This is a genomic window from Mucilaginibacter ximonensis (assembly GCF_042686265.1).
GTDB classification, from domain to species: domain Bacteria; phylum Bacteroidota; class Bacteroidia; order Sphingobacteriales; family Sphingobacteriaceae; genus Mucilaginibacter; species Mucilaginibacter ximonensis.
Genome location: NZ_JBHUPD010000002.1, coordinates 1,095,760 through 1,326,445, shown reverse-complemented (window position 1 = coordinate 1,326,445; position 230,686 = coordinate 1,095,760). Strand labels below are relative to the sequence as shown.

Here is a 230,686-nt window from a genome sequence, read left to right as displayed (position 1 = left end):
AATGTCACCGATAACAAACCCAAAATCGGTTTTTGTCTTTAGGCCTCTTACCGGCGACACGCCCATAAAGGCCCATCTGAAATTACCATAGTTCCCAAACTGTTCAAACGAATCGTAGGAAACCCAGCCGATATTGCGGGCAAGCTCTTTAAAGTTGTCCAGCACATTCATCTTGATCGTCTCCAGCGTTTGACTCAGAAAGGCGTTGAGAGCGTTGTAACGCAAGCGTGGTGCGAAGGAATAGGTTCCGGGACCGTAGACCAGAATTCCCTCCTTTACGAACCGTTGCATCACTTCTTCAAAGGTCAGGTGAGATAACACCGGCTCTATCGGATAGAAGGAATAAGTTTCTAAAAACTCACGGCTGATCGCACCAGCATGGTATCGCAGCGCATTCAGTGTAAACCAGTACTTTTTGCCGTGCAGTTCCATTTGCCGGGCCAATAGCTTCAGTACATCTTTCCCCTGTTGCTGGTTTGGCAAAAACACGAGGGATTGATTGCTTTTGAAAAATCCTTCTACACGTTCGATCCCTTCAGCCCTCGATACACGCTGACTGGCCGTGTTCACGCTGACACCTTCTGCCTTAGCAAGCTTCCGTGCGAGTTCGCTGGAAATCATTGGTCCATTCTCTTTTAAGAGCGCTTCCATTGCTGTCATATGACGCAATATATAAAATACTTATTAAATAGATATTCCGAAACAAATTTTTTTTTGACGTTTTGCCAATTCAAGCTCTTAGCGAGCTTTTTTTGGATGTCACATGAAATTATCGCGACAAGGTGATTAAAAAATCATCCAGCTTATCCGAGAGATAATCACTCGGGACTTTGCCTTCAGCTTTCATTCGCAACATCTCGCCCAGGTCTTTATTGTCCAGAATAAGTATGAGCTTGCCGTGTTCCCGTAACCCGCCTTTGGCCGCATTGACAGCCCGTTCGCTGCCTCCATTCCGGGCAATGATGAAGGAGACTGACCGCAGACCGCGAAGATAAAGATACCGTTCTGTCGTGTAGATCTGGTCCTGGCCTATCGGCTCTACATAGTTCTTGAATTCAAACAGAACGTAGCGGGACTGAAACGATTGGATCAGGCTTCTCCAGAAATCGTTAGCCGATACGATCCGGCAAATCATGTCGAACCTGCTCATGGCATCATCGGTTGTTGTCTGTATGTGCCAGTTGTTGAGATCATCCTCGAACAGATACCTTAGGATCTCAATGCATTTAAGTTCATAATCCCGCCATCCTGGTCGTCCGGGAGGTATTGCATTCAGTTCCCCACAGTAATCTCTTTTAGGAGGAGATGGTAAACGGTGTCCCGGACAAAAAGACGTCTCCAACCGAGCGAAATAGGTGTCCGGCGACCGTTGGCTGAGCGTGACGTCGGCAAATACTTCTTCAATGTCTAAGCCTTGTTTGGCTTCATTCAGCAATTGTTCGAAATCCTCCAGCAGCCGCGCGTCGGCCAAGCCGAACTTGATCAGGTTGTAAAGGTCACTGCGATCCCAAAGCAGAATGCCGGCATTGGCGATTTCATCTCGCAATTCCTGCGATGAATAAGCGGCAATGATCAATAAACTGCTCGCCGGCTTGTTATAAGCAGTAAGCAACCGCATCAACTGCTGTGCAGCATCACGTACCGCGTTTGCCACCCCTTTCTTGCTGCGATAAAACTTCACCTCAATGAGCGTGGTGATCTGGTTGCGCTCAACAAGCAGATCGATGACGTATCCTTTTAAATCGGCCATTTGTCGCACTTCGGGCTGAACTTTGAAATTAAAAGAACGCAGCACGCGCGCTATAAGCTGCTCAAACTTGTTTCCAAAGGCGAAGGTCTCCATGAATTATCTTTTAAATCAAATATAAACTTCTCCACGTCAATATGAGACCGAAAATCTGGGCTGTATTGTACGGGCTGTTTTGATTGAAATTTCGGCTTTATGGCTACGTTGCTAAAGGTAAAAACACTTTTAATGCGCCCTAATCATCAGGTGATACGCCGGTAAATGGGAGTGCCGTTGAAATGATTCCATGATAATTGGAAGCACATTTCCGTTTAATTTTGAAAAGACTAAACAAATCATTTAACTCATTCCCTTTACAAAAAAGCCTCCTTTTTGTATTGATTATTATTTTGGACATCTTCAAATAATTTCTCCAGAATTATCGGTTCGTGACCCCCTTTACAAGTAGCGGTTCTGCGTTTTCAACCTTTAGCTTGAAAAACCACAATAGACTGGGTTACGGATAAGTCTCCAAAAATTAGTGCGTGAACACTTTAGACCTTTGTTATATCCCATTTTCTTATGTCTTATACGTATTAATAACAACAATGGCAGCTTAAATCTCTTGAAGCTATCAGGTATATTAAGAAGGGTTTTTATTCGATGTTACTTATTTGATGATCGTGAATGGCTTACCAAGCAATTTTTGGTTACAAAATGCGCTAACTTTAAAGCAATAACTTAAAAATAATATGCCTTACTTGTTTGCGACGGCAAGGTGTCTAAGGAATTAGCCAGGCACTTGAATGGGGATTTTAATGCTCAATACAAAGGAACACAAACCGACCACTTCAAAATTTTGCTCACCTCTGATAAACTGTCTGAAGGGTTTAATTTAAATCGTGCCGGTCTTATTATTAACTATGATATACCCTGGAACCCCACCAGGGTTATACAACGTGTTGGGCGTATTAACCGTATCGGTGTGAAAGTGTTTGATAATCTTTACATCTACAATTTTTTTCCATCAATAAAGGGCGCCGATATAGTAAAATCCCGTGAGATAGCGCAACAAAAGATGTTCTTAATCCACAACGCTTTAGGCGAAGATGCAAAAATATTCGATGCCGATGAAGAGCCTACAGCATCCGCGTTACGCTCAAAATTGAATAAGAATATAGAAGAAGACGGAGAGTTAAGCACTATTACCAAAATAAGAAACTTGTATGCTGATTTAGAAAAAAATCATTCTGAAATTATTGCTAAAATAACAGACCTCCCCCCTCGTGTGAAGACAGCAAAAGGATCTGAAGAGTATCAGCTAAACGTATTAAGAAGAAAAGGACTAAGTCTTTTCGCTCAAACAATTGGTAAAGAAGGAAATAGCTCGATCAAAGAAATCGACTTCGAGGAGCTTTTAGTCAATGTACAATGCCCTATCGAGGAGCCGACTCTTAAACTTTCCAGTTTTTTCTGGCCTTTATACGAAGAAACGAAACGCTTTCAGCCTAAGTATAAATTTGGACGCAGCGAAACCTCTCTGGAAGAACGAGCAGTTGATAACTTAAAAAAATCTCTCAAATTCTTGCGAGACTTGAAATTTGAAAATTTCGATTTTATTCAAGCTTTAATAAAGGACATACGTTACTATCATACTTTACCTACTGCTAGCCTTAGAAGGCTTGGAGGAGTCGAATTAAAGGACGATAAGAAGTCACTAAGGCTATTTGTTGAAGAAATATTATGGTTTAAAAAACATTTAGGGGACGACTATTTAAAAAAGATCGAGTTCAGTTCAAAAAATAAAAGTAAGGAGATAATAATCGCTGTAGAAAACATTTAGTTGGATTTACCAACAATATTAGTATTTATGGATCTTACAGATTATACCTTCGCAGCGCTGAAATATTTAGTTGAGTTTATATTTGATCTGTTTGGTGTAAAGCAACTTGCCCCTTTCGTGTAATCAGCGACGTATTGCTGGTACCTGTCCTTCAATGCCGGTAACTGAGTGTGAAAATGACCTGTTGAATCACTTGTTAAGACCGCCGCGGAGTGGGTACCCTAAATGTGGATAGCAGTAGTGGTTGTTTTGCCGTCGGCGTTGGGAAATTATCGAAAATTAATTGGAAATAAAAAATGTCCCTTTCTATCTTAGCGGGAATATGCCCTGTCCTCATAAATTTTCAGCTGACCTGGACCTGCAACGGATCGACTTCGTGCCGCAGACACTAGTCGTGGGTACTTTTAATCCAAGCTGGCCGGAGGGTAACGGTGCGGGCTGGTTTTACGGGCGGACGCGGAACAATTATTTTTGGGACGTGCTGCCACGTTTGCATGAATCGGGGCTGAACCTGCGGCAGGGTTCACCGGCGGACTGGAAGAATTTTTGCCGGGTTCACCGGGTGGCACTAACGGATCTGGTGTCCGTGATCGCCGATGCGGACGAAACAAACCCGGTTCACCGCAGGCTATTGGGTAAATACCTGGACAGCGATATAGCCGGTGCTTTCGAAGCGTTTGAATATACCGATGTCGTTGGCTTGCTGGAGCAATATCCGACCATCCGGAACGTTTACCTGACCCGGCAGCCGGGTATCGCTTTTTTCGATGCGCGCTGGGCCCTGGTGGTGCAATTTGCAACCGCCCACCCGGAGCGGGAACTGCATGTGCGGCAACTGCTGACGCCTTCGGGCTCTGCGCGTTTTCAGATCGCGGACTTCAAAGCAGCGAACCCGGGGCTGCATCGGCCGCTGCGCCATTTTATTCACCGGGCCTGGTCACAGCAGTGGCACGGCCTTTAAACTTCACCATTATGCCGGCCAGAAGCTCGGAGATCAGTTATAATACCAATTTAGCCTCGGAATACCTGTTGATGAGTTTGCTTTGCCGGGCGGGCAAGGATGCTTACCTGTCGCTGGGCAATAAGAAGGGGGTCGATATCATTGTCAGGACTCTTGCCGGGGCGATCGCCGTTGTCGAGGTCAAGGGCGTCAATAAAGCCAACGACTGGCTGATTTGCAATCATGGGAAGTTGCCGGTAGCGCCGAACCTCTTCTATGCGCTGGTCTGCTTTCAGGGGAGGATCAGCGAGCTGACCTCAGCGGCCGATATCTGGCTGATCCCCTCGGAGCGTTTGCAGCCGGATACCGAGCATGTCGTGCATAAGAATGGCAAAACGGTCTACCTGCGTCGGTCAAATATCATTAAAAACTATCTGGCTTTTAAGGACACTTTTGAGTCCCTGAACACCTATCTGGAAACGCACTGAGACGGATCAAAACGGCGGTTATTCCGGGTTACGGAACCCAGACATGTGGATGTTTGTATGGTAATGGCGCATCGCAACGAAACGTTCCATATCGGAAACGAGGTCGAGTTGGTAGTGACAGGCGGGGCATTCGAGCAAACGGATCTCCCCTGCGGGACGGTCACCGTAGCCTTCGGCTAACAGGTAGCTTTCTTTGTCCAGGCGGATATCGGGCACGTTAAAGCCGGCGGCGATATAGCGGTAGAGTTTCTGTTTGAATTCCCGGAGCTTGTCCGCATCCCAGTGTGGCGCCTGTAATAAAAACCAATACTTACCATCTTTACGCTGCCCGCTGCTGAGGATGGAACGCGCCGTATAGCGGTTGGTAATGTACCAGTTCAGGATACGCTGGTAGTCGCCCGCATTGCCGGTCTGCGGGTCCATTTCGGTGCCGCATTTCGGGCAGCAGATGATGCCTCGGTCACGGTGTCCTTCTATAGGCCCGCCATAATGCTGGCCTGTCAGGTCAAGGATATAAGCGCGTTTTCCAATACCCTCGGTGTTGCAGCAGGCCAGGCAATCCTTACAGATATACCAGCCTTTGTCCGGGTGCGCTGCCCCTTTGGTCTTGCATTTGACCGAGCCGCGGGAGTCGATCACGCCCGAGCAGGCGCCGTTCGTGCAATGGGATAAATAGACCTGTTCGCCGCGGTGGCCGCACTCCGGGTTATCGCAGGCGAAATGACTGACGCGGTAAAAACCATAATTGCGCGTAGCACCGTCAGTGATGGGGCGAAGGATGTGTTTGCAGTGGGCGCACTTCATGTGCGAGAGGAACTTGTTGACTTTGTTGATATAACCCAGCAGCAATTCGTAGTCAGCTTGAGCGAAAGGGATACCCGCGATCCGCAGCAGATCGAGTAAGGTATAGTGTTCCCAGTCTTCATGACTGGAAATACAGGAGCCGTAACATTTTTGGTTATGGCACCACCAGAATTCCAGGCCGGTCTGCTCACAGCGCGCGGCTTGGCTGGTTCCTTTGATCAGGGCTTTACGCCCTTCACAATAAATAATGCCTTCGGGTACCGGGCCGCGCTCGCTTTTAAGGGGGATCAACTGGTCCTTAGCAGGAGTAACCGAACGGTCCTGTCCCAGCCTTCCCTGGCATTTATCAAAGAAACCGTGCAGTACCAAGAGTTCCTCGGGCGAGCGGATTTGCTGGCTGATGATCTTATAGATCACATCCGGGCGGGTGACGGAGCCGGCGGCCAGGTCTTCCATGGCCTGCAGCACGACGTACACCGTAAAATCCATGGGCTGGCTTCCTGCCTGCCGGGATAAAGCGGGGTCTACGGCACTATCGCGGAGGGCCAGCACCTGGCGGAGATTTGCTGCGGCCGGGTTGCGGCTGAGCTCCCAAAAGGTCTTTTTCAGAAAGCGCTTCTGTTCTGCTGCGGTCAGGGTAACGAAATATGGGGAGAACTGGCCGAAGGCGATGGTTTCGCTGTGATCGTATAGCCACAGGTACAGGCGTATCCAGTCTCCCATGCCTTCATAAAGGATGAAGCGCAGGTGGTCGTAACGCGGAGAACCACATTGTTTGGCAACACCCAGCAGGTGCAGGACCGGAACGTGGTCGCTGCCCGAAGCGCCAAGCAATAGCTGTCCGGCTTGCTGCAGGATGTCTTCGCGGTCTGGACCGGTCTTTTCCAGGAAAGCCAATGCTGTTTTTGCGTCTGTTAACAGCAACAGATGCGCAGCCAGTACCGGTACCGCCGGGCGGTCCAGGAACCCTTCCTGCCAAAGCCGGATAGCCAGCTCGTCCGTAATGCCGCGGATGCGGCTGATCCGGTTGCCGCCGGCCAAGCTGGACAAGATCAGTTTAAGCGTTTCATAAGCATTGGCCGCGAGCTGGTCGGAAAAAAGGCGCAGAGCATAGTCGGCACCTACTTTCGCGATCAGTTGCTGCTGGTCATCGGCGACGGAACCGGGTAAACCAGCTTTTAGCAGGGCCTCGTCGGCATCGGCGATGGGCAGGAACCCGGCGGTCACACAGCGCAGATAATAATATGGAGACAAGCGCAAGCCCGAAGCCAGGAAGGCTTGCAGCGCCAGCTTCCGGTTTTCGTTACGGTTGAGGAAAACAACGAAGAGGCTCCAGGCCGCGGGTTCGGTGACCGCCTCAAAGGGAAATATGCTAACCTGCTGATCGATACTCATCTTGTCGAGCAGGGCATCGCGCTCGGTAACAGTATAGCCGCTTGCGATAGCTGCACAAAGCTCTGCTGCGGGGAATTCTGATCGCATATCCCGCAGCCAAAGTAAGGGCTGGAAATGGTCAGCAATCTGCAGTTGATCACGGATGGTGGCAAAGTTAAGGGCGGCATCCGCTTCAGGGCCTAACAGCCGCAATAAACTCTGGAACTGTTCATCAGTGCTGATCTCTTTGAGGGCCGATAGCTCCAGGCGGTCCGGCAGCGGCAGGTCGGCAAAATAAGTTTCGCGTTCCCCGGCATCCAGCTGTTCATAGAGTGCGCGGAGGTCGTAGGATGCAGTAAGGGTTGGCTCCTGCTTCAGGTGCCGGAAGATGAGAAACAGGACAGCAGCGGGCAGACCGGTATCTTTCTCTAATAGCACGTGCAGCATATCTGCGAACGTTACAAGAGGCAGTGCGGCATCTTCGGCCATAAAACGGATGAAGCGCTGGTAGCGGATGCTGTCGCGGGGCTGAAAAGGCGCGCAAAGTTCATGCGCCCAGACCTGGCGCAGGGTATACGCCGGATCGGCCTGCGCACGTTCTTCTACGGTAAAATTTACGAGCTGCGTGCAGATCTGCTGGAGGCCGTAAACCAGGTAGAGCTGGAGCAGTTTTTTATAGTCTATGACATCGCGCAGCAGCGCTACGCCGGCCGCTTCTTCTTTGCCCTCGTGTTTGCGGGAAGGTTTGACCAGGTAGACCACCAGGTCTTTTACAGCGACAGCGGCGGAACGCATTTGTTTATAATGAAAAAAGATGTCGCCGCCACCATCCTGGCGCATCGCGCTGATAAAGCCAAAGCCTTTGTCTTCGACCAGGTTTTTCACGGTGCCGATCCGGTAACGGAGGGTATTGTAGTGGTCTTCGGCCATCAGTGTGCTGCTATAAGGTGGCTTTGAGTTCGGCGAGTGCTTTGCTGAGCGCCAGCAGTTTCTCCATGGCTTTGGTGGCCGTATCAGCCAAGCACCAGAAATGCTTATCCTGTTCGTACCATTCCAGTTCCTGGGCTTCCAGCACGGTGGTGAGTTCGGCTTGATAAGCCTCAAGGCTTGTCTTGCCCCCCTCTTTGTAGAAACGGAACTCAAAGGTCGTGCCTTCGCTTTGGTAATCCAGTTCCATCCGGTAGGTTTTGCGCCCGAGCTTCAGTTCCGTAAAACGGATACCGGGTTGTTCGTCGCCGGTGCGGACATCCTGGTAATAACAGTAGTCAAAAGGCAGGCCCAAGGGTTTGTTCTCCAGCTCCCGCAGCCAAAGGTCGTAGGTGTACAGTTCGACCTGGGTATGGTTCTGCTGGGAATGTTTGTACAGGCGGATATTATGTTCGGATTGAAAGAATCGGATATAGCCCTGCGAGCAATAGCCAATGAGCGCGGGTTTACGAATAAAATATCTACGCCAGTCGGACGGGCGGTTTTTGCAGATCAGGGTCAGGGAACCGCGGAGGTCCTCCCGGTTGAAAATGGGATCGTCCAGCACCTGTTTGACCAGATCGCGCTGCTGGGCTTGTTGGTAAATGTCGTCAGCGTGTGCCGAAGGTGGCGGCAGGCGCAACAGGCGTTTCCAACTGTAATCCCTGTCCCTAGGCCTGATCAGGAAGTTCCGGCGCCAGGCGGTCAGCCAGGGAAGGTAATCGCCCTTTGTCAGTACGGCGCGTTCCCAGATGAAGTCCTTGTTGGCTGCGGTGCCGATAGTGGCAAAGACCGCACCGGCCGAGGCGGTATAATGCTGGAAAGCAGACAAAAAAGCGAGGTCTTCCGCGACGCTCCAGTTACAATGGCCATGCTGCTCGAACCACTCCAGTACACCGCTGTATTCGAACAGGAAAAGGATCTGACCTAGAAAATAACCATGGCGCTCGGCCGCCAGGATCGCTTGTCCCCATTCCGGCGTTTTCAGGATCAGGTGCGCTTTTAACTGTTCTTCCTGTACCTGGCGACGGTAAAAGAAATCGACAGCAGTGGTTTTGAGCCGGGTCAGCTGGTTAAGGATGTCCGCGCTGTATGGCAGCAGCTCTTTTACCGAGCGCAGGGCGGACGCAATTTCCTCAGCGCCGTCGATGACCGTATTGACCGTCAGATTATAGATCACGCGCATCCATGGTGTGAGTCCGGTGATATCGCCCTTATGCTCAATCAGGAAACCGGTATAGGCATAGAACTGTACCCGCTGTTCCTGGCTCAGGCTATGGTCGAGCACTTTGCGGAACACCACCTGTTCGTCAAAATGGAAGGTATCGGGTAAATGGACCCGGATCGGTTGGTTACCGTTAGACAGGCAGTCGAAAGTGCCGGTCAGCAACTTGAAGGCCTTTTTACTCAGGGCGCCGAACTGCTGGTAGTTGTGGTAGCTTATCACATCGCTGTAATCAGGCCTGCGGCTGACGACCTGGGTACCGAAAAGATATTCCAGCGTTTCATCTTTACCGGCAGACTTCTGAAGGGCATAAGCCGCACTGAGGATCACCCGGATAAAGTTCATGAGCTCTTTATCGAACGAACTGTAGGGCCCGCCTACCCCACGGTAGTTCCAGAACAGGTCGGCCCAAGTGGTATCGATCTGGTGGGCAAAGTAAGTGCGCCGGGAAACGACTACCGGGCCGTCGCCAAAATCCAGCGTATAATCGCCGGCGTTCTTCCAGGGCAGTTCGTCGATGTGCTGCTCATAACGCGCTTTGAAGTTCTCGAAGGGGCTGAGCGGCTTGCCGCGGGAGTTCATCTTGATATACAGGTCATCGGTCAGCCCGAATTCCTGGAGCGGCAGCATCAGGAAAGTGATCACCCGGTTATCACGGCTGGTGAGGCGGCCATAAAACTCGGGGCGGCTATGGAAGCGTGCATGGATGCTATCCAGCATGGTCAGCATGGATTGGACGGTGGGGTCCTGGTCCCAGGATAAATAATACCAGCCGCGGTCACGGAGGGTTTTGGACAGACGGTTCTGCTTTCCCTCATCCGGCGGCAGCAACTGACCCAGATCGATAACGGCCGCCACCAGCGCGTCGCAGAATTCCTGCGAGCTACTGCGGGTTTCGTAGGTGAAGCGGGAGCGCTGCCGTCGAAGAAAGGTAGACTGGAAAGCCGCCTGATTGCCGGTCAGGGTGGCTAGGTACCAATGCAACAGGAACAATGTCGTCAGGCGCTGTTGTCCGTCCAACGGGATGAAGCGGTTCAGGCCATCGTCCTGCCGCTCGACGCTGCCGTAAATAAAATCGAGGTCGCGGTGGGGCAGGCCCTCTTCGAGGTAGTTGAACAGGGCGTCGAGGAAAACCTCGCGCACCTCACGGCTGGAAGCGCGGCCCTGGGCATAATCGCGCTGTATGATGGGAATCTCGACATCATAGTGCTTCTGCTGGAAAAGTTCCAGGAAGGTCAGGCGTTCGCCTTTGGCGATATCGGCAACTATATTCATTGGGCAGGTTCGGGGGTTTTTAGATAAAGTTCAAGGGTTTGCTGCATCGCCAGGAGATAATCCGCGGCATCGCTGGCCTCCCAGTAGATCAGGTCGCTCATCCGGGAACTATAGGATTTGGAGAACAGGTTACGGGTGCAGATCGGCACAAAGATGCCGGTCTTATCATTATCGAGAATGCGTTTGCGCTTGACCGGGAACATGGCGTTCTTATAGCTGCGGTTGGTACCGGAATCCAGTAGGGCCAGGTTGGAGATGTGGTCGATGTCCCCCGGCAGGTTGTGCTCCCGGAAATGCTGGGATATCCGTTTGTACAAGGCTTCGAACACGTTGTCCCCGACCCTTTTCTCTGGCAATATCGCTAAGATCTGCTGGGCGATCACTTTTTCTTCACCCTCGCGGAGTGCGGCTACAGCAGCCTGCTGATGTTCAGCAGTGGTCTCCCTGAGACCCGTGCAATACTCCAGTACTCCAGTCAGCCAGTGATGCCTTTGCCCAGCGGTGACCTGCTGGGCGGTACGGGAACGGACGTGTTCGATATCCCAGTTGTCCTTTTTGTACCGGTAAAAAGGGAACCTGAAATCCGCGTTGCGGGTCGCCAGCAGGGTTTGGATGTTGAACAGGAGCAATACCTTGCGGGTGTTCTGATGGTCATAATCCAGCGTGGCGATATCGCCTTTGACCTGCTCGTGCACCTGCCGGTCGAGATAAGCGCGGAACGCTTTTTTGGTGCGGCCCTCCGCTTCCTTTTTGAGTGTACTGATCGGCACGCGGCAATCGACCAGGAAACCGACGAGGTGGTAGAACTCTTTGTTTCCGAACCATTCCTCGAAGCTCAGGAAGTATTTTTTGACCTCGGTCCAGAGCAAACTCGCCTTGTCCCGGTCTGCCGGGAGACGGGTTCGGGCCAGTTCTTCTACGAAGCGGTTGAAGGTGTGATAGTGTTCATCCTCTGGCTGCTTGCCCTTCATCAGATCAAAGATATATTCGATACGGTTCTCATACTTCAGGGGATTTGCAATGTCATAAATAAAAAACCAGAAAGCATCATCCTGCAGTTGCTTTTCGATCGTATCCCATTCGGCCGCGATCTGTAGCTGCCTGGCGGTTACTTTCCCGTTTTCGAAATTGCCGCGCTGCAAGAACAGCGCCTTGATCAGTTCACTGTTCGTCAGCGCGATCTTGCCGATATTCAACCGCGTAAAAACCTCGACTGGCACGGTATCGCTGCGGCCGCTACTGTCGTCGACCTGGTACCAGATCACTTTGATGTTTTTGACCAGCACCGGGTAAAGCTCGCTGCGCTCACCGATATGCGCCTCTTCGAGCGCGTCAAACCAGTTGCTGATGGTCTGGTAGGCCAGGTGCATATGGTGGTAGTCGATGTTGCCGGCGGCAAGGGCGGCATCTTCCAGGTTGGCCAGGAAGGTCTCACTATCCGGCCGGGTCTGGTATTGGATATGGTATAAAGGCCGCTCGGTTTTGAACTCCGTCTTATTGAAATAGTGCAGGATGATCAGGATCGTCGTCAGCCGCTGCTGTCCATCGATGACTTCCCATTCGGGCTGTCCGTTCCTCGCTCTTTTCTTCACGACCACGGGCTGCAGGCAATAGAATGGCGCATCGGGAGCATCCGAAACCGGGCCATTCAGTTTCTTGAATTCGAGGATATCGTCGAGTAATTGTTCGACCTGTATATTGGTCCAGCGGTAGCCGCGCTGATAAGCGGGGATAAAAAAACGGCTTTTCAGCAGATCCCGTATCGGTAAGAGCGTCAGGTCTGCATCATTTAGCGCACCGGCTTCGCCCGGGGTATTCAGGAGTTCTTGCATATGATCGGTTTAGTGAACAGGTATTATTTCGGTTAAATATAAATACCGAAACCTGTTTTTCCGTCCTGCAAGGGCTTTTTTATTTGTTGACTGGGCTTCCAGTTTTCGGTGATAAGTCGCAAAAGGCCGATACCTACCGCCCTGTGTGCTCCATATCTCTTGCTTCACCCGACTCAAAGGTGACGATTGATTGACCACCAACACCACCATACGGTAGGAGCGGAACAAAAATCGGATCGTTTAACAGGCTAATTAAACATATAAAGCTGTCACATTTAATCTGACAACGGATAACCGAACATTATCAAAATAACAGATATTCGTAATCTCCTAAGTACTCTGCATATGTTAACTCCCCCTGTTTTTAAATCACAGTCAATTAATTCCTCTACCCTTTGACCAACTAAATGTTTTGACTGTCAAATTTGATTTTTGTTTAACATTAGCACACTTGATGGCCCGCAGCCTACGGAATCGTCTGGTCAACGCTTCTGAAATTTTCATTATAAGTCTTGTATACGAATTTATCAGTATTGTTCTACATGTATTATATAATATTATAATTCCCTATCTTCAATGATCTAATCCAATAAAGTGTCACGACCTAAGCTCAATATTCCGAGAATCCAGCAAGTCATGGACTTTGATAATCCGCCACCACCCTTGGTGACTTGGCCTGACAATTATGCTTTCCCGTTGAATCTAAAAGACTTCGTTGAGAGACGCACGGTGCTCGAGGTTGTGATGGAAGATATTGCTGAAAGTGAGAGTTATTTGGTAGTAACGGGATTTACTTCTTTGGCTCATATTATTGAACTGTTTGGAGGCAAAGTAGTATTTGGGCACTTGAAGGATGTGCGGATTGTGCTGGGTTTTGAGCCGGAACTACGGGAGCGTAAGCTTTGGAAGAGTGCAGAACTCGATAAGGATGTGAAGGAGTATTGGGCAGGTCAACATTATTCTTTGTTAAACGGTGGGGTCGTAATCAAGGTGATTGAGCTGATTAAAGGCGGCCGGATCTGTTTTCGTTTATCGGATGGGCTTCATGCCAAGATCTATGTGGGCGACAAACATACAATCCTGGGTTCCGCAAATTTTAGCAAGAATGGCTTGACCTTACAGCATGAAGCCAATATCAGGATCGCGAATGATTTGTCGCAACCAAGAGAGCATAAACAATACTGCGAGATTACACAGATAGCGGAAAATTATTACAAGCTTGGCAAGCCTTACAACGATACCATTATCGAGCTACTGAAAAATTTGCTCAAGCTGGTGACGTGGCAGGAGGCACTGGCACGCGCGATCTCCGAATTGGTGGACAAACCTTGGCTAAATGATATTCCAGAGCTATATAATAAGCTGAACAACTTGAAGTTATGGCCATCACAGCGTTTAGGTTTGGGGCAGGCAATGTATATTCTGCAAACTCAGGGATGTGTACTGATCGCTGATCCAACCGGATCCGGTAAGACGAAGATGATCAGTACCTTGCAATTAGTACTGTACCATTGGTTATGGGAGACAGGTCGGCGAAATAGGTCTTACGCAGTCACGATCTGCCCACCCTTGGTCAAGGACAGCTGGCATAAAGAGTTTGTAGATATTGAATTCTCACAAAGCGGCCAGATTTCCATGGGGGCTTTAAGTTACACTAAAGGGCACAGTCACGGAACGTATGTGAAGGAAATACGTAACGCCAACATCTTGGTTGTAGATGAGGCCCATAACTTCTTGAACTTGCACTCTTTCCGGAGCATGAGCGTAGCAGAGCACACGTCAGATAATATTATTCTGGCAACCGCTACCCCGATCAATAAAAGGCCGAAGGATTTAATGCGATTGATCGAATTGTTGGGCGTAGATAACCTGGGCGACCAAGAACTGGAAGATTTCAAAGAACTAAAAAGGCAGCGGCACATTAAAAGCAATTCGCCGGAGTTCGCCGCACTTAAAACCTATATCGAAAAATTCATCGTTCGCCGGACGAAAACACAATTGAATAAGCTGATCGATCGCGAACCCGAATTGTATATTAACCGGCAAGGTAAACAATGCCGTTACCCTGAAAATTCGTCCAAGATTTACAAGACTGGGGAAACCAAAGAAGATCAGCGCATTGCCCAAGAAATTAACCGGCTTGCCGGAGAATTAAAAGGACTGATCTATTTGCAAAGTATCATGAAGCCGGATGACCTGGAAGCCAAAGACGAACAGTATCACATCGATTTGCGTTTGCGGGCAGCTAAGGCTTTATCCAAATATAATATCCAGGCCAAGATGCGTTCTTCTAAAGCAGCCTTACTCGAGCATTTGAAAGGAACGGACGCCGCTTTGGAAGAATACAAGTTCAAGTCTGGCAAGGATAAGTCCGGTAATGTGATCGCGACCATCAATAAACTCAGCGTAGCTCTGCCGAAAAATCAGTTGAAGTCTGTTTGCCCGGAATGGCTGACCGATATAACCGCCTACCAGCAAGCTTGCCTGGAAGAGATTAATATTTATGAGCAGATAGCGAAGTTGTCGATCGATCTGAGCCTCTCGCGAGAACTCAGGAAGATCAGTGAGCTGCTGAAATTATTTAAGGAACACGCTTTGGTATTAGCTTTTGACAGTACGGTACTGACACTGGACTTCCTGGATAAATTAATACGAACCTATCACCCGGATAATGGCATCGAGCACCATGTAGTTACCGGGGCCTCCACTAAAACGACTATCGCCAGTATTCTCAAAAAATTCGACCTGGGCTCGACTAGTCAGAATGTCCTGGCATTGTGCTCAGATTCCATGTCCGAAGGAGTCAACTTGCAGCAAGCCTCGGCTCTAATGTTCTTGGATATGCCCAGCGTGTTGCGTATCGCCGAGCAGCGCATCGGCCGCATTGACCGACTCGATAGCCCTCATAGTAAAGTCTACTGGCCGATGGACAGCGTTGAGTTTGCCTTGCGTTCTGACGAGCGCCTCATCAAAACTTCTTTTGATACAGAAAGTCTGATCGGCTCGAATTTCACTATTCCGGACGAGATCATGGGGCAGCATTTAGACCATGTGATCAAACCGGAAGAAATGATTAAGGCCATTAAAGAAAATAAAGACCAGGAGTATTTATGGGCGGGTGTCAAGGACGCTTTTACCAGTGTTCATGATCTGTATGAGGGTGAAGATACCTTGATCGATTTAAAAACCTATGAAGCCTGGAAGGATGTTGATGCCAGCGTAAAAGTAAAATTAAGTATCGGTCATTCAGAACGCCCTTGGATCTTCTTAGCGGTTAAAGGCACCAAAGCCATATCGCCCCGTTGGTATTTCGTCGATGCTGAGAAAAAAATATCGGTCGAACTTGGTGAGGTTTGTCAGCAATTACGGCAATACATTAATGGTACCCAGCACTGGGAAATGAAATGGTCCGAGTCTGTTCAAAATGAATTAAATCATTATATTAAACTATTATTGGATAATGAGATTAATATCCTGCCCAGTAAGCGGAAAAGAGCAATAGAAGTTGCCAAATTTATCCTGGAGAAGCAATTTAAACTTGCTGAAAAAGACCTGCCGCGGAGAAAACTGATCCGGCAGGTGCTGGAAATGTTCGAACCGCGTATCGTTAACGAAGAATATAATATTGACTATTACCATTTCTCTCAACAATGGTTGGATATTTTCACTCCAATTCTGGCTGAGAAAAAGCGAGCGCAAAAAAAGAAAGACAAAAAGGTCTTATCTCTGCTAGACCTGCGCAAAGACAAATCGGTTGCCTTGACCGATGAACTCTTGCAAAAAATATTGAATGATGCTCCACTAATCGTCAACATGTGGAGTCGGGTAGCCTCCTGTATCATCGGCTTACCTGACCTAAGCAATTAAGGCCGTAACATTTTTCGGTGAATGCGATGTTTTAATTACGCACCGCTTCTTTGTTAATCGATAATTCGGTTCAATGTCGTCAAGCATAACAACTTTTGTATTAACATTTGCGGAGAATAATTATTAGATACATTATCCGCTGTTGCAAAAAGGCTCAGTTTTGGGAAAAGAACCGTAATGCGTCGTTAAATGGCAGATTATTCCTTAAGTTTTAAGCCCTTAAATAAGTGGCTTAAAATTTCAACAGGGTCTGAATCAATTGCAAGGGCGATCAAATACAACTCGTCTGCTCTTAACCTTGCCGAGGGATTCATGGCTAATTCACTCAATCTTGATTTGCCTATTCCTGTCTTACGGGAAACCTCCGCTTTATTAACGGATTTTTTGGCAAGATAAAGACCGAACTCTGTCATGAATAACGTTTTTCTGGAATGTTTTATGAGTTTAATGTACAGATGTTTGGGAAGTCTGAATAATTTCATTTTTTATGTCCGGCTTTTCGTTACATTTGTCCTGTTTTTCTAAATATTTAAATGTGACTCCAGACGATTTATTAACTAAAAAGGACCTTGAGAATTTCAAAAACGAGCTGTTCGAAATCTTAAAACCGCTCAAAGAAGCGCAAACTCTGCAACAGCAGAAATGGCTTAGGAGTAAAGACGTGCGAAAGCTTTTAAATATATCTGCCGGCACTTTGCAGAATATGCGGATCGCCGGAACCATAAGCCATAATAAAGTCGGTAAGATCTTTTTTTATAAAGCTGAGGATATTGACAAAATGCTTTCCGGGGCTGAAAAAAAAGCCCGAAAAAGAAGTCATAAAGCCTGCGAAGTCGCAGACATTCAGTGTACTTTTTCTTCTAAGGGAACCTAAAAATAAGCAGAACGATTTATTACCCATCTACATTCGGCTGAATGTTAATGGACAGCGCGAGGAGTGGTCTACCGGTAAGAGATGCAAGCGCGAAGAATGGAATGTTCAGACCAAACGACTTACAGGGAATAAAGAGAATACCCGTATTACCAATGGCTGGCTGGATGTGCTCTACGCAAGAGCCTATTCCTGCAGGCTTGAGCTTTACACTTCGGGAAAGCCATTTCAGGCAGTGCATATCCGCAAGTTAATGCAGGGCGAGGAAATTGATCCGCCAAAAATGCTGTCAGAAGCGTGGAACTATCATACAGATCAAATAGCTGGGCTGCTGGGGAAAGATTATACTCCGGGAACACTTGCCAAATACAAGACGGTTTATAGGGTTATTAAAAAGTACGTCGCCATGAAAAATAAAGCCGACGATATTCGTTTGGACGAGATAGATTACAGGTTTGTCCGTGATTTCGAGTACTACCTTAAAACAGACTACGGCGTTAAGATTAATACTGCTATACAGATAGTCAAAAAACTGAGGACTGTTATAAAAATAGCTTATGAGATCGGATGGATAAAACGCGATCCATTCATCGCATATCGTGTAAGGCATGAAGAAGTGCATCGGGAATATCTTACCGGCAATGAGCTTAATCAGCTTGCAACAAGACGATTTAGGAAGAGCCGACTTATCATTGTAAGAGATTTATTTCTTTTCAGCTGCTACACTGGTCTTTCCTATGCAGATACAATCAAGCTGAAAAGGGCTGATATATTAAAAGGCGAAGATGGCGGACTTTGGATTCAGACCTACAGGGCGAAAAATAACAATCGCGTAAGAGTTCCTCTATTGAGCCCGGCCTTGCGTCTTGTTGAACACTATAAAGATTATCCGCGAATTCTGGATGAAGATTTTATCCTGCCTAAAATAAGCAATCAAAAGGCTAATGCCTACCTCAAAGATATAACCAACCTGATGGGCTGGACAAAACGGCTGACTTTTCATTGTGCCCGTCACACCTTCGCAACCACTGTAACGCTGACCAATGGAGTTCCGATTGAAACTGTAGGGCAGATGCTTGGGCATAAGAGTATTAATACTACCCAGTTATATGCACGCATAACCGATACCAAGGTAAGCAGGGACATGAAGCCGCTAAAGAAAAAATATATTGGCCAAGAGCTCTTTTTAACTGAAGAAGAAGTTGATTAAAATTTATTAGGTCTTTAAATTATATAGCCTAATAATATTGCTTAAAATCGCATTATTGTAATGCCTCATTTGTGGTTGTGATTGTACCCCCGGCATTTGATCTCCAGAGGCAAAGCTCATTTTGGCGCTAAAATTATTATTGTTTAATTTTGTAGCGATGACACCAAAACCTGTGAAACTTATCCGCCCTAAAGGTGAAAGGCTCGGCTGGACACCTATTGAACAAGTGAAGCATGTCACCTTAAAATCGATAACCGTATATGGTCGTAAGGTTTCAATTCGTCAGCGCCAGGAATCCCAAAATGGTGAGGCGGTTCTGGCGAAATTTCTTATCCCTTGATCTTTCGTGTTTTTCACGCCGAATACCTCGGCTAATAGAATCTCTTATGAATGGTGTTTTCGGGTTAGCTCTGTAAATAAGAGTGTAACTGTGAATCGTAAAAGTCATATGAATTTTAAACCTGGCTATCTACCGAAGATCATAGTTGTATTTTGACATCAAACAAAATTGTATTTTACTAACAAACATTTTGTACTTTTGTATCAAATGAATAAACATGATACTTCAATCTGCCTTTAATCAGGTTATCGAAACGCAAAAAGCAAACCTGACTCAAAAAGATCCTGGTCTGAAAAGAGATGCGCTGGCAACTTTGCCAGACCTGTCGGCGTTTGCATTAATTGTTTCGGGAATAAGGAGATGCGGGAAAAGTACGCTGCTCTTCCAACTACTCAAAGAGAGATATCCTGATGCATTATATCTTAATTTTGAAGATCCCCGGCTTTATGAATTCGGCCCTACCGACTTTGCCAGGCTGGATGAATCCATAAAGGCCAGCGGAAGTAGTGTGCTTTTTTTTGACGAGATCCAAATTATCCCAGAATGGGAAAGATATGCAAGGCAAAAGCTGGATGAGGATTATAAATTAGTAATAACAGGCTCTAATGCCTCTTTATTAAGCCGAGAGTTGGGAACCAGGTTAACCGGGCGGCACATCACAAAAGAGCTTTTCCCTTTTTCTTATCACGAGTTCTGTTCCTTTAAAGGATTATCTTATGATAAGTCTTCTTTATTAAGCTATTTAGAATTAGGCGGCTTTCCGGAATATTTAAAACAAGGGATACCTGAAATATTAAATCAATTATTCGAGGATATTTTGATTAGAGACATCGCAGTTCGCTATGGCATCAGGGATGTTAAAACGTTGCAACGGCTGGCATTTTATCTGCTCTCCAATGTTTCAAAGTTGATCACAGGTAACAGGCTCAAAACGCTGTTTGAGATCGGGTCTACCAGTACAGTTATGGAGTATTTGTCACACCTGGAATATTCATATCTATTACAATTCGTGCCAAAATTCAGCTATTCTTTAAGAAAACAGATCGCAAACCCAAGGAAAGTTTATGCAATAGATACCGGCCTGATCAATGTTAATTCAGGTTCTTTTACAGAAGATAATGGCAGAAAGTTCGAGAATCTGGTTTACCTGCACCTACGTCAAAAACACAGGGAGATCTATTATTTTGCTGAAAAGAATGAATGCGATTTCGTTATCGCGAATAACGGCAAATTAGTAGAGGCCGTTCAGGTTTGCTTTGAATTAAACCCTGATAATATCAACCGTGAGTTGGATGGTGTGGTCGAAGCGCTTACATTTTTTAATGCTGATGAAGGCTTTATCGTAACGCTTGATCAAACCGATCGCCTAGAGAAAAATGGTAAAGTTGTCCATGTAGTTCCGGCCCATCAATATTTATCAAAGTAATGACATCGAAAAGCATATGCATTCGTGCACATTGATTTTCGCCCCCTCTACTTGGAAAGAACTATTGGAAATTTGTTCCTTCTGCTGACGTTAAAAATACGATTCGAAGTGCAGGCTACATGCGTAAAATTTATTCGAAAATCTTATTTCTTCTATAACCGCGGAAGTCTATCCAGTTTTTGATTTAATACCTTTTCGATCGTTAGCTTAGGTAACACCCAGGTAACACAAACTTAGTTATATTGGGTTAAAAATATAATTATTTGAAGAAAATACAAGCTTATAAAGTACTGATTTATAGATAATTGATTGATATTTATAACCATGTATAATTAGAAAAATGTTGGATGGCATGCAAGAGGTCATCGGTTCGACTCCGATATTCTCCACATATTGATTATCAGGCTTTTAGATCAACTTCTAAAAGCCTGATTTTTTTTATTGTACAAAATAGGGATAAATACTTCTCTTCTAATTGTTCAGTTTAAGTATTTTGAAAAAAACGAATTCATCTGATATATAATTTTTTAGTCGATTTAGATTACTATCGGCCTCCAGCTTCCCCATTACTCTTACAAGTTGCCGTATTAGCTGGTGAAATCTCATTCTTGTAATATTGTCTATTAAATCCAATGTTCTTTATATAGTGATTGTCAGACTTAACTAAACATTAAACCTGTTTATATAAATACGAACAGACAGAACCCTTTCTGGCGCTTCCATTAGGTTTTCCGTAATGAATTACTTTTTATTCTTACCACTTAAATGAGCTTATTTAAGACTTTTTGGGCTTAAGGCTTACTCCTATTTTGTTTAAAATTGCTTATTAATTTTTATGAAAGGCAATTCTACTTTAACGAAAACTTATAGAAAGAAACATACATCTAGTTGTCCAAAATGTGGATGCTATGTGGAAAGAAGGCCGCGATCGGCCGTATTTAAGTTGTTCTTCCCTTCCATTAAAAAATATTTTTGCTTCAAGTGCATGAAAAACAGATATATAAAAGATTCTTATGCTATGGAGACTACGATGTAAAGACTGGCATTTAACGTATAACTATTTACTGTACGCAATAAAAGATAAAACCTAATGATGGTATCAACGAAATGGAGAAAAATCGATTTAAGCAAGGCTGCTCCACTTATATATCTTCGTTATTTTAAAAAACGCATTACTACTCCAAGTTTGAATGTTAGAGAGCATTTCTACATCAACGAAAAATTTGCCTCCGGAGAAGTTTTTTTTGAGAAAATTCAAGAAGGTTTTTGGATGATTGCTATTGAAATCAAAGCCAAGGAAAACACACATTATTTTTTTTCGACAAAGGACAAGATTGACTTTTACTCGGTAAATTTTTTTTCGGGGTCGCTTAATATAGGCTATCAGGATCAAAAAGATATTTATTGGGCAAAGAATTATGTGCTTCATCTTGATGGTAAGATTACTCACGATATCTATGTTAAAGCTAATACTGTTTTAAAATATAACAGGCTGATATTTACACAAACCTTTTTGAATGTTTTAATAGGTAATGATCAACACATATCATTGGTGACGCATGAATGTAGCGGGGACGTTATAAATAGAGCAGCGGCAAAATCGGAAATTTTTCTTCAGAACCGACTATTCAACGTTTTGCGTAACGAACGCAATGACAACCATTACCGGGCATCACTTTTTAGTATAGTATACGGCCTGGCAACGTCTTTTATAAAAAATTCATCACCCCAAAAAAAAATTGCAGATGAAAGTTCTGCTAAAAAGAATAATCCCACCATGTTCAAAGCAGCTATGATACTTGAAGCTCATCTATCAGATGGATTTCCTGGAATTTCTAAAATTGCTTCAGACTGTAACATCTCCATGTCAAAACTTAAAAGAGATTTTAAGAAAACCTTTGGAATTACACCTCTTTACTATTTCCGCAATCTTCAGATTGCATACTCAATGGACTCTTTTAAAGTTCCAGACAAAACAGTTAAAGAAGTAGCGTTTGATTTTGGATTTAAAAAAAGTAGCTCGTTTTCAAATTGGTATAAAAAATTAAATGGCATGGCATCACCAAAGTTTTATGAACGGGGTAATTAATGAAACAATTTGTGTTGGCATAATTGATGACGACGCCTTTTATACCGCTATAATGATTAAGCAATTAGAACGGGCGGATATAAAAGTTCAATTTAATGCCTTAGATGGATTTTGTGGAATAGCAATATTACAGTCAACGTTAATACTCCCCAATGTGGTAATAATAGATTTGGAAATGCCTTTGATGAATGGTTTTGATGTTGTGAAAAATTTGAAACAAGCATGGCCCTGGTTGCAAATTATTGCTCATTCTTCAATAACCAGTGAGGCTGTACATAAGCAGGTTATTGCTGATGGTGCAGACATATTTGTTTTGAAGGATGGAGACGGGTTGAAACTAATCAAAGCAATTAAAAAACTGGCAATTTTATAAGATAAATAACTATGCCCGTCAGGAACTGCAAATATGAATATGCGATTCAATTTATTTTTGGCGCATTAATATTCATTGCCATACTTTATAAAATAACGGAGATAGTAGTTCGTGTCTTTAATCTGGTATATAAGTGGTAAATTTTGGCTACAATAAAAAATGTTGTTCAAACCAGTAAAGAATGTACCTTTTACAAATCCTCGAGCCAGGTCTTTTATATTCGCCACAGACGCCCATTAAAAATGGGCTTTTTTTATTTAAAAGCTTTATAAATCAATCTTCAGTGTCAGCTTAGCCCCATACTTTGACACGCCGGGATGATCCAGGTAGTTAAATCGCTCTATCCCGTCTATTCTTAACAGCTTGAAGATGTTGCCAATACCCACACCCATTTCCATATAAGGGGTATTACCTAAGGCGTAGGTACCCGACGCCCCCGCTGATGGTACCGGAAAGTTATAAAGGCCACTGCTCAAAGCCGGATTATTTTCGGCACGTAAACCACCATATAATACTTTAAAAGAGAAAAACTCGCGCCATTTTAGTCGCGAAATCAATGGCACTTTGTTCAGGAAAAAGCCATTAAAACTTTGGGTGATATTAAATCCTGCGTAATGGTCGCTTACAAACTCCAGGTAATGCATTTGGTTATAAGCATTAGGATCATAAACGATAGACTGGTTTGCCGGACTGATGTTTAATAACGGGTACGGTACCTTGCCTAAGATGTCTCCCCCAAATAAAGTAACATCAGCAAACCCCAGTTGTGACATGAAGACACGCTTATATATTGTACCGGTAAGGGAGGTATAACTGTTTGTTCCGTTTAATAAACCGTTAACACCTTGATTTATTAAAAGCGTAAAAATCGGGTATTTGTACCTTATGGTTTTACGGTCAAAGCTTTCCTGATAAATTTGCTCATGCGGCGCATAACGCATCGATAAAGAGAACACGGTGGTGCCGATATGATTTATTACCGTTTGTTGCGGGTTGTTCATTACATATTTTAAAGCGCCGGCTGCCTGCTGATCCTTGGTGAACATCCCGATATCAAACGAAAAATGATTTTCAAACTCTTTAACATAGTCTACTCTTAACAAATGTGTATAAAAGTAGTATCTGCTTGAACCTGTTTGCACAGACGAAATTGGTGTATGAAAATTACGGTTTGCATCGTCGCCTCCCGGTAAACTGATATCATACTGCTGACTCAATTTTATATAGTTATTAGGATATCTGTAAGGAGCCGTTTTATTGAAGGAATAATAAACAGTAGCCTCATGCTTTAACTGGTTATCGCGTGTGCCCTCAGCAAGATAACCATCAGCATAAATGGTCTTGTTAAATTGCGGCGTCGTGCGTCCCCCAATTCCATAACGAAAACCTTCCAGCGGGCTATATGAAGCAAGCTGGCCTAAATTAAGCTGAAAAGGCCCTAAATCAGCAAAACCGTTAGTTATTGCTGATGCTAGCCAGGTAGCACGTTTAAAAGATTTCATTTTTTCCAAATGGCCAACCTTTCGGTAAAAACGAGCATCATTGTCCGGTAGCGTATCTGGCCGGCTCTGGGACCAATAATCGTTACCAGCATGATCAAAGCCCGGCAAAACTTGTTCTTCCTTACCGTTATAAAACCCGGCATCCAGTGGTTTATCAACCAGATAGTTTGAATAGTAGATAACCCGGTTACCCTTTAAAGTAAATCCTTTGTTTTTTAAAATCCCAAAATCAACCTTCGCATCACTTTTTACCAGAAAGTAGCGCCCCGACTGCTGCTTTTCAAAATCTAAATCAACCTTAAGGCTACGCAAAAAATTCACGTTAATGCGGTCGTCTACATTAAGTTCGCAGGCAGTTACAGCGTACGATCCGTTTAGCGTAACCATTAAATGTCCCTCAAATAACAGGTCGCCTTTATTGCGGGGCGTAAAGCTTAGCTCTACCACGGTATCAGTAGCTGTGCGGATAGTATCCCTGATATAAAACCGGTAAAAATCAGGCGCATGATCTGCTATCGGGCTAAGCAACTGATGTTTAACAATATAGATGTTATTGTCATAGATATCTACCTTGTCTCCATATAGGCGGTTTACATAGATGTTGATGGCCGATGTATCAATAAATTTGATGATATTACTTTCTTTCTGAGCCTCTAAAACGCTGATGCTTTTTTCGGGATTTTTGCGCGAATATTTACGGTACCGTTTTTCAGCCAGATATACCTCTGCAGATAATTTACCGTCCACCGTATCCAGCATAAAGCGGTAGGGCCTGAACAAAAAGTTATTTACCAGTACCGGCGGTATATTGAACATATTTAAGCCAACCCGCTCATATTGGTCATATTGAACATAATTGTTGCTTTGCGGACGATTAGCATCTTTATGAGCAATCACCTTCTCAATAAGTTCAACAGCTGGGTTACCCTTATTGCGATAACGTTTGTGCGCTCTAATAGATACTTCGTTAAGCTGTGTGAGGCTTTTTACCAACCTAAGCTCTATTTTGTTTTCAACGCCCGGATTAATACGCTGTACATATTGCTCATAACCCATTGCCGTAACAACTATGTGCGAATATGCTCCCTGTCCGGTTAAGCTAAACTTACCCAGGCTATCGGTGCGGGTTCCGATATGCGTATTTAGAAAAACTATACTACATGACGACAACGGATGCCCGGTGGCTGCATCGCTAACCTTACCGCTAACCACAGTTTGCTGTGCAAAACAAAAATGCGGCAGCAGCAGGCAAAAACAGCTTAACAAAAATATCCGGCTAAAAATTATTTGCTTAGTCACCAATATTAATAAATCAACAATTGTAACGTAATGGGCGGGCCATAGTTTGTATTTAGTTCAAAATAAAGTCAGATTCTGTTCAAATTCTGAAACTGTGGCAAAAATACCGGCCGGGCATTACAATAGTACTTGGCATTGAGCTAATCAAAGTACCATTTTACAGCCGCGCCACCTGCATTCTTCTGGCATTACTGTTCGCCATGAATATAATATTCTGAAGTGAAAATTCACGGATTGGAAATAAATTAAAATAGTTTGTTTTAAATGCCCGGCCCGCCGCCAAGCTCCGGGAGGTGGGAAGTATCATGGAATTTACTCGGGGTAACGCCCGGCGCTCCCGAACCGGCCGGCAAATTTGTATGGGCGGAGCCTGAATGTCAACAGTAAAAATGAGCAAAGGACGCACGGCCCTTTGCTGCATCGCTAATTAATTGAAAAGGAATCGGTATCAACTCTCTTTTTACTGATCCTTTTCCACGCTGCCAGCCAAAAGGCGACAACAATACAAACCACAAGTGCCATCAATGCGAGCACATTTTTCAATACGTTAATCATCATGCGGTAAATGATGAAACAAAAAAGGCGATTAAACCTCAGCTTCAAAAATGCGATAGACCAAATAGCTGAAAGAATAGACGAGATTGCCGAATGTATCGATGGTAAATTACCTGACCTCAACAATGGGTATGCAGCAAGTGTCTGTGTTGTTTATATACCAACAAACAACTATTAAAAATAATTTAGGTTTGGGTTAACTTTTTTAAACCAACTACGTAAACAAATGTTAATAACTTTTGATTTTCAACAAAATAATATTTATATTGCTTCTAAATTCCAAGGCCATGAAAGTAACAACACTACTAAATATAATCCTGATTGTGCTGACAGCAGTAATAACAGCCGATATTATTCTGACCACCAATGCCGCCAGCAAGGTTGATTATACCGGCCTTATAGCACCTGTAACTGCGTGGTTAAGTTTGTTCCTGATCAGAATCATATACGCCAGTCGCCAGAAAACATTGGAGCAGCTGCAGTCTGTTAGAGTAAATAAGTTTTAGGCTTTTCCGCTAGTTAAATAAAAAAGGAGGCTCCTGAAATATCAGGAGCCTCCTTTTTTATTCCCGTTACTTAAAGTAAAAGGTGACGATTATGTTATTGTCGGGCTTTACTCAAGCAAGTTCAATAATGCGTGCGCGACGCAGGATATGGGCGAGAATAAGCATGCTGATATAACCCCAAACAACATTGTTGAGTATGAACTCAAAACTTAGACCCCGCCAAAATATCTGAAACAGACCCGAAAATACCAGCGCTGTGCCTAAAGTGTAACCCCCAAATAACCACTCGGCTTTTTGTGAGATGCTTTGTGCGGCCACGCCATATAAAAAAAGAAATACAAATACGCCCAAACCGCCCCAGGACAGATAGGCGTCAACTATAAAAGCCGGTTTGGCAGATACTGTTGAAAACGGGTTTATAACGCCCGAATCATATACTCTTTTCATAACCAGCTGTTCTGTTACCGGTTTTGACGGCCAGAATATCCGTGGCACCAATACGGTTATTGATTGCTCAACTAGTGCAAGGTGATAATATCCAATTTTCTCGGGCGTGCTTTCTATATATCCCGAAAACATATCAATTTCACTTAGCCTGTTCACCAGGAAATACCAGGTGCCCTCGTCGGCATTTGCCCCCTGGTTAATAGCTGCATCAAGCGCCTCTGAAGTAGCATCACTAGCATTCTGGCCCCCGCCCCAGCTATTTTGCCTGATGACGCTAACATAAGTAGGTAACACTAAAAAAAGCAACAGCATTACGGGTATAAAAATCAGTAGAACAATCCGCTTATAAACCGGATAAAGAAACAGCCCCAGTACCATTACGCTCAGAATTATAGGCTCCTTGAAACCTGATACCATGGCCGAATAAAAATTAAGCGCATAAAATATAAAGCATACAATGATATTTAACACTTTTTTTTGCGGGATAGCAAAGGCTAAACCCAATGCCGACGCCATAAAGCTTAACGAACTGAATTGATTAGCAAACTGAGCCAGTCCATCAATTTTTAAAAATATTACAGACATCGGAAATGACAAGATGGTAGCGTAATACAACATCTTTGATAATTTTTCAGGCTGCACTTTATATTTTGGTTGTTGGGGATATCGCATAACCATCAAAATACCCGATATCATAGCAGCATGTCCCAGGCAATAATATCGCTGGCATTTTGCAGCCAGTTCCAACTTGTATGGGTCTGGCAGAAAAAAAGGTGTAGACTCAAAATTATTGTAACCTAACAGCGACATGAAATAAAAAATCGAGGTGCAACACATGTATCCGGCAAAAATAATCTGCACCAAAATAACCGGCCGCATTATCTGGTTGGCAAAGCTGCGATCATCAGGCAGAGGCACTATTTGCCCCGTAAGCGTCATAAAAAATATAAAAAATGATCCTGACCAGGCTATAAAATAGGATACAGTAGGTTGGCTGGCAAAAATCAGCGAAATGATCCAGGGTAAGTAGAGCAGGATAAATTTCTCAAATACAAAATTGCGATTCATTTATTATTGCCCTGTTAATCTATCTTCAATTGCTTTGGCTATGGCATTAAAATTCCACGGCTTTATAATTTCTGCCGACTGCAATCCCATTTTTTGTAAAGCCTCTCTGGTGGTAGTTAATGCCTGTAAAGCATTGGTCAGCTCATTAACTGAGCCGCTTTTAAAAATTTTACCATTAATGCCGTCCCTAACCAAATCAGCAGCACAACCCACCAGGTTTGATACCAACACGGCCTTACCTGCCGCCATAGCTTCATTAACGGAAAGCCCCCAGGTTTCGCCCGGGCCGGCCGATGGCAAACAAAAAAGATCAGCCGCCTGGTAAATTACCGGCATAACAGACTGGTTTTGAAAATCCATAAAGTGGATATTGACAATGCCGCTAGCTTTATTCTTCAATTCGTTTTCAAGTTCACCGTTTCCGACAAACAGCAAATGCACACCGGCTTTTGTCATCTTTTTAAAAGCCTCCATTAACAGTAACGGATTTTTCTTTGGTTCAAATTTACCCGCAAACAGAATCAAAATATCTTCGTCCACTAAATTAAATCTGTTTCGCAGATCAAGTATTTCCTGGTCGCGCCGGGCAGAAAATTTTTCATTATCTACGGCGTGCGGTGCAAATATTAATTGCCTATCATCCAAGCCATAAGCTTTATAATAGGCTCTGTTATTAATTCCTACATAAAATGCGCAATCTACATTACTGTAAACGCGTTTTAAAAATACTTTTTTAACGGCCGATTTTATCCCTGCCAATTTATCGAGCAAAGTCGAGTCGCCCCTGAAAAATACCGGCACCTTTCCGCTAAAATAGCGCATTGCAGACAAGTGCCCTTTGTATGCCCACCCAAACACCAAAACGGCGTCGGGGTTCCAATTCTCTACTTGTTTATTAAGATAGGGGGTAATGATGCCTTTATAATGATGCGATCCCGGATTTGCGGAGGTATTCTGAACCCACTCAAACGAATACCCTTCAAGCAAAGGCATATCCCATTGTATCGTTTGCTGAAACCCAGGGTCATAATTATGCAACGATGCTTCCCCCCAGGTATAAAATACTTTGATAGCTATTTGCCCACGTTGATGCAACAACTTAAATATCGGTGCATAATATTGAATAGGGTGAGTGGTGATAATAGCTAGTCTCTTCATTTATTTTGACCCGCTTTAATAACCCGGTCAAAAAGCCGGCATTGTAACACCGCCATATTTTGTGCCGAATATTTTTCAATCGCTTCACCATTATAAGTTCGTATGGCTGATTTGACTGCCGCGACATCCCTCAAAAAATCCATCACCGCCGCCGCCGAGGCCTCGGTAAATGAATAAGCGTCCTTTACGCCATATTCGTTTAACACTTTTAATGCGGGGCTGCCCTCAGCAAAGATTGCCAGCAACGGTTTTGATGCCAGCAAATAAGGGTAAATTTTTGAGGCTGTATACCCCGGAGAATCAGAACCGGGAATAAAAAGGCCGTCAGCTAAATTCAACGTAGCAAGCGTATGATAGTAGCTGATCCGATCAGTTTGTTCAATAACGTATTCGGTTATTCCAAAAGAATCGGCAAGAGGTTGTATGGTAGGTATTCCCTGTCCGTTTGGCGCATAACTTGTCCCTATAAAATGTAAGCGCAGCTGGCTGAAAAGCCGGTGGTTGGCTTGCAATCCCTGCTTAAAACCTTCAAATAGTTTGGTTAGTGCGGCTTGCATATCATTGCCACCCCTGCCTATGTACATTATGTTTTTATAAGACGGATTTAATAGTGCGGGAAATTCGGCAGCATGTTTTACGGCGATATCCATATCGGGCGCAAAAGCGCCAAAAGTTATAGTTGCGGATGGAACATTGCCTATTTCAGGATAACGCTGCCTTAAATCTTCAATGTATGTATCAGAAACGCTTACCAAACCGTCAACGTTTTTCATAGCGCGGGGTTCAAGCCATTTATTAAGGCGATAGGAGAACCAATATTTTTTGGGCCTTTGCGATTTAGGTTTGCCCTGGTAGTAATCGGTGTGCCATGGATCCTGGACATCAATTACATATGGCACCCCAAAACGTTTTTTCCAATAAGCGCCTAAAACACAAAGTGGATATTGCGTAGTCGAAAAATAAATAAGATCGAACTTTTGCCGGCTAAGCAGACCATTTACATACTTTTTATAATATTGAAACGAGCGCAGGGCAATGCTGCCTAACCCAATTTTTGAAGTAAATTGCGCGTTAAGCGCATCGACGTAATGAATAGTTACAAACGGAGGAATAGCTTCATTTAATAAAATATCCACCGGCATGTTTGAGAATTTGGGATAGACGGCAACCACTTCAACGCTGTAACCCAAATCATGAAAATAGGGTAAACTCATACGCACACGTTGCATATCGGCAGCGTTAGTTGGCGGGAAATATGGCGAAATAATGAGCAGTCTCTTCAAGCAGATCTTATTCCAAATTTTTTCAGTAATCGCCGTTTTAAACTGGCTTGTTTTATCTCTTCGCGGGCATCAGCCCAGTTAACCATGCTATCGTTTATATCATAATACCCGCGTTGAGCATCAGGAACGTTGCCCGTTTCAATACATTGAATAAGCGACGGCAGTTTTTGGAAAAACTCTTCATTTCTGAAAGGCGGGTGCAGCGACCATATGCCCGCCCCCATTCCTAAAAAGTCTACCCGCTTTAACCCCTTCTTCCGCATAATATCAGTTATGGTATCCTCAGGCAATTCGAATACCGGACGTGAACGCAATAAGGCACGATATAACAGCGGCCACCTGGCTATTTTTACAGGCAGAGGGCATATCCTGTTTTTAAACGACACTTTATTGATTAAAAACAACCTGGTGCTGAAAGAATTGAAATATACCTTTCTTAGCGAAGAGCTATCTGCGGTTCCGGGCTGGTCAAGCAGCCGGCCATCGGCAGTTGGAGGCCCGGGAAACGGACTGCACGTAAACACATCAGGTTCAGTTTTCAACAACTCTATGGCCTCCCTAACCCAATTTGGATCGGCGCCACCAAAGAAGATATCTGAGTCGATATGAAAAACATAATCATGCGCGGCGTGGTACAGGCCATAAAAATAGGAGTAGAATGGCCCGTAGCGGTGTGTTTTATCAGGTACGCGTTTGTTATTAAAATAGGCCGCACTTATCTCTTTTTTTGCCGCGGGCGAGTAGTCCACTTCCAGTAAGCGTATTTTTGGGTAATGGCTCAGGTTTTGACTAATTAGCGCAATAACTTTAGCTGTATCTTTATCATACGCGTCGCTCTCATAACCGTGGCGGTCATAAACCAGTAAAACTTCATCAACCTGGTCATGCCACATTTTTAATTGATGCGGCAACAGGTAAGGTAAAAAGCGTGCATCGCGTGGCGAAAGGCTTACTCTTAATGTTACTTTTTCTCTATCCATTTAGCGCCGCTGAAACAAGATCCAATAAAATAACTTTTTGTTTGTCCCAGCACAGCTCATTGGCTGCTGTTACAGCTTGTTGCCTGTATACCTGCAAAGTTTGTTCGCCTGTCAATAGTTCTTGTATTTGCGTTTTTGAGCGTTCCGGATCATCGTAATCTATTAATATGCCCCCACCGTAATTTTTAATAATTTCTGACTGCCCTTGTGTATTTGTAGCAATTACCGGCAAACCCGAAAGCATATATTGAAACAACTTATTAGTTACAGTCAATGAACGACTTAATGGCTCTTTGAGCTCAAGCGCCAGGCCTATATCAAATTGCGAGATCAACTTTGGCAATTGAACCGATTCAACTAACGGGTAAAAATTTAGTGGGTGCACCGATAAATTCTGAAGTTGATTTTTATAATGTGCATTAACCAAATTACCCAGCAAATTAACCTCAAGGTCAACATTTAAATCATTTAACAAGTCAAAAAACTGCTCCAGGCCGCGGCCCGGCCCTGTTGTTTGCGAAAACCAAAATAGCTGTAAAGGTTTTTTAAATTCTTTAGTCCTGTTCAGTATTTCGGTTTTTTTATTAAACACATTATAGATACAAACAGGCACAGGGACGTTATAAGTGCCGGCCATTTCCCTGGCCATTACATGCGAGGTTGTGATGCAAAAGACGCCATTTTTTAACCCGTATTTTTCAAGCTGACGAAGCAAGCGTAGTGGCCTATAAGATCTCGCATCTGAAAGCAGATCTTCAGAATACCAATCTTCAAAATCAAAGGCTACCTTTTTTTTGATTTTTAACAACTGAACGCCGCAATACAGTCCCATTTCCTGATGAGCCATGTATAGATCGGCCTTTTGTTTTATGGCAATGTTTTTATATTTCCATGATGCGTATCCTAAGGCCAGGGGCGTCTGTATATTAAATTCTTTAACCAGTATCCGTCCTATCTTATACATTAATCGGACGACGACAGAGCTGGCATATTTATCCTGTAAACGTATTGCTGAGATAAGCTTAATAGGGTAACCGCTTAATAAACGCGCATCTTCATCGCTAAGCTGTTTGCTGTAACTGCTGTTAATTATGGTAACGCGATAGTTATGATCAGCCAGCAAAACAGCCTCCTTTAACACTCTTGGGTTACGACATAAATGCGACGGGGTTATTATGCAAATATGTTTAGCGGGATTCACCTGGCTTGCGTGTGTTGTTATCGCTGTAGTTTATTTTTAATCAGCTTTAATGTCTTCCAATTAAAAAAGAGCGTCATGAGTTTAGTGATGCCTCCGCTTGGGTAAGGCAAGGTGGGCGCCGGCAGATGCAACTTATATGACTCAGCCTTTTGCACCAAATCCGAATACAACGGATAGGCTTCGTATATAAAATTTTGCCATATATTGGCACACGATAAACGAGCGTTTTGGTCATCCCTGACATTCAAAAGCGTTTGGGTTGCCTGTTCAATTGATAAATATGCCGACTCAAAAGCTTTACGCGTTTTAGTATCTGAAAGACTACCTTTTATTCCGGACCGATAGTACAAACAAGCATCGGGCGTAAAAAGCACGGTTTGACTATTTACTAAAACCCTCGTAAAAAAATCAAAATCATTGATCAGCGACAGGCGTTCATCCCATAATCCGGCTTTAACGATAATCTCCCGTGGGATTAGCCACAATGCACACTGCATCATAGGTTGGGCATTTTTCCACGATTCAACCAACCATTCAGTTGAAGGCATATCACGCCATACCGACTCGGGGCTTAATTTAAAAGTGTTTAAATCGTTGTCGTAAAATCGCCCCCATTGCGCCGACGCTACATTTAAGGGCGTGTAATTCAATCGGGCAACCTGGCTTGCCAGCATTGATGGAGATAAAATATCATCAGCATCAAAAAATTTGATCAGGGCGCCATTTGACATCTTAAATGCTTTGTTCGCTGCGGCACATTGCCCCTTATTTTCCTGATGAAAGATTTTTATTCTTTCATCAGGAAAAGTTTTAATGATTGACACTGTTTCGTCTGTCGAGCCATCATTAACTATAATCAGTTCCCAATTTTTATAAGTTTGGTTAATTACTGACCGTATAGCTTCGGCAATAAACTGCCCTGCATTATAAGCAGGCATACATACAGAGACCAATGGCTGCATTAATTTGACCTTAAATGTGGTTTAAACAATCTGATCAGCTTTTCGCGGAGCCATACGGCGCCAAATGGATGCAAATGTGTTAAAGCATTAAAAACTCTGCCACCGTTACTGGAATACGGATAGCCCAACTTTTTACAGATAGCTAAAGCCTTTTCCATATAATCATAGGCCTCTCCGACACCTAACGCCGCCACGCACTCCCATAGTTTATCAGCTATCTCTTTAGGGTAAATTGCGCCGTGGGTTAAAGCGGTATCCTCCAAAACGTAGTAATTGGAGATAGCGCATTTAAGGTAGTTTGCAGACGACATGCTAACCTTATACCGGTAATTAATACAGGTAATATCAGGCAGATAATCAAAGTATAAACCAGCTTTGGCCATACGCTGGTGCATTGCGTTATCTTCGTTATATAATACCCTGGTATCCGTATTAAAGCCGCCGGCATTTAGAAACTTATCTCGTCTGTACACCCCAAAATTCACAATTTTACGCATAATAGCATATTTAAGCGGGTCATTTCGCAGCGCCAATGCATCGTAATTACCCGCGCCCAAAATTTCGCCCGAGTAAGCGTCAACATAATTGTAATTTAACAATAATATGTCTTTCTGACTGCCATTACGCTCAATCCACTGATGTACACTGGTTGTAAAATTTGGCAGTAGATCGTCATCAGCATCATGAAAATGTATCCAGTCGCTTTTTACCGAGGCAGCCAGCGTATTCTTGCCGAATGAACACCCCCGGTTTACCTCACCAGATATAACTGTCGCACCAAATTGCTTCGCTATTGCAGCGGTATCGTCTGTACTGCAATCATCGTAAACCCATATTTCGTTGAATGGTATAGCCTGCTGCTGCGCCGACGATAACAAACGCGGAAGAAAAGCTGCTGCATTGTATGCCGGTATGCAAAGTGCCAGCGAACTCATTTGTATAATTTGGCCTTGATGCGTTTTAAAAAATAGTTTTTCAAGGTGGCAAATGGCTGTTTATCTAAAATCTCATCGATATCAAACCGGTGTTCATCCGGACTATAAATAGTTTCAAGATAGCTATTTGCAGGCTTTTTTGTAAAGCCGGTAATGGTAGCCTTATAAAGTTCAGCGTTTAATTTGATAATCATTTCAGGCGCCAGTTTTGTCCTTAGTGTATTTATCGCGTTATCAACAATCGCTGAATAGTCGGCTTGATCCAGGGCGTTAACCTTTTCAATTAATAGCGCCAGCGCCTCAACATCATCAGCCGGGTATTTAAAGCCATTTTTTTCATGCTCAATCAACTCAGACGCACCCACGCCCTCCGAGCAAATTACCGTTGTACCGCTTGCCATAAATTCCAGCACGGTAAAATTAAACATGTCCCAGGTTGATGGTACAATGCCAAATTTCGCTTTCCGCTGCAATAAAGTAGCCTGATCTTGCAAAACGGGCTTTTCAAACAGAACGTTCTTATTATAAATCTGCGGATAATTGATGGAAAGATATTGACTTGTGGTTTGCTTATCTTTAAAATGCATATCCCGCCCAAACCATTTAATTAATGGCGGTTTTTTAATCAGCTGAACGGCCTTACACAACTGCTCAGCCCCTTTCCATTTTTGTATGCGGGCCGTTACTAAACCAAAATTATCGCGCGAGGCGAGCGGTATGGGCTTGATTTCTGTTTGATAGACAGGATAAATAACCGCTACTTTCTTTTTATTAAATAATCCATTCCAAAAGTCTGCGTTAGCCGTACTATGAGAAATTAAGGCATCAGCCAGCGGCAGCAGCGCCAGTTCGGCCGACTGAAACAGATGCATACCCAATGGTTGATTGTTAGTTGATTCATGCAGCGCAATCTGCCCCGAACTGCCGTGTAAACGCACAACCACCGGCTTTGAGTATTTTAGCACCCAGGGTATAAAACCTAAACCAAAATCTGTGCATTCAATAATGTCAAAAGCATCTGTCTGCCCGGCCTGCTCCCACATGGCCCAGGCCGCCGCCAGGTTATTCCTGAATTCAGGAAATAAATCATATTTACTAAACAGCTTAAGGTGGCGTTGGTAAGCCAACGGCTTAAGATACTCAACCTCGACACCATCAATATTAAAAGACTCATTAGTTTGGGTATAACCGCTTCCTACAATTACCTTAATACTGTGGCCATAAGCCTTCAAGGCTTTTATGTATTGCAGGTAATAGGTAGATATACCACCGCCTGAATGAGGATAGTACTCAGGAAGTATGAAAAGTATTTTCAAGTAAAAATTTTTCTAAAATAGTATTCAGGCACTCCGGACTTCGCGTTTTTCTCAGAAAATCTCTAAACGTATACACCTTGCCGGCGTCATAACCATTTCTGATAATGTTTAGTGTATCGCTAACAAAAAAAGCCGGTCTTAATGGTAAAAACATGCCGGCAATTTCTGCAGGATAACTCAATGGTGGTTCGCCTACCGGCATACAGCCCGCATAAGCGCACTCATAAAATTTTAACAGTTCAATTTTACACCGGGTTGGGCATAAAAGCATATACTTAAATAGTGATAAATGCTCAACAAACAGCGCACCGACTACCCGATGTGCGTGTTGCTTTTTTTCTGAAAGCTCGGCATAGCCGGGGTGCTTTAAAATTGAAAAGAAAAACGGCCGCAGCCACGAACGGGTAACTTTTTTCCAGACGCTATATCTATATGGATAAACTTGTTCATTTAACGCTCCGGTTATGACAATACGATTTAGTTTAGAGTTGCGCTCAACTTCACGTTCCTTAAGATACGGATAAGGTAAGTGAATAAACCGATGCTTGTATTGGCCTTTTAATATGTCCGCTAACTCTGTGGGCTGATACACCGAAAGCAAAAACGTATTTGCACATTCCGACATCCGGCTTAAAAATTCATAATAATGATGGCGCACGTTCTCCATAAACGGATCAACAATTTTCAATAAAAACGTGGTGTCACTATTTTGGCGGATAATTATCTCCAGTTTAGCTGCCTCATCGGCAGTTATGCGGTTATCTACAGCAAAAATTTCTTTTTCTGTTACATTTAACTCACTGACCTTTACCACGGGCCACCCCATATTATTGGCATAACCATGGCCGGCATCGTCGCATATCAGTAAATTATAATCAAGCTGATCAGATAAGATATAGTTTATCACTAACAACGTTTCAGCATATTTTTAATGCGATTGTCTACAGTACCGCCTAATACAAACTTCCGGATAAAATATAAATTTTTGACACTAAGCGGCCTTAGCCACAGCAACCTGGTTAGGTATTTTAACTGCGTACTTTTTGGATATCGATTAGCGTATAGTGCGATCAAAAAACTCTCGGTATTAATTATTTCGGCTGCCTTAATCTCCGGTTTGGTTAATGAGGTGTGATAAGGTAACAATGCTTTCCATTTATCGGTTAACGCTAATTGCGCTTCAACCCACTGTTGCGTATTGCCGCCATACGAAAAATGCTCGATCAGTATATCGTATACCACTACCACATCGCCATTAGCTGCTTGCCCCAGCGAATAGTCAATATCATAAGCATGGAAGCCGGTCAGGCTTTCTTCGTCAAATGGATATTTCTGGTGGTTTGATTTGGTAACGGCTAAGAACATACCATCGAGCGTGGCAACACGGCTACGCTTTTCGTCAAAGGGATTATCGTAATAATGATCTATACCGCCGTCATATTTACGCTGCAATTGGTTAACTCTGTTTAATTGCTTAATTGGAATAAAAACACCGCTCGGTGTTACCGTTTTTATTAAACTGCCCAGTACGCCAACTAATGAAACGCTGTTTACTGAAAGATGCTGAATAAGGTATTGCCCCCAATTTTCGGTATGAAACAAAATATCTTCATGTATAAAACACAAGTAAGGGTATTTTGCCCCAAATGCGCCTTGGTTATAAGCCTGCGCAATGGAATATTGATTTTGGGTGTTATTAATTATGATAATCTCGAAATCATCTAACCCAATAGTATTTTTAATATTCGCAGATACCCGGGCGCTAAGTTGCTCATTAACCGAACATATAATTATTGAAATCAACTGTTATTAATCTTAATCTGGGTTTCCTCCAGATACCTCGTCCCCCATTTATGATCAGGCTCTAAATGGTTTCCTTCGGCCCACTCATTCCAGGCATTGATAAACAGGTAAGGCTGTTCGCAATTAAACTCATCAATAATATGCTGTAACCACCTGCCATAATCAGTAGGGTTAGCATCTTTGAAAATAAATCCGTTTTTCCTTTTTCGGGCAGTATTATCCCAACCGGGGGTTATGCCGGGGATAAGTTTAGGCCGATAGTAGTTTTGATGGATGATGTGGTCGACATACTTTTTATAGCTAACAATTTTATGATTGTAATAAGCCGATTCGACGCCAAATAACTTATTTTTTAATTTATGAGACAGAGGGGCAAACTCTTGTGTAGGAGCCAATGAAAAATTGGGCTGAAAATCTATTACATAGTCTGAACCGGCAGCTAAAACATCTTGGTAGCTTACTGTCGAATTCATGACGCCAATTACGAGGCCCGGAAAACCGGCTTTCACAACTTCGGTACGCCATGTATCTATCGTTCGCTTCAAATCAGGCAATAAGAATGGCTTATAAATAACAAAAAATGGCTTGCCATCTATTTTAATATACCTGTCGTCTGCAAAAACCTTGCAAAGAAATTGAATATGCTCCAGGTCATCAGCGTCGCTATAGTCCTGAGCAATTAGCACATTGCTTTCAGCGCCGTCCCAGGTACGGGTCCAGTTTTCATTGGCCCAGCAAAGCATAAACGGAAAATCTGGTTTTTTAGTTCTCAGAATTTCATCAATTGGCTCGTTCATTAACCTTTTGCCGTTAAACCAATAATGGTAATAGCAAAAACCATAAATACCATATCGTTTGGCCATCTCGGCCTGTGCAATCCGTGCCTCTTCAAGCCGCAGGTCGTAATAACCTAAATCAGCCGGTAAATGCGGCTGATAATGTCCCTTAAATAAGGGCTGTGCTTTTGTTACATTAGTCCACTCAGTAAATCCCTTCCCCCACCACTCATCATTTTCTTTAAAAGGATGATATTGAGGCAGATGGATCGCAATAGGCTTGATTGAACCTTGATTTTTCAACTGTATTTTATAATTATTGTAGTTGGGCCATTTTTATTATTTTAGCGAATCTTTAACCACTTGGCAAAATACTTAGCCGTCGTTCGTAAATAATTACGTTGGTCGTTGATAAAAAACTGCTTATAGGTATTTAGTTTTAAAAACTGAGTGCGATAGGAACTAACGTGCTTGATCATTATAAAATTCCACGTTTCGCTTTTCTTTTCTTCGGAGATCTTTGTGATCATTGAGTTGCCAGAAACTCTGTACTCATATAATTCTTCATTTAAAAATTTAAATCTGAAATTCTTCAAGTGGCAATGTAACCAAAACTCCCAATCCTCGGCACCCTGTACAGGCATATTTTCATCATATCCGCCCACTGCCTCCCAAACTGCTTTACGATAAATTGCGCAAGCATCTATGTAATTTCCGACAAACAAAGCATCGCCATCAAATTCGTGAGTTATAAATTTTCTTGTTGGTATATCTTCCCCAAAAAAGAAAGGTCTTGCATAAACTATATCACAAACGTTATTATCTAAAAGGGCTATAGCCTTGTCTAAATATCCTTTCCTGATTTTGTTGTCGGCATCGAGTGGTAATATATAATGGCCACGCGCCTGTTTAACACCTTGGTTTCTGGTATAGCCTAAACCCTGGTTGGCGTGAGTAATAACATTAAATCCCTTTTGCTCGTATGCAGCTAGTATATCGAGTGTAGTCGCATCGTCCGATCCGTCGTTGACTATGATCAGCTCCAGGTCGTTATAATTACAAGCTAAAACGCTGTCAACCGCTTCTTTTAAAAAAACACCGTCATTATAGCAGGGTATTATAACAGAAACTTTCAAAACCTTTTGCTTTTTGTTGCCACTACCACATAATTCATGGTATTACTGAAGTCGCCTGTTCTATCGTCTAACGACAAAAAAAAGCGATTGATTCCTCTTATTCCACCAAAGGCTCTTAAAAGTAGTCGCGCCACTTTTCCTTTTATTCCTTTTATATGATAAATGTCGGGGTGTAAGGCGTGCAAAAAAGCTTGTCCTGCTACTGCCCACTTGCCGCCATTGGATTCGATTGATTTGATCTCGAAGCCTGCGTTTTCCAAAATATAAACAAAACCGTGTTTAGTGAAACGGAAAAAGTCATACGGTTCTTCGTGTAATGGCCAATACATGGGGCCGCTCAATATAAACGCCCCGCCAGGGACTAATAACCTATAGGCCTCATTAACCAGACCCTGATGGTCTTCAACGTGTTCAATGGTTTGGGTTGAAATTACTGTATCAAAGGTTTCGTTTTGCAGTGGAATATTATTTGCCGGGCTTAGTATATCAACACAATTTTTGCTTGACTGAACGATATCACAACCGATATAATCAGTAATATAAGGCGTAACAACATCAAGGTAAGGTTTGTTACCGCAACCAATATCCAACAGTTTACCTTTCGCATTATTAACCAGGGCGGCCTCAAGGCTTTTGTGGTATGAATGATAATGCAAAAACCATATATGATCTGTATTTATTTGTAAACAGTTTAATCTGTTCAGATTTTCTTCTCTCATTTAATTTCTGTTAAGGCAACTCGGTCCACTTAAAATTTTCGGTATACACACATACATCTTTCTGCCAACCCCAGGGTATCATTTTATTAGGCATTACAACTTCAAATTCGCAAATCCTATCTATCTCCTCAAACTTTGTGAAAGATTTTGTCTCTGCCAGGTGCAATCTCAGGTAATATACATTTGCATATAGCCGGCATTCAGGTAGCACGCATCTTAACCGGCTAAGGCCATTTTGCTGCAAGCTAATATTATCGTTATCAAATGTATAAGTGTACACAACGGGCACATCATGCTCATTCATAATTTGCAAAGAAAGTACTAACCCTTCTACCGGATGCGGAGACATAACATCGATATCTATAAAAAGATCTTTACCATTCATATGCGTTAGATCAGGTTCAGAAACAATTACCTCTGCGCGTGTTATGTTAGGGTGCCCGGTTTTAGGTTGGGCAACATAAGCGCCTTTGTCTTTTACTTTGCTGGTTAAATACCTGTCTATAACCTGAGGTGTGTTGCCAAACGTATCTAAACCGCCATTTATCAAATAAATTGAACGCGAGGTGAGGGTAGAGACCGCCGCCAAATTATGGCTCACAAACAAAACCGTCCTACCCTCGCCTTTACTTACCTCACCCATTTTGCCGAGACATTTTTTCTGAAACTCGGCATCGCCTACGGCCAGTACCTCGTCTACAATCAGTATTTCGCTCTCCAGATGCGCCGCCACGGCAAATGCCAGCCGTACATACATGCCTGACGAATACCGCTTAACCGGTGTATCTACATAGCGCTCTACACCGGCAAAATCAACTATCTCATCAAATTTCCGCGTAATTTCTTTTTTGCGCATGCCCAATATAGCGCCATTCAAATAAATATTTTCACGACCGGTAAGCTCCGGATGGAAACCGGTACCTACCTCAAGTAAGCTCGCTATTCGCCCGCGTATTTTTACAGAACCTGTTGTGGGCGATGTTATCCGGCTCAATATTTTAAGCAGCGTACTTTTGCCGGCCCCATTCCGCCCTATAATACCCACGGCGTCGCCTTGCTCAATTTCAAAATTGATATCCTTCAGGCTCCATACCACATCGCCCGTGCCGCTGGTGGTACGATCATTTGTTTCCCCGATCTTCAGGAAAGGATCTTCTTTTCCACGCAGGCGGGCCCAATAGCGTTCCAGGTCGCGCGAGATGGTACCCGTTCCGAAGTCGCCCAATTGGTAGGCTTTTGACAGCCCTTCTACTTTAATTGCTTTGATAAGATAAGTATTAGTTGACCGGGCACAGCTTCGCCCCGTCAGTCACAATTTTTTTTTGACCGCTAAGTTTAGTCATCTAAAAATACAGCATTTGCTATAAATCAACACATCGGCCTTGCTATCTGCGATAACATACCGAGGGCTTAAATTAGCAATTTATACGCTATTGACAGCATCGAAGATGGCCAGGCCGATATTTCATCCTTTAATGAAGCGCTGACCAATAAATCATTGATAATAATATGCTGAATAAAACAGAAAAGCTTATAAAATAAGTAAGGCCCCTGATGGGCAGGGACCTTTACTAAACCAATTATAAACCTAAATTATGAGAAGACTTTTTTTATGTTGCTATCAGAACATTGTCCCGTTTGCATGGTGTAAAGGTAACACTAACATTTTTACTGTGCAAATTTATTTTTGTAATTTTTTTGTAAAAACGAATCTCGAACCTATCACATTACTAAATTATACCACAAAACGTTAGCATTGTAGTAATTTCAATCAATTTACACCAATTTAAACCATTCGCAAAAGAATTTCTGCCCGAAAAAAAGTTTTCAGGACAACTTTAGCGACATTTTTCAACTGTTTTTAACAAAAACATAAAAAAAACAGCAACTTCTTGTGGTTTTTTAGATTTTCAACAAAATATTGATATTATTTTGATCAAAAATATCTGCGCATCGTTTAACCGGAAGTTTTATTTTTATTTTCTGCTATTAAAAACATCCGACAGCTAAATTTCTTCAACTACTTCAAATGCAGCGCGAAATTATTACTTAATGTAAACATGCATGTTAAATTGGTTTTACATTTTTGTAAACATATATTATTATGTCCATGACTAAAGCTACGCCTAAACAACACCCGCATTTAACAAACACTACACTATGGGTTATGACCATTGCTACCGGTTTGGTAGTAGCCAACCTGTATTATAACCAACCCCTGCTGGTGGACATTGAACGTACTTTTAAAGTAAATAGTGCCAAAGCAGGGCAGGTTTCTGTATTTACCCAGGTAGGTTATGCATTGGGCATGTTCTTTATTATTCCGCTTGCTGACATGTTTAAACGCAAGCGCCTCATGCTAATTGATTTTGCATTTATGGTTGCCTCATTACTATTGGCGGCTACAGCGCAAAACATTACTATATTAATTATAGCTAGTTTATTAACAGGCGCATCATCAATGATACCGCAACTGCTTATACCTATGGCAGCTCATCTGGCGCATCCGTCTGAAAGGGGTAAAAAAATAGGCGTTGTAATGAGCGGCCTATTAATAGGTATATTACTATCGCGCACGTTTAGCGGCATTGTAGCTGCACATTTTGGCTGGAGGGCTATGTTTTATATAGCTGCCGGCTTAATGCTGGTAATGTGGGCGCTCATTTATTTTTTACTCCCCGAGGTTGAGCCCGATTATAAAGGCACTTATAAAAACCTGATGTTATCCCTGGTTTACCTGGTACGGGACGAGCCTAAACTCAGACTGGCGGCAATTCGTGGCGCCTTATGTTTTGCCTGCTTCAGTGCATTCTGGAGCACATTAACCTTTTTGTTGGCGCAAAACTTTCATATGGGTAGCGACATTGCGGGCTTGTTTGGTTTGGTAGGAGCCTTTGGCGCGCTGGCTGTTGGCGCTATGGGCCGTCTGAGTGACAGAATGGACCCGTATCACCTCTCTACTTTTACATTGGTACTGGTGATTATATCATTTATCATATTCCAATTTTCAGCCAATAGCATGGCCGGGCTTATTATAGGTGTGGTTTTAATGGATATGGGGGTACAGGCAACACACATTTCTAACCAGGCCATCATCTTCGCTATAAAACCTGAGGCACGTAATCGTATTAATACCATATATATGGTAACCTATTTTGTGGGAGGCGCCCTGGGTACGTTTGTGGCTACGCAATTGTGGCATCTTTATCAGTGGACAGGCGTATGTATATTAGGTGTCGTTGTGTCGGCAATGGCCACGATTTTGCACCTGGCTAACCGCAAAAAAATACAAAATCAGCCTACAGTTGTACAGTCTTAAGTACTGCTATAATTTTTCGGATTCTGGTTTTCTATACACTTTTTTCAGCCGAGTTATTTTTTAAACAGATAGACACATCCTGATTTTCAGCATTTTACACCGCAATGTAAAATAATCCTGATGCGTCCGTGACTTTTTTGAACCGCTTTTAAATTCTTGGCACTTTATTGGAGTAGTATTTATCAACCATCAGCAATTATATTATGACTGTTGAAGATAAAAAACCAGAAACCGGTAAAGAAAAGGAATGGGAAAATCCAAAAGATCCGACCCAGCCCAGTGATGAGCGAGATAAGGAACAATTGTTAAGACAATATAAAGAAGCGAAACGCCGCCACGACAACTTAACTGAGAATCAAAAGAACGATAATACTAAAGAACATTAAAAGGCATACATTATGAAAACTATCAACCAAAAACCAGCCGTTAGCAAACTAGTTGCTCAATTTGATGCTCAGTTAAAAGAGATCATAATGAATGATTTAAAAATGTTAAAAGGCGCTAAAGTGCAATTTTTAAGAGCGATTAAAAACGAGCAATTATCAGTTGCTTAATCTATAGAGACATCAACTGCTAAACTAAAACTTAAAGACATCTACCTATGAAAACTTCACAAAAACCAGCAACAAGCAAACTGTTGATACGCTATGATAATGAGTTAAAAGCATTGTTAATGCAAGACCTTAAAGCTTTCAGACAAAGAGGTCAGTTCACCAGCAACAACCAAGCAGCCGCACAACAACAAGCTGCCTGATCAATCATATACATCTACCTATAAAAATTTACTACCTATGAAAACGTAAAGCCCTGCATTTTTTGCAGGGCTTTATTTTTTTCGGGTGTCGATACGCAAACGTTTCGCTTTTAATTTGGTTTTTGCCAAAAAGCGTCCGCATTATTAGTTGCATATTTTGATTTGGCAACGTCGGCTATTGCATTTTGATTTTTAGTCGATTTAAAACCTTCGGGATAAAGGCTTATGTAGGTTACTTTCGGTTTGCCGGTTTTAACGGTTTCCAAATCCCATTCGTTGCTGGCGGTACATTGCAGCCAGTATAAGTTTTTCGACATATAATAACCCAGGTACCAGCCTTGCGAATTTTTGTGTTCATTGTTCATATTGGCATCGTCGTTTAACACCAACTGATCGCCTTGATCGTGATATAACTTATCGCGCACCTCCTGAATACTTTGCAAATTACCATGCTTGTCGGTTATATAAGCATACATCGCAGCATCCATCCATACCCATTTGTTTAAAGTTTTTGACCACACCACATCAATTACATGACAATCAACGTCAGCCGAATCTTTGGGCATACAGGTAATGGCACGCGCCTGAAAGCCTTCGGCCAAATAAACGTCTTTTAAAATAGTGGCCATCATGCGGCAGTTCACGCCGCGGTTTTCTTTTTTGCAAACCTCGATCAGATCCGCACCATTTTTATGAAGCGGATTATCTGAGCTGCCGTCATATTTAACCACATTATGAACCCATTGTAGCAAATTCTTGATCTTTGATAACTCATCGCCATTACCTGCTACAGAGTCAAGTTTGAATTTATCTCTAAACTTAACTAGTGCCGAAGCATCGGCATTTTGGTAGGTAATTTTTGGAAACGAGATATCTACTTTCTTATTGTACGCTCCCGAACTGCGCAGTATATAAGCAAAGTCCCAATGTTCGCGAATGGCTTGCAAAGCGGTCAGAAAACGTTTTTCTCCGTGCAAACTTTGCAGATCGCTATCCTGGGCGGCCAGGTTGTAGTTGCTAAAGCCAACTTGTTGGGCTTTTTCAAAAGCATTCAGCGCCTCGTTCGTCTGGCCTGAAAGCGCATAATAGCAAGCCAGGTTGTAATACATACTGGCTTCGGTTTGTTTGAAATCCTGTTTGAGCGATATAGGTAAAGCGCTGTACAAACCCATCCATTCGTTCATTAAACTAATGGCAACGGCATACTTTTTTTGGTGTTCTAAACTTTGTCGTTGGGTTTCTACTTTCTTGGTGTAGCTATCAAACGCCACACTATCTGTTGTGCCCGACATTTTTTGTGCCGACAGGTTCATTACCGATAAACAAAACATCCCAATAAAAAAAAGCTGCTTCATGATAATAGGTTTGCTATCACAAAGTAAATGTTTGTGCTACTTTTATTTCAGAATTTAACATTATTTAACCTACTTCCTGAAAAAAACAGGAGACGCAAAGTGTTACGCCTCTAAGTCAAACACCAAATTGCTGTAAATGATGATCAAAATGTTTGTAATCAAGTCGGCCGGCTTGTTCTGCACTTAGCTTTCCAAAAAACGGATGCAGAAAGCCTTGGGTATATTGCGTATGTTCTTTAAGCAGCGTAATTAATTTTTCTCTTTCAGGATTGATATCGCCATCGCCAGTTATTTCAAAACCGGGTACGGTTGGCAGGTTACGTTTCACCGGACCATCCTTCAGCATATCTTTCAAAGCAACTTTTCCAAATATCTTTCCAATTAAAGACTGCTTATATAGTGTTTTATTCATCGCCATCTCCTCCCATTTGCTTAGATGCTTGAGCATTTGGTAGACGTTCATTTTGCCCCACAAAGGGCTACTATCGGCTGTTAGTAAATTTATTCGGGCTATCAGCTTATCGGCTGCGCTTTTTTCGGTTATAGTTTCCATATTAAGCAAAAAATATGCTGATCAAAAATAGCCAACCGCGTTAATTTACCGCAGGCAGTTTAAGACAAATAAAATGGGCAAATGCGCCAAATCATTGACATGATTATTATATTATAATAACCCCTCGCCGCCACCCGAAATATGAGGGACTATTAACGTCAAGACCGAGCCGATTTATGGGAATAATTCGAAATTAGTGTTTCATCAAAAGGTGTTTCACTCATTTTAGCGACATTAGTCAAAAAACCCTTAAGATACTGGCAGTAAAGCATTTATACCAGTCAGTCTAAAGTTTTACTACTGTTTCAAAGTGTTTCACTCTATTTGAATAAACCACTAATATTCAACTAGTTAATCCAAAAAGGTGTTTCAAAGTGTTTCATATTTTTGTGAAACACCTATGGCTGTGACGTCGTACTGTATTTTCTGATCAGCGCAGCAGTTTTGGCCGATGCGCCGGGTTCACCCATTTTGCCGTCAAGGACGTCGTAATTATTGAGCATGGCTTGGCGATAGTTATGGTTGTTTACTATCATGTCTATCTCTGCACCGATAGCCGCCAGGTTGCACGCTTCCTGTATCAACTCCTTAACAATGCCTTTGTTTACGATGAGATTAACCAGGGATATGAACTTAATTTTAACAACAACCCGGGCAATACCGATAGATACCGGATTGCCTTTATATACTACAACCTGCGGTACGTTAAACAAAGCTGTCTCTAAAGTAGCAGTACCTGAGGCTACAACAGCCGCATGAGCATTGCTCAAAATATCGTAAGTAGCGTTAAACAGCACAGGTAAATCGCGGCCTTTCAGATATTGTTGATAGTAGTCGGCATTAAAAGAGGGCGCCCCGGCAACAACAAACTGATAGCCGGGAAACTGATCGGCCACTGCGAGCATATCGGGCAGCAGGTAGTTGATTTCCTGCTTGCGGCTCCCCGGCAGTAAGGCAATAATGCGCTTATCGCCAAGTTTATTTTTAGTGAGGAAATCGGGATCAGGCTTGAAAGCTGCCACGGCGTCTAAAAGCGGATTACCCACATAATCAACCTCCATACCCCAGTCCTTATAAAAATCAACCTCAAAGGGCAATATGCAAAACAGGTGATCAACTACTCTTTTTATCTTCAACACCCGTTTTTGGTTCCAGGCCCAAACCTTGGGCGATATGTAATAGTAAGTAGACAAGCCCTGCTCTTTGGCAAAAGCGGCTATTCTTAAATTAAAACCCGGAAAATCAATCAATATCAAAACGTCCGGCTGATAACCGTCGATATCCTGCTTGCAGAAAGCGATATTTTTTTTGATAGTGCGCAAATGGGCTACAACCTCAAAAAACCCCATAAATGCCATATCGGCATAATGCTTTACCAGCGTGCCGCCTTCGGCCTGCATCAGGTCGCCGCCAAAAAAGCGAAACTCGGCCTGCGGGTCAAGTTTTTTTAGCTCCTTCATTAAATTGGCTCCGTGCAAATCGCCCGAGGCCTCGCCGGCTATGAGGTAGTATTTCATTGCCTTAATTTACGCTTTAAATTTCCAGCTGTTTAACACCGGGATGGCGTGATGCGCCGTCATATCAAACTGAATGGGCACTACAGAAACATAGTTATTCTCTAAAGCCCATGAATCGGTATCTTCACCACGATCATTCACCTGGAACACGCCGCTTAGCCAGTAATACGGGCGTTTATAGGGGTCATGGCGTTCATCAAACTCCTCGGCCCATTTGGCATTGGCCTGGCGGCAGATCTTGATACCTTTTAAATGCGGACCTGCCGGGAAGTTTACGTTAAGCAAAGTTGCTGTAGGCAAACCGTTTTCCAATACTTGTTGTGCAATTTCTTTAACATATCTGGCGCAGTGACTAAAATCAGCCTGCATGGTATAATCATCTAACGAAAAACCGATGGACGGGATACTCTCGATAGCTCCCTCAACCGCTGCCGACATGGTGCCCGAGTACAACACATTGATACCATTATTCAACCCATGGTTAATACCCGATACGCATAGATCAGGCTTTTTGCCTTTAAATATTTTGGTAACGGCCAGTTTCACGCAATCAACCGGGGTGCCTGAACAGGCATACATTTCAATATCCTCGTAAATATCTACCTTATCCAGTCGCAAGGGTTTACCTATAGTAATAGCATGCCCCATTCCAGATTGCGGACTGTCAGGCGCTACCACCACTACGCGGCCCAGCTCTTTCATAATATGCATAAGCACTTTTATGCCAGGTGCGGTTATGCCATCGTCATTTACTACTAATATGGTGGGTTGGGTGTTTTTCATGATGGCTCAAATTTACGAAAACGCGGGCAGCATTTGTACCTATAATAAAAAAGCCTCCGTCATCTGACGGAGGCTTAATCTTACAAATCGTTAAGCCATTTTACCAGCTCATCCCGGCCTTTGCCGGTTTTTTGCTGCAGCTTACCTAACAGCTCATCGTCCTTACCTTCTTCACGAATCAGATCGTCATCGGTCAGGTCGCCATAGGCTTGTTTTATTTTTCCTTTCAGCTCGTTCCAGCCGCCTCTTAATTTTAAATCGCTCATGATGTTTTTTTATTAGATGTATATGAGCAACAAACGGACAGGGCCTAAAGTTTAACCATATTTCAAATCTTCACTTACAAAGCTCCCGCCTTTATCTCATCAACCACCGCCGGATCAAGCAATGTCGAAGTATCACCTAAATTAGAAGTATCCCCTTCAGCTATCTTTCTCAAAATACGGCGCATGATCTTGCCTGAACGCGTTTTTGGCAAACCGCTTACAAACTGTATTTTATCGGGTTTGGCTATGGCCCCAATAATGCGCGATACAGTCATGATGATATCTTTGCGGGTCAAATCTTCATCGCCGCTTTTATGGGGCGCCACCACAAAGGCATAAACCCCCTGTCCTTTAATATCATGCGGATAACCCACCACGGCCGACTCCACTACAGTACTATGCATATTAATTGCATTCTCAACCTCGGCCGTGCCAATGCGGTGGCCTGACACATTGAGCACGTCATCCACCCGACCAGTGATACGGTAATAGCCGTCCTCATCGCGCAGGCAGCCGTCGCCGGTAAAATACATATCCTGGTAAGCAGCAAAATAAGTTTGCCGGCAGCGTTCATGATCACCATAGGTAGTACGCAGCATGCCCGGCCATGGAAACTTTATACAAAGGTTTCCACTTACATCATTCCCCTCTATTTCTTTCCCGCTCTCATCAAACAAAGCAGGTTGTACACCAGGCAGCGGCAAACTGGCATATCCTGGCTTTAACGGGGTAATGCCGGCAATTGGTGTTATCATGTGGCCACCGTTTTCAGTTTGCCACCAGGTATCTACAATCGGGCAGTGACCATGACCAATTTTTTCGTCAAACCAATGCCAGGCTTCCTCATTGATCGGTTCTCCTACTGAACCCAATTTGGTGAGCGAGCTCAAATTTTTTCCTTTCAGAAAATCATCGCCATAACTCATTAACGAGCGTATGGCGGTAGGGGCCGTATATATTATGTTTACTTTAAACTTATCGACAATATCCCAAAACCTGCCCGCATCAGGATAAGTAGGTACGCCCTCAAACATAAGTGAGGTTGCTCCCTGAGAAAGCGGACCGTATACGATATAAGAATGTCCGGTTATCCAGCCGATGTCGGCGGTACAGAAATAAACTTCATCCGGCTGGTATTGAAATGTAGTATCAAAAGTATATCCGGTATAAACCATATAGCCCCCACAGGTATGCACTACGCCTTTGGGTTTACCGGTTGAGCCCGAAGTATACAGAATGAACAGCATATCTTCGGCATCCATCACTTCAATCGGGCACTCTTTATGTCCCTGGGTTTCCACCTTCCTGATCTCGTCCTCCCACCAAACATCACGGCCTTTGATCATAGCGACAGGCGTGCGGGTACGGGTTAATACGATTACTTTTTGTACCGATGGACAACGAACCAGCGCATCATCGATGATTGATTTTAGTGGGATTTCTTTCGCTCCGCGGAAACCACCGTCGGCAGTGATTACGATATTGCAATCGGCATCCTGGATACGATCGGCTATTGATTGGGCCGAAAATCCACCAAAAACAACCGAATGAGTGGCACCAATACGGGCACAAGCCAGCAGCGCGATAGCCAACTCAGGTACCATTGGCATATAAATACATATACGATCGCCTTTTTTGGCTCCGTTGTTCTTTAACACATTGGCAAACTGGCAAACTTTATCATGCAATTGCCGGTAGGTCAGCACCCGGTGATCTTCCTTCGGGTCATTCGGTTCCCAGATAATGGCGGGATTGTCACCAATAGTTTCCAGGTGGCGGTCGAGGCAGTTTTCAGTAATATTGAGTTTAGCGCCTTCAAACCATCTGATTTTGGGTTCTTTAAAATTCCACTCTAAAACTTTATCCCATTTTTTACGCCAGGTAAACGTATCGGCTATGTCGGCCCAAAATTCTTCGGGCTGTTCAACACTATATTTATATACGTCCTTATAATGGTCGAAAGAGGTAATTTTCATAACATGGTAATTGGTGAGCGAAAATTAGCGATTTCTATATGAAAAATACATTTTATTAAAAATGGTTTAGGTTTTTATTGCCCGTTAACTGTTTAAAGCGCTATTTTAGCATTAGTTTTACTGCAAGCGAGTGCGCTGCCTGCACCGTTTAGTGACTGATTATTATTTTTTTAAAATATTTTAAAATCAGTATTGTCTATTCAACATAAAATCCTGATATTTGCAATCCCTTTAATAAAAGGGTTTTAAAAAACAATTGTCATGTCAAGAATTTGTGATTTAACAGGAAAAGCGTCAATAGTTGGTAACAACGTTTCTAACTCAAACCGCAAAACTAAACGCAGGTTTCATCCAAACCTTAAACTTAAAAAGTTTTATATCCCTGAAGAAGATAAATGGATTACTTTAAAAGTATCTACATCTGCTGTTAAAACTATCAGCAAAAACGGGATAACTGCTTGTATCAACAAGTTTGTAAAAAAAGGATATATATAGTAGTTATACGTTAAACGTTTTACGTTATACGTAGGGCTGCTAACAAATAACATCACATTTGAAAATAACGTAACACGTACAACGTGCTACGTAAAACATAAAATAAGATGGCTAAGAAAGGTAACAGAGTTCAGGTAATTTTAGAATGTACAGAGCATAAAGCAACTGGTTTGCCAGGTATGTCTCGTTACATCACTACCAAAAATAAAAAGAACACTACTGAAAGATTAGAGTTGAAAAAATTCAACCCGGTTTTAAGAAAAGTAACTGTTCATAAAGAAATTAAATAAGTTATACGTTGGACGTTTTACGTTATACGTATTACAGTAATTCAATTAAAAAACTTCGCGTAAAACGGTAACGTATTACGTAAAACATTTAAAAACATGGCAAAGAAAGTAGTTGCAACCCTAAAAACCGGTGCAGGTAAAGAATATTCAAAAGTTATTACTATGGTTAAGTCGCCTAAAACCGGTGCTTACTCATTCAAAGAGTCAATCGTTCATAACGATCACGTAAAAGACGCGATCGCTGCAGCGAAAAACTAATAAAAACTTTGACAAAAGTATAAAGCCGTCTTGTTTTAACGAGAGGGCTTTTTTTGTATTTGCTGATTTGCACTTATTCAAATTTGCAAATAAACTGAATAAATGATTTAGGGCTTATAATAGTAAATTTGCATTATGGCATATTTGCATCTGCATATCTGCACATACGCACATTCGCACATCTAAAAGTATGGGACTATTTGATTTTTTTAAGAAAAAAGAGAGCACACCACAAGAGCAGGAAGCACTTGAGACGGGCCTGGAAAAAACCAAGGACAACTTTTTTTCAAAAATTACCAAAGTAATTGCCGGCAAATCAACCGTTGATGATGATGTGCTCGATGAACTGGAAGAAGTGCTGGTAACCTCAGATGTAGGCGTACAAACTACGCTCAAAATCATTGACCGTATACAAGCCCGCGTTGCGCGCGATAAATATGTAAGCACTTCAGATTTACAAGGTTTACTGCGCGATGAAATTCAGCAACTTCTGGCTGAAAATAACAGCAACGATTTTTCAAGCTTTGAATACGGCGACCATAAGCCTTATGTTATTATGGTTGTAGGGGTTAACGGTGTGGGCAAAACTACCACCATCGGTAAACTCGCCCATAAGCTTAAAGCAGCAGGTAACCAGGTGGTATTAGGCGCGGCCGATACTTTTCGTGCCGCTGCGGTAGATCAGATAAAGCTGTGGGGCGAACGTGTGGGGGTTAAAGTAGTGGCCCAGGCGATGGGGTCTGACCCGGCATCTGTAGCTTACGACACTTTAAAATCGGCGGTAGCCAATGGCGACGATGTAGCTATTATTGATACAGCCGGCCGTTTACATAACAAAGTTGGTTTGATGAACGAGCTAACCAAAATTAAAAACGTAATGCAAAAGGTTGTTCCCGGTGCTCCGCATGAAATATTGCTGGTGCTGGATGCTTCAACCGGTCAGAACGCCATTGAACAATGCAAGCAATTTACCGAGGCTACAGCAGTGAATGCGCTGGCGCTAACCAAGCTGGATGGCACTGCCAAAGGCGGTGTGGTAATAGGCATATCAGACCAGTTCAAAATACCCGTAAAATATATCGGCGTCGGCGAAGGCATGGATCATTTACAGTTGTTTGATCGAAAAGCTTTTGTTGATAGCCTGTTTAAAAATTAAACCCCCAGCCCCTAAAGGGGAGTGACGCAGGATAGTGAATAGAGAGAATGAAGACAAAGAATAATCAGCCGATACAAATTTCAAAGCCCCGGGTGAACGTAGTGACGCTTGGTTGCTCCAAAAACACATACGACTCTGAAATATTAATGGGCCAGTTAAAAGGTAATGCTTTTGACGTGGTGCACGAGGCGAACAAAGTAGGTAAAGACGATATCATCGTAATTAATACCTGCGGATTTATTGATAACGCCAAGCAGGAATCAATCGATACTATACTTGAATATAGCCAGCTTAAGGATCAGGGCAAAGTTGGCAAGGTTATCGTTACCGGATGCTTGTCTGAGCGTTACAAGCCCGAACTGGAAACGGAGATACCTAATATTGATGCCTATTTCGGCACCAACGACCTGCAAAACCTGTTAACCTCTATCGGTGCAAATTATAAGCACGAGTTAATTGGCGAACGTTTGCTAACCACTCCATCTCATTTTGCTTACTTTAAAATTGCCGAGGGCTGCAACCGCCCCTGCTCATTCTGCGCTATCCCGCTCATGCGGGGTAAACACCTGACCACACCTATTGAGGATTTGGTTAAATCGGCAGAAAAACTAGCCAAAAACGGCACTAAAGAGTTGATATTAATTGCGCAGGATTTGACCTATTACGGCTTGGATTTGTATGGCAAACGTAGTCTGGATGAGCTGCTTCGTCGCTTGTCTGACGTTAATGGTATTGAGTGGATTAGATTACAGTATGCATACCCTTCAGGTTTCCCGATGGAAATTCTGGATGTAATGAATGAGCGCAGCAACATTTGCAAATATATGGATATGCCGCTTCAGCACATCACTGATAACATGCTGAAATCAATGCGTCGTGGTATCACTAAACAAAAAACCATCGATGTAGTAAATGAAATTCGTGACCGTGTACCGGGCATTGCAATGCGTACCACCCTGATTACCGGCTACCCTGGCGAAACTGAGCGGGATTTTGAAGAAATGATGCAATGGGTTGAAGATACCAGGTTTGACCGCCTGGGTTGCTTCACTTATTCGCATGAAGAAAATACACATGCACACTCATTGATTGATGACGTCCCCGAAGAAGTAAAACAAGAACGCGCCGACAGCATCATGGAACTGCAGCAGGAAATATCTTTCCAAAAAAACCAGGAAAAGATTGGCGAAACTTTCAAAGTACTCATCGATAAAAAGGACGGCCAATACTTTGTTGGCCGTACCGAGTTTGATTCGCCAGAGGTTGATAACGAGGTTTTGTTAGACGCAGCTACCGATTATGCAACAATTGGAAGCTTTGTAAACGTTAAAGTAGACTCAGCGGAGGATTTTGATCTTTACGGACATATAGTTCGATAGGCATTTTTAGAATCGCATTGAAATATTAAATCAAAATATCGTACAGGCTGTTATAGTTCAACAGCAATGGTATCAACATGAAGATTGACAGTATTTTAGGAGCCGCTAACTCATCTGCAAACGTTAGTTTTGTTTACGATTTAAATTCTAATCAGTTTAACTATTTTGACAACGAGTTAGAGCGTCGGCTAAATATCAAATCAGAAACTGACGAAGTCCTAAGTATCATACATCAAGACGACCTTCGCACACTTAAACAGCATTTCGAGCAGTTACTTAAAGGTTGGTTTGATGGGAATATCGAATTCAGAATTTGTATCAATAAAAATATCCGTTGGCTCAGGCTTACTCCTTTTTTGTTATCAGATGACAATGACAGAATCATCATAGGTAATCTTCTGGACATAACCGCCGAAAAGGAAAACTTCTATTCGCTGGAGAAGTTTGCCAATAAAAAAAACTCCGTTTTAAATATGCTCTCGCATGACCTGCGCGGCCCGCTTGAAATTGCCAGAATGCTGGCGCAATCATTAGAAAGCAATGCGACAGATCCACAAATGATAAAAAACCAGTCGCAAAATCTGGTGAAGATATTAAAACAAGGGTTGGATATTGTTAACGATCTGATTCAGCGTGAAGCAACCGAAACCATGAGGGTTGAACTGGTAAAAAAGCGGATCAATTTATCGGTAACGCTAAAAGAGTACATGGACGAACTTAAGCTGTCGGAACAAGCTTTAAATCGCGTCATCAATTTTTCCAGCTCGCCAGAGAACATTTACGCAGACATAGATGAGGCTAAATTTATGCAGGTGCTAAACAACCTGGTAAGCAATTCGCTTAAATTTACCCGCAAGGGGGATAAGTTAACGATGACTGCAAAAGAGGCGAATGGCAACGTACTAATTAGCTTTAGTGATACCGGCATCGGCATACCACAAAAATATCATACAGAACTTTTTGAAAAGTTCACACCTGCACGTCGAAAAGGACTTGATGGCGAACCAAGCATAGGCCTGGGGCTTTCCATAATCAAAGATATTATAGAATGGCATGGCGGACGGATATGGGTTGAGAGCGAAGAAAATCAGGGTACAACATTTCACTTTGAAATGCCAAAAAGCAACTGACTTAACCACATCAGGCGGTCTTTTCATTGTAAAATAAAATAAAGCCGTTGTGTAGAATATGAAATGATTTTACATTTGACCCAATGGATGTTGCCTGTATAAGCTATAAAGAAACCGGATATTTTTCTCCAACGGTTATTGACTACCTGGAAGATAAACCAGAATTGCAACCTTTTTATAATTATCGGCCCACTTTTGATGGTTTTGCCGAACTACTGAAACATAAAAAAGTAATTGCAAACCGCAACTTGCTGGCCGATACGCTGACCGATCAATACGAGATCATTGTGAGATATGCGCGTATTTGGGACCCACTTTACGGTATATCTGAACAGGTAAGACAAAACATCAGTAGCTTAAGGCAAGAAAACACTTACACCATTACCACTGGTCATCAGTTAAATATTTTTGCCGGCCCGCTTTATTTTATCTATAAGATAGTTACGGCCATAAAACTGGCACAGCAACTTAAAGAGAAATTCCCGGATAAAAACTTTGTGCCCGTTTACTGGATGGCGTCAGAAGATCACGACTTTGCCGAGATCAATTACACCACTATTGGCGGGAAAAAGGTACACTGGTGGCATGAGGCATCAGGTGCTACGGGCCGCATCCATCCTGAAACTATGCGCCAGGCTTTGAATCAATACAAAGGCGTATTGGGCATTAATGGTTTCTCGGCTGACCTCGGTAAAATTGTTGAGACCGCTTACACCAATTTTGATAAACTGGCAGATGCTACCCGCTACCTTGTAAATGAGCTGTTTGGGCAATATGGTTTAGCGATTATTGATGCCGATAACCGTGGGTTTAAAAGGCACTTCGCTCCTATTATTGAGCAGGATATCATCCGGCAAAACAGTTTCAAAAACATTAGCGTTACTAATGAGAAATTAGTTAAGCAAGGCGTTCATATACAAGTAAACCCACGCGAGATTAACTTTTTTTACCTGAAAGGCTCACTGCGGGAGCGCTTGGTTTTTGAGGATGGACAATATAAGGTTTTGAATACCGATATCAGTTTTACCGAAGACGAACTGAAACAGGAGATAAATGCCTTCCCCGAAAGATTCAGCCCTAATGTTGTAATGCGCCCAGTATACCAGGAGTGCATTTTACCTAACATCGCCTACGTTGGCGGCGGCGCAGAGGTAGTTTACTGGTTGGAATTAAAGTCAAACTTTGATCATTATCAGGTTGATTTTCCTATTTTAATCCTACGTAACTCCGGGCTGATTATTCGCAAAGAATCGGCGGCCAAAATTAAGCGCATGGAACTGTCACCTGCCGAAATTTTTAAACCGACCGATGCCCTAAAAAACTACTGGATAAAAAAACACAGCGAACATGAGCTATCTCTGCAAACCGAATGGGCCGGGTTGTCAGCTATATTTAACCAGTTAGCACAAAAAGCCCAAAAGATCGACCCAACGCTGGGCCCATCAACCGAGGCTGTACAGACGCGCTTAAAAAAGGCAATTGATAACCTTGAAAAAAAGCTTATTCGCGCCGAAAAACAAAACTACCATACCCGTTTGGAGCAAATAGACCATATTAAAGCCGAGTTATTCCCGGGAGATAGCTTACAAGAGCGTAATGAAAACTTTGGTTTGCTTTATGTAAAATGGGGACAAAGTTTTATTGATGAGCTGATCCGTGCATTTGAACCGTTGGATTTTCAATTTACCGTACTGACAGAGGCTTAATACCCTTTATAGAGACACAAAAGTATGCGTCCCTACGTTACTGGTTTTGGTATATTTGCGCATGACCGTCTCAGAATCTACCTTAAGAAATTTTACAGAGAACGTTTTTCTGGCCATGGGTTGCAGCAAAGAGCACGCGACGCTGGCGGCCGATGTCTTGCTGTTATCTGATTTGCGCGGTATCGACTCGCACGGTGTGGCGCGTTTAACGGGCTATGTACGCCTTTGGCAAAAGCAACGCATTAATGCTACCCCAAATATCCAGATAGTTCATGAAACGCCCAGCACGGCCACTATTGACGGCGATGCAGGCTTAGGCCTGGTAGTAGCACCTTTTGCTATGAAGGTGGCTATTGAAAAGGCAAAACAATATGGCTCTGGCTGGATATCCATCCGCAATTCAAACCACTTTGGCATAGCCGGTTACCATGCTTTAATGGCCGTACAGCAGGACATGATAGGCTTTGCGATGACCAACGCCAGTCCGCTGGTTGCGCCTACGTTTTCAAATGAACGCATGCTGGGTACCAACCCTATGTGCTATGCCTTTCCGGCTGGTAAGTATCCGCCGGTAATAGTAGATATGGCTACGTCAGCAGCAGCCAACGGTAAGTTAGAGATTGCCCAGCGCGCCGGAAAGCCGGTACCGGAAGGCTGGATACAAGATTCAGCCGGCAATTATACTACTGACCCTCATGCACTTAAAAGCGGCGGCTCACTACTGCCGCTGGGCAGCGACCGCGACCACGGCAGCCATAAAGGCTTCGGACTGAGTGCTACGGTAGATATCCTGTCAGCAGTGCTCTCGGGGGCTAATTACGGGCCGTGGGTACCTCCATTCGTGTCGTTCCTTGAACCACCTGTTAACCCTGTTGGCGCCGGTATAGGGCACTTTTTGGGCGCCATGCGCGTAGATGGCTTCCGCCCGGTTGATGAGTTTAAGGCACACATGGATAACTGGGTGACCCGTTTTAAAAATGCGTCTGCAATTCACCCCGACCAGCGGGTTATCATTCCCGGCGAGCCGGAATTTGAGGCCGAGCAATACCGCCGGCAAAACGGCATCCCGATTGTAGATGCAGTGGTAAAAGATTTAAATGAAATAGCCGAAAAATTGCACATAAAACCACTTTAGCAGCACTTTAAACGCACTTTTCTACACCTTGTAAAACTAAAAAGTCGACTTAAGATGCACTTAAGTCGACTTTTCTTTTCTATAACCCGAACTTCAGGGGGCGGTGGGCCTAATGAACAATTTTAAAGAACCGGCTCCACCTGATCTTACCCAGGAACGAACCCTGATCATCCAGACTTAACCAGATGAACAGCGCCTTACCCACAATATGATCTTCGGGCACAAAACCCCAAAAACGTGAGTCGTCCGAGTCGTGGCGGTTATCGCCCATCATCCAGTAGTAATTCATCTGGAAGGTATAGCTGTCGGCTTTTTTGCCGTTAATCAGGATATCGTTACCAACAATCTGCACCTTATTATGCTCATATACAGCAATACAACGTTCATATAGCGGGTAAGTCACACTATCCAACTTTACGGTCCAGCCCCTTTTAGGAATAATGATCGGGCCGTAGTTATCCACGTTCCAATGATAGTCATGTGGTTTGCCGGGCAAATCAAGGCTTGGCGGGCCAACAGGGTGTTGTGAATTAGTTGGGTAAACATAATCCTGCTCTCCCGGCTTCCTGATGTTGGGGGTGATGGAAGTTACGTTTGAATAACCTTTGATAGTATTGTAGGCATCCTTGGTCATGGTTGGGTATGAACCCTGGTCATACATTGACACGTGCAGGTCCTGCAATAAATCGGGGTTGAGCGGCGACTTGGTATTGATGGTATAATCTATCTGCCCTTCAGGCGGGTTCGGGGCCGGCTTACTATTTACGTAAACCTGAGCTTCCCTGACACTTAACGTGTCGCCCGGGGTACCCTGGCAGCGTTTAATATAATTTTCGCGTTTATCTACCGGGCGATAGTAGGGCGAATCAGCATCCATGGGGTAGTTAAATACCACTACGTCGCCTTTTTTAACTTCGCTAAACCCAGGTAAGCGGTGGTACCCCAGCTCCCAACCATCCCAATAAGCTTTGGTATTGATAAGCGGCATGGTGTGGTGCGCAAACGGGAACGCAATCGGCGTCATTGGCGTGCGGGCGCCGTAGTTCAGTTTACTTACAAACAAAAAGTCGCCAACCAGCAATGAGCGTTCCATTGACGGTGTAGGGATGGTGTAAGCCTCAATAAAAAAGGTGCGTATTAGGGTAGCAGCAATTACGGCGAATACCACGGCATCAACCCACTCGCGGGTTTTTGATTTTTTGGGTTTTGCCGCCGTTTTGGTGCTTTTTTTATTCCAGAATTTCCAGTTCATTATCTTTAAATATGGCTTTTAATCTGTTATTACTTTAAAGCTGTTTAATTACTTCGCTAACAATTTAAGTTCATTGCCGTTGACTTTAGTCAACGGATAATCAAACAAAAAAATGCGGCTTTAGCCTAAAAACGTCTTATTATTTGGCTAAAGCCTTAATCTATTCCTCCATTTTCCCGTTGACTAAAGTCAACGGCAATGATAAGAGTTATTTTTAGATAGATCCTAAGAAAAATCAAACATATCGGCTACCGAATAAAAGCCTTGTTTGTCTTTGATCCACTCGGCCGCCAATACTGCCCCCAATGCAAAACCATTGCGGTTGTGTGCAGTATGTTTTATTTCAATAGTATCCACTTCAGAATCATAAATTACGGTGTGGGTACCCGGCACACTATCAATACGGTGCGACTCGATAAGCACATCTTCAGCGGTAGCGTTATTGTCAACCGGGTTAGTACCGTCGGTGAGTATATTTACCCATTGCTTTTTCTCGTCCAGGTTATCAATAATCCCTTCGGCAATGGTAATGGCGGTGCCGCTTGGCGAGTCGAGTTTCTGGATATGATGGATCTCTTCAACCTGTACATCATAGTAAGGATGGGCATTCATCAGCTTTGCTAAAACTTTATTAATATGGAAAAAGATATTTACGCCCACACTGAAGTTAGTGCCATAAATAAAGCCTTTATCGCTGTTTTCGTAGCGTGCTTTAATCTCGCTGATCTGCTCGTGCCAGCCGGTGGTACCCACAACAATGGGTACACCTGCGTTAAAGCACTGCTCTATATTTGAAAGCACGGTGCCGGGGGTACTGAATTCAATGGCAACATCGGCTTTTTGAAGATTTTCAATAGTAAGGTCTTGCTGATTATCGTAATCTATTTTCAGTACGATTTCATGTTTACGGTCGAGCGCAATCTTTTCGATGATCTTACCCATTTTACCGTAACCTAGTAATGCAATTTTCATTTGTTGTTGTTTTATGGTTCAGGCAAATATAGCCTGCATTATGGAAGTGTAAAGGTAACTTTTAAACCCGGAATAATTGCACTACCTAACGACTGCGCATTTAATGGCGGACTTACCAGCGTTGGGCGCAGTTTTACACTAAAATCGTTATCCATCGAATAAGAATGTTTAAACTTTGCATCTACATAGGCGTCGATGGTTTGGATACCCCAGCCGGCCACAAAGATAATCACCGCCAGATCGCGGTACCGGGCGTAGCTGCGGGTAGCATCAGTAAGCGCCTGTTGATTTGCGCCACTGCTGCCTTGTATACGCTGGTAAATATCATAATACTTGTCGCCTTGGTTAGGTGCCGTACCGGTTTGCGCATATTTCGCCAGGGCTAAAAACTGGTCGTAGTTTTCAGCGTTAAATTTGTACATGAGGTATAGCAAAGTAAAACCAGTATAAATAATCGGCACTTTCCAATACTTGCGGTTATATATCTGACCCAAACCCGGCAATATTACCGAGCGATGCCAGGCCTTGGTGGGGCTATGCAAACTATCCGGATGATAAAGCCTGGGGACAGATGATATTTTAGGCACGAAGGGCTTCGATTTAAGCAAATCGCGTTTTTCCTGCAAGCTATCGGCCTTACTTTTTTGAGGCATAATTGGGTTAACCGGCGCCTGTGCGCGGGCCGAAAAAGCAAAAGCTATGACAAAGCCAAGTATAAAAAGGTATTTCTGCATTTATTTACCAGTCCAACATTTCAAGGATGCGGGCAAGATCATCTTGTGATAAAAAAGGAATCTCGATAGAGCCTTTGCCCTGACTGTTCACTTTAAGTTTAACCTGCGAGCTAAACTTAGAGGCCAGGTCGTCCTGTATCTTTTGAAATTGAAATGATACCGGTTCAGGCTGCTTTCCTTCCTTCTTGGTACGCGCTTTTTGTAAATCGCGCACCATCTCTTCCACCTTACGAACGGATAAACCCTGCTCGATGATATGTTTATGCAAATATAATTGTTGCGCCGGATCTTCAATAGTGATTAAAGCCCGGGCATGGCCCATACTTAACTCGCCGTCGCGAATGGAGGCTTGTATGGTTGGCGGTAATTTTAATAAACGCAGGTAATTGTTAACGGTCGACCGGTTTTTGCTTACGCGATCGCCGAGTTCTTCTTGTTTTAAACCAACCTCGTCCAGCATCCGTTGAAAACTCAGGGCCACCTCAATGGCATTAAGGTTTTCACGCTGGATGTTTTCTATCAAAGCCATCTCCAGCATCTGCTGGTCGTTAGCAGTGCGTACGTAAGCCGGTATTTGCGTTAAGCCGGCCAGTTTCGAGGCGCGCAAGCGGCGTTCGCCTGATATAAGCTGATAATGGTTAGCGCTAACTTTACGTACAGTGATGGGCTGAATCAAGCCCTGTAATTTGATAGATGCCGACAACTCGGCCAAAGCATTCTCATCAAACTCAGTACGCGGTTGAAAAGGGTTAACCTCAATTTCAGCTATTTTAATTTCATTTACCGAACCCAGGGGGTTAACCTCGGCGGCGGCATTTACCGCAACATTACCGCTGCCATTAGCAGGTGATGATTTTTTGTAGGGTAGTACGTCTTCAGAATCATTCAACAGTGCGCTTAATCCCTTGCCTAATGCCTTTCTTTTTTCTGCACTCATTCTTTATGCTGTCTCAGTTTCTGCTAACTCGCCATCTTTTACTAAACCATTTTTACGTATTACCTCGCGGGCTAGGTTAAGGTAATTAATGGCTCCCTTACAGGTAGCATCATGCATAATTACCGACAAACCAAAACTTGGCGCCTCGCTTAAGCGGGTGTTACGTTGTATGATGGTTTCAAACACCATATCTTCAAAATGATTGCGCACCTCTTCAACCACCTGGTTTGAAAGCCGCAGCCTTACATCATACATAGTTAGTAATATACCTTCAATCTCTAAAGAAGGATTTAAGCGATTTTGTACAATTTTTATAGTATTCAATAACTTACCCAAACCCTCTAACGCAAAATATTCGCATTGTACCGGTACTATCACCGAGTTGGCCGCGGTTAAAGCGTTAATGGTGATCAAACCTAAGGACGGCGAACAGTCTATAATGATGAAATCATAGTCATCGCGTACTTTGTTGAAAACCTCCTGCATTTTGTACTCACGGTTTTCCAGGTTTATCATCTCAATCTCGGCACCCACCAGGTCAATATGAGCGGGCAGCAGGTCAAGGTTTGGGGTTTCAGTTTTTATAATAGCCTCGCGCGGATCAACTTCATTGATGATACACTCGTAGATACTGTTTTTAATATTGCGCGGATCAAACCCGATGCCCGATGTGGCATTAGCCTGCGGATCAGCATCAACTAACAATGTCTTATACTCCAAAACGGCTAAACTTGCAGCCAGATTAATCGAAGACGTGGTTTTACCAACACCGCCTTTTTGATTAGCCAATGCAATTATTTTACTCATTTTTTATCTCCAAAATTTACAACAGTGTCTATTACAACGAAAAATAGAAAGATAAATTTCTACCTTCGGAGGAATTTTAATTGTGCTAAGATATAGATTTAAATAATCGAGAAATCCACAGTTTTAGCCGACTTACAAACAATTTAGCTAATGATTGAATTAGTGATTGAGTGAATGGGCAGGATGCAAAATTATTAAGCGATCCTGTCATTAAAAACAATCAAAAAAAACATTCACTCATCCACTCATTCACTCATTCACACATTATGGTTACCATCATATCATCTACCAACCGCCCGGGAAGCTCAACCCTTAAAGTGGCAAAATACTATCATAAAAAACTGGCCGAAAAAAGTGCCGGGGTGCAGCTGCTATCTTTAGAACAACTGCCGCCTAACATACTGATTACCGACCTGTATGGCAAGCGCAGCCCGGAGTTCCAGGTTATTCAGGACATTATTGACGCCTCTGAAAAATTCATTTTTGTAATACCTGAGTACAACGGTAGTTTTCCGGGCGCGCTAAAAGTTTTTATAGATGCATGCTCATTTCCTTACAGTTTTTATGACAAGAAAGCGGCCTTGGTAGGCGTATCGTCAGGCAAGTACGGTAACATACGCGGAATAGACCATTTTACCGGCGTATGCCACTACGTACATTTAAACATCATGCCTTTGAAGCTGCATATAGCCAATATCAAAACTGAGCTTAATGAGCAAGGCGATCTGTTTAAAGAAGACACCGTTAAGTTTACGGATGAGCAGATAGATAAGTTTATTAAGTATTAGATGACAGGTGCACCCTGATTGCGTATCTAATATCTTACAATTAAAAATAGCCCTTTTGTTATCAAAGGGCTATTTTTGATGGTATATAACATTATAACTGTGTTCAAAACTCCCCTTACTGTAATTTTAGTTTTAGCAGGATATGCAGCCATCGCGCAAAACAAGGCGGCCTCAAAAATCGACACCAACCGTTTAAACAGCATAACCGTAAAGAGTTATTTATCAGAAAAACCCTTGCTGAGTATACCTGCCTCTGTAAGCGTAATAACACCTGATCAACTTAAAGTTCAGCCTGATAATTCGCTGGTATCTGCGGTAAATACCGTGCCGGGTGTGCGTATGGAAGAACGCTCGCCGGGCAGCTATCGTTTGTCAATAAGGGGCAGTTTATTGCGCTCGCCATTTGGGGTACGCGATGTTAAAATTTACTACGACGAGTTGCCTTTAACTGACGCCGGCGGCAATACCTACCTCAACGCCATCGACTTTAACAGTGTACAGGGCATTGAGGTATTAAAAGGGCCCGACGGCAGTTTGTTCGGCGCCAACTCTGGCGGCGTGGTATTGATAAGCCCGGTTAACCGTTTTGACAATAGCAGTTTTGTGACCGGTGGTTTTACCGGTGGCTCTTACGGCTTGGAGCATGAGAATGCCGGCATTCAAAATGTGAGTAAAAACAACCAGTTTAATTTCAACCAGTCGTACGAGACTTATCACGGGTACCGTGTGCACAGTGATATGCACCGCAATTATTTTCAGTTAAGTGATAAAATAACCTATGGCGGCGTTAACACTTTAAAAATACTGGGTTTTTATTCTGATTTGAGTTATGAAACACCCGGCGGACTGACGTTAGCCCAGGTAGCTGTTGATCCGCGCATGGCGCGGCCATCAACCCCGGCTACCCCTGGGGCCATAGCCCAGCATGCCGGCATTACCAATAAAATGACTTATGGCGGCGCGGTGAATGAGTGGCACCTAACCAACAACATCCGCAACGTGCTGGCGGTTTACGGCGCCTATGTTGATTTTACCAATCCGTTTATTACCAATTATGAGCAGCGTTATGAACGCACATTAGGCATACGCACCTACTTTGAATTTACCGGCGACAAGAAAGCTAACTTTAACTGGAAAGCCAATGTGGGTATGGAGTGGTCTGAAACCAAAGCCGACAATAACGACTACGGCAACCGTGGCGGCGTGCGTGACACGGCGCAAAGCCTGGACAAAGTGAATACCGGCACCCACTTTTTCTTTGCCCGTTACGAAGAAACTATCGCAAAAAAACTACACGTGGAAGCGGCAGCGAGTTTAAACTTTTACGGGTACGATTTTGAAAACGTCTATCCCAGAAAACAAACGTCGTTTAACAGCCGGAGGTTTTCGCCGCAGGTGATGCCACGTTTGGCTTTGTCGTATGAGATCAATGATAATTTTGTGTGGCGGGCCTCTACCAGCCGAGGGTACTCAACACCCACATCGGCAGAGATACGGCCATCAAACAATATCATTAACACCGCACTTACCGCGCAGTATGGCTGGAACTATGAAACCGGTTTCAGGCTGCGCAGTAATGATGAAAGCTTTTTATTAGATGTGTCAGCATTTTACTACCGCCTCAATAACGCCATTGTACGCCGGTTGAATGACGATGGTACGGAATACTACACCAACTCGGGCGATATCAAACAACCCGGCCTGGAGCTTTATTTTAGCGACTGGATCATCAAGCCTTCGAACAGCGGCTTTATTCGCGGGTTGCAGCTCGGCGAATCGTTTACGCTGAGCAAGTTTACCTTTGGCAACTATCACGATGCTACCCGGGGCTACGCAGGCAATGAACTAACCGGCGTGCCGCGCGACGTTAGCGTGGCAAGTGTGCAGGTAAAATTCCCGCAATCGCTTTATTTATATGTGCAGTATAACGCAACGGCGCGCATACCGCTTAATGAGGCCAACACTTTTTACGCACCGCGTTACAACCTGCTTCAAGCCAAAGTAGGCTGGCAGAAAAAGCTGAGCAGCAAATCAAAATTGGAAATTTTTGCAGGCGCAGACAACCTGCTGAACGAATATTATAACCTAGGTGCCGATCTGGATGCAATAGGCAATCGTTTTTACAACCCCTCGGCCCTACGTAATTATTACGCAGGCTTTAATGTGCGGTTTTAAACAGAGAACTTAATCCAGCCGTTACCCTCGTAGCCAAAAATAAATTGTTTGGGATAAATGATCTCAGCCAGCATTTCAATGGTGTCGACGGCATTTTCGGCAGCGTCATTAACTACCATAGCGCTATCAACAATATATAGGCGGTTATTTTTCACGGCCTTTAAACCGGCAAAGCCGGGCAACTGCAGCAGCGTATCCATATTGCTCATGGTTTCGGCTATCGGCATATCATTGGGCATTAGCATAATTACATCCGGGTTTAGAGCCAACAGCGTTTGCTCATCGCCCTCAATTAAAACACCCCCGGCCGTGGCAACCAGGTCTTTCATTTCATCAGCTGCCAACACAATCGGATCTAAAGTTTTAATGATAGCCACCGTGGGCCTCTGCTCCATAAACTTTAATTTGTGGCTAATAATGTCAAGGCGTTCCTGCTGTTCTTCGCTTAGTGATGTCATGCTGCAAAGTTGCGCATTTTTTTAAGTCTGCTCAATAGTGTTATCAAATCCTTAACATTAAAATAACCACCGCAGCACGGTATCGCTATTGCGTATCTTCCGGCCTAACAGCTATCTTTGGGCCCGATGATATTTCTGACATTTTTCCTTGGGCTTATAGCCAACTTTATTGGTTACATTCCGCCGGGAAACATAAACCTTACGCTTGTACGTATTACCATAAACCGGGGCCTGAAACAGGCGCTGCAGTTTTGCATAGCCTTTTCGTGTGTTGAGTTTTTCTTCACTTTCTTTATTATGCACGCCGCCAAGTGGCTGTCAGAACAGGTGCACCTTGATGTGGTAATTGATTGGGTGATGTTCGCGCTATTCCTGGTATTAGGCACTATCACCTGGCTTAACCGCAAAAAACCGCCCGAAACCAAATACAAAGAACACGACAGCATTAAATACGGCATTATACTGGGCTTTGTAAACCCCATGCAAATACCTTTCTGGATGATATGCGGCACTTACCTCATCACGCACGAATGGATCCTTGACAGTAACCTGCCATTGGTAATATTCAGTATCGGTTCGGCCGGCGGATCGTTTCTGTGCCTGTTTTTGTATGCTCGTTTTGCCAAATATATTCAGAGCAAGTTTGCGTTGAGCACGAGGGTTATCAATACCGCGATTGCCATTTTATTTTTCAGCCTGGCCGGATATCATTTGGTTAAACGTGTTTACCTGGCGGTTAAACATGCTCAACCTATTGAAGTAAAATCCTAATGCTTTTTCGACCATTTGGCGACGTCCCTTTTATAGCCTTGCGTAACCAGGCCTATCATTGCCTGGCTATGCGGGGCAATTAAATTGCATACTTTTTCATAGTCGCCTTTGCGGTACTTACCGTTAGGGTAATCCATATAAAATGCCCATACAGAAACAATTTCTGCCTGATTACGTGTTTGCAAAGCTTTCAAAAACTCATCAATATGAGCCAGGGCAAATTTAAAACTATCTTCCTGGAACTGACCGACGGCCGGGCCATTACCATCACTAACCGAAGCCGAGTTAAAGCGCCTGGCATTTACAGATATACCGATTATCTTCTTGATAACCTCGGCACGACTGTAGGCTTTTGAATTAAAAACACGTTTGAAATAATTTGATGGTGTAGAAGTTAAGGGCCGGCCTTTATTTAGCTGATAGTCCCAGCCATAGTATTTGGAAAATGTCTTAAAATCTGAGGGGAAAACTTTAAAAAACATCTGCTGATAATAAACAGAATCTTTGTTTTTAAGCATGAAACCTTTGCGATAGGCGTCTATAACATACAGTGGATCGGGATTCTGCGCTTTTAAAAGTTGAGCAAACGAGCAAACTAAAACAAGAAAAAAAATACACCTTTTCATGGCATCAATCAACAATAGGTTTATAAGGGGTTAGTGTTTTTACTCTTCAGGTTCCAGATTTTTTCGGCCTTGCGGCCTATTAACCAGAAAGAGGCTGCAAGTATGGCAAAAAAAACGGTCTTATTGGTACTCTCCCAAAAATATTCAAAATATTTAGTATAGATATAAATGATGAGGAAGGTAATTCCAAACTCGCGCGATATATCGTCCTTGTTTTTTAAACCGTAAAATAAAAACGCCGCGGCTACACACATTGATATAATGCCCCAATAAAAAAGCGTGATCTGCTTGATCTGGTACCATACATCAAGGTTACCGAGGTTACCAAAAATACTGAGCAGCCATAACGACATAAACAAATACAGCAAACCCACTACGTAGGTTTGTTCCCAAAAGTAACTGAACCATTGGCGACGTCTGAGCAAAGCGCAAGCCGTTATCAGCACTACGCCAAACAGTACAAAACGCAGCGGATAATTCATGCCCAGGAAATAATCGGTCCAATGGGTTTGATAACCTGTTTCAGTACCAAACCAGCTACCCAATGATATAAGCGCAAAAAGCCAGATTAACCTTGACTGCATACGCCAGCCCAAAAATCCGTACACGAAAACCGATAACAGGAAAAGCAGCGAATAGTGGCCCGAATGATGATCTAAAGCTTTACCCAGGTAAGCAATGCAACATGCCGTAAACAATATGCCTGTAAATATTACCGCCTCATTACTGAAAATTTTTTCGGGATGTAACTTTTCGCGGCGACGGCCCCAGTAGAATAAAAAAGCGGCGGCAACAGCCGATATAACGCTAATCACAATATCAGGCGTGTAGTACAGCTGTTTGAGCCAGCGCACAACGGCGTCATTGACAATCAGGAAAGCAAATGAAGCGCCGCCGCAAATGAGGGCTATCCAAAACGAGTATTTGGCCAGGCGCATCCAGTCGAAACCTTTTACTTCGTATGAGTTACGCAGTTTTTGTGCGACGTCTTCGCTAAGCATCCCCTCCTTATGCCAATGGGCAATAGTTTTGTTCAGGAACTCGCTTTCGGCTTTGTCGATATTTAACTTAGACATATTGGGTTTAACATTTGCTCTACGAAAAAGCAACGCGGCAATATCGGCAAAGTTTGATTAAATACCAGCCATAAGGCGCAGCACTTCCTCTTTATCGCGTGCTATCTGGGCTTTAAGTTCATCTAGGCCGTTAAACTTTATATCGCCCCGAACATAATGATAAAACGACATGCGCACCGTTTCGTTGTATATCTCTTTGTCAAAGTTAAACAGGTTAACTTCGATATTACGGGTCATACCGTTAATAGTGGGGCGGCTGCCAATATAGGCCATGCCGGTGTAGTCCTGCCCGTCATGGTTCACTTTTACAGCAAAAATTCCGTCGGCAGGTATGAGCTTGTACTTTTCTTCAATGTGTATGTTAGCGGTTGGATACCCAATCTGGCGGCCGATCTGATCGCCACGAATAACCTTACCTGTAATAAAAAAGGGATATCCCAGGAAAGTATTGGCCAGGTCGATATCTGCAGTCAGCAAAGCTTCCCGTATCCGGGTTGAGCTTACTGCCACATCATTAATATCCTGCTCGGGTATTTCAATTACCTCAAAACCATAAACGGGTGATAAGTGCAGCAGGTCATCTAATCCGCCGCGGCGATCTTTGCCGAAACGATGATCATAACCAATGACTATCTTTTTAGTGCCAATCTTATTCACCAGCACATCGCGGATATAATCTTCAGCAGTCTGGTTTGAGAAATCGCGCGAAAAAGGTGTAATGATCAAATGATCTACGCCCAGCTGCCCCAGCAGCTCTGCTTTTTCGCTTATGGTGTTAATCAGCTTAATGCTGTCATCCTCCGGATGCAGGATCATTCGCGGATGCGGAAAGAACGTAAGAATCACGGACTCACCTCCGCACATACCGGCAAGTTCTTTTATACGCGTTATTATTTTGCGATGCCCCAGATGTACCCCATCAAATGTACCGATGGTAACAACGGCTTTTTTTACGGGTTTAAAGTCATCAATATGATGGTAGATGTTCATATTTTTAGCTAAAAGCTAAAAGCTTTTCATAAATTATTCTCAGTACTGTTACTTCAAAGTATTTGTACGCTACTTTTCGTCTTCGGGTTTGGGCGTTGAGCCTTCTGCTTTAAGCTTTCCGCTTCCTGCTCTTATTAACCCTACCAGCTCCATTACCTCGTAGGCATCGTCCAGCTTAAAGTTACCGCTACGGGTACGCGTAAGCTTTGACAGATAAGCTCCGTTGTTAAGTGCCTTGCCAAAATCATTCACTAATGAACGGATATAAGTGCCCTTGCTGCATACTACTCTAAAATCAACCTCTGGCAGCTCAATGCGGGTAATTTCAAACTCGTTTATAGTTACGTTGCGCAATTTCAACTCAACCTCTTCGCCGCGACGGGCTTTTTCGTACAAGCGTTCGCCGCCAACCTTAATGGCCGAATGTGCAGGTGGATACTGTTGTATATCGCCAATAAATTGCACACAGGCGTTACGTATCAGTTCATCTGTCAGGTTGCCTGTCTCAAAAGTTTCGTCAACGTCCGTCTCCATATCGTACGACGGTGTAGTAGCTCCCAGAATCATCGTCCCGGTATACTCTTTCTCTTCAGCCTGGAAGGTATCAATTTGCTTAGTCATTTTGCCCGTGCAAATTACCAGCAAACCTGTAGCCAGCGGGTCAAGCGTTCCGGCGTGGCCAACCTTTAGCTTTAGTGGCTTAAAAGAGTTGCGCAGCTTGCCCACCACATCAAAACTCGTCCACTGATAAGGCTTGTTTACCAATAACAGCTCGCCTTCGGCAAATTTAAACTGGCGGCCGGCCTTTGCTGCCGTATTCAAAGTATCCATATTCACGCGGTAAAGGTAATAATAAAGCTTGGTATGTGTTAGGCGGCCTGTAAGGTACGCCAACCCTTGCGATGTTTGGCGGCTGATTGATTTTTATAACCAGAATAAAATGGTAGCGCGTATTTTTCTATCTTCAATTTAGCATTTTAAAATTTAATGGTTGCTTTGTCCAATTTCCGGCCGGCAGGTCGTCATTAGGTTTTAAACTTAAAAACTTACTAAAATGAACGATTTCTTATTGATCTTTAGACGCGACCAAAGCATCGAGAACCAATTCACTCCTGAGCAATTAAAAGAAATTTCTAAACCATGGCAAGACTGGATGGGCAGCCTGGCTGCACAAAACAAACTTGCAGATCGCGGTAACCGCCTTGATATTGAAGGACGCGTAATTAAGCCCGGGGCACTGGTAACCAACGGCCCTTATGTTGAGGTTAAAGAAGCTGTGGGCGGTTATATAGTAATCAGGGCTGCATCGCTTGACGAAGCCGCTGAGATTGCTAAAGGCTGCCCTATCCTGAATGCTAACGGATGCGTTGAGGTTAGGCAGATTGTTAAGATGGAGATGTAAAAAAATCGCGGCGGTCTCGCGCGATTCCCTCCCCACGGGAGGGGAAGGGAGGGGTTTCGGCAGATATAAGTTCGCAAAACCCCTCCCTCCCATCTCACAATCCATTGCGTCCCTCCTAAGGGAGGGAATTATTTTTTATGCAAAACCAAATTCTACCACATCTGTACCGTACCGAATATCGCAAGATCATTGCGGTACTGGCCCGGATATTTGGGTTTGAACACATTCAAATAGCTGAGGATATTGCCAGCGATACTTTTTTGCTGGCTTCTGAAAGCTGGACCGATGGCAAACAACCACCTAATCCTACCGCGTGGCTCTATACCGTTGCCAAAAACAAGGCTAAAGATTATCTGAAGCACAACGCAGTTTTTGACCAAAAGGTAAGCGCACATCTAAAAACACAAACGCAGGATAGCGAAGAACTGAACATTGATTTGAGTGAGGCAAATATTAATGACAGCCAGCTGCAAATGATGTTTGCTATTTGCCAGCCGATCATCCCGGCTGAGGCGCAGATTGGTTTAGCCTTGCGAATACTTTGCGGCTTTAGCATTGATGAAATTGCGGATGCTTTTCTGTCAAATAAAGAAACTATAAACAAACGGCTGTTTCGTGCTAAAGAAAAGCTGCGCGAGCAACAAGTTAAAATTGAGTTTCCGAACAACAACGAAATAAACAGGCGGCTTGAAACCGTGCTCCTTACCCTGTACCTGCTTTTTAACGAAGGTTATTATTCAAGCAGTGGTAATACTAACCTGCGTAAAGATCTTTGTTTAGAGGCCATGCGCTTAACCTACCTGCTTGTTCAGAATCCAACTACTGATGTACCCCAGGTAAATGCACTTTTTTCTTTGATGTGTTTTCATGCTTCGCGATTTGAGGCCCGCATTGACAAAAACGGCGATATTATTATTTATGAAGATCAGGACAGCAGCCTCTGGAATGAAGAGCTGATCTCGCGTGGCACACACTACCTTATCTGCGCCTCCAAAGGCGACAAGCTAACCCGTTATCACCTCGAAGCGGCCATCGCCTATTGGCATACCCAAAAAGCCGACACTACCGAAAAATGGGAAAATGTGCTGCAGCTTTATAATAAACTGCTCATTCTTGAATACTCGCCTATGGCGGCGCTTAACCGAACCTATGCCCTGGCCAAGGCCGACGGCAAAGAAATAGCTATTGTAGAAGCTGAAAAACTGACACAACTGTCCGGTCACCATCTGTATCACTCGTTGATAGGTTATCTGTATAAAGACATTAATAATGAGATAGCGCTTCAACATCTGCAAACTGCGTTGAAGTTGGCGAAGACATCGCAAGAGAAAAACCAGATAAAGAAAAGCATCAAGAATCTAAATTAAGTTTTGTCATCCCGAACACAGTGAGAAAATTATAGGCGCGCTACTTATGGCGTGAGTGTCTATGTACAGATTTCTCCCGTTGGTCGAAATGACATAATTTAATTCTACTATTCATCTCCCTCTCCTTTGGAGAGGGCCGGGGAGAGGTAAAAACGAAAAGCCCCTGATGGGCAGGGGCTTTTACTAACCAATTATAAACCAATATATGAGAAAGATATGCTTAGTGAACAATCACATCTACTAAGCACATTACCTTAATTCTGTGTGATATAAAACATTGTATACAAACGCTGTGCCGATTATGATATTGCTGACTTTTGCATACATAACACTTTAGTTACATACGCACAATTAAGCACAAAAAAAGCGCATACTTTTTGAGAATGCGCCAGTGCACTTACTATGTAAGTGTCTTAAACTGTGTGCAGTACGTTGCTTGAATAGTACAGTACAATGATTACTATACCTGCCAATATGCGGTAAATTCCAAACAGCTTAAAACCTTTTTGTTCCAGATAAGTGATGAATGATTTGATAGCTGCCAATGCGACAATAAAAGCCACCAGGCTGCCAATTACCAAAAATTTAATATCCTGATGTAAAACGTCGGCACTAAGCTGGTTGTGTTTATGAAAATCGTACAGATCTTTCAAAGTTGCACCAAACATAGTAGGTACCGCCAGGAAAAAAGAAAACTCGGCGGCCGCCTTGCGGCTTAGTTTCTGCGCCATACCACCCACTATTGTGGCCCCTGAACGAGACACCCCGGGAACCATAGCCAGGCATTGAAACAAACCAATTTTCAGAGCTGTCATGTGCGATATCTGCTTTTCCTCGTTAATAGTAGGTTTATTGAACCATTTATCAACAAATAACAAAATTACCCCGCCTATTACAAAGGCAAAAGCTACCACAAGCGGGCTTTCCAATAAAATGTCGATCTTCTTTTTAAGCAGCACGCCAAATATCACGGCGGGTATAACCCCAATGACCAGCTTTACATAAAAATCAAACGAACGAAAAAAGCGTTTAAAGTACAACACCACCACTGCCAGGATAGCGCCTAATTGAATAACGATCTCGAAGAGTTTTACAAACTCATCTTTACCGATACCCATAATTGCGCTGGCTACTACCAGATGGCCCGTTGAAGACACAGGCAAAAATTCAGTCAATCCTTCAATTAAGGCAAGGATGAGTACATGAAGAATGTTCATTTTAAAGGGGCAGGTTTAAGCTGGGCTGATAAACTATTTGTTATTGTCTGACTTTTTAAGAATAGCATAAAAGCCAATACCAAAACCGGCCAGCACTACTACAGGTGCTATGACAATTTTAGTGGTGCTATAAATATCGGTAGTGCCAGACATGAGCACAAAGCCAAACGCTACCACGGCGATAGCAATGATAAACCAGGTATAGTTACTTTTATCGAATATAAAATTTACCGGGGTTGTATTTGCTGCCGGTGCCTTAGTTTTTGCAGCTGTTTGTGTTTTTGCCATTGCGTAATTTAATGAGTGATTGAATATTAATGGTGAGTGGGAGAATGGTGAATGGTTTGCAGAAATAACTGCTCACTACTCACTTATTAACTACTCACTTTATTATCTGTATAAATCGTATATTTTTAATCTTAAAAATTTATTTACCGCCAGGTAAGTACTAAGTCCTGAAATGAATATTCCGAGGCCAATTACTCCTAAAAACACAATACCAAACTCGGCATTGTTTTGCAGAATAACCAGATCAGGAATTTCAAGATTAGCAAAGTACAATGTACCTATAAGTATAATAACTGCAATAAGGCCGCCTAATAACCCATGCCATATGCCATATAAAATAAATGGCTTGCGGATAAATGCCTTCGTAGCGCCTACCAATTGCATTGACTTAATCAGGAACCGTTGCGAGTAAATAGCCAACCGGATAGTATTATTTATTAACGCTACCGAAACAACCACAAAAATGCCGGTAAAAGCCAAAATCACTAGACTGATGGATGTGATATTTGAGTTCATCTGGTCAACCAGCGATTGTTGGTATTTTACTTCTTTTACTATCGGATTTTTAAGCAATTGTGCTTTGAATTTAGTAATCTCTGCGTTATTGGCGTAATCAGCATTCAAATAAACGTCAAGCGATTGCGAAAGTGGATTATAGCCTAAAAACCGCACAAAATCCTCGCCCAGATCCTTTTGCAGGTTACGGGCCGCCAGCTCCTTACTTACATAAATAGCTTGTTTAACCGCCGGGTTGCTTTCCAATTGCGTTTGCAATTGCCGTACATCGGTTTCGTGCGCAGCATCATCCACAAAAATATTGAGGACAATATTTTCTTTCACATAGCGCGAAAGGTTATTGGCATGCACTAAAATCAAACCCAGTAAGCCTACCATCAGCAATACCATGGCAATACCAAATACAGTTGAAATGTAAATGGTTTTAGTTTTATTGGCCGATTCGCTTACTTCAAATTCTTCCATTGTATGCTTTTAGTTTCTGCGAAATTAAGAAACCGTGTCTAAAGGTAAAAGTTTATATTTTTTTAATTGGGTTTTACGCAGGAGTTTAACATTATTTAACGGAGTGATTATTAACCACTACTTATTTAATACCGGTAATGCCATAAACAAAATCCCTATACCAGCTGTTAAAACTATATGACAAAGCCAGCAAATTCAAAAGATAAAGCATCGCCTTCGGATACGCCGACCGACAGGCCAAACGATAACGGACATAAAAGCAAAGTACGCGCTGCCGACAAACAATACGATGCCGACAAACCACACGGCGGCGATATCGCCAAAAAACACGAAAAAGAAGAGCAGCCAGTTAACCCGGGTGCTAAGAATTAATCATTGAGTCATTAGGGCATTAAGTCATTGGCTTGTTGCCTTCAAAAATGACTCAATGACCTAATGATAAACCTACCTGGCTATACCCGTCGAGTTGAACTGCAAGTCGTAAAGTTTGCGGTAGTAGCCGTTTTCAATCCGCAGAAGCTCCTGATGGGTACCTATCTCTTTGATCTCGCCATGATCCAAAACAATAATCTTGTCGGCATTTTGAATGGTTGATAAGCGGTGAGCTATCACTATAGCTGTGCGGCCCTGCATCAGTTTGTTAATGGCATTTTGTATCAACAACTCGGTTTCGGTATCTACTGAGGAGGTTGCTTCGTCCAGTACCAAAATTGCCGGATTATAAACCAGCGCGCGGATAAAGGAGATAAGCTGAGCCTGTCCGGCTGACAGTGTCGAACCGCGTTCCATAACGTTATATTCATAGCCGCCGGGCAAACGCTCAATAAACTCGTGGGCGCCTACATCCTTTGCTGCCGCGATGATCTGCTCGCGGGTAATGGCTGTATTATTGAGGCTGATATTATTGGCAATGGTATCTGTAAACAGGAATACATCCTGGATCACCGTTGCTATCTGCGAGCGCAGATAGCTTACATCATACTCCATAATATTATGGCCGTCTACCTTTACCTCACCCTTGCCAATTTCATAAAAGCGGTTCAGGATATTAATAGTGGATGATTTACCGGCGCCGGTTGCGCCAACCAAAGCCAGTGTTTCGCCGGGATTTACGTGAAAGTTGATGTCTTTTAGCACCCAGTTTTCGTCGTTGTACGCAAACCATACATGTTTGAATTCAATTTCACCGGCCAGCATTTCGGGGCGTAGCGTCCCCGGGTTAGGCGCAACCTCGTCGGTATCTAATACTTTAAAAATACGGTCGGCGCCCACCATGCCCATCTGCAACGTGTTAAACTTATCGGCCAGTTGGCGTATCGGCCTGAACAGCATATTGAGCAATAATATAAAACCAGTAATAACACCCGGAGTTATCCCCCTGTGCGATGCGCTCAGATGTGCCAGTTGTTCGTCAGACAACTCGCGTTTGCAGCCGTACCAAACTAAAAGGCCCATGCAAATAGCAAACAAAATTTCGACCACCGGAAAAAATATCGAATAATACCAGTTAGATCGAATATTAGCATCGCGGTATTTAAGGTTTACAGCTTTGAACTTGCGCATCTCCTGGTCTTCGCGGGCAAAGTTTTGAATAACACTCATACCTGAAATGTGTTCGGCCAGGAAAGTGTTCAGGCTGGCCACCTGGGTGCGCACTTCCTGAAACGACGATTTAATAGCCTCCTTAAAAATATAGGTCGACGCAAACAACAGCGGCATGGGTATCATCGTAATGAGGGCCAGCTTCCAGTCCTGGTACAACATCAGGCCCACTACGGCTACCACCAGCAACAAGTCGCCGATTATGGAAATCAATCCCTCAGAAAAAATATCAGCAATGGTTTCCAGGTCAGATACTGTACGCGTAATCAGCATGCCGATTGGTGTGCGGTCGAAGTATTTTAAGCGCAAACTGGTAACATGGTTAAAGATATCTATACGCAGATCTTTAATAACCGATTGACCCAGCGAATTGGTTAAATAAGTTTGGTAATACTGCGCTACAGTTTGGATGATCAGTTGAGCAATCATCAATTCTACCATAAATACTAAACCTTTATAGTCATTTAGTACAATGTGTTCATCCAGCGTTTTCTGGATCAAAATAGGTTGCACCAATGCGTTGGCCGCCAGAAAAATGGTCAGAAAGGCCGATACCACGAATGTAACCTTATAGGGTTTTACATAATGCATTACCCGCTTAAGCAGGTTCCAGTCAAATGCTTTACCGGTTACGCTGCCTCCGCCCCCTGAAGGAGGTACTTTGGGTGTGTCTTTTTGAGAAGTGTTTTCTTTGGTATCGTCGTTGTTTGCCACTAATTCAAAGTTACACGATATTCTTTAAAACCAATGTCATTTCGGGCAAGAACCGGGAGAAATCTATAGGCGGATATTGGCGTTTGCTTAGCTTACGTATAGATCTCTTCAAAATGATCGACGTAGCATAGCTGTTATTTCCCGGTAAAGGGATATTTCACCTCCGTCAGATACAAGCCGCAGGCCGGCACTGATGTACCTGCATTACTCCTGTCTTTACTGTTGATGATATTACGAACGTCCTCGGGGCTGATCTCCTTTCGGCCAACCATTAACAAAGTGCCTACAATGGCTCTTACCATGTTGCGTAAAAATCTGTCGGCCGAAATATGGAATACAACACCATCTTCAACATTTACCCATTCGGCGCGGCTTATTTTGCAATTATTAGTCTTAACCTGTGTGTTTGATTTACTGAAGCAGCTAAAATCGGTGTATTCCATAATAATTTGAGCAGCCTGGTTCATCAGCTCTAAATCCGGCATATCGCGCAGTAACCACGAATAACCGTGCTTAAAAGGATCTTTGTTAAAATGGATGTGGTATTGATAAGATCGCAAAGTAGCGCTAAAGCGGGCATGTATTTCATCATCAACCTCAAAAATATTTTTTATGGCGATGTCATGTGGGAGCACTGCATTAAGGCCGCGAATTAAATTAGCTGAAGGTATAGTCTGCTCAGATTCGTAATGTGCAAAAAATTCTTTGGCGTGAACACCGGTGTCTGTTCGTCCGCAACCAACGGTTTCAATTGGCATTCGCAATATAGTAGTTAGCGCTTTATCCAAAACCTCCTGCACGGTTATGGCGTTAGGCTGCACCTGCCAGCCGTGGTAGTTGGTACCGTCGTAAGATAAATCGATAAAATAGCGCTGATTTGCCACAGGGCAAAGGTAACGTGGAATTACGAATTACAAGTTACGAATTACGATTTAAGCAGTAGCTTTTGTAAACAAACCTTTTTTATAAGCCAGATACGCCGCTAAGCCCAGCGCAAATATCGGACTCAAGGCTTGAATAGCCGACCAAAACGCCAGCATAAAAGCAGGTTTGATATTTTTACCCCAATATAGAACCGGACAGGATATTAATGGTAAAAAAAACAAAGCACCGACGGCCAAAAAAGCCCATGCCAATACACTTTGATTTAGATTTTTGCCTATATACATATAAACCAGGAGGGTAATTGTAGATAGTACTTTAAATAACGATGTCAAAACAACTGGAATCATCATTACGTGAATTTGGTTTACCCAAATCTAACTAATATATTCCTTATGTATCGTTTCAAACAAAAACTTATTCTCCACCGCTAAATCGAAAGGCTGGTCAAGGTAGGTGTGATTATAGCCGGCAGCCTTAGCCAGGTTCTTGAGTACTTTAAAATAAGTCACCTCAATACCTTCAATAATCTGCAGGTAAAACAAAATAAGCACATCGCGCTCCAATGGTGTCTTGCCCGCTTTAATCACTGACAAATAAGCCTCTAAAGTCATGCCTTTAATACCCAGGACGCTGGTCTTTGAGGGCTCTTTCTGAATATATTGGTAAATTTCGTCCATATGAGCAATTTGCGTATTTGTGTCGGTGCGAACCTCGTCGATAGCTAATTTGAGTTGCTGCAAAGAAGCAATGGCCTCAATTTCATCAAAAAAAGCCAGCAAATGCTGCTTGCCAAAATAAATACTATTTAAATGCTCCAGGAAGATGCGTTTAAGATGATTGTCTTCCAACTTTACGTCTTTCGGACTAAGCGAAGAATTAGGGGTATCTGTCATAGCTAATTGCGATAATATAAGCAGGGTAAATTTACAAATATTTCACACTTTATAATATTGTAACGTCGTTATAACAAATTATCCATAAGCTCAATTATATTTGCCGCATAAATCTTTAACAGTAATGATACAACGCATTCAAACTATATATCTGCTATTTGCCGGGCTGGTAATTGCCGGGCTTTTTGTTTTCCCGCTGGTGCATGGCGTTTACGTGAACGGGCAACCTGAAACCATTATGGTTACCGGCGTTTTTAAAGATGTAAATGGCCAGTCAACTCGTACCGAAACTTTCATACCGCTTATTATAGGCACTATTTGCGCAACCCTGATGCCGCTGGCTGTTATTTTCTCCTACAAAAACCGACGCAGGCAAATTAACTTGTGTTACGGCTTAATGCTGGTAATTATTGCGTTCAGTTATTGGGTATCGCAAACGGTTAAAAGCGCCATTGGCGACGCTAATCTGAGCATGAGCAACTATGGCATAGGCATTATTTTGTTGTCACTGAGTTTACTGCTTATTGTAATTGCGCAAAAATCCATTCAAAAAGACGAGAAGCTGGTACGGTCGGCCGACAGGTTAAGATAAGCGCATGAACACCCGACTAAAAGTATTTTTATTCTGCCTGGCCTGCGTGGCCTTTATTGGGCTTGACCGATGGACCAAGCTACTGGCTAAAGAACATTTGATGTACAGCCAGCCTAAATCATACCTGCACGATACCTTTATTTTAGAGTATGTTGAAAACACGGGCGCAGCCCTGAGTTTTGGCGACAACCTTCCTCAGCCGTTTAGCTTTTGGCTGTTGAGCATTTTACCGCTGGGTGTTATTATCTTGCTGTTTGTGTATGTAATGCGCCGCGTAAAAGAATTCAGCAATTTCAAGTTGTTTTGCTTTGCGATGATTGTTGCCGGCGGATTAGGGAATATCATTGATCGTATTATTTACGATCGCCATGTTACTGATTTCATGAACCTGGGCATTGGTGACACCTTCCGTACCGGCATATTTAATGTGGCCGATGTTTGCATTACAGCGGGTGTTATTGGGTTGTTTTTTGTGTACTTGAATACGCAAAAAGGGTTGTTGAAGCCGGATAATGTGACGGATTAGATAATACCTGAGAGTTTTTCAGGATTTTGGCGTGTATCGAAGATAGTAAAAATCAAAACCGAGTCCTCCGTTTCTCTGAAATATAAAATATTATGCTTCGTTAAAACACATCGCTGTAGTTTTCTGGCAATGTCAAAATATGGATAGATCGCTGCACTATCGGCTAATAGAGCGATAACATCTTCGTAACGATCTAAAAAATCATTTACTACTTCGTCACCCCATTTATTGGTCAGATAATTTAAAACATTGTAAAAATCCTCAGCCGCAAGCGGAGTTAAAACAACATCTTTAGCCATTTAGGCCATATTTTTCGCGAGCCTGCTTTAATACATCTTTTGCAGAAACTCCTAAACCAGCTTCAGCTTGCTTTATGCTTTGCGTTATTCTATCCTTATGATAGGGTGACAGCGTGTCCCAGCCTTTTTCTTCGTTTTCGTTAAAATAATTCAACATCAAGCCGTAAATCTCTCTGATCTGTTTATCATCAGCATGCTCAATTCTGTCAAGCAACTCCGTTTTTATCGTTGCGTTATTCATCATTATAACTGTTATCTAATCAAATATACTAATATCATCCTGATAATTAAACACTCCCAATTATCATACCCATGTAAAACGCTTTAATGCAGCTATTTGAATTGTAAATAATTAGCTGTACCTTTGCGCCCGATTTGGCGATGTAGCCAGATTCGTTATTTTAAATCATGAACCCATTTTTAAATCTGGGAATCCGTCATGATATTGTTAATGCCATCTCTGAGTTAGGCTTTGAAAACCCTACTCCAATCCAGGAACAGTCAATCCCGGTATTGCTTACAGGCAGCAACGATTTTGTCGGATTAGCCCAAACCGGGACCGGTAAAACTGCTGCCTTCGGCCTGCCACTATTAGAACTGTTGGATTTCGAAGAAAATCATCCACAGGCGCTTGTATTATGTCCAACCCGCGAGCTTTGCTTGCAGATTGCTAACGACATAAAAAACTACTCCAAAAAAATGAACAACGTACATGTTGTTGCCGTTTATGGCGGAGCTAGTATTTCTGACCAACTGCGCCAAATACGTCGTGGTGTGCAAATTGTTGTTGCTACACCGGGCCGTATGCTTGACATTATTAACCGCGGTGCTATCGACTTCACCGGCGTTAAATATGTGGTATTGGATGAAGCTGATGAAATGCTCAATATGGGCTTTCAGGAAGATATAGACAATATCCTGTCAACCACTCCAGACACCAAGAAAACCTGGTTGTTTTCTGCTACTATGCCGGCCGAGGTACGCCGCATAGCAAAAAAATACATGGATGAGCCGTTTGAGCTTACCATGGGTACCAAAAATACAGGCAATGCCAATATCGAGCACGAGTACTATGTAGTACGTGCCCGCGATAAATATGCTGCCTTTAAACGTATTGTCGACTTTAATCCGGACATTTTCGGTATCGTATTTTGCCGTACCAAAATTGAAACTCAGGATATAGCCGAAGCCTTAATTAAGGACGGTTACAATGCCGACTCTCTGCACGGTGACCTATCGCAGCAACAGCGCGATAAAGTAATGAAACGCTATCGCGAGCGCAGTTTGCAGTTATTGATTGCTACTGACGTTGCTGCCCGTGGTATTGACGTTAACGACGTAACACACGTTATTAACTACTCATTGCCCGACGAGATTGAAAACTACACACACCGTAGCGGCCGTACTGCACGTGCTGGTAAAACAGGCGTATCTATCGCTATCGTTAATGCGAAAGAATTAGGTAAGATTCGCCAGATTGAGCGCGTTATTGGTAAGAAATTTGTTAAAGCCGAAATTCCTACCGGCTTTGACGTTTGCGAGAAACAGCTATTCGCAATCGTTCATAAGATACATGATGTTGAAGTTAACGAGCAACAGATCGAACAATACGTACCTCGTATCATGGAAGAGTTCAAAGAACTTTCAAAAGAGGAATTGGTAAAACGCTTTGCTTCTATTGAGTTTAACCGCTTCCTGGATTACTATAAAAACGCGCCTGACCTGAATGCTCCTGTTGAAGAAGGCAGAAGCGAACGTGGCGAACGCGGAGAGCGTGGTGAACGCGGTGGTAAATCAGAATACACCCGTTTGTTTATCAACTTAGGTTCGGTTGACGAGTTTAACCGTGGCGAATTGCTGGGTTACATTTGTAACAACGCTAAAATTAGCGGCCGCATAGTTGGCAAGATCGATGTTAAAGGTGTTTTCTCATTCTTTGAGGTACCAAACACCGAAGCTCAAATTGTTGTAGACAACTTTAAAGGCGCAGAATTTAAAGGCCGTGAAGTACGTGTTGAAATATCTGGCGAAGGTACCAGCAGCAACCGTAGTGGCGACCGCAGAGAAGGTGGCTACCGTGGTGGCGATCGCAAAGAAAGCGGATACCGCGGCGGTGACCGCAGAGAAGGCGGTGGTTACCGTGGTGGCGATCGCAAAGAAGGCGGATACCGCGGCGGCGGTGATCGTCGTGATGGCGGTAACAACTCAGGCGGCTTCCGCGACTTTTCAGGCAAACGCCGCGAAGAACGCTCTGGCAGCAATGACCGTAAACGCAGATTTTAATATTAGTTGAATGGTTGACCGTGGTTGATTAAGTAAATGGTAACAACTCTCTTAATCAACTACTCACCATTCACTCAAGATAGTTTTAGTTTAGTTTTAGTAACAAAGCCCTTTCCGATTGCAGTTCGGAAGGGCTTTTGTTTTTAAGGGATTATCAAGGATAGTATAAAACAACAAAGACCAAAAGCAGGATAACAATTGTGAAACCTTGCTTTTGATCTGAGTTCTAAACTATAGTTAAGCTCTTTACTATTATGACATACTTACCAGCAAAACCGCGGTAAGTAAGTGCACGGCTATTAACGCATATGTTTTCATAACATGGTAGATTGTTGTGATGTAACCTTATGACGTATTAGTGTCTTAATGGTTTAGTACGCATTTGCGCATGAGTTATAAACACTCTGTGACCTCTTTTATTTACATAAAAATATTTGTGGTGTTCGTCTATATAAACATTTTCACCCGTACGCGCCCAGTGGCCCTCATAGCGTTTGTCAGTAACCGCAGCTGCTCCTTTTGACGAAAGTTCGGCTGTTTTGTGGCCTACATCTTTAGCCGCTGTGGCGGTTGCATGGCCTACATCTTTAGCAGCATGGCCTATTTGATGACCTACAGATTTGTGTTCCTGGGCAAAGGTTTGGGTCGCAGCAAACATTGCTGCTGCTAATAATGATATTTTGAGTGAGTTTTCCATGATTGTATGTTCTAGTATAGACAACTATACAATTTTGTTGCCAATATTATTCCCGAGGGCTATATTTACTTAGATCAGCATCTTCAACCCAAACATGAAAGCTAATACTGTATTGAATGCCAAACATTCAGTACCGTCATTAGTGCGTATAAGATCCTTCGCTATCGGAAATACAACCCTTTTAAAAGAATGAAAAATCTATTGGACTGTCAGTTTAGCTGATCTGCCAGTTTCCGCATCTCCACAGCCGGCGAATGCTTTTCATATAAAATTGCATACACGGCATCTACTATCGGCATTTTAACCTGATACTGTTTGTTGGCTTCGTGCAGGCAGCTTACGGCGTAGTAGCCTTCGGCAATCATGTTCATTTCCAGTTGTGCCGATTTAACAGTGTAGCCCTTGCCTATCATATTACCAAAGGTGCGGTTTCGGCTAAATTGTGAATAGGCTGTAACCAGCAAATCGCCCAGGTAAGCCGATTCTTTTATATCGCGCTCAATGGGATGTACGGCATCAACAAATCGCATTAACTCGCGTATAGCGTTTGAAACCAGCACAGCCTGAAAGTTATCACCATAACCAACGCCATGGCATATGCCGCCGGCAATAGCATAGATATTTTTAAGTACGGCAGCATATTCGGTGCCGTATATATCATCAGAAACAATGGTTTTGATATAGCGGGTGCTCAGCATACCGGCAAAGCAGGTTGCCAGCTCCGGGTCGCCCGAAGCTATGGTTAGGTAAGAAAGTTTTTCTAAAGCCACTTCCTCAGCGTGGCAGGGCCCGCTGATCACGATAAAATTATCAAAGGAGATATCGTATTTTTTATTCAAAAACTCACCGATAATCAGGTTTTCATCAGGCACAATACCCTTAATAGCCGATACAACTTTTTTGCCTTTAAAATCATCTGTAGCAATATCTGCAAGGGCTTCTTTTAAAAAAGCTGCCGGCACGTTCAACAATATCACATCAGCTTTGGCTATTAATGCTTTCAGATCGGTCGAGATGTTTTCGGCAGGTACCTTTATTTCGACCGAGCTCAGGTAGTTAGGGTTGTGTCTGAACCTTTGCACATGCTCAACAGCCTGTTCATTGCGCATCCACCAAAAAATTTCTTTATCGGCAGGGTTATCAGTCAGCATTTTAATATTGGCGGTAGCCCAGCTACCCCCGCCAACAACCAGTATTTTGTTGTTTTGATATTGCATTAGTATGCCCGGGTTAATCGGGTATTAACAAAGTTAGAAATTAATGTAAAAAGAAAGGCCATTCGTAACTAACGAATGGCCTTTCTTTTATTATTGTTCAATTACTTGTTTTGGCTGGCATCAAATAACTTCGACTTATCTACCTTCTCCACCAAATCTCCGTCCTTTAATGTTTTGGAAATAGCCGGGTATGGGGCCGATACAACCTCGTCGCCGGCCTTCAGGCCGGTTAATATGCGTATGTACATATCGTCTTGTATCCCGGTAGTTACCTGTACTTGTTTTACCTTGCCCGCATTATATACAAACACATATTCTTTGGCAGGTGCACTGCTGGCACTTTTGGCATCATCGTTATCATTTTTCTTTTGGCCGTTATCAGGTTTCTTTTCCTCACGGGTAGTTACCGCTTGTATTGGCACCGCCAAACCTTTGTCGTGGTTGGTCATAATATCAACCGTAGCCGTCAACCCCGGCCGAAATGGCGATGGGTTACCATTGCCTTTTTTCAACATCTCCGTATATGATGCCGGGTCAATTCTCACCTTAACGGTAAAGTTAGTCACCTGGTCGGCAGTGGTACCTACAACATTCGCAGAGCTGCCTATTTCAGTTACCACACCTTTAAATTTCTTACCCAAAAAGGCGTCTACCTCAATTTTTGATGAATCGCCAAGGCTAATGCGGTTAATGTCATTTTCGTTTACATCCACATTCACATCCATCTGGCTCAGGTCAGATATGGTCATGATCTCGGTACCTGCAAATTGCTGCGTACCTAATACGCGTTCGCCTTGTTGAATTGACAATTTTGAAACCACGCCATCAACAGGCGAGTAAATGGTGGTTTTATACAAATTATCCTGTGCCTCTTTTACCGATGCCGACGATTGTGCCAGCCCATATTGCGAACCGATTACATTTTGGCGGGCAGCCTCTAAAGCTGCTTTAGCATTTTCATAGCTGGCTTGGGCGTTGTCAAACTCGGCCGCTGTCAATACTTTATGGTCATACAATTCTTTACTTCTTTTAAAAGTTGATGCCTGGTTGTTGAAAGTAGCCTCGGCTTGTTTCAGCATTTGACTTGAGTTACCTACGCTGGCTTTTTGCGAATTATACGATGCAACTGCACGCTCATATCCCGATTTCAAAATATCAGGACGAATACGACAAATGAGCTGGCCCTTTTTTACCACGTCGCCTTCTTTAACCGGCAACTCTACTACCTCGCCAGATACCTCCGGGCTAATCTTTACCTCAACGTGCGGTTTGATCTTTCCGCTGGCCGATACGGTTTCATTAATAAAACGTTCGGCGGCCTTTTCAGTAGCTACCTGCGTTTTTTTAGGTTTGCCAATAATGCCGGTTGCTTTGCCGACAATGAGCAGCACAACCAAAGCACCAAGTGCAATAAGGATATATTTAGTAGTCTTTCCCATGATTTTTTGGATCGATGATTATTTTGAATTATTAAAGTGTTATGGTGTTGCCCAGATAATAGTCAATGATCTTGCTTCTGAAGATCACCGTATACCTGGCCTGTATCATATCGTTTTGCGATTTGTTAAAGTTGGTAACAGCAGTATTATAATCCAGCGAGTTCACCAGGCCAACATCGTAACGTTGTTTGGTCACATTTAAGGCGTCTTTATTAGCCGCAAAAGTTTGTTGTGCTGATTGATACTGCTTATCTGCGGCCTGCAAATCAAGCACCGCCTGGATAATGGTTTTACTCAAATTATTTTTCGCTATTTGTGTATTTAACTGCGCATTTTGAAAGTTGAGCTGCGCTTTGCGCACTGCAGTATGGGCGTATAACTTGTTAAAAATGGGTATCTGTACACTTAAGCCCAGGTTTTGGTTAAAATTATCCCGGATTTGGTTGAACGCCGAATACGGACCATATATCGCCTGCGTTACAGGCACTGATGATAGCACAGGAGTGCCTGCTCCCTGAACAACACCTATCTGCTGGTAAGCGGGAGGTGTAAGGCCAATTACAGTTTGATTCAACCTGTCTGAATAGGTAGAAGCGAGGCCGCCGTACAAACTAACAGTGGGGTAATAGTTGCTCTTAGCTATTTTAATGGCCTGCTCATAGGTTTTCTGCTGCATCTCGGCGAGTTGAACATCCGGATTTATGCCTAACGCAGTTTGCACAACTTCGTTGGCATCGTACAAGGTCTTTACATTAGTTAACTTACTTATATCAGGACGCTCAACAACTATAGGCGTGTACGGATCCATTTCCATATACTGCTTTAGTACAAGTACAGAAAGGTCAAGTTGATTTTGAGCAGTGGTTAAATTTAAGGTAGCTGTTGACACCTGTGCCTTAGCTTGTGACAGGTCTGCCAGGGTTTGATTACCAACGTTATATTGAATGTCTGAGCGTGCCAATGTTTGGTTTGCCAGATCAACTTGCTGCTTTGCCGCATCAACCAAATCCTGATTGGTTAGCACTTGCAAATAGGTGGTTACCACATTTAACACCAAATCGTTTTTTATCTTGGCAGTTTGGCCTTTATTTACATCAAGAGCCAACCTGTTTTGTAATATCTGATTACGTAACTGCCCGCCCTGATAAACTGTAAACTGCAGCTGGGCATTAGCATTGGCATTGAACGAGGTTGACGATGTATAGGTAAATGCACCGGCAACCTGGCTGCGGCCAAAATAATAACCACCCTGTGCACCGGCATTTAAGCTTGGCAACTGGTTATATTTTGACTGCTCTAAATCGGCCTGGCCCAGGGCCTCATTCACCCGGGCCTGTTTAACGGTAAGGTTATTGGCCAATGTACGGTCGACCGCAGCTTGCAGTGTTATCTTTTCCTGAGCGTTAACATGCAATGACATCAACGTCAGAATTACACCTGAAAAAAGACTTATTCGTCCGAAAATATTGTTAATCATAAACTTTATCAGTCCAACAGTTTTGAGATATAATAAGTAGAAGTTAGATTTGATTTACTGATTAAAATCCCCGTCAAATCTATCATCATCTATTATATTTATAAAATTAAATGTATCTGGTAAAAACTCCCTGGCTGCTTAAAAAGCTTTATCCCTTACTAACGTGGGATACAGGCAGTGACGACCGTACCATTTATTTGACGTTTGACGATGGACCTATACCCATTGTTACACCTTTTGTGCTAAATATTTTAAAGCAATACAATGCAAAGGCCACTTTTTTTTGCATAGGTGATAATGTGCGCAAGCATCCCGACATTTTTGAACAGGTAAAAGCCGATGGCCATGCCATAGGCAATCATACGTATAATCATTTAAAAGGTTGGGATACCGACGACTGGACCTATCTGGATAATTTTTTACTGGCCGACGAGGTGATAGGCAGCAAACTGTTCAGGCCGCCGCACGGGCGCATCAGCCGCTCGCAGATAGCCCTACTGAAAAAAGCCAAGCCCGATTTAAAGATTGTGATGTGGAACGTTTTAAGCGCTGATTTTGACATCGACGTAAAGCCTGCACAGTGCCTTAAAAACGTCACCAAAAATACTGAGGGCGGCGATATCGTATTATTTCACGACAGCCTGAAAGCCTTTGAAAGGTTGGAATATGCTTTACCTAAAGCAATGGAATACTGGGCAAATGAGGGTTATACATTTAGTTCGCTGGTTGCTGAACCACATTTGGATCCTGCTTTCCGTCCTTCTTTACAATAGTATAAACTACTGCACCAATTACGATGATGGACAATACAATCAGGCCCAGCTTGCCCTTGCGCTTATCCTGACGCATCAGCCATACCAAAAACGCTACTAACGGTATTACAAAAATTACCCAGAAAATTAGATTAGGACCCATTGCTTAAAGTTATTGAATAGAATTAGCATTTAATTATATAGGCATACGTGCCAAAGGGGCTACGCCTTGGTCGGCAAATTCGCCTTTCAGGTATTTATAATAACCGGCAATAGCAATCATACCGGCATTGTCTGTGCAATACTGCATCTCAGGAATAAAGCAGTTCCAGCCCATTTGCTCACACATCTCTTTGGTACCTAAACGCAGCCCTGTATTAGCCGATACACCTCCTGCCAGCGCAATATCTTTTACGCCGTAATGCAGCGCAGCTTTTTTAAGTTTGTTTAGCAGGATAGTTGCAATCCGGTATTCAACCGAGGCGCAAATATCATTGATATTTTCTTCGGTAAATTTTGGATTTTGCGCAACGTTATCACGTATAAAGTAAAGTATCGAGGTTTTTAGTCCGCTAAAGCTAAAGTCAAATCCCGGTATTTGCGGCTCGGGGAAATAGTAGGCTTCGCGATTACCCAGGCGCGCATTTCTGTCAATAAGCGGCCCGCCGGGATATGGAAGGCCTAAAATTTTACTGGTTTTGTCCAGGGCTTCGCCGGCAGCATCGTCAAGCGTCTGCCCTACAACCTCCATATCAAAATAATCCTTAACCAAAACTATCTGGGTATGGCCACCTGAAACGGTAAGGCACAAAAAGGGAAATGATGGTTTATTATCCCCAATAAAATGCGCCAATACGTGGGCCTGCATGTGATTAACCTCTATAATCGGGACGTTTTTAGCCAACGCAAATGCCTTAGCGAACGATACGCCAACTAATAAAGACCCTAAAAGTCCGGGGCCGCGTGTAAAAGCTACCGCATCAACGTCATTTTTGCTTACTTTTGCCTTCGCGAAAGCCTGTTGCACAGCCGGGACAATGTTTTGCTGATGAACCCTTGAGGCAAGCTCAGGGACAACGCCGCCATACGCTTCGTGGATTGACTGGTTGGCAATAACATTGCTCAATACCTTTCCGTCAACACAAACCGAAGCGGAGGTATCGTCGCATGAAGATTCGATGGCTAAAATTACAGGCACTTGTATAAGTTAAAAGTCAAAAGTGAGAAGCCAAAAAATGGCCCCTGCTTTTAAATAAATATTATAATAAAATTCAAAAGGATTAAAACACTTTAAGCGTTTTTGAATTTTTACTTTTGAATTCAGAATTAGACAACAAAGTTATTAAAAAAGTACTAAAAATAGCGCTAAGCATTGTATTGTTCCTGCTGTTAACGGCCAGTGTGCTGGTACTGCTATTTCAATATAAACCCGTACAAACCTGGGCTGCAAAAAAGGCGGCCCACTATCTGGCAAAAAAACTGGGCACAGAGGTTAATGTAAAAAGTCTGTACATTAAACCTTTTTCGTCAATAGTTCTTGAAGACTTTTATGTGCTGGATAAATCCCGCGATACGCTGGTGCGAACGCCCAAATTGACGGTTAAACTTAACGGTTTCTCAATTTTCAGCAGCATACAACAACGCAAACTTGACTTCAAGCTTATCCAATTGGACAATGGTTCTGTTTACTTAAAAAATCAGCTAAACGGCGAAACCAACCTGCAGTTTGTTATTGACAGTCTCAAATCAAAAGACACCGTTAAAACTGCTCCCGGCAAACCCTGGAAGCTGGTGTTTGAGAAATCGATAGTAAACAACTTCCATTTCAGGTATAAAGATTTAAGGAAACACAACGTAGTTAATGGGATAAACTTTGAAGATCTGGATGTTTACAACCTAAGCGTTACCGTAAACGGGATGGATTTGAAAAATCACCTGTTTTCAGCGGACGTTCAGCACCTGACTTTGAAAGAAAAAGGCGGCTTTTACCTTAAAAACTATTCTGCAATTACTACGGTCGACTCTAATCGTATACTGGCCAGGCACCTGTTTATACAAACGCCGCATTCGCTCATCCGCAATTATCTGAACATGCGCTTTAAGTCGTTTAAAGATTTTAACGATTTCACGAGCAAAATTGATATGGACGGCCATTTTAACCAATCGCATATCTCGTCGACAGATATAGCCTACTTTACCCAAGACCTGCAAAAGATTAATTTTGAGCTGGGCGTAAACGGCCGTATACAAGGCATAGTTAATAACCTGAAAGCTACCGACCTGACTGTAACAGCCGGCCAGGCCACATACGTAAAGGGCAATTTCAGTTTAAAAGGCCTGCCCGATTGGGACCATACCTATCTTGATTTGAAGTTTGACCAGATAGCTACCAATAAAAAAGATCTGGACTACCTTTACAAACACTTTACCGGTAACGAGAAAGCCACAACCCCTGACATAGTTGGCAGATTTGGCAACGTGAATTTCACGGGCACCTTTAAAGGCTTACAAAGTGATTTTACAACAGCCGGCACCTTTAAAACGCAGTTGGGTCGCTTTGATCCAAACATTAAATTCAAAACCAATAAAGCCGGTGTGCCAAGCTATGGCGGTACATTGGATGCTTATAATTTTAACCTGGCGGGCCTGCTTAATGATAACACATTTGGGCGCACCACCTTTAAAGCCAACGTTAACGGCAGCGGCGACGAACTTAAAAACCTTAATGCCAATATAAGCGCCAATATTGATTATTTTGACCTCAAGGGCTACGGTTATAAAAACATTGCGGTAAACGGAAATTACACCGGGAAAAAAATCAACGCTAAACTATCCGTTAACGACAAAAATGTCAAGTTTGACGGTAACGGACATGTCGACTTTAACCCGGCACTACCTGTTTATTCGGTACAGGCAAACCTGCACGATGCCAATCTGAACAAACTTAAGCTGATGGGAGATACTATCATCATCAGCGCACAGCTAAATACCACCTTCTCGGGCAACAGTCTGAAAAATTTTGAAGGACGGGTAAGGCTGTCGCCAATCCGTATTATAGACCCAAGAAATAACTATCTGCTTGACTCGGTTTATTTCGCGGCTACCGGCCGGGGCGATTCGAGATTGATAGTCCTGCGTTCTGACGCCCTGGATGGCACGCTTAAAGGCAGCTATGATCTGGCTACTTTGCCGTCGTATTTTAAAACCATCGCCAAAAAATATATCCCGTCTTTACAAACAGACATTACGCCGCCTAAGCCTCAAAACTTTGAGCTTAATGTAACTATCAAAAACCTTGACCCGCTTACGGCTATCTTCCTGCCCGACTTGAAAATACCGGAACAGGGTACTTTTATAGGCAAGTTTAATTCGGCAGAAAAAACGGCCACTATAAACGGTTATGTTAAGACCATCAATTACAAAAAGATATTGTTTCATGACTTCATTCTGGATGAAAGCACTAGCGATAATAACCTGACGGTAGGTATATCCTTGCGGCAGATTGACCTGAGCAAAGACCTTTTTATAAAAAACATCGACATCACCAACTTCATTAATAACGACAGCCTGAAATTTAACGTTAAGCTGGCCGACAAAGACGCCACCAACCAATTGGACCTTTACGGTTTAGTTGAATTTGGGCGAGATACCACCGCCAAGCTGAAATTGCTACCGTCGGATGTTATCATTGAGCATCAAAAATGGCGCCTGCAAGAACAGGTACGTATCAGGTTGCTGGATGGTAAGACACAGATATCGGGCTTTGAGCTTTCAAATGGCGAGCAAGTTGCGCGCATTAATGGTTTTATATCTGACAATGCTGCCGATAAACTTAAAGTTGATTTCATCAAATTCAGAATGGCGACGCTGGATGAGCTAACCAAGGCCGCCGATATTAAACTGCATGGCATTATGAACGGCGATGTAACGCTAAGTTCAATACTTAAGTCGCCGGGGGTGGATGCACAGTTGGCTATTGATTCATTTAAAATGAACAATACCACGGTGGGAAACATCAAGCTAGTATCAAACCTTGACGCCGAACGCAGCCGCGCCAATGTAAAGGTTAATATTTTGAACAAAGGCTTGGAAACGCTGAATATAGGCGGCTCCTATTTTTTGGGCAAGGGGACAGACGACAAGCTGGATTTCGATGTTAAAATGACGCAGACAGAGGCTATTATTTTTGAGCCTTTTGTAAAAGACCTTGTTTCTGACCTGAAGGGGACAGTATCAACAGATCTGAAACTTACAGGTTCGCTGGCTAAACCCCAATTAAACGGCAGCATCACTTTAGATAATACCGGCGTTATGGTAAACTACCTGAAAGCGCCATTCCTGGTTAGTGACAAGCTTGAAGTACAAAACAGTGTGGTCAAGATTAATAAGATGATATTGAAGGACAACCATGGCGGTACTGGTACCGCAAATGGTACGGTTGATTTGAATGACCTGGCAAACCCTAACATTGACGTACAGCTACACGCCAACAACCTGATGGCGCTTAATACACAATTCAAAGACAATCACCTGTATTTTGGTACTGCTTATGCCACCGGCGATTTTAGCTTTGCTGGCCCGATTGATAACATGAACATCAATATCAACGCGTCAACACAAGCCGGTACGGTATTTAATATCCCGCTAAATACGTCAACCACAGCCAGCGACTACGACTTTATAAACTTTGTGAGCCACAAAGACACTGCAGTAGCCACGGTAGATAAAGCCAAAAGATTTAACGGTGTTACGTTAAATTTAAACCTCAATGTCGATGAAAAAGCTGTAGTAAAAATTACCACAGATTATGGTGTGTTACAAGGTAGCGGACAATCGAAAAATCTGAGCCTGCGCATTAATAGTTTAGGCGACTTTGATATGTTTGGAGAGTTTACCATCACCTCGGGCAAGTTTGACTTTACCGCTAAAAATTTCATAAGCAAAAACTTTACGGTAAACCAGGGCGGCACTATCAGATGGACAGGGAACCCAAGTAATGCACAAATTAATCTGCGTGCCATATATGAGGTACGCGCAGAGGTTAAACCACTTTATGATGCCGCCGGTTATCCAAGCCCTAAGGGTGCTAACCCTGAATTGGTACAGGCCGAGTTGCTCATTACCAACTCGCTGATACAACCGGATATTAATTTTGATTTTAACTTCCCTACCGATCCGTCTATCAAAGACGAACTGGCTACCTATCTGGCCGACAATAATAACCGCAACCGCCAGGCATTAAGCGTTATTGTAACACGCAGTTTTGCATCAGGCGCAGGCACCAACAATCTTACAAACCAGGTGGTAGGTACCGCCTACAATGCGGCTACCGAATTTGCTTTTAATAAAATAAATAACATCATCGCGCAATCAAATGCTATAAAAAACCTTGACTTGAACATACGTTCATTTAACGACGTTAGCGCCACCTACAAATTTGCACATGAACGGGTAATACTGGACGGTAGTTTATTTAATACCACCGGAAGCAGCTCCCTGGTATCGCTTAACAATACTTTATTAAATTCAAATTTCAGCGCTTTAACCAAAGATTTCCAGGCTTCATACCTGATCAGAAAAGACGGCTCTCTGAGCGGGCGTTATTCCTATCGCGCGTTAAATAACCTGTTAAGTACTATTGACCAAAACTCAGTGCAATACGTAAACGGCATAGGTTTGGTATACCAGCATGATTTTGATACTTTCGGCGAGTTTTTCAGATATATATTTAACCGCCGGCATGCTATTACCAATAAAGACGTAGCGCCCATGGCCAGCCCGTCTACCACGCCATTATCAAGCCCGGCCAGCAATACGCCGCCGCCAACAACGGTACAGCCAACTCAACCGGCTAAGAAAGACGAAGAAGATTAATGATTGCGCATAATGGTATGATCCATCTTATCACGCTTGGTTTTTAAATAAGCCTCGTTATGCGGATTTGCAGCAATTTCGATAGGAATATTTTCTACCACTTCAAGCCCATAACCAATTAAACCCGCACGTTTTTTGGGATTGTTGCTCATCAAGCGCATTTTAGTAACGCCCAGATTGCGTAATATCTGCGCGCCAATACCATAGTCGCGCTGATCCATCGGGAAACCTAATTTAAGATTTGCCTCAACGGTGTCAAAGCCGGCTTCCTGTAGGTTATATGCTTTTAATTTATTTACCAAACCAATACCGCGGCCTTCCTGATTCATATAGACAATTACGCCCTTACCTTCTTTTTCTATCATCTCCATGGCCTTGTGTAATTGCGGCCCGCAGTCGCAACGGCATGAGCCAAATATATCACCGGTAACACATGAGCTATGTACACGCACCAAAATAGGCTCGTCCGGCTCCCAGGTACCTTTTACCAAAGCTATATGGTTTTCGCCGGTATTGATTTGAGTATAAGCGGTCATCTCAAAATCGCCCCACTCTGTTGGTAATTTTACGGAGACTTCTTTTTTAACCAAAGTCTCTGTATCCAGGCGATATTCAATCAGGTCTTTGATGGATACAATTTTCAAATCAAACTCTTTGGCTATCTGCAAAAGCTCAGGCAGGCGCGCCATATCGCCTTTTTCATCCATGATCTCGCAGATTACGCCGGCAGGCTCTAAGCCGGCTAAAACCGCAAAATCCACCGCAGCCTCCGTATGCCCGGTTCTGCGCAATACGCCGCCATTTTTAGCTATCAGCGGAAAGATGTGCCCCGGGCGACCAAGATCTTCAGGTTTAGTTGCAGGGTCTATGAGCGACAGTATAGTTTTTGAACGGTCGGTTGCCGAAATACCGGTAGTACAGCCTTCCAACAAATCAACAGAAACGGTAAAGTTGGTTTCGTGCGATGTTGTGTTGTGGCTTACCATTGGGTCAAGTTCCAATTCGGCAGCGCGTGCCTGTGTAATCGGAGCGCAAACCAGTCCGCGGCCATGACGCACCATAAAGTTTACAACCTCGGGCGAAGCAAACCGGGCAGCAACTAAAAAATCGCCTTCATTTTCTCTGTCTTCATCATCAACTACAATAATGATCTTGCCGTCTTTTATAGCTTCAATAGCTTCAGGTATGGTGTTTAGCATTTTTTTAAATCTGGGTAGCTACGTATATAACGTAACTTTTTGTAACAAAGTTAACTCATCGGGAAAATATTCCGGTCTGCTTTGTGTAATGTTTAGTTGACCTCGGCTTGATACACATTGCTGTTATACCCCGCCCCTACGTGCTCTTTTGCCACAACACAAAACTGATAATGATAACTTCCTGATGTAATAGGCGCCTTGAAAGTAATATTAAATGGCCGGCTATTGTTAAAGCCAGCCGGTAAAGGACATTTAGTATAAACCACCTCTTGCGTCAAATTATTGGTAAAGGCAATAATAATATAAGCCCCGGTAGCTTTTAAAAGCGGAACATATTGTGCCGGAGCATCTACAACGATTTTTAACGTGGCTGCCGTACCGCGTTTAAAGTAATTTACCAATTCTGGAACCCGCACGTTGACACCGGTAAACGAGTTAAAATGATCAATATAAGTGAGGTAATATTTTTTTCCTTTAGGAATGACGATCTCCCGGCTGGCTTTATTTACAGGGGCATCAGACACATAAGTTACCGCCTGATTCTGAAATTTTTGCTCTAAAGACGGCAGGTAATTATATTGTGTTTTTTTATACCAGATATCGTTCACGGCAAAACACGCCTGCCCGGTGTAAAATGTATAATATGATGGCTCGTTATAGCTGTTATCAAAAACCAACGGGCGGCCGTTAGCTTTGCCCGCAAGGGTTGCCGCCATGAGTTTAGGGTTTTTATCGTTAAAGTTTGATATACTGAACCAGTTTAAGCTCAGGTTAAGGCGCAACACTATTACCGCAACCAAATTCACGACCAACAAGCCGTAAATCAGCGGTACACGGGATTTTAATTTGTTAATATATAAATAAGCCATGCAAATCATCGGCGGCCAGGCAATGGCTGTCCAATGCACGTTGACCATTGCCTTTAGTGACGAGATGAGGAAGAAGACAAAAACCCCGATAACGTTATACTTTAAGGTTTTTTGAAACTGATTTTGTGGCTTATACAGTATACTGAACAAAAGCAGGATAACCGGACCGGTAACGGCTGCCTGCTCGCCAATATAACTAAGCATATGCTGTATCTCGAAACTACCAGACCGCCCCGCAAATTGGAAACGGATGGTTGGATAATCATGCCCTATTTGCCACCAGATGTGCGGCGTATACAAGGCTATCGCCACAAAAACAATTAAATAAAACGAGCGGCGGCGCAACAGTTGCAGGTTTGAAATTAATGTAATGCCAACTACCAGTATGCCATGGTATTTAGAGTATAAAACCAAAGCCGTCACCAGGCCAAGTAAGGCCGCATTTAACAGGCTGTCGTTCTTTAAATATTTGCGGTAGACGTACAAAAACAGCGTCGCAAAAAAAAGCAGCGGCGTGTCAGGTATTGCCAGGAATGAATAAAGATTCAGAAACAATGATGACAGCAGCAGCAGCGACAGTAACTTTAAATTAACTACCTCCTCGGCTTCATCATCAACCAGCTTACAAATCAGGTAAAAGGTACCACTGCCCAGCAACAGCGGAAATAACCGTACGCCAATTTCGGCGCTTGCAATACTGCCTCCCAATCTGATCAGTAAAGCAATCAGTGGCGGATGATCAAAATACCCCCAGTCCAGATAGCGTGCGTAGATCCAGTAATAAGGCTCATCATTTAAAAGTGCAGAGCTGCAAGCCTGAATTATGTTGACAAGCAAAACAAAGCCCGTCAACCACACAAATTTGTTAACCCAAAATTGCTTTTGTATGTGGGTGGAGGGCATAAATTATGGCAAGCTTACGCTTTTGATTTTTTAAGTTTGTTAAAGATATTCTCGAAGAACCGGCGATAAATCTCTATATCAAACAGAGCAGAGTCTGTAGCCGCTTTATAAGACAGGAAAACACCTATCGGAGTAATGACAAAGATGGATATCCAGGCGCCTGCAATGCCCGACATACTACCCTCGTGCGCTGCTTTTTCGCCAATGGTTTTAACAATATAAAATATCAGGAAGAAAATCACTGAAATAACCACCGGCAAACCCAACCCCCCCTTACGGATAATGGCCCCCATTGGCGCACCAATTAAAAACAGTGCAATACACGACACGGAAAGCGTAAACTTAACCTGGTATTGTGCAAAAGCGCTCCTGAAATTTTTAACCAGTTCGTCCATGCGATCATTGCGCACTTTCAGTAAATCATGAATTGAACGGGCTTCGCCCAAAGCTACTGCAACGTTGTTAGCCTTTACAATAGTTTCGCCGTAGGCCATTACGCCTTTATCGTACTTCTGGTAGGTTTTAAAATTATCAGACTTTTTAGGGATCGAAAAATATTTTACATAGGGCATCAATAAATCGTAGTTAGTGCGGGCAGCACTGTCAATTGATTTATCCGTATGAACCATATACTCTTTTAACTGTCGGCGATCCATCATTGGAAATGCGCCCCTAAACTCCTTTTCATCCGTACGGTTAAAGCCAAGGCCCTTCAGGTCGAACTTATTTTGTAACGATTTAAAACGCATGCGGGTAAATACCTGGCGCTGGTTGCCGGTATAAGTTGAAGTGGTACTCGGCGTCTCAGAATACCGTATACCGTCTTCAAGTTCAATAATCAGGTAACGGTTATCATTTGAACGGTACATACGACCCGATTTAGCCTTCAGAATATATGGCGGATTATTATCAACGGCCTTGGCATAAATAGTGATGTCGTGCAACGTCTGTCCGTCTGGGTCTTTTTTATTAACCCGTATGGTATAATCAGGAAAACTATTACTGAATACGCCCTCAGGCAAAAAGTTGGCCGATTTTTGCTGACGGGCATCATACAACAATGAGAAGTATTTAAGATTGGCCCGGGGCAACATATAGTCGGAAAAGAAAAAAGCTGCGATACTTAGTCCGACGACGACGATGAGCATTGGCGCTACCGCACGTGTTAAAGAAATGCCTGCCGATTTGATTGCCACCAGCTCATAATTTTCGCCGAGGCTACCGTAAGTCATGATGGATGAAAGGAGCACCGATAACGGCAGCGCCATAGCCACATTGGTTGCCGACGCATACATCATCAATTCGGCAATTACGTACCACTCAAAACCCTTACCTATAAGGTCGTCAATGTATTTCCAGAGAAATAACATCAGCAGTACAAACATCACGATCAGAAACGTCGAGATGAATGGCCTGATAAAAGATTTGATTAATAGCAGGTGCAGTTTTTTCACAATACAAAATTAACGAAAAAAACGACGCTTTATGCGCCGAGTACGCTAATAAGGTATTGGATCTGGTTGTCCCAAATGAGTTTACGTTCGCCAATAGCGTCTTCGGTAGCAAAATCGGTAATACCCAGAGCAACGTCATTGGTGAGCTCGTCCTGTAATATTTCCATCTCAAAATAGCATTGCGGCTCATCGTCAACCCATTTAAATCTTACCAGTTTGTTTTCTTTGGCAGTAACCAGCTTGGCTTTTTGCTGTTCGCCGTCGTCCCAGGTAAAGGTATACGACTGGTCGCGGAAGTTTACGTCGTCAGCAAACCACTGCGAGAGTCCGTTAGGTTCGCTTAAAAACGTGTATAATATGCGGGGCGATGATTTAATTTCATACTCAATAGTAAACTTCTTCTTCTCAGACATAGGGTTTATAATTCAGGCGCAGGCCAAATATTGAAACATTTTTTCTAAAGGAAATGAATTTATCCTATATTTGCAAACCTTTTTTAAGGACGGCCACTTTCGCCATTGTTAATTAAAGTAACAGAAGCAATTTCCGTAAAAAATATAATGCGGGGTAGCTCAGATGGTTAGAGCGTAGGATTCATAACCGTCAGATGACGGACGGCAATCCGGAAAAGGTACAACAGAAGCAAGTTCTGTAAAAATATAATGCGGGGTAGCTCAGATGGTTAGAGCGTAGGATTCATAACCCTAAGGTCGGCGGTTCGATCCCGCTCCCCGCAACTTTTTAAAAGCTTCACATCTATGATGTGGAGCTTTTTTTTGTTTTTGCATATTCTAAACTTAAAACCTTTATTTGATCCTCCAACAACCAAATCCTAAAATTATCGTATAAACACGCTAATTAAAGCCAATAACAAAACAATATCTTTATAATTACAATTATAATGTTATCATCTTCGTACAACGACTTTATATCAATGCGTATTAGAAGAATTTTTACACTTTTTTTCCTGTTAATAAGCTTTCAATGCATAGCGCAGGAGACTACGGTACAGGACCTTGCTGCAGACAGGTATATCCAGCGGCTGGTTGATACGGCCATGAAAAATTATCCGCGAATGCGCTCTTATCAAAATCGTATCAATATCGCTAAAACCAACATTACAAAAGCCCAGGTATCATTGCTTGATGCATTAACTGTATCATATGTATACCAACCCGGCACTACAACTATCGACCCGGTGAACCCTTCTACAAGTTATTTTAAAGGTTTGCAAGCCGGCGTATTCTTAAATATTGGCACACTGCTGGCCCGGCCGTCGCTGGTTAAGCAGGCAAAGGAAGAGTTACTGATAGCCCATAACGACCAGGACGAGTATCGAATAACTATAACTACCGAGGTAAAAAAAAGATATTACCTGTACATTCAACGTGTGGCCGAGCTCAAGCTTCAGATAAGAGCGATGCAGGAAACAGAGGATGCTTTAAAGGACATTAAATATAAGTTTCAAAAAGGCGAGGAAACATTTGACGCCTATAATAAAGTACAAATACAATATAGCGAGCATCAGCAGACAAAAGTACAGGCCGAGGCCAATGTATTTATAGCCAAAGCTGATTTAGAAGAGTTACTGGGTACAAAATTGGAGAACATTAAGTAAATGGAATTTGGCAATTTTTTAAGGATATTAAAAAAACACAGGTTCACGCTTATCCTGGTTCCGATATTTGCGGTTATTATTACTTATTTTCTGGTACATAACCAGCCTGATGTATATTCGTCGCAAGCTAAACTTGCAACAGGTATTGTCGACCAGACGCAACAAATACTGGGTAATGAGTCTGACCCACAGGAGTCGAAAGTGAACCAGCAGTTCTCCAACCTGATCGAGATCCTTAAATCAAAAAGGATGCTTGACCAGGTAAGCTATAAATTGATCATCCATGATCTTAGCAGCGACAAACCTTACCGTAAACCCAGTGCACTATTAAACCAGCTTAACGCAAGCGCCAGACAGCACGCTTTAGATACTTATACCAGCCTATATAAAAAACGGCAAGCATTGTCCTTATTTAACGCCGACCAGAACGGCTTGCATAAGTTATTGGCATCGATGAAATATGATGACCAGTCGTTATTGAAAACCCTGCTGGTATACCGTGTTCAAACCAGCGATTATATTAATGTGCAATTTGACTCAGAAGGGGCTGAACTTTCGGCGATGGTAGTGAATACACTTTGCGCCGAGTTTGTTAATTATTATACCTTGTTGGTTAAAGAAAATCAGCGTAAGGCGGTTGATTTTTTAAGCCGTCTGTTAAAAGCAAAAGAAGATACTTTAAATGCCAAAATGCTGGCCCTGAAACAGTATAAGGTTAAAAATCATGTACTGAATCTTAATGAAAAAGCAAAAAGCCTGTACGGGCAGATGGCTGATTTTGAAACCCGTCGAGAAGAAGTGGAACGTAACACACATGCCACCCAATCGGCCATAAATGATATTGATAAAAAATTTGACCCAACAGACAGGCAATACGCCGAAGGCAGCCGCATAGCGGATGCGCAAAAGGTACTGAGTACCCGCACGCAACTCCAGGCCGCCACCGATGCTTATGTGCAAAGCAACTTTGACCCGCGATATAAACATCGTATGGACTCGCTTAACGGTGTCATTTCAGCACAGTTAGGAAACTTATCAGACCGGTATATACTTAACCCGCTGTCGACAAAAAAAGATCTTGTTGATGAAAAACTCACCTTACAAGTACAAAATGAGCTTGCAAAAAACAGTACCGGCGCTATTAACAAAGAGCTTAACCGCCTTAATACCAAGTTTGACGCATTGGTACCGCATGAGGCAGCAACGCAGGCTTTAGAAAGCGCAATTACCATTGCCAGTCAGGAATACCTTGAAATACTGCAGAAATATAATCAAGCCAGTATGGTCTCCAATTTTTCTACCCAATTACGAATCATAGAGACTGCCGAGCCGGGTACCGCACAACCTTCTAAAAAAATGCTGTTGGTTATTATTAGCGGCGCCGTAAGTTTTGTGTTTTGTATTGCGGTGTTATTTATCCTTTTCTTTTTTGATAACAGCATTAAAAATGCGCATGAACTGGCTAACCGCACCAAGGTGCCGGTACTGGGTTATATCAACCAGCTTAAAAATAAGAAAATAGACCTTGGCGCTATCTGGAGCAACAATAAGGCAAACGGCGAAACACGCTATTTACGCGATCTGATACAATCGCTGCGCTACGAGATAGAAACCGAAATGGGCGAAAACCAGGTGTTGTTGGTTAACAGTATTGAAAAAGAAGCCGGTAAAAGCTTTGTCGCTATCAATCTGGCCTATGCCTACGCATCTGTCAATAAAAAGGTATTGGTGATTGATGGAAATTTTGACGACCCGGGTATTACCCGTTTCACCCAAACCAGTTACTACCTTGAAGACCTATTGCCAAACGTACTCGATAAATCCTTTGTTACCATTGAGAACAAGATAAGAGTTATAGGCAACAAAGGCGGCGGCTACTCACTGCTTGAAATAGGCGGCGAACAAATAGTTACTGATAAGATTGCGGCATTGAAAACCATGTTTGATGTGATCATTATTGAAGCATCGGCTTTAAACACACTTAACCGCTCAAAAGAATGGGTGCAATTTTCGGACAATATATTAACCGTGTTTGAAGCCGGCAACAATATCAACGAAGAGTACAAAACGCATATCCAATACCTGAAACAGCAGCAAGGTAAATTTATTGGTTGGGTAATAAACCTGGTGCGGCCTGAAAACGAGGAAAAAAGCTAATATAATTAAAGAGTCATGACAGTGCTATCCACCGCATGGATCATATTGCAGATACTTATCGGGTACAATTTGGTGCTGCCATTAGTTATTTACCTGTTTTCTGTTTTTGGAAGAGACCGCAAAGTTTTATCGGCCCAAATAAGTGCAGATTATGCCATTATAGTTACGGCTTATGAGCAGGTAACTCATATCCCCGCGGTTGTAGCATCTATTTTAAAACTCAATTATCAAAATTATCTGATTTATATAGTTGCCGATAATTGCGGAGATGCCGAACTTAATTTTGCCGACGAGCGCATCATCGTACTGCGCCCTGAAAATACATTGGCCGGCAATACCCGCTCCCATTTTTATGCCATTAAAAACTTTGTACGAGCGCATGACCGGCTCACGATCATCGATAGTGATAACATCCTTCACCCGGAATATTTAAACGAACTAAACAAGCTTTTTGACCGGGGATACATTGCTGTGCAAGGCTTGCGCGACGCAAAAAATCTGGATACCACCTATGCGTGCCTTGACGCTGCGCGCGATATTTACTATCATTTTTACGACGGCAAAGTATTGTTCAAAGCGGGCTCATCGGCCACATTGGCGGGCTCGGGCATGGCGTTTACTACCGACTTGTATGTTGCCTGCCTTGGCCACCGCGATGTAGTAGGCGCCGGCTTCGATAAAGTTTTACAGGCCGAAATAGTTGGCCGTAATGTGCGAATAGCGTTTGCAGAAAAAGCTGTTGTTTACGACGAGAAAACCAGCCATACCGACCAATTGGTAAACCAGCGCTCCCGCTGGATCAATACCTGGTTCAAATATTTTTCGCTGGGTTTTGCGCTCATAGCTAAAGGCATTACCAATTTTAGCTGGAACCAGTTTTTATTTGGGTTGGTTTTGCTGAGGCCGCCTTTGTTCATCTTCCTGCTACTATCAGGAGCTTGTTTTCTGGCGGATATTTTTATTAGCGCAGAGCAGGCCATATTCTGGCTTATTGGATTCGCGCTGTTTATTGGTGGTTTCGCTTTTGCCTTATTGAAGTCTGATACCGATAAACGCATCTATCAATCGCTCGTCAATATTCCAAAGTTTATGTTTTTCCAGGTGTTGTCTTTACTAAAAGCGCGCAAAGCCAACGAGCGTTCGGTGGCTACCAAACACCACTACATACAAAGTGAGGAGGATAATTAATGAGAGTAAACCCGGCCGAAGAGATAGTAAGGAAAAAGGAACTGGAAGAGGAAAAAAACGAAAAGGTTCAGAAAGTCACCCGCATTGTTGCCTTGGGTTTGGCATTTGTCAGCGTATTCTTTTTTATCATTAAAATATTATTTCTGTAGTGAGCAACCAGCATCTGCCATCGGTACAAACTATGCACCTTTCAAAAAAAGGCAAAGGTTTCTGGTGGAATTTAAAGAAGCGCTTTCTGCTCGAAAAATTATATAGCCCCGTGGGTTTTGCCGTGCTTGCGTTACTAAGCCTGTTCATTGCGGTGGGCATTGCCAAATTTGGTGTTGTTTTTGGCGTGCTCTTCCTGGTAATGGTAATAGGGCTGCCGGCTGTCTACTGCGTAGTTGCGTACCCGCAGTTCGGCATTATTACGGTACTGATAATGGCCTATATGCTGTTTATGCTGATGCGGATAGGCGTATCCGGACCAATAGGCATCGTTATGGATGTCCTGCAGTTTCTGTTAATGCTTGGCTTGCTTATTCAACAACGCAAAGACAGTAATTGGGCTGTGTTAAAAGGCCCGCTAAGTACATGGATACTCATTTGGCTGGCCTACAATATCATGCAGGTAGCCAATCCATTTACCGAGGCCCGGGGAGCGTGGATATATACTATACGTTCTGTTGCCGTGGTCATGTTAAGTTATTTTGTATTTTTATATAACATCCGTTCGGTGGCCTTTATCAGGCTTATTATTAAAGTATGGCTGGTTATGAGCTTGTTTGCGGCTCTCTATGCAGCTAAACAGGAATATATTGGTTTCTCAGATGTTGAGGAAGCATACTTACACTCAGACCCTGCCATCGCCTCGCTGCTGTTTATTGGCGGGCACTGGCGCAAGTTCTCCATATTTTCAGACCCGGTTAGCTTTGCCTATAACATGTCTATGTCGGCTATATTTTGTATAGCGATGATAGCAGGCAAACGCAAACTATGGAAAAAGATAATGCTGGGTATATTAACCCTATCCTTCTTGGTTTCCATGCTGTATTCTGGCACCCGCGGGGCCAACGTATTAGTACCGGCCGCCATGGTTTTGTTTGCCATATTGAACTATAACCGCAAGGTGCTCATATTTACCTGCGTTGCAGCGGTCTTCCTGGTGATACTGATTAATATCCCAACCGGCGACCCTAACTTGGCACGTTTCCAAACCGCATTCAGACCTAATAACGACGATTCGTATAACCTGCGTAAAGCCAATCAAAAACGCATACAGCCTTTCATATTATCGCACCCTATTGGCGGCGGTTTAGGGGCAACGGGTACCTGGGGGCAGCGTTTTGCGCCTAACTCCTACCTGGCCAATTTCCCTCCCGATAGCGGCTATATCCGCATTTCGGTCGAGCTGGGCTGGATTGGCTTGTTTATTTTCTGTATGCTGATGTTTACGGCTTTAAAAACAGGCATCAATAACTTTTACCTGATAAAGGACCCTGAGCTTAAAACCTATTGCCTGGGCTTTACACTCGTAATTTTTGCCTACAACATCGCTAATTTTCCGCAGGAGGCGCTGGTGCAATACCCGTCAAATATTTATTTCTCGATGGATATGGCTATGCTGACGGTACTGCTCCGGCTTGACCGCCAGAAACAGCAGCAAGCCGGCATCGCAACCGACGAACCATTGTTAACCAATTGAATTGCCAATGAACATCATCAAAAACAGGGATATTATAGTTGTAGGCCAGCAACCGTGGGATGTGGAAATAGGGAGCAACTGCAAAAATATAGCGCTTGAGTTTAGCCGCAATAACCGGGTATTGTACGTTAATTCGCCGCTTGACAGGATTACCAGGTTCAGGCATCGGGCTGACCCGAAGGTTAAAAAGCGGATAGACATGATTGTGGGGAAAACCGATAACCTCATTCTCATTAAAGAAAACCTGTGGAACTACTATCCTGATGAGATGATCGAATCTATCAACTGGATAAAAAGCGATATCATTTTTAACTGGTTCAATAAATTTAACAATAAGCGTTTTGCCCGCTCCATACAAAAAGCTGTAGATAAGCTGGGCTTTAAAGACGTGATTTTGTTTAATGACAATGATATTTTCAGGTGTTTTTATTTGAAGGATCTGTTAAAGCCGGCCATCAGCATTTATTACTCAAGAGATTATTTGCTGTTTGTTGACTACTGGAAGCTGCATGGCGAAAAGCTGGAACCCGAGCTCATCAAAAAAAGCGATATCTGCGTGGCCAACTCTACTTATCTGGCCAATTATTGCAAGCAGTACAATCCAAAATCATACTACGTTGGGCAGGGCTGTGATCTGGAAGTATTTACGAATAAGCAGCATATACCCGCACCTGATGATATGAAGGATATTCCCAAACCGGTCATCGGTTACGTCGGCGCCTTGCAAAGCATCAGGCTGGATATTGAACTGCTGGCTTACATCGCGCAGCAAAAACCTGAGTGGAACATTGTATTAGTGGGCCCGGAAGACAACGAGTTTAAGGCAAGCAATCTTCACCAGATCAGCAATATTCATTTTTTAGGCGGAAAGGATCCGGATACACTACCGGCTTACATCAACGCATTTGACGTATGCCTTAATCCGCAGTTAATTAACCAGGTGACCATAGGCAATTATCCGCGCAAAATTGATGAATACCTGGCCATGGGCAAACCGGTAGTAGCTACCCGCACGGAAGCCATGAGCGTATTTTCGCAGCACACTTACCTGGGCATAACGAAAGAAGAATATGTTACACTGATCGAAAAAGCAATAGCCGAAGACTCGCCCGAAAAAAGAGAACAGCGCATCCAATTTGCGGCCACCCACAGCTGGGAAAACAACGTGATTGAAATTTATAAAGCCATTATAGCTCAGGGTTTGTAAAACAATAGCTCGGCAGTATGTTTAACATTGCGATAAATCATCCGCACAAAGCCAATAAAAGGGTTGTTGCTTTGCCTAAAGTTACTGCGGGTCATGGTACTTGGTTCGTCGGCGGAGTTGAGTTGATCGAACAGGGACTTGAAATCCTCATAAAACATAGCTTTGCCCTTGTGTTTTAAAAAAGAGAGCGCCATTAAAAACTCGGTGCGGTCGCCTTTTAAACCTTCGCGATAGCGGCCAAATTTTTCAAAAAAGCTACTTCGGCGCAGATGCGGGTGATCGCTATAGCAATGAAACTTGCGATGACCCGGATACCATATTTTAAACAGCATTTCAGAATAACCTTTACGGAAGGGTTTTAGATATGGATATCTGAAATAAGCATAAAAACGAACAAGATCAATATCCTGGCGCTCGTCCATAATATCGAGCGCATCCTGCAGGTGTTCGCCATAGTCAGGCTTGGGGTCAAAATCCTCCTGCACATACAGCGTATAAGGCGTTTTAACGGCGTCCTGACCTTTATTGATATTGTTGCCCAACCCGGCGTTTTTTGGCGTAGTAACGAGGCGGAAATGATATTGCTGTTCTATCGATTTCAAATAATCAACATGCTCGGCCTTACTGCCATCGTCTGACACCACAATATCGCCAAAAACAATACCTTGCGCTGCAAAGCTTTTCAGCAAACGCTCCAACGACTGGCTGCGATTGTAGTGCGTAATTAATAAAGTAATAGTTTTAAACTGTTGCATTTAGTAACGTTTAAAAAGTACATCGCGGGTGCATTTTAGCAGTTTAAATTGCAGGTAAATCGCTCTTGCTGCCAGTGCCAATATATTTTTGCTTTCGCGCCAGCTGCTGCGCCCCATGGTGCTCGGCTCGTCTGACGAATTTTTCTGGTAAAACATTTTGGTAAAACCATCAAAAAAAATGCCTTTACCTTTTTTCTGTATAAAAGAAATTGCCATGCTGTATTCGGTTAGGTCGCCTTTAATACCTTCGCGATAGCGGCCAAATTTTTCAAAGAAATTGCTGCGGCGCAAATGCGGATGGTCACTATAGACATAAAATTTGAGGTGATTATTTGCCCACGGGTAAGGCTTATACACCATTTCAGAAAAGCCCTTGCCGTACGGTTTGGTGTACGGGTATTTAAAGTACGCATAAAAACGGGCTATGTCTAAAGCCTTGTCTTGCTCCATAAACCCAAGCGCATCCTCAAAATGTTGGGGGAATATTTCGCTGGGCTCAAAATCTTCCTGTACATACAACGTATAAGGAGTTTTAACCGCATCCTGGCCCTTATTTATATTATTACCCAAACCCTTGTTTTTGGGCGTTGTTACTAAATTAAAATCAAGTGTTTGTTGCAGTTCTTTAATACGTTCAAGATGCTCGGGCTTGCTGCCATCGTCCGACACTACAATGCCGCCAAAGGAAACATTGAGCGATTGAAATGCGTTTAACAAACGCTCGAGCGATTTACTGCGGTTATAATGTGTAACTAACAATGTAACGTTGTTGAAAGTCATTTCGTGCTAGATCATAATTTATAACAATATGCTAATAATTACTTTTTTTAACGCATATTGTTTGTTAGTGTGCGTTGGTAATTTTTACGAAATATGTGGCAAAAGGTTCTTAGTGTTATCAGAAACAAATATATACTGTCGTTAGCCGGCAATGTCATCATGTCGGGCCTGGGGCTGGTTACCATGACGCTGATATACCGCTCATTAAGTAAAACAGAAGCCGGCACCTGGGTGTTTTTTCAATCAATATTATTATTGGTTGATACACTGCGATCAGGTTTTTTAACTACCGCTTTTATCAAATTTTACTCGGGCGCCACTAGCGAGCGTACCGCAGAAGTATCGGGTTCGGCCTGGTTTTTAGGCATGTGTATAACCGGTGTGCTTATTTTAGCAGGCCTGGGCTCATGTTTGTTTTTGAACGACATTAAGGACGAAGGGTTACTGTTATTCTTCAAATGGTCGCCGGTGTATTATGCCTTTTCGTTACCCTGGTTTTTGGCCACCTGTGTTATACAAGGCGATCAGCATTTTGGCAAGCTGCTTTATATCCGCTTAAGCAATCAGGGCAGCTTTATCGTATTTATCGTGGCGTTAATTATCAGCGGTAAAATCACGCTGCCTTATGTGCTTTTTGCCTACCTGCTTTCAAACTTTATTACCAGCGTTTTTGCCTTCGCCAAAGGCTGGACACGTATTACCGATCTTAAAAACCGCACTACAGCTACGGTTAAAGAAATCTACCATTTTGGTAAATACAGTGTTGGCACTGCTTTAAGTGCCAACATGTTCAGTACGTCTGATACGTTTATCATCAACTTTGTACTTGGTAAACCGGCGCTGGCTATTTATAACCTGGGCCAAACCTTAATGCAGTTGGTAGAAATACCCCTGCGCAGCTTTGCGGTTACCGCCATGCCAGAACTGGCTTCGGCTTACAATCAAAACAACCGCAATGGCGTAATCTACATCATGAAGAAATATGCAGGGATGCTGTCGGTTATGCTAATCCCGGCGGCGCTGATAGGCTGTGCGCTGGCCGACCTTCCGATATACATTATAGGGGGAGGCAAATACGCTGGTACCGAAGCCGCCAATGTATTCAGACTGTTTTTAACCTTCGCCATTATTTTCCCGCCTGACAGGTTCTTTGCCCTGACGCTTGACGTTATCCATCAGCCGAAAATTAACTTTTATAAAGTATTGGTTATGCTGGCCGTAAACATTGGTGCCGACTTTGCCGGCGTGTATTTAACCCACAGCGTTTATGGTATAGCCTTCGCCACCATCATGCCGATATTAACCGGTACCATAATTGGTTTCTGGGCGCTTAACAGGTACAGCAAATTTTCGTTCGGCAGCATTTTTAAGGTTGGGTATGTTGAAAGCCTGGCGCTGATCAAAACATTGCGTAATAAACGTAAACTACAAGCTTAAAACAACGCTTACCATATCCACCAGCCTTTTTTGCCCTGCTTATTATCCGAGTAATTGAAACGCATTTCAATATGTTTGAAAGTCCATGCAGATAAAAAGTAAATCAGTGCATAGTTAACAATAAACAGGTAAGCATAAGCCGAAGGCGGGAATTTCAAAACCCGGATAAACACCACGTTGAACAAGCTCAATATCAACGTGTGGATCATGTAAATAGAATACGAGTATTTGCCGGTATTGTGCAGAAAACTTGATTTTTTTAACAATACAGATACCAGCCCTTTTTCAAAAGCAAAAATCAGGATAGTGAGGAAAAACATCGCCTCAAATATAAATCCGTAGTTTTTGAGATAGTCGCCGTTGCAAACCAGTACAACATTAAGGCCGATAAACGCTATTTCCAGGAAACTGAACAAACCGTTGCTTAGCGTACGCAATATATCTTTAAAATTATTGAACGCTCCAAGGCAAACTACGCCAAGCGAGAAACCGATTATGCCGCGCAGAAAGCCGTAATCAAAAGCATGGGTTAGCTTAAAACCACCGGTAAACCGGTACATAGCAGCGCCAGCCAGCAAGGCTATCACCAGGTAAATAATATTTTTAAATGCACCTAAGTTATTTCGGTTGATGAGCAATATGGTAAAACCAAATACCACATAAGCAATCATCTCAGCACTTATCGACCAGCTGGCTATGTTCCAGCTTACATCATTTATCCCTGGAAACTTTACAGAATTAAGCAAAAACAAATTAGTCAAAAAGGTATAAATATTATTACTTACGTTCTCAACCTTATTTACGTGCACATAACCTGATGCGCTATGTTTTGAAAGCTCAATCAATAAAAACAACAACAACACAACAAAATGCAGCGGATAAAGCCTGAAAAAACGTTTCTTGAAAAAACGTTTTAATTCGACCCCGGTATTTAAATGCTGGTAACTGTAGGCAATTACAAATCCGCTTAATACAAAAAAGAAATCAACAAACAGATCACTGTTATAAATAAAAGCGTTGTTGATGATTGGTGTAGCCGAAAAAGCACTTAGGTGAAATAACACCACCAGGCTTGAAAATATCCCCCTAAAAATGTCGAGCACAGCAAACCGTTCTTTCATTCGGTATGTATTATGATATTAAGTAAATATAGCTTAAGCAGCTTGATTTAGTAGTTTTTTACAATCCATTTTACGCATTTGATCGTAAACAGGTTGTATATTGTATGATTATTTATGAAGCTTGCACACCTTATTTTGGCCCACAGTCAACCTGAACAACTTGAACGGCTTATTATGCGCCTGACACATCCTGACGCCGACATTTATGTCCACCTGGATAAAAAAACGGATATGGCCGGCTTTGAACATTTGGCGCAATTACCCAATGTGTTTTTTATTCAGAACCGGGTTAAGGTTTATTGGGGCTCCTATAATATTGTTCAGGCTACCCTTAACGGTTTTGAAGAAATTCTGCGAGCTGGCAGACCCTATCAGTTTGTTAATTTATTGAGCGGTCAAGACTATCCCCTTACTTCGGCAGAAAATATTCATAGCTATTTGAACGCCAACCCGGACAAAGCGTTTATGAACTACCTGCGCTTTGACCCCGATTGGACCGAAGCTTTGCCCCGTATACACGAGTACCATTTTAATAACCTGCAAATTAAAGGACGCTATACGCTGCAAAAGCTGGTAAACAAAATACTCCCTAAGCGCAAACTGCCGAATAATTTGACACCTGTGGGCCGATCACAATGGTTTACCATACCGCTTCATTTAGTAGAATATATTTTAACCTATTGGAACCAGAACCCCAAACTGCAACGGTTCATTAAACTAACCTGGGCGCCCGACGAGTTTATTTTTCAAACCATATTGTATAACTCGGTTCACAAAGCACAACTGGTAAATGATGATTTACGATACATCGATTGGTCGGCTGGTGGGGTGAGCCCTAAAACATTAACTATAGACGATGCTCAAGCTTTGCTGGCTTCTGGTAAATTATTTGCCCGTAAATTTGATCAGACTAAAGACAGTGCTGTTTTAGATTTACTGGATAAACAGGCTATTGCGCAATAGCCTCATCAAAAGTGTTGTACAGTTTAAAAACGCGGTCTAACCTTATCAATGCAAACAGCTCAGCTATATCTTTTCGCAGGCCCACCAGTATCATATCTTTTTTCTCGGCAATGAGCTGCCTCAACAACGAAACCAGCGCCCCCAGAAATGAGCTATCAATATACTCAACCTGATGCATGTCCAACACCACTCGTTTGGGATGATTTTCAACTAACTGCAGCAATTCGGCTTTAAACGCTTCTGAATTGGTTAAACTTGCTTCGCGTACATTGAGATTTAGCAGCAAATTTTTTTCGTCTTCCTTGAATATACTTATCATACGCTTTCTTTTAAATGGACGCGACCTGTGGCTATTTTAATAATAATGGTTAACGCGATTTATGGTTTTTATTGTACATCGAGCGTACCAAAACATAGATTCCTGCAAACACTATAACAAGCGAAATAAGATCCATCAGGGTTACGCCATCGTCCTGGTTAAAGTAAAATATAGTAAACATTTCAAAGTACGGTGGCGCAGGCATAATGATCATGGCAAAGCCAAGAGTGATCATGATAATGCCTATGATCATCATGATAAGCTTATTGCTACGCTCTGCCTTCAGGTATTTTGTCGATGTTTTGCTATCAAATGAATGCGATTCAAGTAAGGTGCTAAACTCGTCCAGCAACTCTTCCCTTGACGCATCAGTTATCGTATCAATCACTTTAAAAGCTTTCAAATCCTCGGCAGTTGCCATCTTGTTTTCAAAAGCCGCATTTAGTTTGTGTTGATATTGCTTTACCGTTTCGCTGTCAAAATCATTTTCGGCCAGCAGGTTTATCAGTTCGTCAAGCTTTTCCTCTATGGCGTTCTGTTTTTCAGCAGCTGTACGCAAGTGCTCAATTCTATCTTTTCCGTCACTTTGTGTTTTCACTGCGCCATTAATTTTTAATGGTTACCCACTCTTTTACTGAAAAGTCATATTGTTTAATTACCCGTGCAGGGTTGCCGGCAGCAACAGAATAAGGCGGTACATTTTTGGTCACCACCGCGCCGGCCGCTATAACGCTATGTTTGCCTATTGTTACGCCCGAGGTTATTACGCTATTAGCCGCGATCCAGCATTCGTCCTCAACAACTATGGGCGCTACAATGGTTTTTTGCAAACTTATGGGTGTCTCCACATCCCGATATTCATGGTTCAAGCCACTGGCAACAATGTTTTGCGCAAAGATGACGTTATTGCCTATAGTTACCGGACCAATAATCACATTACTCATGCCTATCAGCGTGTTATCGCCAATAAACACATCGCCAACCCCATTGTTGATCGTGCAATAATCCTCGATGGTTGATCTGCTACCCAGCTCAAATTTGTTAAAAGGCAATACATCCATACGTACCCGGCCTATTTTACTGCCTTTACCGCGTTTATGCACAAAAGGGTTAACAAACAGTTTTACCCATAAGCGCGGCCTGGCTTCGCCGGTTGGTATAAGCATCCAGTGGACCAGTTTTTTTAAGGTTGGGTTGCCGTTTATTTTTTCTTTAAGCCCCATAGTATTTATTGCGCCTGTTTACGTTTAGCCTTTTCCCATATAGCGCTTTGGTTACCACTAAGGTACCTGAAAATACCTCTTATAACCGCATAATTCATCATGGTGAAATAATAGGGTATAAAAAATATTTTAACCTTAATTTGGCGCGCCATCAGTATCCACCCTAAAAATGATGTCCCATAAAAAATCACCTGCCCCAGGAGTATCAGCTGATAAATAAAGCTGTCATCTACTTTTAAAACAATCCAGATGTTAAGGATGAAAACAGCAATCATCAGAAACGGAACCACCGTCCAGCGTAATACGCGGTGACTAATGTATTGAAACGAAAGTACCGGCAACTTAAACGGCAGCAACAGGCTTTTTAACCAAATGATAGATTGCAGTCCACCGGCGGCTATTCTGACCTTGCGCTTTAACTCCTCCTTTACATCTTCAGATGCGCTCTCAGAAGCATAGGCTTCAGGCTCGTAAACAATTTTGTAGCCTTTTTCGGCGATTCGCATCGAGATCATAAAATCGTCAATAATTGAATTTGAAGGCACTGGTTGGTACAATTGGGTTCGTACCGAAAACAGCTCACCCGCAGCACCTACTACCGAGTACAACTCAGAGTCCCAGGCTTTCAATTTCGACTCATATTTCCAGTAAAAACCTTCGCCCGCCGTCGCATCGGAGGTCTCCGTAACCGCAACCCGTTTCTCGCCGGCTACGGCACCAACTTTCGGGTCGGCATAGTGGCGGCAAATATTGATCATGGCGTCAGCATTTAGAAAAGTATTAGCGTCGGTAAAAACAATAATATCGGTATCTACGGCATCTTTAGCACGATGTACAGCCGCCATCTTGCCCATGCGCGCATCGCTGTGTAAATGTTTTATCTGCGGATATTTGGCGACGATAGCTGCCGTGCCGTCAGTAGAACCATCGGTCACGAAAATAAACTTTAGCCTTCCAGCTGGATAATTAAGTTCAAGCGTGTTCTGAATTTTTTGCTCCATGAAAGCCTCTTCGTTATAGGCGGCCACAATTAATGTACAGGTGGGTAAATTTTCGGCGGGTGGTAAAACAGGCTTGCCGGATATAAGGCGCTTTATTTTAATCAACACAAAAAGCAGCAAGCCATAGCCTATAAAAGCATAAAAAATAATAAACAGACTTATCCAAAACGCAACAATCATATAGTTTTAATGGGATAACCTAATTTTTTGCTTGTGGTTGTTTGAGTAATATTCCACCAAATAGCCTTTAACAACCATTTAATGTAACCGCTATTACCCTCTTTAATGTAATTTAAAATATTGCGCGGACTTACAATCAGTATAAAGTAAATATAAAACAATACCCGGGCTGCAAAAGGCGCATTGCGCCTGATAAAAAGAATACGGTTACGGTTCATAAAATATTCTTTCAACGCACTCTTCTTCCCTACTGAAACCGACTCTTTATGATAAATAAGCGCCGCCGCGTCCAGCCATACCTCATAGCCAGCCTTTTTAATGTGGTCGCACCAGTCAAGTTCTTCATAATACAAAAAAAAATTTTCGGCCATAGGGCCTGCCTTTTGTATACATTCTTTTCGCACCATCATTGCTGCACCATGTGCGTAGCCGGTTTGCCCTGTCAGATGGTCATACTGCCCTTTATCAACTTCAAACTGACCTATGCAGGTATTGCGGGCTGTAAAATAGTTCATGGATGTGTAGCCCATATATTGCAGCATCTCAGGCTGATCAAAATATCTTATTTTGGGCGACACCATACCTACCTCATCATGATCATCAAGCAATTTCGTGAGCGTATCTACTAAACCGGGCGTAAACTCGGTATCATTATTTACAAAGAACAGATAGTTGCCTTGGGCTTGTTTTATACCAAGGTTGTTGCCGCCGGCAAATCCCAGGTTAACATCTGAGCGTATAAACCGCATGTCGGGATACTTTATCTTCCACCCCGGCACAGGGTTATATTTGCTGCCGTTATCAACAACAATAATTTCAGTAAGCTGCAAATCGGTAGTTGAGTAAATAGAGGCCAATAGCGCTTCAGTAACAGCAGGCTGCTCAAAATTTACCGTAATGACAGACACCAAATTCATTGCGCAGCTTTTATTTGTTTTATCCTCAATCAAACGTTTTCTTTCTGGAACAACGCAGGTATAGTTTTCAGGATCAGTTTCAAGTCGTTTTTGAGGCTGTAAGTTTGCGCATAAACATTATCAAGCATTAACCGCTCGTCTTCGCTCATATCGCCCTTACCGCGTTTTTCTACCTGCCATAAACCGGTTATCCCGGCCGGAGCGGCAAACCGTAAAATATACTTATCTGTGGTCAATTTCTCAGCTTCATAAAGCGGTAAGGGCCTGTTACCCACAATGCTCATATCGCCAATAATAACGTTCCATAACTGGGGCAGCTCATCTATACTGGTATTACGTATAAAGGCACCTACCTTAGTTATACGCGGATCATTCTTAATTTTAAAAAACGCAGAACCCGCACTGGCTTTCTTGGTGTACTGAAACTCTTTCTCGCATAGCTGAACGTTATCTGCAAAAATTGGGTACTGGCATTTGCCATAGCCAATGCACTGTTCGCACAAGCCATGGTCAACTATTGGTTTTTTAGTCCCGTCGCCAGCATCAATATCATATTGGTTAAGGTGTTTCAGGTCTTTAATGCGTTGATCGGCGTTAACGTACATCGACCTGAATTTATAGAATTTAAAAACCCGGTAACCGGTGCCAACACGTAAAGAGTAATAAAAAGCCGGCCCTTTTGATTCAAGCCTGATTAATATATAAACAATCAAAAACAGTGGTGACAATACCAGCAAAGCGCCACCGGCAAATATTAAATCGAATATGCGTTTACTTAACTCGATCTTGCGTATAGATGCAGTTGTTTCAATGTTATTTTTTAACCCTTCCCAGTTGTCTATTAAAAAATCTACACGTTTTTCTATCCGGGCGGCCGATCTGAGCGGCAACCTGAAAACGTCGGTAACGCCTCCCTCTAAGGCCAGCTTTCGTAAATTGGCGTTTAAATGGTTTACTACCAGAAAAAACGGAACAGAAGGCAGTTCTCTTTTTTTTAATGTTTCAACCAGGGTTAATCCAGCGGTGCCCATTATTTCGCTATTAGATATAATAGCCACGATAGGTAACTTTTCAGCCACCCAGGCGGAAACCATTTTCAACGCATTTTCAAAATGCACCGTTTGTCTGTTTCCAAAATTATATTCAGCAAAAGCGGCGGTAAGATTGCTATCAAACCCAATCAGGGCAATTATCGGTGCGCCGGAGCCCAAAGCAATTTCGCTCATAAATCAGCTGTTAATTTACCGCTACGTCTTAAAACAACCCTGATCCTCGACTGTAGCTCGGCCGGGTTAAATGGTTTAACTATAAAATCGTCGGCGCCCGTATCCAGGCACTTTATACGCTTTTCAGAACTTTCTTCGCCAGAAAGGATAATGATAGGAACTGAATTAAAAAAATCGCTTAGCTTAACCTGTTCAATCAACCCCAAACCGCCTAATTTTGGTGTGTTTAAGTCAGATATGATCAGATCAGGCAGATTTCCGCTTTGCATAAATGCCAATGCATCCATACCCGTAGGCTTTATAATTATCTCGTAAGTTTTACTCAGAAACTTTTGTAATATGGCCTGCATAAACTCGTCATCCTCAACTATAAGGATCTTTATCTGGCTGGTGTTTGAAAAAGTTGTCATACTTTCAATTTAGATATCGCACAATACTGATAAGCTCTTTATACGTAATTGGCAATATTTTGGTTAGCACTTTAAACAAAAGAATTAACCAAAATATTACCAAAAGGTTATTTGATATTGAACAAGCGTTTTGACCTTTTGAGTATGGCTTTCCACAGCCCGCCGTCAATTTGTATCCTGCGGTCGGTTGTCCACACAACAGCATTATGTTTATTTACACGATACATTTTACCAAAGCCTTTTTTAGTTAGTTTCAGGGCCAGATACCCATCTTCGTTGGTACCGGGCGGATGATTGAATCCGTCAACCTGCAAGCCTTGCTCTCTCCTGAAACCCGAGTTAAAACCATATACATTAACTGCCTCGGTTTTTTTGAATTTATTGTAAAACCGGGTCAAATCGGCCAGCATCTCATAAAAATAATAGGTTACGCGTCCGGTACTTCCAATAGGGATAAATGAAAAAATCCCGTAAGTTATGGCCACACCTTCGTTATTGATCAAAGGTTTGGTCATCTCTTCAATCCAGTCTTTGGGGTAAATGGTATCGGCATCAGCGTTAAGAATATACTTGCCTCTAGCCTCTTTAAGCCCACGGTTGCGGGCATTGGTAATACCTTGGTTGGGTTCATCGACACAGATAACACCACAGGCTTTAACCAACGGGCCTGTATTGTCTTTTGAATTGTTGTTAACCACAATAATTTCAACAGGATTACTGGTTTTATTATTACAAAGCGAGGCTAACGTAGGTACTATATTCTCCTCTTCGTTATATGCCGGTATTACCACTGATATCAGCGGGGCTGCGGTGGCTAAGTTAACCTGATAGGCCGTCTTTACAGCTTCAAGCGTAGCGGCATCGTCACGGTTTAGCTGCAGATAATTTTTGATATAAGTTGGAATAAAAATTGGTTTCATAAAATATATGCCCCCATTATTATAAAAGGCCTTATCCGCTTTAACGAAAATTACCGGCTAACAGTTGCAGTTAAAGCCGTTTAAAGTGAGTATGTCTAATTAAAAACTTACAAAGAAATATCCTATTTGTTTTAAAGAATATGACATGTGCAATACTAACCAGCCGGGTAATTGGTAAAAACCGAAAAAGCCGCATCATTGATGCGGCTTTTTCGGTTCAACTATAAAGTTCAGTTATTTAGCGTAAATATTGCCGGTATTACGATACCCTGCGGCGGTATTGCTATACCAATCGGTATAAAGTGTTCCACCTGATTGAGCCCAGTCGGCAAAGTGCAGATAGGTTTGATTAATATCAATTGTTTCAATCGGGTAACTAAATGTATCTGTAAAGTTTAAAGCCCACGGTTGATTATTGGCCGACAGATAATACTTATTGCCTGAAACACTTGTTTTATCGTCATCAGTTCCAAAATACTTGGTATCAGCTTTATCGGTTGGTAAATACCCTGGCAGGTGAACTTCGTAGCCGCGGCGAAGATTACTGATCAGGAACGGGTTGAACGCCGACGCCTGCAGGCTGGAAGCATCAACCGGCGAAGTAAAGTTTACGGTTACCGAAGCGGTTGTACCCGTTACCTTATCTTTTGAATTCATGGTATTTACAAAGAATGAATAATCCTGGTTATGAATCATCAGGTCATGATTATCAAAAGGTATAATAACAGCTTTGCTTTGGCCGGCTTCTACGCCATTGGCAGCAAGCGAGATATAAGAACCCGGAGACAATAGGTAACCACTAACAGACTGTACAGCCGACGCACTTACCGGCAATTGCACACCAAACCCATTTTTAAACGAGGCGCCCGCAGCAGCTACTTTAAAATCGCCGGTCATGTTTACCACCTGGTTTTTGGCATTGCTTACAAAAGTGTAACGATAGTTTACCACCAGATCATTAAAGTCAAAGTCGCCTTTTTTAGGCCAGTTATCTTCAAAAGCAATTGTGGCGTAGCTGTTTTGTGATGGATAATAGTTAATGTATGCTTTAGTAGCGTCGTTCGGGAAAGCGTCCTGAGTGTCAAGCACGCCGTCGCCGTCAGTATCGCCACCATTATCAACAGCTGCTACGTTTGTATTACTTATTGCAGTAATTGGGTTTGAAGTAGCATATACCACAAGGTCGTTAAAGTCGTTATCTGAACTTGTTCTGTTCTGATCCTCAAAACCCATTAAGTATAATTTATGAACGTCATCATACAATATCACTGAGTGCTGACGTAACGAACTGCTGGTTTCAGGGTTAAAGCTGTTTTGGCTGTAAAATTTAGTAGCGCTTGTGCTAACGCCGCTACCGGTCCAGGCGTTTTGCAACAATACAAAAGCCACTGTAGTTCCGGCATCAAAAGTACCCAACTTAACTTTATCGCCCGATTTCAGGCCCCCGCCTGAACCAGCGGTTGAAGCGTTAGGAAAGATGTAAGTTATTTTGTCAATACCGCCAAAAAGCGTACCGCCGCTTGCCTGTGTCGGCGGATTGTTAGTGTTATAAGTGTAATAAGCCAGCGTGTTTTCAAAACCGGCGCCTTCAGACACAAAAGTTACCCATACATCAGCTTTAGCGGTAATATTGATGGTGTTTACTTTGTTTGTGAGGTAATCAGGGTGACTGGTAGACAGCGGTACGCCTTCAGGCAATGACGCGTTTACGTAAGAAAGCAATGAGGCGTCAATTACATCACCGGTAGCCTCAAGATATGCTGGGCGACCCAAATTTTTAGGCGAAGTAAACGCGTTTGAAGAGGTGTAACCATTTGGATAAACAAAATCGGTGCTTAGTAGTGAATTAGTTTTTGCTGAGCCGGTAGCATTGGTGTCTATATTATTGACCGGATCTGCAATGATGTCTCCGCCATAGCCGTTTTTGCCTCCGATGATTACATTAACACTACCATTGTTAATGGCAGCCGTTGCGTTACGCAACAAACCAATATAGGCGGGGTCTATTACCAGTTTGGTAAAGTAGGCCGGCACAGTGACAGTGGCGGTTATGGTACCCGATGAATTAGTTACACCTTTAAATAAGGGATTGCCGGTATTAACATTTTCGGGCGCATAAATGCTGACAACAATACCCGGCAAAGCCTGGTCATTATTGGTACGCAACGTGATGTTAACGTTAATATTTTTTGAGGTTGAGAAATTAAAACCGTCTGGTGCGATTTTATTTACCGGCGGGTTATTACTTCCGCCTTTATTTGAATTATCTTTTTTACATGAAGTAAAAGCAGATAACCCAGCCAGGATTACAAGAGTGTATAGTCTTCTCATTGCTTAATTGAAATGATTGATTTTTAACTGAAAGTTCTTTTACGTATCTCAGCAAAAAAGGTTCCAATCAAAAAAAATCACACAATTAATTAATAATGAATAACATAACTAAATATAACCCAGATAATAAAATTAATTTTGAGGAAAGATATTCCCCACCCTTGCACATATATGTGTAAAATACCACACAATTATTTGAATACAATTAGGTATTATCGCACTTTATCAAATACAAACAAATCCTTAAATATCCATTGGTTGTTTTCTTTACTGCCCCGGGCTATGGCAAACTGGTTAGACGAGCGCTGATCATACAAAATGCGCAGATCGCCGGCCACACTTTGAAATACAGCACGACCCTTACCGGCTTCAATAAAAACATAGCGATTGGGGTTGTCCTTTTCTTCTACGCCAATTAAACCGGGTTTAAAGTGTTTTACTAATGATACGAGGCCCTGGTCTGATTGCTCATAAGCTAACATTTCGTACAAATCAGCTTTATCGCCATTCATCATACGCATAAAACCCAAGATATTGTCGCCGGCAGGGCTTAACCATACTGCTTCAATTGCTCGGCCATCTTCGGTAATTGCTTTCCAATGTCCCTCAATAAAACTAATATCAGCAAATGAACCTTTTGATGGAGTTTGTGCGAATATCGCCGCAGGCAATAAACAAATAAACAGTAAAACAGTAAAAATATTTTTCATGACGCCCGATGTAATTGATTTAACTAAAGATAACTATTTTAATGATAGCCAGATAAGGAATGCTTTGCCCAAATCGATCCAAAATAAAAAAGGGAACACTTTTCAGCGTTCCCTTTTCGCATAGCCGGAGCTCGGGTTTATCGATTTATTTTAGATTAATAATGTAAGGAGCGCCCCATTTAATAGCAGCGTTTGCATTGGTCGGATCAGTATCCCAAAAACATTCGCGTACGGTTAATGTCATAGTTTTAGGGTCGAGTGTTGCAAAATCATAACATAGCTTGGTTTCGTCGGCTGCTGATGTCAAGCCTTTCATCGGCGAGTCAATACTTACAGCATTTATCTGCACATCATTGTCAACCCCGGTGTAAGTGTAAAAGCGGCTTTCGTGCACGTGGCAATGTAACCAGGCTTTGATATTGGTATGTTGTTTCAGGAAAGCAACCATATTACGCTGCTCAATAGTTGTAACGGCAGTTGCCCCGGAAGATACTTTGGCGTCTTTGTAAACCTCGTCTAACACGTTATCAAACTTATCGGTATTGTTAATTAAATGATTGCCATTAGGATTAGTAAAGTGGTTAGGCACAACAGCAGGTTGATCATGACAAACCAATATCACCGGAGTTTTAGCGTTGACTTTATCCAAATCGCTTTTTAACCAAATACGCACGGTTGAGTCTGGCCACATTTGCATAAAGCAAAAATGAACACCGGCAATATCTCTTGAGTAATTTACGCGGTTGGTATTGTACACAAATGATGTTGCGGATATTGGCGTAACTGGATTAAACGCTCTGTTATACAGGTTAGCCATTGAGGTGGCATCTGTTAATGGAGACATAGCCGCGTAGTAACCAATAGCGTTTGATACATCATGGTTACCCGGCACAACGCAGATACCGGCCTTGTTACCATCTTTACCTTTAACGGTTAAACCTTGTATATAATCGGTATTAAACTGATTCCATGAAACCGTAGCCGGTTGTACTTTGGCGCTAACTTCCATACGGTTGGCTACGTCGCCCGCCTGAAACATGTAGTCGATATAGTTAATTTTCTGGCCGGCCTCGAAAGCGCCGTCGCTTGGTAAAGTAACTGCAGGCAAAGTGTTCATACTGGCAATCATAGCCGCATTAGTGGTATGTGCATCAACCGTAGTAGCGCCGCGAAAGGCCGGGCGGGTGATGCCATAGTGCGCGTCTGAAGTTAACAGGATGTGTACCGGCGACAGGTCTTGCTGCGGCTCGGTTTTAACCGGCGTGCTTTTTTTACAGCTCGCAAAAGCAAGAACAGCAGCGGTAAACAAAATGGTATTTTTAATGCTTTCATGTGGTTAGGATTTTTAGCAATTATTTTCTTTTGTAGAATGACAGGGCAACTTTATCGCCCGGATATTTCTTGGTTTCAGAGGTGGTAAAGTAGCCCGCACCGTCGACAGCGAAACAAATGCTTTCGCCCTGATGCTCGTTTTGTGCGTATGGTGCGTCCATGGGTTTACGTAGCATAGCGTCGACAACAGCCTCGCCCGGCTGGCGTTTCCAGTACCAGATCTGGCCGGTATTGCGTATCAATATTTCAGAGCCGTCTGGCGAAATATCACCCGCAGTTAAATGATCAAACGGGAACTTTGCTAATGGCGTAAGCGTAATTACAGAATTCACCGATTGCGGATAACGGGCCACATATAGTGAACTCTCGCCCGTTTGTTTCGTGGCGATGTAAATGTCCTTGGTTAACGGGTCAACCATCAGTGTTTCTGAATTTACCGGCCCGGTTGGATATACGCACTGAATAAAATCAGGCACTACATGCTTTATGGTTTGTGCATTGGCACCGGTTAAATCAGGTTCTACAAACCGGTAAATAAATATCGATTTATAAACTGCGTCGTTGTCGCCAATCTCGGCGACATATACATATTTCTTGGTATCGTCAGGACCGGGGCCGCAGGCTATGTCTTCCCAATCGCGGTTATAAACGCCATCAAGAATCAATTTGCCCAAATCGTCCCCGTTAGCGTTGGTGACATAAACCTCCGGTCCATTGCCACTGTCCTCATGCGTGTAAATCATCCCGGGGTTTAAGCGGCTGGCGGCAAGCCCGGAAAGTTCGTCGTGGCTTTGGTTGGCCAGATTAACAACTACCGGCACGTCATTAAAAAGCGTGACTTTGCCCAGATCGCTCAGACTGTAGTTTGCAGACGGAATATTAACAATAACCGGTGGCGGGTTTGTGGTATTAGCGGTAGTATCTTTTGTAGAAGTGTTATTTCCTTTAACGTCAGTTTTTTTGCATCCCTGCGACACTACTAACACTAATACCAACAGCCTTAATACTGGAAATTTCATTCTGGGTATATTTTAAATAACAGAGGACGGTTTCCCGTCCTCTGTTTAATTATTGATGGATGTTAATTATTAGTAGCTGTGTTTATTACCGCTGCCGTCAGTAGGATAAGCACCTAAGTCTTTATTTGGAGGAGTGATAATAGCACCATAAATACCGCCTTGGGCAACAACTTTCATTGGGAAACCATATTGCGTCAATTTTGGAGCAGATGGTTTGGTTGGCATGGCGTTTTTACCGGTACCACCAGGGTAAACGCCTGCACCAATAGCCGGCGAACCCGCTTTTAAGTGAAAGTCGGCACCAGCAGGAACCTCGGCAACACGGTAGTTTTTGCCTGTGCTGTTAGCAGCAACGCTATAATTGTAAAACATCGGGTCGTACTTCAATGAGTCGGTCGCTGTATTGGTACCAGCGTTGGTGCCGTTAGCAGCAATAGTACCATTTACATAACCGTTAAAATCGTTTGATTTTTTCAGCGTGAATTGATTTGGCTCTATAAACTGCATGTATTGCTCAGCACCACCCATTGGAGTACCACGACCGATACAAGTTAAGTTGTTGTTGTATGAAGTATTCAAAGTATCGCTTGGTTTACCTTTTTCTGAAGCGTAAGAAATACGCAGGCCAGCCTTACAGTTAACAATAATGTTGTTGTAAATAAAACCACCGGCGTTGGTTTCAGTATTGATAGAGCCATTACGGGTGGCTTTAGTTTGACGGAAGCCGCATTGTACCACCGTATTGTTGTAAATATTCACCAAATTGTATTTACCTACATCGCCGGCAGTTTTTAAACCATTGGTAGCGCTGCCAAAACAGAAGTTATAAGCCATATCGCCAATAACACCATCTTTCAGGTTAATACTCTCGCCACCAGTGGCACCGGTTTTTATAAATGAATTACGCATAATGCTTACATAAATGTTTTGGCATTTACCAATACAGTCGTCTTTGCTGCCATAAAACCACGAGTCTTCCAGAATCAACGTACCCATAGGGCCACCGGCCGGGCTGGTCATGTAAACAGAAAAACGCGGATCGCCAGCTTTAGCACCATAGTCAGGCGCGTTAGCGCCCCACGGGCCGCCGGTATATTCCACGTGTGTCCAACGCAAAATCAGCAATTTAGCAGTAGGTCCTGCCTGGAAACCACCCCAGTAACCAGCATAAGCCGGATCATTCGGATCGTCTTTATAAGTTGGGCCTGATACAGGAGTTGACGCAGTTCTGTAAACAGTGAATGTGTTTGGAGCAGATTGCGAACCGTCGCTCACAAACGTACCATTGATGTAGATTGCAGGTGAAGTTTGCGGCGATTTACCGTCGCCATGAACCAGCACTTTAACACCCGGCTGTACGTACAAGGTATCGCCCGCGTTGATAGTAACGTCTGACATGATGTGGTAAGTTTTACCGGCCAGCATGGTACCTTTTAATGGAATTGGATTACCCTGAGAGTCTTTTTGAGGAAGGATAGTATCAGAGATAGCTTTTCCTACCACTGTAAGCGGTTTTGACAATTCAGTGTGTTCTGAGCTTGATTTTTTACATGAAGTCCAGGCAACCATGGCAGCCAGACCCAGTAAGCAAGTTTTTGCAAAATTTAATTTCATAATAAATGTGATTATGTGTTTTCTGATGTAATTTGATTAAAAGATGTACCTGAAGCCTATCTGGTAAGTTTGCCCGTAAAGACTGCGCTGTGTTAGTGTTTCGGCAGCGCCCGCAGTTTCATAAGGTACCGGGTACGGATTGCTCAATGGCTTTTTGATGTAGAATTTATCAGCAGCATTCAACAGGTTTTGCACCTTAATAAATACCGCATACTTTTTAGCAAAACGCTTTTCGCCGGAAAAATCGAACAAACTCAAGCCTTTTTGCCAAACGTCGAAATTATAATATGGCGATACCAGGGCAATACGCTCTCCGGTATATTGCCAGGCCAATTGCAGGTCAAGGCCATGCACATTGTCCTTATACAACAGTGCAGCATTGGCAATATGTGCTGATTGCCCCTGCAACGGTCGCGTCTCATTTATGGCCTCACGCACCGCATTTACCGTGTGGATTTTGGTAGTAGTAATGCTTGAGTTAGTGTAGGTATAATTTAAACGCACACCAAACCGGCTGATGTATTTCTCAAATACAGCCTCAAAACCGTAGTTGGTAGCATCGCCATAGTTGTTGGGCTGATACTGGTCAAACTTATCACCCACAAAACCGTATTCTATCGGGTTTTGTATTCTTTTGTAGAATGCACCTAATAAAACCTGCTCGTTGCTGTTGGGGAACAGCTCATATCTCAGATCGATGTTATCGGCAGTAGCGTGTTTCAGGTTCGGGTTACCGCTTTCGTCATAGTCATCTCCCTTAACCAGTGTAGGTACTATTTCAAAATAACTCGGGCGGTTAACTGAAGCAAAGTATGACAAACGTAAATTGGTTTTATCGTTCAGCATGTATTTGAAATGTATGCTCGGCAACATGTCTGAGTAAGATATTTTGCCTGATTTAGCAGCCGAGGTAACGGGCAGGTCGGTATCGTAAGTTTGATCAGTATTTTCAACGCGGGCCCCTACTACAGTTTCTAAGTTCGATACACGGAACTTCAACATACCGTATTGAGCAGAAATAGTCTCGCCCGATCGGTAATTATTTGCATTAACCGGTGACCCGGCAGGGTTAAACACCGACCAGTTGAAATGATAAATATCTGTCCAGGTTTGGAAACTGCCATCGCCGTTTGGTACGGTGCGCAGTTCATAATCTTCGTACAGGTTGTTACGATGTTTATCGCGGTACATACCGCCAAAGCTTAGCGTAAATGGTATGCGGGCAATCTCGTTATTATAGGCCAGGTTACCATAGCCTGAAACATCACGGTCGCTGTTGCTTTGCCAGATGCGGTGATAGTCGGTAGTTTTTAAAGGGTGCTGGTAAGGTTGCGGGTTTGTACCATCTGCATAGTAACCGCCATCAATTTCATATTCAGCCAGGTCTGGCACATTGCTGTTTGCTTTTGAATAAACACCGGTCCAGTTAAATTTCAGGCCGGGTAAAATAGCGTGATCGCCTTTAAGGGTAGCACTGGCAATGGTTTGGTGTTGATAGCGTGAACGCGCATACCACCAAACCTGCCCGGTACCTACGCCCACACGTGGTGCAGGCTGCAAGGTGTCGGTAGTTAAACGGGTTTGTGCTTCGTCTAACACGGCATAAAAACCATCGGCCTCAATACGGTTAGCTTTGTTAATACGGTAGTCTATCTTACCATTCAACCCCAGCCGGGTGGTATGGGTAGAATAATCGCGTAACTCGGCATGTTTAATACGCAGGGTACCTTCTGCGCCGGTTTCGTCAAAGTATTGGTCGCCCGGATTAAAAATACTGCTGTAGCTTTTATAGGTATTTTGGTAGGATGCGCCTATCATCACCCCCAGCTTTTTATCAAAAAAACGGTTACCTACAGACACGTTGGCCATAGTATTGGGTGTAAAGCTTTTGTTGGTATAGTTTAAGTTGTCGCGGGTAAAATCGGCAGGTACTGCCAGATACGAGGGCCCGTTAGCCTGGTAAGGCGATTGCATATGAATTGCGCTAACCGGAAACGACTTAAAAGGACGATCAAAAAGATTTTGACTATAACCGGTTGATACGCTGGCATTGATATACAATTGGTCAGGAGCGTTTTTCATCACCATGTTGATGACACCACCAACTGCATCGCCTTCCATGTCTGGGGTAAGAGCTTTGGTTACCTCAACTCGTTCAACTAAATCCGCAGGAAAAAGATCAAGCGGCACGTAACGGTTTTTGTTGTCTGGACTTGGTATTTTTATACCATTGATCAGGGTATAATTGTAACGCTGATCCATACCGCGAATAATAGCATACCGCCCATCGCCATTACTGCTACGCTCAACCGATACGCCTGACACGCGCTGCAATACGTTGGCAATAATTATATCAGGCGAAAGCTGGATGGCTTTGGCCGAAATGATATTCATTACCTGCGGGGCATTTTTTTCGTCGAGCTTAGCTGATGCTTCGGTTTCGTTGCTACGACGGCTGGTTATGCTTACTGTATTTAGCTCAGCCGCAGAGCCATTCATTTTAAGGCTGATGTGCGTTGATTCGCTGATATGGATAGTAGTATCTAATACCCGATAACCAATATATGTACAATGAAAAGTGTAAGAACCTTTTTGCGCAAGTTTAAACGTAAAGGTACCGTCTAAACCGGTTTGCATTGATTTTCCACCGGCAATACCAACGGTAGCACCCAATAAAGTTTCGTGCGAGATTGCATCAGATAAAGAGCCCTTTACAATGATTACGGATTGTGCATTAAGGGCTAGGAAACAGAAATTAAAAACGGCAATTAAAAGTACTATTTTACGCATGCAATGAATTTTGCTGCGAAATTAGGCTGCAAAATCATCCCAAATATTCAATGTAAAAACATTGATAAAATGATAATAAATTGTTAATACAGAAAGAAAACAGAATTAGACATCTATCTGATTTATAGCTTTTTAACAAAACAGAATATTCTTAAAGAATAAATTATTTATTAACGATAAGTCAATATAATATTACCCGTCAATCAGAATCCAAGGTTTACTCCGCTTATTCAGTTTATTAACAAGGCATTAATACTACTTTTTAATCGTCCATCCATCTTTCAAACCTACAGTTCTGTTAAATATCAGTTTATCTGTAGTCGAATGCTTATCCAGGGTAAAATAGCCTTTACGTATAAACTGATAACCTTTACCCGGTATAGCGTTAGCTAAATCGGGTTCGATATAGGCGTTTGGCAGTATTTGTAAGCTGTTTGGGTTCAGATATTCTTTAAAATCGCCGTCCTCGTTTGATGGATCTTCAACCTGGAACAAACGGTCGTATAGCCTAACTTCAGCAGTTTTAGCATGTGGCACACTTACCCAGTGAATGGTGCCTTTTACGTTAATACCGCTGGTATCGCTGCCTGATTTTGACTCAGGAATGTAGGTACAATATATCTCGGTTACATTGCCGTCCGCATCCTTCTTAAAATCCTCACATTTAACAATGTAAGCATGTTTTAAGCGTACGGATAAGCCAACCCCCAGGCGGAAGAATTTTTTTGGAGGTTCTTCCATAAAGTCTTCTCGCTCTATCCAAAGCTCACGGCTAAAGGGTATATCGCGGCCGCCTTCGCCACCTTCAACCTCTGGGTTATTCTCGCCATTCAGGTTTTCGGTTTGGTCTTCCGGGTAATTGGTGATGATCAGCTTTATCGGGTCCAATACAGCCATACGGCGCCATGCGGTTTTATTCAGATCTTCGCGGATGCAGAATTCCAGCAGGCTAACGTCGATCATGTTGTCGCGTTTAGCAACCCCAATACGCTCACAAAACTCACGTATTGAACCAGGTGTATAACCCCGGCGGCGCAAACCGCTAATGGTAGGCATGCGCGGGTCGTCCCAGCTTTCTACATGGCCGTCAGCAACCAGTTGCATTAACTTGCGTTTACTCATTACCGTATAGGTCATGTTTAAACGGGCAAACTCATATTGTTTTGACGGGAATATCTCCAGTTCTTTAATAAACAGGTCATACAACGGGCGGTGCGGCACAAACTCCAGCGTACAGATAGAGTGTGTGATCTTTTCAATAGCGTCCGACTGACCATGCGCGAAATCATACATCGGGTAAATACACCAGGCCTCGCCGGTACGGTGGTGATGAGCATGTTTAATGCGATACATGAGCGGATCGCGCAGTAACATATTCGGCGATGACAGGTCGATCTTGGCACGTAACACTTTGTCGCCGTCCTGGTACTTACCGGCACGCATCTCGGCAAATAATTGCAAGTTTTCTTCAACGCTGCGGCTGCGATATTGATTAGGTGTGCCAGGTATTGTCGGCGTGCCTTTTTGAGCTGCAATTTCTTCAGATGTACTGTCATCTACATAAGCCAATCCTTTTTCAATAAGTTTGACCGCGAAATTATATAATTGCTCAAAATAGTCAGAGGCATATAACTCTTTCTCCCATTCAAACCCTAACCATTTTACATCTTCTTTAATGCTGTCAACGTATTCAGTTTCTTCTTTGGTTGGGTTGGTATCATCAAAGCGCAGATTGGTTTTGCCATTGTACTTTTTAGCCAGCCCGAAATTTAAACAAATAGACTTGGCGTGGCCGATATGCAAATAACCGTTAGGCTCTGGCGGAAAACGGGTTAAAACCCGGCCGTCATTAAGGCCTTTGGCTAAATCTTCCTCAATTATCTCTTCAATAAAATTTAATGCTCTCTCTTCGCTCATGATACTGGCAAATTTAGGTTTTTTAGCCGAATTCACCCCTCTAAATCTCCCTAAAGGGGAGACTTTTATTATAAAGTCGAAAAGAAATAAAAAGCCCTCCCTCTCGGGGAGGGTTGGGAGGGGTATTAAAAAGCTCCCTTAAACTCCTGCGCAAAATCTTCCAATTTTACCCGTTAATCTGGATTTGTAATCCGGACTGAGCTTTTGCGGATTTGTAATTCGCTGTTTGCACACTGCGAAAGGGGAAGTCCGGAATTATAAATCCGGACTAACAATGATTATAAATCCGTGCTAACAATGAGGCAAAGAGAGGGTTTGAACAAACAAAACGCCTTTCAGCCGGAGGAGAGGGTTGAAAGGGATATTAAGCATTAAAAGCCTGTGCAAACTCCTGCGCAAAATCTTCCAACTTTACCTTGCTGAGTGTTGGCCTGTGCTGCTTATAATCTTCAAACATTTTTCCGGCACGTACCGAACCACCCATTTCAGTATAATTTACAGCAACTTCTTCAGGCAAACCCGCTCCAATCATACCGCCGGTATTGTCAGCATCGCTAAACTCAACCCATGGCAGTTCTGGTTTGCCGATGGCAGTACCTAATACTTTGGCTATTTCGCCGGCCGTTCTTTCGTCGCTGGCAATGTAGCGTACGCTTTTACCTGTGAAATCACTTTGTAACTCTTCGGCTGCTGCTGCCGCGATATCGGTAGGGTGTACCAAAATCATCTGCGTATCCGCGCCCCAGTTACTGCCGATTATGCCCGCATGTTTAATCATACCGATGTTGGCAAGCAGGTTAGTGTAAAAGAATGCCGGGCGCAGATGTTTTACAGCCACGCCTTCCAACTTGTTATAAATTTCCTCAACACGATGGATGCCGGTAACCGGACCGGTACCATCTACTAAATGTGCACCGATGCTGCTTAAGTGCACAACTTTTTTAATGCCGTTGGCGGTGATAGCGTCTGCATAGTTTTGGCCAATGCCGGCTATCCAGTTTTTCCATTCGCTGACACCAAAATTTGGTGGAACCATAGCGTAGACAGCATCTGCACCTTTAAAGGCATCGGTCAAAAAGTTAACGTCTTCTACCGAGCCTATGGCCGGCATCGCACCCAGTGCCTTGATTTCATCAGCGCGATTTGCATTGCTGCTGATAACGGTTACAGTATGCCCTGCTTTTACTAATGTTTCGGTTAGCGGCTTGCTTATATTGCCTAATGAACCTGTGATTACAATCTTCATAGTTTTATTTGTTATTGTTGGGGACAAAGCTATATTTGTACTTACTTTTTTACAAGTACTTACCCCAAAGTAAGTATAAATTAATCATGACAGCTGTAAAAGAAAGCTCTACACAAAACGCCAATAAAATCTTTGCGGAATTATTGTGCCCGGTTACCTATGTAATGAATAAAATTGGAGGTCATTGGAAACCCATCATCCTCTATCAACTGATAAACGGGCCGAAACGCTATAGCGAATTGCGGCGCGCCATACCGACGGTGACAGAAAAAATGCTGATACAGCACCTTAAACAATTGGAAGCTGATAACTTAGTAACCAGGAAAGCGGAACCTGTGGTACCGCCGTTTGTTACTTATAGCCTAAGCCGATCGGGCGAGGAGTTGACCCCAGTAATGACAGCTATGGTGGAGTGGGCTATAAAAGATAATAGCCGCATTGCTGAAAATATGTAAGTGCCTATTCAGTGACTAATTCTTGCTGCTGATTGGAAGACAGAATTTTAAGACGTTTTTTGATGAGTTCAATATCTTCCTCCTGAATCAATAAAAACATTTTAGCGTGCTCAATTTCATTTAAGACAGCGTCCTGAATATTTATCTGCATTTGATGGACTTTTAATTTACGCTTCATAGGATTAGGTTTCTATATTAAAGGTACTGTTTATTTAACTATAGTTTAAACTAAAACTTATCAACATTGCCTGTTTATTACCTATGGTTGTAAGATTAACGATTTTACGTAAGAAAGCCGGCACTGGCAGATGAAATTAATTTTACTATATCGATAATAGTTGCAGCGCATTTTTTAAATGGTATTTGCTTTTAGCATGATGTTTATCATAACATTTTACTTACAAACGGCATTTTGCCAATATGAGGAATAAATAAGCGTTGAAGTGTTACGGTGCAATTACTATATTTACCGCCCGTATACAAACCCCGTAGAAATTATCATGTTTAGCAAAAAATCCATCATTCAAATATCTGCTATAGCATTTTTGGGCATTGGGGCGATATCGTTTGTGAACGATGAGCCTAAAAAACCTGATGAAAGCCGATTTACCCCGGTTACGCTTACCCGCCCGGGCGAGCTGGACGAGCCCAACACTTTTGAAGTGTTGAGCGATGGCCGTGTGTTGATCAGCGAGCGTAAAGGTGCTATCAAATTATTTGACCCTATTACCAAAATGGTTAAAACCGTTGCCACTTTGCCAGTAAACACCAAATATACCAGCGCCACAGGTAAGGTTACTGAGGCCGAAGAAGGTTTACTGGGTTTGACCGTTGATCCTGATTTCGATAAAAACCATTTCATATACACATTTTATGCTCACGCGACTGAGAAAAAATGGATGCTCACCCGTTGGAAGTTTGAGAACGACGCACTGGTAAAAGGTTCAGAAAAAACAGTTTTGGAGTTCCCGACCCAGCGTGAGGTTTGCTGCCACACCGGTGGTGGCATGACCTGGGATGCTAAACACGATTTATACTTAGCTGTTGGTAATAACACCGGTGCTTTACTTTCATCATCAACAGATGAACGCCCGGGTAAATCAAGCTGGGACGACCAGCGTGGTACTGCTAACACTAACAGTTTGTTGGGCAAGATTCTGAAAATTCACCCTGAAGCCGATGGCTCATATACTATTCCTGAAGGCAACCTGTTTCCTAAAGGAACACCTAAAACCCGCCCTGAAATTTACACGATGGGCCACCGTAACCCGTGGAGAGTATCAATTGACAGCAAGACGGGTTGGTTATATTGGGGCGATATTGGTCCGGATGCCGTTGAGGACAGCGAGATTGCACCTAAAGGATATGACGAGCTGAACCAGGCACGTAAACCGGGCTTTTTTGGCTGGCCATATTTTGTAGGCCCAAATGCGGTATATCCTATCTTTAACTACACTGATGGCGAAGCCGGCCCGGGAAAAGATCCTAAGAAACCGATGAATACTTCGGTTAACAATACCGGCTTGCAGGAGCTCCCAGCAGTTTCACCGCCGTTTATTTATTATCCATACGGCGCATCGCCTGAGTTCCCGCTGGTAGGCAGCGGTAGCCGTTGTGCCGTTGGCGGCCCTATTTACCACCGTACAGATCGCCCTAAAGCCGCACGCCCTTGGCCGGCTTATTATGAAGGTAAATGGTTAGCTACCGACTTAGCTCGCGGCTGGATCATGGCTATCTCCATGAAAAACAACGGCGATTATGAAGGTATGGAGCAATTTTTACCGAGCTACCACCCGATTGAACCTATCGACATGAAATTTGGGCCGGATGGCGACTTATACGTGCTGGAGTATGGCAGCGTATGGTTCGGTAAAAGCGACAATGCCAAATTGGTGCGTATCGAATACAACGCCGGTAACCGTAAACCGGTTGTTATGGCGTCAACAAGCAAACCAGGCGGTACTGTTCCATTAAGATTAACCTTATCGTCAACTGGTACTTTTGATGCTGACGGCGATAAATTGACTTACAGCTGGAAACTGACTTCGCCGGGTGTTGCACCAAAATTATATCCTGGCGCTAACCCTGCTGTCACCATCACAAAGGCAGGTGTTTATATGGCTACTTTAACAGTAACCGACTCGCATGGCGCAAAAAACACTAAAACAGTTAAAATTATAGCTGGCAATGATGCTCCGGTGGTTACTATTGATCTAAGCGGTAATCGTTCGTTCTATTTCAACGGCAAACCGTTCGAGTACAATGTAAACGTAAGCGATAAAGAGGACGGCAGTCTGGCATCGGGAGGTATTACTCCTGCTCAGGTTTCAATGAGCATTAATTACACGTCAGAAGGGTTTGACTATGTACAGGTAGCTCAAGAGCAAAGCAGTGTTGACGCCTCAACCCAATTCGCGGTAGCAAAAGCGTTGATTGGCAGCTCTGACTGTAAGAATTGTCACAGCATTAATGCGGTGAATGTAGCGCCAAGCTTTACTGATATATCGAATAAATACAAAGGCAACGCTACAGAGATTGAGCGCCTGGCACACGTAATTCGTGGTGGTGGTCATGGCCACTGGAACCGGCCTGTGGATATGCCGGCCCACCCGGGTATTGCCCTGGCTGATGCACGTACCATTGTAAATTACATTATCAACGTAACCAATAACAATATCAATACCATGCCGTTAAAAGGCAGCTTTACGCCAAGTGTTCCGGCTGACGATAATGGCAATGGCAGCTACCTGATCCGCGCAGCATATACTGATAAGGGGAATAATAAAATCCCTAAACAAACTACCGCTACAACTATTGTTCTGCACAATCCAGTAGTTTATGCATCAACGGCGCCGGTCATTAAAAACGCCTTCGCAAAAGTTAACGGCTTGAATGGTGCAACCGATGTAATAGGTCATAACGGCGGCTATGTTGAGTTCAGGAAGATTGATCTGACAGCTATTAAACACATGGAACTATCAGGCTATGCTACTACTTTGGAGAACACTCCAGGCGGTACTATTGAGGTTCATATTGACTTGCCTGCAGGTGCGCTAATCGGTTCAGCAACGTTCGAACAACTGGACCTGAAGCCTAAAAATACCAATTGGGTAAAAACGGATATCAAAGAAACCCAGGGTGCTCACGATATCTACTTTGTATACAAAAACGACAAAGCTAAACCAACTGAAGGGTTGATATTGTTTAACGCAATTAAGTTTGAGTTGTAAGACTTGCTAGTATAAAAGAAAAGCCTGCCGCTAATCGCGGCAGGCTTTTCTTTTATACTAGCTACACAAGGGTTGTCATTCCCAAGGCGAGAAATGACAGGTGTAATGATTGCCTCCCCACCACGTCATCGTGAGCGAGGCACGAGCGTGACGATCTCCGGAACCGCGTTCCCTGTCGCTTATTTATAGATCCTCACGCTGCGCTCAGGATGACGTATTGGGGAGGAAGATATCGCGTAACAAAAAAGGGCATGATCCTAAAATCATACCCTTTTCTATCTTGATTCTTGACTCTCGTCTCTTGAATCTGATTAGTAACGGTAGTACTCCGGTTTAAACGGACCGTCAACAGTCACGCCGATGTATTCAGCCTGATCCTGGTCAAGTACTTCCAGTTCAACGCCAATTTTAGCCAGGTGTAAACGCGCAACTTTCTCGTCTAAGTGTTTTGGTAATGTGTAAACTTTGTTCTCGTAAGCTGAGGCATTAGTCCAAAGCTCTAACTGAGCCAAAGTTTGGTTGGTGAACGAGTTACTCATTACAAAGCTTGGGTGGCCTGTAGCACAACCTAAGTTAACCAAACGGCCTTCAGCTAAAACAATAACGTCTTTACCTTCAATAGTATATTTGTCAACCTGTGGTTTGATCTCAACTTTAGTATTACCATAAGCACTGTTTAACCAGGCCATGTCAATTTCGTTATCGAAGTGACCGATGTTACAAACGATAGCTTTGTCTTTTAAAGCACGGAAGTGGTTTTCGCGAACAATGTTTTTGTTACCGGTAGCAGTAACTACGATGTCAGCTTCAGCAATAGCAGTGCTCAGTTTTTTAACTTCGTAACCTTCCATTGCAGCTTGTAAAGCACAGATAGGGTCAATCTCGGTAACAATAACGCGAACACCTGCATTACGCAATGAGTCGGCAGAACCTTTACCTACGTCGCCATAACCGCAAACGACACCAACTTTACCAGCCATCATTACATCAGTAGCACGACGGATAGCGTCAACCAATGATTCGCGGCAACCGTATTTGTTGTCGAATTTTGATTTGGTTACCGAGTCGTTAATATTAATAGCAGGCATTGGCAATGTGCCGGCTTTAACGCGCTCATATAAGCGGTGAACACCGGTGGTGGTTTCTTCTGATAAACCTTTGATGTTAGCAACTAACTCAGGATATTGATCTAACACCATATTGGTCAGGTCGCCACCATCGTCAAGGATCATGTTTAACGGCTGGCGATCTTCGCCAAAGAACAATGTTTGTTCAATGCACCAGTTAAACTCTTCTTCGTTCATACCTTTCCAGGCATAAACAGAAATACCTGCAGCAGCTATGGCAGCAGCAGCGTGGTCTTGAGTTGAAAATATATTACATGATGACCAGGTAACTTCTGCACCCAATTCAACCAATGTTTCAATTAGCACAGCGGTTTGGATGGTCATGTGCAGGCAACCTGCAATGCGCGCACCTTTTAATGGTTTTGAAGCACCGAACTCTGCACGTAAAGCCATAAGGCCGGGCATTTCTGCTTCAGCTAGCGTAATCTCTTTGCGGCCCCATTCGGCTAATGAGATGTCTTTTACTTTGTATTTGGTGTAAGCGGTCTCTACTGATGACATAGCGTTTTAATTTTTTGAATGGCAAAATTAACACATTCCCCTGTCAAACCGAAATTGTAAGGTATTCATTTGGAGCAATATTGAAAATACGTGAATTTATTCCGCGAATGATGATTTTGGCCGCCGTTTTTTCTACAGGGACGTACTATAGAGTTGGTTTGGAGATTATTTAGCTGCTTGTCATAACACGTTGTCATTCTGAGTAATCCCTAGCAGAACGCGCAAAAGACGCGAAGCATCGCGTCTCTACGTTTGGTGCGGTTTATAGAGACGTGATGCTTCGCGTCTAACGAAAACAGATTTCGCTGCCACGCAAATGGTATAAAACCCCTTGCCCGGTTTTATTTACCATAAAACAACTTTATCGTTCATTATTCAACATTCCATATTCGATATTTTTAAAACTTCGCAAGTCTGAAATTTATCGCCCAATATTATATCTTTGAGACCAATATTAACCTTCGCTCAAAAACATTCAACAACAAAAATGAAAAAAGTAATTCTTGTAACAGGCGCTTCATCGGGCATTGGGCTGGCAAGTGCCACTGCTTTACATGAGGCCGGTCACACCGTTTATGGTACCACCCGTAACCTGGCTAAAAAAGTAAACGTACCTTTTAATTTAATTGAACTGGACGTAACCGACGATGCATCTGCACAAGCAGCTGTCGACAAGATTATTAAAACCGAGGGTAGAATAGATGTTTTGGTAAATAATGCCGGTAATGGCATCGCGGGGCCGGCGTATGCTATGCCTGTTGAGAAAGCTAAACAACAGTTTGAGGTTAACTTTTTTGGCGTAGTGCGTATGTGCGGTATTGTTATCCCGCAGATGCTAAAAAACAATAGCGGCATTGTGGTGAATATCAGCTCACTGGCTGGTTTGTTTGGTTTGCCTTACCAAAGCATGTATGTGGCTTCAAAATATGCAGTTGAGGGCTATACCGAAAGTATGCGCATGGAACTGCGTAAAACGGGCATCAGAATATCAACCATTAATCCGGGCGATTTTAAAACCGAATTTACCGGCAGCCGCGAAAAAATCCCTTTCACTGTTGAAAACGAAAAATTGAAGGCTAACTATGACATCGCGGTAGCAAGCATTGAAAAAGACGAAAACGCCGGTGCCGACCCTATTGCCATTGGCAAGCAACTGGTTAAAATAGTAAGTAAATCAAATCCGGCCCACCAATATTTAGTTGGCGCTATTGGCCAAACTATTGCTGTTACGCTGAAAAAAGTATTACCGGGTGGCGTATTTGAAGGTTTGATGGCCGACCATTACGGAATAAAATAATAAGAAATTATATCACGCGTCATTGCGAGGAACGAAGCAATCTCTGAACTTTTCAGGCGGGAATGCCCTGAGTAGAGATTGCTTCGTTCCTCGCAATGACGTTTTTGTATATTTGCATTTTTAATTTTTAAATGGGAAAAGACAAATTAAGACGTTTTGCCGAAGTGGAAACCTTTGCTAACGTTTTACAATTGGATGAAGGCAAGCCTTTAAAGGGGCAATGGAGCAAAGAACATTTTAAGAATAATAACCCGGTAGTTTTAGAACTGGCCTGTGGTAAAGGCGAGTACACCGTTAACCTGGCACAACTGTTCCCCGATAAAAACTTTATCGGCGTTGATTATAAAGGTAACCGCATTTGGCGTGGTGCTAAAACTGCATTGGAAGAAGGTGTACATAACGTTGCCTTTTTGCGTATTCAGATTGAAAACCTGTTAGATTATTTCGCCAAGGGCGAGGTTGACGAGATCTGGATCACTTTTCCCGACCCGCAGCCACAGTTAAGCCGCGAGAAAAAGCGGTTGACATCACCACGCTTCCTGGAGAAGTATCTCGGGGTGTTGAGGCCGGGTGGTTATGTGAATCTGAAGACCGACAATGATGGCCTTTACGCTTACACTGCCGAAAAAATCAGGGAATTAAACCTGAACGAACACATCAATACCGCCGATTTATACAACTCAGAATTTGCTGACGAGGTACTATCCATCAAAACTTATTACGAAAAGAAGTACCTGGCACATCATAAGAATATCAACTATTTGAAATTCTCATTTAAACACTAGCCGTTATGGCCGACTATAATTTTTTTGATAACGTTTATGATGTGGCCCGGCAAATACCCGTCGGCCGTGTTACGTCATATGGTGCTATCGCAAATTACCTTGGCACTAAACGTTCATCCAGAGTAGTGGGTTACGCCATGCAAGCTGCCGGCTCGGCCTATCCACCGGTGCCGGCGCATAGAGTAGTAAACCGCCAGGGGCTGCTTACAGCTAAAGCGCATTTTGGCGGCAACACTATGCAGCAGTTATTGGAAGCTGAGGGTGTAAAAGTGATTAATGACCAGATCCAAAATTTCGATAAGCTTTTTTGGGACCCCAATGTAGAATTGGCGCTTTAGCTGCCGTAAAATGGCAAAATTTTTGCTCGTACTTTGGCTGTGAAAACATACCGATTACAATTTGAGCAGAAGCTACCCATTCCACTTGCCGAGACCTGGGACTTTTTTACATCGCCGCTAAACCTGGCAAAAATAACACCCGCCAATATGGGCTTTACAGTAACGTCACCTTATGATGCCCAAAGTAAGGTGTATCCCGGCATGATCATTACCTATAAAATTAAACCGCTGTTTGGTATATCTATGGATTGGATGACCGAGATAACCCATGTTAAAGATCAAGATTATTTTGTTGACGAACAGCGTTTTGGCCCCTATGCCCTATGGCATCACGAACATCATTTCAAAGAAATTGACGGCGGCGTGCATATGACCGACATCCTGAATTACGCTATCCCGTATGGCGTTATTGGCCGGTTGAGCAATGCGCTGTTGGTACGCAAAGAAATTTTGAAAATATTTGCGCATCGCGAGAAAGCGATTAACGAGATATTTGGGGTTTACCGGCGGTAATGCATCATCATAAAACTCGCATTTCGGCGGCGCGGGAAATCCATACATTTGCCAGGCAGATGTGAATGCCTGTGTATAGATCTCTCACTTTGTTCGAGATGACATTTTAATAAAGCTATCTGTTACTTACAATACTTTGCCACCGCATCCTGCGCATCTTTCATGCCTAGCCTGGCAGCCGCGTTAAAATCGGCGCAGGCATTTGCTTTATCATTTTGATTAATGCGTAGCATCCCTCGCTTATAAAAAGCCTGCGGGCTTTTTGGATTTAACGCTATGGCCTTGGTATAATCATTTATTGCGCCAGTTGGGTTTTTGAGATTAAGCTCGGCATCGCCCCATAAAGTGTAAATATCCTCGTTTTTAGGATCAAGGGTTAAGGCATATTCAAAGTCGTTTTGTATCCGCTCGGCATCCGGAATAAAGCTTTTGGCGTAGCCGCGGTAAGCAAAGGTTTTAATATTGTCTATATTGATAAACAGCGTGCTATTATAATCATCTACTGCACCCTCATAGTCCTTTAACTCCATTTTTACAGTGGCTCTTAAAAAGTAGGCCTCGTCATCGTTTCCCTGCAGGCTGATAGCTTTATTAATATCCGCCAGTGCATCATCAAAATTTTTGAGTGTCGCTTTAGCGTGTCCCCGGTTTTGATAAGCTATGGCCAGGCCGGTATCTAATTTAAGCGCCTGGTCATAATCTTTAATAGCTGCCTCTACCTTGCCCTGATTTTCAATAGCGATACCGTGTAGGGTGTAGTAATACGCATTGTTGGTATCAGTTTTAATTAGTTTGGCAAAAACATCTGCGGCCTCGTTATAAAACTTGCCCTTAACCATTGATGTGCCCAGGTGTACATATACATTATTGTCTTTTGAGCCAATGTCGCCCACTTTTTTATAGTCGTTTAAGGCACGGTCACGGTCGCCCATTTTCAGGTAGGCGTCGCCGCGACGCAGATAATGTTCGGCGTTGCCCGGATTATCCTGTACAGCGTGATTAAAGTCGGACAATGCACCTTTAAAATCTTTCAGCATAGTGCGCAACTCGCCGCGTACTGCGTACGGATAATCATTATGGGTATTCAGTTCAAGCGCCTTGTCCAAATCGGCCATGGCGGCGGTTGTGTCGTTTAGTTTGAGTTTGGCTATGCCACGGATAGTATAAGCAAAGCTGTTTGTCGGGTCGAGCTCTATGGCCTGATCCGCATCGTCAATGGCATCGTCATATTGTTTGATACCCAGCTTTGAATCGGCACGGCTCTGATATATCTCGGCATTTTTTGGATCAAGCTCAATACCTTTATCAAAATCGGCAATGGCGCCCTCTTTGTCGCTCATATTGCTTTTAACAATGCCATCATATAAATATAAAGCGGCATTATTCGGGTCTTTTTTAATCAAGTCCCCAAAATATTCAAGAGCCTGTTTTTCGTCATGGATATTACCTAAGGCGTTGGCCAGATATTTATAGACATTCGGTTTTTTAGGATCGAGCGCAATAACTTTTTTATAATCTGCAATGGCCGCGTTGTAATCGCCGATATTCGCTTCGGCATTTGCTTTGTAAAATAAGGCATCGCTGTTTTGAGGATTCATAGACAGGGTTTTGTTATAATCGTCAATAGCACCTTTAAAATCAGGAATATTGCCCTTTGAATTTGCCCGGTAAAAAATAATGTCGGCATTTTCGGGATCTAATTTAGCAGCGATATTATAATCGTCAATGGCCCCTTTATAATCCTCAATGTTGGCTTTTGCTACCCCGAGGTATTCATAGAGCGACGGGTCATTAGGCGATATAGCCAGAGCCCTGTTAAAATCCTCAATGGCGCCTTTATAATCGCCCAGGTTTGATTTGGCATCCGCCCGGTAATGGTACAATATCGCATTACGTGGGCTCATGCTTAAGGCCTTATTATAGTCTGCAATAGCTTCCTTATAGTTTTTGTTACCGTTATAAGCATTGCCGCGGTAATAATACAGAAACATGGTCACCTTATCAGGCGCGATCTCCTGCGACTTGTTAAAGTCTTTTATAGCCGACACATAATCTTTAATGGCTGAATAAGCATTAGCCCGGTAAAAATAAATATTGGCATCGCGGCTGTTTAAAGCTATTGCCCGGGTAAAATCAGCAATAGCGCCCTGGTAATCTTTATTCCCTGCCTTACTGTTGCCGCTTTGAGTCAAAGTCTCGGCCGACTGCGCCATGCAGAAAAAGGGAACAAACAGAGAAAATATCAAAATTGATCTTAACATTGTTTTATGCACTAAAAGGGCCTTAAAATGAGTGATGCCGAAACGCTTGAACCATCGCCCGTGTTGCGCCCGTTAATAAATTTACCTGCCGATATGAACAACGATATCTTGCGGGTAAATGAATAGCCGTAGCTTAACGATACCTGGTTAAAAGCAAAGTTTTTATTGGCTGCTATATGCGCCGGATCGTAACCTCCGCTTAAGCTGCTGGTTGAATAAAACCCGCCGATGGTAGCTGATATCTGCTGCTTAAAGCGCCTGTCCAACGTTAAACCTACGGTTCCTGTATAACGGTCTTGTAAGGGGCCGCTGCTGCCAAAGTATTGACGCACGCCATTGTCAATAGTAAAGTAGTAGTTTCTGCCCAGCACGTGCCCGCTACCGCCAAAGGACACTTTAACTTCTGCGCCCTGCTCGCCGTAACCCAGGTTGATATTGTTAGTATACAAAGGCTGTATAAAGGTGCCTTGTACTGAAAAATAGTAAATATAATTGATGTTAAATGCGTAATACCTTATACCAATTTCCATATCGGTAAAACCGTTGGTGCGGTTATCGTAGCCCGTATTGTCGTGATAATGGTTGTTTACAAAAGGTAACTGACCTACCAGGGTGAAGCGTCGCGATAAGCCGTACTCGGTATAGAGTGAGTAACTAAGTGAAGTAAACTGGCCGCCATTGGCAAACGGACTAAGCCTGCGTAATGAATCCCACCCTTTATTGGCAAAGAAATAGTTTACAGAAGGCGATAGCAGCCAGCTGCCCGGCCTTACCGGGAACGCGCCGCCGTAGCTTTTGCGCTGCATTGTGATAAAAAATACCGATGCAACCAGCAGGTATTTCAGTCCGGGTTTGGTAAAGCTCATATCGTATCTTAAAATAATCCAAAGGCATCACGCATCCATCGGCCCTCCAGCTCTTTATAGGCCGTCGTGATTTCGTGCCCAAGGTCTTTAAAAACCATTATACGTTTGGCCGCCTTAATGTTATTATAGCCGGCATATTCATTATCAGGCGGCGCAAACGGGTCAAGCAAACCTATACCCATAATGGTTGGGCAGCTTAAGTTACTTGCAAAATTTTTAACATCATAATAATCCATATTATCCAATATGGTATTAAATGACAGGCCCGGCTGGGTGCCTACATATTGCTGCATAGCACTTATGGGCCATTTAACAGCGCCCACCATGCCGCGTATATCGCATAAAATAGGGTTTTGTGCCGAGCACAATTTAACCCGTTTATCCAAACTAGCTGTCGCTATCGACAAAAAACCACCCATACTACCGCCCGATACCAGGATTTGGTCATGTCGCAGGTTAGGCTGAGCGCAAATAAAATCAACGGCGCGCAAACAATCGGCAATAGCCCCACGCATCACATACTTATATTTATCTTCAATGTGGTACACTATGTATTCGTCGCGGGGGGTATTAACCGGCCCGCGGCTATTGCCCTGCCCGCGTACGTTAAGGGTAATGATCGCCAGGTCGGGGTCTAAACCTGTAAGTGGGTTAAGGGTAACCTGGTAGCCCGGCAAACCCAGCAAAACCGCAAATTTTTTATCCTTGTTGCGGTTTACAGGCACTGTCATCCATCCCCTGATAGTTATGTTTCCCAACGACTGCATTTCTATCAGGTAAACGTGGCGGTTATCCTTATCAAGCTTGGGCATGGCAACTACCCTGAAATTTGGTTTCACCTGTGCCAGTTCATTTTTTGTTTTTTGCCAGAACAGCTCAAAATCAGCGGGCTTTTTGTAGCGCGAGCTGATCTCTTCAGGCCTGATGCCAAATACACGCCGGGTAGTATCATCATAATCGCTCACATTGATCATAAAGTTTACCTTGTAAAAACCGACGCCTTTTGAAGGTAAAATGAAGTTGTATTTTTTTACACTTTTTTTCGGGATATTAACTTTTACCGAGTCTTCAAACAGTTGTTCGCCTTTTTCGGTGGTAACCGTATAAGAAACCTTACCAAGCTGGTCGGCCTTTGTTGTATTACTTACCTCAAATGTGTATTTGGCTTTATCCTTAAAAATAGCGTTTTTGTCTGCAGCTGTTAAAACAGTTGATATTTCGCCATTATCAGAACCGTCGTCATCATCACTATCATCAGGTTTTGGCGGCGCAGCGTTCACATTATCCTTTCTCGGCGGGGGCGAAGTGTGCGACTGAGCCTGAGCGTGAGCGGCGATATTCAACATAGGCTGAAAGCCGGACAGTATTGCAACCATCGCAAGCAATTTCAGTTTTTTTGTCAGTTGTAGATATTTGGCGCTCATTTTATTTTAACACCGGCTTAATACAGGCGTTTTAATACTTATCAATTAATAGTATAAACCAAACTGGTCATGCATCCACTTTAACTCTGTTTGTGTATATACAGGGCTAACCTCATGCCCGCGGTCTCTGAATAACATGATCTTTTTCTTAGCTGTCATGCTGTTAAAAACAACAAAATCATTGGTTGGCGGCACGTAGGTATCCAAAAGCCCCACACTCATCATAAAGTTACATTTGATTTTAGGGGCAAAGTTCTTAACATCGAAATAATCAAAGTTATCCATGATTTGATTAAGCGTTAAGCCGGGCTGCGACCGTAAGTACAAATTGATGGATTTTATCGGAAACTCAACCCGTTTTATCAGGCTGCGCATGTCTGCAAACACAGGGCTCTGCGCAGAACATAAATTAACGCGACTATCTAAGGCTGCGGTGGTCATCGCTAAAAAACCGCCCATACTACCGCCTTTAACAAATATCTGATCGTGCCTTATCTCAGGCCTGGTATATAAAAAATCCATGGCTCGCACACAGTCCATAATAACGCCACGCAATACGTATTTGTTTTTATCTTCAATGCGGTGTATCACAAATTCGTCATGGCGGGTATTGATGGACCCGCGGCTGTTGCCTTGCCCGCGCACATTAAGCGCCAGGAACGCAAAATCCGGATCGACAGTCATGATCGGGTTCAAGTCTATCTGATAGCCAGGCAGCGCCAGTACCACACTGCATTTATGTTTGGGATCAGCGTTAGCAGGCTCTGTTAACCAGCCACGCACCGTTATATTATCCAGCGACTGCATTTCAACCAGGTAAACCTTACAGGTTTTGGTGCTCAGCTTAGGCTGATAGGTCACCTGGAATTTGGGGTCGACTTTAGCCAGATCGCTTTTTGCTTTTTGCCAGAAAGCGTCAAAATCGGCCGGGGCTTTGTAGTTTGATTTGATGAGCTCGGGCTTCACACCGAAAACTTTATGCAGGGTGTCATCATAATCTGAAGTATTGATGATGAAGTTTACTTTGTAAAACCCAGGCCCCTTGCCTGCAATCTCAAAATTATATTTGCCGATGCTTTTTTTTGCAACGTTGACCTTAACTGAATCGGTATGCATTTTTATGCCGTTTTCATCCAAAACGGTATAGGATATTTTGCCTTTCTGATCCTCGTCTGTTGGATTGCGCACCTCGAACGTGTATTTTGCAGCTGCATCAAATATTGCGTTTTTGTTTGAGGGGGTGATTATGGTCGAAATCTCTGTTTCGTCGGCCAGCGATATTTTTTGGGGTGCTTCTTCCTGCGCAAGTGAAACAGCCGTAGTCATTAACAGCAATGTACCTGTCAGATATATCAGTTTTGTAACCCTTCTAATCATACCTACTTTATTTGAGCGGAGCTGTTCTCCGGGTTTGATTTTTTATTCTTGATCAGGAAATCTGATTTACGGATGAAATGATTCAGCGGCTCTTCAATAGTCTTAAATAACAATATAGCTATAGCGTTAAGTAAAACAAATGCATATAACAGGTTCAGCTTGTCGTTCTCAAATGGCGAATGCCAGTCGACGCCCCATTTGTCATATAAAGTAAAGACATAGTCATTAAGCCAGTTTGTACCACTGTGCACCAGGTTGTACATCCACCCCAGATGGATGAGGTAGAATATATATGAGCTTTTACCCAGTAACTCAACAAAAGGCAGCGCCAAAACCTTTTTCATGACAGTTTGCTCGGTAAGTATCCCGTAAAAAAACAGGGCCACCGCTATGCACAAAAAGTAATTGTTTACAATAATGCCTGCCGGGCTTTGTACGCCGGCGTTCCATCCCTTGGGGATTGGTTGAAAAGCCATTGCCAGCACACATAAAAATATCAGGGCAAAACCTAAATAGGTATATACTATTTTGTTGGTGCGTTCAAAGCCTTTGTTTAGTACAATGCGTGCCAGTTGTACACCCACATAAAATTCAAAGCATCGCCCAAAAAAGGTGAACAACATCACGAAAGGGAAATTGCTGAAAAAGCCATACCAGTCGACGTGACTAAATATAAGCACCATTATTATAGCAAAGGCTGTGATGATAACAGGCTGAATATAAAACCTGCCATATTTTTTGGCGATGAGAAAGATAATGGGCGCCGAAAAGTAAAAGCATTCCTCAACAGTTAAGCTCCACCCTTGCGCAATGCCCGTGTCCCAGAAACGGTAAAAGAAACCCCTGATGAAAGTAATGTTCATGATCAGTAACCATACCGGGCGATCGTAGCCCCGGGTGATGCTTTCGTCTTTAGTAAAAAAGAAATAGATGAAGGCGCAAATAGTGAGGATAGCATACATGGGGTATATGCGGGCCACCCTGTTTTTTAAGTATTGCTTAAACCAATCAGTGGTTAAATGAAAGTTATGGTAGTACCTGAAAGTGATCAAAAATCCTGACAAAACGAAAAAGATGGACACCCCAATGTGGAACTCGCCCAGAAAGCGTTGCACAATGTGAGGAAAAGTATCATCAAAAACATAATAGTAGTGCGACACAAACACCAGATACGCAGCAAGTGCGCGCACCCCGGTTAAAGCCGGAATATAGTTTTGTACAGCTTTTTGTGCCAAAAGTTTAACGGATTAGTGTGCTCTAAAATACTTGTTTATACTTTATGTGCAAAACAAATGCCGTTGGCGGGTATTTCTGAGCGGTTTTTGGTATGGTTGACCGAATCTTACCCCTGCAGGCTTTAACCTTTGCGAAAGTGTTACAAAGCGCTGCCTTGTACTACGCCGCTATTCAGAATTTTTTGGTCGATGTAATATTGGATCTCTGATTTTTTCAGTCCCCAGTTCGGAGCAATAAGCAGTTCGCGGTCGCTCAGGCCAAACAGGCGCTGAATCACCACGTCTGGCCGAACCAGCGGAAGCAGTTCGCACAGGAAACTGGCGTACTCATCAAGTGTAAATAGCTTAAACGGTTCGCGTTTGTATTTTACGCCCATTACCGAGCCTTCGACAATATGCAGGTGGTGAAATTTTACAAATTTAATCTGCGGGTGACGGTTTATCTCGTCAGCATATTTGAGCATCATTTCTTTGGTTTCGCCGGGGAGGCCAAAGATGGTATGCACACAAATATCCAGCTTGCTGTTCTCAACCAGTTTTAAGGCACGTAAAAGGTCATCATGCGTACAACCGCGGTTGATCTGCGCCAGGGTATCGTTATAGATACTTTCCATACCCATCTCCAGGTCGACATCAAAACGGTCAGTATAGCTTTCAAGCAGGGCTATTTTTTCGGCATCTATACAATCAGGCCGGGTACCTACCGACAAACCAACGATATCCTCGGGGCAATAGCTTAAAGCCTCGTCATACAGTGCTTTCAGGTAATGCGTAGGTGCGTATGTATTGGTATTAGGTTGAAAGTAAATAATGAACTTGTCGGCTTTATTACCTTTGCGGGCACGCTCCATGCCCTCAATAACCTGTTGCTTCAGGTTTGGCGCCTGGCGGCTAACCGACGGCGTAAACGAGTCGACATTACAATAAGTACATCCACCGTAGCCTTTACTGCCATCTCTGTTGGGGCACGTGAAGTTGCCATCAACAATAACCTTAAACACCCGGTGCCCTTTGTACTTTTCTTTAAGCCATGGCCCGTAGTTGTTATATCCCTTCTCCCAAATACTTGCTGTCGTGTCTGTTAATTGCATTGGCGCAAAGATACGGATTTAGTAAATCCTTTTTTGTCATTCTCCGCGACGAATCTGAATAACACGTTTAGTTAATCATTGTTCCAACATTTTGTCTGCAGCATTGTTGTTATTGGTAAGATATTTGCACTACTACCCCTATCAATATTGCACCTATGAACATCAACCCGAAAGCCCCTGTTTTAACTAACGACGAGATCATTATTAACGCGCCGCTAATTGACGTATGGAACATCCATACCGACATTTCAAACTGGAGCGATTGGAATGACGAGATATCTGCCTCCAGGATAGATGCGCCACCCGCTATTGGCAAAACTTTTACCTGGACCATCAGCGGGATGGAAATTTCATCGACTATCAGTGAGCTTATACCTGGACAAAAGATCTCCTGGTCGGGCACCGTAAACGGTGTATTGGGCATACATGTGTGGCTTTTCCGCGATATGGGTGACGGCGTTCTCGTAAATACAGCCGAATCATTGGAAGGTGACCCGGTGAATGAACAAATTGATTTTTACCAGGATGGACTGAATAAAACGCTACGCGCCTGGCTGGAGAGTTTAAAGAAAAAAGCAGAGGCCTTGCAATAGATCAGGCAAAGACAGGGTTTTTGACAGAAATCGGTGTGAGTCCAAAGCGTCCGCGAAACGCGCGGCTAAAATGCGAGACGCTTTCAAATCCACTCTCAAAAGCCGCTTCACTAACCGTTTTATTGGTATTAACCAGCAAATTGCGGGCATGAATAAGCCGTTTTTCTAATAGCCATTTACCAGGCGTAGTGTCAAACTGTTTCCGGAAATCGCGTTTAAATGCAGAAAGGCTGCGGTTAACTAGTTTTGCATATGCTTCTAGTTTAAGATTATAGCAATAATTGCTTTCCATTACCTTTTGTAGCGATATGGCTTGTGGCTCATGCAGCAAGGCGCCAAAATAGGCAAGCATCTCGCGGTTATTCAAATTGCCTGCGACGGTTAAGATCAACTCGCGAAACTTTAGTTCGAGCAATGCCTTTTCAGGTTCGTACCGGGCTTCAAAAAAATGCATTATCGATTTAAAAAAAGCCTGCACATAGTTGTCGTTGATAATAGGCATGACTGTATGAAAGGTCTCGTCCGACCTATAGATGGGTGAGGTTTTGCTTTTTAATACTTCGCAGATAAAATCATCGGGCACAAAAAACATTACCAGGCAAAATTTATCGTCCGAAAGCTGTTCGGATATAGCAGCGCCCTTGCGCACAAACACACAAGTATTTTCTGTCAGCTCAAAAGTGCCTTGCGCGGTATGCCATCTTTTAGTTCCCTCAATTACATAAATAAAATAATTATGCTGGCACCATACGTCCTGATACTTGTTTTTTAGCGGGCAATTGTACAGCGTAATCAAACTTTCGCCGCACGAAAATTGCCGGTAATAATTGGGGTTATCTAATGTGTTATCGTAAATATTGACCATCTCCGCTTTCCGAAAACAGGACAAAATACATAAAAGCCGGCAGATCAATGACCTACCGGCTAAATTTCACGCATTAATTTATGATACGGTTACTTCAACCAATAAATAAGTGGCCGTGATTGAGGTGATTGAACTATTATTACTACTATTTTTTTCTGCAAAAAGCGCTTGCAGTTCACGTTCCAGCTGGGCTGCCTTGCCATTTTTTCCGGCTGCTTCAAAGGCGCTCATTGTTGGGCCGTAGTATCTTTTAAACAGGTCGACAAATTCATTGGGCGTACATTGAGCAACAAAAGTAAAGTCGGCTTTTTGGCAAACGATATTTTGTTTGGAGACACCCGCCGCAGCAAACCTATCCACTACTTCTGCCTCTACTCCCCATAACATCGGGCTCACAAAGCCCTCGGGCGGCGGCGGTGTATAGGCCGAACTAATTTTGAGTATCTGGGCAACAAGTGTTGGGTCGCCTGGGATCCAGTTTCCCATCACAATTTTGCCGCCTGGTTTGGTAACCCTAACCATTTCTTTAGCCACATCATATGGTTTTGGCGCAAACATGGCCCCAAAGATACTCACTAACATATCGAATGAATCATCCGCTACCCCTTGCAGCTGGCAAGCATCGCCTTGTTTAAATGTACAATTTGTAAGTCCTGCGGCCTTGGCTCTGGCATTGCCGGCTGCAACCAGGTTTTCGGCAATATCAATTCCGGTGACATCGGCGCCCAGCTTTGCCGCCGGTATGGCTGTTGTGCCGTCGCCGCAACCAAGGTCAAGTAGTTTTATATTTTTTGTAATACCCAGCCTGGCCACCAGCCCGGCTCCGCTATTGCGCATGGTATCGGCAATTTTTGTAAAGTCGCCTTTTTCCCACAATGCTTTATTTGGATTCATCTAGTTAATTTTCAGCAAAATTAGAAAACGAGTCGCCTCTTGACTTGCTTTTTAAGTCCATATTAATGACTCTGCGGACCAGCATTTGCTAAAAACAAAAGCACCGCCATGAATTTTTGTGGCGGTGCTTTTTATTTATAGTCAAAAGGTTCTTAATTCTTTTCTGTTGTAAGCTTTTTGATCAGCTCAACCTCATCAGTTTTATATGGGGTGCCATCCTTGCGAAAAATGTCGTGGAACCACAATTTTGGCTCCTCGCCACCAGGGATTGGCGTATCCCAGGCATAAATGGTATTAGTTTTACCCATTACAAAGCCCCAGTTAATGGCGCCAACGTTCTCTTTTTTAAGCATCGGCATTACTGTGCCAAAAGTACTGTTACGCGGGCGAGCCATATATTCAGTACAGATCAACGGCTTACCATGTGTTTTCAGCAATTGAATCACCCGCTGGTGCGGACCAACTTCGTCATAATTATGATAAGTGATCACGTCTGAATTTAAAGCCTGATAGGTATTCAGCTTTTCAAAACTCCAGTCCCACAAACCGGCAGATACCGGCTGGTCTGGACGAACCTCATGCGCCCATTTAAACACGTTAACCAACAAAGGCATTGATGATTCTCTTTTACCGCTATTACCCGGCTCATTAAACAAATCCCAAAGCAAGATGCGTTTATCGTGGCCAAAAGTGGTTAGGATATCTTTTACGTAATGCTCCAGTCTGGCCATTTCTTTCGGGTCTTTAAGCGCCGGCACACCCGGGTCTTGCATCCATCCTGAATTATGCACACCTGTTTTAACTTCGGGCTGTTTGCCCGGTTTGGGGTCGTTGTTCCAGCAATCGTCGAAAAATACAAACAAGGGTTGAATATGGTGTTTGCTGGCGATAGTCAGGAACTCATTAACGCGCGATTTAAAACCTTTTGGATCTTCGGCATAAGCAATGCTATGTAAGAAAACACGTACCGTGTTAAAACCAATGCCCTCTGCATACCCCAGTTCGCGGTCTATGGTTTTTGGATCAAAAGTATCAGCTTGCCACATTTCTAACTGGTTGATGGCATTGCTGGGGATAAAATTTGCGCCTGCTATCCAGCGATGCTGGCTGTACCATTGGTTAGCTTTAGCGGCCGACCATATCTTGTCTGCCCCTGCAGTTTTTGACTGCGCATTAACCGATAAAGCTGCCAAAGCAACCGCGCCGGTTAATAACATATTTTTTATTCTCTTCATCGTGATTATTGGATAATTAATTGGTTTGCTAATATAGTTTAAGTGTGCACCAAGTAAAAGGTTTATCTGCCTCATTTGATGAAATATTTTCAGTATGGCCATTGCTATCGGTTAAGGCCATGTTAAAACCTACGCGTTTACCTGCTGCCGGGCGGCCTCCAATTATTGACCATGGGATACCGATTACCTGCGTATATCTCTTACCGGCACGCATGTTGTTATCGTTCAAGATACCCCTTGGATAGCCTTTTTTCCATTCGCCGCTATCACCTTCAAACATGGTCAATTCATTACGTCTGTCCATCGTAATTTTGAATACACCTTTACCGGGGGCATCGTAGCTTTTATTTTGTGGGTCGAGATAAATAGTGAAGGACGCGTTTTTCAAACTATCGACACCACGTACAGCAACCATAACATATAGCATCTGGTCATTATAATTCAGATCGGCTTTTAAATTAGCCAGACCATCGCCACCTATAAAAACTTTGGTCTCCAGGCTATCCTGCGATGGATCATTGTGAATCTGTGCCCTTTTAACCGATAGTTCAGGCATAACATGACCCTTGATCATCCACACCTCAGTATTGTGATTTTGTGAAAAGCTACTGGTGCTGGTCAACGCCACAACCGTATTGTCATTTAGCACACATACACTGTTCCATAGCCCGGCTTTATCACCGGCAATATTAAACGGTACCGATTTACGGTTGAAATTACGGCCCTCATTATCGCCAACCACTACTTTCATTTCGCTATGGTTCATGTTGTTTATGCGGCCTTCGGTTCCCTGATATGAAAGGATGGTTTCGCCGGTTTTTAGCCGCCGCAGATAGGGCGCACCAAGGTAAAGGCTATCTGGCACTTTATCGGCTAACGCGAAGTTACGGTTCGGGCTAGTAGCGCCAACAGGTTTAGACCAATCATCTTTCAATGTACTGCGAATAATAGTTGGCTTGAAATTTTTGAAACCGTTGTCTTCTATCGAGTAAGCCATTTCCTTACCGTTTTGCAGCAATATCGGGCTTGGCATACCATCCCGCGAATGCGGCCTGAAACTGGTAGTTTTCGCCGCTGACCAGCTCAAGCCGCCATCCCTTGATTTTACCATCGAAATACACTGTTCATTAGATTGCCGGTACGGATCTTCATTGGCAAAAAATAACTCCACATCGGCGTCAGGCAATTGTATAGCCGATGGTTCCCAGCAGCCGTTCTCGAACCGATAATCAGCTTTGTAAAGGGTACGCTCGTCGGTCCAGGTTTTACCGTGGTCGTAGCTTTTTTTAGTTTTAATAGCGAAATGTTTGGTGGTATCAATTGGGCGGCGTGACGGCCGTGGGTTATAGCAAACTAACAATGAATGATCTTTTAGCTGTAAGATATCAGGAACGGCCATATTCACCCCGTCGGCGTGCGGCGCTATCAGCGTTTGAGCCGACCAGCTTTTACCCAAATCGTTACTTTTAACACAGTAAACGCTCCCTTCAGATTCATAAACGCCGAGCAGCGAATTATCTGCAAGTTGTATCAACCGTGCATAGCCAGAGTAACGGGCATTATTTGATGATACTTTAACCAGCGTGTTGTAATCCCAGGCTATGCGGATGCCGCCAACCGGTGTTTTGGCTTGCTGCGCCACGCTGCTCATCGCTACAATTAACAAGAGCGGCAGAAGATACAATTTCGGTTTTAACATTGGATTGGTATGGTTGATCAATAATACGGAGATTTATGTATTCTGCAAGACAGTACAGGACAGCAAATCAGCCAAGTTATATTAAGTTTGCGTATCCAATTATACACTTAGCAAAGTATCGCTATACTCATGATTTCGAAATTTAAAAATATTAGCAAAGCCCTGGCCGTAGCAATGTTAGCCCTTTGCACTTTAACGGCAGCAGCTCAAAGTACCAAAACTGCGCAACCAGCGCCAAAAATTGTCAACATTGTCAACTTTATTCGCCTGCTTGAGCCGCGCGACCCAAAGATTACCGAAGATGTGCTGTACCAAACAGTTGTACAGCAGGTTAACATTATGAAAAAATATCATCTGGGTGGCACTTTCCTGCTGCAGTATGATGCCTTGATGGATAAGCGTTATCAAACGCTGCTGGCCTCATTACCAAAAGGCAGTTTTGAAATTGGCGCGTGGTGGGAAATACCCCAACCTTTGGTTGAAAATGCCGGAATGACGTGGCGCGGCCGTTACCCATGGGACTGGCGCGCCAACATTGGTTTCTCAACCGGCTATACGCCGGCCGAACGCACCAAACTGATTGATACTTATTTTGACGATTTTAAAAAGATATTCGGCTATTATCCCAAAACCGTTGCCTCATGGTTTATCGATGCTTACAGCCTGAACTATATGTATCAGAAATACCACATCGTAGCATCGGCAAATTGTAAAGACCAGTACGGCACCGACGGTTACACCTTATGGGGCGGCTACTGGAATCAGGCTTATTATCCAAGTAAAATCAACTCATATATGCCGGCGCAACATGAAGCGCAACAAATACCGGTACCCATCTTCAGAATGTTGGGAAGCGACCCTGTGCGTCAATATGATACCGGCATTAGCTCCAGCAGGCAGGGAGTGATTACGCTTGAGCCGGTTTACCATTTCGGGGGTGGCGATTCAACCTGGGTAAGCTGGTTCTTTAAAGCTTTGGCTGACGATAAATCAGTTAACTTTAACTACACCCAGGCCGGGCAGGAAAACTCGTTTACCTGGGACGCCATGAAAAAAGGTTTCGAAATACAGATGCCGCTCATTGCCAGGCTGCGTGACCAGCATAAACTTCGTGTAGAAACCATGGAGCAATCGGGCACATGGTTTAAAAAGAATTATAAAGTAACCCCGCCTACCTCGTTCAGCGTAAGCAAGGACATTCCGGGCAGCGATTTGAAAACCGCCTGGTACAATAGCCGCTTTTACCGTATCAATTTATTGTGGGAGAACAATAATCTGCGTATCCGCGATATTCATTTGTTTGATGAAACTTTCCCATCGGTTTATGAAACAACGCCGGTAACGTCGAATGAGTGTACCTTCTTTACCCTTCCGATTGTTGACGGCTATATCTGGAGTAAACGCGATGACCTGGCCGGTTTGCGTTTCAAAGCCAGGACTGATGCAGGCGATATTCTGCTAACCGGCGGCGAGCCGAAATTTAGCAAAACTGCTACAGGCGCCCTTCATATTTCGTGGCCTTTAACAACCGCTAACGGATCTATAGAAATTGACCTTGCCGAAGGACAGGTAAAAATAAACCTGTTAAGCAAAATAAAACTCGACTGGTACCTTGAACTCAATACGCCACCAACGGATAAATTACCATTTGAAAAGATAGACACCAAAGAATTGGATTGCCAATTTGAAAACATGCCCTATAAATTAAAAGCGGTTAAAGGCAGCTTCAGTAAACCGGGTAACAGCTCTATTTTCAGAATAACACCTGAGGCCAACCGTATTGTATTAAATATGGCAGATATTAAGTAATTGAAACAGAACAAAAGGGGTGCCCCTTGAGGTTCTCGAAGCATGACACCCTGTTTTTGTCAAACTCTCGTAGCCACCTGTAATTCTGGAGCAATAATCAAACTGGCAGTTAAAGCGTGTAAGATTTTTCGCTATCGCTCAGAATGACAAATAAAGAAAGGCGCCGATGGCGCCTTTCTTTATTTCTTCTGGTTAAAGTCCCAGATATTCATCCATTTTATCGCGGCCTTACCTTCGGCAAAAACCGATAGGTTGGTGGCATTACCATCCGGATATATCATAGTTGAGATCACTTTTTCCCCACCGTTGCCAAATACCTCAAGCGACGAATTGTCTACCAGCACCTGTATCTTAACCACGCCGTTTTCAGGTTTCATTGGCGCGGTTTGGGTAAGATTTTGGCGCGATTTATTCCCCATTTCTGATATGGTACAATCGATAAACAACTGGCCATTTTCAGCATCATAACCTACATTTACATTTTTAGTGATATCAGGGTTTTCAACAATATTAAAGCCTACTTTTTTGGTGTCTTTGGTTACCTCAAACTCTGCGTTTATCCAATAGGAGTTACCGCTATATGGACGCTCTTTGTTCAAATTGATACGCGTATCGTTAATAGGCAGATTTTTCGTTAATAAAACTTTCTGAGCAGCATATTTGCCCATTGCTTTTGTTACAACAGATGAAGGCTCTTGTACCAGTCTTAACCCTTCATCGGTAGTCTTCAATGATAAGTCATGAGGAATAGACATTTGTCCTTTCCAGGGGTAAGTTTCGCGGCGGCCGTCCTGTAGCCATCCTAATAATATTTTTTTGTTTTGTGGAGCATCCCGCCAGGCTATGGCGGCATAAAAGCAATCTCCATAATCTACCGGTAAAACCAGCTTACCGGCGTTGTCGTCTTTAAAAGTGGTGCCGTCAAAATCGCCTACAAAATATTGAATAAGCGGGCCATGGTCTCCGCCTGACGATACAAACATTACCCATTTAACTTTCTTCGGGTCATTATCAACCACCAATGGCAGCAGTGAAGGGCACTCCCATCCATTACGGGTATATCCCGCCGGGCCAAAATCGCTCAGTTTGGTCCAGTCTTTAAGGTTTGACGAGCCGTAAATACGCACCATGTGCTCGTTCACCATAGATACCGTCATGATCCATTGCCTGGTTGGCTCATACCAAAACACGTTGGGGTCGCGGAAATCGCTTTTATTTAAATCAATAACCGGTGTTGAGCTGTATTGCTTAAAACTTATGCCGTTATCGTTACTATAAGCGATAAATTGCGACTCTTTATGCTGTTTGGGTTGATCGCCTGTAAAAATTGCCACCACAGGCGGCTTTTCTTTAGTGCCCAGTCCGCTGGTATTATTTTTATCTAACACAGCCGAGCCGGAATATATCCAGGTTGTGGTATCAGGATGTACAATTTCTGGTATTGCCACCGGCAAGTGTTTCCAACTGATCAAATCTTTACTGGTAGCATGGCCCCAACTCATGTGGCCCCATTTATTTTCGAAAGGATTGTGCTGGTAGTATAACTGATACTCGCCATTTAAAAACAGCAGACCGTTAGGGTCGTTAGTCCAATTTTTTTCGGGAGTAAAATGATATTGCGGACGCCATAGCGGTGTCGGGACAGGTTGTTTTTGGCAATACCCTTTTGCAGCGGGCAACAATAATAAAATAGTTATCAGTTTATTACGCAGCATGGCTTGTACAGTTAATACGTAAACAGATTGCTTTGGCAGGTGCATTACCTCTAGGTCTTAAAGATAGTATATTGCACTATTAAATAGCAACTAAAAAGGGCGCAAATTGCGCCCTTTTTGTATAACGTTGTCTATACAACTATTTTAAGTATTACTTTTTTGCTTTTGCAAGGTCAAGCTCATAAGTAAAGCTGCTGGCTAAGGCGTGTGGTTGGTATTGCTCCAACGGGCGCGGACCACAACCGTTTGAACCCGCACCCAAGGTGCGGTGATCAATGTTAAGGACAGTACCTTTGCTTTTTGGCAGATCTATCTTGTACTCAACGGGCTCCATTTCTTCATCGCTGTAAGGCAAAGCGCTTACCTGCATTACTGAGTCAACCTGTTTAACTTTCAGGCCCAGGCCGCTTGCCGCTGTAACGTTTGCCCAACGCACGTCTTCGTGGTTACCCTGCTCCATTGGTTTTTCATAACCTGTCATTTGGTTAACCACGCTGCTAGAATAGTGGCCCACGTCCGATCCGCGTTTACGATCGGCATAGTTTTCCATCGGGCCACGGCCCAGATAATCAAACTGGTTCAGGTCCTTATTCAGGAACATACGCACCCCAATGCGGGCCAGTACCAGTTTAGGGTCGCTAAAGTCAACCTTGTTTTCAGCCTTGATCTCGCCTTTACCATTGATAGTGTATACCACGTTATGGCGCACTACAAAGTTTTGCTGGCCAACGCCGGTTAAGTTAGCGCTTATTTGCACTACGTTTGGCGCCAGTTGTACCGCTTTTACATCGGCAGCAGTCCATTTAATTTCTTTCAGGCCGCTTTTAACCCAGTCACGGTAGGCCCACATATCGTCAATTTGGTGCGGTGCACGCCAAAGGTGCAACATCGGGCCGCCGTTTTCTCTGATAATGTTTTCGCCGTCTTTCTCTATTTTGGTGAAAGTACCCAGGTTTTTGTCGAACACCAGGTTAAAGTCAGCGCCTTTTACTTTAATATCGCTGCTGCCATTATTTAAAGTAAGGTTAGCGCCTTGAGCTTTATTGGCAACAGCCGGTGTGGGTGTACCCAGTTCAAACTGTTGCTCGGCAACTTCAAAACCACGCTTAGCCCACATTTTATCAGCACCTAATTGGAATGAAATGCGCAGGAAGTACTCGGCACCCGGTTTGTTTGGCACTACATAAGGCAGGGTAATGTCTTTATCCTGGCCAGGGTTGATCAAACCTGGCGAAATATTGCCCGATGATATTACGGTACCATTTTCACTCAGTTCCCATTTAGCATCCAGGTTATTCAGGTTGATAAACTGGTAACGGTTTTTAATAGTGAACGCTTTTTTATCCAGATTTTTCGCTTTGATCGAAATCCACTGGTAAGCATGTTTAAGCTCAGGATAGTGTGGTTTTGGGCGACGGTCTGAAAACACAACACCTTTGTGGATGAAGTAATGATCGTTCGGATATTCGCCGAAACCGCCACCATAAGCTGTGATAGGATGTTTTGGATCACGGTTGTTATAGATACCCTGATCTTGCCATTCCCAGATAGCGCCACCTAACAGGTTTGGATATTTGTCGAACAGATCATTATAAACGTCAACCGAGCCCATTGAGTTAAACATGGCGTGTGCATACTCGCACAGGTAGAATGGCTTAGTCAGCGTAGCATCAGTTGCGTGCTTTTCAACATCGTAAACATTGGTGTACATTTCGCTGTCAATATCGGCAGGGTTTTTACTGCCAATACCAAAGCCCTGATAATGAGTTGGGCGGCTCGGATCTATACCCTTAATGGCCGCTAAAATAGCGCGAAAATTGCTGCCGCCACTACCGCACTCGTTACCCAACGACCAGATGATTACTGACGCATGATTTTTAAATTCTTCGACATTGGCCACGTTTCGGTCAATCAAAGCTTTCTTGATAGTTGGCTCTTCGTTAAACTGATCCCAGGCGCCATGGCACTCTAAGTTAGCTTCGGCTACCAGATAAATACCGTACTCGTCGCACAGCTCATACCAGCGAGGGTCGTCAGAGTAATGGCAGGTACGTACGTGGTTGCTATTGGTTTGCTTGATCAGTACAATATCGCGAATCATTTGCTCCTCGGTAATTGCATGACCATCGTCAGGCCAGTTTTCGTGGCGGTTAACACCTTTTAGTTTAATTGGCACGCCATTAACCAGGAACAAACGGCCTTTAATTTCTATCGACCGGAAACCGGTACGTTGTGAAATGGTTTCAATGGTTTTAGCACCTTCGTTCAGGTTGATAACGGTAGTATATAATTTAGGCGTCTCGGCAGTCCATTTCTGCGGATTACTTACATGGAAGCTGGTTTGAACCACAGTTTCCTCACCCGGGGCCAGTGCCGGTATATTTTTCTTAACGGCAGCTCCGGGAACTTTTACATTACCATTGTAAAGCGTCACTAATAACTGGCGTGCCGGAACAGCTTTGTCGCTGTAATTTTTAACTTTTGATTGCACCACCAGGTCGGCATCTTTATAATGTGCATCAAGGTTGGTGTGAATAAAAAAGTCGCGGATATGTTCTTGCGGGGCGCTCCATAGGGTTACGTTACGGAAAATACCACTCAAACGCCACATGTCCTGATCTTCCAGGTAGCTACCCACAGTGAAGCGGTAAACTTCAGCAGCAATCATGTTTTTACCCGGATGCACATATTTAGTCAGATCGAACTCGGCAGCGTTGCGGCTGTTTACGCTGTACCCCACTTTTTTGCCATTAACCCACAAAAAGAAACCTGCGTCAACGCCGTCAAAAGTGATGAATATTCTGCGACCGCTCCAATTAGCCGGCACATTAAAATCGCGGCGATAGCTACCTACCGGGTTGCGTTCTTTAACCGCAGTGTATTTCGGGTTTTTAGGTTGCGTCATTACGTGCGGATAATCTTTCTGGAAGATATAAGTATAATTACTATAATACGGCGTACCATAACCTTCAACCTGGAAGTTTGACGGCACTTTGATGTCTTTCCATTTAGATACATCATAATTGGCTTTATAGAAATTTACCGGGCGTTTTTGCGGCCAGTCAACCCAGTTAAACTTCCACATACCGTTTAAACTGATAGCTAATGAGGACGCACGGCGGTTTGCTTTCAATGCCTCGGCCAGCGTATTGTAGGGCATCAGCGTAGCGTGGTACGGCTCTTTGTTGATACCTGTAATTTCAGGGTCCTCAATCTCTTTCGGTACAGAGGCCGTGTCGGCCACCGACAGAAAGGTATTATCAGCTTGTTGCGCTTTACTTGCTTTGAAGCCGCATATCAGCATCGGTAGCAGTAATACAAGTTCTTTTTTAAATAAGACTTTGTTCATTGTGTTGTATTATTAATTTATTGGAGTATAAAGGTCATTGCGGCAGCTCAAACAACCGCATTGGTGTGTTCATAGTATCGACGTTAAAAGTATAGCTTTTTAACGAATTTTTGCCGGATTTGCGCACTTATCATTCGTAATAATTTTATTGTGATTGTTAGCTAACCCGGGCTAAAAATATTTATTTTGAGAGATATCTGTAACTGCTTTCTGTGCAAACGTTTGCAGTTATCAGGATTTTACAAAGCAGTTGTATATGTTTGCCCGCTTAGCTAATTTAGCAGCGTTATAAACCCAGGTATCCCGCTGTAATGAAATATTTTTTTGCAATTTTTAGCTGTGTCATCGTGTTTACCGCGTGTAAACAAAAGGAACATGCCAAACTAACCTTTGACAAACGCTATATAGAAAGCACCAACCACTGGACGTCGCTTTACACTAACCAGGACAGCACCTACCGTTACGGTTATATTTATATGGATCCTAAACTAGGTTTGGCGGTTCACAGCGAGGGCACCTATAAAGTAAAAGACAACGTTTTTGTACCCACAAAAACACCTGCGGGCGCTCTTCAAAATATTCATTTAGAATATAGTAATACCCGGGTAGCCTGGATACCTGAAAGCCGGTTCGATGAGTTGCAGATAAAAGCCAGACCGAGATGGTTGGATAGCATGAAGATTGACAGTACCTCGCCAGCTTATTTACAAAAATGGGCCTTCACCTATAACGAATGGCATGAAAACGCCAAAGCGCTGATATACCTTGACAGGATCAAAAAGATTGCCCCTGATTTTCCGGGGCTTGATTATGAGTATGCCTTTTATTATGAAGCCACACACCAATATGATAAAGCAGAAGCACTGTTGCGTCAGTCGCTGGCGGCAAGGCCTACCGATTTCGGCCTTTATAAGGCACTGATACATGAAGAGGTATTTTCGAACCAAATGGACAAAGCCGAGCAAAACTACCAGGCAGCTTTGCCATACTGTACTACCGAACAAAAAGCGGAACTATCTTATAATATCTGCTTGATCTATTATAATCAAAAAAACAAACCAAAGTTTGCTCAATGGGCCGCCGAGGCCAAAAAGTGGGTTGCTCCGGGGTCACAGCAGGCAATTAATCTGTCGCACCTAATGGATACGCCGATAAACTAAGCTGCGTTCTGGCGGTTGTAACGGTGTTTATAATCTATCGGCGATAGGCCGGTTATCTTCTTGAATACCGTTCTGAATGCTTTTACATCGGTATAGCCAACATCATACATTACCTCGTTAATGTTTTTGGCTGTATTTTCCAGATGTTTTTTGGCAGCTTCAATCTTTACACGTTGAATGTACTCGGCAGGGGTGTTATTGGTGGCCTTTTTAAACCTGCGGATAAAATGCCGGCGGCCAATGGCAAAACGCGCAGCCAAATCTTCAATAGATATTTTTTCGGCAAGATTTTCTTCAATGAATTCCTGCGCTTTTTTAATTGGTTCGTCCTCGTGCCGCTTTTGGCCGTTAAACATGATAAATGGCGATTGACTTTTACGGTCGATCTCGATAGCAAAAAACTTTGAAGCACGTATTGCCATTTCACGCCCCACATATTTCTCGACAATGTGCAGCAGCAAATTCCAATAAGATGATGCACCACCGCTTGAGTACAAATGCTCCGTTTCAGTAATAATGCTGCCATCAGTCAAAGTTACGTTTGGAAACATTGCCCTGAAATCATTAGCAAACAGCCAATGGGTTGAGCATTCTTTGCCATCCAACAAACCGGTTTCGGCCAGCAGGAACGCACCCAGGCAAAGCGAAGTAACTTCGGCACCCTTATGATATTGGTCGACAATCCATGGCACCAGTTCCCTGTTACGGGCTATACTGGTTCGCATGTCGCCGCTCAAGGCGGGGATAATCACCAGGTCAGTCTTTTCGACATCTTTACACAGCGCATCTATATTGACTGAAAAAACGCCGCCGCTTAGTTGTATTTGCGGCTCAAGCCCTATTAACTTTATATCAAAAGCGGGCTCTTTACCTGCATCAATCAAAAACTGATTTACAGCGGATAATATATACCGGGGGTCAAAAATGGCGGCCAATACTGAATCGTAAGGGACTAAAATTGAAACGTGCTTCATCTTTATTATTGGTAAATCTTGTATTTCAACAAGCGCTTTATCAAATTTACTAAAAGCCTTCAAACAAAAAACCTAATGTCTCAAATCACCCCTTACAATGTCTCAACTTAACGTCACAGCGGGGTTTATGCGGTTGTACATTTGTATCGTGTATCACTCAAAAACAATCACTCACTTAAAACAATTAAAAAATGAAAACTACAAAAATTTTATTCTGGCTATTTAATGGATTATTTGCCTTTGTAATGTTTGGTTCAGGAATTCCTGATATTATGTCATCGCCTGATGCTGTTAAAGGTATGCACGGTATGCTGGGTTACCCATTATATTTTATACCATATATTGGTGTCGCCAAAGTTTTAGGGGCTTTAACCATTATTATTCCGAGTTTGCCATCGCGCTTAAAAGAATGGGCATATGCCGGTTTAACCTTCGACTTAATCAGTGCTACCTATTCACTTTACTGCGCACCAAAAACTGAAGGTCCGTGGTACTTTATGTTTATTTTTCTGGCATTGGCAGCAGCGGCTTACATCTATCATCTTAAAAAGGAAGCTTTAGTAAAAGCATAATCTCCTGCCTGTCAAACTCAAGAACATGAGAAAATTAAAACTACAGATACAAATATCCATTGATGGATATGTGGCTGGACCGAATGGCGAGATGGACTGGATGTCGTGGGGGTGGGGCGATGACATCAAAGCCTATGTTAAGGAACTAAACCATAACATAGACACTATTGTAATGGGCCGAAAACTGGCCGAAGGTTTTATTCCGCATTGGGAAGCGGCCATAAAAACGCCCGAAGGCGATGACGAGTTTAGCCGCAAAATGGTGGATACGCCCAAGGTGGTATTCTCCAAAACACTAAACACATCTATGTGGGCAAATGCTACCGTTGCAGCCGGCGACCTTGTTGATGAGATAAAAAAGTTAAAGGCAAAAGACGGTGGCGTTATCATTACCTATGGTGGCGCAGGTTTCGCATCAGCGCTAATTAAAGCCGGGTTGGTTGACGAATATAATCTTTTTGTTAACCCTGCAGCTATTGGTAATGGCATGCCGATATTTAAGCTACCGGACGGAAAACTGGCCTTAAAACTGGTAAATGCACAAACATTTGACGTTGGCATTGTGGCGTTGAAATACGCGCCGGCATAAATTAACAAAAGGCGGGGATTGATATGCGGCGCATAATAGTATCAATGAATGTTACGCTTGACGGATTTATGGCTTCGAGTGATGGCGGACTGGACTGGCACATTCAAAACTGGACACCCGATATGTCTGACCTGCTGGCGCAACACCTGAATACCGCCGACACTATACTTTTAGGCAAAAATACTTACAGCGCAATGGCTGCCTACTGGCCCGCTGTAAGTACCAGCCTGTTATTATCGCGCAGCGATTTGGCTTATGCTACCATGATAAACGGGTGCAAAAAAATAGTGTGTTCAACCACACTTAAAAAGCCAAGGTGGGAAAACTCGCAGGTAATATCATCCCGCCTCCCCAATGAAATTTTAAAGCTTAAGCAGCAGCAAGGTAAAAACATTATGGTTTATGGCAGCCATAAGCTGGTGCAATATCTCCACAAGTTTAATTTGGTAGATGAGTATCTGCTATGGATTTACCCCGTGACCATAGGGCGGGGCATACCTTTGTTTTATAAACACCAGCAGTTGGAGCTGCTGAGTTCAAAAATATTATCATCAGGTGTGGCGGTACTTCAATATAGTGCCGGGTTGGTAACTCACCCGGCAACGCCTAAGGCAGTTTAAGCGTATCTTGCTTAAAGTTAAACGTGTTTATGCTATTTGTTCATTTCGTGCGTTATAAACGTTCCGGAGTAATATCTTTGGGTATTAATACCAATTTATCACCTGGCTGCTGGCATTAAACACACTATGCCATAGCCAAATAGCTTATATGCATAAACGCTTACTTTATATTATTTTTTTGCTAATGTTTGTTTGCCTTGCGGGGGTTGCTCATGCGCAAAAGAATTATACAATAAGCGGCACGGTAAAAGATGCCGCCACGGGCGAAACACTTATAGGTGCTACCATCAGGCTTAAGGAGTTGCCACACAGTGGCGCCACTACTAACAGCTACGGCTTTTTTTCATTAACCGCCCCAGGTGGCAATTATAACTTAGTTATCAGCTATGTAGGCTACGCTATGGTTACCCAACCGGTTAAACTGAGCCAGGACGCACAATTGGATGTTTTGCTGATTAACGACAACACACTGCAAGAAGTATCTGTAAACGGCAAGGCGAATAAAACCGAAAACATTGACAACCCGCAAATGGGTGTAAACAGGCTTGATTTGAGCCAGATAAACAATGTGCCGGTAATATTTGGAGAAAAAGATGTTATTAAAACCATTCAGTTGCTGCCGGGGGTAAAGTCAACAGGCGACGGAAACACCGGCTTTTATGTACGTGGTGGTAATTCAGACCAAAACCTGGTATTGCTGGATGAAGCCGTGGTTTATAACGCTTCGCATCTGTTTGGTTTTTTCTCTACGTTTAACTCGGATGCCATAAAAGACGTAAGCCTGTACAAAGGCGGTATGCCGGCTCAATATGGCGGCCGGGAGTCATCGGTGCTGGATATCAAAATGCTTGATGGCAACGACAAAAATTTTAACATACAAGGCGGCATAGGCCTAATTGCGTCCCGGCTAAAAGTTGAAGGACCCGTAGTGGCCGATAAAAGCTCATTCATGATCAGCGCCCGCCGTACCTATGCAGATGTGTTTTTGAAACTTTCGCCGGACTCAAATACCCGTGGCGCCAGCTTATATTTTTACGATTTAAACGCTAAATTTCATTATCGTTTTGACGACAAAAACACGCTGTACCTGTCGGGATATTTTGGGAAGGACGTTTTGGGGTTAAAAGATAATTTTGGAACCAATTGGGGCAACCAGACAGCTACCATTAGGTTTACCCATATTTTTAACAACAAATTGTTCCTCAATTCGTCGCTAATTTACAGCAACTATAATTTCCTGATTGAAAGCTTCACGTCTAACAGTGATTTTAAAGTACGCTCGCATATACGGGATTATAGTTTGAAAGAAGATTTTCAATACTTCGCATCAGATAAGAATACGCTCTGTTTTGGTATCAATGGCACATACCATTCCATAGCTCCGGGCGATATTACATCATCCAGTGCGTCTGAAGTAAACCCGCAAACAATACAAGAGCGTTATGGCATAGAAGCAGCCGCTTATATTTCTGACGATTGGAAGTTGACTGATAAGCTGGATCTATTATACGGCATACGTTACTCACTATTTTCATTATTAGGGCCAGGCAAATTCAGCACCTACAGTGCAACAGATGTTCTGCAATTTTACCAGATTTACGCTGACAGAGGAATTGTAAAAACCTATGCTAATCCCGAGCCGCGTTTTTCATTAAGTTATAAGCTAAATGAACAGACCTCAGTAAAGGCATCTTATAACCGTAACACACAAAATATCCACCTTATATCTAACTCAACATCAGGCTCACCGAGCGACTTATATGTAATGAGCAGTAACAATATCAAGCCGGGGGTGTCAGACCAGGTGGCTCTGGGGTATTTCAAAAACCTGTCCAACAACCAATACGAATTTTCGTCAGAGATCTATTATAAAAGCATGCAAAACCAGATTGACTATAAAAACGGCGCACAGCTTATTGCCAATCAGGATGTGGAGTCGCAGCTTATTTATGGACGTGGGCGCGCTTACGGGCTTGAACTTTTCTTTAAAAAACACTATGGCCGCCTAAACGGATGGATTGGCTACACGCTGTCAAAAACCGAAAACAAGTTTGACGGCGTGAACGATGGTCATTATTTTGCTGCTACGCATGACCGTACACATGATATATCACTTGTTGGCATCTATAAACTGAGCAACCGCTGGACACTTTCAGGCACATTTGTTTATGGCACGGGCAATGCAGTAACTTATCCGCATGGCAAATATCATATTGGCGGCTTAACAACTTTCTACTATGCCGATCGTAACTCAGATAGAATGCCTGCGTACCATCGGCTTGACCTGGGAGCAACATTTGAGGGCAAAGCACACAAACGTTTCCACTCAAGCTGGACATTTGGTTTATATAATGCCTACGATCACAAAAATCCGTATACAATAACTTTCCAGGACGACCCGAAAAACCCAACCCGCACACAGGCCGTAATGACCAGTTTATTTGGGCGTATTCCGTCTGTAACTTATAACTTTACTTATTAAGCTATGACAATGAGGTACAGATTAGCACTTTTAATAATACTTGCCATTAGCTGGGCTTCCTGCAAAAAGGTAATTGATTTAAAACTAAGCAGTACTGCCCCCCAATTGGTTATTGAAGGCAATATAACCGATGAGCTTGGCCCGCAGCCGGTATTTCTTACCCTTAGCGCTCCGCTGGACAGCCCCAATAAATATCAACCGGTTAGAGGCGCCACGGTAAAAATGATTAATCAGGACGGGCACGAAATTACTTTGATTGAACGTGCGCCCGGCGCTTATTACTCCACATCCTTTGCGGGTGCCTATAACCGGACGTATCAGTTAAGGGTAAATGCTAACGGGAAAAATTATGTAGCAGCCTCAACCATGCCGAAAAAGGTACTTATTGACTCAATTGCCTTATCGGTGCAAACTATTGGCACCAATGCCCAGAAAACGGTTATTGTTTTTTACCGCGACCCACCTAATGAGGCAAATTACTATCGATTTATTCTGTATGTAAACGGGGTGCAGGTAAAGCGGGTATTTACCCGTGACGACCAGTTTAATGACGGTCATTTGGTGCAGGCTTATTTATACGAAGACGACATCAAACTGCAAAGCGGCGACCATGTGGATATTGAAATGCAATGTATTGAACAAAATATCTACAATTACTGGAATACTTTTGAGCTTCAATCTAATAGCTTTACGTCAACAACACCAACAAACCCACAGGGTAATTTTGTTGAGGGTAGTGCGCTGGGATATTTTAGCGTGCATACTACCGAACATCGAAATATTGTGATTCCTTAAAGCGTATTTTACTTTGCCTGGGCTGAACGCGCAACCAAAAAATCTCTTAAAGTAGCTAATTTGTCGGTATTGATTAAGTCGACACCGCAGCTTAGTATCTCTTTCCAAACAATTTTATTATCTGGCGAAGCCCAAAGCCTTACCTGTTCGCCATTTTTATGAGCCAGCTGCACGTAATTAAGCAAACGCTGTCTTTCGTGCATGGACATCATACCGTTGCCTCTCCATTTCAATAGTTTGGAATATTTACAGCTAGCCATTTGCGACACGTTAGCAATGGTATCGCGCTCAACCCTGCGCAAGTCTTCATCAATAAATACCAGTCGATTTTTAGCAGCTTTTACAGCATCATAGGGTTTATGTCCCGATAGCACGATGGTTACCGCCCGGGTAGTCACAATACCGTCGTCATAACTTGACAGCATTGATCTATATTTTTCAAGTACGGCTTGCAGGGCCGCATAAGTTTTTTGCGCGCCGGTTTTAATGTCTATCATTAACGTAACCGGGTCTTTGTGCCCCTGGTAAACGTTGCCGTTATTAGCTTGTACCTGTTCAAAAAGTGGAGCCAGATATAAGTTCTCCAGCGTGCGGTTTTTCTTAAAATAAGGATTAATGTGCGCTACTACCAGTTTATTATCGTGTAAAAAAACATCGGCCTCAATATGCGTATAGCCGTTATTCTCAGCATCAAATAAGGGGCGCCTGTGGCGGTAATCATTGTGCGCAAAACCATTGGCGAGCGTAACAGATTGCGCGTTGGCAAACCCAGGAGAGAGCAAAAAAAGCGCAATAAACAGCGTATTAAAAAAGCGGGCGTTAAGCAGGGGTACTAGCATTTATAGTTATAACCTTGTAGTTACTTATAAAGCTATGACTCTTCTATGACAAATAAAAGCCTTCTGGTTAAATTTAATGTAATTCTAATTTTGGCTTAACCGGACAGCAAATTAAAAAGGCCAACCAAAAATATGGCCGGCCTTTTACCTAATAAACTAATATAAAATTTTATTGACTTATAAATTTGAAGGTATTAATACCAATTTCACAAACACGTTATCTGTTGGCTTAACAGGTGTACCGCCATTAATAGGCTGTGCGTAAAGTACCATATAAAGGTTTCCATTGTTTACATAATGAAAATAGCTGTAAGAAACACCGTTATAAACTTCTGGAATTTGTTCATATACGCCCTGGAAATATGAGAAATAAACCAAGGTAGCATCGCTGTCATTGATAAAAAAGTTAGATGCAGCAGGTAATTTAATTGAAACTGAATCTGCTTTACCATCGGTTGTTTGTGCCCATTGCGACGGAGTGATTGTCGAGGTAAATGTTTGATTAGGCGTAACATTAGTTACGTATGTTTTTTTACATGAAGCTAAAGCCGCCACAACAAGGGCCACACAAGCGATAGATAGTAGTTTTTTCATAGCGATAATATTTTTTATATCTTTTAAGATATAAGTAAAACGCAAAGGTTTAACGCAGGTTTACTTTTTTTTGTATTTATTTTTTAAGCAGGTAGAAAACCGGTGCAATTATACAAAAAAAATACCCGCTGGTATGGCGGGTATTTTTTTATAATATAATTTTAATGTTAGTTCTGCTCTTCTTGTTTAGGCTTTTTGCCCGAAGCTTTTTTAGCAGATATTTTGATCTCTTCGGCTTCTTTGTCGTAGTCAACCAGCATGGTGTCACCTTCGTGCAGTTCGCCTTTTAAAATTTCTTCAGCAATTGGGTCTTCCAGGTATTTCTGGATGGCACGTTTTAGCGGACGCGCACCAAATTGTGAATCATAACCCTTTTCGGCAATGAACTTCTTGGCTTCTAAAGTAAGCTCAATTTTAAAGCCCAGGCTATTAACACGGCCAAACAATGCAGCCAGCTCGATATCGATAATTTTAAAGATCTCTTCTTCGCCCAATGAGTTGAATACAATCACATCATCAATACGGTTCAGAAACTCGGGTGCAAAAGCACGTTTCAAAGCATTCTCGATAACACCTCTTGAGTGCTGCTCGGCCTGCGTAGTTTTAGCGCTGGTGCTGAAACCTACACCCTGACCAAAGTCTTTCAACTGGCGTGCACCGATGTTTGAGGTCATGATGATGATGGCATTTCTGAAATCAACCTTACGGCCCAATGAATCAGTCAACTGACCTTCGTCTAAAACCTGCAATAGTATGTTAAACACATCAGGGTGAGCTTTCTCAATCTCGTCTAACAAAACAACCGCATATGGCTTACGACGTACTTTTTCAGTCAGCTGCCCGCCTTCTTCATAACCTACATAGCCCGGAGGCGCACCTACCAAACGAGACACGGCAAATTTCTCCATATACTCGCTCATGTCAATCTGAATCAAAGCATCTTCAGTATCAAACATAAAGCGGGCTAGCTCTTTAGCCAACTCGGTTTTACCAACACCGGTAGGACCTAAGAAAATGAAAGAACCGATTGGTTTTTTAGGATCTTTCAACCCTGCACGGGTACGTTGTATAGCGCGGGTTAATTTTTTAATGGCATCATCCTGACCAATAATTTTGTTGCCCATGGTACCAGCCATGTTCAATAATTTCTGGCTATCAGTTTGTCCCACTTTTTGAACCGGGATACCGGTCATCATTGAAACTACCTCGGCCACATTATCTTCGCTTACTGTATAACGTTTTGATTTGGTCTCAGTTTCCCAGGCAGATTTGGCTTGCTCCAACTCTTCAAGCAAGTGCTTTTCGGTATCGCGCAATTTAGCTGCCTCTTCATATTTCTGACTGCGAACAACTTTGTTTTTTTCAACCTTAATTTGCTCTATCTTATTCTCAATATCCAAAATCTCTTGCGGAACATGGATATTGGTAAGGTGAACACGAGAGCCCGATTCATCCAAAGCATCAATAGCTTTGTCCGGTAAGAATCTATCGGTTATATACCTGGTGGTTAAAGTAACACAAGCTTCAATAGCTTCTGGAGTATAAGTTACCCCATGATGCTCCTCGTATTTTTCTTTAATTCTGTTTAATATCTCAACAGTTTCTTCAGGTGTAGCAGGCTCAACCATCACTTTTTGGAAACGACGATCTAAAGCACCGTCTTTTTCAATAAACTGACGATATTCATCTAAAGTTGTTGCGCCAATGCATTGTATTTCTCCACGAGCCAATGCCGGTTTAAACATGTTTGATGCGTCCAATGAACCAGAAGCTCCGCCGGCACCTACAATGGTGTGGATCTCGTCGATGAACAGAATCACGTCCGGAGATTTTTCCAGCTCGTTCATCACGGCTTTCATACGCTCTTCAAACTGACCGCGGTATTTTGTACCTGCTACTAACGAAGCGAGGTCCAAAGTAACCACGCGTTTGTTAAACAATACGCGCGATACTTTGCGTTGTACTATACGCAACGCCAGGCCTTCAGCAATGGCAGATTTACCCACACCGGGTTCGCCAATCAAAATCGGGTTGTTCTTTTTACGACGTGATAAGATTTGAGACACACGCTCGATCTCTTTTTCACGGCCAACAATCGGGTCCAGTTTGCCATCCTCGGCAGCGCGGGTTAAATCGCGGCCAAAGTTATCCAGTACCGGGGTCTTTGATTTAATGTCAGATACCTTCTTAGGCTGGTTAAAGGCTTCTTCTTCTTTGAAGTCGTCGTCACCACCGGTTGATGAACCCGGCATTTCGTCGGTGATATTATTTTTATGCGATTCAACCTCGCCTTTAAATATCTCGTAGTTAACGTTGTACTGCATCAAAATTTGTGATGCAATATTATCTTCATCGCGAAGGATAGACAGCAACAAGTGCTCAGTGCCAATCACATCGCTTTTAAATATTTTAGCTTCAAGGTAAGTTATCTTCAATACTTTTTCGGCTTGTTTAGTTAGCGGAATGCTGCCAATATGTACGTTAGTTCCTATAGTTCCCTTAACAGCGTCTTCAACAGAGCGACGTAGTCTTGCGGTATCGACTGCCAGTTCTCTGAGCAGTTTTATAGCTACGCCGTCTCCGTCGCGGATAAGGCCAAGCAAAAGATGTTCTGTACCAATATAGTCGTGTCCAAGGCGCAATGCCTCTTCCCTGCTGTACTGTATCACATCCTTAACCCGTGGCGAAAATTTTGCTTCCATATATACTCCTATTATTACGTCCTAATATATCAATTAGTTGCTATACTTAGGACGTGATGTTTTTCCTATTTTATCAACAATATTACTGCCAAGTTTTATCCAGGCCAATAATCAGACATTATTATGATGTGCAATGTATCAAAAGTTAAACTTTGTGCAACATTTATTGCTAAAAATTAACAACAGGTGCATTAATTTGATATTACAACGCGGTTAATCCACTGTTTGATACCTCAATACACCAATAGTTTAGCCGCTATAGGAATAAAAGTGCCTGATTGTGGAAAAAAAGGCAGTTCATACCCGTAATTGTGACATTAAGGCAGGGGTTGATGATTAGAAATTAGTTGAATGGTGAATACCAATTTAACCTCTAATCACCAACCCATGATTAATTCTTCTTATGCAAACCAAAATGGCGCGGGTAATAAGCCAGCGTCAGCATAAAGTATTGCTGCAGCACATTTGCGGTAGTGGTGGTAAGGCTGTTTGTGCCGATGTAATTCTCAAGCGATTTATTTTGATGCAGGATATCGAGCAGTGAAAACTTAATCTCGCCCTCTGAATTTTTCAGGAAACGATAGCCCAGGTCGGCGTTCCAGATGGTGTAATACACGTTATGGTCTGATGCTGATGTTTTGTTGTTATTAAGATTAACGCGGGTATTAAAGAACACGCTTCGTGGAAACGCAAAGGCAAAACCAAAGTTGGTTGTCCAGGTATAATTGGTAAATCGGCTTAACGCCCCCTGTTGCGTTTTTGAACCTGAAAAATACTCACCGGCTCCGGCCGACCATATAGATTTCCAGCTATATATTAATACCGCCGAGGCATTCAAATTGCTTGACTGCGTCAGGTAGTCGTGCCCGTTTACGCTGGTTGTATATTGGGAGTAACCCACCCCCGAGTTACCTGAAAGCTGAAACTGATGATCTTTAAAATTGAAAGCTTTATTGATGCCGCCGTTATAGTAGGCTGATTTGCTGTCGGCAGCGTTGATAAAGCGATGTACAACACGGCCCAGCTCGTCATAATTCGAGCTGTCGGCAATATTGTTTTTGGTAAGATTTGCAGAAAGCCGCACATTATAATTTAACGGGTTTTTCTTTTTTTGATCGTAATAATTATAGTTAAAATTTAAACTGTGCTGATAGGATGGCTTTAAACCCAGGTTGCCTATGGTAATGCTGTACACATTGGCGTTATCAATTAAAGGGGCCAGCTGATTAATGGTTGGAAAATTTACCGATGTATTATAGCCCAGATTATAGGACTTCGAATAGTCGCCATACTGATTGTTGTTATAGGAGATATTTGCCGATGGTGTAAAATATTGATATGACCGGCTTAAGTTCTGAAAAGTTTGCAAAGCCTCATTTGTCTGCTCGAAGAACTGCTCTTGCGCCATCGCCGTAAAGCGCCAATATTTGAAATACCTGTTATCCAACGACTTATAATAGTTTTTGGTAAGTACTACCGATGGACGCTCATCGATAGTGCGGTAATGACTAACATTGGTTAAGCTGGCATTAGGCGTGTACTCAGAGGCCCCCGACGCCAGATCACCAACGTTGTCGGTTTCATTTTCATAATGCAGGTATATAATGTTATTCAGATCAACCTGCAACCACCTGTTTCCGCGACGTTGCAGCAAGTCGGTAACATTTCTGAAATTGGTCAGAATAGTATGTGTGCCTGCGTCATAATCTTTTTGGTACTGCCGATTAAAATACTTGTTCTGCGTAGCATCGGTAGCAGTGAAAGTAGTAATGTTCTTACTGTCCTCGTTGCTGTGTGCCAGGTCAAACCCATATTTAAATTCGGCATCTAACGATTTGTTTTTATGCGTACCCCAATCATTCCATCTGTTAGTATATAGGTCTATTGAACCGCTGGCATTGGTTGAATTTCTGGTAGCATTTTGCTGCGCCAGGCTCTGGCTCTTATCCTGGGTTAAATCATTCAAAGATGTACTTATCTGGCTGGCCTGTGAAGTGCTCTGCGTGTTATTGACGCTATAGCTGGCGTTTATATTACTATGTTCTGAATTTTTTTGATAGCTACCGTTTGACCGCATACTAAAATCGTTATTATGACCGGTGTTGTCAGAAGCTTGAACCAAACGCCCGTTGTTTCCCAGTGATACTAGCGTATTACTTTGTGTATTGGTTTTGTTATCCAAATCGCTACTGAAAACCTCTGCTCTAAGTATATTGGTTTTATAATACGGTTGTCGGGGGTCTGAGTCCTTACTAAAATCCTGCGAAAACGTAGCGCCGCCTCCGCGGAACACATTCGCACCCGTTCTTCTGAAATCACTATGATAGTCGTCGTTTATGCCCTCGCCTTTAAATGAGTTAAAACGCATCAGCGTATTTACGTCACCGGCAATTTTGTTTACGTTGTTAAATGCACCAACCACACTAGCTTGTGTTTTAGGCGAAAAATAAGTGAGCATTCCATCGCCGGCATAATGTTGCTGCGTGCCGCCTCCTAAGCCAAACTTGCCGAAAACGCCGTCCTTTTTATCTTTTTTGAGGACAATGTTCATATTGGTTTTAGGGTTTACCGGGTCTGGGTCGTTTTTATCCTGGTAAACCTGCACTTTCTCTACCGAGTTTTTTGGCAGGTTATCCAGCGCTATTTTATTATCGCCGCCAAAAAAGGGTTTACCTTCAACCAGCAGTTCATTGATCTTTTTACCGTTTACAGTGATAACTCCATCAGCCCACACAGTTACCCCAGGCAGCTTTCGCAACATATCGCCAACGGTAGCATCCTTATCCACCTTAAATGCACTGGCATTAAACTCCAGAGTGTCTCCGCGCATACTTACCGGGGCCTGCACCGCCGATATGGTAACCTCTTTCAAATTGAGGTCGAAACGGTGCATATTGAAAGTTTTCAGATCGATTGTTTTTGTTTTCGGCGATATGATAAACTCCCTTTTTAACGACTGATAACCGGTATGCGTAGCTAATATATATAGTGGCGTACCCACCGGCATATCTTTAAATTGGCACCGGCCAAAATTATTTGTCAATTGATAGTTTACCAGTTCATTACCTTCAACCTTATAGATAGCCATAGTAGCCGATTGCAGTACGTAGTTATGTGCACTATCGCGCATCAACGCACTAACTGTACCTACGTTAATAGTGTCCTTTTTAGGGGTTTGTGCCGTGGCGGTGTTCAATAATAATGAGCCGCAAAAGCACAGCAAAGCAATTTTTAAATATTTATTCACGTTGCGAGGATGATTGTGATAAGGTTAGGTTGATATGAATGCTAAATAAATTACAGATTATCTTTTAGCTTAAGCTGCATAATTACCGGGTTATCTTTTCGCGAGCCTTTTTTGAAATAGGTTTCTAAAGCAGGCGGATATTTAACTTTCTGGTCGGCATATTTTTCATGGTATTGAAACATGCCTAACGACGAGGACGAAGTATAAATATAGCCATCGGTACAAGCCAAAAGTCCGTTAAAATTAAATGATGAGCCCCAGTTTGAGTTATCATAAATAGGCAAAAAATATGATTTTTCGTCCTGTAATATATGTTTATAGGCTATCAGGGTGCCAGTGCGCAGGTTATATATCAGATTGTCTTCATCGTTAATTTCATAACTCCCAGCCCTGAAAATCAGGTTATCATTCAGCTGGAAAAAATTAGCAATATAGTAAATGGTTTTAGGGTGCTTTTGCACGTATTCTACCCGCTTGTTGTCATATACCGGATTAACCACAAAATCTTGCGGCAGCGCAACAAAGAACGGAAAGACCAGCTTGTAGGACAACTTTATAATATCAGGCTTGATAGTATAAACATTAAAGGTATATGGCCTGACGTAATAAAATGCGGTATCGCTTACGGTATTCATCGGCAAAATACCCCCCATGGTTATCAGATTACGGTCCATACCCTCTCTTTTATCAAACCCGAGACCGTGAGCATAGACCTTATTTTTTTCATTCGAGAAAATGATCAATGATTTTGACCAGGGCTTATAATACTTTGAAGTTGAATCTATGGTATTAGGATAACCGGTTGAAACACCCTTGTCGGCTGCGAAATACCGCATATTGCCATCGTTAATTTCATCCTTTGCCAACTCGCCGCCACTTTTCAAGTTGCGTATTTCTTTGCCATTATAGTCGCAATAGGTATAACTCTTGTATTGATCACGGCTGTATCTGATTTCTTTGGTAAACTTATTTACCGAGAAATCCCATATCGGCGCACCGTCGGTCCCTTTTATTTTGGTATGGAACTTTCCGTTTTTATTAAATATCAGTATTGAACGGGTGTTATGATCCAGGATGATAAAATAATCGTCAGTAACTACCAGTTTATTGATACTGCCAAACAAACTTTCGTCGGTAGTTTCCAGCGGGATATAATTTACCTCGGTAAAAAAATCAGAAGCGTTACCGCCCATAGCGTTTGATGGATCAATGCGCAGTATCTGCGCTTTGCTGGAATCAACAGGGATAATTTTTTGAGCGGTGGTGTATCTTACCGTACCTAACAGCAGGCAGCAGCTAACAATAAGTTTTGCGACTATTGGTTTCGGGTTCATTGTGTTGGTTTAGTTGATTTTGGTTGCTTCAATAATAACGCAAAAAATCGGCAATTTGGGCATTCAAGATAATTTCTGTTTGTTAAAAAAAGTTAAATCGCATTTATTAGCTATAATGCCCGTTTTTAATTATGATACTAAAATAATCAGCTTAACCCCCTCGCCATACCCACACTTTGTAAACGGCATATACGACTTAGAATTTGGTAATATTAAATAGCATAAGGTTTGCACTTGGCAGGGCTAATACCCATATTTGCGCAAGGATATTTTCATTCGCAGAAAATCCGCATAACACATTCACTAATTCAACAATTCACTCATTAAATATATATGGCAGACGAAAAAATAATTTTTTCAATGGCCGGGGTTAGTAAAGTATATCCCCCGCAAAAAACTGTATTAAAAAACATTTACCTGTCGTTTTTTTATGGCGCCAAAATTGGTGTTATTGGTTTAAACGGCTCTGGTAAATCATCGCTGCTTAAAATCATTGCAGGCATAGATAAAACCAATATCGGCGAGGTGGTATTTTCCCCCGGATATAGCGTAGGCTATCTGAGCCAGGAGCCTGAGCTTGACCCTAACAAAACCGTACGCGAAATTGTGGAAGAGGGAGTGGCCGCAACCACCGCGCTGCTGAAGGAGTACGAAGAGATCAATGAAAAATTTGGCTTAGAAGAGTATTACAGCGACGCCGATAAAATGGAAAAGCTAATGAACCGCCAGGGCGAATTACAGGATCAGATTGATGCCGTAAATGCCTGGGAACTTGACACCAAACTGGAGCGGGCGATGGATGCCCTGCGCTGCCCTGACCCCGATACCAATGTATCGGTACTATCCGGTGGTGAGCGCCGCCGTGTGGCATTGTGCCGCTTGCTGTTACAGGAACCTGACGTATTATTGCTTGACGAGCCTACCAACCACCTCGACGCTGAGTCGATAGACTGGCTGGAGCAGCACCTGCAACAGTATAAAGGTACCGTTATAGCCGTGACGCACGACCGCTACTTCCTGGACAATGTTGCCGGCTGGATCTTAGAACTTGACCGGGGCGAAGGTATTCCATGGAAAGGTAATTACTCGTCATGGCTTGATCAAAAAGCTAAACGTTTGGCTCAGGAAGAAAAATCTGAAAGCAAACGCCAAAAAACCCTGGAGCGCGAGCTGGAATGGGTGCGTATGGGCCCGAAAGGCCGCCATGCCAAATCAAAAGCACGTTTGGGTAACTATGAGAAGCTGGCCTCCGAAGAAACAAAGGAACGTGAAGAAAAGCTGGAGCTGTTCATTCCACCGGGCCCACGCTTAGGTAATGTGGTTATCGAGGCTAACAACGTAAGCAAAAGCTATGGTGATAAGTTATTGTTTGATAACCTGAATTTCGCCTTGCCGCCTGCGGGCATAGTAGGTATTATTGGCCCTAACGGCGCAGGTAAAACTACATTGTTCCGGCTAATTACCGGACAGGAACAACCTGATGCAGGTACTTTCCGCGTAGGTGACACGGTAGCATTGGGTTATGTAGATCAAATGCATGACGACCTTGACCCTAACCAATCAGTTTGGGAAAACGTGACGGGTGGTTTAGAGACTATTATGGTAGGCAACCGTCCGCTAAACTCGCGTGCCTATGTGTCGCGCTTTAACTTTAATGGCGCAGATCAGCAAAAGAAAGTGGGCGTATTATCGGGCGGTGAACGTAACCGCGTGCACCTGGCCATTACCTTGAAAAAAGGAAGCAACGTACTGCTGCTCGATGAGCCTACCAACGATATCGACGTAAATACCTTACGCGCATTGGAAGAGGCATTGGAAAACTTTGGTGGCTGCGCCGTAATCATCAGCCACGACCGCTGGTTCCTTGATCGCGTGTGTACCCATATCCTGGCATTTGAGGGCGACTCGCAGGTTTATTTCTTTGAAGGTAATTATACCGACTATGAGGAAAACCGCAAGAAACGTTTAGGCGACCATGCTCCCAAACGTATCAAGTATAAAAAACTGACAGCATAAGTTTAAATAGCAAAAAGGCTAACCATTTTTGGTTAGCCTTTTTAATTCCCAAATATGTTAATGCCGATTTAACGGGTTCAGCACGGTGGTAGTTAAGCAAAATTAGTGCCTTAATTACTTCAAATAAACTGCATCTTCTTCGCCTGTTTCGCTCAACATCACGTCAATATGCTCTTTGATGATGGTTGATAGTGCAACGCCTGAATAATCGGTATTGATGGGAAAACTTTTATGATTGCGGTCAACCAATACTACGGTACGCAGCTTTTTTAAAGGCACATCCAGGAAAACGCCAAAACCATAGGCCAGCGATTTGCCGCTATTCAGTACATCGTCAACCAGAATAACCACTTTGTTATTACACATCTCAATATCAAAATCAAACTTGGCATTCAGACTGGTGCTGAAACGGTCAAGATCGATAGATATCAAGGTAGTTTTAAACGGAGCGATCTCGTCAAGAACTTTTTTCAGTCGCGCAGCCAGGAAACCACCACGCGGTAACATACCGGCAATAATCAGTTCAGTTTCTTCAAAATTATCCTCCAGTATCTGGTAAGCAATTCTGTCGATTTTTTGCTGGATCTGCTGTTTGTTGAGTACGAGTATTTTTTTGTTTTCCATGTTCGGATACAATCTTTGCGAAGTAAAGCTACTCAATTACTGATACGGCACAAAAACAAAATTTGCGCCTTCAGGTACAATTACAAAAACGCACATAAACTCGTTAGGATTTTTATAATTGCTGACAAAGTGCTCCTTGCGTGATTTTTTGATCAGGCCTATTTCTATAAACTCTTCCATGGTTGAAGCGTGGATGCTCCACTCCATATTCAGTTCGTTTTTATCAAGGATCAGCTCACCGAGTTTCAGCTCATGCTGATGGGCTACAAAGATGGGGTATTTAGACAACCCCTCTACCATAATCTCAACAGCAACTTCGCGTATTGATTCGCTGAATATTTTCAAATCATGCTGCAAACTTACCAACGGGCTATCTTTAGCCGGCTGCAGTGGTTGCTGACCGCGGTTTTCATTAAATAATTCTTCAGGATTCATATCACCTCCTCTAAATCTCCCCCAAAGGAGGAGACTTCAAATTTAATCTTTTATAAACATCCTACATTTTGGCTCCCTCTCCTTTGGGGAGGGCCAGGGAGAGGTTTATTTACGTAACTGCAATAAAACCACGTTCTCTACATGCTGTGTATGCGGGAACATATCCACCGGCTGTATTTTCACGGTGTCGTATTTTTCTTTCAATACCAGCAGATCGCGGGCTTGGGTGGCAGCGTTGCAGCTTACATAAACAATTCTTTCGGCTTCAATTTCCATCAGTCGTGCCACTACGTCAGGGTGCATGCCGGCGCGCGGCGGATCGGTGATGATCACATCTGGCTTACCATGCTCAGCCACAAATTCGGCCGACAGCACATCCTTCATATCACCAGCATAGAATTTAGTATTGGTGATATTATTGATAGCGCTGTTGATCTTAGCGTCCTCAATGGCACTCGGTACATATTCAACACCCACTACTTCCCTGACATGTCTGGCCACAAAGTTGGCGATGGTACCGGCCCCCGTATATAAATCATACACCAGCTCGTTGCCGGTAAATGCGGCAAAATCACGGGTTATTTCGTATAGGCGCAGGGCCTGCACGCTGTTGGTCTGGTAGAACGATTTTGGGCCAATGCGGAACTTTATGCCCTGCATCTCTTCGTGAATATATTCAGGGCCTTTCCAGGCTATAACCTCCTGGTCAAATATGGTGTCGTTTTTCTTTTGGTTAAGGATGTATAGCAACGATGTGATCTCCGGGAACTCAGCCTCCACAAAACCCATCAGCTTGCTTACTTCATTTTCATCTGCATAAGCAAAAACCACAATCACCATCAGTTCCCCCGTAGTTGAGGTGCGGATGATAAGGTTGCGCAGGTTACCTTCATGCGTACGCAGATCGTAATAAGTATAGCCGTTGGTTTTTGCAAACTCATCTATCTTGTTACGGATCTCGTTACTTGGATTGGCCTGCAGGTAGCAGTGGTGTACATCCAATATCTTGTCAAAACGGCCCGGGATATGGAAACCAAGGGCGTTCATGTTTAAAGCCTCGTCATCCCGATTCTCGCCATCGTATAGCCAGCGTTTGTTACTGAAAGTAAACTCAAGTTTGTTGCGGTAATATCTGTCGGCCGGCGACGGTTCAATAGCCAACATATCGCTTACTTCTATCTTAGCCAGGCGGGTCAGCGCATCTGATACCGATTTTTGTTTAAATTGTAGTTGAGCGTCATAAGTCATGTGCTGCCATTTGCAGCCGCCGCAGGTACCAAAGTGCTCGCAGAAAGGCTCAACACGGTGTGCGCTGGCCTTTTTCAATGCGGTAATCTTAGCTTCACCAAAATTCTTCTTGCTGCGATATACTTGTACGTCCACAACATCGCCGGGCACGGCCTTTTCTACAAACAGCACAAAATCGTCTGCCTTGCCTACACCTTTGCCTTCTTCGGCAATATCGATAATACTTACGTCTTCAAATGACTGGTTCTTTGCTCCTCGTCTGCTCATTTGGGCGCAAAGGTAAGGGTATTTTTTATTTTAGTGATCAATCATCAGCGATTGGTGATCAGCTGCTGTACTGTTCCGCTTAAAAGTGAAACACTTTGAAACACCATTTATATTTAATTGATTGAAAGCTAGCAGTTTATTAAAATGGGGTGAAACACTTTGAAACAGTTGTAAAACTTTAAGTAGTCTTTATAAATATCTTATTATAAGTAATTTAAATGATTTTGTGAAAGGAGCGAAAATATGAGTGAAACACCCAGCATGAAACAGCGTTTTGGTATAAACCTATTTCAGGATAAGTCATTTCCGGCCCAATTATAAGGGGATAAAGTCAGGATTTAAATCTTTAATTAGTTATAATTCACCCCGTTGATATGCAGCTTAGTTTCAGGAAATAGTTTTACAATGCGGTTAACATCAGCTTCGGTAGTTTTACCCAAAAGCGTCATGTTTTTTATGGGTACAGTGGTAAGTTCTTCGGGGATTCGTATGTTACCAAAAAAGTTAATTCTTAAGTTATTTATCGGGCCTATTTTTAGCAATTCGGGCGGTACGTTGTCAACGTGTAAGTTTACCTCGTCATTATTTTTATTGAATGCCGATAACTGATCTATCAGATACTGACGATAAGGATCGCGCTTTCTTATCATCCAACCAATTTTCGGTTTAAGTCCAAATGTTTTGGGATCTTGCTCAAGCCCAACAAAACCAGCCCATAGTTCTAAAGGCGTATGAATCGGGTTTTGAGGATTTGATGCATCTACATAATCAAGATCCACCTTTAACATTTCGTTAGGTAAACCACCGCCATTTAGCTGCAGATGTTTAAAATCCATTCTTTCACCCCTGATATCATAAGGGAAAAATTTTATAATCCAACCATCAACCAAATCAAGTTTTGGGCCGCAGCCGCGGCTTTCTATATGGTGCTGAAACATATCCAACCAAAATTGCTTATCTATCTTTCCTTTTGATGCCTGTATAAACTGCTTTAAAACAGGCTCTAATGCATCTATCCACCAATCCAGCTCGTACTGCCGCAGCATTTCCGTTTTGGCCAGCAAGCGTTCCCAATCTTTAGGGGTTCCCTCTAAGGTTATCTTAGGGATGCCGCAAGAGCGTATTACAACATCATAATTGAAATAGGCTTGCACCGTGTTCATCAACGTAATTTGCGACGCTATTTTGGTGCTGGCCGTGGTCGTCGTAAAATCTGCGGTCATGGTGCGGGTGAGTTCCGGACCTGCAAATTGGCCAATCTGGGCGCTCAAACCTGCAATTGCTTTGCCCCAATCTTGTTCTGAATTCAAGTCTTTGTCAGATTGGTAGCTTAGCGTTTGCTTCGTATCAAACTTGGCGAATTTGCTTCGTAACCTCTCTACATTATTATTAACATGAGCGGCAAAACCCTGGCTAATTAAAAGCCATATCATATCGGGCGACAAGGTAAAAGGATGATGATCTGCGTAGGCCGCGTAAACTCCCTCAAAAAACGGGTGAAAGCCACGCGAAACTAAGGCTCCTTTAATATCACTTTTGGCTATGATATTGGGTTCGCCCTCTATTTTTTGCTTCTTCGACCATTCGTCAGGTTTTTGCCTGTCTTTTACAATAAGCTCCTCTAATATCTGCTGATAACTTAAGGCCTCAAACATTTTAGTTTTCGGCGGACTTAGTTTTTCTACTTCGAAAGTCCGGCCCTTTTGGGCATATAAATCAATCCAACAAAGCAATAATAGGTTTAATAGCAGAGCCTTACGCATGGTACTTAGGTTTGGTTAATTAAATATAGACATTTTAGTTGCCAGCACCAACAAAGGCTAAATTTTACGAGGCACCTACGGAGCCGTTATTTTTCTATCGGATTTTGCTACAAACACGTAGCTCCTACGGAGCTATTAATTTGCTTACAGTTCTTCGCAGGATGACTTCATAGGAGTCGCGTGTTTATAGATATATAAGAAATGTAAAGGTTTTTCTACAAATACGTAGCTCCTACGGAGCTATTAATTGCTTACAGTGCTCCGCAGGATGACTCCATAGGAGTCGCGTGTTTATAGATTATCAGAAATGTAAAGAAAGGCTCCGTAGGTGCCTCCTATGAACCTTATTTATTAGGCGCACAGCAGAAGAGCGTCCTCTTCGTTCCTAATGACGCGCGGCTTTGGCGTAGCCTTAAAATAGACTTAATACCGCTTTAGAAAGGCTTATATCGCTTTAAAACAAGAAAGCCGACACCAAAGGCACCGGCTTTCTTGTATATCGATTTAAAATATTACTTAGACACCGTTACCAGCAACACGCCATGCGGCGCAACTTTGCCGCTAACTGCGGTTAGGTTTTGCTGGCGCCAGGCATCTCTGATTTTGGTGTAGCCTTTAAGCGCTGCATCTGTTTTTGGCAGTGTAATGGTTTGATATTTATCTGTCATGTTAAACAAACCGATAGCTTTGCGGCCGCCGGTAAGTTCTTTTACCCAGATCTGATAGTCTGCGTTTTTAACGTACTGGCGGGCCTCTTTACCCAAGGCATCCTGGTTAATGGCAATTACCTCATCGTTGGTTAACAGGCTCAGGGTAAACCTGTCCAGGTGGCCCATGTCGCAACCAATTAACAATGGCGATGCCAGTAAGCTCCACAAGCTAATGTGGGTGTATTGCTCGTCGTAAGTTAAACGGGTGTTGTGCAGTGCGGGGCCCCAGCCAACTTTACCTACCACTAACATATCAGGGTCATTGTAATGGCCCGGACCTGCATATGGGGCAGCTTTGTCCTGGCTAAAGCCAATGCCCGACATGCTTTCCCAGGTATCGGTAATGTCGCCGGTTGTGCGCCAGCTGTTACCACCGGCCTCGGCGCCCCATTTCCAAACCTGGCCCATGCCGTACTGGCAATAGCTGAATAAGATATCCCGGTCGGCTTTATCCAACGAGGCACGCATCACCAGGTAAGGCTTTTTCATTTCGTCAAGGTTTGGATGCGGCGGTGCAATCTGGCCGTATGAGCACCAATCGTATTTCAAATAATCAATACCCCATTTACCGTAGGTTATCGCATCATCATCCTCATGCTGGTAGCTGCCCAGGTAACCGCCGCAGGTGCGCGGGCCAGGCGATGAATAAATACCCATGCGCAAACCAAGACCGTGTACATAGTCGGTCAGTCCTTTCATGTTAGGGAATTTTTCGTTAGGGACAATTTTACCGTCAGCATCACGACTTTCGGCTTCCCATCCGTCATCAATGTTAATGTACGACCAACCGTGCGATGCCAGACGCTCAGACATTTCGCGCGCTGCGGTGCGCACCTTTTCGTCGTTTACGCTAAGGCCCCAGGCGTTCCAGCTGTTCCAGCCCAAAGCGGGGGTTAAGCCAATTTTATTACCGATAGATAACACAAATTTCTTAGTAGCCGAACCATGGCTGTTGGTTACGGTAAACACCATCGGATAATCGCCGGGTTTATTGATAACACCGGTAATAATGCCTTTTGACGATACTTTTAAACCGGCCGGCAAACCAGTCACCTTATATTTCAGGGTACCGATACCGGTTGCCGGGATACGGAACAATACCGGGTGACCGGGACGAACACCAAAGGTTGAAGCGCCGTTAATTCTTGGAGCCTTAGCCTCAATAGGCGTTAAAATATACGGTGTGGTCTCCGCATCAGTAATCTCACTACCCGACTTTTTATCCTTAAAAAGATATTCAATGTTGTAGGATTGTTTTTTGGTTGTAGTAAAGGTAAACCACCATGTAAACGGCCGGCCTTTGGTAAAATGAGCCGTATCTGTTTTAAGGCTTGCCACCACAGCACCGGTTTCGGGGTCGGTTACTTTTAATGACATGGTACCTTTATACTCGTAGGTATTTTTGGTTTCAAGCATTATTGATTTGCCCATCTTATTTTTACCACCCTGCAGGCTTTGGTCGCCGTAGCTAAAGTCGCCGCTTTTATTAAACTCAACGCCTTCCGTAATATCGGCCATATGGATATTAAAATCGCTGCCGTAAATGCCGCCGTCGCCGCCGGTATCGTAAATGCGGATAGCTAAAACATTCTCTTTATCCCACAAAATGGCCGGGTTATTAACCGCTATTTTATACTCGCGATGGCCGTAGTGACTATGTTTGATATTTGTCTCACGGTGTCCGCCGTATTTACCTATCAGTGTGCCGTTAAGGTAAACCTCATCATTATCATCAACACTGGCCAAAACCAGTACTAAGCTGTCTTTTAAATATGATTTTTGTTTGATTGACGACGGGATCACTAAGTGGCTGCGATACCAGCCGAAGCCGTCATAATTATCATGGCCTTGTTGTTCCCAGGGCTTATTCAAATCGGCAGCTTGCCAGCCCGAGTCGTCAAAGTTTGGTGCGGCCCATTCCATGTTGTCACCCACGGTCATTTTCCAGCCTTTTTTAATAGAGATATGCTGTGCGCTAACTTTCAAAAACGGCACAAGCAGCAATAAAAGAATTAAATTTTTCTTCATCGGGTTGCTTTAAAGGTTAAATACGATTGGCTTTGGGATTCAGGCACCATCACAGGCCCTCCCGCAATAAATGTAGGGATAAATTTTTATTTAGCTAAAGATTGCTTATATCTTATTAAAGCATTAAAAAGTGGTAACGCGCTGTCCTGGTGCACTACGCATTTCCTCGACATTCTCGTTATAAGCCTGCCCATTTATGTAAAGCCTGGTTTTAGGGAACATTGCAATTATTTTATCACGCCGTTCAGATTCAACTTTTCCATAAAGCCACATCATACCAATAGGTACCTTTGCCATTTCATCCGGAATTATTATCTCATCTGTAAAATGAATCCTGAGTCGCTTTATCGGGCCAATTTCCATCAATTCAGGAGGCACCGAACTAACTGTTATGCCGATGCCTTCAATGTCGTTAACATGCTTCTGTAGTATTTCCATGATGGATGAGGACTGGGAGACCGATTCATCTTTTTTGCGTATCATCCAGCCGATAACCGGCGTAAGGTTAAAAGTCTTAGGATTTTCTTTCAAACCCATAAACCCTGCCCATAATTCGAGGGGTGTTTTTGATAAGATATTGCCGTTTTGGTCTGCAAATTCATAGTTCAAATCAACCTTTACAACCTCATCAGGCATTACGTCATTAGTTGAGCCGCGTACTATTTGTTTGAGGTCATTACGCTTGCCAAATTTATTGTAGGGGTAAAACTTTACGATCCAGCCATCAATGGTTGTAGGCGCACCACAGCCATTAGGACCATGATATTTAAACATGGCCTTCCAAAAGTCTTTATCAATTTTACCTTTTGAAGCAGCGATAAATTGCTTCAGTTCGGGTTCCAGTTCGTCAACCCACCAATCTAATTTATACTTACGCAGCGCTTCGGCTTTGGTCAGTATGTTTTCCCAATCTTTTGTAGTGCCTTGCAGGGTAACGCTGGGTATACCGCAGCCAATCATCATCACATTATAATTAAAATAGGCGCTCATAGCTTTCATCAGCGTTATTTGCGAGGCTACTTTGGTAATTGGCGTGGTGGTGCTAAAATTGGCAGTTACAGTGTTGGTGAGTGCATCGCCGGTATTAGCCGCTATTTGCTTCTCCATTTCCGGAAATATATCTTCCCAGGGGGCGTTGGGGTCGTCGAGCATGATTTTATCGGTAACTACGGTAAGCTCTTTTTTGCCGGCATGCTGTACAAACAAATTGCGCAGGTCTTCTGCATTATTAAGCACATGCTGCGAAAATCCCTGACTTATAAGCAACCATACCATATCAGGCGACAAGGTAAACGGCCGGTGATTGGCGTAGGCAAAATACATGCCGTCAAAAAATGAGGTGTATTTGTAGGAGATGATATTGCCCGGGATATTGCTTTTGGCCACAATGTTAACGGCGCGCCCGCGGGGCATGTTGTTCATGGAGTGGGCGGGATTATCCAGCAGAACCATGGTTTGAAGGGCTTGTTCATAGGTCATGACCGGCTGCCATTTAGTTGGAATAATGTCCAGCTTTTCAATTTCGAAAGTTCGTGATTGTTGTGCCGACACGTTTAAGGTGGCTATGGCGATAGTTAACAGGATAAGGTTTAATGTTTTCATAAGTATAGGTTGGTTAATTAAAGCTAACAAATTTTTTACAATACAATACCGCTACGACGCAGCCTAAACTAAAGTTCCATAAAGGCAATGTTAATTTTTGAAAAACTGCGCAATAACAAGCTTCGTATTTTAATGTACACACAGTAAATAAAACCAAGTTGTATGTATAACAAAAGCGCAATAGCAGCTAATATTAAAAGTGCCAGGTTGTATAGAAATTACTCGCAGGAGTATTTGGGTTTACGGCTTAATATTTCGCAAAACGCTTACAGCAAAATAGAAATAGGCCAATCAAGCATCAGTTTACAGCGGATATTTGAGATAGCCGAAGTTTTTGAAGTTGACGTTTGCGACCTGATAGATACCCGGCAGCCTTTTTTGGCAAAAATTAGCAGTAATTAGCACAATCTGCCAAAGCCCTGACGCTGTCTTAATGCAGAAGGGCTTTAATTTTAAATCCCGCGTTCGATGTTACAGTTCTACAACAAGCGGGTGGTCATTTAAAGTTAGCATGACGGCACTGCAATTATTTAACATTTTTTGTGCAGACGCGCTGACGGTTGGATCATAGACGTTCACGACAGCATGTTTTTTTGTGAATCTAATTTGAACCTCATCGGTTCCTGCGGCTTTCTCATCCCATATCACTAACTGAAACTTGCCATTGCTATTTTGCAACAGCAGATCATGCACGGTTTCGGGTTTGTTATGGATAGCATAAGCCAGTGATCCGGCTTTGCTGACAGTACCTTTATCAGCCAAAATAGTGGTAAGATTGTGCAAATAAACTGCTGCTTTACGGGGTGTGTAATCTTTCTGATAAAACCCGAACGACTGATTGCCATCTTCATCCGACCTGTCGCGAAGCAAATAAACAGCGGTATAGCTCCATTTACGTTTAAACTGCGACAGGTATAGGTTAATGTACAATCGCGCCTGTTTCTCTTCGCTAAAATCGCCTTGAATGGTCACACCGGTTTCGGTAGTTACTTTGGGCAAATCGGCAAGTTGCTCTTCCGTATATCCTTCAAAATTGTGCGCCCAGGTTTTGCCATAATTGCCATACAAACCATCTACTTTACAAGCGGGACCAGGGTCGGCGGCATTCCAGGTTTGGTTATCATACAGTCCCGGGTGGCTGGGGTGAGAAAAATAATTATGACAGGTAGCGTAATCGGCATATTGGGTGCCCGCAGGCATTACGGTATTTGCACCAGCCGGGATAGTTAAATACTGTAAGCCTGTATTATCTGTTTGCGCGCCGCCCTCGGTCAAATTCCAAACCGGGTATTTCTTTAATAATGGGTCGGCCTTAACGGCCTTGTATAAATTATTTTGTAGTTGAGCCACGCCCAGCCAGCTTTCGTTTTTGCCGCTCTTTTTGCCTTTATAATTAATCGCCCAGTTGTTGGGTTCGTTATTACCTTCAAAAGCAAGCAGGGCACCCATATTGGCCAGCACACGTGCATCTTTTAATAACCGGGCAATGTCTGTCCCGCCGCTCATCAGGCCGTAGCTATATTTTACGCCGGTGGCATTGTGCACCGTTTTATAATCATCAATACTTACCCCGCCCTCATAGCCTGAGCGTATCCAGCGGATGCCGGTATACTTGATGGCCTCAATGGTTTTATCCAGTTTTTCACCCCGCGCGGATATCGCCGAGTTAACGCCAATGCTGTTCAGGAATTCATTGGTACTTGTAGCTTTTACCGGTTTAATAGGCGATGACTTATCCGCAGAAAAAAATAACAGGACCATTGCCACGAGTGTCACGAATTTCATACAGTTAGATTTTTGAGGTGGCGGAAATATACGGAAAAACTATATGGGCTTAATACTATTCACAAATTGTCATTGCGGGGGTAGCGCGGCAATCGCGAACCTGGCGCATCTATGATTGCTTGTTCATTACTCCTCTCGATAACAACTAAACAAAAAAAGCACAACAGCTCACGCCGTTGTGCTTTTGCAGATATAGGGTATGTATTATTGAATTTTTACCGACGACACCAGATCATTAGCATTAGGTGTCAGGTTTGGGAAATGCGGGGTATCGCTGGTGATGGTCCAGGTTTGGCCCAGGAAGTTATCATCTGCATACATCAGCACGCTCCAGCCGGTTGGCACTTTAGCCGACGACGCCCAGTCGTTCACAAAACCATAGCCCTGCAGCTGTGACAGCGTATAGTTTCCTTTCGGGATAACGCCGGTTACCGTGCCGCCATACATGGTATCCTGGTAAAACGTAACGCCAGGGTACAACAGCATAAACTCGACACAGCTGCAAGCCTCATAAGTTTGAATATACCCTGTAGGGCAAGCTACGGCGTAGTTACGATAAGTTAAATTACGCGCAGGATCGCGGTTGGCCCAACCGGTATCAACGTTAGTTTGTATCCAGCTCAGGTATTGGGTTTGGCCGCCTTCCTTAATTAACTGCATAATGTACTGGGCAAATATGGCCTTCATTACGCCTTGCTCATTAAAATCACCCTCGGCCGGAAGAATGCCTTGTGCATTGCAAAGGTTATTTTTCACGTAGTCGGCATAACGTTGCGCGTCTGACAGGTAAGCACTGTTACCACTTTGTTTATATAACAAATAAGCAGCACCGATGGCGGTACCCGCGTTATAAGTATAAGCCTGCCCTCCCGGCGGATTGCTCCCTATCTTGTTGTCGTAAACCTCGCCGGTGCTGGTATTGGTTAAGTTAGCCTTGGCCCAGGTATATATACTTTGGGCTTTAGTTAAATACGCACTATTGCCGGTGATATTATATAATCGCATGGCGCCTATAACGGTGGGGAAGTTAATACATGAGTTTTTGCCGGAGTGATTAAAGTCCCAATACATACCGCCACCGGCCGCATCGTACGAGCCATTCCACACACGATCGAAACCAGCCTCGGCATTAGTTAAATAAGCAGCATTACCCGTAAGGGTGTAAGCGCGGCAAAGCGATAGCACCCACCACATCATATCGTCATAAATAAACCAAACGGTGGTATTGTTCCAGTTAAAGCTATCGTACTTATTATAAGCCCCCGTATACATATCGGTTACCCTGGTCAAATCGGCCGATTTACGTGTGCGGATATAGTTATCCATCGCCATGTCCCAAAAAATGGCATTTGTCCAGATAGCGGCATCTGCATCCTTTAACGTAGTGCTGTAGTAAAGTTTGGTTGTAGGGTTGTAACAGGCCGTATTAAATGCATTGTAAGCAGTGGTAGCATCGGCAGGGTCCCACGAGTTAAGTGCTGCGTTAACGGATGGCGTAGAGCCGAGAGCCATTTTGTCAGCCAGTGTGGTTTCTGCTTTTTTACAGCTAAAAAACGCAAAACATGCGCCCAGTGTCAGGATAATTGTTTTCTTCATAATTGTAGGAATTAGTGGTTATTAATTGTTTTTGATTATTTATAAGCACGGCAAAACAATTGTAGTCTCAGACTACCACAAAGCAATTAAAGACAGCACAAAGCTCAGGTATAGCAAAGCTCTGTCTTAGAAAGCTATTCGATACATTCACAAAGGTCAGCGCGGGGGGAATGCGACCAGGTTTATAATGGCTATCGCCTGATAATAATATTAAGGCCAATTGTCATGATATTAACTAATCAGAAATAACACAACTTTATAACTAAAACAATAGGAAAAGGTTTTATTTCAATGATTTAAATCATAATCAAAGCGCCATTTAGCAAAATATAAGCAAGTCTGAATTTTAATTATTAATAAATATTGCCAATTAAAACATATGATTGTAAACTATTATTTTGCAATACCCGGTGTATATTTTTGTAACAGACTTAAAGCAAATAAACGCTTAAACATATTTACCCGTATATTGTATTAACATAGCGAACTACATATACCACACACCATGAAATTAACTGTATTAAAAAAACTAACATTAAGTACTGCGTTTGCCGCTGGGGCGACACTGGCCATGTGCCAGACACCTGACACTACCGGCCATGTAGAAACCAAAGCCCCAAACAGCCAGTACAAACCCGCATTTGCAGGGCAAACCCGCATTCATGGCGTAAAAACCAGCATGCCGGTTGAGGCAACTGTCATAAACAGCGACCTGAAAAACCCATGGGGTATTCATGTTTTACCTGACGGTCGTTTCCTGATCACCGGGAAATCGGGCACTATGCAGATCTTAAAAATGGACGGCAAGCCGGATAAACAAATCACCGGTTTCCCCAAGGTATTGTTTGAAGGCCAGGGCGGTTTACTTGATGTAAATATTGACCCGGACTACGTTCATAACCGCATGATATATTGGGACTATGCAGAGCCGGGCGATGGCGGTGCTACTTTAGCTATTGCCAAAGGCAAATTATCGGCCGACGAGACTAAACTTGAAAACGTTACGGTAATTTACCGGGCCGAACCCCGGTATACAGGAACTTTGCAATATGGTTCACGTATTTTGTTCGATAAACAGGGAGATCTGTTTGTAAGCACCGGCGAACGCAGCGGCGCCGATATCCGCATGAAAGCGCAGGATTTAGGCGCAACCATTGGCAAGGTTATCCATATTACCAAAGATGGCAGGCCGGTACCAAACGGGCCGTTTGCAAAAACGGCAGGCGCCAAGCCTGAGATATTTGCCTATGGTTTCAGAAACCCGGAGGGAATGACCTGGAACCCGGTAACCGGCGAGCTTTGGGAAGCTGAATTTGGTCCGCGCGGCGGCGATGAAATCAATATTGTACGTGCAGGTAATAATTACGGCTGGCCGGTAGTAACCTATGGCATTGAGTACAGCGGCCAGAAAGTGGGCGACGGCATCCAACAAAAAGAAGGTGTTACCCAACCTATTTATTACTGGGACCCCAGCATCTCGCCGTCGGGCATCACTTTTTATACCGGCGACCTGATCCCTGAGTGGAAAAACAATTTAATGGTTGGCGCATTAAGCGGCAGCCACATTGCCCGGCTGGTTATTAAAGACAACCATGTAGTTGGCGAGGAGCGCCTGTTTAAAGACAAAAACGAACGCTGGCGCGCACTGGTTACCGGCAAGGATGGTGCACTTTATGGTGTTACTGACAATGGCCGCCTGTATAGGATTGCACCGGTTAAGTAGAAACCGATATTTTACAAGAGCCGTTTCGATATTGAAGTGGCTTTTTTATTAATAGCGTGCTTTTTTTACCGCTTGTCATTCTGAGCGTAGCGAAGAATCTTATCACAGCGACCAGCAAAGCGTATAAGATTCTTCGCTACGCTCAGAATGACAACTAGAGTAGTTATGTTAAAATAACCAACCGTTTGGTTATTTTTGCCTTCATCTATGACTATCAATGTATCATCTCTTCAGGAACTTCCGCAGGCGGCGGCGCAGCTTATAGCTTTTGCCGGCAACGAAAAGGTATTTATTTTTCAGGGCGATATGGGTGCAGGCAAAACCACTTTTATCAAGGCAATTTGCGAAGCCCTGGGTGTTCAGGAGGCTGTTACCAGCCCTACCTTTGCCATTGTGAACGAATACAAGATCGTCGGCAACAAAATATTTCACTTTGATTTTTATCGCCTGAAAACACCAACAGAGGCCTTGGACATGGGCGCTGAGGAATATTTTTATTCCGGGAATTATTGTTTTATTGAATGGCCCGAAAAGATACCGGATATGCTGCCGTCGCATTACATCAGCGTCAACATCAAAGTTTCCGGCGATGGCGGCCGGCAAATATCTGTTGAGAAAATCTGACGGAATTTTACTAACTTCATCATTCCTAAAAATAGATTATGAGTTCAGGGAAATACAGCGGATTTTCGGATGTCGCTAAGCAAGCTATGATGCAACCGCAAGAGTCGATGCTTGAGGTCAAGAAAAAGAAAAACCAACTTTACATAGGCATACCCAAAGAGATATCTTTTCAGGAAAACCGTATCCCGCTTACACCGCTTTCTGTAGCCCTGCTGGTTAACAACGGGCACCAGGTTATGCTGGAAAGCAACGCCGGCAAAGCTGCCAAGTTTTTAGATAACCATTACTCAGAACAAGGCGCCCAAATAGTTTTTGATACCAAAAAAGTTTATGAGGCCGATATCATCATCAAAATTGCTCCGCCAACAATGGACGAGATTGAAATGATGAAACCCGGACAGATATTATTGTCTACCCTGCAATTATCGTCGCTTAAGCCCGAGCTATTAAAAGCCATGCTTAAAAAGCAGATTACGGCGTTGTGCTTCGAGCATCTGCGCGATGAGGGCAATACATTAAGTGTTGTACGGGCCATGAGCGAAATTGTAGGCGCTACCTCAATTTTAATAGCGGCCGAATACCTGAGCAATATTTTTGGCGGCAAAGGGCTCATGTTGGGCGGTATAACCGGCGTGCCCCCAACAGAAATTGTAATTTTGGGAGCCGGTACCGTTGGCGAATATGCAGCACGCACGGCTATTTCACTCGGCGCCGAAGTAAAAGTATTTGACCCTTCGCTATATAAACTTCGTCGCCTGCAAACCAATATTGGCACCAAGGTATTTACCTCGGTAGTGCAGCCAATTGTTTTGGAGAAAGCTATCACTACCTGCGATGTCGCTATCGGCGCCATCCGGGCTGAAGATGGGCGGAGCCCATGTGTAGTTTCTGAAGTAACTGTGAGCAAAATGAAACCAAACTCGGTAATTATTGATGTGAGCATTGACCAGGGCGGCTGCTTCGAAACTTCTGAAATTACCAACCATACCCACCCTATTTTCCGCAAGCATGACGTGATACACTATTGTGTGCCAAACATAGCATCGCGGGTGGCGCGTACCGCTACTTATGCGCTCACCAATATTTTTGCGCCTATATTATTAGACGTAGGCGAACAGGGCGGTATCAAGAACCTCATCTGGCAGAAACCGGGTATACGCGAGGCGGTATATATTTATGAAGGCCATCTTACCAACAAACACATTGCCGAGCGTTTTAACATCCCAAGCAAAGATCTTGATCTGCTGGTGGTATCAAAACATTAATGGCTTATGATTGGTGCGGTATAAGAAGGATAAAACTTGTCTATCAGGTACTGCTGCGGAATTTCAGTAACATGATGCGGCTTACCGTAATAGGTAATGAACATATCTTTTTTGTCGTCGCCATTTAAGGTGATAGAAAAAAGCAGATCATAATCGTCATCATTCAATGTCTCAAAGGGCGGATCGACACCCAGTTGGCTGATAAGCTGCATAATGTCTTTCAATTGTGCTACAACCAATACATTGGTGCCTTGAAAATTGCGATTCAGTATCTTTACTAGTCCGCTTGTACTATCTGCATACACCCGGGGTAAAATCTTTGCACGGGCTGCCAGTGGATAAGCGGTTTGTTCGGCTGCCTTACCGGACGAAACATAGATTGCCTTAATTTTTTCGTGTTTTAATGCCTTAAGTAAATCATTTGCACGCATCTGCCCTTCGGGCGACAAAGTCGAGCGCAATTCATCCTTACCGTTAATTTGCGGGTTGGGTTCGGCTATTCTGACAATGAATATGTTGGTTTTTTGCGCAAAGGCATTAAAATTGCTTATAAAAAAACAGGTTAGCACCAGTAAAAAAAAGCCGGATGTAGCTTTTAATTTTTTCATAATCGGGATGCGTGTTTTATAATGCCGGACAACAAATATAATTGATTTAAAATGAGATTGATCAACAAAACCTACCTTAAAAAACTCTGGAAAGTATTAGTGGCCACGTTTAGCGGCTTCATCAACGATAATGGAATGAAATTAAGCGCGTCATTGGCTTACTACACCGTTTTCTCTTTAGCTCCGCTTTTAATTTTAGTGATATCATTAGCAGGGCTGTTTTTTGGACAGGATGCAGCTACCAACCGCCTGTACCCGCAAATAGCGCAATATGTAGGCTCGCAGGCCGCATTGCAAATTCAGGATATGCTGAAAAGCCTGGCCTTTTCAGGTAAAACCGGCATAGCCGTTGTGATAGGCGTAATAACGCTGATGGTAGGTGCCAGCAGCATATTTGTAGAAATACAGGATTCTTTAAACATCATATGGCGGGTAAAAGCTAAACCCAAAAAGGGCTGGCTTAAACTTTTGCAAAATCGTTTTTTATCATTCTCGTTAATAGTAAGTCTGGGCTTTTTATTGCTGGTGTCGTTAGTAATCAACTTTTTAATGGATGCATTGAGCAAAAAACTAGCTCATTTTTTGCCATACGTAACCAGTGTATTAATTAAGTGCATCAATCTGGGCATTACACTTGTTGTAATATCAACCTTATTCGGTATCATATTTAAAGTATTGCCTGATGTTAAAATTCGGTGGAAAGATGTGCGCTCAGGCGCAATTTTTACCGCATTGTTATTTATGTTGGGGCAATATGGTATCGGTATTTATTTACAATACGCTGCGCAAAGCTCGGCCTATGGGGCAGCGGGTTCTATCATCCTTATTTTACTTTGGATATACTACACCGCCGCTATATTGTATATCGGCGCTGAGTTTACACAGGTATATGCAGAAGCAGTGGGTTGCAAAATTGAGCCGGCCGAATATGCGGTAGCTGTTATCCAAACAGAGGTTGAGCATGAGGTTAAAACACTGCCACCCCAAAATCCCGACTTGAAGGGAAAGCTCGAAAAACCTGAGAAAGAAAAGCCGGCTTCGTCAAAATAACGTTGAATAATAGTTAACAAAAGTTGCATTTATGACATAAACTTTTGTTAATTTTAATATCCAATTGTAAGTTTTGAATTAAGGCCGTGTTTTGGAGCAAACGCTATCGGTTTATTATTCTGGCAGTTATAGTTTGCTGCTTTAGCAAAGCTGCGGCTGCGCAGTCATTTAGTATGGAAGAGCCGGGAACGTCCGAGACTATCCCGTTTGAACTGGTTCGAAATCTCATCGTAGTACAATTAAAAATTAATAATCAGGGTCCTTATAATTTTGCATTAGACACCGGCGTAGGATATATGCTCATTACCGAGCCATCGCTGGTTGACTCGCTCAATATAAAAAGCACACGCACTGTTAAGATACACGGCTTGGGTGAGGGTAAAGAATTTGAAGCTCATATAACCACACCGTTAAATATCAATTTACAAGGGATAGTGAGCCATAATGTTAGCGCCGCAGTGTTTACTGAAGATCATTTTGGCTTGTCGGCATATGCCGGGCGCACCATTCATGGCTTATTAGGCTATGAGTTTTTTAGCCAGCTGGCGGTCAAAATAAACTTTGCAGAAAATGTGCTCGTTGTATCGGCCCCGCAAAACATGCATTATTATAGACGTGCAGCTAAACTTCCGATCAGCATTGAAGACCGTAAACCATACCTGACCACTAACGTAACTTTTGCCAATGGTAATACCCGCAAAAGCAAGTTGGTTATTGACCTTGGTGCGGGCCATTTTATATCCATGGAAAACCTTGCCGATGACAAGCAATTGCAACCCCAATATATAGACGCCAATTTGGGCATAGGCATAAACGGCCCTGTAAACGGCTATCTAAGTCGCATTAAAAATGTTGAGCTGGGAAAATATAGTGTTAAAAACGTGATAGGCGCTTTCCCTGACAATAACAAAATAGTGCCTGCAGTACCCCGTGACGGCAATTTGGGTATAGGCCTGCTTAAAAAATTCAACGTAATTTTTGACTACCCTAATAACGTCATATATCTGAAGCCCGGCACCGAGTACCACAGGCGCGATGAGCATGACATGAGCGGCATGACTTATTACAGCATTGTAGATTATGATTTAGTACACGTTGTTGTTGACAAGGTTGAGCCGGGGTCTGCGGCCAGTGAAGCTGGTTTAAAAAAGGGAGATGAGTTAGAAATGATTGACAGAACCGCTGTTGGGCATATGACGTTACAGCAAATAGATGATCTGTTCCAGTCAAGAGATGGCAGGCCATTTTTCCTGCTGATATCCCGCGATAAAAAGTATGTACCTATACGCTTAACCTTAAAGCGCAGGGTTTAACAGGCTGAAATTTTGTTTCTGTTACTTCAGCTGACTGATGTTTTCAAAAAAAGCGGTTTGTAAGTCTAAAAGCGACCTTACATTCACTTTCTCTCCGTACATATCAAAGCACAGGAATTTTGAATTTTTAAGATCCCCGTCTTTCGCTTTTTCCAAAAAATTGAAGGTTTCAAAAAAATAATGGTTGGTAGTGACATTGCTCCGCTTATTGGTTTGCGAGGCATTAAGTCTAAAACCTATCGTATCGATCCATTTATGCACCTTGGCGTGCAGGTTGCGCATGTTACTCATAAGTTAAGTGTTTGCTAGTTAAACGAAAACAAAAAATATAAGTTTTAACTTATTGGCATTAATTTATAAACAGATGTTAACTAAGAGTAAATCGCAATTGTTAAATTAATATAGTCAAAGGAAATTTTATTTAGCTCGTTTCAATTATTGAAACCAAAACCATTATATTGCGTACAAATGCGCATACTTTAGGCCCATAACACACTCGTCACGATGAAGATAAAATATTTACTACCTGCGCTAATATTTGTATTTCTCAGCATAAACGCTTGCAAAAGCACTACTGCTCCTGGTCCAGCCGGCGCCACAGGTGCAACAGGTGTTACAGGCGCCACTGGTGCAACGGGCGCTGCCGGTGCTGATGGCCCTGGTGGCCCTCAGGGCGTAGCCGGTGCTACAGGTGCTACCGGTGCTAATGGTGCGGCTGGCGCAACTGGTGCTACAGGAGCCACCGGTGCCAATGGTGCAACAGGCGGCACAGGGGCAACAGGAGCGACAGGTACAACGGGTGCTACCGGCGCCACAGGTGCTACGGGACCCAAAGGTGCAACTGGAGCAACGGGCGCTACCGGAGCTACAGGCGCTACGGGAGCCACCGGCGCAAACGCAACCGTATCAAGCTATATATTTACTAACCAAAGCGTGGTATTAGTAGGCTTAACTCATTTTGTGGTTCCGGCAATTACTCAGGACATTGTTGATAAAGGTATAGTCATGGTATATTTCCGTAATACGGGTACCACTACCTCATGGAATGCATTGCCGTATTCAGAATCAGGCAATACGCTAAATTTGCAGGATTATGGTGTTGGTTATATTGATCTGAAAGCAAACTTCACATCTTCGGGTCTTGACATTAGGGTGGTAGTTATTCCAGGCACATCATTAACATTTATGGTAACTCACAACCCGGGCATTAACCTGCGCGACTATAACCAGGTAGCTAAGGCTGCTGGTATTAACTAATAAAACTATGCTCAGCTCAAAAAGGGTTTCGCACAAGCGGAGCCCTTTTTTATTTGTGCCGATTTGCCTTATTTTAGATGCATGCAAAACGGCCAAAAATTCAACCGCACCCGAATAGCGCCCACCCCCAGTGGCTATTTGCATGTGGGTAATGCCCTATCGTTTGCTTTAACTGCGGCTTTAGCCCGCAAAGCCGGCGCTAAAATTTTACTCAGAATTGATGACCTTGACCAGCAAAGGGTAAATGTAGATTATGTACAGGATATTTTTGATACGCTTAATTTTTTAGAAATTCCGTGGGATGAAGGCCCGCGTAACATGGCAGGGTATCAAGGCCAATGGTCGCAAATACATCGTACAGACAGCTACACCGAAGCGCTGCAACTACTGGAACATAAACGAGAGGTATTTGCCTGCCGGTGCTCGCGTTCCCAGCTGCAAGGCAACAGCTATCCAGGTAATTGTATAAACAAATCTATCCCGCTGGATACACCCGATACGGCCTGGCGTTTATATACTGATGATCGACTCATCAAGCTTAAAACTTTAAACGAAGGCTTAATAAACACCCGTTTGCCTGAATCCATGAAAAATTTTGTGGTAAAAAAAAAGGATGGTCATCCGGCTTATCAGCTGGCCTCGGTAGTTGATGATTTAATGTTCGGAGTCGACCTGATTATCCGGGGCGAGGACCTTTATTCCTCAACCCTGGCGCAACTTTTTTTGGCCGACGTATTGGGCTACCGCAAGTATCAGGACACCACTTTTTATCATCATCTGTTAATTATGCAAGACGGGGAGAAAAAGCTGTCCAAATCTGCCGGATCAACTTCTATTAAACACCTGCGCCGGGAAGGCAAAAAGGCTGCCGACGTTTATAGCATCATTGGTGCAATTTTAGGCACGAAACATCCCATAAGAAGCTTCGAGGACACCTACGACGCCTTTCTTTAGTATCGCCAGAAAAGTATTGGATTATTTTACGCGTTTAAGCGTGCCGCTGAAACTGGTGCCCTGAAAACCTATTACTACGTTCATTTTGTCACCGTCTATTTTACCCTTTACGTATTGCACCGCAAAACCATTATAGGTAAATGGCTTAAATGTGATATCAGAGCCTTTAATAACACCATTCTTTAATGGGATATCGCCAATCTCTGTATTCACAACACCGTTAACAAGGCCATTATCTTCCTTCATGTTTACGGTTACATCATACAGTAAAGCAATGGTACCACTCCATTTTCCACTTGCACCTTCGGCGTAGCAAACTGCCGAGGCTACAAGTACTACCAACATCGATATCAAAAAGTACTTCTTCATCTCTCTCCTTTGCGCTTTTTGTAATTATAGACAAAAATACGATACCGTAGTTTAATGTATTCAAATTTTTATACAAGCTAATTCAAAAAACCGTAATTTTAGTAATTATGAGATCATCACAAAATCGCAGATCGGCTATAAAAAACATACTGGCCGGCACCGGCGCCGTTGCTGCCGCGGGTACTTTATCTGCATTCAAAACTTCGCCTAAAACCAATATCGAACCAAAAAAATTGAAAGGTAACATCAATCATTCAGTGTGCCGGTGGTGTTTTCAAAACATCGACCTTGATTCACTTTGTAAGGCCGCTGCCGATATGGGCATGAAAGCTATTGACCTGATAGGCCCGGACGAATGGGCAATTGCCCAAAAGCATGGCTTATACTCGTCAATGTGTAACGGGCCGGGTGTCGCCATAACATTTGGCTGGAATGACCCTGCCAAACACGAAAAACTGATTAAAGATTACAGTGACCTGATACCCAAAGTTGCCGCCGCCGGTTATAAAAACCTGATTTGCTTTAGCGGTAACCGCGAAGGGAAAGATGATGAAACCGGCCTGCAAAACTGTGTAACCGGGCTTAAAAAAATATTACCGCTGGCAGAAAAGCATGGTGTTGTAATGTGTATGGAGCTGCTCAACAGCAAGGTTGACCACCACGATTATCAATGCGACCATACCGAATGGGGCGTTAAGCTATGCAAAGCCCTTGGTTCAGAAAATTTTAAATTGCTGTATGATATTTATCATATGCAAATTGACGAGGGGAATGTTATCGCCAATATTCGCAAGTACCACGATTACCTGGCGCATTTCCATGTAGCCGGCGTACCGGGCCGTCATGACCCGAATGATACGCAGGAGCTTTATTATCCGGCCATCATCAAGGCCATCAAAGACCTTGGCTTTAAGGGCTATGTGGCACAAGAGTACCTGCCAACTACTAATGACCAGGATCAAATGATAGCCTCGCTTAAAGCTTCGATGATGATTTGTGATGTGTAATACAACTCCCCACTCGTAATTGCGAGGGACGAAGCAATCTCTACACTGCTTAGTTTCAATAACTGCCGTGTAGAGATTGCCACGCTCGTACCTCGCTTGCAATGACGCGCTGGGTTAAGCAATAAACTAAAAAGGCCCTCTGAAATTCAGAGGGCCTTTTCTTTATCTGCCGAAAGGCGAAATGTTACTTAGCAACAGCAGGTTGCTTTAAAGTCAATTTAACTGGCTGGCCGTTAAAAGTAGTGGTTAAAACCAACTTACCATCGGCAATGGTACCTTTATAAACGATAGGTTTATCGTTAAAAGTAGTAGTGAATTGAATGTTATCACCGTCTACCTTACCATCAGAAATAGTGTTTTTACCCATTTGGGCAGCCACGAATGGTGTGTAACCTGCTTCATCAGGATTTTCTGATTTTGGGTTGTTATCAACTAAAGCGAAAACACCGGTTAGTTTGGCGCCATCGGTTTTTAATGTAAGCGATAAGTTATACTGTCCTTCAACCAAACCTTTCCAAACACCGTCAACAGTTGCTGCTAAAGTTACGGTAACTGCAGTTAGTACTACAACGGCTGCTAATAATACCTTTTTCATTTTTTTAATTTAGTTTTTATTGTTTTTATTAGATTACAAATATTATCAAAATAACCCACATTTACTGTAACAGTTTCGTTTTAAAACTGTAACGTTTGTGTGTCTCTGCTGGCGGCTACCTCTGCCTTGATGCTTACCTTGTTGGGGAGCATCCCGTTTTCGTCAAAAATCACTATTGTGTTTTTGCCGGGCTTTAACCAGCAGTTGGGAATGTACATTCCGTTTATTTTGATCTTTTCCGGGTATCGCCCCAGATTGTGCCCGTTAACCCATACCGAGCCTGAGCTTAAACTGGTAGTTATAACGCGCCATATGGTATTTGAGTATATTTGGCTGCTAAGGTTTAACGCTGCCCTGTAAAATTGTGGCTTGTGTAATGATTTGGCCGGTAGCCTTGTCCACCCCTGCACACTTTTGTCAAAACCAATTACACAACCGTCACCGGCCGAATTGCCACATGGGCCTCCCTGCATTCGCCAGTTATTCACCGCTATCGCCGGGTTTTTACCCGCAACTTTTTGTAAAGTTACCTTTCCCCAAATGCCTTTTCTGTCCAGTGTGTCTATTTCCCCAATTTTAAAGATGAGCTTATTTCGCCCGATATGTGATGTAAAAATTGCAAGTGAATGCGTACCCTTCGTCAAATTAAGTTGCAAAGTATCGGGCAATATAGCTGAAGTATCCACCCGTTTGCCATCCAAAAAAACTGAGCCGCCCTCAGGCGCTTTGCGCAACTGGAGCAGGTATCGCCCGGAGGCTTTCACCTTTATTTTTGTGCGATACCAGGCATAGGCGGTGACATCGCCGTCTGCGCCCATCTGTTGCGCCTGGTAGCTATACAGCCAGTTTCTATCGTTAAAAACGGCAGATGCCGGCGAAAAAGCATTTTTTGCCTGCCATGCGCCTAAGCTTAATTGCTGCGGATGCTCAGCATCAAAAGGCTTGATAACTTCTGACACCGTCCCGTCTGCGCGGTAAAGCCAAACTGGGTAAGCTTTCCTGGCTTCCCACGGATGCTCGACAGTTGCACTAAGGTTTGAAGCATCGGCCACATAATCAGCACCGATTATGATATTATTGTCGTCTAACCAGCTGCGGGCCACAAGTTCATTGTTTACCACTATTATCCTGACCAGGTGACCATCTACAGCAAATAAATAAGGTATTGGCACATTCGTTATCTTCGCGTCAAAACTCAATAAACCGTCGTTCAATTTAAACGCATCCGAATTGAAGTTAACGGCGCCTTTGCCTACAGCGAAATATAGCCGCGCTTTCGAATCTGCATCGCCATAAATCAACAGGCGCGTTGTTTTCTGATATGATTGAACAGCATAAATACGCGCAGGCCCCCAGGCAAGTTTAATGTTTGGGGCGATAGGATAATTCTGTACAACCGGCATGATCTCTCCGGCGGCCAGCTTTATTTGTGCTGATGCCTTTACAGGCACATCTCCTGGAGGCTTAAGTTCAAACTTTACCGATACTGAATCCGGATTATCCAAAAAAGCGATAGTACCCGCCAGGCTTTTGCGGGCGGTTACTTTAATTGTAGTGTCAGATACTGCAGGCAGATTATGCTGTTCGTCCAGACTATTTTCCAGCACATCCTGAAAGCTGCGGGCAAACCAGTTGGCGCGCTTAAAGCTGTAGTATATAGGTCGCAAATCGCCGGTTTGGCCAACGGCTGCTCCGTAATCGTAAGAAGCAGCATTTTCTCGATCATTATTATACTCAAAGTTTGAGCCGCCGTGCGCCATATAAACGTTGTAACCATTTCCGCCGTGCGCGATGATCTTCCAGGTACGACGATCGTACAGCGTAGAGTCGGTTTCCTGCGGACCGTAATTTAAGAACCACACTCCCCAGTATTCCGGGCTAAACCATGGGTTTGGTCGGCCGGGATCGTCCAGACTGGCATAATCGCTGGCCGGGTCGTTACCTGAATGCAGCCCGCTGAAAAAATAGGGGACCTGTAAACCCAGTTCAAGTGATTTGGTCTGCAAATGCTTAAAATAGGCATTTGGCACTATCGTTCCCCAACCTGCGCGGTGCTCATTTTCTAACTGCACCATAATCACCGGGCCACCATGGTTGATCTGATTGCTGGCCACAATAGGCATTAGCTTATTAAAATATTTATCTACCGCCGCTAAAAATTGCGGGTTATCCTCTCGTACGCGTAAACCTTTTTTAAATCTTAGCCAAATGGGGTAGCCGCCCATATTCCATTCGCCGCAATAATATGGGCCAACACGCACTATGGCATACATGCCCATGCTTTTGATAAGCTTCAGGTAGGCATCAAGATCATGATCGCCGGTAAAATTAAACTGGCCCTCTTTAGGTTCGTGATAATTCCAAAAGGTATACATTTCTACAGCGTTAAAGCCGGCGCGCTTAAGGCGCAGCAAGCGGTCACGCCATAAAGCGCGTGGCACACGTGCATACTCCATCCCGGCCGAGGCAATGAACGTACGTTTACCGTTAATCAGGAATCCGCGGGCATCGTAGTCAACGAAAGGCTTTGCTGCCGGGGCAGCCGGAAACATATGGTCGTTACGTGTGGGGGTGCCGGTGTTGGGTTGTGCGGTGGCCTGGAATATAGCAATCAGCAATAAGATGGCTGTCATGCTGAACCCGTCAAAGCATGAGCGCAGGTCTTTAAGCCCGCCCTTCGACAAGCTCAGGGTGACAACGCTCTGTTTATTTTTGAATCTGTAGATATTTAATATCATCGCGCAATTTAATATAAAACAAAAAAGGAGGCAACCGGTGTGGTGCCTCCTTTTATATTTTAAGCAGATATTGATTAAATACCGCTTAGTTTCCAAGGTGCTCTGTAATCGCGTTTCACGAATTGGTTAACCTCGTCAACGTTGGTTACTTTTAAGTTAGCAGCGTCATAAATCAAATCGATGTAACGGGCAGGGTAATCGGCACGGTTACGACGACGGCCTTCAACTTGTGCGCCATTTGCATCAGCCAGCTTAGGCACGTTTACACCTCTGATTGCCAGGTTACACATTAACATTGCTTCAGTTAATAAAGCAGCCTCTTCAAACGGAGAGCTGGTTTGCATGTTGCCATAGCCGGCCAGACAAGCTTCAACCCATTGTGCGTAGTGGCCATCAGTGCTATTTTTAACACGGGCATATTTCTCAGGAACGTTGATATCGTCCATTCTTGATACGGGTAGCAGACGCAAGTTATCAGCATAGCATTTTGCAGTCATTTTACCTTTTGTACCAATGAATAACATACCACCATCACCTGCACCCCATTGTTCTGACGGATCTAATTCATCCGGGCGAGGAGGGATCATACCACCATCTAACCAATGAACTTTAACAGGGCCGCTGGTTTTATCAGTCTTACCGAAAGTCATAGTGGTAAAACTTGAACCTGGACCGGTTTCCAATGAACCGCCCTGACCAATGCTGGTTGAAACTTTCTCAACATATTTAAGACCTAATGTTTTCATTGGGCCGTGCAGAATGTGCGCACCCATATCGCCTAATACGCCCGTACCATAATCCCACCATCCTCTCCAATTAAACGGCAATACTTTTACGCCACCCGGTTGGTCCTGGCCAATAGGATAAGGCCTTTCTTTAGCAGTACCTTGCCACAAATCCCAATTTAGGCTGCTTGGCGGTGTAGTTGATTGAGTTGGCCATCTTAAACCTTGAGGGGTATTGGCACCAACAGAACCTTGGGGCCAGATTGGGCGGTTAGTCCAGCACCATACTTCGGTAACATCACCGATAAGGCCGGCATCATACCACTCCATCATTTTACGAACATTGTCATTTGATGAACCTTGGTTACCCATTTGGGTTTGTACTTTGTATTTATGCCCCATATTAGCCATCATACGCGCTTCGTACACGTCGTGAGCCATAGGTTTTTGAACGTAAACGTGTTTTTTTAACGACATTGCTGCGGTAGCAACAACAGCGTGGGTATGGTCTGGAGTAGCACAGTGCACAGCATCAAAATTTTTGTGCTCTTTGTCAAACATCTCTCTCCAATCCACATATTTTTTGGCATCAGGATATTTGTTGTACACGTGTGCTGCATAGTCCTGATCAACATCACATAAAAATGCAGGTTTAGCTTTACCGCTAGCCACAAATGCCGCATTATCACTTGTACCTTTACCGCCCAAACCCACACTCGCATAATACAAGGTATCACTTGGTGCTCTGTAGCCTTTACCTAGTACAAAACGCGGTACAATGGAAAAGCCGGCAGCAGCAAGAGCACTGGTTTTCACAAAATCTCTCCGTGAAGTGCCTTCTGCCTTTTCTTCATTTTCTTTCATGTTATTAGTTTTAATGTTGGATGTATTGTTTGTTAAATGTTCAATTGATAAATAATCAATGCACAAAAACCCAATTAATTAAATAATGTTGATTGAGTATGCTGCGCTTTAATTGGTTCTGCTTTTCAGATGCCCATCACAGCATCCTGACAAAGGTTGAAATTATAAATTAAATACGAATAACTAAAAAAAATCAGGTATTAGAACGTAACAATTTTATCATAAAAATCCACACCAAATCTACCCGGTACTTTACATGTGTAAGTAATGCGCTACCACTTGTACATAGGATTAATTGCCCCGCCAGACATTTTATATAGAAGGAGTGTTAATATTAAGAAATATTATAGGCGAAGTGAGGAGAGCTTTTTGCCTGATATTTATGTATGCTGCAAAAACTTATTTAACAAATGAGTAATACTAATCAATGGCACGAGATTCTCATGCCATTGACTTTAATTAACAACCATACGCATGAATAGTTCCATTGCATTCACCGGGGTCGGTGGTACAATTAGTATATTGCCCCATATAATTGCAGGATCCATCAGACGTTTCACAATACCAGTCATAGTAAACGTCACAATCACCGCTGCCCGAGCCAGAACCTGCAGCTCCGCCAAAAACAGCTTTTAATTGCTCTCTGCTTAAAATTTCTTTAGCACCCAAGCTCAACGCCTTCAATCTTAATTTTTTCATTATCAATAAATTTAGGTTTCGCCTCATTTATTCGGGTTGCAGCATTCCCTATCCTGTTTACAAAGCAGGCACTTTCCTTTTAATATCTAAATATCAGATTGGACACATGGATGACTACGCCCCGGAAAGACGCAGATAGTTAGGTAATAAAAATTGACAGCAATTAATGGCATTAATATGATTAGGGTTTGGTTATCACTAAGTTAACTACTATAATGCCGTAAACCAATTTTGAATGTTATTCTTTTTGTTCAGTTTCAACGCTAGTCAAATCACTAAACAATGCATAATAAAAACATGAGTTTTGCATAATGCTGCGGGCATATTAAAAAAACATTTCTTAAACAAAAGGTTGTGCTTTTTGTAAATTTTGATGCCGATGTGGCATTTTTTCACATTTGTTGAACTTTTGGTGTACAAATGACACTAAAAAAAATAGCGTTTTTAGCCGCAAACAAGCATTTATTCGGTTATTTGGGTAAATTATCAGCCAATTAGCCTCATATATTGACCAAAAGATTATCATATATTTCAAAATACATATTACTTTTGCCCCCGACCATAACTGTTATGAGCAATACATCTTCACCACTTAAAGTACTATCTATCGATATCGGCGGTTCGCATATTAAGGCTACGGTGCTTGATGAAAACGGGGCCATGCTGGTAAACTACAGCAAACTTGAAACACCGCAACCGGCTAATCCTGAGAATGTCATAGCTACGATAAAAAAACTGGCCGAGCCTATTGATGACTTCAACCATATATCAGTGGGCTTTCCCGGCTATGTGCGCGACAGCATTGTTAAAACTGCACCCAATCTGGATAACGATGCCTGGGCTAATTATAAATTTGGCGAGAGGTTGACTAAAGAATTTGGCGTACCCGCCGCAGTGGTAAACGATGCAGATATGCAAGGCCTTGGCGTGGTAAGCGGTAAGGGATTGGAACTGGTAATTACCCTGGGCACCGGTTTTGGCACGGCCCTGTTGTTAGATGGCAAATTATTACCGCATCTTGAAGTTGGCCAAAGCCCCATAACCCGCCATAACAGCTATGATGCTTACGTAGGAGACAAAGCTTTTGAGGCCGAAGGCAAGAAAAAGTGGAACGAACGTATGGAGAAAGTGTTGAAAGTTTTGAAAACACTCTTCAACTACGACACTTTGTATATAGGTGGGGGTAACGCCCGCGAACTGGACATTAAGCTGGATAAAAATATCAAATTGGTTACTAACCGCGACGGCATCAAAGGCGGCGCCCGGCTATGGGCTGAAGGCCAGGTGCTGCAACCGGGTAAAAAACCATCATCAACTAAATAAAATAAAGTCACATATCATAAAAAAGAGGAAATGGATTCAAACAGTAAAAACATCGAAGAATTAGCAATTGATACGGTAAGAATTTTGTCGGCAGATGCTGTACAAAAGGCTAACTCGGGCCACCCGGGTACTGCTATGGCGCTTGCGCCGGTAGGTCACGTACTTTGGAAGGATTTTATCAATTTTAATCCAAAGAATCCTGATTGGGCAAACCGCGACAGATTCATCCTTTCTGCAGGTCACGCTTGTATTTTACAGTACAGCTTTTTACACCTGTTAGGTTATGATCTTTCTTTAGATGATATTAAAAATTTCCGTCAGCTGCACAGCAAAACCGCAGGCCACCCTGAGTATGGTCTGGCTCCGGGCGTTGACGTAACTACCGGCCCGCTTGGACAAGGCTTTGCCAATGGTGTTGGTTTCGCTATCGCACAAAAACACCTGGCAGGTTACTATAACAAACCGGGTTTCGACCTGTTCAACTACCACATCTATGCTATCTGCAGCGATGGCGATATGATGGAAGGTGTAACTTCAGAAGCTGCTTCACTGGCAGGCCACTTAGAGTTGGGTAACATCATTTATATATATGACGATAACAAGATCTCGATTGAAGGCAGTACCGACATTGCTTTCAACGAAGATGTTGATGCACGTTTCCGCGCTTATGGCTGGCACGTACAGTCAGTAGCTGATGCTAACGATATCAATGGTTTACACCAGGCTTTGGTTAATGCAAGAGCCGAGACTCAAAAACCATCATTGATCCGCGTGCGTTCATTAATTGCTTACGGTAGCCCTAATAAATCAGGTACTGCAGGTTCGCATGGTTCTCCGCTGGGCGCCGACGAGATTAAACTGGTTAAAAAGTTCTTTGGTTTTGACGAAGATAAATCATTCAACATACCAACCGAAGTTGAAGAATATTACCACAAAATTGGTGCACGCGGCATTGAAACCGAGAAAAAATGGAATGACCTGTTTGCCCAATACGCTGAAAAATATCCTGAATTAGCTGCTGAGTACAAAGCTGCAGTTAATAATGAATTGCCAAAAGGCTGGACAGAAAAACTGCCCGTATTTAAAGCGTCTGACCCTAAAATGGCTACCCGCCAGGCTTCAGGTAAAGTATTAAATGCTTTAGCGGCTTCTTTCCCTCATCTAATCGGCGGTGCGGCAGATTTGGCTCCATCTACCGAAACTAACTTAAAAGAGTCTGACTCATTTACTTCAGAAAACCGTAACGGCCGCAACTTCCACTTCGGTATCCGCGAGCACGCTATGGGTTCGGCATTAAACGGTATGGCCTTGACCAAAGGTATCAAACCTTTCGGCGCCACCTTCCTGATGTTCTCTGAGTATATGCGTCCGCCAATCCGTTTGGCAGCGATCATGAAAATTGCGCCGATCTTTGTTTACACCCACGACAGTATCGGCTTAGGCGAAGATGGTACTACCCACCAGCCTATCGAGCAATTGATCTCTTTACGTTCAATTCCTAACATCACCGTTATTCGCCCGGCTGACGCTAACGAAACCACGCACGCATGGCGCGTAGCTATCGAGAAAACCGATGGCCCTACCGTACTGGTGTTTACCCGTCAAGGTTTGCCTATTTTAGATCAGGACAAATACGCGAAAGCCGACAACCTGGAGAAAGGCGCTTATGTATTGTCTGACTCTGACAAAACTCCTCAGGTTATCCTGATTGCAACAGGTTCAGAAGTTGCCCTGATCATGCAAGCTCAGGCTAAACTAGCTGAAGAAGGTATTGCTGCACGCGTTGTATCTATGCCATCCTGGGAATTGTTTGAAAAACAGGATGCTGCTTACAAGGAATCAGTATTCCCTAAAGCAATTAAAAAACGTTTGGCCGTTGAGATGGCATCGCCACTGGGCTGGCACAAATATGTTACCGACGAAGGTGATACCCTTTGCATGGAAACATTTGGCGAATCGGCTCCGGCAGATGAGCTTTACAAATACTTTGGCTTTACGGTAGATAACGTAGTTAAAAAAGCTAAAGCGCTTTTATAGAAATAAGTATTAAGATGTGAGACATGAGATTCTTCTTCGTGTCTCACATCTTTAACATATACCGATGAATTTAAAGAACAAATACCTTTTAATGCTGTGCGTGATCGTGGTAAACATGATTGCGTTTTCTGGCTTAAAGGCACAAGCTCAGGCCAATGATAAAACTACGGCTAAAGCATTTGTTCAGGGATTTTATGATTGGTATGTACCACTGTATAACAAGTTCGTTCCGGGTAAAACCAACCAGATCCCTTCAGAAAAGCTGGCATTGACGAGAAAAAAGGACTGTTTTGACACCAAACTTTTCAATGCATTATACGGCTACTATAATACCCCAACGCCTAAGGGTGCTGAGGATGTATTGGGTATCGATATGGATCCGTTTTTGGCAGCGCAGGATAATGGAGCTAGTTACACCGTAACCCAAGTAAAATCAAAAGGAAATAACTTTTTATTAAGCATTACTACCGAGCCTGATTACCAGCCTAAAGGAGCAAAATCAAAAGCAAATTCGCCGGTAATTGTTGAGGTAACGAAAATAAACGGCCATTGGAAACTGACCGACCTATGGTACGACAATGGCACTGATATTTTTGACCTGATAACAGCTTATAATAAAGACGTAAAAGCTACACTGGCCCTAAAACACTAGCTACTTTTAATAAACAAATGAACTGGAATAGCGACATCATCAAAAACCTAAGTTGGGCGGGCAACATCAGTAATGTAGCCGGCAAGCAAAAGGTGGCCGATCAGATAGCCGGTAAAATAAAAGACGGCGATGTGCTAGGTGTAGGTTCGGGCAGTACGGTGTTCCTCACCCTATTTGCTATTGCAGAGCGTATTAAAGCCGAGCAATTAAATATCAAGGCTATTCCGACTTCAATCGAAATATCGTTATTCTGCACTAAACTGGGCATACCGCTTACCACTTTATTTGAACACAAACCCGACTGGTGTTTTGACGGCGCCGACGAGGTTGACCCAAACAAAAGCCTGATCAAAGGCCGCGGCGGAGCCTTGTTCAAAGAAAAGCTTTTGATAAGCAGCAGCCCGGTAAGCTATATTATTGTCGACGATAGTAAAATAGTCGATCGCCTGGGCTCAAAATTCCCGGTTCCGGTTGAGGTTTTTCCGCAGGCATTAACGCATGTGGAACAGGAGCTGTTATTTTTAGGCGCCACTGATATACAGCTTCGACCAGCAGGTGGCAAAGACGGACCGGTGATCACCGAAAATAACAATTTATTGCTGGATGTGCGTTTCCATGAGATTGATGTTGATATGGAGCGTAAGATCAAGAGCATTACCGGCGTAATTGAAAGCGGATTGTTCATTAATTATAACATTGAAGTTTTAATGGCGTCAAATAATAATGAATAGTATTATAGTATGACATTACAACCTATTGGTGGTACATTTATTGACGCAAGAAAACATAACCCCTACACACAATTTAAAAGCATTAAAAATTAAAACATAATGGAAACTAATAAAGTAAAACAGATACACAGCTTTGGTCAAAGCATTTGGCTTGATTTTATCGATCGCGCATTTATAGGCGATGGCAGGCTTAAAGCTTTGATTGATGACGATGGTGTAAGAGGCGTAACCTCAAACCCTGCGATTTTTGAAAAAGCTATAAGCAGTAGCGATATGTATGACGGTGATATTGCTGAATTATCAAAAGGCAACAAAACTAACGAAGAAATTTTCTTTGGTTTAGCTATCAAAGACATTCAGGATGCATGTGATCTGTTTAAACCTTTATATAACGAAAGCAACAAAGGCGATGGTTATGTAAGTTTAGAGGTTTCTCCATTTTTAGCATTAAAAGGCGAAGAAACTTATCAGCAAGCTATCCAATTGTGGAAAGAAGTTGATCGCGAAAATGTAATGATCAAAATCCCGGGCACACAACCAGGCTTAGATGCCATCCGTCGTGCTACTGCCCAAGGTGTGAATATAAATGTTACCTTGTTGTTCGGCTTACAACGCTATGAAGATGTTGCCTTGGCTTACATTGCAGGTTTGGAAGACCATCTGGCCGCTGGTCATGAAATTTCGCACATCCACTCGGTAGCAAGTTTCTTCCTGAGCCGTATTGATGTATTGATCGACCCGATCCTTGACGAAAAAGGTTTGGCTGATCTGAAAGGCGAAGTTGCTATCGCGTCAGCTAAAAAAGCTTATGAAATTTACAAACGCGTATTCAGCGGCGAGCGTTGGGAAAAATTAGCAGCTAAAGGCGCTAACCCTCAACGTTTATTATGGGCAAGTACCAGCAGCAAAAACCCGGCTTTCAAAGACACTAAATATGTTGAAGCTTTGATTGGGCCGGATACTGTTGATACCGTTCCGTTGGAAACCATTGTTGCTTTCCGCGATCACGGTGTTGCTGCCAACACTTTAGAGCAAGGCTTAGACAAAGCTACTGAAGCTTTAGCGCGTGTTAAAGCTGCAGGTATTGATATCGACAAATTAACACAACAATTGGAAGACGAAGGTATTGAGAAATTTAATCAGCCTTTTGAAAAACTATTAGCATCTATCGAAGCTAATAAAGGCAAATAATATCTGCACTACCTTATGGAAGCAAATAACCTTAAGATCCTTTTTTTTGATATTGGCGGCGTGATACTCAGCAATGGCTGGGGGCATGAGAGCCGTGAAGAAGCTGCTAAAAAATTCGGTCTGGATTATGATGAAGTTAATGGCCTGCATAATTTCATATTTAACGTTTATGAAATTGGCGGTGTCACGCTTGACGAATACCTGGATACAGTTATCTTCAACCATCCGCGCGATTTTACACGAGAGGATTTTAAGGAGTTTGTTTACCGCCAGTCGATCGAGCTGCCCACTTTAAAGTGGCTGAAAGAATGGAAAAAAGACTGCGGCTTTCGCATTATCTCAGTTAACAATGAGGGCAAGGAACTGAATGATTACCGTGTAAAAAAATTCAAACTACATGAATTTTTTGATGCGTTTGTGTCATCATGCGAAGTTGGCTTACGTAAGCCAGACCCTGCAATCTGGAAACTGGCCATGGGCATAGCCCAGGCACAGCCAAACCAATGCGTGTATTTTGACGACAGGATCATGTTTGTAAATGCAGCAAAAAACCTGGGTATCAGGGCCTATCTGCATACAGACCTTGAATCGACCAAAAAAATATTAGAACAATTAAAAGAGGAAAATAACATGAGCTAAGGCTACAGCCGGGTAAGTTTAATCCGGCTCATGATATTTTCGTCAGCAAATAAATAATTATACAGACGAAAATCACAACAATTAATATGAGCACACCAACTAAGTATGATTTCGGCATGATAGGCCTTGGCGTAATGGGTCGCAGCCTTTTGTTAAACATGGGCGACCATGGCGTAAAAGGTGCCGGATTTGATAAGGACGCCGAAAAAGTGAAGGCATTGGGCGAAGAAAGCACGACCGGAAACCTGAAAGGTTTTAGCGATGTTAAGGAATTTGTAGATAGCCTGAACAAGCCGCGAGCCATTATGATGTTGGTGCCTGCCGGTAAAATTGTTGATGACGTTATTGAAGAGCTGTTGCCACTAATTGACAAGGGCGACCTGATCATTGACGGTGGTAACACTTACTATACTGATACCAACAGGCGTTTTGATTACCTGAACAGCAAAGGTATCCATTTCTTTGGTATGGGTGTATCAGGCGGCGAAGAAGGTGCACGCCGCGGCCCGAGCATGATGCCGGGGGGCGACGAAAAAGCTTACGAAGTGGTAAAACCAATTTTTGAAGCTATAGCGGCTAAAGTTGATGGCGAACCTTGCGTTACTTATTGCGGCACCGGCTCGGCAGGTAACTTTGTTAAAATGGTGCACAACGGTATTGAATACGGTGTGATGCAGCTATTGGCAGAGACCTACGAAATCATGAAAAAAGGTTTGGGTATGGATAACGAAGCCATTGGTAAAGTATTTACCGAATGGAACAATGGCCGCCTGAAATCATTCCTGGTTGAAATTACCAGTGACATCTTTAAATATAAAGCACCGGGTACAGATCATTTACTATTAGACGATATCAGGGACGAGGCCCGCGCCAAAGGCACCGGTAAATGGACCTCGCAAGTGGCTATGGACCTGCAAGCGCCGATCCCAACTATAGACACGTCTGTTTCTATGCGCGATCTGTCTAAATATAAAGAGTTCCGCGTGAAAGCTGAAGGTATTTACGGTGGTGTTCAGGGCAAACTAAATGTTGACCAGGCGTCTTTCCTTAAATCGCTTGAAGAAGCCTTCTACTTTAACCTCATCATGAGCTATGCACAAGGTATCCATATGTTGAGCCGCGCTTCTGTGGAGTTTAATTATGGTTTAAAACTGGCCGAGATTGCCAAGATATGGAGAGGTGGCTGTATTATCCGCTCACTATTCTTACAGAACATTTATGAGGCTTTTACAGCTAATCCAAATTTAGAGCACTTGTTGCTGGATGCGGGTGTGGCCAATGAAGTGAAAGGTGCTGTTGGTGGTGCACGTACCGTGGTGTCGGCTATTACCGCTGCCGGTATTGCTGCACCTTGCTATGCAGAATCATTAAGCTATTTTGATGCTTTCCGCAGCGGCCGTATGCCATCTAATTTAATCCAGGCACAACGCGACTATTTTGGCGCGCATACTTATGAGTTAATTGGTAAAGAAGGCACCTTCCATACCCAATGGACTAAAATTTAATAAACTCAACGGCCCCTCCCAACCCTTCCCGGAAGGGAGGGCTTTTGAAAAACATATTAACTAAAAAGCCCAAAAGTCTCCCCTACCGGGGGAGATTTAGAGGGGGCTGAAACTAGAACGTTAGCACATAAAAAAATGTCAACAATAAAATCAGAGCCTACCGTATTCATCATTTTCGGTGGCACCGGCGACCTTAACGCACGTAAACTTGCGCCAGCCTTGTATAACCTTTTCCTGGACGGATGGCTGCCAAAACAATTTTCAATCATCGGCACCGGGCGTACCCAGCTAACCGATGAACAGTTCAGAAAAAACTTAAACGAGGATATCAACAACTTCTCGCGCAGCGGTAAAGCCGACAAAGCTAAATGGGCCGAGTTTGAAAAAAATATTTTTTATCAGGTATCAGACGCTAAAGACGCTGAAACTTACAAAGAGTTTGGCAAACGTATTGAAGCCCACGCCGCTGAGTGGAAAGTTAAACCAAACGTAATTTACTACCTGGCGGTATCGCCTACTTTCTTCCCAATAATCACCTCAAACCTGGCCAAAGCCAAATTGACTACTGATGTGGAGAAAACCCGTGTGGTAATTGAAAAACCATTTGGTCATGATTTGGAATCGGCTAAAGAATTGAACAAATTACTAGCCGGTCTTTTCGATGAAAAACAGATCTATCACATTGACCACTACCTGGGTAAAGAAACCGTACAAAACATCATGGCGTTCCGTTTTGCCAACTCTATTTTAGAGCCGATATGGAACCGTAACTATATTGAGCACGTACAGATATCAGTTACTGAATCGTTAGGTGTGGAGGAACGAGGCGATTATTATGATGGCTCTGGTGCCATGCGCGACATGATCCAGAATCACCTGTTGCAATTGCTTTGCTTAATTGCCATGGAAACCCCGGTTAACTTTAACGCCGACGAAGTACGTAACCGTAAAGTTGATGTATTGCATGCTATGCGTCGTTTCTCTCCTGAGGACGTACGTATGTCGGCTGTACGCGGTCAGTACGCTAAAGGCTGGATGGAAGGCAAAGAGGTTCCGGGCTACCGCGAAGAACCTAAGGTTGATCCAAACTCAAATACCGAAACTTTTGCAGCCATTAAATTCTTTATTGATAACTGGCGCTGGCAAGGTGTACCTTTTTACGTACGTACAGGTAAAAGGCTGCACCAAACATCGTCGGTAATTACTATTCAGTTTAAAGACGTTCCGCACAAGATATTCCCTACCGAAGCTGCCGAAAGCTGGACACAGAACAGGTTGATCATCAGCATTCAGCCAGAAATGAGCATCCGTTTGCAGGTACAGGCAAAACGCCCGGGTTTGGATATGATATTGAACACAGTAGACATGGTGTTTGACTATAAAGGTACTTACACCAACCAGGCTCCTGAAGCTTATGAAACTTTATTGCTGGATACGATGCTGGGCGATCAAACGCTGTTTATGCGTGGCGACCAGATAGAAGCTGCATGGGATTTGATCATGCCTATCTTAAGCACCTGGACCAACAAGAAAAGCTTAAACTTCCCTAACTATGCTGCTGGCGCATGGGGCCCTGAAGCTGCCGAGGCGCTGATTGCCCGCGACGGTTTCACCTGGTTCTCGTTACCGTTGAAGAATACGAAGAAGTAATTAAAAAACTTGTCATTCTGAGCGGAGCGAAGAATCTTATGCGCCCTGTTAATCGCTTTGATAAGATCCTTCGCTCCGCTCAGGATGACAAGAAACAATAACAAGGGGCTCACGCCCCTTCCTTTTTGACAAACACTATGAAACTAAACATCTTCCAAACTCCTGACGAAGTTATTGAAGGCATAGCCCAATACTTTGTTGAAACGGCCAACGCCGCTATTCAGGCGCGTGGCAAATTCTCGGTAGCATTGTCAGGCGGCAGTTCGCCTAAAAAATTGTACGAACTGTTGGCCTCAACAACTTATGCTGATAGTATTGACTGGACCAAAGTTTATTTCTTTTTCGGCGATGAGCGCAATGTGCCGCAAAACGACCCTGAGAGTAATTACCTGATGGCTAAAAATGCACTGTTTTTGCCTCTATACATTGAGCCCTCAAATATTTTTGCCGTTGATACTTCATTAACACCCAATGAAGCCGCTCAAAAATATGCCGAGCAAATAGCTGAATTTTTCGACGACGAAGAAATGAGCTTCGACCTGGTGTTATTAGGTTTGGGCGATGACGCGCATACCGCCTCATTGTTTCCACATACCGAAGCATTGCATGATGTAACACCATCAGTAAAAGCTAACTTTTTGCCTAATAAAAATATATGGCGCATCACCATGAACGCGCCATTGATCAATGATGCTAAAAATATAGCGTTCCTGGTTTATGGTGAAAGCAAGGCCGAAGCAGTACACCATTGTTTAGAGGATGAGGAGAATATTGAAGAATATCCTTCGCAGTTAATTGATTCTATTGCAGGTGAAACCGTTTGGTTTTTGGATGACGCTGCAGCAGCGAATCTGGATGTGGACGATTTGGACGCCGAAGAATAATATGATTTCGCATTTTATGTCTTATTTCCATCACGTCATTGCGAGGAACGAAGCAATGACGGCTTTATTATGATGACAGCCTAAACGGTCGCTTTCAATCTAGCCACAATACCGGCAGCTCCTAATTTCTCCTGCTCGCCGGTGGTCATGTCCTTAAACGCCAGCAAACCGCTTTGCATTTCTTCGCTGCCAATTAATACGGTGAACGGGATATTCTTTTTATTAGCGTACTCCATTTGCTTTTTGATCTTGGCTCCGGCGGGATATAGCTCAGCATTTACGCCTTCTGTGCGTAGCTGCTGCAGCAAGGGTAAGGCGTAAACCTCACCTTCCCTGTCGAAACAGCATATCAACACCCGCGTAGTTTGGTTAGCGTCGGCAGGAAAGAGGTTTAGTTCTTCCATTACATCATAAATTCTGTCGGCGCCAAATGAAATGCCGGCCCCTGTTAAGCCTTTTAAGCCAAACATGCCTGTCAGGTCATCATAACGACCGCCGCCGCCGATGCTACCCATAGCCACCTCGTTAGTTTTTACTTCGAAAATAGCGCCGGTGTAATAGTTCAATCCGCGGGCCAGGGTAATATCCAGCTCTATAGTTGCACGTTGTATTTTAAATTTGCTGATGTAACTGAAAACAGTTTCTATCTCGCCGCAACCTTTTAAGCCAATTTCAGATGCTGCTAACGCCGAACGCAAACTAGCCAGTTTATCCTCGTTACTGCCTTGCAGCAGGATCACCGGCTTCAGTTTTTCAATATCAGCATGGGTAAAGCCTTTTTCCAGCAGTTCTTTGATCACACCATCCAGGCCAATCTTGTCCAGTTTATCTATGGCCACGGTAAGGTCGATAATACTGTCAGCCTTGCCAATCACCTCGGCTATGCCCGATAGTATTTTGCGATTATTGATTTTGATGGTAAAATCTTTTAAACCTAAAGTACTCAGCGCTTCATCATAAATCAATATAAACTCCGCCTCGTTTAATAGAGAGTCCGAGCCTACCACATCGGCGTCGCACTGAAAAAACTCGCGGTAACGGCCTTTTTGTGGCCTGTCGGCACGCCAAACCGGCTGTACCTGGAAACGCTTGAATGGGAAGGTGATATCATTCTGGTGCATTACCACATAACGGGCAAATGGCACAGTTAAATCATAACGGAGGGCTTTTTCAGAGATTTCCTGTGTGATCAAATTTGAATTTAAGGTTCCCAGTTTTTCTGGATTTACTTTTGACAAATAATCGCCACTGTTCAGAATTTTAAAGATCAACTTATCGCCCTCATCGCCATACTTACCCATCAGCGTTGACAGGTTTTCCATTGACGGTGTTTCAATTTGCTGATAGCCATATTTACGAAAGACAGCTTTAATGGTATCAAAAATAAAATTGCGTTTTACCATTTCGGCGGGCGAGAAATCGCGCGTGCCTTTGGGTACAGATGGTTTAATTATAGCCATGGCGGCAAAGGTACAAAAAACGGGGAATTTGCTTAGGTATTTGGATGCCGTCTGTCAGCCGACGGATTGGCGTCCCACTCGCTGAGTAGTCCGGCTACTGTCGACGGAGATCCTGAAACAAGTTCAGGACGACTAACAGGTGTATTCCAGCAACTCCATTCTGTTTCCAAACGGATCCAGAAAAGTGAAGCGGTCGCGCCCTTCAATTACTGGTTCTTCGCAGATAGTAACACCATTTGTTTCCAGATACCGGCGTGCCTCTGCAAGGTTACCGACCTCGAACGCAGTATGTCTGAACGTTAAACCAACAGGCTTTTCTACACCGATATGCAGCTCTATGCCACCGATCAGGAACCAATAGCCGGGAGTGTCAAACACATGATCAGGGCGTTGAGCAGGCTGCAGCCCCAACACATCGGCGTAAAAAATGCGAGCCGCCTCGAGGTCTTCAGGGGCCACGCAGATATTAATATGGTCGGTGCGTATAAAATTGATCATGGATGGGTTTGTTGCGGTTTAATGACCTGATAAAGATAGCGGAATTCATAACTTTATCGCATCAATTATCAGTTAGAAACATCATGGGTAAATTAATAAACGACTTTGAAACTTATCGCACCAAAATGAACGATAGGATCATGGAAACTGCCAACACCAATATCAAGCGCTTCTTTGCCTTAGATACCACCACTTATGCCGATGGCGCATTGGACGTGAAAACCAAAGAAATGCTGGGCCTGGTAGCCTCCATGGTTTTACGCTGCGACGACTGTATCAAATATCACCTGGGTAAATGCCATGAGGCCGGCGTAAATCATGACGAGATGAACGAGGTGTTCATGATAGCCAACTTGGTAGGCGGCTCCATCGTTATTCCGCATTACCGCAGGGCGGTGGAGTACTGGGATGAGTTGAATAGTTCTGAGTCTTGAGTCAGAAGTCAAAAGTCTTGATTCTTTTATTTTCGCTTAAAATATCAATTTTACGCATTAGCCTAAATTAGTCGTCAGATGAGTACCTTTCGGGATTTAATTGTATATAAAAAATCTTTCGCTCTGTCAATGGAGATATTTTTTCTAACTAAGACGTTTCCAAAAGAAGAAACCTATAGCTTAATAGATCAAATAAGACGTTCATCAAGATCTGTTTTCGCTTGCGTTGCTGAGGCCTATCAAAAAAGACGATATTCCAATCACTTTATTAGTAAACTAACAGATGCTGATATGGAAAATGCCGAAACACGCGCTTGGCTCGACGCATCACTTGCTTGTGGTTATATCACTGCCGAAAAGTTTGCCGAGCTAGATCAACAGGCGAATGAAGTTTTACGTTTACTTATTTACATGATTAACAACCCCGATAAATTTAAATAAAATGACTCAAGACTTTCGACTCCAAACTGAAGACTTGCGGCGCTGCTCCTGGTGCGGTACCGATCCGCTCTACATGGAATATCATGATAAAGAATGGGGTAAAACCACACATGATGATAAAGTACTGTTCGAATTCCTGATACTGGAAGCGGCACAGGCGGGGCTGAGCTGGATCACCATTCTGCGTCGCAGAGAGAATTATAAAAAGGCATTTGCTGATTTTGATGTGCATAAGGTGGCTGCTTTTAACAATGAAGATGTTGAGCGCTTAATGCAGGATGCCGGTATTATCCGTAATCGCTTAAAAATCATTGCGGCCATTAAAAACGCGCAGTTATTTCTGGAGATACAGAAAGAGTTCGGTTCGTTTGATAAATACATGTACAGTTTTATGCCCGATGGTAAACCTATTAACAACATCTCCGGTAAAACACCGGCAACATCGCCCGAGTCGGATGCTATCAGTAAGGACATGAAGAAGCGCGGTTTTAAGTTTTTTGGCAGCACCATTTGCTATGCGCATATGCAGGCCACAGGTATGGTGAACGACCACGTGCCGGAGTGCTTTTTCAAATAAAATAATATCGAATAACGAATATTGAATTTCGAATGATGAAGTACTTCTTTATTCATTATTCGAAATTCGGTGTTCGATATTAACGTCCCGAAGTTGTATTTTTGAGAAATCGGCGCATTCAACGCGTCGCATAAAAATACAATGAAAAAGCTTTTCCTTTTAGATGGTATGGCCCTGATATACCGGGCGCATTTTGCTTTGAGTAAAACGCCTCGTTTTACCTCAGGGGGGTTAAATACATCGGCAGTAATGGGTTTCACCAACACGCTGCTGGATGTATTAAAAAAGGAAAAACCGACCCACATGGCCGTGGTATTTGATACCGATGCGCCTACCGAACGCCATACCGACTTTGCTGCCTATAAAGCACACCGCGAGCAAATGCCTGAGGATCTGTCTTCTGCATTGCCTTACATTATAAAACTCATTTTAGGCTTCAATATTCCGGTTATCACTGCCGATGGTTATGAGGCTGACGACATTATAGGCACGTTGGCCAAAAAAGCCGAACAGAAAGGCTACAAGGTGTACTGTATGACGCCCGATAAAGACTTCGCTCAACTGGTATCAGAAAACATTTTCATCTATAAACCCGCCCGTATGGGTAATGAGATGGAGATTTTGGGCGTGCCGGAAGTTTTGGCCAAATGGGAAGTTGAACGCCCCGAGCAGGTTATCGATATTTTAGGTTTATGGGGCGATGCTGTAGATGGCATTCCCGGTATTCCGGGAGTGGGCGAAAAAACCGCCAAGGCGTTGATTAAGCAATATGGCTCGGTTGAAGGTATCATTGCCAACAGCCACGAGCTTAAAGGAAAACTGAAGGAAAACGTTGAAACCTTTGCCGAGCAGGGCCTGATGTCCAAAAAACTGGCGACAATAAACCTGAACTCACCGGTTGAGCTGGATGAGGCCGGGCTGGAAATGTGCTCACCGAGCAAAGAGCTTTTGGAGCCATTGTTTGCCGAACTTGAATTTAGAACGCTGGGCCGTCGAGTATTTGGTGACGATTTTAGCATAACTGAAATCAAGGCTGTATCTGCCGGAACGCAGATAGACATGTTTGGCGCTCCCGTGGCCGAAGGCCGAACCACGTTAACCGTCGACATCCAGGATATTAAAGAACCTGCATTTGAAACTGCCGCAAAAAACATCAATAATGTTCAACACACCTATTATTTGGCCAATACTAAAGAGAAACGTGCTGAACTGATCAATATCCTTAAACAACAAAATAGCTTTTGCTTCGATACTGAAACTACCGGAACCGATGCCAATAATTGCGAACTGGTTGGCCTTTCGTTCTCAGTAAAAGCCGGCGAGGGCTGGTATGTACCGGTTCCGCATGATCAGGCAGCAACACAGTCGATTGTTAATGAGTTTAAAGAAGTAATGGAGGACCCCTCCATCGGCAAAATCGGCCAAAACCTGAAATTTGATATCCTGATGCTAAAATGGTACGGCATAGCTATTTGCGGCGACCTGTTTGATACCATGATGGCGCATTATATCATTGACCCGGATACCCGTCACGGCATGGATGTGCTCAGCGAAAATTACCTGGGTTATAAACCGGTGTCTATTACTGAGCTTATTGGGCCAAAAGGCAAAAACCAGGGCAACATGCGCGATGTCGAAATCGAAAAGATCAAAGAGTACGCAGCCGAAGATGCCGACATCACCCTACAACTTAAAGAAGTTTTTGAACCCAAGATTAAACAGGTTGGGGCTGAAGAATTACTGCATAAAATTGAGAACCCTCTTATTTATGTATTGGCCGATATTGAGCACGAAGGTGTGCGTATTGACCACGACACGCTGAAGGATTTCTCAAAAGAACTGGAAAACGATATCGCTAAACTGGAGAAGACAGTTTACGAGAAAGCGGGTGTTAAATTCAATATCGCTTCGCCAAAACAACTGGGTGAAGTACTGTTTGAAAAGCTGATGCTTGACCCTAAAGCCAAGAAAACCAAAACCGGCCAGTACCAAACAGGCGAGGATGTCTTGCTATCGCTGGCCAACAAAAGCGACATTGTCCGTGATATTCTGGACTATCGCCAGTTGCAAAAACTAAAGTCAACCTATGTTGATGCGCTGCCGCAAATGGTGAACCAGAAAACCGGTCGTGTGCATACCAGTTACAACCAGGCAGTTGCGGCAACCGGTCGCCTGAGTTCAACCAACCCTAACCTGCAAAACATCCCTATCCGTACTGAGCGTGGCCGCGAGGTGCGTAAAGCATTTATACCAAGGGACGAAAATCATATCATTGTTTCTGCAGATTATTCGCAGATAGAATTGCGTATCATAGCTGAGATCAGCAAGGATGCCAACATGATGGATGCCTTTGTTAAAGGTATAGACATTCATACCGCTACTGCTGCCAACGTTTATGGCGTTGCTGTTGAGGAGGTAGACAGCACACAACGACGTAATGCTAAAGCGGTAAACTTTGGCATCATCTACGGCCAGTCGGCTTTTGGTTTGTCACAGAATCTGGGCATACCGCGCAAAGAAGCCGCCGAGATCATCGAGAACTACTTCCTGCAATTTCCGGGCATTAAACAATACATGGCCGATACCATGAACTTTGCCCGCGAAAATGGTTATGTGACCACACTGATGGGGCGCCGCCGCTACCTGCGCGACATTAACTCGGCCAACGCAACCGTTCGTGGTTTTGCTGAGCGAAATGCCATTAACGCCCCTATCCAGGGCTCGGCTGCCGATATGATCAAGATTGCCATGATCAATATTCACAAAGAGTTTAAAGACCGCAAGCTGGACAGCCGTATGACCATGCAGGTGCATGACGAATTGGTATTTGATGTGCCTAAACACGAACTGGAAATTGTGAAACCTATTATTGTAGATAAGATGAAGAACGCCATCAAAACCGTTGTACCTATCCTGGTTGAAATTGGTGAGGGTGTGAATTGGTTGGAAGCGCATTAATTAACTGCCGCACCGGGCATAAATCGCGTATTTACCGCCATCAAAACGCGTAATTGCCCAACAAACTTAGTTTCAATAGCATAGTTTTCTTATAGACTAAAATAAGAGACTATGTTTCATCACGTAAAAGAACTACAATTTAACGCCCGGGTATCAAAACCCGATCCGCGTTTTGCACGCTTGCTGCTGGAGCAGTTTGGAGGCGGCAATGGTGAGCTTAAAGCCGCCATGCAATATTTCACCCAGGCTTTTGCCTGCAAACAACCCTATCCAGACAAATATGATTTGCTGATGGATGTCGGCACCGAAGAATTTAGCCATTTGGAAATAGTGGGAGCCACTATTCAGATGCTGCTCAGCGGAGTCAGCGGCGAATTAAAGGCATCAGCCGATGAATCGGAGATCATGCAAACCATGAATGGCAAGGCAGCAAAAGAAAGCTTTATGCATGAGGCCATGATCAATCCGCAGTTTGGTGTATTGAGCGGCGGCAGTCCGACACTTACAGACAGCAATGGTAACCCGTGGACGGCGGCTTACGTTACCGCGAATGGAGATTTGACGGTCGACCTGCGGTCGAACATTGCTGCTGAATCGCGCGCTAAAATTGTGTATGAATACCTGATGTCGTTTACGGACGACCCTTATGTTAAAGAAACCTTACGCTTCTTAATGACCAGGGAAGTAGCTCATTATCAACAATTTGAGGCGGCATTAAATAGCATTCAGCCAAATTTTCCGCCGGGTGTGTTGCAAAGCGATCCGCGTTATAGCAACCTCTATTTTAACATGTCTAACGGGCAGGAAGTTCGCGGTGGTTGGAATGAAGGCAAAAGCAGCCAGTTAAATGAAGAATGGCAATATATTGCCGAGCCCAAAGCGGAAGTTAATGCCACTAAAGGTTTGGTAGAACGAGAGCCGGAGGGCACCGATCGTACCGAAAAAAATGTTATTAAAACCGATAAGGCTCTCGCTAAAGAACGCAGTGCCGAGATTAATGAGGCGACACCGCTTAAAGCAATCTCCTGGAGTATTTATGATTCAGAAATTTAGTTTTTATAGTGTGAATGTTTAAGCCGCCGGTGAGGCGGCTTTTTTATTCGCTATACTTTTATGCTTTATAGTCAGATTGCAATAATCTTAATTTCCGTGGCTATATAATCGGTTAAATTGTCAATATCATAATTCAACGTTGGTTTAACTTAAACTTTCATAGCGGGGAAAACACTTTTTTCAAATTATGTGTTTGCTTATTTACCCGAATGTTTAGTACCTTACTCACTGCATATAAAACCAATGAAAATATATCACCTGAGTGCCGAATGTTACCCGGTTGCCAAAGTTGGCGGCCTTGCCGACGTTGTAGGTGCTTTACCCAAATACCAAAACCTGGCCGGGCTTGACGCGGCCGTGGTAATGCCTTTTTATGATCGTAAATTTACCCGCGAGAACGAGTTTGATACCGTTTTTCAAAGTGCAACTTTACTTGGCACGCGCAGGCTGTATTTTGAGATACTTAAAGAAAAAACAGATAAGCTGGGGTTCCCCCTTTATCTGGTAAAGATTCCCGGACTGGTTGACCGCGAAAACATCTACAGCTACCCAGATGAGACCGAGCAGTTTATTGCCTTTCAGATTGCTTTTTTAGACTGGATAAGCTATTCGCAGCAATCGCCTGACATAATTCATTGCCATGACCACCATTCAGGCCTAATTCCGTTCTTGTTAAAATATTCAAAGCTTTATACCCGCCTGGCAGATACGCCAACTGTATTTACCATTCATAACGGGCAATATCATGGCGCATTTGGCTGGGATAAGTTAGCTTACCTGCCTGAAATTGATTTGAGTAAAACCGGCTTACTGGACTGGGCCGGCGGTATTAATCCACTGGCGTCTGCTGTACGCTGTGCCTTTAAATATACTACCGTTTCGCCAAGTTACCTGGACGAACTTTCAATCAGCTCAAACGGATTGGAATATCTGTTTTTTTTGGAACGCGCCAGAGGGGTTGGCATAATCAACGGTATTGACACACAGGTATGGAATTCGGCTACGGACCCTATGATTGTAGAAAAATATACGGCAATAAAGGTTACTTCCGGAAAGCAAAAAAATAAAGAAGCGCTTTGCGCCAGGTTTAATCTTGACCCTTCAAAACCACTTATCAGCTTCATTGGCAGACTGGTTTTGGAGAAAGGTGCCGAATTGTTAGCCGAGGCTATTGAAACCTGCCTGAAAGATTATGCGGGTCAGGTAAACTTCCTGATATTGGGAGCCGGCGATGAGGATATAGAAAAGGACTTACAAGAACTAAAAGAGAATTTCCCTGTTGATTGTAATGTGTATATAGGATATAACGAAGAGTTGGCGCACCAGGTTTACGCAGGTTCAGATTTCCTGCTGATGCCTAGCCGCGTTGAACCTTGCGGACTAAATCAACTATACTCTTTACGCTACGGCACCATGCCGGTAGTACGCAGTACCGGGGGGTTAAAGGACACTGTAATAGATTTTGGCGACGCAGGTGGTTATGGCATCCGGTTTAACAACGTAAGTGTAGCCGACATCGCCTATTCCGTAGGCCGCGCTTTAGCCCTTTATCCAGACACAAAACAAATGCAAACATTACGTAAGCGGATGATGGCCCTTGATTTTTCGTGGGACGCATCGGCTAAACAATATATAGAACTTTATAAAGGCATAATTTCAACAACAGCAACAACATGACATCTAAAGTAATTTGCATTGTTCTGGGCGGTGGCCAGGGCAGCCGTCTCTATCCGCTTACTGCAACACGATCAAAACCGGCAGTACCTGTGGCGGGTAAATACCGATTGGTTGATATCCCTATTTCAAACTGCTTACACTCGGGCATTACCCGTATTTACGTATTAACGCAGTTTAACTCGGCCTCGTTAAATAAACACATCAAGAACACTTATCACTTTAGTAGTTTCAGCGAGGCTTTTGTTGACATTTTAGCAGCCGAACAAACGCCTACCAGTGGTTCGTGGTTTCAGGGCACTGCCGATGCGGTGCGCCAGAGCCTGCATCATTTGGCTGTACACGAGTTTGACCATGTATTGATTTTATCGGGGGACCAATTATACCAGATGGATTTTGACGATATGCTGAATGAGCACATTGAAAAAAATGCCGATATATCTATAGCTACAATCCCGGTTCATGCTAATGATGTACCCGGGTTTGGTATTTTAAAAACTGACGAAGACAGTTTTATCACCCAGTTTGTTGAGAAACCTAAAACCGATTTTGAATACCTGCAATCGGAAGTAAGTGATGAAATGAAGGCCCAGGGACGCAACTATCTGGCATCAATGGGGATTTATATTTTTAACCGAAAGCTTTTATATGATACACTGCAAAGCAATAATCACCCTGACTTTGGTAAGGAGATCATTCCGCAATCAATTGTTAACCACCGTGTATTAAGCTATCAATACGAAGGTTACTGGACAGACATAGGTACCATCCCGTCGTTTTTTGACGCCAATTTGGGCTTGACAGACGATATCCCTCAGTTTAACATGTTCGACAAGAACTACATTTTTACCCGTGCACGTATGCTGCCGCCGTCAAAGGTATCTGGCACACACATGGAAAAAGCTATTATTGCCGATGGCTGTATCATTAATGCCGATCATATCATTCGCTCTGTTGTCGGTATCCGTACCCGTATAGGCTTTGATACCACTATTGAGAACTGCTATATTATGGGTAGCGATAACTACCAAACCCTGGAGCAGATAGCTGAATGTAAGGAAAACAATCAACCTATTATGGGTATTGGCGACAGATGCCAGATTAAAAACGCCATCATTGATAAAAACACGTATATAGGCGATGACGTATGCATTAACTGTGGCGACCCGCTGCCGAACGGTGACTACCCAACCCATACCGTACAAGATGGTATTGTTGTGATTAAAAAACGCGCAGTAATACCAAACGGAACTGTGATTTAATTTTGAAATAGTTCTTTTATGAACAAAAAAAGCCAGGCAATGCCTGGCTTTTGACTTTTAAGAATGTACGTTATTTCAATACGCCTAATTTCAAAAACGCATAAAACAAACCGGTGCAATGCAATGATTGGGCTATTTTATTATCAGCCAGTAACTTTTTCACCTCATCAATAGTGTATTCTTCAACTACAAGCTCTTCGTGCTCATCTAAAGCTTGCTCCTGCACCTTGATGCCACCTTTAGCCAGGTAACAGTAAACGTGATTATTGGCCGTGGATGGATTTGGGTAAACCACACTGATCTGCTCTATGTCATCAAACTGATAACCCGTTTCCTCCAGCAACTCACGACGCATTGCAGCTTCAGGAGCCTCATCGCCATCAATAACACCGCCGGGAATCTCAAGTGACACAATATTTGCCGCATGCCGATATTGGCGCACCATCAAGACTTTATTTTCAGCCGTTAGGGCAACTGCGTTTACCCAGTTTGGATATTCTAATACATAATATTGATCTACGATACGCCCGTCGGGCATTTCGCATTCATCGCTCCGCAAAGTGGCCCAGGGGCCTTTGTGTATATATTCTGAATGGCAAATTTTCCATTCTAAGTTATTACTCATGTGTTTGTTTTATAGATAAATGCTCAAGAAGCAAAATTAAGGTTTGCCGCGTCACGCTCAATCACAAATCAGAAAAGAAAACCTAAAATCTGGCCAACTAATCTCTAATAACTAAGCCTACCAACTACCGCCCGAGCCGCCGCCGCCGAAGCTGCCCCCGCCAAATCCGCCGAAGCCACCGCCTCCTCCGCCGCCGCCACCAAAGCCGCCGCTGCCGCCAGAGAAACCACCCCAGCCGCCGCCACTGCCGCGTCCCAAAGCATTGCCTGCTAAAAACCACCAGAACGGACTAGCGCCACCACGGCTGCCGATAATATGACCGCCACCGCCACCACCCCTGTTACGGAATACAATGATCAGGATGACAATTACGATGATGATCACAAAACCCGCGGAGCCGCCACCGTCATTGTCTTTACTCTTACGCTTCGTATTGGAGTCGGCCTTATATTCGCCTTTAGTATATTTAATAATATCGTCGACACCTGCATCTAAGCCTTCATAAAATTGCCCCGCCTTAAAACGGGGGTTCATGTCGTTTACGCGGATTTGCTGGGTAATAACGTCAGGCAATGCGCCTTCCATTCCGTAACCGGTTTGGATAGACAGTTTATGATCGTCTAACGCAACCAATATAATAATGCCGTTATTTTTGCCCTTCTGACCAATTCCCCAGGCGCGTCCCAATTTTTGGGCATATTCATTTACATCATAATCGCCGATAGAGTGGATCATCACAATAGCAATTTGCGATGAGGTTGAGTCATTAAAAGCAACCAATTTGTCTTCCAGCTTCTGCCTTTCATCGGCCGACAACGTATTGGTATAGTCGGTCACCAGGGTGTTCGACTTAGGGGGAAGCTGCTGTGCGATAACACGGTAAACACAAAGCAGCAAGCCAACAAATAATAGGAGTTTTTTAAACATTGTCTTAGTTCTAATCGCCATCCATAAAGGCAACATCATCGCTTAGTTCGTTGGTGTCGCTATTCAAGTCGTGCGGGAAGTATTTGCTTAACTGGTCACCGGCTATTTTAATACCCGTTACTATGCCTTCAATAATATCACCGGTTTTAAAGTGGGCAAGCATATCCTCTTTGGTGCTGTCCCAAAAATGGGTATCAACCAGTTGGTTAATGCCAGAGTCGCCAATAATGGCAAACTTGCGGTCCACCACCGCTACATAAATAAGTACGCCATTACGCAGGCGTGTTTTATCCATATCCAGTTGATAAAAATATTTAGCTGCGCGATCCAGCACATCTTCGCTACAGGTTTTCTCGATACAAACCCGCACCTCGCCCGAAATATGTTTTTCGGCTTCGGCTATAGCTTCGCGGATACGTTGTTGTTCTTCGTCGGTAAATAAAGCCATGGGCTTAAAAATTGGTTATTGAAGATTAAAGATTAGACAGGTTATTATGATAAGATTGAAGATTAGAAATTTAAGGCACTAATCTTCAATCTTTACTCTTCAACCTTCAAAAGTTAAAACTTAACTTTCGGCGCTTTATCTGAACCGGCTTCTGCCTGAAAGTAACCTTTCTCGGTAAAGCTGAACATTTTGGCAGTAATGTTAGCCGGGAACGAACGGATCTTGGTGTTATACTGCTGAACTGCGTCGTTAAAGTCGTTACGCGCAACGGTAATGCGGTTCTCGGTGCCTTCTAATTGAGCCTGTAAGCCCAAAAAGTTTTGGTTAGTTTTAAGGTCCGGATAGTTTTCGCTAACCACCATTAATCTGCCTAATGCTGAGCTTAACTGCCCCTGTGCAGCCTGAAATTGTTTTATGGATTCAGGCGTTAGTTTTGAAGGGTCAACCTGTACAGACGTAGCTTTGGCGCGGGCGTTGATCACGTCGGTTAGCGTACTTTTCTCGAAATTAGCAGCACCTTTAACAGCCTCAACCAGGTTAGGGATCAAGTCGGCACGGCGTTGATACTGGGTTTGTACCACGCCCCATTTAGCTTTAACATTCTCGTCCATCTGCACCATGCTGTTATAGCTGCATGAACTTAATGACATTGCTGCCACGATAACCAATATTGCTGTGAATAACTTTTTCATTTTTTTTAGTTTCTGTTTTTTTAAAGTTTAGATAGCAAATCGCATTCCGTTGTTACAAATTTTGTTTTTGAGTGCCATTATGGCAAATGCTTAGGTAAATATAAATTAAATCAATTAATCAATTACATTTTATAATTTGCGATTGAATTGCAATTAACTGTCCTCCATTCAAATGAAGAGAATATTTACCGTCCTTTTAGTGTGCTCGGGCTTTGCTGCCAGCGCGCAAAAATCAGAAAATTTAATACAATATGTTAAGCCTATCGTGGGCACTCAGCGCATGGGACACACTTTCCCGGGTGCCACTGTACCATTTGGTATGGTGCAGCTAAGCCCCGAGACTGATACCGTAGGCTACGAGCTTAACGGTCATTACAACCCAAAAGTTTATGAGTATTGTGCTGGTTATCAATACGAAGATAAAACCATTGTAGGCTTTAGCCATACGCACTTCAGCGGCACCGGACACTCAGACCTGGGCGACTTTTTGATCATGCCCACTGTTGGTCAGCTAAAATTAAACCCCGGCACTGCCGACAAACCACATAGCGGTTACCGCTCACCTTTCTCGCACGCTAATGAGGTAGCCGAAGCTAACTACTACAAAGTAAAGCTTGACGAGCACAACATCACCGCCGAGTTAACCACCACAACCCGCGTTGGTTTCCATCAATATACCTTCCCTAAAAGCGACGATGCACATATCATCCTCGACCTGATGTCGGGTATTTATAACTACCCCGACAAAAATGTGTGGACCTATATGCGCGTGATTGATGACCGCCACGTGGTTGGCTATCGCTTAACTAATGGATGGGCCCGCACCCGTGCCTTGTACTTTGCGATGGAGTTTTCGAAACCGTTTATTGGCCACGGTTATAAAAACTTCTCCAAACGTGAGGTATATGGCGGCTTCTGGGGTAAGTTTGCTTCGGTGAAAAACTTCCCGGAGATTGCCGGTAAAAACCTGCGTGCTTACTTCAATTTCGGTAAAACCGAAGAAGGCGAGAAGATCAAGATTAAATTTGCTATATCTCCGGTAAGCATGCAGGGCGCACAAGCCAATCTGGCAGCCGAAGCTAAAACGTGGGACTTTGACCAGATTAAAAAAGAAGGCCAGGACGCATGGGAGAAAGAACTGCATAAAATCACCATCCAGGGTAATAAAGAGATCAAGGAGAACTTCTACACTTCAATGTATCACACCATGATCAATCCAACAGTTTACATGGACGTTGACGGCAAATACAAGGGCCTTGATCAGGAAATACATACCGCTAAGGGTTTTACCAACTATACCACTTTCAGTTTATGGGATACCCACCGCGCCTTGCATCCGCTGTTTAACATTATAGACCCGGAGCGTAATGCCGACATGGTTAAATCAATGCTGGCCCATTTTGACCAAAGCCCGGAGCATATGCTGCCGGTTTGGAGCAACTCGGCTAACGAGAACTGGTGTATGAGCGGCTACCATAGCGTTTCTGTTATTGCTGACGCCGTGGTTAAAGGCAATGTACCGTTTGACGCCAATAAAGCTTTAGAAGCTTGCGTTACTACCGCTACGCACCGCGACTATCTGGGTATAGGTGATTACATGGACCTGGGCTACATCCCTGACGAAAAGGATGGCAACTCAGTATCA

Annotated in this window: 199 protein-coding genes and 1 tRNA gene (2 of these 200 running past the window's edge); 84 read left to right on the top strand and 116 right to left on the bottom strand. The window is 43.3% G+C overall.

Translation table 11 applies throughout. The features are described from left to right. On the bottom strand, positions 1-651 hold the 5' portion of the coding sequence (locus tag ACFS5N_RS13465; RefSeq protein WP_377186325.1) for a hypothetical protein. 780 nt of this gene lie to the left of the window's left edge; the window shows 651 of its 1,431 coding nt (coding positions 1-651); its start codon is at positions 649-651; its stop codon lies beyond the left edge, outside the window. Positions 652-769: 118 nt separating this feature from the next. Next, positions 770-1,843 carry a restriction endonuclease gene (locus ACFS5N_RS13460; protein WP_377186322.1) on the bottom strand — a complete coding sequence of 358 codons (1,074 nt, stop codon included), beginning with the start codon at positions 1,841-1,843 and terminating at the stop codon, positions 770-772. A gap of 661 nt (positions 1,844-2,504) precedes the next feature. On the opposite strand from ACFS5N_RS13460, the gene ACFS5N_RS13455 reads away from it, so the two are divergent. The 3 genes from ACFS5N_RS13455 (at position 2,505) to ACFS5N_RS13445 (ending at position 4,997) form a co-directional block, all read left to right on the top strand. Continuing rightward, a complete protein-coding gene (locus tag ACFS5N_RS13455) occupies positions 2,505-3,569 on the top strand; it encodes a helicase-related protein (protein ID WP_377186319.1) in 1,065 nt (354 codons plus the stop codon). Positions 3,570-3,852: 283 nt separating this feature from the next. Beyond that, entirely contained in the window at positions 3,853-4,530 is a 678-nt protein-coding gene (locus ACFS5N_RS13450; RefSeq protein ID WP_377186316.1) for a hypothetical protein, read from the top strand. An 11-nt stretch (positions 4,531-4,541) separates the two neighbouring features. Beyond that, complete coding sequence (locus ACFS5N_RS13445) at positions 4,542-4,997, top strand: hypothetical protein (protein WP_377186313.1); 456 nt, start codon at positions 4,542-4,544, stop codon at positions 4,995-4,997. 18 nt (positions 4,998-5,015) lie between these two features. On the opposite strand, the gene ACFS5N_RS13440 is transcribed toward ACFS5N_RS13445, so the two are convergent. Genes ACFS5N_RS13440 through ACFS5N_RS13430 form a run of 3 tightly spaced genes read right to left on the bottom strand, consistent with a single transcriptional unit; the run spans position 5,016 to position 12,473 of the window. Further along, on the bottom strand, positions 5,016-8,105 hold the full coding sequence (locus tag ACFS5N_RS13440) for a cold-shock protein (RefSeq protein WP_377186310.1): 3,090 nt from the start codon (positions 8,103-8,105) through the stop codon (positions 5,016-5,018). 10 nt (positions 8,106-8,115) lie between these two features. Beyond that, complete coding sequence (locus ACFS5N_RS13435; RefSeq protein ID WP_377186307.1) at positions 8,116-10,641, bottom strand: DUF262 domain-containing protein; 2,526 nt, start codon at positions 10,639-10,641, stop codon at positions 8,116-8,118. Continuing rightward, a complete protein-coding gene (locus ACFS5N_RS13430; RefSeq protein WP_377186304.1) occupies positions 10,638-12,473 on the bottom strand; it encodes a DUF262 domain-containing protein in 1,836 nt (611 codons plus the stop codon). The genes ACFS5N_RS13435 and ACFS5N_RS13430 overlap by 4 nt, the downstream gene beginning before the upstream one ends. Before the next feature lie 636 nt (positions 12,474-13,109). Here ACFS5N_RS13430 and ACFS5N_RS13425 point away from each other — a divergent pair. Next, a complete protein-coding gene (locus tag ACFS5N_RS13425; RefSeq protein ID WP_377186301.1) occupies positions 13,110-16,340 on the top strand; it encodes an SNF2-related protein in 3,231 nt (1,076 codons plus the stop codon). Between the two features lie 197 nt (positions 16,341-16,537). Here ACFS5N_RS13425 and ACFS5N_RS13420 read toward each other — a convergent pair whose 3' ends face one another. Beyond that, a complete protein-coding gene (locus ACFS5N_RS13420; RefSeq protein ID WP_377186298.1) occupies positions 16,538-16,753 on the bottom strand; it encodes a helix-turn-helix domain-containing protein in 216 nt (71 codons plus the stop codon). 74 nt (positions 16,754-16,827) lie between these two features. Between ACFS5N_RS13420 and ACFS5N_RS13415 the strand changes: the two genes are divergently transcribed. The 6 genes from ACFS5N_RS13415 (at position 16,828) to ACFS5N_RS13390 (ending at position 22,649) form a co-directional block, all read left to right on the top strand. Next, positions 16,828-17,214, top strand: coding sequence for a helix-turn-helix domain-containing protein (locus ACFS5N_RS13415; protein WP_377186295.1), 387 nt, complete (start codon positions 16,828-16,830; stop codon positions 17,212-17,214). After that, on the top strand, positions 17,111-18,421 hold the full coding sequence (locus tag ACFS5N_RS13410; RefSeq protein ID WP_377186292.1) for a site-specific integrase: 1,311 nt from the start codon (positions 17,111-17,113) through the stop codon (positions 18,419-18,421). Before ACFS5N_RS13415 ends, ACFS5N_RS13410 begins: the two co-directional genes overlap by 104 nt. Before the next feature lie 121 nt (positions 18,422-18,542). Next, on the top strand, positions 18,543-18,761 hold the full coding sequence (locus ACFS5N_RS13405; RefSeq protein ID WP_377186289.1) for a hypothetical protein: 219 nt from the start codon (positions 18,543-18,545) through the stop codon (positions 18,759-18,761). Positions 18,762-18,978: 217 nt separating this feature from the next. Continuing rightward, the gene (locus tag ACFS5N_RS13400) at positions 18,979-20,187 is read left to right on the top strand and encodes an ATP-binding protein (protein WP_377186286.1); all 1,209 of its coding nucleotides are present in this window, start codon (positions 18,979-18,981) and stop codon (positions 20,185-20,187) included. Between the two features lie 1,090 nt (positions 20,188-21,277). Then, positions 21,278-22,276, top strand: coding sequence for a helix-turn-helix domain-containing protein (locus ACFS5N_RS13395; protein WP_377186283.1), 999 nt, complete (start codon positions 21,278-21,280; stop codon positions 22,274-22,276). After that, on the top strand, positions 22,260-22,649 hold the full coding sequence (locus ACFS5N_RS13390; RefSeq protein ID WP_377186280.1) for a response regulator: 390 nt from the start codon (positions 22,260-22,262) through the stop codon (positions 22,647-22,649). Before ACFS5N_RS13395 ends, ACFS5N_RS13390 begins: the two co-directional genes overlap by 17 nt. 266 nt (positions 22,650-22,915) lie before the next feature. Here ACFS5N_RS13390 and ACFS5N_RS13385 read toward each other — a convergent pair whose 3' ends face one another. Continuing rightward, complete coding sequence (locus ACFS5N_RS13385) at positions 22,916-25,450, bottom strand: DUF5686 and carboxypeptidase-like regulatory domain-containing protein (RefSeq protein WP_377186277.1); 2,535 nt, start codon at positions 25,448-25,450, stop codon at positions 22,916-22,918. 842 nt (positions 25,451-26,292) lie between these two features. Here ACFS5N_RS13385 and ACFS5N_RS13380 point away from each other — a divergent pair. Continuing rightward, complete coding sequence (locus ACFS5N_RS13380) at positions 26,293-26,511, top strand: hypothetical protein (protein WP_377186274.1); 219 nt, start codon at positions 26,293-26,295, stop codon at positions 26,509-26,511. Between the two features lie 111 nt (positions 26,512-26,622). Here the strand turns inward: ACFS5N_RS13380 and ACFS5N_RS13375 are convergent, their stop codons facing one another. The 14 genes from ACFS5N_RS13375 to ACFS5N_RS13310 all read right to left on the bottom strand — a co-directional run bounded on the left by ACFS5N_RS13375 (position 26,623) and on the right by ACFS5N_RS13310 (position 41,520). Further along, on the bottom strand, positions 26,623-28,026 hold the full coding sequence (locus tag ACFS5N_RS13375) for an exosortase Y-associated Wzy-like protein (RefSeq protein WP_377186271.1): 1,404 nt from the start codon (positions 28,024-28,026) through the stop codon (positions 26,623-26,625). A gap of 3 nt (positions 28,027-28,029) precedes the next feature. Further along, positions 28,030-29,184 (bottom strand): glycosyltransferase family 4 protein, encoded by a 1,155-nt coding sequence (locus tag ACFS5N_RS13370; RefSeq protein ID WP_377186268.1) that lies wholly within the window; start codon positions 29,182-29,184, stop codon positions 28,030-28,032. Then, positions 29,181-30,467: a glycosyltransferase gene (locus ACFS5N_RS13365; protein WP_377186265.1), complete on the bottom strand. Its 1,287-nt coding sequence runs from the start codon at positions 30,465-30,467 to the stop codon at positions 29,181-29,183. The genes ACFS5N_RS13370 and ACFS5N_RS13365 overlap by 4 nt, the downstream gene beginning before the upstream one ends. Beyond that, positions 30,464-31,447, bottom strand: a complete 984-nt coding sequence (locus ACFS5N_RS13360; protein ID WP_377186262.1) for a hypothetical protein — start codon at positions 31,445-31,447, stop codon at positions 30,464-30,466. The genes ACFS5N_RS13365 and ACFS5N_RS13360 overlap by 4 nt, the downstream gene beginning before the upstream one ends. After that, the gene (locus tag ACFS5N_RS13355) at positions 31,440-32,588 is read right to left on the bottom strand and encodes a glycosyltransferase (RefSeq protein WP_377186259.1); all 1,149 of its coding nucleotides are present in this window, start codon (positions 32,586-32,588) and stop codon (positions 31,440-31,442) included. The genes ACFS5N_RS13360 and ACFS5N_RS13355 overlap by 8 nt, the downstream gene beginning before the upstream one ends. Before the next feature lie 77 nt (positions 32,589-32,665). Beyond that, positions 32,666-33,610 (bottom strand): glycosyltransferase family 2 protein, encoded by a 945-nt coding sequence (locus tag ACFS5N_RS13350; protein WP_377186256.1) that lies wholly within the window; start codon positions 33,608-33,610, stop codon positions 32,666-32,668. Beyond that, positions 33,610-34,545 (bottom strand): glycosyltransferase family 2 protein, encoded by a 936-nt coding sequence (locus ACFS5N_RS13345; RefSeq protein ID WP_377186253.1) that lies wholly within the window; start codon positions 34,543-34,545, stop codon positions 33,610-33,612. The genes ACFS5N_RS13350 and ACFS5N_RS13345 overlap by 1 nt, the downstream gene beginning before the upstream one ends. Continuing rightward, positions 34,542-35,861, bottom strand: a complete 1,320-nt coding sequence (locus tag ACFS5N_RS13340) for a glycosyltransferase family 4 protein (protein WP_377186250.1) — start codon at positions 35,859-35,861, stop codon at positions 34,542-34,544. The genes ACFS5N_RS13345 and ACFS5N_RS13340 overlap by 4 nt, the downstream gene beginning before the upstream one ends. Then, a complete protein-coding gene (locus ACFS5N_RS13335) occupies positions 35,836-36,768 on the bottom strand; it encodes a hypothetical protein (RefSeq protein ID WP_377186247.1) in 933 nt (310 codons plus the stop codon). Before ACFS5N_RS13335 ends, ACFS5N_RS13340 begins: the two co-directional genes overlap by 26 nt. Further along, positions 36,768-37,664 (bottom strand): glycosyltransferase, encoded by an 897-nt coding sequence (locus tag ACFS5N_RS13330; protein WP_377186244.1) that lies wholly within the window; start codon positions 37,662-37,664, stop codon positions 36,768-36,770. Before ACFS5N_RS13330 ends, ACFS5N_RS13335 begins: the two co-directional genes overlap by 1 nt. Then, complete coding sequence (locus ACFS5N_RS13325) at positions 37,661-38,743, bottom strand: glycosyltransferase WbsX family protein (RefSeq protein ID WP_377186241.1); 1,083 nt, start codon at positions 38,741-38,743, stop codon at positions 37,661-37,663. Before ACFS5N_RS13325 ends, ACFS5N_RS13330 begins: the two co-directional genes overlap by 4 nt. Positions 38,744-38,784: 41 nt before the next feature. Further along, a complete protein-coding gene (locus tag ACFS5N_RS13320; protein WP_377186238.1) occupies positions 38,785-39,576 on the bottom strand; it encodes a glycosyltransferase family 2 protein in 792 nt (263 codons plus the stop codon). Further along, a complete protein-coding gene (locus ACFS5N_RS13315; protein ID WP_377186235.1) occupies positions 39,573-40,295 on the bottom strand; it encodes a class I SAM-dependent methyltransferase in 723 nt (240 codons plus the stop codon). Before ACFS5N_RS13315 ends, ACFS5N_RS13320 begins: the two co-directional genes overlap by 4 nt. A gap of 10 nt (positions 40,296-40,305) precedes the next feature. Then, positions 40,306-41,520 (bottom strand): ABC transporter ATP-binding protein, encoded by a 1,215-nt coding sequence (locus ACFS5N_RS13310; RefSeq protein WP_377186232.1) that lies wholly within the window; start codon positions 41,518-41,520, stop codon positions 40,306-40,308. A gap of 879 nt (positions 41,521-42,399) precedes the next feature. Between ACFS5N_RS13310 and ACFS5N_RS13305 the strand changes: the two genes are divergently transcribed. The 4 genes from ACFS5N_RS13305 to ACFS5N_RS13290 all read left to right on the top strand — a co-directional run bounded on the left by ACFS5N_RS13305 (position 42,400) and on the right by ACFS5N_RS13290 (position 44,368). Then, positions 42,400-43,614 carry an MFS transporter gene (locus ACFS5N_RS13305; protein WP_377186230.1) on the top strand — a complete coding sequence of 405 codons (1,215 nt, stop codon included), beginning with the start codon at positions 42,400-42,402 and terminating at the stop codon, positions 43,612-43,614. A gap of 203 nt (positions 43,615-43,817) precedes the next feature. Further along, the gene (locus tag ACFS5N_RS13300) at positions 43,818-44,000 is read left to right on the top strand and encodes a hypothetical protein (RefSeq protein WP_377186227.1); all 183 of its coding nucleotides are present in this window, start codon (positions 43,818-43,820) and stop codon (positions 43,998-44,000) included. A gap of 12 nt (positions 44,001-44,012) precedes the next feature. Then, positions 44,013-44,168 carry a hypothetical protein gene (locus tag ACFS5N_RS13295; protein WP_377186224.1) on the top strand — a complete coding sequence of 52 codons (156 nt, stop codon included), beginning with the start codon at positions 44,013-44,015 and terminating at the stop codon, positions 44,166-44,168. Between the two features lie 47 nt (positions 44,169-44,215). Then, positions 44,216-44,368: a hypothetical protein gene (locus ACFS5N_RS13290; RefSeq protein WP_377186221.1), complete on the top strand. Its 153-nt coding sequence runs from the start codon at positions 44,216-44,218 to the stop codon at positions 44,366-44,368. Between the two features lie 110 nt (positions 44,369-44,478). Here the strand turns inward: ACFS5N_RS13290 and ACFS5N_RS13285 are convergent, their stop codons facing one another. The 6 genes from ACFS5N_RS13285 to acs all read right to left on the bottom strand — a co-directional run bounded on the left by ACFS5N_RS13285 (position 44,479) and on the right by acs (position 50,818). Then, on the bottom strand, positions 44,479-45,723 hold the full coding sequence (locus ACFS5N_RS13285; protein ID WP_377186218.1) for a TPR end-of-group domain-containing protein: 1,245 nt from the start codon (positions 45,721-45,723) through the stop codon (positions 44,479-44,481). A gap of 115 nt (positions 45,724-45,838) precedes the next feature. Continuing rightward, complete coding sequence (locus ACFS5N_RS13280; RefSeq protein ID WP_377186215.1) at positions 45,839-46,276, bottom strand: DUF1569 domain-containing protein; 438 nt, start codon at positions 46,274-46,276, stop codon at positions 45,839-45,841. Positions 46,277-46,674: 398 nt separating this feature from the next. Beyond that, on the bottom strand, positions 46,675-47,793 hold the full coding sequence (gene lpxB / locus ACFS5N_RS13275; RefSeq protein ID WP_377186212.1) for a lipid-A-disaccharide synthase: 1,119 nt from the start codon (positions 47,791-47,793) through the stop codon (positions 46,675-46,677). Positions 47,794-47,802: 9 nt separating this feature from the next. After that, entirely contained in the window at positions 47,803-48,576 is a 774-nt protein-coding gene (surE, locus tag ACFS5N_RS13270; RefSeq protein ID WP_377186209.1) for a 5'/3'-nucleotidase SurE, read from the bottom strand. 80 nt (positions 48,577-48,656) lie between these two features. After that, positions 48,657-48,842 carry a CsbD family protein gene (locus ACFS5N_RS13265; protein ID WP_377186206.1) on the bottom strand — a complete coding sequence of 62 codons (186 nt, stop codon included), beginning with the start codon at positions 48,840-48,842 and terminating at the stop codon, positions 48,657-48,659. A gap of 74 nt (positions 48,843-48,916) precedes the next feature. After that, on the bottom strand, positions 48,917-50,818 hold the full coding sequence (acs, locus tag ACFS5N_RS13260) for an acetate--CoA ligase (RefSeq protein ID WP_377186203.1): 1,902 nt from the start codon (positions 50,816-50,818) through the stop codon (positions 48,917-48,919). A 261-nt stretch (positions 50,819-51,079) separates the two neighbouring features. On the opposite strand from acs, the gene rpmB reads away from it, so the two are divergent. The 8 genes from rpmB (at position 51,080) to ACFS5N_RS13220 (ending at position 58,367) form a co-directional block, all read left to right on the top strand. Next, positions 51,080-51,313, top strand: coding sequence for a 50S ribosomal protein L28 (gene rpmB, locus ACFS5N_RS13255; RefSeq protein ID WP_144247620.1), 234 nt, complete (start codon positions 51,080-51,082; stop codon positions 51,311-51,313). 107 nt (positions 51,314-51,420) lie between these two features. Continuing rightward, positions 51,421-51,603, top strand: a complete 183-nt coding sequence (rpmG, locus tag ACFS5N_RS13250) for a 50S ribosomal protein L33 (RefSeq protein WP_377186200.1) — start codon at positions 51,421-51,423, stop codon at positions 51,601-51,603. 96 nt (positions 51,604-51,699) lie between these two features. After that, a complete protein-coding gene (locus tag ACFS5N_RS13245; protein WP_377186197.1) occupies positions 51,700-51,861 on the top strand; it encodes a DUF4295 domain-containing protein in 162 nt (53 codons plus the stop codon). 190 nt (positions 51,862-52,051) lie between these two features. Then, complete coding sequence (gene ftsY, locus ACFS5N_RS13240) at positions 52,052-53,017, top strand: signal recognition particle-docking protein FtsY (protein WP_377186194.1); 966 nt, start codon at positions 52,052-52,054, stop codon at positions 53,015-53,017. A 47-nt stretch (positions 53,018-53,064) separates the two neighbouring features. After that, positions 53,065-54,396 carry a 30S ribosomal protein S12 methylthiotransferase RimO gene (gene rimO, locus ACFS5N_RS13235; RefSeq protein ID WP_377186191.1) on the top strand — a complete coding sequence of 444 codons (1,332 nt, stop codon included), beginning with the start codon at positions 53,065-53,067 and terminating at the stop codon, positions 54,394-54,396. Positions 54,397-54,473: 77 nt separating this feature from the next. After that, the gene (locus ACFS5N_RS13230) at positions 54,474-55,526 is read left to right on the top strand and encodes a PAS domain-containing sensor histidine kinase (RefSeq protein ID WP_377186188.1); all 1,053 of its coding nucleotides are present in this window, start codon (positions 54,474-54,476) and stop codon (positions 55,524-55,526) included. A gap of 83 nt (positions 55,527-55,609) precedes the next feature. Further along, the gene (gene bshC / locus ACFS5N_RS13225; protein ID WP_377186185.1) at positions 55,610-57,232 is read left to right on the top strand and encodes a bacillithiol biosynthesis cysteine-adding enzyme BshC; all 1,623 of its coding nucleotides are present in this window, start codon (positions 55,610-55,612) and stop codon (positions 57,230-57,232) included. A 61-nt stretch (positions 57,233-57,293) separates the two neighbouring features. Further along, the gene (locus ACFS5N_RS13220) at positions 57,294-58,367 is read left to right on the top strand and encodes an Ldh family oxidoreductase (protein WP_377186182.1); all 1,074 of its coding nucleotides are present in this window, start codon (positions 57,294-57,296) and stop codon (positions 58,365-58,367) included. Between the two features lie 109 nt (positions 58,368-58,476). On the opposite strand, the gene lepB is transcribed toward ACFS5N_RS13220, so the two are convergent. The 5 genes from lepB to ACFS5N_RS13195 form a co-directional block, all read right to left on the bottom strand. Then, on the bottom strand, positions 58,477-59,619 hold the full coding sequence (gene lepB / locus ACFS5N_RS13215; RefSeq protein ID WP_377186179.1) for a signal peptidase I: 1,143 nt from the start codon (positions 59,617-59,619) through the stop codon (positions 58,477-58,479). A gap of 225 nt (positions 59,620-59,844) precedes the next feature. Next, the gene (gene dapB / locus ACFS5N_RS13210) at positions 59,845-60,591 is read right to left on the bottom strand and encodes a 4-hydroxy-tetrahydrodipicolinate reductase (RefSeq protein WP_377186176.1); all 747 of its coding nucleotides are present in this window, start codon (positions 60,589-60,591) and stop codon (positions 59,845-59,847) included. Positions 60,592-60,629: 38 nt separating this feature from the next. Then, positions 60,630-61,325 carry a DUF5683 domain-containing protein gene (locus ACFS5N_RS13205; protein WP_377186174.1) on the bottom strand — a complete coding sequence of 232 codons (696 nt, stop codon included), beginning with the start codon at positions 61,323-61,325 and terminating at the stop codon, positions 60,630-60,632. 4 nt (positions 61,326-61,329) lie between these two features. Further along, complete coding sequence (locus ACFS5N_RS13200; protein ID WP_377186171.1) at positions 61,330-62,262, bottom strand: ParB/RepB/Spo0J family partition protein; 933 nt, start codon at positions 62,260-62,262, stop codon at positions 61,330-61,332. A gap of 3 nt (positions 62,263-62,265) precedes the next feature. Beyond that, complete coding sequence (locus ACFS5N_RS13195; RefSeq protein WP_377186168.1) at positions 62,266-63,069, bottom strand: ParA family protein; 804 nt, start codon at positions 63,067-63,069, stop codon at positions 62,266-62,268. A gap of 266 nt (positions 63,070-63,335) precedes the next feature. On the opposite strand from ACFS5N_RS13195, the gene ACFS5N_RS13190 reads away from it, so the two are divergent. Together ACFS5N_RS13190 and ACFS5N_RS13185 are read left to right on the top strand one after the other, a co-directional pair. Continuing rightward, positions 63,336-63,857: an NADPH-dependent FMN reductase gene (locus ACFS5N_RS13190; protein WP_377186165.1), complete on the top strand. Its 522-nt coding sequence runs from the start codon at positions 63,336-63,338 to the stop codon at positions 63,855-63,857. A 99-nt stretch (positions 63,858-63,956) separates the two neighbouring features. Continuing rightward, complete coding sequence (locus ACFS5N_RS13185) at positions 63,957-66,032, top strand: TonB-dependent receptor (RefSeq protein WP_377186162.1); 2,076 nt, start codon at positions 63,957-63,959, stop codon at positions 66,030-66,032. Here ACFS5N_RS13185 and ACFS5N_RS13180 read toward each other — a convergent pair. Next, positions 66,029-66,490: an ABC transporter substrate-binding protein gene (locus tag ACFS5N_RS13180; RefSeq protein ID WP_377186159.1), complete on the bottom strand. Its 462-nt coding sequence runs from the start codon at positions 66,488-66,490 to the stop codon at positions 66,029-66,031. The two genes, ACFS5N_RS13185 and ACFS5N_RS13180, sit on opposite strands and share 4 nt — an antisense overlap. A 126-nt stretch (positions 66,491-66,616) precedes the next feature. Here ACFS5N_RS13180 and ACFS5N_RS13175 point away from each other — a divergent pair, with 126 nt between their 5' ends. Then, on the top strand, positions 66,617-67,261 hold the full coding sequence (locus tag ACFS5N_RS13175; RefSeq protein ID WP_377186156.1) for a LysE family translocator: 645 nt from the start codon (positions 66,617-66,619) through the stop codon (positions 67,259-67,261). Here ACFS5N_RS13175 and ACFS5N_RS13170 read toward each other — a convergent pair. The 4 genes from ACFS5N_RS13170 to truB form a co-directional block, all read right to left on the bottom strand. After that, the gene (locus ACFS5N_RS13170) at positions 67,258-67,887 is read right to left on the bottom strand and encodes a hypothetical protein (RefSeq protein ID WP_377186153.1); all 630 of its coding nucleotides are present in this window, start codon (positions 67,885-67,887) and stop codon (positions 67,258-67,260) included. The two genes, ACFS5N_RS13175 and ACFS5N_RS13170, sit on opposite strands and share 4 nt — an antisense overlap. A 20-nt stretch (positions 67,888-67,907) precedes the next feature. Further along, entirely contained in the window at positions 67,908-68,963 is a 1,056-nt protein-coding gene (locus tag ACFS5N_RS13165; RefSeq protein WP_377186150.1) for a DUF2157 domain-containing protein, read from the bottom strand. Between the two features lie 57 nt (positions 68,964-69,020). Further along, positions 69,021-69,953, bottom strand: a complete 933-nt coding sequence (locus tag ACFS5N_RS13160) for a bifunctional riboflavin kinase/FAD synthetase (RefSeq protein ID WP_377186148.1) — start codon at positions 69,951-69,953, stop codon at positions 69,021-69,023. A 69-nt stretch (positions 69,954-70,022) separates the two neighbouring features. After that, a complete protein-coding gene (truB, locus tag ACFS5N_RS13155) occupies positions 70,023-70,784 on the bottom strand; it encodes a tRNA pseudouridine(55) synthase TruB (RefSeq protein ID WP_377186146.1) in 762 nt (253 codons plus the stop codon). A gap of 223 nt (positions 70,785-71,007) precedes the next feature. On the opposite strand from truB, the gene ACFS5N_RS13150 reads away from it, so the two are divergent. Next, on the top strand, positions 71,008-71,355 hold the full coding sequence (locus tag ACFS5N_RS13150; protein ID WP_377186144.1) for a YciI family protein: 348 nt from the start codon (positions 71,008-71,010) through the stop codon (positions 71,353-71,355). Between the two features lie 137 nt (positions 71,356-71,492). After that, positions 71,493-72,722 (top strand): RNA polymerase sigma factor, encoded by a 1,230-nt coding sequence (locus ACFS5N_RS13145; RefSeq protein ID WP_377186141.1) that lies wholly within the window; start codon positions 71,493-71,495, stop codon positions 72,720-72,722. A gap of 413 nt (positions 72,723-73,135) precedes the next feature. Here the strand turns inward: ACFS5N_RS13145 and ACFS5N_RS13140 are convergent, their stop codons facing one another. The 3 genes from ACFS5N_RS13140 to ACFS5N_RS13130 all read right to left on the bottom strand — a co-directional run bounded on the left by ACFS5N_RS13140 (position 73,136) and on the right by ACFS5N_RS13130 (position 75,208). Then, complete coding sequence (locus ACFS5N_RS13140; RefSeq protein ID WP_377186138.1) at positions 73,136-73,939, bottom strand: undecaprenyl-diphosphate phosphatase; 804 nt, start codon at positions 73,937-73,939, stop codon at positions 73,136-73,138. Between the two features lie 33 nt (positions 73,940-73,972). After that, entirely contained in the window at positions 73,973-74,227 is a 255-nt protein-coding gene (locus tag ACFS5N_RS13135; protein WP_377186135.1) for a DUF3098 domain-containing protein, read from the bottom strand. A 102-nt stretch (positions 74,228-74,329) separates the two neighbouring features. Further along, positions 74,330-75,208 carry a cell division protein FtsX gene (locus ACFS5N_RS13130; RefSeq protein WP_377186132.1) on the bottom strand — a complete coding sequence of 293 codons (879 nt, stop codon included), beginning with the start codon at positions 75,206-75,208 and terminating at the stop codon, positions 74,330-74,332. A gap of 177 nt (positions 75,209-75,385) precedes the next feature. Between ACFS5N_RS13130 and ACFS5N_RS13125 the strand changes: the two genes are divergently transcribed. After that, on the top strand, positions 75,386-75,580 hold the full coding sequence (locus ACFS5N_RS13125) for a hypothetical protein (protein ID WP_377186129.1): 195 nt from the start codon (positions 75,386-75,388) through the stop codon (positions 75,578-75,580). Between the two features lie 72 nt (positions 75,581-75,652). Here the strand turns inward: ACFS5N_RS13125 and ACFS5N_RS13120 are convergent, their stop codons facing one another. From ACFS5N_RS13120 to ACFS5N_RS13105, 4 genes are all read right to left on the bottom strand, one after another. Further along, on the bottom strand, positions 75,653-77,401 hold the full coding sequence (locus ACFS5N_RS13120) for an ABC transporter ATP-binding protein (RefSeq protein ID WP_377186552.1): 1,749 nt from the start codon (positions 77,399-77,401) through the stop codon (positions 75,653-75,655). A 257-nt stretch (positions 77,402-77,658) separates the two neighbouring features. Beyond that, a complete protein-coding gene (gene truA, locus ACFS5N_RS13115) occupies positions 77,659-78,408 on the bottom strand; it encodes a tRNA pseudouridine(38-40) synthase TruA (RefSeq protein WP_377186126.1) in 750 nt (249 codons plus the stop codon). Positions 78,409-78,456: 48 nt separating this feature from the next. Beyond that, positions 78,457-78,759: a hypothetical protein gene (locus tag ACFS5N_RS13110; RefSeq protein WP_377186123.1), complete on the bottom strand. Its 303-nt coding sequence runs from the start codon at positions 78,757-78,759 to the stop codon at positions 78,457-78,459. A gap of 24 nt (positions 78,760-78,783) precedes the next feature. Next, on the bottom strand, positions 78,784-79,302 hold the full coding sequence (locus ACFS5N_RS13105) for a DUF892 family protein (protein ID WP_377186120.1): 519 nt from the start codon (positions 79,300-79,302) through the stop codon (positions 78,784-78,786). A 124-nt stretch (positions 79,303-79,426) separates the two neighbouring features. On the opposite strand from ACFS5N_RS13105, the gene ACFS5N_RS13100 reads away from it, so the two are divergent. Next, positions 79,427-79,894, top strand: coding sequence for a DUF4293 domain-containing protein (locus ACFS5N_RS13100; RefSeq protein ID WP_377186117.1), 468 nt, complete (start codon positions 79,427-79,429; stop codon positions 79,892-79,894). A 4-nt stretch (positions 79,895-79,898) separates the two neighbouring features. After that, positions 79,899-80,420: a signal peptidase II gene (gene lspA / locus ACFS5N_RS13095; RefSeq protein ID WP_377186115.1), complete on the top strand. Its 522-nt coding sequence runs from the start codon at positions 79,899-79,901 to the stop codon at positions 80,418-80,420. On the opposite strand, the gene ACFS5N_RS13090 is transcribed toward lspA, so the two are convergent. Both ACFS5N_RS13090 and ACFS5N_RS13085 read right to left on the bottom strand, forming a co-directional pair. After that, positions 80,417-80,719, bottom strand: a complete 303-nt coding sequence (locus ACFS5N_RS13090; protein WP_377186113.1) for a type II toxin-antitoxin system RelE/ParE family toxin — start codon at positions 80,717-80,719, stop codon at positions 80,417-80,419. The genes lspA and ACFS5N_RS13090 overlap by 4 nt on opposite strands. Further along, on the bottom strand, positions 80,712-80,963 hold the full coding sequence (locus ACFS5N_RS13085; protein WP_377186111.1) for a hypothetical protein: 252 nt from the start codon (positions 80,961-80,963) through the stop codon (positions 80,712-80,714). The genes ACFS5N_RS13090 and ACFS5N_RS13085 overlap by 8 nt, the downstream gene beginning before the upstream one ends. 164 nt (positions 80,964-81,127) lie before the next feature. Here ACFS5N_RS13085 and ACFS5N_RS13080 point away from each other — a divergent pair, with 164 nt between their 5' ends. Next, positions 81,128-83,002, top strand: coding sequence for a DEAD/DEAH box helicase (locus ACFS5N_RS13080; RefSeq protein ID WP_377186109.1), 1,875 nt, complete (start codon positions 81,128-81,130; stop codon positions 83,000-83,002). A gap of 355 nt (positions 83,003-83,357) precedes the next feature. Here the strand turns inward: ACFS5N_RS13080 and ACFS5N_RS13075 are convergent, their stop codons facing one another. From ACFS5N_RS13075 to ACFS5N_RS13060, 4 genes are all read right to left on the bottom strand, one after another. Then, entirely contained in the window at positions 83,358-83,699 is a 342-nt protein-coding gene (locus ACFS5N_RS13075; protein WP_377186107.1) for a hypothetical protein, read from the bottom strand. 209 nt (positions 83,700-83,908) lie between these two features. Further along, entirely contained in the window at positions 83,909-84,916 is a 1,008-nt protein-coding gene (locus ACFS5N_RS13070) for an NAD(P)H-dependent glycerol-3-phosphate dehydrogenase (RefSeq protein ID WP_377186105.1), read from the bottom strand. Positions 84,917-85,017: 101 nt separating this feature from the next. Continuing rightward, positions 85,018-86,355, bottom strand: a complete 1,338-nt coding sequence (locus tag ACFS5N_RS13065; protein ID WP_377186103.1) for an efflux RND transporter periplasmic adaptor subunit — start codon at positions 86,353-86,355, stop codon at positions 85,018-85,020. Between the two features lie 31 nt (positions 86,356-86,386). Next, positions 86,387-87,832 carry a TolC family protein gene (locus ACFS5N_RS13060; RefSeq protein ID WP_377186101.1) on the bottom strand — a complete coding sequence of 482 codons (1,446 nt, stop codon included), beginning with the start codon at positions 87,830-87,832 and terminating at the stop codon, positions 86,387-86,389. Positions 87,833-87,942: 110 nt separating this feature from the next. On the opposite strand from ACFS5N_RS13060, the gene ACFS5N_RS13055 reads away from it, so the two are divergent. Beyond that, a complete protein-coding gene (locus ACFS5N_RS13055; protein WP_377186099.1) occupies positions 87,943-88,605 on the top strand; it encodes a polysaccharide deacetylase family protein in 663 nt (220 codons plus the stop codon). Here the strand turns inward: ACFS5N_RS13055 and ACFS5N_RS13050 are convergent. Together ACFS5N_RS13050 and tsaD are read right to left on the bottom strand one after the other, a co-directional pair. After that, entirely contained in the window at positions 88,547-88,747 is a 201-nt protein-coding gene (locus tag ACFS5N_RS13050; protein ID WP_377186097.1) for a hypothetical protein, read from the bottom strand. The two genes, ACFS5N_RS13055 and ACFS5N_RS13050, sit on opposite strands and share 59 nt — an antisense overlap. A 33-nt stretch (positions 88,748-88,780) precedes the next feature. After that, positions 88,781-89,782, bottom strand: a complete 1,002-nt coding sequence (gene tsaD, locus ACFS5N_RS13045) for a tRNA (adenosine(37)-N6)-threonylcarbamoyltransferase complex transferase subunit TsaD (protein WP_377186095.1) — start codon at positions 89,780-89,782, stop codon at positions 88,781-88,783. A 116-nt stretch (positions 89,783-89,898) separates the two neighbouring features. On the opposite strand from tsaD, the gene ACFS5N_RS13040 reads away from it, so the two are divergent. Beyond that, a complete protein-coding gene (locus ACFS5N_RS13040; RefSeq protein ID WP_377186093.1) occupies positions 89,899-94,458 on the top strand; it encodes a translocation/assembly module TamB domain-containing protein in 4,560 nt (1,519 codons plus the stop codon). On the opposite strand, the gene ACFS5N_RS13035 is transcribed toward ACFS5N_RS13040, so the two are convergent. The 4 genes from ACFS5N_RS13035 to ACFS5N_RS13020 form a co-directional block, all read right to left on the bottom strand. Beyond that, complete coding sequence (locus ACFS5N_RS13035; RefSeq protein ID WP_377186091.1) at positions 94,455-95,657, bottom strand: bifunctional 3,4-dihydroxy-2-butanone-4-phosphate synthase/GTP cyclohydrolase II; 1,203 nt, start codon at positions 95,655-95,657, stop codon at positions 94,455-94,457. The genes ACFS5N_RS13040 and ACFS5N_RS13035 overlap by 4 nt on opposite strands. Positions 95,658-95,749: 92 nt before the next feature. After that, a complete protein-coding gene (locus ACFS5N_RS13030) occupies positions 95,750-97,429 on the bottom strand; it encodes an ArnT family glycosyltransferase (RefSeq protein WP_377186089.1) in 1,680 nt (559 codons plus the stop codon). Between the two features lie 14 nt (positions 97,430-97,443). Further along, positions 97,444-98,883 (bottom strand): LptF/LptG family permease, encoded by a 1,440-nt coding sequence (locus tag ACFS5N_RS13025; RefSeq protein WP_377186087.1) that lies wholly within the window; start codon positions 98,881-98,883, stop codon positions 97,444-97,446. Positions 98,884-98,912: 29 nt separating this feature from the next. Further along, the gene (locus tag ACFS5N_RS13020) at positions 98,913-99,296 is read right to left on the bottom strand and encodes an START-like domain-containing protein (protein ID WP_377186085.1); all 384 of its coding nucleotides are present in this window, start codon (positions 99,294-99,296) and stop codon (positions 98,913-98,915) included. A 250-nt stretch (positions 99,297-99,546) separates the two neighbouring features. Between ACFS5N_RS13020 and ACFS5N_RS13015 the strand changes: the two genes are divergently transcribed. The 7 genes from ACFS5N_RS13015 (at position 99,547) to ACFS5N_RS12985 (ending at position 106,737) form a co-directional block, all read left to right on the top strand. Further along, a tRNA-Met gene (locus ACFS5N_RS13015) sits at positions 99,547-99,620 on the top strand. A gap of 197 nt (positions 99,621-99,817) precedes the next feature. Then, positions 99,818-100,501, top strand: coding sequence for a TolC family protein (locus ACFS5N_RS13010; protein WP_377186083.1), 684 nt, complete (start codon positions 99,818-99,820; stop codon positions 100,499-100,501). Then, positions 100,502-102,658, top strand: a complete 2,157-nt coding sequence (locus ACFS5N_RS13005) for an exopolysaccharide transport family protein (protein WP_377186081.1) — start codon at positions 100,502-100,504, stop codon at positions 102,656-102,658. A gap of 15 nt (positions 102,659-102,673) precedes the next feature. Further along, positions 102,674-103,846 carry a glycosyltransferase gene (locus tag ACFS5N_RS13000; RefSeq protein ID WP_377186079.1) on the top strand — a complete coding sequence of 391 codons (1,173 nt, stop codon included), beginning with the start codon at positions 102,674-102,676 and terminating at the stop codon, positions 103,844-103,846. Beyond that, positions 103,846-103,995 carry a hypothetical protein gene (locus ACFS5N_RS12995; protein ID WP_377186077.1) on the top strand — a complete coding sequence of 50 codons (150 nt, stop codon included), beginning with the start codon at positions 103,846-103,848 and terminating at the stop codon, positions 103,993-103,995. The genes ACFS5N_RS13000 and ACFS5N_RS12995 overlap by 1 nt, the downstream gene beginning before the upstream one ends. Further along, positions 103,995-105,530 carry an O-antigen ligase family protein gene (locus ACFS5N_RS12990; RefSeq protein WP_377186075.1) on the top strand — a complete coding sequence of 512 codons (1,536 nt, stop codon included), beginning with the start codon at positions 103,995-103,997 and terminating at the stop codon, positions 105,528-105,530. Before ACFS5N_RS12995 ends, ACFS5N_RS12990 begins: the two co-directional genes overlap by 1 nt. A 7-nt stretch (positions 105,531-105,537) precedes the next feature. After that, positions 105,538-106,737 carry a glycosyltransferase gene (locus ACFS5N_RS12985; RefSeq protein WP_377186073.1) on the top strand — a complete coding sequence of 400 codons (1,200 nt, stop codon included), beginning with the start codon at positions 105,538-105,540 and terminating at the stop codon, positions 106,735-106,737. Here ACFS5N_RS12985 and ACFS5N_RS12980 read toward each other — a convergent pair. Together ACFS5N_RS12980 and ACFS5N_RS12975 are read right to left on the bottom strand one after the other, a co-directional pair. Continuing rightward, the gene (locus ACFS5N_RS12980; protein ID WP_377186071.1) at positions 106,725-107,492 is read right to left on the bottom strand and encodes a glycosyltransferase family 2 protein; all 768 of its coding nucleotides are present in this window, start codon (positions 107,490-107,492) and stop codon (positions 106,725-106,727) included. The genes ACFS5N_RS12985 and ACFS5N_RS12980 overlap by 13 nt on opposite strands. Then, entirely contained in the window at positions 107,493-108,272 is a 780-nt protein-coding gene (locus ACFS5N_RS12975; protein ID WP_377186069.1) for a glycosyltransferase, read from the bottom strand. It lies immediately after the preceding gene. Between the two features lie 93 nt (positions 108,273-108,365). Between ACFS5N_RS12975 and ACFS5N_RS12970 the strand changes: the two genes are divergently transcribed. Beyond that, positions 108,366-109,709, top strand: coding sequence for an oligosaccharide flippase family protein (locus ACFS5N_RS12970; protein WP_377186067.1), 1,344 nt, complete (start codon positions 108,366-108,368; stop codon positions 109,707-109,709). Positions 109,710-109,717: 8 nt separating this feature from the next. Here the strand turns inward: ACFS5N_RS12970 and ACFS5N_RS12965 are convergent, their stop codons facing one another. After that, positions 109,718-110,830, bottom strand: coding sequence for an acyltransferase family protein (locus ACFS5N_RS12965; protein WP_377186065.1), 1,113 nt, complete (start codon positions 110,828-110,830; stop codon positions 109,718-109,720). Between the two features lie 114 nt (positions 110,831-110,944). Here ACFS5N_RS12965 and ACFS5N_RS12960 point away from each other — a divergent pair, with 114 nt between their 5' ends. Continuing rightward, the gene (locus ACFS5N_RS12960; protein ID WP_377186063.1) at positions 110,945-111,793 is read left to right on the top strand and encodes a beta-1,6-N-acetylglucosaminyltransferase; all 849 of its coding nucleotides are present in this window, start codon (positions 110,945-110,947) and stop codon (positions 111,791-111,793) included. Here ACFS5N_RS12960 and ACFS5N_RS12955 read toward each other — a convergent pair. From ACFS5N_RS12955 to ACFS5N_RS12880, 16 genes are all read right to left on the bottom strand, one after another. After that, the gene (locus ACFS5N_RS12955; RefSeq protein ID WP_377186061.1) at positions 111,780-112,112 is read right to left on the bottom strand and encodes an STAS domain-containing protein; all 333 of its coding nucleotides are present in this window, start codon (positions 112,110-112,112) and stop codon (positions 111,780-111,782) included. The genes ACFS5N_RS12960 and ACFS5N_RS12955 overlap by 14 nt on opposite strands. 49 nt (positions 112,113-112,161) lie before the next feature. Continuing rightward, positions 112,162-112,710, bottom strand: a complete 549-nt coding sequence (locus ACFS5N_RS12950) for a hypothetical protein (protein WP_377186059.1) — start codon at positions 112,708-112,710, stop codon at positions 112,162-112,164. A 7-nt stretch (positions 112,711-112,717) separates the two neighbouring features. Beyond that, positions 112,718-113,335, bottom strand: a complete 618-nt coding sequence (locus ACFS5N_RS12945) for an acyltransferase (RefSeq protein WP_377186057.1) — start codon at positions 113,333-113,335, stop codon at positions 112,718-112,720. 5 nt (positions 113,336-113,340) lie between these two features. Beyond that, positions 113,341-114,516: a glycosyltransferase family 2 protein gene (locus ACFS5N_RS12940; RefSeq protein WP_377186055.1), complete on the bottom strand. Its 1,176-nt coding sequence runs from the start codon at positions 114,514-114,516 to the stop codon at positions 113,341-113,343. After that, positions 114,513-115,433 carry a glycosyltransferase family 2 protein gene (locus ACFS5N_RS12935; protein WP_377186053.1) on the bottom strand — a complete coding sequence of 307 codons (921 nt, stop codon included), beginning with the start codon at positions 115,431-115,433 and terminating at the stop codon, positions 114,513-114,515. The genes ACFS5N_RS12940 and ACFS5N_RS12935 overlap by 4 nt, the downstream gene beginning before the upstream one ends. Positions 115,434-115,462: 29 nt before the next feature. Beyond that, positions 115,463-116,659 carry a sugar transferase gene (locus ACFS5N_RS12930; protein WP_377186051.1) on the bottom strand — a complete coding sequence of 399 codons (1,197 nt, stop codon included), beginning with the start codon at positions 116,657-116,659 and terminating at the stop codon, positions 115,463-115,465. Further along, positions 116,656-117,069 (bottom strand): response regulator transcription factor, encoded by a 414-nt coding sequence (locus tag ACFS5N_RS12925; RefSeq protein ID WP_377186049.1) that lies wholly within the window; start codon positions 117,067-117,069, stop codon positions 116,656-116,658. The genes ACFS5N_RS12930 and ACFS5N_RS12925 overlap by 4 nt, the downstream gene beginning before the upstream one ends. A gap of 107 nt (positions 117,070-117,176) precedes the next feature. Then, positions 117,177-117,989, bottom strand: a complete 813-nt coding sequence (locus ACFS5N_RS12920) for a glycosyltransferase family 2 protein (protein WP_377186047.1) — start codon at positions 117,987-117,989, stop codon at positions 117,177-117,179. Between the two features lie 234 nt (positions 117,990-118,223). Continuing rightward, a complete protein-coding gene (locus ACFS5N_RS12915) occupies positions 118,224-120,320 on the bottom strand; it encodes an LruC domain-containing protein (protein WP_377186046.1) in 2,097 nt (698 codons plus the stop codon). 212 nt (positions 120,321-120,532) lie between these two features. Next, complete coding sequence (locus tag ACFS5N_RS12910) at positions 120,533-121,030, bottom strand: DUF6265 family protein (RefSeq protein ID WP_377186044.1); 498 nt, start codon at positions 121,028-121,030, stop codon at positions 120,533-120,535. 145 nt (positions 121,031-121,175) lie between these two features. Further along, positions 121,176-122,339 carry a metallophosphoesterase family protein gene (locus ACFS5N_RS12905; RefSeq protein WP_377186042.1) on the bottom strand — a complete coding sequence of 388 codons (1,164 nt, stop codon included), beginning with the start codon at positions 122,337-122,339 and terminating at the stop codon, positions 121,176-121,178. Positions 122,340-122,382: 43 nt separating this feature from the next. After that, positions 122,383-123,381, bottom strand: a complete 999-nt coding sequence (locus tag ACFS5N_RS12900) for a hypothetical protein (protein WP_377186040.1) — start codon at positions 123,379-123,381, stop codon at positions 122,383-122,385. A gap of 69 nt (positions 123,382-123,450) precedes the next feature. Then, positions 123,451-124,995: a hypothetical protein gene (locus ACFS5N_RS12895; protein WP_377186038.1), complete on the bottom strand. Its 1,545-nt coding sequence runs from the start codon at positions 124,993-124,995 to the stop codon at positions 123,451-123,453. A 36-nt stretch (positions 124,996-125,031) separates the two neighbouring features. Further along, positions 125,032-127,785, bottom strand: coding sequence for a TonB-dependent receptor domain-containing protein (locus ACFS5N_RS12890; RefSeq protein WP_377186036.1), 2,754 nt, complete (start codon positions 127,783-127,785; stop codon positions 125,032-125,034). A gap of 255 nt (positions 127,786-128,040) precedes the next feature. Continuing rightward, on the bottom strand, positions 128,041-129,702 hold the full coding sequence (locus ACFS5N_RS12885) for a glutamine--tRNA ligase/YqeY domain fusion protein (protein ID WP_377186034.1): 1,662 nt from the start codon (positions 129,700-129,702) through the stop codon (positions 128,041-128,043). Positions 129,703-130,066: 364 nt separating this feature from the next. Further along, on the bottom strand, positions 130,067-130,948 hold the full coding sequence (locus tag ACFS5N_RS12880; protein WP_377186032.1) for an NAD(P)H-binding protein: 882 nt from the start codon (positions 130,946-130,948) through the stop codon (positions 130,067-130,069). Positions 130,949-131,034: 86 nt separating this feature from the next. Here ACFS5N_RS12880 and ACFS5N_RS12875 point away from each other — a divergent pair, with 86 nt between their 5' ends. Further along, positions 131,035-131,403, top strand: a complete 369-nt coding sequence (locus ACFS5N_RS12875) for a winged helix-turn-helix transcriptional regulator (RefSeq protein ID WP_377186030.1) — start codon at positions 131,035-131,037, stop codon at positions 131,401-131,403. Positions 131,404-131,407: 4 nt separating this feature from the next. On the opposite strand, the gene ACFS5N_RS12870 is transcribed toward ACFS5N_RS12875, so the two are convergent. Further along, positions 131,408-131,581: a hypothetical protein gene (locus ACFS5N_RS12870; RefSeq protein WP_377186028.1), complete on the bottom strand. Its 174-nt coding sequence runs from the start codon at positions 131,579-131,581 to the stop codon at positions 131,408-131,410. 322 nt (positions 131,582-131,903) lie between these two features. Here ACFS5N_RS12870 and ACFS5N_RS12865 point away from each other — a divergent pair, with 322 nt between their 5' ends. Further along, complete coding sequence (locus ACFS5N_RS12865) at positions 131,904-134,633, top strand: PQQ-dependent sugar dehydrogenase (protein WP_377186026.1); 2,730 nt, start codon at positions 131,904-131,906, stop codon at positions 134,631-134,633. A 311-nt stretch (positions 134,634-134,944) separates the two neighbouring features. On the opposite strand, the gene ahcY is transcribed toward ACFS5N_RS12865, so the two are convergent. Beyond that, complete coding sequence (gene ahcY, locus ACFS5N_RS12860) at positions 134,945-136,261, bottom strand: adenosylhomocysteinase (protein WP_377186024.1); 1,317 nt, start codon at positions 136,259-136,261, stop codon at positions 134,945-134,947. A 487-nt stretch (positions 136,262-136,748) separates the two neighbouring features. Between ahcY and ACFS5N_RS12855 the strand changes: the two genes are divergently transcribed. The 4 genes from ACFS5N_RS12855 (at position 136,749) to ACFS5N_RS12840 (ending at position 139,194) form a co-directional block, all read left to right on the top strand. After that, positions 136,749-137,558 (top strand): SDR family oxidoreductase, encoded by an 810-nt coding sequence (locus ACFS5N_RS12855; RefSeq protein ID WP_377186022.1) that lies wholly within the window; start codon positions 136,749-136,751, stop codon positions 137,556-137,558. Positions 137,559-137,689: 131 nt separating this feature from the next. Beyond that, positions 137,690-138,343, top strand: coding sequence for a tRNA (guanosine(46)-N7)-methyltransferase TrmB (trmB, locus tag ACFS5N_RS12850; protein WP_377186020.1), 654 nt, complete (start codon positions 137,690-137,692; stop codon positions 138,341-138,343). Positions 138,344-138,348: 5 nt separating this feature from the next. Further along, positions 138,349-138,681 (top strand): MGMT family protein, encoded by a 333-nt coding sequence (locus tag ACFS5N_RS12845; protein ID WP_377186018.1) that lies wholly within the window; start codon positions 138,349-138,351, stop codon positions 138,679-138,681. Between the two features lie 39 nt (positions 138,682-138,720). Further along, positions 138,721-139,194: an SRPBCC family protein gene (locus tag ACFS5N_RS12840; protein WP_377186016.1), complete on the top strand. Its 474-nt coding sequence runs from the start codon at positions 138,721-138,723 to the stop codon at positions 139,192-139,194. A 122-nt stretch (positions 139,195-139,316) separates the two neighbouring features. Here ACFS5N_RS12840 and ACFS5N_RS12835 read toward each other — a convergent pair whose 3' ends face one another. The 6 genes from ACFS5N_RS12835 to ACFS5N_RS12810 all read right to left on the bottom strand — a co-directional run bounded on the left by ACFS5N_RS12835 (position 139,317) and on the right by ACFS5N_RS12810 (position 147,448). Continuing rightward, the gene (locus ACFS5N_RS12835) at positions 139,317-141,455 is read right to left on the bottom strand and encodes a tetratricopeptide repeat protein (protein ID WP_377186014.1); all 2,139 of its coding nucleotides are present in this window, start codon (positions 141,453-141,455) and stop codon (positions 139,317-139,319) included. 11 nt (positions 141,456-141,466) lie between these two features. Then, a complete protein-coding gene (locus tag ACFS5N_RS12830; RefSeq protein ID WP_377186012.1) occupies positions 141,467-142,321 on the bottom strand; it encodes a hypothetical protein in 855 nt (284 codons plus the stop codon). An 8-nt stretch (positions 142,322-142,329) separates the two neighbouring features. Next, positions 142,330-143,697, bottom strand: a complete 1,368-nt coding sequence (locus ACFS5N_RS12825; RefSeq protein ID WP_377186010.1) for an acetylxylan esterase — start codon at positions 143,695-143,697, stop codon at positions 142,330-142,332. Positions 143,698-143,790: 93 nt separating this feature from the next. Then, on the bottom strand, positions 143,791-145,122 hold the full coding sequence (locus ACFS5N_RS12820) for an acetylxylan esterase (RefSeq protein ID WP_377186008.1): 1,332 nt from the start codon (positions 145,120-145,122) through the stop codon (positions 143,791-143,793). A gap of 2 nt (positions 145,123-145,124) precedes the next feature. Continuing rightward, positions 145,125-146,357 carry an acyltransferase family protein gene (locus tag ACFS5N_RS12815; protein ID WP_377186006.1) on the bottom strand — a complete coding sequence of 411 codons (1,233 nt, stop codon included), beginning with the start codon at positions 146,355-146,357 and terminating at the stop codon, positions 145,125-145,127. 140 nt (positions 146,358-146,497) lie between these two features. Further along, positions 146,498-147,448 carry a TIGR01212 family radical SAM protein gene (locus ACFS5N_RS12810; RefSeq protein ID WP_377186004.1) on the bottom strand — a complete coding sequence of 317 codons (951 nt, stop codon included), beginning with the start codon at positions 147,446-147,448 and terminating at the stop codon, positions 146,498-146,500. A 155-nt stretch (positions 147,449-147,603) separates the two neighbouring features. Here ACFS5N_RS12810 and ACFS5N_RS12805 point away from each other — a divergent pair, with 155 nt between their 5' ends. Further along, entirely contained in the window at positions 147,604-148,041 is a 438-nt protein-coding gene (locus ACFS5N_RS12805; protein WP_377186002.1) for an SRPBCC family protein, read from the top strand. Position 148,042: 1 nt separating this feature from the next. On the opposite strand, the gene ACFS5N_RS12800 is transcribed toward ACFS5N_RS12805, so the two are convergent. The 4 genes from ACFS5N_RS12800 to ACFS5N_RS12785 all read right to left on the bottom strand — a co-directional run bounded on the left by ACFS5N_RS12800 (position 148,043) and on the right by ACFS5N_RS12785 (position 152,734). Further along, the gene (locus tag ACFS5N_RS12800) at positions 148,043-148,906 is read right to left on the bottom strand and encodes a helix-turn-helix domain-containing protein (protein WP_377186000.1); all 864 of its coding nucleotides are present in this window, start codon (positions 148,904-148,906) and stop codon (positions 148,043-148,045) included. Positions 148,907-148,984: 78 nt separating this feature from the next. Continuing rightward, complete coding sequence (locus ACFS5N_RS12795; protein ID WP_377185998.1) at positions 148,985-149,800, bottom strand: class I SAM-dependent methyltransferase; 816 nt, start codon at positions 149,798-149,800, stop codon at positions 148,985-148,987. A gap of 152 nt (positions 149,801-149,952) precedes the next feature. Beyond that, positions 149,953-151,035 carry a 1,4-beta-xylanase gene (locus tag ACFS5N_RS12790; protein WP_377185996.1) on the bottom strand — a complete coding sequence of 361 codons (1,083 nt, stop codon included), beginning with the start codon at positions 151,033-151,035 and terminating at the stop codon, positions 149,953-149,955. 28 nt (positions 151,036-151,063) lie between these two features. Further along, positions 151,064-152,734, bottom strand: a complete 1,671-nt coding sequence (locus ACFS5N_RS12785) for an exo-alpha-sialidase (RefSeq protein WP_377185994.1) — start codon at positions 152,732-152,734, stop codon at positions 151,064-151,066. 129 nt (positions 152,735-152,863) lie between these two features. Between ACFS5N_RS12785 and ACFS5N_RS12780 the strand changes: the two genes are divergently transcribed. Next, complete coding sequence (locus ACFS5N_RS12780; RefSeq protein ID WP_377185992.1) at positions 152,864-154,543, top strand: hypothetical protein; 1,680 nt, start codon at positions 152,864-152,866, stop codon at positions 154,541-154,543. A 179-nt stretch (positions 154,544-154,722) separates the two neighbouring features. Here the strand turns inward: ACFS5N_RS12780 and ACFS5N_RS12775 are convergent, their stop codons facing one another. Both ACFS5N_RS12775 and ACFS5N_RS12770 read right to left on the bottom strand, forming a co-directional pair. Beyond that, entirely contained in the window at positions 154,723-156,303 is a 1,581-nt protein-coding gene (locus ACFS5N_RS12775; protein ID WP_377185990.1) for a glycoside hydrolase family 32 protein, read from the bottom strand. A gap of 106 nt (positions 156,304-156,409) precedes the next feature. Continuing rightward, positions 156,410-159,607 (bottom strand): glycoside hydrolase family 2 TIM barrel-domain containing protein, encoded by a 3,198-nt coding sequence (locus ACFS5N_RS12770; protein ID WP_377185988.1) that lies wholly within the window; start codon positions 159,605-159,607, stop codon positions 156,410-156,412. 311 nt (positions 159,608-159,918) lie between these two features. Between ACFS5N_RS12770 and ACFS5N_RS12765 the strand changes: the two genes are divergently transcribed. Continuing rightward, positions 159,919-160,767, top strand: a complete 849-nt coding sequence (locus tag ACFS5N_RS12765) for a tetratricopeptide repeat protein (RefSeq protein ID WP_377185986.1) — start codon at positions 159,919-159,921, stop codon at positions 160,765-160,767. Here ACFS5N_RS12765 and ACFS5N_RS12760 read toward each other — a convergent pair. Beyond that, positions 160,764-161,741 carry a GlxA family transcriptional regulator gene (locus ACFS5N_RS12760; RefSeq protein ID WP_377185984.1) on the bottom strand — a complete coding sequence of 326 codons (978 nt, stop codon included), beginning with the start codon at positions 161,739-161,741 and terminating at the stop codon, positions 160,764-160,766. The genes ACFS5N_RS12765 and ACFS5N_RS12760 overlap by 4 nt on opposite strands. Before the next feature lie 191 nt (positions 161,742-161,932). Here ACFS5N_RS12760 and ACFS5N_RS12755 point away from each other — a divergent pair, with 191 nt between their 5' ends. The 5 genes from ACFS5N_RS12755 (at position 161,933) to ACFS5N_RS12735 (ending at position 166,799) form a co-directional block, all read left to right on the top strand. Next, a complete protein-coding gene (locus ACFS5N_RS12755) occupies positions 161,933-162,313 on the top strand; it encodes a DoxX family protein (protein WP_377185982.1) in 381 nt (126 codons plus the stop codon). A 25-nt stretch (positions 162,314-162,338) separates the two neighbouring features. Further along, on the top strand, positions 162,339-162,902 hold the full coding sequence (locus ACFS5N_RS12750) for a dihydrofolate reductase family protein (protein ID WP_377185980.1): 564 nt from the start codon (positions 162,339-162,341) through the stop codon (positions 162,900-162,902). 23 nt (positions 162,903-162,925) lie between these two features. After that, positions 162,926-163,522 carry a dihydrofolate reductase family protein gene (locus ACFS5N_RS12745; RefSeq protein WP_377185978.1) on the top strand — a complete coding sequence of 199 codons (597 nt, stop codon included), beginning with the start codon at positions 162,926-162,928 and terminating at the stop codon, positions 163,520-163,522. Positions 163,523-163,706: 184 nt separating this feature from the next. After that, positions 163,707-166,004, top strand: coding sequence for a TonB-dependent receptor (locus tag ACFS5N_RS12740; RefSeq protein ID WP_377185976.1), 2,298 nt, complete (start codon positions 163,707-163,709; stop codon positions 166,002-166,004). A gap of 9 nt (positions 166,005-166,013) precedes the next feature. Beyond that, the gene (locus tag ACFS5N_RS12735; protein WP_377185974.1) at positions 166,014-166,799 is read left to right on the top strand and encodes a DUF4249 domain-containing protein; all 786 of its coding nucleotides are present in this window, start codon (positions 166,014-166,016) and stop codon (positions 166,797-166,799) included. A gap of 8 nt (positions 166,800-166,807) precedes the next feature. Here ACFS5N_RS12735 and ACFS5N_RS12730 read toward each other — a convergent pair whose 3' ends face one another. The 5 genes from ACFS5N_RS12730 to ACFS5N_RS12710 all read right to left on the bottom strand — a co-directional run bounded on the left by ACFS5N_RS12730 (position 166,808) and on the right by ACFS5N_RS12710 (position 175,515). After that, complete coding sequence (locus tag ACFS5N_RS12730; RefSeq protein WP_377185972.1) at positions 166,808-167,638, bottom strand: phosphatidylinositol-specific phospholipase C/glycerophosphodiester phosphodiesterase family protein; 831 nt, start codon at positions 167,636-167,638, stop codon at positions 166,808-166,810. A gap of 177 nt (positions 167,639-167,815) precedes the next feature. Then, positions 167,816-168,232 carry a hypothetical protein gene (locus ACFS5N_RS12725; protein ID WP_377185970.1) on the bottom strand — a complete coding sequence of 139 codons (417 nt, stop codon included), beginning with the start codon at positions 168,230-168,232 and terminating at the stop codon, positions 167,816-167,818. A 167-nt stretch (positions 168,233-168,399) separates the two neighbouring features. Next, the gene (locus ACFS5N_RS12720; protein ID WP_377185968.1) at positions 168,400-170,934 is read right to left on the bottom strand and encodes an ATP-dependent Clp protease ATP-binding subunit; all 2,535 of its coding nucleotides are present in this window, start codon (positions 170,932-170,934) and stop codon (positions 168,400-168,402) included. Between the two features lie 391 nt (positions 170,935-171,325). Beyond that, positions 171,326-174,181 (bottom strand): outer membrane beta-barrel protein, encoded by a 2,856-nt coding sequence (locus ACFS5N_RS12715; protein ID WP_377185966.1) that lies wholly within the window; start codon positions 174,179-174,181, stop codon positions 171,326-171,328. Positions 174,182-174,231: 50 nt separating this feature from the next. Further along, entirely contained in the window at positions 174,232-175,515 is a 1,284-nt protein-coding gene (locus tag ACFS5N_RS12710) for a 6-bladed beta-propeller (protein WP_377185964.1), read from the bottom strand. A gap of 333 nt (positions 175,516-175,848) precedes the next feature. Here ACFS5N_RS12710 and ettA point away from each other — a divergent pair, with 333 nt between their 5' ends. Next, positions 175,849-177,531: an energy-dependent translational throttle protein EttA gene (ettA, locus tag ACFS5N_RS12705; RefSeq protein WP_377185962.1), complete on the top strand. Its 1,683-nt coding sequence runs from the start codon at positions 175,849-175,851 to the stop codon at positions 177,529-177,531. 114 nt (positions 177,532-177,645) lie between these two features. On the opposite strand, the gene ACFS5N_RS12700 is transcribed toward ettA, so the two are convergent. The 6 genes from ACFS5N_RS12700 to ACFS5N_RS12675 form a co-directional block, all read right to left on the bottom strand. Next, on the bottom strand, positions 177,646-178,155 hold the full coding sequence (locus ACFS5N_RS12700) for a phosphoribosyltransferase family protein (RefSeq protein WP_377185960.1): 510 nt from the start codon (positions 178,153-178,155) through the stop codon (positions 177,646-177,648). A gap of 36 nt (positions 178,156-178,191) precedes the next feature. Continuing rightward, positions 178,192-178,590: a hypothetical protein gene (locus ACFS5N_RS12695; RefSeq protein WP_377185958.1), complete on the bottom strand. Its 399-nt coding sequence runs from the start codon at positions 178,588-178,590 to the stop codon at positions 178,192-178,194. 105 nt (positions 178,591-178,695) lie between these two features. Continuing rightward, positions 178,696-180,105 carry a 23S rRNA (uracil(1939)-C(5))-methyltransferase RlmD gene (rlmD, locus tag ACFS5N_RS12690; RefSeq protein ID WP_377185956.1) on the bottom strand — a complete coding sequence of 470 codons (1,410 nt, stop codon included), beginning with the start codon at positions 180,103-180,105 and terminating at the stop codon, positions 178,696-178,698. Positions 180,106-180,455: 350 nt separating this feature from the next. Beyond that, entirely contained in the window at positions 180,456-181,868 is a 1,413-nt protein-coding gene (locus ACFS5N_RS12685; protein ID WP_377185954.1) for a DUF4419 domain-containing protein, read from the bottom strand. Between the two features lie 512 nt (positions 181,869-182,380). Continuing rightward, a complete protein-coding gene (locus ACFS5N_RS12680; protein ID WP_377185952.1) occupies positions 182,381-184,606 on the bottom strand; it encodes a glycoside hydrolase family 27 protein in 2,226 nt (741 codons plus the stop codon). Between the two features lie 123 nt (positions 184,607-184,729). Beyond that, a complete protein-coding gene (locus tag ACFS5N_RS12675; RefSeq protein ID WP_377185950.1) occupies positions 184,730-186,208 on the bottom strand; it encodes a DUF4419 domain-containing protein in 1,479 nt (492 codons plus the stop codon). 162 nt (positions 186,209-186,370) lie between these two features. On the opposite strand from ACFS5N_RS12675, the gene ACFS5N_RS12670 reads away from it, so the two are divergent. Then, positions 186,371-186,610: a helix-turn-helix domain-containing protein gene (locus ACFS5N_RS12670; protein ID WP_377185948.1), complete on the top strand. Its 240-nt coding sequence runs from the start codon at positions 186,371-186,373 to the stop codon at positions 186,608-186,610. Between the two features lie 69 nt (positions 186,611-186,679). On the opposite strand, the gene ACFS5N_RS12665 is transcribed toward ACFS5N_RS12670, so the two are convergent. Continuing rightward, the gene (locus tag ACFS5N_RS12665) at positions 186,680-187,993 is read right to left on the bottom strand and encodes a hypothetical protein (RefSeq protein WP_377185946.1); all 1,314 of its coding nucleotides are present in this window, start codon (positions 187,991-187,993) and stop codon (positions 186,680-186,682) included. A gap of 204 nt (positions 187,994-188,197) precedes the next feature. Beyond that, the gene (locus ACFS5N_RS12660; protein ID WP_377185944.1) at positions 188,198-189,589 is read right to left on the bottom strand and encodes a glycoside hydrolase family 76 protein; all 1,392 of its coding nucleotides are present in this window, start codon (positions 189,587-189,589) and stop codon (positions 188,198-188,200) included. Positions 189,590-190,094: 505 nt separating this feature from the next. Here ACFS5N_RS12660 and ACFS5N_RS12655 point away from each other — a divergent pair. The 3 genes from ACFS5N_RS12655 to ACFS5N_RS12645 all read left to right on the top strand — a co-directional run bounded on the left by ACFS5N_RS12655 (position 190,095) and on the right by ACFS5N_RS12645 (position 193,201). Next, positions 190,095-191,312: a PQQ-dependent sugar dehydrogenase gene (locus ACFS5N_RS12655; RefSeq protein WP_377185942.1), complete on the top strand. Its 1,218-nt coding sequence runs from the start codon at positions 190,095-190,097 to the stop codon at positions 191,310-191,312. A gap of 207 nt (positions 191,313-191,519) precedes the next feature. Continuing rightward, positions 191,520-191,936 (top strand): tRNA (adenosine(37)-N6)-threonylcarbamoyltransferase complex ATPase subunit type 1 TsaE, encoded by a 417-nt coding sequence (gene tsaE, locus ACFS5N_RS12650; protein ID WP_377185940.1) that lies wholly within the window; start codon positions 191,520-191,522, stop codon positions 191,934-191,936. Between the two features lie 38 nt (positions 191,937-191,974). After that, complete coding sequence (locus ACFS5N_RS12645) at positions 191,975-193,201, top strand: alanine dehydrogenase (protein WP_377185938.1); 1,227 nt, start codon at positions 191,975-191,977, stop codon at positions 193,199-193,201. On the opposite strand, the gene ACFS5N_RS12640 is transcribed toward ACFS5N_RS12645, so the two are convergent. Further along, positions 193,198-193,809, bottom strand: coding sequence for a histidine phosphatase family protein (locus ACFS5N_RS12640; protein ID WP_377185936.1), 612 nt, complete (start codon positions 193,807-193,809; stop codon positions 193,198-193,200). The genes ACFS5N_RS12645 and ACFS5N_RS12640 overlap by 4 nt on opposite strands. Before the next feature lie 51 nt (positions 193,810-193,860). Here ACFS5N_RS12640 and ACFS5N_RS12635 point away from each other — a divergent pair, with 51 nt between their 5' ends. Together ACFS5N_RS12635 and ACFS5N_RS12630 are read left to right on the top strand one after the other, a co-directional pair. Next, positions 193,861-194,859 (top strand): YihY/virulence factor BrkB family protein, encoded by a 999-nt coding sequence (locus tag ACFS5N_RS12635; RefSeq protein ID WP_377185934.1) that lies wholly within the window; start codon positions 193,861-193,863, stop codon positions 194,857-194,859. A gap of 86 nt (positions 194,860-194,945) precedes the next feature. Beyond that, positions 194,946-196,172: an aspartyl protease family protein gene (locus ACFS5N_RS12630; protein ID WP_377185932.1), complete on the top strand. Its 1,227-nt coding sequence runs from the start codon at positions 194,946-194,948 to the stop codon at positions 196,170-196,172. Positions 196,173-196,193: 21 nt separating this feature from the next. Here ACFS5N_RS12630 and ACFS5N_RS12625 read toward each other — a convergent pair whose 3' ends face one another. Further along, entirely contained in the window at positions 196,194-196,454 is a 261-nt protein-coding gene (locus ACFS5N_RS12625; RefSeq protein WP_377185930.1) for a hypothetical protein, read from the bottom strand. A 222-nt stretch (positions 196,455-196,676) separates the two neighbouring features. Between ACFS5N_RS12625 and ACFS5N_RS12620 the strand changes: the two genes are divergently transcribed. Further along, on the top strand, positions 196,677-197,429 hold the full coding sequence (locus ACFS5N_RS12620; RefSeq protein WP_377185928.1) for a hypothetical protein: 753 nt from the start codon (positions 196,677-196,679) through the stop codon (positions 197,427-197,429). Between the two features lie 81 nt (positions 197,430-197,510). Beyond that, positions 197,511-198,383, top strand: coding sequence for a glutamate--tRNA ligase family protein (locus ACFS5N_RS12615; protein WP_377185926.1), 873 nt, complete (start codon positions 197,511-197,513; stop codon positions 198,381-198,383). Between the two features lie 21 nt (positions 198,384-198,404). Here ACFS5N_RS12615 and ACFS5N_RS12610 read toward each other — a convergent pair whose 3' ends face one another. Continuing rightward, a complete protein-coding gene (locus tag ACFS5N_RS12610; protein ID WP_377185924.1) occupies positions 198,405-198,752 on the bottom strand; it encodes a hypothetical protein in 348 nt (115 codons plus the stop codon). A 107-nt stretch (positions 198,753-198,859) separates the two neighbouring features. Here ACFS5N_RS12610 and ACFS5N_RS12605 point away from each other — a divergent pair, with 107 nt between their 5' ends. Continuing rightward, a complete protein-coding gene (locus ACFS5N_RS12605; protein WP_377185922.1) occupies positions 198,860-199,759 on the top strand; it encodes a hydroxypyruvate isomerase family protein in 900 nt (299 codons plus the stop codon). A 184-nt stretch (positions 199,760-199,943) separates the two neighbouring features. Here the strand turns inward: ACFS5N_RS12605 and ACFS5N_RS12600 are convergent, their stop codons facing one another. The 4 genes from ACFS5N_RS12600 to ACFS5N_RS12585 all read right to left on the bottom strand — a co-directional run bounded on the left by ACFS5N_RS12600 (position 199,944) and on the right by ACFS5N_RS12585 (position 205,380). Next, the gene (locus ACFS5N_RS12600; RefSeq protein ID WP_377185920.1) at positions 199,944-200,354 is read right to left on the bottom strand and encodes a hypothetical protein; all 411 of its coding nucleotides are present in this window, start codon (positions 200,352-200,354) and stop codon (positions 199,944-199,946) included. Positions 200,355-200,434: 80 nt separating this feature from the next. Beyond that, on the bottom strand, positions 200,435-203,092 hold the full coding sequence (locus tag ACFS5N_RS12595; RefSeq protein WP_377185918.1) for a beta-galactosidase: 2,658 nt from the start codon (positions 203,090-203,092) through the stop codon (positions 200,435-200,437). Positions 203,093-203,166: 74 nt separating this feature from the next. Continuing rightward, positions 203,167-204,681: a Gfo/Idh/MocA family protein gene (locus tag ACFS5N_RS12590; RefSeq protein WP_377185916.1), complete on the bottom strand. Its 1,515-nt coding sequence runs from the start codon at positions 204,679-204,681 to the stop codon at positions 203,167-203,169. Positions 204,682-205,140: 459 nt separating this feature from the next. After that, positions 205,141-205,380 carry a hypothetical protein gene (locus tag ACFS5N_RS12585; protein ID WP_377185914.1) on the bottom strand — a complete coding sequence of 80 codons (240 nt, stop codon included), beginning with the start codon at positions 205,378-205,380 and terminating at the stop codon, positions 205,141-205,143. A gap of 570 nt (positions 205,381-205,950) precedes the next feature. Here ACFS5N_RS12585 and ACFS5N_RS12580 point away from each other — a divergent pair. The 9 genes from ACFS5N_RS12580 to pgl all read left to right on the top strand — a co-directional run bounded on the left by ACFS5N_RS12580 (position 205,951) and on the right by pgl (position 215,992). Continuing rightward, entirely contained in the window at positions 205,951-206,703 is a 753-nt protein-coding gene (locus ACFS5N_RS12580) for an ROK family protein (protein WP_377185912.1), read from the top strand. A gap of 30 nt (positions 206,704-206,733) precedes the next feature. Continuing rightward, the gene (gene tkt, locus ACFS5N_RS12575; protein WP_377185910.1) at positions 206,734-208,740 is read left to right on the top strand and encodes a transketolase; all 2,007 of its coding nucleotides are present in this window, start codon (positions 206,734-206,736) and stop codon (positions 208,738-208,740) included. Between the two features lie 64 nt (positions 208,741-208,804). Next, positions 208,805-209,392, top strand: a complete 588-nt coding sequence (locus ACFS5N_RS12570) for a hypothetical protein (protein WP_377185908.1) — start codon at positions 208,805-208,807, stop codon at positions 209,390-209,392. Positions 209,393-209,409: 17 nt separating this feature from the next. Next, the gene (gene rpiA, locus ACFS5N_RS12565; protein WP_377185906.1) at positions 209,410-210,123 is read left to right on the top strand and encodes a ribose 5-phosphate isomerase A; all 714 of its coding nucleotides are present in this window, start codon (positions 209,410-209,412) and stop codon (positions 210,121-210,123) included. A 99-nt stretch (positions 210,124-210,222) separates the two neighbouring features. After that, on the top strand, positions 210,223-211,314 hold the full coding sequence (gene tal, locus ACFS5N_RS12560) for a transaldolase (protein WP_377185904.1): 1,092 nt from the start codon (positions 210,223-210,225) through the stop codon (positions 211,312-211,314). Between the two features lie 15 nt (positions 211,315-211,329). Further along, positions 211,330-211,953, top strand: coding sequence for an HAD family hydrolase (locus ACFS5N_RS12555; RefSeq protein WP_377185902.1), 624 nt, complete (start codon positions 211,330-211,332; stop codon positions 211,951-211,953). Positions 211,954-212,039: 86 nt separating this feature from the next. Next, the gene (gene gndA / locus ACFS5N_RS12550) at positions 212,040-213,458 is read left to right on the top strand and encodes an NADP-dependent phosphogluconate dehydrogenase (protein ID WP_377185900.1); all 1,419 of its coding nucleotides are present in this window, start codon (positions 212,040-212,042) and stop codon (positions 213,456-213,458) included. Between the two features lie 135 nt (positions 213,459-213,593). Next, a complete protein-coding gene (gene zwf, locus ACFS5N_RS12545) occupies positions 213,594-215,108 on the top strand; it encodes a glucose-6-phosphate dehydrogenase (RefSeq protein WP_377185898.1) in 1,515 nt (504 codons plus the stop codon). A gap of 137 nt (positions 215,109-215,245) precedes the next feature. Further along, entirely contained in the window at positions 215,246-215,992 is a 747-nt protein-coding gene (gene pgl / locus ACFS5N_RS12540; protein ID WP_377185896.1) for a 6-phosphogluconolactonase, read from the top strand. Positions 215,993-216,072: 80 nt separating this feature from the next. Here pgl and hisS read toward each other — a convergent pair whose 3' ends face one another. Both hisS and ACFS5N_RS12530 read right to left on the bottom strand, forming a co-directional pair. Continuing rightward, positions 216,073-217,452 carry a histidine--tRNA ligase gene (gene hisS, locus ACFS5N_RS12535; protein ID WP_377185894.1) on the bottom strand — a complete coding sequence of 460 codons (1,380 nt, stop codon included), beginning with the start codon at positions 217,450-217,452 and terminating at the stop codon, positions 216,073-216,075. 132 nt (positions 217,453-217,584) lie between these two features. Next, positions 217,585-217,950, bottom strand: coding sequence for a VOC family protein (locus tag ACFS5N_RS12530; protein ID WP_377185892.1), 366 nt, complete (start codon positions 217,948-217,950; stop codon positions 217,585-217,587). A gap of 83 nt (positions 217,951-218,033) precedes the next feature. On the opposite strand from ACFS5N_RS12530, the gene ACFS5N_RS12525 reads away from it, so the two are divergent. The 7 genes from ACFS5N_RS12525 (at position 218,034) to ACFS5N_RS12495 (ending at position 226,349) form a co-directional block, all read left to right on the top strand. Next, complete coding sequence (locus ACFS5N_RS12525; RefSeq protein WP_377185890.1) at positions 218,034-218,384, top strand: carboxymuconolactone decarboxylase family protein; 351 nt, start codon at positions 218,034-218,036, stop codon at positions 218,382-218,384. Between the two features lie 78 nt (positions 218,385-218,462). Next, entirely contained in the window at positions 218,463-218,825 is a 363-nt protein-coding gene (locus tag ACFS5N_RS12520; RefSeq protein ID WP_377185888.1) for a four helix bundle protein, read from the top strand. 1 nt (position 218,826) lies between these two features. Further along, the gene (locus tag ACFS5N_RS12515) at positions 218,827-219,402 is read left to right on the top strand and encodes a DNA-3-methyladenine glycosylase I (RefSeq protein WP_377185886.1); all 576 of its coding nucleotides are present in this window, start codon (positions 218,827-218,829) and stop codon (positions 219,400-219,402) included. A 141-nt stretch (positions 219,403-219,543) separates the two neighbouring features. Further along, positions 219,544-222,360 (top strand): DNA polymerase I, encoded by a 2,817-nt coding sequence (gene polA, locus ACFS5N_RS12510; RefSeq protein WP_377185884.1) that lies wholly within the window; start codon positions 219,544-219,546, stop codon positions 222,358-222,360. A 111-nt stretch (positions 222,361-222,471) separates the two neighbouring features. Then, the gene (locus ACFS5N_RS12505) at positions 222,472-223,413 is read left to right on the top strand and encodes a manganese catalase family protein (protein WP_377185882.1); all 942 of its coding nucleotides are present in this window, start codon (positions 222,472-222,474) and stop codon (positions 223,411-223,413) included. A 243-nt stretch (positions 223,414-223,656) separates the two neighbouring features. After that, positions 223,657-225,090 (top strand): glycogen synthase, encoded by a 1,434-nt coding sequence (locus ACFS5N_RS12500; RefSeq protein ID WP_377185880.1) that lies wholly within the window; start codon positions 223,657-223,659, stop codon positions 225,088-225,090. After that, entirely contained in the window at positions 225,087-226,349 is a 1,263-nt protein-coding gene (locus ACFS5N_RS12495) for a glucose-1-phosphate adenylyltransferase (protein WP_377185878.1), read from the top strand. Before ACFS5N_RS12500 ends, ACFS5N_RS12495 begins: the two co-directional genes overlap by 4 nt. Before the next feature lie 70 nt (positions 226,350-226,419). On the opposite strand, the gene ACFS5N_RS12490 is transcribed toward ACFS5N_RS12495, so the two are convergent. The 4 genes from ACFS5N_RS12490 to ACFS5N_RS12475 all read right to left on the bottom strand — a co-directional run bounded on the left by ACFS5N_RS12490 (position 226,420) and on the right by ACFS5N_RS12475 (position 229,041). Then, the gene (locus ACFS5N_RS12490) at positions 226,420-226,974 is read right to left on the bottom strand and encodes an NUDIX hydrolase (RefSeq protein WP_377185876.1); all 555 of its coding nucleotides are present in this window, start codon (positions 226,972-226,974) and stop codon (positions 226,420-226,422) included. Between the two features lie 117 nt (positions 226,975-227,091). After that, positions 227,092-227,901 carry a TPM domain-containing protein gene (locus tag ACFS5N_RS12485; protein ID WP_377185874.1) on the bottom strand — a complete coding sequence of 270 codons (810 nt, stop codon included), beginning with the start codon at positions 227,899-227,901 and terminating at the stop codon, positions 227,092-227,094. 10 nt (positions 227,902-227,911) lie between these two features. Then, entirely contained in the window at positions 227,912-228,349 is a 438-nt protein-coding gene (locus ACFS5N_RS12480) for a TPM domain-containing protein (protein WP_377185872.1), read from the bottom strand. A 113-nt stretch (positions 228,350-228,462) separates the two neighbouring features. Further along, positions 228,463-229,041 carry a LemA family protein gene (locus tag ACFS5N_RS12475; protein WP_377185870.1) on the bottom strand — a complete coding sequence of 193 codons (579 nt, stop codon included), beginning with the start codon at positions 229,039-229,041 and terminating at the stop codon, positions 228,463-228,465. 172 nt (positions 229,042-229,213) lie between these two features. On the opposite strand from ACFS5N_RS12475, the gene ACFS5N_RS12470 reads away from it, so the two are divergent. Next, on the top strand, positions 229,214-230,686 hold the 5' portion of the coding sequence (locus ACFS5N_RS12470; RefSeq protein WP_377185868.1) for a GH92 family glycosyl hydrolase. Its footprint extends 816 nt past the window's final position; 1,473 of the gene's 2,289 nt are visible here — the first part of the coding sequence; it begins with the start codon at positions 229,214-229,216; the stop codon falls past the right edge of the window.

Bases quoted from the DNA above. Each gene is read 5' to 3' on its own strand.
- ACFS5N_RS13460 (WP_377186322.1), bottom strand. From the start codon at position 1,843: ATGGAGACCTTCGCCTTTGGAAACAAGTTTGAGCAGCTTATAGCGCGC.
- ACFS5N_RS13445 (WP_377186313.1), top strand. From the start codon at position 4,542: ATGCCGGCCAGAAGCTCGGAGATCAGTTATAATACCAATTTAGCCTCG.
- ACFS5N_RS13440 (WP_377186310.1), bottom strand. From the start codon at position 8,105: ATGGCCGAAGACCACTACAATACCCTCCGTTACCGGATCGGCACCGTG.
- ACFS5N_RS13435 (WP_377186307.1), bottom strand. From the start codon at position 10,641: ATGAATATAGTTGCCGATATCGCCAAAGGCGAACGCCTGACCTTCCTG.
- ACFS5N_RS13430 (WP_377186304.1), bottom strand. From the start codon at position 12,473: ATGCAAGAACTCCTGAATACCCCGGGCGAAGCCGGTGCGCTAAATGAT.
- ACFS5N_RS13425 (WP_377186301.1), top strand. From the start codon at position 13,110: ATGGACTTTGATAATCCGCCACCACCCTTGGTGACTTGGCCTGACAAT.
- ACFS5N_RS13420 (WP_377186298.1), bottom strand. From the start codon at position 16,753: ATGACAGAGTTCGGTCTTTATCTTGCCAAAAAATCCGTTAATAAAGCG.
- ACFS5N_RS13415 (WP_377186295.1), top strand. From the start codon at position 16,828: ATGTCCGGCTTTTCGTTACATTTGTCCTGTTTTTCTAAATATTTAAAT.
- ACFS5N_RS13400 (WP_377186286.1), top strand. From the start codon at position 18,979: ATGATACTTCAATCTGCCTTTAATCAGGTTATCGAAACGCAAAAAGCA.
- ACFS5N_RS13395 (WP_377186283.1), top strand. From the start codon at position 21,278: ATGATGGTATCAACGAAATGGAGAAAAATCGATTTAAGCAAGGCTGCT.
- ACFS5N_RS13390 (WP_377186280.1), top strand. From the start codon at position 22,260: ATGAACGGGGTAATTAATGAAACAATTTGTGTTGGCATAATTGATGAC.
- ACFS5N_RS13380 (WP_377186274.1), top strand. From the start codon at position 26,293: ATGAAAGTAACAACACTACTAAATATAATCCTGATTGTGCTGACAGCA.
- ACFS5N_RS13375 (WP_377186271.1), bottom strand. From the start codon at position 28,026: ATGAATCGCAATTTTGTATTTGAGAAATTTATCCTGCTCTACTTACCC.
- ACFS5N_RS13370 (WP_377186268.1), bottom strand. From the start codon at position 29,184: ATGAAGAGACTAGCTATTATCACCACTCACCCTATTCAATATTATGCA.
- ACFS5N_RS13360 (WP_377186262.1), bottom strand. From the start codon at position 31,447: ATGGATAGAGAAAAAGTAACATTAAGAGTAAGCCTTTCGCCACGCGAT.
- ACFS5N_RS13350 (WP_377186256.1), bottom strand. From the start codon at position 33,610: ATGCAGCCATTGGTCTCTGTATGTATGCCTGCTTATAATGCAGGGCAG.
- ACFS5N_RS13345 (WP_377186253.1), bottom strand. From the start codon at position 34,545: ATGAGTTCGCTGGCACTTTGCATACCGGCATACAATGCAGCAGCTTTT.
- ACFS5N_RS13315 (WP_377186235.1), bottom strand. From the start codon at position 40,295: ATGAGAGAAGAAAATCTGAACAGATTAAACTGTTTACAAATAAATACA.
- ACFS5N_RS13305 (WP_377186230.1), top strand. From the start codon at position 42,400: ATGTCCATGACTAAAGCTACGCCTAAACAACACCCGCATTTAACAAAC.
- ACFS5N_RS13300 (WP_377186227.1), top strand. From the start codon at position 43,818: ATGACTGTTGAAGATAAAAAACCAGAAACCGGTAAAGAAAAGGAATGG.
- ACFS5N_RS13295 (WP_377186224.1), top strand. From the start codon at position 44,013: ATGAAAACTATCAACCAAAAACCAGCCGTTAGCAAACTAGTTGCTCAA.
- ACFS5N_RS13290 (WP_377186221.1), top strand. From the start codon at position 44,216: ATGAAAACTTCACAAAAACCAGCAACAAGCAAACTGTTGATACGCTAT.
- ACFS5N_RS13285 (WP_377186218.1), bottom strand. From the start codon at position 45,723: ATGAAGCAGCTTTTTTTTATTGGGATGTTTTGTTTATCGGTAATGAAC.
- ACFS5N_RS13280 (WP_377186215.1), bottom strand. From the start codon at position 46,276: ATGGAAACTATAACCGAAAAAAGCGCAGCCGATAAGCTGATAGCCCGA.
- lpxB (WP_377186212.1), bottom strand. From the start codon at position 47,793: ATGAAATACTACCTCATAGCCGGCGAGGCCTCGGGCGATTTGCACGGA.
- surE (WP_377186209.1), bottom strand. From the start codon at position 48,576: ATGAAAAACACCCAACCCACCATATTAGTAGTAAATGACGATGGCATA.
- ACFS5N_RS13265 (WP_377186206.1), bottom strand. From the start codon at position 48,842: ATGAGCGATTTAAAATTAAGAGGCGGCTGGAACGAGCTGAAAGGAAAA.
- acs (WP_377186203.1), bottom strand. From the start codon at position 50,818: ATGAAAATTACCTCTTTCGACCATTATAAGGACGTATATAAATATAGT.
- rpmB (WP_144247620.1), top strand. From the start codon at position 51,080: ATGTCAAGAATTTGTGATTTAACAGGAAAAGCGTCAATAGTTGGTAAC.
- rpmG (WP_377186200.1), top strand. From the start codon at position 51,421: ATGGCTAAGAAAGGTAACAGAGTTCAGGTAATTTTAGAATGTACAGAG.
- ACFS5N_RS13245 (WP_377186197.1), top strand. From the start codon at position 51,700: ATGGCAAAGAAAGTAGTTGCAACCCTAAAAACCGGTGCAGGTAAAGAA.
- ftsY (WP_377186194.1), top strand. From the start codon at position 52,052: ATGGGACTATTTGATTTTTTTAAGAAAAAAGAGAGCACACCACAAGAG.
- rimO (WP_377186191.1), top strand. From the start codon at position 53,065: ATGAAGACAAAGAATAATCAGCCGATACAAATTTCAAAGCCCCGGGTG.
- ACFS5N_RS13230 (WP_377186188.1), top strand. From the start codon at position 54,474: ATGAAGATTGACAGTATTTTAGGAGCCGCTAACTCATCTGCAAACGTT.
- bshC (WP_377186185.1), top strand. From the start codon at position 55,610: ATGGATGTTGCCTGTATAAGCTATAAAGAAACCGGATATTTTTCTCCA.
- ACFS5N_RS13220 (WP_377186182.1), top strand. From the start codon at position 57,294: ATGACCGTCTCAGAATCTACCTTAAGAAATTTTACAGAGAACGTTTTT.
- lepB (WP_377186179.1), bottom strand. From the start codon at position 59,619: ATGAACTGGAAATTCTGGAATAAAAAAAGCACCAAAACGGCGGCAAAA.
- dapB (WP_377186176.1), bottom strand. From the start codon at position 60,591: ATGAAAATTGCATTACTAGGTTACGGTAAAATGGGTAAGATCATCGAA.
- ACFS5N_RS13205 (WP_377186174.1), bottom strand. From the start codon at position 61,325: ATGCAGAAATACCTTTTTATACTTGGCTTTGTCATAGCTTTTGCTTTT.
- ACFS5N_RS13200 (WP_377186171.1), bottom strand. From the start codon at position 62,262: ATGAGTGCAGAAAAAAGAAAGGCATTAGGCAAGGGATTAAGCGCACTG.
- ACFS5N_RS13195 (WP_377186168.1), bottom strand. From the start codon at position 63,069: ATGAGTAAAATAATTGCATTGGCTAATCAAAAAGGCGGTGTTGGTAAA.
- ACFS5N_RS13190 (WP_377186165.1), top strand. From the start codon at position 63,336: ATGGTTACCATCATATCATCTACCAACCGCCCGGGAAGCTCAACCCTT.
- ACFS5N_RS13180 (WP_377186159.1), bottom strand. From the start codon at position 66,490: ATGACATCACTAAGCGAAGAACAGCAGGAACGCCTTGACATTATTAGC.
- ACFS5N_RS13175 (WP_377186156.1), top strand. From the start codon at position 66,617: ATGATATTTCTGACATTTTTCCTTGGGCTTATAGCCAACTTTATTGGT.
- ACFS5N_RS13170 (WP_377186153.1), bottom strand. From the start codon at position 67,887: ATGAAAAGGTGTATTTTTTTTCTTGTTTTAGTTTGCTCGTTTGCTCAA.
- ACFS5N_RS13165 (WP_377186150.1), bottom strand. From the start codon at position 68,963: ATGTCTAAGTTAAATATCGACAAAGCCGAAAGCGAGTTCCTGAACAAA.
- ACFS5N_RS13160 (WP_377186148.1), bottom strand. From the start codon at position 69,953: ATGAACATCTACCATCATATTGATGACTTTAAACCCGTAAAAAAAGCC.
- truB (WP_377186146.1), bottom strand. From the start codon at position 70,784: ATGGATACTTTGAATACGGCAGCAAAGGCCGGCCGCCAGTTTAAATTT.
- ACFS5N_RS13150 (WP_377186144.1), top strand. From the start codon at position 71,008: ATGAACGATTTCTTATTGATCTTTAGACGCGACCAAAGCATCGAGAAC.
- ACFS5N_RS13145 (WP_377186141.1), top strand. From the start codon at position 71,493: ATGCAAAACCAAATTCTACCACATCTGTACCGTACCGAATATCGCAAG.
- ACFS5N_RS13140 (WP_377186138.1), bottom strand. From the start codon at position 73,939: ATGAACATTCTTCATGTACTCATCCTTGCCTTAATTGAAGGATTGACT.
- ACFS5N_RS13135 (WP_377186135.1), bottom strand. From the start codon at position 74,227: ATGGCAAAAACACAAACAGCTGCAAAAACTAAGGCACCGGCAGCAAAT.
- ACFS5N_RS13130 (WP_377186132.1), bottom strand. From the start codon at position 75,208: ATGGAAGAATTTGAAGTAAGCGAATCGGCCAATAAAACTAAAACCATT.
- ACFS5N_RS13125 (WP_377186129.1), top strand. From the start codon at position 75,386: ATGACAAAGCCAGCAAATTCAAAAGATAAAGCATCGCCTTCGGATACG.
- ACFS5N_RS13120 (WP_377186552.1), bottom strand. From the start codon at position 77,401: ATGCATTATGTAAAACCCTATAAGGTTACATTCGTGGTATCGGCCTTT.
- ACFS5N_RS13110 (WP_377186123.1), bottom strand. From the start codon at position 78,759: ATGATGATTCCAGTTGTTTTGACATCGTTATTTAAAGTACTATCTACA.
- ACFS5N_RS13105 (WP_377186120.1), bottom strand. From the start codon at position 79,302: ATGACAGATACCCCTAATTCTTCGCTTAGTCCGAAAGACGTAAAGTTG.
- ACFS5N_RS13100 (WP_377186117.1), top strand. From the start codon at position 79,427: ATGATACAACGCATTCAAACTATATATCTGCTATTTGCCGGGCTGGTA.
- lspA (WP_377186115.1), top strand. From the start codon at position 79,899: ATGAACACCCGACTAAAAGTATTTTTATTCTGCCTGGCCTGCGTGGCC.
- ACFS5N_RS13090 (WP_377186113.1), bottom strand. From the start codon at position 80,719: ATGGCTAAAGATGTTGTTTTAACTCCGCTTGCGGCTGAGGATTTTTAC.
- ACFS5N_RS13085 (WP_377186111.1), bottom strand. From the start codon at position 80,963: ATGATGAATAACGCAACGATAAAAACGGAGTTGCTTGACAGAATTGAG.
- ACFS5N_RS13080 (WP_377186109.1), top strand. From the start codon at position 81,128: ATGAACCCATTTTTAAATCTGGGAATCCGTCATGATATTGTTAATGCC.
- ACFS5N_RS13075 (WP_377186107.1), bottom strand. From the start codon at position 83,699: ATGGAAAACTCACTCAAAATATCATTATTAGCAGCAGCAATGTTTGCT.
- ACFS5N_RS13070 (WP_377186105.1), bottom strand. From the start codon at position 84,916: ATGCAATATCAAAACAACAAAATACTGGTTGTTGGCGGGGGTAGCTGG.
- ACFS5N_RS13065 (WP_377186103.1), bottom strand. From the start codon at position 86,355: ATGGGAAAGACTACTAAATATATCCTTATTGCACTTGGTGCTTTGGTT.
- ACFS5N_RS13060 (WP_377186101.1), bottom strand. From the start codon at position 87,832: ATGATTAACAATATTTTCGGACGAATAAGTCTTTTTTCAGGTGTAATT.
- ACFS5N_RS13055 (WP_377186099.1), top strand. From the start codon at position 87,943: ATGTATCTGGTAAAAACTCCCTGGCTGCTTAAAAAGCTTTATCCCTTA.
- ACFS5N_RS13050 (WP_377186097.1), bottom strand. From the start codon at position 88,747: ATGGGTCCTAATCTAATTTTCTGGGTAATTTTTGTAATACCGTTAGTA.
- ACFS5N_RS13035 (WP_377186091.1), bottom strand. From the start codon at position 95,657: ATGCTAAACACCATACCTGAAGCTATTGAAGCTATAAAAGACGGCAAG.
- ACFS5N_RS13030 (WP_377186089.1), bottom strand. From the start codon at position 97,429: ATGCCCTCCACCCACATACAAAAGCAATTTTGGGTTAACAAATTTGTG.
- ACFS5N_RS13020 (WP_377186085.1), bottom strand. From the start codon at position 99,296: ATGTCTGAGAAGAAGAAGTTTACTATTGAGTATGAAATTAAATCATCG.
- ACFS5N_RS13010 (WP_377186083.1), top strand. From the start codon at position 99,818: ATGCGTATTAGAAGAATTTTTACACTTTTTTTCCTGTTAATAAGCTTT.
- ACFS5N_RS13005 (WP_377186081.1), top strand. From the start codon at position 100,502: ATGGAATTTGGCAATTTTTTAAGGATATTAAAAAAACACAGGTTCACG.
- ACFS5N_RS13000 (WP_377186079.1), top strand. From the start codon at position 102,674: ATGACAGTGCTATCCACCGCATGGATCATATTGCAGATACTTATCGGG.
- ACFS5N_RS12995 (WP_377186077.1), top strand. From the start codon at position 103,846: ATGAGAGTAAACCCGGCCGAAGAGATAGTAAGGAAAAAGGAACTGGAA.
- ACFS5N_RS12985 (WP_377186073.1), top strand. From the start codon at position 105,538: ATGAACATCATCAAAAACAGGGATATTATAGTTGTAGGCCAGCAACCG.
- ACFS5N_RS12980 (WP_377186071.1), bottom strand. From the start codon at position 107,492: ATGCAACAGTTTAAAACTATTACTTTATTAATTACGCACTACAATCGC.
- ACFS5N_RS12975 (WP_377186069.1), bottom strand. From the start codon at position 108,272: ATGACTTTCAACAACGTTACATTGTTAGTTACACATTATAACCGCAGT.
- ACFS5N_RS12970 (WP_377186067.1), top strand. From the start codon at position 108,366: ATGTGGCAAAAGGTTCTTAGTGTTATCAGAAACAAATATATACTGTCG.
- ACFS5N_RS12965 (WP_377186065.1), bottom strand. From the start codon at position 110,830: ATGAAAGAACGGTTTGCTGTGCTCGACATTTTTAGGGGGATATTTTCA.
- ACFS5N_RS12960 (WP_377186063.1), top strand. From the start codon at position 110,945: ATGAAGCTTGCACACCTTATTTTGGCCCACAGTCAACCTGAACAACTT.
- ACFS5N_RS12955 (WP_377186061.1), bottom strand. From the start codon at position 112,112: ATGATAAGTATATTCAAGGAAGACGAAAAAAATTTGCTGCTAAATCTC.
- ACFS5N_RS12945 (WP_377186057.1), bottom strand. From the start codon at position 113,335: ATGGGGCTTAAAGAAAAAATAAACGGCAACCCAACCTTAAAAAAACTG.
- ACFS5N_RS12940 (WP_377186055.1), bottom strand. From the start codon at position 114,516: ATGATTGTTGCGTTTTGGATAAGTCTGTTTATTATTTTTTATGCTTTT.
- ACFS5N_RS12935 (WP_377186053.1), bottom strand. From the start codon at position 115,433: ATGAATTTGGTGTCTGTCATTACGGTAAATTTTGAGCAGCCTGCTGTT.
- ACFS5N_RS12930 (WP_377186051.1), bottom strand. From the start codon at position 116,659: ATGAGCGAAATTGCTTTGGGCTCCGGCGCACCGATAATTGCCCTGATT.
- ACFS5N_RS12925 (WP_377186049.1), bottom strand. From the start codon at position 117,069: ATGACAACTTTTTCAAACACCAGCCAGATAAAGATCCTTATAGTTGAG.
- ACFS5N_RS12920 (WP_377186047.1), bottom strand. From the start codon at position 117,989: ATGAAACCAATTTTTATTCCAACTTATATCAAAAATTATCTGCAGCTA.
- ACFS5N_RS12915 (WP_377186046.1), bottom strand. From the start codon at position 120,320: ATGAGAAGACTATACACTCTTGTAATCCTGGCTGGGTTATCTGCTTTT.
- ACFS5N_RS12910 (WP_377186044.1), bottom strand. From the start codon at position 121,030: ATGAAAAATATTTTTACTGTTTTACTGTTTATTTGTTTATTGCCTGCG.
- ACFS5N_RS12900 (WP_377186040.1), bottom strand. From the start codon at position 123,381: ATGAAATTTCCAGTATTAAGGCTGTTGGTATTAGTGTTAGTAGTGTCG.
- ACFS5N_RS12895 (WP_377186038.1), bottom strand. From the start codon at position 124,995: ATGAAATTAAATTTTGCAAAAACTTGCTTACTGGGTCTGGCTGCCATG.
- ACFS5N_RS12890 (WP_377186036.1), bottom strand. From the start codon at position 127,785: ATGCGTAAAATAGTACTTTTAATTGCCGTTTTTAATTTCTGTTTCCTA.
- ACFS5N_RS12885 (WP_377186034.1), bottom strand. From the start codon at position 129,702: ATGAGCGAAGAGAGAGCATTAAATTTTATTGAAGAGATAATTGAGGAA.
- ACFS5N_RS12880 (WP_377186032.1), bottom strand. From the start codon at position 130,948: ATGAAGATTGTAATCACAGGTTCATTAGGCAATATAAGCAAGCCGCTA.
- ACFS5N_RS12875 (WP_377186030.1), top strand. From the start codon at position 131,035: ATGACAGCTGTAAAAGAAAGCTCTACACAAAACGCCAATAAAATCTTT.
- ACFS5N_RS12870 (WP_377186028.1), bottom strand. From the start codon at position 131,581: ATGAAGCGTAAATTAAAAGTCCATCAAATGCAGATAAATATTCAGGAC.
- ACFS5N_RS12865 (WP_377186026.1), top strand. From the start codon at position 131,904: ATGTTTAGCAAAAAATCCATCATTCAAATATCTGCTATAGCATTTTTG.
- ahcY (WP_377186024.1), bottom strand. From the start codon at position 136,261: ATGTCATCAGTAGAGACCGCTTACACCAAATACAAAGTAAAAGACATC.
- ACFS5N_RS12855 (WP_377186022.1), top strand. From the start codon at position 136,749: ATGAAAAAAGTAATTCTTGTAACAGGCGCTTCATCGGGCATTGGGCTG.
- trmB (WP_377186020.1), top strand. From the start codon at position 137,690: ATGGGAAAAGACAAATTAAGACGTTTTGCCGAAGTGGAAACCTTTGCT.
- ACFS5N_RS12845 (WP_377186018.1), top strand. From the start codon at position 138,349: ATGGCCGACTATAATTTTTTTGATAACGTTTATGATGTGGCCCGGCAA.
- ACFS5N_RS12835 (WP_377186014.1), bottom strand. From the start codon at position 141,455: ATGTTAAGATCAATTTTGATATTTTCTCTGTTTGTTCCCTTTTTCTGC.
- ACFS5N_RS12830 (WP_377186012.1), bottom strand. From the start codon at position 142,321: ATGAGCTTTACCAAACCCGGACTGAAATACCTGCTGGTTGCATCGGTA.
- ACFS5N_RS12825 (WP_377186010.1), bottom strand. From the start codon at position 143,697: ATGGTTGCAATACTGTCCGGCTTTCAGCCTATGTTGAATATCGCCGCT.
- ACFS5N_RS12820 (WP_377186008.1), bottom strand. From the start codon at position 145,122: ATGATTAGAAGGGTTACAAAACTGATATATCTGACAGGTACATTGCTG.
- ACFS5N_RS12810 (WP_377186004.1), bottom strand. From the start codon at position 147,448: ATGCAATTAACAGACACGACAGCAAGTATTTGGGAGAAGGGATATAAC.
- ACFS5N_RS12805 (WP_377186002.1), top strand. From the start codon at position 147,604: ATGAACATCAACCCGAAAGCCCCTGTTTTAACTAACGACGAGATCATT.
- ACFS5N_RS12800 (WP_377186000.1), bottom strand. From the start codon at position 148,906: ATGGTCAATATTTACGATAACACATTAGATAACCCCAATTATTACCGG.
- ACFS5N_RS12795 (WP_377185998.1), bottom strand. From the start codon at position 149,800: ATGAATCCAAATAAAGCATTGTGGGAAAAAGGCGACTTTACAAAAATT.
- ACFS5N_RS12790 (WP_377185996.1), bottom strand. From the start codon at position 151,035: ATGAAGAGAATAAAAAATATGTTATTAACCGGCGCGGTTGCTTTGGCA.
- ACFS5N_RS12785 (WP_377185994.1), bottom strand. From the start codon at position 152,734: ATGTTAAAACCGAAATTGTATCTTCTGCCGCTCTTGTTAATTGTAGCG.
- ACFS5N_RS12780 (WP_377185992.1), top strand. From the start codon at position 152,864: ATGATTTCGAAATTTAAAAATATTAGCAAAGCCCTGGCCGTAGCAATG.
- ACFS5N_RS12775 (WP_377185990.1), bottom strand. From the start codon at position 156,303: ATGCACCTGCCAAAGCAATCTGTTTACGTATTAACTGTACAAGCCATG.
- ACFS5N_RS12770 (WP_377185988.1), bottom strand. From the start codon at position 159,607: ATGAACAAAGTCTTATTTAAAAAAGAACTTGTATTACTGCTACCGATG.
- ACFS5N_RS12765 (WP_377185986.1), top strand. From the start codon at position 159,919: ATGAAATATTTTTTTGCAATTTTTAGCTGTGTCATCGTGTTTACCGCG.
- ACFS5N_RS12760 (WP_377185984.1), bottom strand. From the start codon at position 161,741: ATGAAGCACGTTTCAATTTTAGTCCCTTACGATTCAGTATTGGCCGCC.
- ACFS5N_RS12755 (WP_377185982.1), top strand. From the start codon at position 161,933: ATGAAAACTACAAAAATTTTATTCTGGCTATTTAATGGATTATTTGCC.
- ACFS5N_RS12750 (WP_377185980.1), top strand. From the start codon at position 162,339: ATGAGAAAATTAAAACTACAGATACAAATATCCATTGATGGATATGTG.
- ACFS5N_RS12745 (WP_377185978.1), top strand. From the start codon at position 162,926: ATGCGGCGCATAATAGTATCAATGAATGTTACGCTTGACGGATTTATG.
- ACFS5N_RS12740 (WP_377185976.1), top strand. From the start codon at position 163,707: ATGTTTGTTTGCCTTGCGGGGGTTGCTCATGCGCAAAAGAATTATACA.
- ACFS5N_RS12735 (WP_377185974.1), top strand. From the start codon at position 166,014: ATGAGGTACAGATTAGCACTTTTAATAATACTTGCCATTAGCTGGGCT.
- ACFS5N_RS12730 (WP_377185972.1), bottom strand. From the start codon at position 167,638: ATGCTAGTACCCCTGCTTAACGCCCGCTTTTTTAATACGCTGTTTATT.
- ACFS5N_RS12725 (WP_377185970.1), bottom strand. From the start codon at position 168,232: ATGAAAAAACTACTATCTATCGCTTGTGTGGCCCTTGTTGTGGCGGCT.
- ACFS5N_RS12720 (WP_377185968.1), bottom strand. From the start codon at position 170,934: ATGGAAGCAAAATTTTCGCCACGGGTTAAGGATGTGATACAGTACAGC.
- ACFS5N_RS12710 (WP_377185964.1), bottom strand. From the start codon at position 175,515: ATGAACCCGAAACCAATAGTCGCAAAACTTATTGTTAGCTGCTGCCTG.
- ettA (WP_377185962.1), top strand. From the start codon at position 175,849: ATGGCAGACGAAAAAATAATTTTTTCAATGGCCGGGGTTAGTAAAGTA.
- ACFS5N_RS12700 (WP_377185960.1), bottom strand. From the start codon at position 178,155: ATGGAAAACAAAAAAATACTCGTACTCAACAAACAGCAGATCCAGCAA.
- ACFS5N_RS12695 (WP_377185958.1), bottom strand. From the start codon at position 178,590: ATGAATCCTGAAGAATTATTTAATGAAAACCGCGGTCAGCAACCACTG.
- rlmD (WP_377185956.1), bottom strand. From the start codon at position 180,105: ATGAGCAGACGAGGAGCAAAGAACCAGTCATTTGAAGACGTAAGTATT.
- ACFS5N_RS12685 (WP_377185954.1), bottom strand. From the start codon at position 181,868: ATGCGTAAGGCTCTGCTATTAAACCTATTATTGCTTTGTTGGATTGAT.
- ACFS5N_RS12680 (WP_377185952.1), bottom strand. From the start codon at position 184,606: ATGAAGAAAAATTTAATTCTTTTATTGCTGCTTGTGCCGTTTTTGAAA.
- ACFS5N_RS12675 (WP_377185950.1), bottom strand. From the start codon at position 186,208: ATGAAAACATTAAACCTTATCCTGTTAACTATCGCCATAGCCACCTTA.
- ACFS5N_RS12670 (WP_377185948.1), top strand. From the start codon at position 186,371: ATGTATAACAAAAGCGCAATAGCAGCTAATATTAAAAGTGCCAGGTTG.
- ACFS5N_RS12665 (WP_377185946.1), bottom strand. From the start codon at position 187,993: ATGAAATTCGTGACACTCGTGGCAATGGTCCTGTTATTTTTTTCTGCG.
- ACFS5N_RS12660 (WP_377185944.1), bottom strand. From the start codon at position 189,589: ATGAAGAAAACAATTATCCTGACACTGGGCGCATGTTTTGCGTTTTTT.
- ACFS5N_RS12655 (WP_377185942.1), top strand. From the start codon at position 190,095: ATGAAATTAACTGTATTAAAAAAACTAACATTAAGTACTGCGTTTGCC.
- tsaE (WP_377185940.1), top strand. From the start codon at position 191,520: ATGACTATCAATGTATCATCTCTTCAGGAACTTCCGCAGGCGGCGGCG.
- ACFS5N_RS12645 (WP_377185938.1), top strand. From the start codon at position 191,975: ATGAGTTCAGGGAAATACAGCGGATTTTCGGATGTCGCTAAGCAAGCT.
- ACFS5N_RS12640 (WP_377185936.1), bottom strand. From the start codon at position 193,809: ATGAAAAAATTAAAAGCTACATCCGGCTTTTTTTTACTGGTGCTAACC.
- ACFS5N_RS12635 (WP_377185934.1), top strand. From the start codon at position 193,861: ATGAGATTGATCAACAAAACCTACCTTAAAAAACTCTGGAAAGTATTA.
- ACFS5N_RS12625 (WP_377185930.1), bottom strand. From the start codon at position 196,454: ATGCGCAACCTGCACGCCAAGGTGCATAAATGGATCGATACGATAGGT.
- ACFS5N_RS12620 (WP_377185928.1), top strand. From the start codon at position 196,677: ATGAAGATAAAATATTTACTACCTGCGCTAATATTTGTATTTCTCAGC.
- ACFS5N_RS12615 (WP_377185926.1), top strand. From the start codon at position 197,511: ATGCAAAACGGCCAAAAATTCAACCGCACCCGAATAGCGCCCACCCCC.
- ACFS5N_RS12610 (WP_377185924.1), bottom strand. From the start codon at position 198,752: ATGAAGAAGTACTTTTTGATATCGATGTTGGTAGTACTTGTAGCCTCG.
- ACFS5N_RS12605 (WP_377185922.1), top strand. From the start codon at position 198,860: ATGAGATCATCACAAAATCGCAGATCGGCTATAAAAAACATACTGGCC.
- ACFS5N_RS12600 (WP_377185920.1), bottom strand. From the start codon at position 200,354: ATGAAAAAGGTATTATTAGCAGCCGTTGTAGTACTAACTGCAGTTACC.
- ACFS5N_RS12595 (WP_377185918.1), bottom strand. From the start codon at position 203,092: ATGATATTAAATATCTACAGATTCAAAAATAAACAGAGCGTTGTCACC.
- ACFS5N_RS12590 (WP_377185916.1), bottom strand. From the start codon at position 204,681: ATGAAAGAAAATGAAGAAAAGGCAGAAGGCACTTCACGGAGAGATTTT.
- ACFS5N_RS12585 (WP_377185914.1), bottom strand. From the start codon at position 205,380: ATGAAAAAATTAAGATTGAAGGCGTTGAGCTTGGGTGCTAAAGAAATT.
- ACFS5N_RS12580 (WP_377185912.1), top strand. From the start codon at position 205,951: ATGAGCAATACATCTTCACCACTTAAAGTACTATCTATCGATATCGGC.
- tkt (WP_377185910.1), top strand. From the start codon at position 206,734: ATGGATTCAAACAGTAAAAACATCGAAGAATTAGCAATTGATACGGTA.
- ACFS5N_RS12570 (WP_377185908.1), top strand. From the start codon at position 208,805: ATGAATTTAAAGAACAAATACCTTTTAATGCTGTGCGTGATCGTGGTA.
- rpiA (WP_377185906.1), top strand. From the start codon at position 209,410: ATGAACTGGAATAGCGACATCATCAAAAACCTAAGTTGGGCGGGCAAC.
- tal (WP_377185904.1), top strand. From the start codon at position 210,223: ATGGAAACTAATAAAGTAAAACAGATACACAGCTTTGGTCAAAGCATT.
- ACFS5N_RS12555 (WP_377185902.1), top strand. From the start codon at position 211,330: ATGGAAGCAAATAACCTTAAGATCCTTTTTTTTGATATTGGCGGCGTG.
- gndA (WP_377185900.1), top strand. From the start codon at position 212,040: ATGAGCACACCAACTAAGTATGATTTCGGCATGATAGGCCTTGGCGTA.
- zwf (WP_377185898.1), top strand. From the start codon at position 213,594: ATGTCAACAATAAAATCAGAGCCTACCGTATTCATCATTTTCGGTGGC.
- pgl (WP_377185896.1), top strand. From the start codon at position 215,246: ATGAAACTAAACATCTTCCAAACTCCTGACGAAGTTATTGAAGGCATA.
- hisS (WP_377185894.1), bottom strand. From the start codon at position 217,452: ATGGCTATAATTAAACCATCTGTACCCAAAGGCACGCGCGATTTCTCG.
- ACFS5N_RS12530 (WP_377185892.1), bottom strand. From the start codon at position 217,950: ATGATCAATTTTATACGCACCGACCATATTAATATCTGCGTGGCCCCT.
- ACFS5N_RS12525 (WP_377185890.1), top strand. From the start codon at position 218,034: ATGGGTAAATTAATAAACGACTTTGAAACTTATCGCACCAAAATGAAC.
- ACFS5N_RS12520 (WP_377185888.1), top strand. From the start codon at position 218,463: ATGAGTACCTTTCGGGATTTAATTGTATATAAAAAATCTTTCGCTCTG.
- ACFS5N_RS12515 (WP_377185886.1), top strand. From the start codon at position 218,827: ATGACTCAAGACTTTCGACTCCAAACTGAAGACTTGCGGCGCTGCTCC.
- polA (WP_377185884.1), top strand. From the start codon at position 219,544: ATGAAAAAGCTTTTCCTTTTAGATGGTATGGCCCTGATATACCGGGCG.
- ACFS5N_RS12505 (WP_377185882.1), top strand. From the start codon at position 222,472: ATGTTTCATCACGTAAAAGAACTACAATTTAACGCCCGGGTATCAAAA.
- ACFS5N_RS12500 (WP_377185880.1), top strand. From the start codon at position 223,657: ATGAAAATATATCACCTGAGTGCCGAATGTTACCCGGTTGCCAAAGTT.
- ACFS5N_RS12495 (WP_377185878.1), top strand. From the start codon at position 225,087: ATGACATCTAAAGTAATTTGCATTGTTCTGGGCGGTGGCCAGGGCAGC.
- ACFS5N_RS12490 (WP_377185876.1), bottom strand. From the start codon at position 226,974: ATGAGTAATAACTTAGAATGGAAAATTTGCCATTCAGAATATATACAC.
- ACFS5N_RS12485 (WP_377185874.1), bottom strand. From the start codon at position 227,901: ATGTTTAAAAAACTCCTATTATTTGTTGGCTTGCTGCTTTGTGTTTAC.
- ACFS5N_RS12480 (WP_377185872.1), bottom strand. From the start codon at position 228,349: ATGGCTTTATTTACCGACGAAGAACAACAACGTATCCGCGAAGCTATA.
- ACFS5N_RS12475 (WP_377185870.1), bottom strand. From the start codon at position 229,041: ATGAAAAAGTTATTCACAGCAATATTGGTTATCGTGGCAGCAATGTCA.